Genomic DNA, 168446 nt, shown 5'->3' with positions numbered 1-168446 from the left:
AATGGCTGTTCACGTTGAACCAGAATAGGTGTTCACGTTCGTCCGGAATGGGTGTTCATGATGGGCCGGAATATGCATTCTTCCCAAGTTTTATAGCCAGCCCAATAAAATGCAGCGACACCACCAAAATATAAAGCAAGCGACACATAATCGGAAACGTCTAAAAACACTGGAAGTAAAAGAACCAACAGAAAAGAGATTGCGCCCAAAACTGCAGACCCGTGATGGAGGAGTTGCTTCAAATATCGTAGGTGGCTAGTTTCGCTACTCATAATGCCCTATGTTTTGAGGATGACTTGTAACGCCGTTGTTCGGCGTCAGCCTTGGCAGAGCGAAGCGGCGACAAGGCTGTCCGGTGGAGGGCCGTCAGGCTCGAACTGGAACACTTGGTTAGACACGGCGCTTGAGATGTGGTTTTAGATTCCTTTCTATCTCTTGAATATCACCCTGCAAACCACTCAAAAATTTATCCTCTTTCCTGTTTCCGCGAGAATTGATAATTTCTCGGGTTCGCTGTCGGTCAGCTAGGTTTCTGCCTCCGTTTGGAGCGTCGGAGATAACCGTATCTAAGTGCTCCATAATCGCGGCATAAAGCTCAGCATCCCAGCTGTATAATTTTCGAACCTTCTCTACTAGTTCCGCGCCCCAAAGCACCTCTACTTCAAGTAGGGTTGCTTCAAGTGCATTTCTGGCGTCATACACCCGGTCGTATCTGTTTTGATATGCCTTAGCTAATTCCCGATGGCGCCTGTCCTTGTCATTAACTGGTGCAGGTCCCTCATCGTCTGACAACTCCATCTCTTTCACCGCAATAAACGGGAAGCGAACGGATTGGAGCGCCTCTCGAAACTGGTACACCTCTTTCAGCAACCGTCGGGCAAGCTCATACTCTGCAGTTCCCTCTAACTGCCGTCTCCATGTGGATAAACCAATCAGAGCAACGCCAGAACCTATGATGGCTGCCAGTGCCACAACGATATCTTTAACTGGAGAAATCCACACATCCATAAAACAGACCATTACTGTCTAACGCTAGCCAGCATGCGCGGCTACGGAATGAAGGCGAAGCCGCAATGTAGTAGGCGTCGCCGTGCCTGGCCTGGTTAGGGCTGAACTACCTCTTGAACAAAGGAGCATAAACTGGTCTCTATTCTTGCTTTTGTTTTGAATCCATCCCGCTGGAGCAAATCAGCAAAGTGCTTTTCACAGATCACCACATCAGCATAACAGGCGGCAGGACTAAGGCCCGCCCAGTCCTCTAAATCACTCAGTTTTGGCCTGTATTCTGAGTTCTTTAAAACCTGGCGATGCAAATGAATATCTACGGCACGGGTAGGCATGCTATCCAGAAAACCGCTAAGTCGCTCAGCCCCCCAAGTCTCGAAATCCCCAGTTGGAATGCGATTTTCAGTCATGACCTTGTGTAGTGGGTCGAGGATATCAACCATGGAAATTGCATAGAGCCAATTCGACCATTTTGACCTGGCCAGATCTTGCTTCCGCTCGTGGAGAGTGCTCAGGTGGTTCGCAAAGTTCTCTCGGTACGTTTTCGTGCCTCCTTGAATCGGCGGTATATCGGCAAACCCACACAACATTGCCCTATCGATCTCATCTGGGAACATCCTGGCAATGGTTCCTTCCAATACCTCACCAAAGGCATGCGGTATACCACGACCAAGATATTCAAATGGTCTTGGATTAACCTCGTAACCCGCATTGGAAAAGGCCACCTCTAACTCCCGACAGATAATATCGTGTAGAGGAGAAGTAGTTATGCCTCGGGAAAAATTCCACATGACCTGCCCAAGACGAGACCGACGCTGGTCTTTTCTTATTCTAGAGAACTCGATGATGTGGATGGCTGACAGTGGAAAAATGCAGCCGGAACTGAGAGTTGCTGGCATTTCTCTCCTCAGCAGCTTGGCTTCATCTGAGTTATCCACGCCGTTAATGGCCCGTGCCAGCTCAATCCACTTGTTTTGATCAAGATATACAATCATCGGGTCAACATACCCACGCCCTAACGCCGCCAGCATGCGCGGCTACGCAATGTAGGCGAAGCCGCAATGTAGTAGGCGTCGCCGTGACTGGCATTGTTAAGCATTGAGACCCGATACAAGCACGGCCACTGATGCCACGGCCAACAGAATTTGCAGCAATAGACAGAAGCCCTGAATCTGCGCCAACTTTAAGTGTTGCCGTCCGGCCACAGTGATGTCTCCGTTTTTCAGTCTCCTGTACTGCCAGCGAATTATCCATTTTGCGGGGTAAAAGCTGGCGTTCTCTATTTCCGAGCAAAGTACTTCTTGGTTGTAACTATAGTTACCGGCTCTGATCTGCTGGTCCATTTGTGCACCGCGATCCCCGCCCTGAATGCCAGCTTGGACGATTGAGAAAAGCCACCGATGAACCACTGCAACAATCAAAGACCAAAGAAGATAAGTGGTTCCAGATTTAACCGCGTCTATGGCCACGAAAGTGGACACCGAATCCAAGTTGGCGAGAATTAAGCCAAATATTGCTGAAGATCCGGCGAGCAACCAGCCCGAAAATTTGGAGTGTGACTCGCTGAGTGATCGAGCCATCTCGGTCATCAGTTGATTAGCAACGTGATGGCTGACATCTTCTTGAGTCAATTGCCAATCTCCTTTTGCTTAACAGCAGTTAGATCGCGATAACAGATCAGCACGAAATTTGACCGCAGCTTTGTCACAACCAATTTTCATAGCATTACACTCCGATCGGGTTAAATAATTAACCAAAACAAACACGTGCAACTGTCTGAAACAGGTTTCCTGTCGCGTCACCTGCGTTCACGACGCTGTCATATTTCTGCCCATCATAAAGCAGTAGCACGATTACATCGGCTCCAAACAAAAAAGGCCCGAAGTTCTCACCCCAGGCCTCCTCATCACTCATTGCAGTCAATCACCTCAACCACACTTACTATCCCCACAGTTCAGGCACGTCGCACACCCATCCATCACGATCACCGCCTTGGTGCTGCACTTGCCACACATGGTGGCGTTGGGCGGGAAGTCGGTGGCTTTGTCGTCGTTGGTGGCCGTTTTGTGGTTGGCTTCGAATTCGGCGCGTTTTTCGGCGAGGATGCGCTTGGTGGTTTCGCTCATTTCCTCGCTTTCCAGCAGGCCAATCGCCTTCAGGTGCTTCTCGATCACGGCGCCGATTTCTGCCACCAGGGAGGGCATGAATACGCCGCCCTTCTTGAAGTAGCCGCCGTTGGGGTCATACACGCTGCGCAGCTCTTCCACCAGGAAGGTGACATCGCCACCCTTGCGGAATACCGCAGAGATAACGCGGGTGAGGGCGATGACCCACTGGAAGTGCTCCATCGACTTGGAGTTGATGAACACTTCGTACGGCTGCCGGCTTTCGTGGTCGGTGCCTTCGTTGAGCAGGATGTCATTAATGGTGATGTACATCGCGTGCTCGGCCACCGGCGGCTTGATCTTGTAGGTGGTGCCCAGCAGGAAGTCCGGCCGTTCGATGTATTCGTTCATCTGAACCGGCTTGTTTTCCGGTTGCGGTGCTGGCTGTGCTGCTTCTGGGTCGGCTTTCTTGACGCGGTAGCCGACGATTTTGTTGCTGATTTTAACGGTCATGGTGTTGTGTCCTGTGTCGGTTGTACCGGATCAATATTTGCCGTAGGTGCCTTCTTTAAGCGCATCGAAGAGGTTGGCGGCGTTGTGGATTTCGCCGTCGTATTCCACTTCTTCGTTGCCCTTGAGGGTCACTTTGCTGCCATCGTCCAGGGTGAACTCGTACAGGGTGTTCTCCAGATCTTTCTCCTGGACGAGTACGCCCTGGAAGGCTTCCGGGTTGAAGCGGAAGGTGGTGCAACCCTTCAGGCCCTTGTCGTAGGCGTACATGTAGATGTCTTTGAAGTCCGGGTACGCGAAGTCCTGCGGTACGTTGGCGGTCTTGGAGATGGACGAGTCCACCCACCGCTGTGCTGCCGCCTGGATATCCACGTGCTGCGCCGGCGTCACGTCTTCAGACGTGGTGAAGTAGTGGGGCAGGCGCTTGTCTTCTTCTTCGGAGAAGGGCATGGCACCGGGGTTGACCAGGTGGCGATACGCCAGCAGTTCGAAGGAGAATACGTCGACTTTTTCCTTGGTCTTGCGGCCTTCGCGGATGATGTTGCGCGCGTAATGGTGCGAGAAGCTCGGCTCGATCCCGTTACTGGCGTTGTTGGCCAGTGACAGGCTGATGGTGCCGGTAGGCGCGATGGAGGTGTGGTGGGTGAAACGGCCACCTTTCTCGGCCAACTGCTCGATCAGCTCCGGCTCTACACCGGCAATCTGCTGCATGTAACGGCTGTACTTGGCGTGCAGCACCTTGCCCTTGAGCTTGTCGCCCAGCTTGTAGCCGTCTTCGGCCAGCTGCGGGCATTTGGTCAGCATCTTGGGGGTTACTTCAAACTCGTCTTCCATGATCGGCGCGGGGCCTTTCTCTTCGGCCAGGGCCAGGGACTGGCGCCAGCCTTCCACGGCCATTTCACGCACAACCTCTTCGGTAAACTGCACGGATTCCGGCGAGCCGTAAGGCATACGCAGCATGGCGAGGGTGGAACCCAGGCCGAGGATGCCCATGCCGTGGCGGCGCTTGTAGGTGATTTCGTGGCGCTGCTCTTCCAGCGGCAGGCCGTTGATCTCTACCACGTTGTCCAGCATGCGGGTGAAGATGGCCACCACCTTGCGGTACTTCTCATAGTTGAAGCTGGCCTTGTCGGTGAACGGGTAGTCCACGAACATGGTCAGGTTCACAGAGCCCAGCAGGCAGCTGCCATACGGGGGCAGGGGCTGCTCGCCACAGGGGTTGGTGGCGCGGATGTCTTCGCAGAACCAGTTGTTGTTCATCTGGTTGACCTTGTCGATCAGGATGAACCCCGGCTCGGCGTAGTCGTAGGTGCTGGTCATGATGGTGTCCCAGATAAACTGGGCTTTCAGGGTGCGGTAGATCTTGCACGCCACCTTGCCTTCGTTGTTGACCACGTAGCCTTTCTGGATCGGGAAGTCGCGGTACACAAACTGACTGGGGTCGTTCAGGTCCAGGCCTTCATTCGCGGCTTCTTTTTCGGTAACCGGGAACGACAGGTGCCAGTCGTCGCCGTTACGCACGGCTTCAATGAAGTCTTCGGTGATCAGCAGGGACAGGTTGAACTGGCGCAGGCGGCCGTCTTCACGCTTGGCCTGGATGAAGTCGATGACGTCCGGGTGGTGCACGTCGAAGGTGGCCATCTGGGCGCCACGGCGGCCACCGGCAGAAGACACGGTGAAGCACATGCGGTCGAAGATATCCATGAACGACAGCGGGCCGGATGTGGTGGCACCGGCGCCGGCCACGTAGGCACCTTTCGGGCGCAGGGTGGAGAACTCGTAGCCGATACCGCAGCCTGCCTTGAGCGTAAGGCCGGCTTCGTGGTTTTTCTCCAGGATGTCGTTCATGGAATCCTGAACAGAGCCGGAGACGGTACAGTTGATGGTGGAGGTGGCCGGTTTATGGGCTTCCGCGCCGGCGTTGGAGGTGATGCGGCCTGCCGGGATGGCGCCGTGACGAAGCGCCCAGGCAAACTCTTTCATGTGCTTGGCACGGACGGCCTTGTTTTCCACTTCAGCCAGGGCAGTGGCTACACGCGTGTAGGTTGCGTCGATGTCCTTGTCGACCGGCTCGCCGGTCTTGGTTTTGAGTTGGTACTTGCTGTTCCAGATGTCCAGCGAAGCTTCCTGCATTGGAATTGTTGTTATCACTGCCTGTGCTTTAGCGTTCATTGCCACCCTCGGATGTCCGGTATTTCTGTTGATGACCGCTGCAAACCGCAGCCGGCCATACCCCATGTGTAGTCAAAATATGCGCAGCCTGAGAGGCTGTCTTGCTTCAGACCCGTTAAACCACTAGATCTGGTGTTTCTTTTTCCCGCCCTCCGCCGCAAAAGCGGCCAGAAGGCGGGTATTCAGGAAAGAGGCTCACCCTGTGGTTACCGGCATACGCGCTGTGACCCGCAGTAGGGTGCGCTGGCCGGTAAAATCCCATATATGGGTGAATGTGTGATGAGTATAACAGGATATAGTGGTCTGTGAATAAGAAGACAACTATAGAAGGGGGCTGATAGCGTAAGAAAATCAATGAAGGAATGCTTGAAAATCGGGAAATGCCTGCCAAAACGCCATTTTGAGCGGTGTTGCCAGAAACCACTACATGTTGTGGTTAAAAACTGCGCAGATAAAACCTGAAAAAAGTTCACGAAGTCAGTTAACGAAGAAGGCGGGGATATCCCGCCTTCTTCGATTAACCCAGCAGCAGGCTGTCGTCGGTAATCTCCAGCCCGCGCTGCTTTTCGAACAGCTCCAGCAAGTCTTTCACTTCCAGACCTTCCCGGTCCTTGCCGGCAATATCGAAAACCACCTGGCCCTGATGCAGCATCACCGTGCGGTCGCCCACCTCCAGTGCCTGTTTCATGCTGTGGGTAACCATCAGTGCGGTGAGTTTCTGTTCCTCAATGATTTGTGTGGTCAGGTCCAGCACGAAGGAGGCGGTCTTGGGGTCCAGGGCTGCGGTGTGCTCGTCCAGCAACAGGATGGCAGAGGGCGTCAGGCTGGCCATCAGCAGGCTCACTGCCTGGCGCTGGCCGCCGGAGAGCAGGCCCATCTTGTCCCCCAGGCGGTTCTCGAGGCCCAGGTTAAGTGACGCCAGGCTGGTTTTGAACTGGTCCAGGTAACGCGCTTTGACCGCGGCACTCAGCCCGCGACGTTGGCCGCGCTTGATGGCCAGGGCCAGGTTTTCCTCGATGGTCAGGCCTTCGCAGGTGCCCGCCAGTGGGTCCTGGAAAACCCGCGCCACACTGCCGGCACGTTTGTACGTGGGCAGTTTTGTGACGTCCTGGTTGTCCACGATGATCTTGCCGCTGTCGACCATCACTTCGCCAGCGAGGGCGTTGAGGAAGGTGGATTTGCCGGCGCCATTGCTGCCGATAACGGTGACGAACTCACCCTGGTTAACGGTCAGGCTCATGCCGCGCAGGGCGGGGTTCTCAAGGGGAGTGCCCTTGCCGAAGGTCAGTGTCAGGTCGGTTGCTGTGATCATGAGTCCCCCTTCAGGCCTTGTTGCGGGTGAGCCGCGCGGCAACGGACGTGCGAACACCGGGCAGTACGATGGCCAGCGTGACCAGCACAGCGGTAATCAGGTTCAGGTCCTGCGCCTGCAGGCCCAGGAAATCCGCGTTCAGTGCCAGGGCAATGGCCAGCCGATAGATGATGGCGCCAATCACGCACGCAATCAGAGCCCGTACGACGGTGGAAGGTGTCAGCACGGCTTCACCGCCAATCAGCGAGGCCAGGCCAATCACGATGACACCCACGCCCATGGTGACGTCTGCCGCACCCTGGCTCTGGGCGAACAGTGCGCCTGCCAGACCCACCAGGCCGTTGGACAGTGCCACGCCCAGAACGATCATGGCGCCGGTGGCAATACCCTGGGCCCTTGCCATTCTCGGGTTGGCGCCAGTGGCGCGCATGGCCAGGCCGGTTTCGGATTTCATGAAGCGCCACAGCAGCACCAGTCCCACCAGCACCACCAGGGTGAACAGCAGCACAGGCACCTGGTGGTATTCCAGGTCCAGGTTGTACCAGGGGGTGAGTACGGTTTCCTCGGTCAACAGCGCTACGTTGGGCCGGCCCATAATCCGCAGGTTCACCGAGTAGAGGGCGATCATGGTGAGGATGGAAGCCAGCAGGTTGAGGATGTTGAGTTTGACGTTCAGCAGCGCTGTTACGGCGCCGGCGCCCATGCCCGCAATCACGGCGGCGCCGGTGGCCAGCCAGGGGTTCACGCCGTCAATGATCAGCACGGCGGCAACGGCGGCGCCCAGGGGAAAGCTGCCGTCTACCGTGAGGTCCGGGAAATCAAGGACACGAAACGAGATGTAGATACCGAAGGCAACCAGGCCGTAGATCAGACCGGTTTCAATGGCGCCGTAAAAGGCAATATTGCTAAGCATGGGACAGGTTCACCGTAAATGAAAACGGGCAGCCCTTGTGGGGCTGCCCGTGAACAGTGGGTTATTGGTCGCTGTTTACGACTTCTTTCGCGTCGCTGATCAGGTCGTCGGACAGGGTAATGCCCATGCGCTCTGCGGCAGCGGGGTTTACAAACAGGTTCAGGGCGTCGACGGACTCCACATCCATCTCGCCCGGGTTGGCGCCCTCCAGGATGCGGGCCACCATGCCACCGGTCTGGCGGCCGTGGTCGTAGTAGTCAAAACCCAGTGCGGCAACAGCGCCCCGGCTGACCGTGGCGGTGTCGGCTGCAAATACCGGAATCTTTGCTCGTTCACCCACGGAGATGACCGCTTCCACTGCGCTGATCACGGTGTTGTCGGTGGTCAGGTAGATGGCGTCTGCCTTGCCCACCAGGGAGCGGGCAGCGCCCAGCACTTCCGAGGTCTTGGTGGCGGCGGCTTTGACCAGCTCCATGCCGCGGGCTTCCAGGCGTTCTTCAATCAGTTCCACCAGCGCCACGGCATTGGCTTCGCCGGGGTTGTAAACCGTGCCGATCCGTTTGGCATTGGGAACCAAGCGCTCAAGCAGGTCGAGGTGGCTCTCGATGGGCAGCATATCGGTAACGCCGGTGATGTTCGCGCCGGGGGCTTTCAGGCTCTTGACCAGTTTGGCGCCAACCGGGTCTGTGACCGCGGAAAATACCAGTGGGGTTTTCCGGGCAGCCGCTGCCATGGTCTGGGCCGAAGGCGTGGCGATGGCGACAATCACGTCGGGGCTTTCCCCTACAAACTTACGGGCGATCTGGGAGGCGATGGCGGAGTTGCCCTGGGCGCTTTCGTGCATAATGCGCAGGTTGTCCCCATCCTTATAGCCCCGCTCTTCCAGTTCGTCCCTGATTCCCTGGTAAACCGCATCCAGTGCCGGGTGCTCCACAATCTGGGTGATGGCAACCACTCGCTGGTCATCACCCTGGGCAATCGCAGACAGTGCCAGCAGGGCAGTGCCCAGCAGCGTGCGCAGAATTCTGTTGGCCATAAGCCGGTCTCCCGAGTCAGTTCAAAACCTGTGGCGCGACCTGGATGTTATCGGAGTGTCGAACGCCCGTTTAATAACGGGGCGGGAGTTTATCACAGCCTATTGGCTTGCGGGGTAAGGGAAGGTACCTTAATGGTCAATTTCAGGGGGATTAACGGCAGCTAGAATACGTGCGATAGGGAATAGTTTTATTTGCATCACGTTTTGACGACGAATGATGTGTTGAAATAGGCTACTAAAGTCGAATACGCACAACCCCTTACAAAAATAATTCCCATAACGTAAATAACTTACTGCAAGGAAGGTCCATGGACACAACCAACAAACTCCCTCTGGATATGGTCTACCACTGGGAAACCGCCAATGCGGATTCCCTGTATATGACCCAACCCATCGGTGGCGGCAAAGTCGTTGAGTACACCTGGAAGCGGGCAGTGGATGAAGCCCGTCGAATGGCGTCATACCTGAAGTCCCTGAATCTCCCGGAGAAAAGCCGGGTGGGCATTATTTCCAAGAACTGTGCGCAATGGATTATGTCGGACTGGGCCATCTGGATGGCCGGCCATATCTCCGTGCCGCTTTACCCCACGCTGAACGCCGATACGGTGAACTACATTCTCAACCACAGTGAATGTGAGGTTCTGTTCGTTGGCAAGCTGGACGACTGGGACATGATGAAATCCGGGGTGCCAGAGAGTGTGCGTTGCGTGTCTTACCCGCTGAGCCCGCCCAACGATTTTGAAACCTGGGACGACATTGTGAGCAAGTTCCCGCCGCTTGAGGAGAACACCCGGCGTGAGGCGGATGAGCTGGCCACGATTGTCTACACCTCAGGCAGTACCGGTCGTCCCAAGGGTGTGATGCTGAGTTTCGGCAACATGGCCTCTGCCGCTGAAGGCGGTATGGAAGTGCTGAACGTCGGTTCCGACGAGCGCATGCTTTCCTACCTGCCGCTTGCTCACGTGTTCGAGCGGACGTTTGTGGAGCTGGCTTCCCTGTATGCCGGCTTCCGTCTCTATTTTGCCGAGTCCCTGGACACGTTCGTGCAGGATCTGCAACGGGCACAGCCCACGCTGTTCCTCTCAGTGCCTCGCCTGTGGGTGAAATTCCAGCACGGTGTGCTGCAGAAGCTGCCAAAAGAGAAACTGGAGCGGCTGCTGAAGGTTCCGCTGCTGAACCGGGTTATCAAGAAGAAAGTGCTCAAGGGGCTGGGCCTGAGCAAGGTCAAACTGGCCGGCAGTGGGTCTGCGCCGCTGTCCCACGATGTGCTGGACTGGTACCGCAACCTCGGGCTGGAGCTGCTGGAAGGCTACGGCATGTCCGAGAACTTTGCCTATTCCCACATGAACAAGCCGGGCCGTTCACGCACCGGTTATGTCGGTGAAGCTCTGCCGGGCGTGGAAGTGAAGATCAGCGACGAGGGTGAGGTGCTGGTGAAGAGCCCGGCCACCATGATGGGTTACTACAAGGACGAAGAGAAAACCCGCGAAACCTTCACCGAGGACGGCTTCCTGAAGACAGGTGACAAGGGCGAGATCGACGAGATGGGCCGCCTGAAACTGACGGGCCGTATCAAGGAGATCTTCAAGACCAGCAAGGGTAAGTACATTGCCCCGGCACCTATCGAGAACCGCCTGATGTCCCACGAAGCCATCGAGATGGTGTGTGTTTCGGGTGCCAACCAGACTCAGCCTCACGCTTTGGTGATGCTGGGCGAGGAGATTCGTCCGAAAATGGCGGACGAGGCCTTCCGCAAGGAAATCGAGGAGAGCTTCAAGCAGCTTATTTCAGACGTCAACAAGACGGTGGACCCCCACGAGCAACTGGCGTTCATTACTGTGGTCAGCGATGAGTGGTCTATCGAAAACAGCTTCCTCACCCCCACGCTGAAACTCAAGCGTAACGTGGTTGAGGATGCCTACCAGGAAAAGGTGGATGACTGGTACGCCAAGCGCCAGCCAGTCATCTGGCAGTAAACCGACGTAAGTCGCATAGGGAAAGCTCTGGAAGGGGCATAAACTGACGTCATGTTCAGGAGGGAATATGACTCAGTTAGCCCGGTTTCAGAAACGCATTCACAGTATGATTCCGCTCTCGGAAGCTCTGGGAGTGGAACTGCTTTCCTATGACGGACAGGCTTTGCTGGTCCGCGCTCCCCTGGCGCCCAATCACAATCACCAGGGGACCGGCTTCGGCGGCAGTGTCTATTCGGTTGCGGTGATTTCCGCCTGGGGTCTTGTGGAGCTGGTTTTGTCGGACCTCGGGTTAGCCGGCAATGTGGTGATACAGGTTGGCGAAATCGAGCATATCGAACCGGTCGAGGGCGACTTCTTTGCCCTGTGCCGCCTCCCCGGCGGTGAAGTTCCTGACAGATTCCGCAAGAGCCTGGCGCGCCATGGTAAGGGGCGGTTGTCCCTGATTGCCGAAGTATACTGCGGTGAGCCCTCTATGGAGCCGCTCGGTGAGCCGGTGGCGGTCTTCCAGGGGCGCTTCGTAGTGCAGGACACCCATTCCAGACCGGTTATCTAGGCCTGGTTTAAGGTATCAGCTGATGGAGCGGGTGCCGGAGATGGACCTGCTCATCAGAATGATCGGGATGATGCCGGCAAGCACGATAATGAGCGCGGGCAGGGCGCTGTGTGCCAGTTGTTCATCCGAGGCAAACTGGTACACATAGGTGGCCAGCGTTTCAAAGTTGAATGGCCTGAGAATCAGCGTTGCCGGCAACTCCTTCATCACATCCACGAACACCACCAGAGCTGCGGTAATCAGCGTGCCCCGTAGCATCGGCAGATGCACCTTGACCAGCGTCTGTCCGGGCGTATGCCCCAGGGACCTTGATGCCATGTCCATGCTGGGGGTGATCTTCTGCAGGGCGCTCTCCACGCTGCCCGCTGATACCGCCAGAAAGCGCACAGTGTAGGCGAATATCAGTGCGAACGCCGAGCCACTGAGCAGCAGCCCGCTGCTGATGCCAAAGCTGTCCCTCAGAATGCCGTCTACCCAGTTGTCAAACCCCGCCAGAGGTACAATGACACCGACCGCAAGCACTGCGCCTGGCATGGCGTAGCCAAGGCTGGACAGGCGCATCATCACCTGCATGCCGCGGGTGTTATGCAGGCGACGGCTGTAGGCGAGGGTAACGCCGATGACCAGTGTGGTCAGTGCGGCCGTGCCGGACAGGAACAGGCTGTTGAGGGTGTTGCGTATGAAGTCTGTATTCCAGCTTTCATCGAAGTATTCCCAGGCGTACTGGCCAAGGGTGATGGCCGGAAGCAGGAACCCGAAAATAACCGGCAGGGCGCATACCGCAACACACACTAACTGACGGGGCATCGACATGGTAAAACGGCGAATGGGGTCGCGATTGTCCCGCGCCGCGAACTGTTGCTGCCGGCGCCGGGAGTATCTTTCCAGGGTTACCAGAATGACGACGAAAGCGAGCATGGTGGTGGCAATCTGGGCGGCGCCCCCCAGATTGCCAAGGTTCATCCAGGTGTCGAACAGGCCAGCGGTGAGAGTCTGTACGGCGAAGAAGTCCACGGTGCCGAAGTCGTTCAGTGTTTCCATCAGTACCAGTGACAGGCCCACGGCAACAGCCGGGCGAGCGATGGGCAGTACCACTTTGAAAAAGGTGCTCAGGGCGGAATGGCCCAGGCTGCGGCTGACCGCAAACAATGAGGGTGATTGCTCCAGAAACGCAGCCCGTGCAAGAAGGTATACGTAAGGGTAGAGCACCAGCCCGATCATCAGGGTGGCGCCCTCCAGGCTGCGTATTTCCGGGAACCAGTAATCAGCGGCATTGGCCCAGCCAAACCATTCCCGCAGGGTGGTCTGGACCGGCCCGGCGTAGTCCAGCAGGCTGGTGTAGACATAGGCGATTACGTAGGCCGGCACCGCAAAGGGTAACAGCATGGCCCACTCGAAGAACTTGCGCCCGGGGAACTCGCACATGGTGACCGCCCAGGCGGTTGCCAGGCCGATGACCAGGGTGATCAGGGCAACGCCGGCCATCAGCTTGAGCGTGGTGATCAGATAACGGGGGAGGGTGGTGTCCAGCAGGTGAGGCCAGATGTTTTCCTCGGGAAACAGGGCGAGGATAATGACAGACAGAACCGGCAGCACCACAATTGCTGTGGTGAGTGCTGCGGTGATCAGCCAGCGCTTCGAGGTCCGCTTTGCCAGCAGGGGATGGTCAGCTCCGGTCTGGTTTGCGGTAATGGCCTCGGTCATAGGGTCCCTTGGGGTTCATGAAAACACAGGGCCGGGATTGTACAAAAAAGCCGGGACCAACGTCCCGGCTTTTTTTGGAGTGAAGCGCTTAGTTGTCGTAATCGACGCGATCCACCATCTTCACCGCAGCATTGCGGTTCTCGGCAATTTTCTGCAGGGACAGGTCGTCCGGATTGATCTCACCCCACTCGGCAACCATACCGGAAGGCTTTACATCCGGGTTGGCCGGATATTCGGTGTTGGCCTCGGCGTAGATCTGCTGGGCCTTGGGCGTAGACAGGAACTCCATCAGGCGAATGGCGTTTTCGCGGTTGGGAGCGCTGTTGGTCAGCGCAATGCCACTGATGTTGATGTGGGTGCCACGGCCGTCGGCGTTCGGGAATACCAGGCGTACAGACTCTGCCTGTTCACGTTGGTTTTCGTCGTTCAGCATGTTGCCGTAGTAGTAGCTGTTGCCGATGGCGATATCACACTCGCCGGCATGGATGGCCTTGATCTGGTCACGATCGCCGCCCTGGGGCTTGCGGGCCAGGTTGTCTTTCAGGCCTTCGAGCCACTCTTCAGTCGCTTCTTCGCCATGGTGGGCAATCATGGATGAGAACAGGGCGATGTTGTACGGGTGCTTGCCGCTGCGGGTACAGATGCGATCTTCCCACTTGTCGTCGGCCAGATCTTCATAGGTGGTGATCTCGCCTTCCTCAACCCGCTCCTTGGATGCAAAGATCAGACGGCCACGGGTGGTCAGTGCGAACCACTTGCCCTCTGGGTGGCGCAGGTTCTCCGGGATGTTTTCCTCGAGGGTGTCGTTATCAACGCCCTGCACCAGATCACGCTCAACCAGCTCGTTGAGGCGGGAGATATCAACGGTCATTACCAGATCGGCGGGGCTGTTACGTCCTTCCCGCTCCAGGCGCTCTGCCAGGCCTTTCTTGGCAAATACCACGTTGGCTTCAATACCGGTGTCTTCCTCAAAGGCGTTCAGGAGGGGTTCCAGCAAATAAGCCTGACGGTAGGAGTAGATGTTCACCTCTCCATCGGCGCTTGCCTGAATCGGCAGTGCGCAGGCTGCGGCAATAGCGGCAACGGCAAGTTTCTGGCGCATGTTGTACCTTCCTTTAAGTGGTTAAGCAGTGATCTGCTGGCTTTGTTGAGAGTCAGCAATGTTTAAAAACAGCAACCATTCTCATTTGTGTTCAGCCTGGTGTCAAGACACCCTTGCCATATTCCTTGAAAAAAGGTGCTATGCTTCGGAAGACTATAAAAACTATGCAAAAAGTGGTGAGCGCAAAGACTATGGTTGGGAATGATCGGAGAGTACATAACCGCACGGCGATGAGCGCCAAGGTTCGCGTAACGCATGAAGAACTGGGTGAATTCGTGTTCTCGACCAGAGATATATCCGACGGCGGCGTGTTTGTCGTGGTGGACACCGAGCCGTTTGTTCCGTCCATTGGGGATCAGGTTCAGGTTCAGGTGCAGGGCCTGCCGGTACCGGCTCCGGTGCTGGATATGGTGGTGGTGCGTAAAACCAACGATGGATTCGGCCTGCAGTTTGCGGACCAGTAAATGGTGCTCAACATGAAACCCAACCAGCTCTTCCGGCTTTCCCGGCGTGTTATGGCAATGATGATTCCCCTGGCTGTGAGCGGCTGTGCCGCCTACTACAGTCATTATGCGGTCTTTCCGGCTGAAAATTCGCAACGCGAGGCGCGTCAGGTAAAGCTTACGTGGCAAACAGCGGAGTACCCTGACTGGTGGATAGCCGACAACAAGTCGACTCCGATAACGATTGAAACCCAGTGCAGTACCCGCAAATGGCGGCTTGTGGATGACAGCCACGAGGAAGCAGGGCAGGCGGATTGCGCAGATGGCATCCGCGCCTGTGGTGTTAAAGGTAAGGACGTGCTGGTAGGTTCCGGCGAACCAGCAGGGCCTGGGACCCGCTGTATGGCTATCAACCCTGGTAGCCCCGATCCACGGATCACCGATATTGAATCCTCACTGAACCTGCTGGTGTCCTGCGAACCGGTGAAAACGGTCCGTGGCAGTGGTGATGACAGTGAGAATATTGACTATATTCGCGCTTCTTCGGTGCCCTATATCGTCTACAGCCGTAAATCCCCGAGGGGCTCCCTTATAGCCCGGCCTCCGGAGCTGGACGATGCTGTCTGTGAGGATGATGGCTAGTTTTCTGACAATGTGTTTAATTGTGAGGACTGTCACATTGCTACACTTTGTTTCCCGCTGATAGTTTTCGTTACCCTCTGTCGCGTTCGGGTTACTTCACACTACAAAATTGTAATGGACTCTTTCCCCGGGGTCGTCACAATGGTGAGTATCGATTCGTGCACGTGTAGAGGTGTCCCGTGGGAGTCCGTCAAAAGAAAATTGCTGTCCATGATCTGGAAGTCGGCATGTTTGTGTCTGACCTGGACCGCCCGTGGCACCAGACGCCTTTCCCGATCCAGGGTTTCCATATTCGCTCCCAGGAAGACATCCGCTCAGTGGTATCCCACTGCAAATGGGTCGTCATTGATGTTGCGGAAACCCGTGACAGCATAGAACAGGACAAGCTCGGCAGCCGCGTCTTTACAGGCAAGACCAAACGCACCGGGAACAACCGTGAGGCGGTTCAGCTCCCGCCGCTGAGTATCAAGGAGCCCGTCAGCTACGAAAACGTCACCACCATGAAGAAGGAGATAAAGGCATCCAGAAAGGTAATGATGGATGCTGAGGCTTCTCTTCACCGGGTCTTCGAAACCCTGCGGGAAGAGGGTACACCGGATCTGCGCGAAGTGGCGACGGTAACCCGTCAGATGGTGGCCAGCGTAGTCCGTAACCCGGATGCCTTGCTGTGGCTCAGCAGGACCCGACACCATGATGACTACACCTATCGCCACTCCCTGAATACGGCTGTCTGGGCCCTGGTGTGCGGCCGTCAGCTGGGCCTCAATGAAGGCCTTCTGAACCATCTTGGGCTGGGTTGCCTGTTGTCCCAGATTGGCAAACTGGACCTGCCCGAGCACGTTCTCCGCAATGAAGGCAAGCTGGACGCTGAGGAGTTCGCGCTTTACCGGGATTACGTACGCAAAGGCGTCGCCAGGCTGGCGGACACAGGTGTGTCCAGGGCCGTTGTCAGCATTGTTCAGGGGCACCGGGAGCGGCATAACGGTTCCGGTTTTCCGGAGGGCATCCGCGGCGACCGGATTCCATTGCTGGCCAAGGTGGCCGGGCTGGCGGAATATTTTGAAACCCTGATTGGTCCCCGCGAGACAGCAGATCCCATGACGCCCGCCCGTGCGGTGAGCCTGCTTTACGAGATGCGCAATATCGAGTTCCAGGAAGATCTGGTAGAGCAGTTTATCCAGGCTATTGGTATCTATCCCACCGGCAGCCTGGTTGAGCTGAATGACGGTCAGCGTGGCATTGTGGTTTCCCATACACCGGAGCGCCGTTTATGGCCGAAGGTAATGGTGATGACAGATCGAACTCATCAGCCCCTCAGGTCCGCCCGTATTGTGGATCTGGCGAAATATAACGAAGGGCGCGGTGCCTGTGAGGTCCTGACCATTGCCGAGTGTTTGCCCTACGGCACGGAAGGGTTGTACCCGGAGCATTATGATGTGACCGGCGCCGAGTCGCGCTGGAGTCTTTCACGCATCGTTGGCGCCTGAGGGCGCCTGCGATCGCCTAGTTGATAATGACCCGGAGTTGCTTTTTCACCCAGCGGTAGGTGTCTTGCGGGCGGAAGTTGACCAGCAATTCTGACTCCCCACCTGATTCTCCAGCAATAAAGTAGTCTACCGACGCCGACTGCCAGCCAAAGGAATGGACAACCACGTCCAGTTCGCGGGTGCTGATGGCTTCAATATTGGTTAGTTCCGGTTCCCCGCTGATTTTCCTTACCCTGACGGTTTTTATGTCGGTATCGCTGGCCGGAAACTCCGCTACGTCCTCGTCCAGGAAGTAACGTTTGCCCAGTCGGGTGGTGATGGTGTCCAGTTCCCGGGTGAGGTAGTTTCTGGCGTCCTCGACATCGACGTCTTCCAGGCTGCGGACTGCGTTCAGGATCCGGTCACGCTTGTTTTCCAGATCTTTGCGGTACTCGATGTCTTCATCGCGCTCGTCCAGATCCTCTGGTCGCTCCGGGGCTGCAGCGATTTCTTCATCCGTGGGCGGCTCTTCGCAGAGCTCATCGTCTTCCGGGAAGAAGCAGATATTCTGCAACAGCTGATTGGCAGGAGAGAGCTCCTCGCCGGCAGCAATGAATTCGACCTCCGGTACGTTAAAATCAATGGGGGCGGTCAGATCCGGCAGTGCGGCGTTCAGCTGGCTGATGACGCGTTCCCGGATGTCGATGCCTTCGCCATTGGAGATATCCAGGTCCCAGTTCAGTGCCAGCAGCAAACGGGTGAGGTTGATCAGGGGCCCATTCCGAAGTAGTTGCTGCTCGGTAATCCGGTGGCTCTGGAGCCCTTCTGCCGTAGTACCGGCTACCTGCAATGCCGCCCTCACGTCGGGAAAAAACTCCAGTGGTGTTACAACAGGGCGGACGGGTACATCCTGGGCAAGTTCCAGGTTGCCGACTTTAAGGGTTAGTGTTTCACCCGGGAAGTAGCGATAACGGCCTTGCGAATCGGTTGTGCCATTGCGGCTGGCTGTGGAATACGACAGCCCCGAAATGCCGGCGGGCATGATCTGGCCGGTCTGAGAGCCATCACCGCCGTCACTGCTGTCTCCGTCAAGACAGCCAGCCAGAAACAGAACTGAAACCAGAGGCAGTAGAGCAGATTTGAAGTGAACGGATCTCATGGCGGCGCGTACATTCCCTGACGTTTCGGCCTGCGTTGCAGAGCCTTTGTAAATTGTTGTAACCGGCATTATAAGGACGCCGCTGCCGGCATATCGGGAAACCTGTCGCAGTTTGGGGTTTTAGTGATTTTGCCAGCCGACGGGCCCTGCTACTTGAATTCCTCTTTCCCGGCCACAACTTATAGCTACCTGTTTTTTTATGCTCTGGATTCATTATGACCAACGCACTTGAAATTGAAGGTCTGGTCAAGACCTATGGCGACGGCTTTCAGGCCCTCAAGGGCATTGATCTGCATGTGGCCGAGGGTGACTTTTTCGCACTTCTGGGCCCCAACGGGGCTGGAAAGTCCACCACCCTCGGCATTGTCTGCTCCCTGGTCAACAAGAGTGCCGGAAAGGTTCGCGTATTCGGATCTGACATCGATACCCATCTCTCTGATGCGAAGCTGAACCTGGGCGTTGTGCCCCAGGAGTTCAATTTTAACCAGTTCGAGAAAGTGTTCGATATTGTGACGACTCAGGCGGGTTATTACGGCATCCCCCTGAAGAAAGCGTCTGAGTCCGCTGAGAAGTACCTGCGTCAGCTGGGCCTCTGGGACAAGCGCAACACCCCGGCCATGATGCTGTCGGGGGGGATGAAACGCCGGCTGATGATTGCCCGGGCCCTGGTTCACGAACCGAAACTGCTGATCCTGGATGAGCCCACAGCAGGCGTGGATATCGAGCTGCGGCGCTCCATGTGGACGTTCCTGGAGGAAATGAACCGCCGCGGCACGACCATTATCCTCACTACACACTACCTGGAAGAGGCGGAGGCCCTGTGCCGCAATATCGCCATCATTGATCATGGCCGCATACTGCGAAATACCAGCAAACGGGAGCTGTTGCAGCAACTGAGCTCTGAGACCTTTGTTCTGGACACCGCCGAGCCGCTGGAGAGGGCTCCGGAACTCGATGGTTTCTATTGCCACCTTGATGGCGAGGGTGCCCTGGTGGTGGATGTGGAGAAAGGCCAGAGCCTTAACGGTATGTTTATTCAACTTGAGCAGAAGGGTATCCGGGTGGTGAGCATGCGTACCAAGGCCAACCGGTTGGAAGAGCTGTTTGTTCGCATGGTTGAGGACAACAACGCCATTGCCGCCAAACAGGGAGACGCGGCATGAGAACAGACGCGATGCTGACGGCCTACAAAACCATTGTTGTGCGGGAAATACGCCGTTTCATGCGGATATGGCCGCAAACCCTGTTGCCGCCGGCGGTCACCATGACACTGTATTTCATTATTTTTGGCAACCTTATCGGTTCCCGCATTGGGGTGATGGGCGGCTTTGACTATATGTCGTTTATCGTCCCGGGGCTGATCATGATGGCGGTGATTACCAGCTCCTATGCCAATGTGGTGTCGTCGTTTTTCTCCATGAAATTCCAGCGCAGTATCGAAGAGTTGCTGGTGTCACCGGTGCCCAACTGGATTATTCTCGTTGGTTACGTCACCGGCGGCATGTCACGTGGGCTGGGTATTGGTCTCATCGTGACGCTGCTGTCGCTGGGTTTCACCGACTTATCCATTCACCACCTGCCCATGGTCATACTGACCGTGTTCCTTACCTCGGCACTGTTTTCCCTGGGTGGTTTCATCAATGCCATGCTGGCCACCAAGTTTGATGATATCTCCATTGTTCCTACGTTCGTGCTGACACCACTGACGTACCTGGGCGGGGTGTTCTATTCAATCGACCTGCTGCCCGGGTTCTGGCAGGGGGTGTCGATGATCAACCCGATCCTGTACATGGTGAATGCCTTCCGATATGGCATTCTGGGCGTGTCGGATGTCAATCCATACGTGGCCCTTGGTATGATTCTGATGTTCATTACCATACTGTCTGCCATTTCCCTTCGCATGCTGGCGCGGGGTAAGGGTATTCGTCACTGATGTCTTGTTCCAGGATGTTTCATGGCCCTTATTGATGCCCCGCTGGGCAAATCCAGCGATTACCCGGATACCTACGATCCGCAGTTACTGTTTCCCGTGGCGAGGGACGAAAACCGTCGCCGCCTTGGCCTGGAAGATGGCCGCTGGCCCTGGTTCGGGGAGGATCTCTGGCAGGCCTGGGAAATTTCCTGGCTGCGCTCCGGTGGCGTACCTGCCGTAGCCTGGGCGGAAATCCGCGTGCCTTCGGCATCGCCAGCCATTATTGAGTCAAAGTCACTCAAGCTTTACCTGAACTCCCTGAATCAGACCGTGTTTTCTTCTGCTGATCAGGTCAGGGATGTGATTGTGCGAGACCTGTCCAGTGCCAGTGGTGCCTCTGTGTCCGTGGATCTGTACAGCGTTGACCAGGGCGCGAGGGCGATCGGACGGCCGGAAGGTTTTGTGTTGATCGATGATGAGGACGTGGAATCCGTCGGCTATGACTATAACCCGGACAGCCTGGGTGCCGCTGGCGAGGTGGTGTCGGAAAAGCTGTGCTCGCATCTGCTGAAGAGTAACTGCCCGGTAACCGGCCAGCCGGACTGGGCCACGGTGCTGATTGAGTACACGGGTCCGGCTATGGACCGGGCGGGGCTGCTCCAGTACATCGTCAGTTTTCGTCAGAAGCAGGATTTTCATGAACACTGCGTGGAAACAATGTTCACCGATCTGATGGCGCGTTGTAAGCCGCAGCAGCTATCGGTCTGTGCCCGATATACCCGCCGGGGCGGGCTGGATATCAACCCATGGCGGAGTACAGAGCCGGAAGATGCAGCCGGGCCACGATTGATCAGGCAGTGATAATGGTGTCGGTCAGGCGTCTTCTTCCTGGCGTAACCGTTCGGCGGCATCCTCCAGGGCGGAAAGAATGGACTCGCGTTCTCGCTCTGTAATCTTTTCTGAATCCAGGTACATGGCGAACCCGCTGTGCTCATGTTCCAGGAAGCTGCGGTTGGGACCCATGTCGCGGCGGAAGTCCACAACCTCGTAGATGGACACGGGGCGGCCAAAACCTTTGACGGTTATCTCGCCCTTGTCCCGGCACATGATGCGGTCCTTGATCAGCGAGAAGGTCTCGTAGGAAATCAGGATCTCGCCAGGCTCCGCCAGGGATTCCAGGCGGCTGGCCAGGTTCACTTCCTTGCCGATGATGGTGTAGTCCATGCGGTTCTCGGCGCCAAAGTTGCCCACAGTGGTGTAGCCGGTACTGATGCCCATGCGGATTTCCAGTGGTGTCTTGATACCCTGGCTTCGCCATTTCTGGCGCATGATTTTCATGTGCTTGCGCATTTCGATGGCCATGGACACGCAGGCAAAGGCGTCTTCCCTCTGGCCGCGGCTGGTTGGGTCACCAAAAAAGATCATGATGGAGTCGCCGACGAACTTGTCGATGGTGCCTCCATACTTGAGAGCCACTTCCGACATCTCGTTGAAGTAGTGATTCAGCAGTTCGGTCAGCGCTTCCGGTTCCATCTCTTCGGAAAGTTCCGTGAAGCCCTTGATGTCCGAGAAAAATACCGCGAGCTTCTTGCGCTGGGTTTCCAGCCGCACGTCCCGTTCGCCGGTAAAGATGGACTGCCATACCTGGGGCGACAGGTATTTGGACAGCTTGTGGGACAGCGCAATGGATTGTTCCCGCTGGTTCTGGATCTGGGTCTTTGCTGTCATCAGGGCACGTGCCTGCTGATGAGAGTAGAAGGCAGTCACGCAAATGTAGAGCCCGGTGGCCAGTATGGCGATAATGCTGGTGATCATCGGGGACTGAAAGGACTCTGCAGGCCCCACAACGGCAACGGCGATGGCTCCGCTTACAGCCATGATAACGGTTCCGATTAACCACTGGCGTATGCCGCCAACAATCAGGCAACTGAACATCAGCATCAGCACCACGGCCACGGACGGGATTGCAATCAGGCCGATGCAACCGACAAATCCACCTCCAATGGCGCAATCTCCAAGCAGCATTTTCTGGCGAATGCGTGGTGAATGACGGAGAAAGGTTCTGCGGGTGAGCTGATGGGCAATGTGGGGCCAGGTGAGGGCGCCGATGAGCAACCATAACATCCACTGGCCAAACACGCCCTGCAACACGCCCGAAATGATAATGCCGGCCGTTGCCGTGTAAGCCAGAATCCTGCCGCTGTAGTCCGGCATGGGAGGAATGGCTATCGGGTTGTTCTGCGAATCCAGCACAGCGGACTTGCTGGCGCTGGAACTGGCATTGCGCAGGTCAATCGGTGCGCTCATCATGTCAGAGGCAAGTCCGAACGTTGCGTAAGCTTTGCTGTTGGCTCATAAATCGTCTACCGGCTCATTTATCATTTTTAGGGTAGATGGTACTCGCGTATCGTGGAAAATACTTAGACTAAAGACTAACAGTAATACACTTGTGCCACAATTCATGCGACATATTCAGGCCTGATCTGCGGGCCAGACACCAATCACGGCGAGATGATATGACTGCAGTAATCGATGCAATGCTGAACCGTAGTTCCGAGCCGCGCCTGGAAACTCCTGCACCAGATGCGGACACCCTCGAAAAGGCCTTTGCCTGTGCCGCCAGGGCGCCAGACCATGCCCTGCTCAGGCCCTGGCGTTACCTGGTGATCGAGGGCGATGACGCACTTTCGGCACTGGGAGACCTGTTTGCTTCAACCTGTGAAAGTGATGCTCCGGACAAGGCGCGGGAAAAGCTCCGCAAAAAGGCACAGCGGGCCCCGATGGTGATTGTCGGTATTGCCTCTCACCATAATCATCCCAAAGTGCCGGAAATCGAGCAGACGATGTCGGCCGCTGTTGGTATGGGTTATCTGCTGCTGGCTCTGGAAGATGCCGGCTTTGGAGGTATGTGGCGCACCGGTAGCCTGGCCTACCACCCGGATGTTGCCAGAGGCTTGGGGTTGAGCGACGAGGAGATTATCACCGGGTTCCTTTATGCCGGCAGCGTCAGCTCAAACAAACCTCCGGTGCCAAGGCCCCAGCCGAGTGAATTTGTGAGCCGCTGGCCGCAGTAGTCGCCGGTGGCTACCCCCGCCCGCGGCGGTGGGGGGAAATCCCTTGCCGCTTTCCGCGTTTCCGCTTCCCTCCTGAATTGCCCCGCTTTCGTTCCAGCCCCCGTCCCGCAACGACTTCTGAAAACTGGCATTGTCATTGCTTTTACTCCTGCATAAAGCACAAACGGCAATACGAACACGGCCGGGTGCAGGAATCGGAGGCATTATGGCTATTTCCCTGGACAAAGCATTAGGCATTCACCAGCACGCCCTGGAAGGGCGGATCAAGCGCGCTGAAGTGCTGGCAAACAATCTTGCCAACGCGGATACCCCCGGCTACAAGGCGCGGGATATCGACTTTCAGGCGATGATGCAGAAAGCGCAGGAAGGCATGAGTGGCTTTGGCATGAACCGCACTCACGAGTCCCATATGGATACATCAGGCATGGGCCAGGACAGCGAACTGCTGTATCGGATTCCGCATCAGCCTTCTGTGGATGGCAACACCGTGGATGCCCAGCAGGAGCAGACCCGTTTCATGCGCAATGCGATGGATTACCAGGCCAGTTTCCAGTTCCTGGATGGAAAAATTTCCGGTATCAAAAAGGCACTCTCGGGTCAGTGATCCGGGCGCAGCAATCTAACTGAGGAGTAAGACCATGTCACTGGGTAGCATTTTCGATATCGCCGGGTCAGGCATGACAGCCCAGTCACTGCGGCTGAATACCACTGCGTCCAACATCGCCAATGCCGAGACAGCCAGCTCCAGTACCGAACAGACCTATCGCGCCCGCAAGCCGGTGTTTGCGGCGATCCAGCAGAGCATGCTGAATCCGTCACAGCAGGGGCAGCCCTTTGGCAGCGAAGCGGGTCCCGGGGCCGGTGTGCGGGTTGAAGGTATTGTTGAAAGTGATGCCGAGCTGCAGATGCGTTACGAACCGGATCATCCTGCAGCCAACGAAGAAGGGTATGTGTTCTACCCGAACGTGAATGTGGTTGAGGAGATGGCAGACATGATGTCTTCTTCCCGCAGCTTTCAGATGAATGTGGATATCATGAACAGCGCCAAATCCATGATGCAGCGCATCCTGACCCTGGGTCAGCAGTAACCGAGCGAGGATTGAATCATGAGTGCAATTAACCCGGCAGACGCCTCGGATGTGCTGAGCAAGTACAAGCTTGATCAGGAAAAGACAAAAAGCGGGAATGAGCTTGGCAAGAACGAGTTCATGGAGCTGATGATTGCCCAGTTGAAGAACCAGAACCCGCTTGAACCCCAGGACAATGGTGAGTTCATCTCCCAGCTGGCGCAGTTCAGCTCTCTGGAGGAGATGCAGGGCCTTTCCGGCAGTGTGGATGATGTGGCAAACCAGTTCCGCTCCACCCAGGCGCTGCAGGCTTCTGCGATGGTGGGTCGTACCGTTCTGGCGCCGTCATCCATTGGCATTCTGGGTGCTGAGGGAGAGATATCCGGCAATGTGGAAGTGCCGGCAAGCACCTCTGGCCTGAGAATCTCCATTGAGAACCAGGCCGGCGAACGGGTACGACAGATTGACATGGGCACCCAGCAGGCTGGCGTGACGGCGTTCAGCTGGGATGGCAAGGATGGTAACGGCAACAGTTTGCCTCCCGGACCCTATAAAGTAGTGGCCGAAGCGTCCTACCCGGAAGGCCCTGAGCAGCTCGGCACCATGATGAGCGCCAACGTTGACAGTGTCTCGCTTGGCAAGGGCGGCAACATTACGCTGAATCTGGCCGGCATGGGGTCAATCGCCCTGTCGGACGTTGAGCAGATTAATTGATACCGGTGAAACAGCACGAGGTGAAGTATGGCTTTCAATACAGGTCTTAGCGGCTTAAGGGCATCATCGGTTGACCTTGATGTCACCGGTAACAACATTGCCAACGCCAGTACCGTAGGTTTCAAGGGCAGCAAGGCCCAGTTTGGTGACTTGTATGCCAGCGGTTTCCTGAGCGCCGGCACCAACCCCATTGGCGATGGTGTGCGGGTGCAGGACGTCAAGCAGTCGTTCAGCCAGGGCAACATCAGCTTCACCGACAATGGGCTGGACCTGGCCATCAACGGGGATGGCTTTTTTGTACTGAATAACGGCGGCGAAGTGCGGTATTCCCGTGCGGGTCAGTTCGGTATCGACAAAGACGGCTACGTGACCAACAACCAGAATATGCGGGTTCAGGGCTTCGTGGCCGACGATGACGGCAACCTCTCCGGTATTCGTGACGACCTGCAGGTAGAAACCGACAACCTGGCTCCCCGTCGTACCACCAATCTGCAATCGGACCTCAACCTGGATTCCAGGGAAACGGTTCTGGAACGCCGTGTGGCGGATATGGGTGACTTTACGGCCACAGACCCCGGGTTTCCTGCTGAAACATTTGAGATCACCTACGAGGACGGTTCAGTCGTCAGTGCATCCATCAGTGCAGATTCCTCTGCGGCGGATGTGGTGGATGTGCTGAATAGTCAGGACGGGTTGTCGGCCTCTGCCACCACATCATACGAAGGTATGACCGAAGGCGAGTTGAACACGGCCATTGCCGCTGGCAACTTCAACTTCGACCTGGCAGTGGGCGGAGTCACGGTGCCTGTTGATACCACCGGAGTGACCGACGCAGCTTCCCTGGCCAATGCGATTAATGATGCCCAGGCCCCCACCATCTCGGCGTCGCTTACTGGTGGCAACCTGCGTCTGATTGACAATCGCGGTAACAATCTTACCGCCGGTTACACCAGTGACGGCCCGGACCGGGCTCCGGAAACTACGGTGGGAACAGTCAGGCCACAGGCAGACCGAGAAATTACGGACATTGCCTCAACCAGTGGCACCACCAATCTGACCGATTCGTGGGATACGCGCACCATTGAAATCACCAACCAGTTCAATCCGCTGGATCAGCGCACCTATAACCATGCAACCTCCACGACCATTTATGACAGCCTGGGCAACTCCCATGAAATAACCCAGTTCTATGTCAAGCAGCCTTCACCGGGCGACGGCGTGGGCGTCAGCGAATGGTCGGTCTACCTGCAGATTGATGGTGAGTTCGTGGCCGGCACCGACAGCAACCCGTTCCAGGCCCGGTTTGACCAGGATGGAGAGTTGCAGTCAGTGAACGGTGATCCCAATGGCGAGATCCTGGTGGATGACTGGATACCCAAGAATGCCGACGGCACCCCCAATGGCGCTGATGGTCCACCTGCGCCGGGAGAGACGGTAACGACGCCCATTCCGGAGCCGCCGACCACATCTGCCTTTGTGCTGGACCTTGGCAATACCACGCAGTTTGGCAGCGATTTTGGTGTTAACGATCAACGCCAGAACGGTTTTGCTACCGGCCGTCTGTCGGGCCTGGATGTCTCTGACCAGGGCGTACTGTTTGCCCGCTATACCAACGGGCAGTCGCAGTCCCTCGGGCAGGTGGCCCTGGCCTCCTTCAATAACACCAATGGGCTTTCGCCGGTGGGGGAGACCACCTGGGTGGAGACCTTCGAGTCCGGGCAGCCCATCATTGGCGCGCCGGATACCGGAACCCTGGGCTCCATCAAGGCCAGCTCCATCGAGGAATCCAACGTGGACCTCTCGGCTGAACTGGTCAACCTGATCATTGCCCAGCGTAACTATCAGGCCAATGCCAAGACCATTGAAACCTCCGATGCCGTCACCCAGACGATCATCAACCTCCGCTAACCCTGAAAGCTGAACATGGCACAACTCCTGCAGGAAGACTGGTAACAGTCAAAATTCCGGCAGGAGTTTTCCCATGGACAAAGCCCTTTATATTGGAATGTCCGGCGCCAAGCAGAACATGCTTTCCCAGCGCGCCCACGCCAACAACCTGGCGAACGTCAGTACCACCGGTTTCAAGCGGGATTTTGCCCAGGCCCGCAGCATGCCGGTTTTCGGTGAACACCATCCCACACGGGCTTATGCCATGGCTGAAAGGCCGGGTACGGATCTTTCAGCAGGCGCATTGATGGATACCGGCCGCAAACTGGACGTTGCCGTTGAAGGGGATGGCTGGCTGGCCGTACAGAATCAGCAGGGCGAAGAAGTGTTCACCCGTTCCGGCAGCATGCAGATTGATGTGAACGGCCTGATGCGTCTCTCAAGCGGAGAGATGGTGATGGGCAATGGTGGCCCGGTGGCATTGCCTCCTTTCGACAATGTGCAGATTGGTTCTGACGGAACCGTCTCAATTGTGCCGGTTGGTGGCCCGCCCGATCAGCTTGTTGAAGTTGACCGCCTGAAGCTCGTGAACCCGCCTCCCGGTGCCCTGGAAAAGGGTGAAGACGGTTTTATTCGTCGCAAGCCCGACCAGGCGCTCGATGGCCCGGAACCCCCCGATGCCAATATGCGCGTGGCCTCCGGGTTTCTGGAGAGCTCCAACGTGAACGCGGTGGAAGAAATGATTTCCAATCTTCAGCTGTCCCGGCAGTACGAAATGCAGGTGAAGATAATGACCACTGCCAATGAGAATTCCGAGGCTTCGGCACGACTGTTGCAGAATCTCTGATAAACCTATTGAACATCGTTCGGGCGGGCACGAAAGCGGCAAAAATCGGCCGCATTGATATGGCCCCCGGCAAGGAGTAGATGACATGCATCCAGCACTTTGGGTCAGCAAAACCGGGTTGAGCGCACAGGACACCAATATGTCCACGATCTCCAACAACCTGGCCAACGTGAACACCACCGGTTTCAAACGGGACCGGGCGGTATTCCAGGACCTGCTGTACCAGATCGACCGGCAGCCCGGTGGTCTGAATACCCAGAACTCGGAGCTGCCATCCGGCCTTCAACTGGGTACTGGTGTGCGCATAGTAGGCACCACCAAGCAGTTCTCACAGGGCAATCTGGAAGTCACCGAGCAGCCGCTGGATATGGCGGTGAACGGCCGTGGTTTCATGCAGATCCTGCTTCCGGACGGCCAGATTGCCTACACCCGTGACGGTCAGTTCCAGTTGAACTCCGATGGCGACATCGTCAACCCGGATGGCTACACCCTGGAGCCCAACATCAATGTGCCCGAGAACGCCACCAACATCACGATCGGCAAGGACGGAACGGTCTCTGCGGTAACCGACGATCAGGCGGCGCCGGTCAATCTGGGTGAGATTACACTGGTGGACTTCATCAATCCCCAGGGTTTGCAGGCGATCGGAAACAACCTCTACAAGGCGACCAATGCCAGCGGTGATCCCGCCGAGGGCGAGCCTGGTATCGGTGGCCTGGGAACCCTTGAGCAGGGCATGGTAGAAGCTTCCAACGTGGAAGTGGTGGAGGAGCTGGTCAACATGATCACCACCCAGCGCGCCTATGAAATGAATTCAAAGGTGGTTTCCGCAACGGACCAGATGCTGCAGTTCATCACGAATAATATCGGCTAACCGGTAGCAGCGGTCAGGAGGGGTAATCATGACATTCGTAATCACTAGAACCTCAAACAGGCGCGGCGTGGGAACCCTGGCCGTCGTTATGACGCTGATTGTCCTCCAGGGCTGTACCGCCATGAGCCGCCCGCGGGCAATGCCGGATGATCCAGCCTATTCGCCGGTGCGGGCCGAAGCGATGATGCAGAGAGACCCGGAATCCGGTGCCATTTATCAGACATCCCGGAATTACAGCCTTTACGGAGACACCGTTGCGCTGAACGTGGGCGACATTCTTACGGTGACCCTGGAGGAGTCCACTCGCGCCAGCAAGAACGCTGAAAGCAGTATTACCAAGGACAATGAGATTTCCATGCTGGACCCGCGAATTCTGGGCAAGGGCAACATTGGTCTGGGAACAGACATCAACACAGAACGGGATTTTCAGGGGCAGGCGGAAGCGGATCAGAGCAACAGCCTGGATGGCAATATTACCGTCACAGTGACGGAGGTGTTGCCGAACGGCGTTTTGCATATCCGGGGCGAGAAATGGTTGTCGCTGACCAATGGCGATGAGTACATCCGCCTGACCGGCCTGGTTCGCCCCCAGGATATTTCCCCGGACAATACAGTGGCTTCCAATCGCATCGCAGATGCCCGTATTGCTTATGGCGGTACCGGTGACTTTGACCAGGCCAACCAAATGGGCTGGCTGGCACGATTCTTTAACAGTGAGTGGTTCCCGCTATGAAAATGCTGCGGTTCGGAATAATGGTGATTGCGCTGTCGGTCATTGCAGCACCCGTGCTGGCGGACCGGTTGAAGGACCTGGCGCGGGTCAAGGGTGTACGTGACAACCAGCTGGTGGGCTATGGCCTGGTGGTGGGGCTGGACGGCACGGGCGATAAGGCGCCGTTTACCAACCAGACCTTCCGCAACATGATGAACCAGTTCGGGATCACACTGCCTCAGGGTGTAAACCCCAACCTTGCCAACGTAGCCGCCGTTACTGTTACCGCCACACTGCCTCCCTTTGCGAAGCAGGGGCAGCAGCTTGATATCACCGTATCGTCAATCGGTAATGCGGACAGTCTCAGGGGTGGCACTCTGTTGATGGCACCCCTGAAGGGCGCCGATGACCAGGTTTACGCCATGGCTCAGGGCAGTCTGGTGGTGGGTGGATTTGGCGCCCAGGGCGCTGACGGTTCGCGTATCACGGTGAATGTGCCCAGCGTTGGCCGTATCCCCAATGGCGCCACGATCGAGCGGGAAGTGACCTCACCGTTTACCAGGGGCGATACCATCACCTTTAACCTGATGCGCGCTGATTTCACAACAGCCCGTCGGGTGGTCGAAGCCATCAATGACATGCTGGGGCCGGACATGGCCTACGCCCACGATGCCACGGCGGTATCCGTGAAGGCGCCCCGGGACCCGTCCCAGAGAGTCAGCTTCCTGTCCATCCTTGAGAACATTGAAGTCGACCCGGCCCAGGAGGCGGCCAAGGTGGTCATCAACAGCCGCACCGGCACCATCGTAGTGGGGCAGAACGTGAAGGTAAGCCCGGCCGCGGTAACCCATGGCAACCTGACCGTGACCATCGAAGAGAATCCGGAGGCAAATCAGCCCAACCCCTTCACCGAGGGTGAAACGGTTGTTGAACCCAATACCCAGATTGCGATTACCGAAGAACCGGCAAGAATGTTCCAGTTCGGTCCCGCCGTTACCCTGAACGAAATTGTTCAGGCGGTGAATCAGGTGGGCGCAGCCCCGGGTGATGTCATGGCGGTGTTGGAAGCGCTTAAACAGGCCGGCGCGTTGCGGGCCGAGCTGATCGTGATATAGGTGGCGTGATGCAGGATTTCAGTCTCCAGAAAGCTCAGGTCTATACCGATTTCGGTGGTCTCAACGACCTGAAGACTCAGGCCAGGACCGACAAGGACGCCGCACTGCTGGAAGTGGCAAAGCAGTTCGAGGGCCTGTTCCTGTCGGAAATGGTCAAGTCCATGCGCAAGGCCGGAGACGTGTTTGCAGAGGGTAACTACCTCAACAGCCAGCAATCGGAGTTCTACCGTGAGATGTTCGACAGCCAGCTCAGTCTGACGCTGTCGCAGAAGCAGGGTACAGGGCTTTCAGAAGCTCTGGTGCGGCAGTTAAGCCGCCAGATTCCGGGCATGGACGACAAAGGCGAGCCCATGGCCGCCCATAAGAAGACGCTGGCGGAATACGACCGCAGTCTGCCGGTGCTGTCTCCCCGTCTGCCGGAGCAGGTAAACAGAGTGAATCAGGTTGCCGATGCCGCTCCCATGCCTGCACAAGAGGCAGGCGCAGCGCCGCCGGACAGGTTCGATTCTCCCGAGCAGTTTGTCCGCGAACTTCTGCCCGTAGCCGAGAGAGTGGCGCAGCAGAGCGGTATCAATCCGCGCCTCATGATCGCCCAGGCGGCGCTGGAAACTGGCTGGGGCAGGCACATGATAGAAGGCGAGGGTGGTTCCCCGAGCTTCAACCTGTTCGGTATCAAGGCCGACACTCGCTGGCAGGGTGAATCCGTGAATATTGCCACCACCGAGTTCCGGGAAGGCGTGCCGATGAACGAGAGGGCGGCGTTCCGGAGCTATCCGGATTACGAGTCCAGCTTCCGGGATTATGTGTCCTTCCTTGAGTCCAATCCCCGCTACCAGAATGTTCTGGCGGCAGCGGATAACCCGGATGAGTTTGCCGACAGGCTTCAGCAGGCCGGCTACGCCACCGATCCGAACTATGGCGCCAAGATTCGTCGCATCATGAATAACGACTCCATGACAACATTGTCCATGGGCTCCCGCGGGGCTGAGGAGTAAAGGTTATGGCAGGGCTTATCAATATTGGCTTGACCGGTATCCTCGGCCACCAGACGGCGCTGAACACCACCGGCAACAATATCACCAATGCCAACACTCCCGGTTACAGCCGCCAGGAGGTGCAGTTTGAAACCCAGGCTGCTCAACGCACTGGCGCGGGCTCGGTGGGTACCGGGGTCAACGTCACGGATATTCGCCGGTTGGCGAATGAGTTCCTGACTCAGCAGGTGCGTGAAGACAGCACGCTGTTCGGGGAGCAGGAAACCCTTAACTCTGAGCTGTCCCGACTGGATAACCTGTTGGGGGGAGACTCCACGGGGCTGAGTAATGCCCTCAACAACTTCTTTGCCAGCCTGCAGAATGCGGCTGAGGACCCTGCATCACTTCCCCAGAGACAGCTTGTTCTGAGCGAGGCGCAGCAGATCGTAAACCGCTTTGAAGCACTGAACCGTGAGTTCATTCAACAGCGGGAATCGGTCAAGACCCAGATGCAGCAGGGCGTAAAAGACGCCAATACGCTGATCAAGAGTATTGCCGAACTGAACACGGCCATTTCGGAATCCCCGGGTCTCGCCCAGGGGCGCGAACCCAATGAATTGCTCGACAAGCGGGACGAGAAGCTCAGAGAGCTGTCAGAACTGGTCAGTATCCGCGTGACCCAGGCAGAGGGCAGTCAGGTCAATGTTTCCCTGAGAAATGGCCAGTCGCTGGTGATTGGATCACAGGCATCGCAGTTGGGCACCCGTGCGGATTCTGAAGATCCTACCTCGCTGGAATTCACACTGACTTCCGGCGGACGGACCCTGAACGTAGACGGCCAGATCAATGGCGGCAAGCTGGGTGGATTGCGCCGGTTTGAATCCGAGGGCCTGCAGCCCGCGTTCCAGGAGCTTGGCAGGGTAGCCATTGCGCTGTCGGACACCATCAATCACCAGCATGAAATCGGTATGGATCTGGAGGGTGATCTGGGTGGATTGTTCTTCAGTGATATCAATTCAGAAGCCGCGCAACGGGGCCGGGTTGTCGCCAACGCTAACAACGCGGCCCCCCAGAACGCGCAACTGGCGGTAGAGATTATAGACAGTGCCGCGCTGCCGGCCGGTAGCTGGTCACTGCAGTTCGGTGGTGATGGCCGTAATTTTGAACTGGTCGACCGGGCCACTGGCAAGGTTGTCAACCAGGGCCGACTGCCTGACCCGGTTCAGTCTGAAATCTCCATGCCGGGGTTCAATATCCGGGTGGAGGGCGGTACGTTCAACGCCGGTGACAAGTTCCTGATCGAACCCACACGTAATGCCGCTGCCAATATTGATCTGAAAATCAACCGCGAAGAGGACCTTGCGTTTGCCAGCCCGGTAAGGGCTGAGGGTGCTGCCGGTAACGCCGGCGATGCCACCATCAATCAGGGCAGGATGCTCAACGTGCGGGACCCGTTCACCAACTCGCTGCTGACGAATTTCCGGCAGGAGGGCCAGTTGGACCCGCCCCTTGATATCCAGTTTTTTGAAAGTGGCGGGCAGATGTTCTACGACATCGTTGATGCCGATACCGGCGCTCCGATACTGCCGGCTGATCCCGCCGCCACGCCACCTGTGAATCTGTACGAGCCCGGTGTCTCCAACAAACTGTTTACCGAGGACCCACGGTCGCCGGACTATTTCGGTTTCCAGTTCGAGATATCAGGCAACCCACGGCCTGGCGACTCTTTCAGTATCAACTACAACACCAACGGTGTGTCGGACAACCGTAACGCCGAATTCCTGGCCGCGCTGGGAACGAAAAATACCCTCAACAACGGCAGTCAGAGTTTTGCCGAAGGCTATGCCGGCCTGGTAGAGGATATCGGCGTGAAGACCCGTCAGAGCCAGCTGGACAAGGACGCCGGGAAAACCCTGCTTGAGCAGTCCAGCAACCAGCGTGAGTCGGTCTCGGGTGTCAACCTTGATGAAGAGGCCGGCCGGCTTATCCAGTATCAGGCTGCCTATAATGCCTCCGCTCAGGTGATGAGCGTGGCCCAGGATTTGTTCAATACTCTGTTACAGAGTTTCAGGTAACAGTGCGAGGTGATGTGACATGATCAGAATTTCATCACAACAGATATTCTCCGGTGGGATAAGCCGGCTTCAGGACCTGAACAGCAACCTGAACCAGACCCAGGAGCAGATCTCTACCGGTAAACGGGTGAACAAGCCGTCGGATGACCCCGTTGCTGCGGCCCGCATTCTCAAGCTGGACCAGGAGCTTTCCCGTATTGAAACCTACCAGCGTAATGCTGGCCTCGCTGAGAACCGACTGCAGCAGGAAGAGAGCACCCTGGCGAGTTCGGTGGACATCGTCCAGCGGGTACGCGAGCTTACGGTTCAGGCGGGCAATGGCTCACTGTCTGCGAATGATCGCAAATCCATTTCCTCTGAGCTCAAGGAGCGTCTGGGGCAGTTGGCGGATATTGCCAATACAAGGGATGCGTCCGGTGAATACATCTTCAGTGGGTTCCAGGGCAACACGGCTGCGTTTGCAAAGGACGCTTCCGGTAGCTGGGCCTACCAGGGGGATGAAGGCCAGCGTGTGCTGGAGATTGATGACGGCGTAACAGTCCCAATCAGCGATCACGGCAAGGGAATATTCTCCAGTATCCCGGCCGCGGTGTTTGGTGAAAGTGATCCTGCTAATGCGGCAGATGCCAGAATAGATGGCGTTACGGTAATTGATGACGGAGATTTTTCTACCGTATCACCCGACGATATCACCCTGACCGTGGACACAACCACTGAAACCATAACCGCCGTCAATAGCCGGACGGGAGATCCGTTGCCGGATTCGCCCGTCAGTTATGTCAGTGGTGAACCATTTGAGATCGCAGGGGTGCAGGCAACGATTACCGATGCTGGCAATGGCGATGAGTTCACGATCCGCGCCGGGGAAAAACAGTCGGTTTTTGCGACCATAGAGACTCTTATTGATGGACTGGACACCATCGACAAGGGCACTCCGGCTGGCCAGGCGGCCTATGATGACCTTATCGCCGCTTCACTGCAGAACCTGGACAACGCCCAGGAGAGTATCGTGCAGAAGCAGACAGAGCTTGGCGGGCGTCTGAACGCGGTGGATTCGACAAAATCGTTCCTGGAAGACTCCTCGGTTTACAGCGAGGAGATCCGTTCCGAGTTACGGGACGTGGACTATGCCGAGGCCATCAGCAACCTCAGCTTCCAGAGCTTCGTGTTGCAGGCTGCCCAGCAGTCGTTTGCGCAGGTGTCCCAGCTGTCGTTGTTTGATCGTTTGTAGAATTATCAAAGGCACCGCCGAATCAACTGCGGCGCTTATATTGCTTTAATAATCAACCTCAGTATAATCCCCCACACTCTCCGATGGCGGCGTGGTGAAATTGGTAGACACGACGGATTCAAAATCCGTTGGGGTAAAACCCGTGGCGGTTCGAGTCCGCCCGCCGCTACCACTTACAGACCGCTCAACGCGGTGTATTGAACAGTCCATCCAATGAACGTCTCCGATTTCCACTTTGATCTGCCGGATGAGCTTATTGCCCGGTATCCACTCAAAGAGCGCAGTGGTTCACGCCTGCTCAGCCTTGATGGCCTTTCTGGCGCCGTTTCCCATCGACAGTTTGCCGATCTGCCGGATCTTCTCCATCCCGGTGACCTGCTGGTATTCAATAATACCCGGGTGATACCGGCACGGCTGTTTGCGAAAAAAGAGACAGGTGGACAGGTTGAAGTGCTGGTGGAGCGGCTGCTGGGAGAGCACGAGTTACTTGCCCATGTGAAGGCATCCAAGGCGCTCAGGCCGGGGCAGCGAATTATTCTCGAAGACGGTACTCCCATGGTGATGAAACTGCGGGAGGACGCGCTTTTTCACCTGGTGTGCGAAAGCAGCGAACCGTTGCTGGAACTCCTGGAGCGCATCGGCCACATGCCGTTGCCGCCCTATGTTGACCGCCCGGACGAATCCAGTGACCGGGAGCGTTACCAGACCGTCTACGCCAGGGAAGCCGGCGCAGTGGCGGCACCGACCGCCGGGTTGCATTTTGATGACCGGATATTCTCTGAGCTCGACTCACGGGGCATTGAGAGCACGTTTGTAACGCTGCACGTGGGGGCCGGTACGTTCCAACCTGTTCGCGTCGACAATATTGAAAACCACGTGATGCACAGCGAAGTGGCTCATGTTCCGCAGGCCACCGTGGATGCGGTTAATGCAACCAGGGCCCGTGGCGGCCGGGTGGTCGCAGTGGGTACAACGTCCGTGAGATCGCTTGAGTCCGCCAGTAGGGGCGGGGTGCTGAAACCGTTCAAAGGCGAAACGGATATCTTTATCTACCCCGGTTATCGCTTCCAGACGGTCGACGCCATGATAACCAATTTCCATCTGCCGGAGTCGACACTGATCATGCTGGTCAGCGCCTTTGCAGGCTATCAGAACGTGATGTCGGCCTATCGGGAAGCCGTTGCTGAGCGTTACCGCTTTTTCAGTTACGGTGATGCCATGTTTATCACAGGTCAGGAGCCAAGCTTGGGCGCCCTGAACTCCTGCGCCGGGGAAGGGCATGTGCAAACCGGAGAACAATCATGAATGACCAGTGTTATATGTCCTTTGAAAAACTCGGCGAGGATGGCCGCGCCCGACGGGGGCGCCTGACCTTCCCCCGGGGCACCGTGGAAACGCCGGCGTTCATGCCGGTGGGCACCTACGGCACCGTCAAGGGTATGCTGCCAAGGGATATCAAGGATATTGGCGCGGAAATCATCCTCGGGAACACCTTTCACCTGATGCTGCGGCCCGGCACGGAGGTTGTGAAGGCCCATGGTGACCTGCACGACTTCACCCAGTGGCACGGCCCCATTCTGACCGACTCCGGGGGCTTTCAGGTGTTCAGTCTGGGGGAGATGCGCAAGATCACCGAGGCGGGCGTAACCTTCCGCTCGCCGATCGATGGTTCCCCTGTGGAACTGTCACCGGAGATTGCCATGCAGGTCCAGCGGGACCTGGGCTCCGACATTGTGATGATTTTTGATGAGTGTACGCCGTACCCGGCGACGGAAAAGCAGGCACGTGAGTCAATGGAGCTGTCGTTGCGCTGGGCCAGGCGAAGCAAAGAGGCTCACGACGGTAATCCGGCCGCACTGTTCGGCATCGTTCAGGGCGGCATGTATGAATCCCTGCGCGAGCGTTCACTCGAGGGGCTGACAGAGATCGGTTTCGATGGTTATGCCATTGGTGGCCTGTCGGTGGGGGAACCCAAAGAGGACATGATCCGGATTCTGGATCATCTGCCACCAAAGATGCCGGAAGATCGCCCCCGTTATCTGATGGGCGTGGGCCGGCCAGAAGACCTTGTGGAAGCGGTCCGTCGCGGCGTGGACATGTTTGACTGCGTGATGCCCACCCGTAACGCACGCAACGGCTATCTGTTTACCTCCACCGGCATCGTCAAGATCCGGAACGCCAGGCATCGACACGACACCGCGCCGCTGGACGACCAGTGCGACTGTTACACCTGCAAGAACTTTTCGAGAAGTTACCTGCATCATCTGGATAAGTGTGGAGAAATGCTCGGCTCGCAACTCAATACCATTCACAATCTGCGTTACTACCAGAACGTGATGGCCGGATTGCGTGGCGCAATTGAAGCAGGTACATTGTCGGACTTTATTAGCGACTTCTACGCCCGTCGCGGGGAAACCGTGCCAGCAATGGCGCAGTGACCGCAGGGTGTACCGGTTCTGAACCGCTGTCTGAACTTTTTATCAAACGGAGATTATCAATGAAATCAATCAAGTTACTTGTTGCTGCGCTTTTGGGTGTGATGCCGGCGCTGGCCATGGCGCAGGATCCCGGTGCTGGCGGTATGGGCGTAATGGGGCAGGTGATCTTCTTTGCCGGCTTTATCCTGATTTTCTACTTCCTGATCTGGCGCCCCCAGTCCAAGCGTGCGAAAGAGCACAAGGCACTGATGTCCGGCCTGAACAAGGGTGATGAAGTCGTTACCTCCGGTGGCCTGGCCGGCAAGATCACCAAAGTAACCGACGATTTCATCGTCGTGGAAATTGCCGACAACGTTGAAGTCAAGGTTCAGAAAGTTGCTGTTGCAGCTGCACTTCCGAAAGGAACTCTGAAGGACATCTGATCGACCGGTTTTCGACTCAGGTCTGAATTTGCCAAGCTGAAACATCACAGCCGGCCCGTTGGCCGGCTTAAAGGGACCCCATGCTGAACAAGTATCCGCTCTGGAAAAACCTGGTTATCCTGATCGCTTTGGTGATCGGGTTTATCTACGCCCTGCCAAACGTCTTCCCTGATGACTACGCCATACAGATCACCGGTGCGCGGAGTAGCACCGAGGTTGATCAGAGGATTCTCGACAGAGCCGTTGATGCGCTCGAAGCCAAGGGCATTGCCGTCAAGGAATCAGAGCTTCAGGAGCGCGATGCCCTGATCCGCGTGAACAGTTCCGAGGCTCAGGTGCGCGCGAGGCCGGTTGTTCAGGATGCGCTCGGCAGGGACTACCTGGTGGCACTGAACATGGCGCCGTCCACACCGGAATGGCTGAAAAGCCTCGGTGCAGGTCCCATGAAGCTGGGTCTTGACCTTCGGGGCGGTGTCCACTTCCTGCTGGAGGTGGATATGGAAACTGCTGTAGAGCAGCGGCTTGAAGCCATGTCCAGCCAGATCAAGCGAGAGCTGCGGGAAGAACGTGTACGCTATCGTGGTGGCGATCTTGAAGGCGACAACTCGATCATTCTGACTTTCCGTGATGAAGAGTCCCGCAGTGAGGCGTTCAGTCTGATTCGCGACCAGTACAATCAGTTCACTCTGGACGAGCAGAGTGAAGATAGTGAATTTCGCCTGGAACTTACCCTGTCGGAAGCCGAAATCAAATCCATCCAGGATTACGCGCTGGAACAGAACCTGACGACCATCCGTAACCGGGTGAATGAGCTGGGTGTTGCCGAACCCCTGGTGCAGCGCCAGGGTACAGACCGGATTATCGTTGAGCTGCCGGGTGTTCAGGATACGGCGGCGGCCAAGCGTGTACTGGGCGCCACGGCGAACCTGGAATTCCGCCTTGAGGCCCGGCAGGATGCGGCTGCTGCCACAACCGAGACGTTTCCGTTCCGCGACAATCCCAACCGCGAGGCCCGGCTTGAGCGTGAAGTCATCGTAACCGGTGACAACGTGTCCAATGCCCAGCAAGCGTTCGACGAGAACGGTCAGCCCCAGGTCAACATCACCATGGACTCCGTGGGCGGTGATCTTATGAACCGGGCGACACGCAATGCGATCGGTCGTCGTATGGCGGTGCTGTTTATTGAGTACCGCACGGAAACCGAAGAAGTGGTGGTGGATGGTGAAACCCGCACTGTCGATAACCGCGTGGTGGAGAAGGGCATTATCAGCCTTGCCACTATCCAGTCCGCACTGGGGAGCAGTTTCCGGATCACCGGCCTGGATTCGATACCGGAAGCATCGGAGCTTGCACTGCTGTTGCGTGCCGGCTCTCTCGCTGCGCCGATGTACTTTGTTCAGGAACGCACCATCGGTCCAAGCCTGGGCCAGAAAAACATTGATGCCGGCATGATGTCCGTATTGCTCGGTTTCGTCCTGGTGCTCTGTTACATGGTGGTGTATTACCGTGGCTTTGGCATGATTGCCAATGTGGCCCTGACGCTGAACCTGATGCTGCTGATTGCCTGCATGTCGATCCTGTCGGCGACACTGACGTTACCCGGCATCGCGGGCATTGTACTGACGGTGGGTATAGCTGTTGATGCCAACGTGCTTATTTTTGAACGCATAAAGGAAGAGCTGAAGGCAGGTATTCCGCCCCAGTCCGCCATTAGTGCGGGTTACTCCAGGGCCTTTGTATCGATTTTCGACGCCAACATCACCACTCTGCTGGTGGCGGTGATCCTGTTTGCCATGGGGTCCGGTCCGGTGAAAGGGTTCGCGGTGACGCTGTCGATCGGTATTCTCACGTCGATGTTCTCCGGGCTGATGGTCAGTCGCAGCATCGTAAATCTTGTATACGGCGGTCGAAAGATCGAAAAGCTGTCGATCGGAGGGAAGCTGGCCAATGTCTGAAGTTGAGAAGAAGCCAATCGATTTCATGGGTGCACGGAAGTTTGCTTCCGTCGTATCTATCGCCCTAGTTGTTATTGCTGTTGCTCTGCTCGCAACCCGCGGGCTGAACCTGGGCCTTGATTTTACCGGTGGTACGTCTGTTGAGCTGGAGTACCAGCAGGCCCCGGCCCTGGACGATGTCCGGCAGGCGCTGGAAGGCGCCGGATACGAGCAGTTTGTGGTTCAGAACTTTGGTTCGGATACCACCGTGCTGGTGCGGATGGCGGAGTCCGAGAATGACAAGTTGGCACAAGAGGTAGTGGACGCCCTGTCTGCAGGCGGGGATGAACTGACACTGGTCAGTTCCGAGTTCGTTGGGTCCCAGGTTGGTGAGGAGCTCAAGGAAGACAGCGGCCTCGGAATGCTGATTGCCCTTGCGGTGGTATTGATCTACGTGGGCATGCGCTTCCAGTTCAAGTTCGGGATCGCCTCCGTTGTTCCTCTTGCCCATGACGTGATTGTTGTCCTTGGCGTATTTTCGCTGTTCCAGTGGACCTTCGATCTGAGCGTGCTGGCGGCCTTGCTTGCGGTTATCGGTTATTCCCTCAACGACACGATCGTAGTGGCGGACCGAATCCGTGAAAACTTCCGCAAGATGCGGGAGGGTGATTCCGAGCATGTTATCAACGAGTCCATTCACCAGACGATCAGCCGGACCATCAACACTTCCGGCACCACGCTTGTGGTTCTGTTGGCCCTGTACTTTCTGGGCGGCGAAGCCATCAACAATTTCGCCCTGGCATTGATTATCGGTGTGGTGGTGGGTACCTATTCCTCCATCTATGTTGCCGCCAATATGCTGGTTGCCCTGGGTGTTGCCCGCGAGGACCTGATTATACCGCCCAAGGAGGGGTTGGCGGGTCAGGAAGAGGAAGAAGAGCAGCCACCTGAATGGCTGAACCGGATGTAATCCGGTCAGCTATAAAAAAAGCCGCAACCCCCTGAGGTGTTGCGGCTTTTTTGTGCCTGGCCGATTCAGCGTGGCAGGCGGCCCCGGAAGGGGTGAAGGGTTTTCAGTACTTCCCGGAACAGCTTGGGATTGGCAACAATAAGCTGCTTGGCTTTCTCGGTTGACGGATTGCCGGAGAAATCGCCAGTGAGCGCGCCGGATTCCAGAGCCAGGGTGACGCCAATGGCAAGGTCTGCAGGCTCGGGACGGAAAATAACCGCGGCGTCCAGGTGGCCTGAGGAAACCCTGGCGATATCCAGCGCAACGCAGCCAGCGGTGCGGAACATGCTGCTATCCCGGGCGAGAAGGGAAGCCATTTCTCCCCACATCAAGGGGTCGTCACTGGTGCGGGTCTGGTCCAGGAGATTGCTGACGATTGCTGCGCGGTCGGCATGTTTGATCTCGCTGGTGCGCACCCGCCGGCTGTTAAGGGCTGCGCCGTGGCCTCTGCTTGCAGAGTACTCTTCACCAGTGACCGGGTTGATCAGCAACAGGTTCTCGGTACGGTTGTTCTTTTTCTGCAGCAGTGCCAGTGCAAAGTCCGGAATACCTCGTAAAAAATTCTCACGGCCGAGCACCGGAAATATATGCCAGCTCTTGTCGTTGCCGTTGGCGTCTGCCTCGTTCAACGGCGCGATGATATGGTCCTTGTAGGCCTTTTCGAGCTGTTCGGAAAAATTATCGTAAACAGACTGCTCGACCCGCTCCAGTTGCTTGCGGCGGTCTTCGCTGTCGCCATTGGGTTCCTGGCGTTCGAAGTGTGCTTTCAGATAGTCGGACCCCTGACGCGCGACGCGCAGGGCCATTTTAATAGCTGGTTGCATCTGAGTGTTCATTATCCGGGTGTGTGAAGGCCGCATAGCATATCAAAAACTGGCGCCTCTTGTATGTTTTTCGAAGCTGCAATGTCACTAACGGCGCTGTATCACGGCTTATCCGGAGAGGCAGGGAAGGGGGGATATCTGATATCATGCGCGCCTTTCCGGATTTCCAGCAGGACACGAATGCCATGCACAAGTCAGCGATGCCCCAGGCGGGCACCGATACCTTTGACGACCAGATCCGGATTGTTCTGGTCGAGACGTCTCATTCCGGCAATATCGGTGCCGTTGCCCGGGCGATGAAAAACATGGCGCTGGGCAATCTCTGGCTGGTCAATCCAGCGTCGTTTCCCGATGAGACGTCCTATGCAAGGGCGGCCGGTGCGTCTGATGTGCTGGATAATGCCCGGGTAGTCAGCTCTCTCGACGAGGCGATTGCTGACTGTGTCTGCGTCATGGGTACCAGTGCCCGTGGCCGGAAAGTGCCATGGCCTGTCATTGCGCCGCCGGATGCCGCTGCCAAAGCGGCTGAACACTCAGGTGCGGGGCCCGTTGCACTGGTATTCGGCCGCGAGGCCCATGGCTTGAGCAATGAGGAGTTGCAGCGTTGCAACTTCCATATTCACATCCCGTCCAACCCGGACTACAGTTCGCTGAACCTGTCCATGGCGGTGCAGGTGATCTGCTATGAATTGCGCATGCATTACCTGAGAGGGCTTGAAGGTGGAGAGGGCAGCCCATATCTCAAGCCCATGGTGGCGCCCGGGGACTCGGGTTGGGATGTGCCGCCTGCGCCGGTGCGGGATGTTGAAGGTTTTTTCAGTCACCTTGAGCAGGTGTTGGTGGATGTTGATTTCCACCGCCGCGAAAAACCCGGACTGTTGATGACACGGTTGCGCCGTCTGTTTCAGAGGGCGAAACTGGATCAGACGGAAATCAGCATTCTTCGGGGCGTATTGACCGCCGTTCAGAAGACCGCTGGCGCCGACAAAACAGGACAAAACACGTCAAAGGCTGGCTCCACAGCCGGTGAACAGGAATAGGGTTATGTTTGAACGTTTAAGGGAAGATGTGAACAGTGTGTTTCATCGCGATCCCGCAGCTCGTAACACCTTTGAGGTTCTGACCAACTATCCCGGGCTCCATGCGCTCCTGTGTCACCGGTTTTCCCATTGGCTCTGGGGACTGGGTCTGAAATGGCTCGCGCGTACCTTCTCGACACTTGCCCGTTGGCTGACAGGCATCGAGATTCATCCTGGAGCGACCATTGGTCGCCGCTTTTTCATCGACCATGGCATGGGTGTTGTGATTGGCGAAACCACGGTGATTGGTGACGACGTCACGCTCTACCAGGGGGTAACTCTTGGTGGAACCAGCTGGAACAAGGGCAAGCGACACCCCACGTTGGGAGACGGCGTTGTGGTAGGTGCCGGCGCCAAGATCCTTGGGCCTTTCGAAGTGGGGGCGGGGGCCAAGATCGGCTCCAATTCGGTGGTCACCAAGGCAGTGCCAGAAGGTGCGACGGTTGTTGGCATTCCTGGCCGGGTTGTTGTCAAACGAAAGGACGAAGACAGCGTGCGCCGGAAAGAAATGGAAGAGCGCATGGGGTTCGACGCCTATGGTGTCACCGAAGAGATGCCGGATCCGGTTGCCCGGGCCATGCGCAGCCTGCTGGACCATATGCATGCGGTGGACGATCGTATTGAGAACATGTGCAAGGCTCTGAGAAAGGTCAACAGTGAATATCAGAATGGTGAGTTGCCGCCTCTGCACGAGGAAGATTTCGACTGTGTTCGGGATGATGAATCGTCGCAGCGGTGAATACTTGACTGAAATGGTAGGTCAATTCATACTCGGCTCAATTAAAACCGAATCAATCCCTGACCGGGGCTGAGTTTATGAGACTGACCACCAAAGGCCGCTATGCGGTGACGGCAATGCTGGACCTGGCCCTTCACGGGGATCAGGGGCCGGTCAGTCTGGCCGATATATCTGCCCGGCAGGAGATTTCCCTCTCGTATCTCGAGCAGCTATTTTCCCGCCTTCGCCGTCACAAACTGGTGACCAGTATACGGGGTCCCGGCGGTGGCTACCGCCTGAGCCGGGAGCCTGACGCCGTCTACATTGCGGAAGTTGTGGACGCTGTCAGTGAGTCCCTGGATACCACCCGTTGCGGCAACAAGGGTGATTGCCAGAATGGCGAAAAATGCCTGACACACCACCTGTGGTCTGATCTCAGCGACCAGATCCATCAGTTCCTGAGCGATATCAGCTTGGGCGATCTGATGAGAAAGCGTGAGATCCAGGTGGTTGCCAGTCGGCAGAACAGTCGTCATTCAGAAGGTGATTCACAGACGATTAACACCGAGCGCCTTACCGATCAGGCGCCGGCCTGAACGACTATCCTGAAGCCTCTATGAAAAAGCCCGTCTATATGGACTATGCGGCCACCACGCCCGTAGATCCCATCGTTGCCGAAGAAATGTGCAAATACCTCACGCCTGATGGCGTTTTCGGCAATCCTGCCTCCCGTTCCCACGCCTACGGCTGGCAAGCTGAAGCTGCAGTGGAAGGTGCCCGTCGCCAGGTTGCCAGTCTTATCCATGCGGACCCGCGAGAAATTGTCTGGACTTCCGGTGCCACGGAATCCGATAACCTGGCCATAAAGGGTGTGGTTGACGGTCGTGACAATCCTCACATCGTGACTTCGGTGGTTGAGCATAAGGCGGTGCTGGATACCTGTAAGTGGATCGAACGCAACGGTGTGAGCGTGACCTGGCTGACGCCCGGCAGTGACGGTCGTATTGCGGCAGGGCAGGTGGAAGAGGCGCTTCGTGACAATACGGTGCTGGTCAGTCTGATGATGGTGAACAACGAACTGGGTTGCCAGACGGATATCGCCTCCATTGGCGCCATGCTTCGTGAGCGCGGGGTACTGTTTCATGTAGATGCAGCGCAGGCAGCAGGGAAAACCGAAGTGGATGTCAGTGCTGCACCGGTGGACCTGCTGTCCCTGTCAGCCCACAAGGTTTATGGCCCCAAAGGCGTTGGTGCGCTGTATGTTCGCCGTTCACCGGACGTGCGTATTGAAGCCCAGATTCATGGCGGCGGTCATGAGCGTGGCATGCGCTCCGGTACACTGCCTACACATCAGATTGTAGGTATGGGTAAAGCATTTGAGCTTGCCAGTGAAAAGCTTGAACATGAGGCGGAAATGCTGGAAGGCCTGCGTGCGCGCTTTCTGGAAGGGCTGGAGGGCCTTGAGGGTGTGGCGCTCAATGGCAGTGTCGAGCACCGGGTTCCAGGCATCGTGAATCTGTCGTTTGCAGGCGTGGACGCGGAATCACTGATGCTGGGGTTGAGGGACCTGGCGGTATCATCCGGATCTGCCTGCGCCTCCGCGACGATTGAGCCTTCTTTTGTGTTGAAAGGTATAGGCCTGGATGATGAACAGGCTCACAGGGCCCTCCGGTTTTCCTTTGGGCGCTTTTCCACGCCGGAGGAGGTTGACTTCGCAGCGGCGCAAATCGTTGACGTTGTTACCCGTCTCCGTTCAGTGCGGTAGGCAGTTGCCTCCGGACTGCGTATAATCCCAACCCTGAATTTTTCTGAACCTGAATGGAGACAGATCATGGCAAATGAGCGCACGCTCTCGATTATCAAGCCCGACGCAGTCGCAAAGAATGTGATCGGTGAGATTTACACACGTTTTGAGAAAGCCGGTCTGGAGATCGTTGCTGCCAAGATGATGCATCTGACTCAGGAGCAGGCAGAAGGCTTCTATGCCGAGCACAAAGAGCGTCCATTTTTCAATGATCTGGTTGCGTTCATGACGTCTGGCCCGGTTGTTGTTCAGGTTCTGGACGGCGAAGGTGCTATCCTCAAGAATCGTGACCTCATGGGTGCCACCAACCCCAAGGAAGCGGAAGCGGGCACCATTCGCGCCGATTTTGCATCGTCCATCGATGCCAATGCCGTTCATGGTTCTGATTCAGCGGCTTCTGCCGAACGTGAAATTGCGTATTTTTTCAATGACAGCGAGATCTGCCCACGCGGCTGATTGAGCTGTCCCCGGGCCGGAACTACTTCCGGCCCGGATTGGTTATCTGATCGAGGTTATGAAATGACAGCTGTTGCTGAGAAAACCAACCTTCTGGGAATGCCGAAAGCAAAGATGGAGGCTTTCTTTGAATCCCTGGGGGAGAAGCGTTTCCGGGCAACGCAGGTCCTGCAGTGGATTCATCAGCGTGGTGCCGATGACTTCGATCAAATGACCAATATGAGCAAGGTGCTGCGGGAAAAGCTGAAAGAGGTGGCAGAGATTCGCGGGCCCGAGGTGGTCTACGATGAGGAGTCCAAAGATGGCACCCGCAAGTGGGTCATGCGCATGGACAACGGCAACAGCGTCGAAACGGTGCTGATCCCCGATGGTGAGCGCGGCACCCTGTGTGTATCTTCGCAGATTGGCTGCAGCCTGGACTGTACCTTCTGCTCCACGGGTAAGCGCGGTTTTAACCGTAACCTGACTGCCGCCGAGATTATCGGCCAGGTCTGGGTGGCCCGTAAGGCGTTCATGCCGTTTGAACCGGGCCCGGATCGTCCCATCACCAATGTGGTGATGATGGGCATGGGCGAGCCGTTGCTGAACTTCGATAACGTGGTTGACGCCATGAACCTGATGATGGAAGACCTGGCTTACGGTATTTCCAAACGGCGGGTCACGGTGAGCACGTCTGGCGTGGTCCCGGCCATCGACAAGCTGGGCGAAGTTACCGATGTTTCACTGGCCATTTCGCTTCATGCCCCCAATGATGAATTGCGTAACCAACTGGTGCCATTGAATAAAAAATATCCGATTGCGGAGCTGCTGGCAGCCACACGGCGCTATCTGGCCCGCCTGCCCGACAAGCGCAAGGCTACAATCGAGTACACCGTGATCGAAGGCGTCAATGATCAGCCGGAACATGCGAAGGAGTTAGCGGTTGTGCTGCGTGGCCTGCCATGCAAGATCAACCTGATCCCTTTCAATCCGTTCCCGGAAAGTGATTTCAAGCGCCCCAGCATGAATGCCACCCGTCGCTTTCAGGCAGTTCTCAACGAAGCCGGATATATAGCAACGGTGAGAACAACCCGTGGTGACGATATTGATGCGGCTTGTGGACAGCTTGTCGGCAAGGTGGAAGATCGTACCAAGAGAAGTCAGCGTTACATACAGGTGCACCAGGTCAGTCCATGAACCCGGGTGAGCGTTCACCCCTGAAGACAAGAGGTATTGCCAACTGTGACATCTGAACCAGTAAGCAAGGTCCGGGCTGCATTTGCCATGGTATTACTGGCAATGTTTGTCACAGGCTGTGTGACCAAAACCGATAGTCGGTTCGCCCGCGAAGCCGATCGCGAGAAGGCGGTAAAGAACTACGTTCAGTTGGCGACTGCCTATATCGGGCAGGACAATATCGAGCGGGCCAGGCATCACCTTGACCGGGCACTGGAACTTTCGCCCGAGCACCCTGGCGCACTGGCTGCAATGGGCCTGGTCTATCGATCCGAGGGGGAGCCGGAACTGGCAGAGCGTTCCTTCAAGGACGCCCTCGACAATGATCCGGGTTATACGCGCGGGCGGGTCTATTATGGGGCCTTTCTTTATGGGCAACGTCGCTTCGAAGAGGCCCGTGATCAGTTTCTCGCAGCTTCCAGGGATACCGAGTACGGAGAGAGAGCCTCCGTCTTCTTCAATCTTGGCCTTGCCGAGGAGCGGGTAGGCGACCTTGAGGGCGCTATTACCGCTTATCGACGGGCTGTGGAATTGTCCCGTGGCGACGCCAGGTCGCTGCTTGCACTGTCGCGGACGCTTGTGGAGTCTGGAAACTACCAGGCTGCCTCCCGTCACTACAGCCGGCTGACCACCCTTATGGAACGGAACCAGAATCTTCGGCACTCTCCGGAGAGTCTGTATACCGGAATTCGCATCGCCCACCATTTTGGTGACCAGAACCTGGCATCCAGTCTGGGCCTGCAGCTGAAGAACAATTTTCCAAACTCTGTCGAATACCAACAATACAGGGTGATGACTTCAAATGGACAGTGATGACACACAACAGCCAGTGGTGAGTGAGCCCGCAGGCCAGCAACTGAAGCGCGCGCGTGAGCAGAAGGGGTTGAGTGTCTCGGCTGTGGCCGATGCGCAACACCTGCGCCCGGCCGTTATTCAAGCCATTGAAGATGGCGACTACGGGCAGATCGACAGTGAACTGTTTCTCAAGGGGTATGTCAGAACCTATGCGCAACAGGTGGACCTGGACCCGGATGCGGTGATCGCAACGCTGGACAGGGAGCTAGAGCCGCTTCGCCAGCAGAAGGTGCAGGCGGAAGAGGCCAACCCCCTGGTTGATATTGAGCGTCGCAGGCGCCAGAAACGTCGCATCGCCAAGTTTTTTCTTTTCATACTGGCTATTGCCATTGCGGTCTTTGTTGGCCTTCGCTTTATGGACAACATGGGCACAACGTTTGCTCCCGATGAGCCCGATAACGCTGAGACGGTGCCAGAGGCGGTTGAACCGGAGGAATCCCGGTCGGACAATGGTCTTTCTCCGGATATCGACACCGGTGCTGACGCAGACGCGGATGCCGGTGCAGCAGAAACTGCGCGTGTTGAACCGCAACCGGTTGATCCGGTTGTTGAGGAGCCGGCCATCTCTGACCCGGATGCACCGGCGCCACAAGAAAGGCAGGAAGAAGGGCTGGCCGGGGACTCCCCGGTTAGCGACATCGACGAAGATCGCGTGCCGATGGTAACCAGCAATCCGGAACCGGCATTTGAGGAAAGTGTTCAGCCGGAGGCCGTTGCGCCAAGCACCCGGCTGGAGATGACTTTCAGCGATGAGTGCTGGGTGCAGGTGACTGACTCGGCTGGTAATCGTCTGGTGAGCTCACTGCAGCGCGATGGCGACCGCATCAATGTATCGGGCAGGGTACCGATCCGGGTTGTTGTCGGCGCTGTTGATGCCATTGAATCAATACGTTTCGATGGGGAGGCGGTGGATATGTCCGGCTTCCGGGTTGTCAATAACCGCGCGGAATTCACACTGGATATCTGACAGTTTCGAACACACTTTTCCGGTTAGCAGGCTATGAATCACGAATCTCCGATCAAAAGACGAAAATCCCGCCAGATAATGGTGGGTGATGTTCCCGTGGGTGGTGACGCTCCGATCGCTGTTCAGAGCATGACCAACACCAATACCTGCGACGTTGACGCAACGGTCGGCCAGATCCGCGCATTGCAGGAGGCCGGTGCCGACATCGTTCGGGTATCTGTTCCATCCATGGATGCCGCTGAGGCGTTCGGCAAGATCCGCTCCATGGTGACTGTACCATTGGTGGCGGACATCCACTTTGATCACCGCATTGCCCTCAGGGTTGCTGAACTCGGTGTTGACTGCCTTCGAATCAACCCTGGCAACATTGGCAGGGATGACCGGGTCAGCGCCGTCATAAGCGCCGCTCGTGACCGTAATATTCCAATTCGCATCGGCGTGAATGCCGGTTCACTGGAGAAAGCGCTGCAGCGGAAGTATGGCGAACCGACACCGGAAGCATTGGTGGAATCGGCCATGCGCCATATCGACATTCTCGACAAGCACGATTTCCAGGACTTCAAGGTCAGCCTCAAGGCCTCTGAGGTGTTCATGACCGTGGCAGCCTACCGCCTGATTGCAAGCCAGATTGAGCAGCCACTGCACCTGGGTATCACCGAGGCGGGGGGCTTCCGTTCCGGTACCGTGAAGTCGTCTATTGGCCTGGGCATGCTGTTGATGGACGGTATTGGTGACACCATCAGGGTCTCCCTGGCGGCAGATCCGGTGCAGGAAATCAAGGTTGGCTTTGACATCCTCAAGAGCCTGCGCCTGCGCAGCCGCGGCATAAACTTTGTTGCCTGTCCCAGCTGCTCGCGGCAGAATTTCGATGTAATCCAGACCATGAACGATCTCGAAGCCCGCCTGGAAGATGTGAACGAATCGCTGGATGTGGCAATTATTGGTTGTATCGTCAATGGTCCGGGAGAAGCCAAGGTGGCGGACCTGGGCCTTACCGGCGGTAGCCCGAAGAACCTGTTCTACATGTCTGGCAAGCCCAATCAGAAACTTGATAACGCTAACCTGACCGATGATCTGGAGCGGCTGATCCGTGAGGAAGTTGCCCGGCGCAAGGAAAAGGAAGACGCGATCATTACCCGCTCAACCGAATGAGTGCAGGTCACCAAATCACTAAGACAGAAAGGTAGTAACTTGGCTAAGATCCAGGCAATTCGCGGGATGAACGATATCCTGCCAGAGCAGACGCCGGTTTGGCAGTTTGTGGAAGACACGGTCAGGCGGGTACTTTCGCAATACGGTTATCAGGAAATCCGAATGCCAGTGGTGGAGCAGACCGATCTGTTCAAGCGCTCCATCGGCGAAGTGACGGATATTGTCGAGAAGGAGATGTATACCTTCGAGGACCGCAACGGCGACAGTCTGACTCTGCGACCGGAGGGAACTGCGGGCTGTGTGCGGGCTGCGGAAGAGCATGGTCTGCTGTTCAATCAGACGCGTCGGCTCTGGTACACGGGGCCGATGTTCCGTCACGAGCGTCCGCAGAAAGGGCGATATCGTCAATTCCACCAGATTGGTGTGGAATGTTTTGGCATGAATGGTCCTGATATCGATGCGGAGCTGCTTGTACTGACAGCCCGGCTCTGGCGTGAACTGGGGCTGAGCGAACACACCCGACTGGAAATCAATTCCATTGGAACATCCGCTGCCCGCCGGGAATACCGGGAAGCACTGGTTGCCTATCTTTCCGGTTACCAGGACCAGCTTGATGAGGACAGCAAGCGTCGGCTTGCGTCCAATCCCCTGCGTATCCTCGACAGCAAACATCCCGGCACGCAGCAGCTTCTGGGGGATGCCCCCCGACTGGATGATTACCTGGACCAGGAGTCGGTGGATCATTTCAGGGAGCTGTGTGCACTGCTGGATGCGGCTGGGGTGGAATACACGGTGAACCCGCGGCTCGTTCGTGGGCTGGATTACTACGGAAAGACCGTCTTTGAGTGGATTACAGACAGTCTTGGTGCGCAGGGCACGGTCTGCGCTGGTGGCCGTTATGATGGTCTGGTTGAGCAACTGGGGGGCAGGCCCACTTGCGCTGTCGGGTTTGCCATGGGGCTTGAGCGCCTGATTCTGTTGCTCGAGACCCTCGATCTGGTACCGGCCAGCGCCAACGGCAATGTGGATGTCTATGTGACCGCCATGGGTGATTCAACAGTGGCATCGGCGCTTGCACTCGCTGAGTCACTGCGCACCGCCTTGCCCGCAGCCCGGGTGATGAGCCACTGTGGCGGCGGCAGCTTCAAGAGCCAGATGAAGAAGGCGGATCGCAGCGGCGCCCGCTACGCCGTTATTCTGGGCGAGAATGAACTGGCCAACGGTAGAGTAGGCCTGAAGCCGTTGCGATCGGATGAACCTCAGCAGGATATTGCCCGGGCTGATCTTGCGAGCGTACTGGAAGAATTGCTGGGCCGCTGATGGCGGGCCGAAAGGCTACAGAGACAATAATCATTTATTACAGGAGTCATCATGGCTGAAATGCGCACTGAGGAAGAAACGGTCCAGGCAATCAAGGACTGGTGGAAGAAAAATGGCAGCTCACTCCTGATCGGTATTGCTGTGGCCCTGGCTATCGTATTCGGCTGGCAGGCGTGGCAGAACCATCAGATGCAGCAGCGCACCGAGGCTGCCTCCCAGTTTGCTGACCTGATCAACGCTTACAGCAATGAGAGCGAAGAAAACCGTGCCGAGACAGTGGCCTATGTGGCAGAGACTCTCCGCGAGGAATACAGTGACAGTGCATTTGCCATCTACGGCATGATGATGCTGGCGCGCCAGCAGATGATGGATCAGGATGACCCGGAGGCGGCCATCGAGTCCCTGACCTGGGCGCAGGGAAAGGCCGACGAGTCCAGCCCGCTGGCGCTGGTGATCCGCAACAGGCTGGCGCGCGCCCAGTTTGGCGCGGAAAAGTACGAAGAAGCCCTTAGCACCATTGAGAGTGTGGATAATGCCGGTAGCTTCAGTGCCATTTTCACCGAGCTGAAAGGCGATATCCTGCTGGCACAGGGTGACAGAGAGGGCGCCCGTGATGCCTATCTGGCGGCCCGGGAGCAGAGCCATCAGGGGCGTAGCGGCATTCTTGAACTCAAACTGTCGGATCTTGGCGTAGGGGAGGGAGCCTGATGCCCCGTTTGTTTAAAGGGCAGATGCGTTCCATTCCACTGGTTGGTCTTCTGGCTGGGGCATTACTGGCTGGTTGCAGCACCACGGATACCTTTGAACAGCCAGCGCCCGTCCCGGAGATATCCGCCTCCGTGGAGTTGGAGCCTGTATGGACCATGGGTGTGGGCGATGGCCACGACGGCAAGTTCCTTTACCTGGCGCCATTGAACACCGGCGAGCTTCTTTACGCTGCGTCGGCTGAGGGTGAAATCTGGGCCGTTAACCCGGAAAACGGAAAGGTCGAGTGGTATCAGGATCTCGATGAGGATGTCAGCGCCGGCATTGGCGGAGATGGTGGCAATCTGTACCTGGTTACCCGTGACGCACAGCTGAAAGCGCTGTCGCGGCAGGATGGTACAGAGTTATGGGAGCAGCCTCTGCCAAACGAGGCGCTGGCTTCTCCCCAGTCCAACGGTCGTCTTGTGGTGGTGCAGACCATAGACGGTAAAGTGATTGCCTTTGACGCCAATGCCGGTGACAAGGCCTGGCAGTACGACAGCAACGTACCGGTCCTGTCCCTGCGGGCTGCGGCGTCACCCCTGGTAGGTGCCGACCTGGTGCTGGCCTCACTGGCCAATGGCAAACTGATGGCGATATCCACCGAGACCGGGCAGCCGGTCTGGCAATACGAAGTGGGGCAGCCACAAGGACGGACAGAACTGGAGAGGCTGGTGGATGTTGCCGGTGAGCCTCTGATTCTGGAAGGTGCAGCGATGGTGGTTGGTTACCAGGGCAAACTTGCGCTCGTTGAACTGCAGAGCGGGCAGGAAATCTGGAGCCGGAAGGAATCAAGTCTGCAATCTCCGATGATTGGCGGTGGCAATATTTTCATAGCCCGGGCCGATGGTGACATCGCCGCTTATCGCGGCTCGGACCGCCGTGAACTGTGGGTTCAGGACCGCTTGTCCTGGCGTCAGCCCACACAGCCGATCGTGTATGGTGACTATCTGCTGGTTGGCGACTTTGAAGGCTACATTCACATGTTGTCGCTGGAGGACGGTAGCCTCCAGGGCCAGCTTGAGTTTGACGATGAGGGATTGCGGGTGCCTTTCCAGCGCTTGCAGAATGGCAATCTTCTCGTCTATGGCAATAGTGGCAAAATGTCTGTTCTTAAAATACGGGAGCGCGATTGAGCGCTCCTTACCGGCCAACTCGCTGTGAAGCGCTGGCCCTTTTTACTGTGTAGCGAAAGATTATGACCCCTGTAATTGCACTTGTCGGACGTCCCAACGTTGGCAAGTCGACACTGTTTAACCAGATGACCCGGTCCCGGGATGCGCTTGTAGCGGATTTCCCCGGTCTGACCCGTGACCGCAAATATGGCGAGGGCAATTACGAGGGCCAGCGGTTCATTGTGATTGATACCGGTGGCCTCACCGGTGGTGAAGAGGGGCTGGATGCGGAAATGGCCCGCCAGTCCATGCAGGCGGTAGAAGAGGCCGATATCGTGTTGTTCCTGGTGGACGGCAAGGCGGGGCTTAATGGCGGCGACGAACTGATTGCCGACCATCTGCGCAGAACCGGTAAACAGGCCCATCTGGTGGTCAACAAAACCGATGGTCAGGACCCGGATATTGCCGCATCTGATTTTCACGGGCTGGGTTTCCAGTCCATTTTTCTGATTGCAGCCTCCCATAACCGGGGCATCCGCTCCATGCTTGAGGAACTGCTGCCCTCAGAAGAGGAACGCGAAGCTCAGGACAGGGCAGACCGGTATCCCGGCATCCGGATCGGTATTGTTGGTCGCCCCAACGTGGGCAAGTCGACCCTGGTGAACCGCATGCTTGGCGAAGACCGGGTTGTGGTGTTTGATATGCCGGGTACCACCCGGGACAGTGTCTACATCCCCTACGAGCGGATGGATCATCAGTACACGCTCATTGACACGGCAGGTGTCCGCCGCCGCAAGAATGTCAGCGAAACGGTGGAAAAGTTTTCCATCATCAAGACGCTGCAGGCCATTGATGATGCCCACGTGGTTATTCTGGTGATCGATGCCCGGGAGGGGCTGGTGGACCAGGATCTGCACCTGATCGGCTTTGTACTCGATGCCGGGCGCTCCCTGGTCATTGCCGTCAACAAGTGGGACGGGATGGATCCGGAAGACAAGGCAAAGGTGAAAGAGCAGGTCCAGCGTCGCCTGGATTTTCTTGACTACGCCGACAAGCACTATATTTCGGCGCTTCACGGCTCCGGTGTTGGCGTGATGTACGAATCGGTCCACGCCTGTTACGAATCCGCGATGGCCAAGTGGCCTACCAATCGTCTCACAGCGATTCTTCAGGATGCGACGGCACAACATCAGCCACCCCTGGTGCAGGGGCGTCGTATCAAGCTCCGTTATGCGCACCAGGGCGGTTCCAACCCGCCGGTTATTGTTGTGCATGGCAACCAGACGGACGCGCTGCCCGGCGCCTATAAGCGGTACCTGGAGAACACCTTCCGTAAGGTGCTGAAGGTGAATGGTTCGCCCATTCGCTTTGAGTTCCGCTCCAGCGAGAATCCGTTTGCCAACAAGGTCAGCCGCCTGACGCCTCGTCAGAAGGTAAAACAGGACAACGACATCAAAAAAGGCCGGCCGCTGAAAAAGAAAGCGAGAATGAAAAGCAAGAAACGCTGAGCCTGAAAAAACCGGGTTGATCGGTCAGATCAACCCGGCGTCCTCCACCTGTTTTGCCTGTACCGCAGTGAGAGCAATGGTAAAGACGATGTCTTCAACCATCGCACCACGGGAAAGATCGTTCACCGGCTTCCTGAGACCCTGAAGCATTGGCCCGATACTCACCACGTTTGCGCTTCGCTGAACTGCCTTGTAGGTGGTATTGCCGGTGTTCAGGTCAGGAAATATAAAGACCGTTGCCTTGCCGGCGACCTTGCTATTGGGAGCCTTGCTTCGGGCAACGCTCTCGATGGCGGCGGCGTCGTATTGCAGGGGGCCGTCAATCAGCAGGTCAGGGCGCCTTTCCCTGGCAATTCTGGTGGCTTCCCGCACCTTGTCCACGTCCTTGCCGCTGCCGGATTCACCGGTGCTGTAGCTGATCATGGCCACTACCGGCTCAATACCGAAGGCTTCGGCCGACTCCGCGCTCTGGATGGCTATGTCCGCCAGTTCTTCGGCATCAGGGTCCGGGTTGATGGCGCAGTCGCCGTAGACCACGACCTGCTGTGGCAGCAGCATGAAGAAAACGGAAGACACGACCTTTGCGTTGTCATGGGTCTTGATCAACTGCATTGCTGGCCGCACGGTGTTGGCGGTGGTATGGACGGCGCCTGATACCAGGCCGTCGGCCTTGTCCTCAGCAACCATCATGGTTCCGAGAACTACATTGTCTTCCAGCATGGCTTCAGCCATATCGGGAGCCAGCCCCTTGTGCTGTCGCAGCTTTACCATTGGCTCGATATATTGCTCGCGAACGTCCGCAGGGTCGATGACTTCGATTTCGTCAGGCAGTTCCATCCCCTGTGAGCGGGCTACATTGGCAATGTCGTTTCGGTTGCCCAACATGATGCAGTGTGCCAGTTTGCGTTGATGGCAGATAATCGCGGCCTGTACTGTGCGTGGCTCATTGCCCTCGGGCAGGACGATGCGCTTTGCGGCCTTCCTGGCGCGCTCGGAGAGTAAATAGCGGAAAGCAGGAGGGGATAGCCGGCTCTGGCGTTCCACCTTCAGGTGTTCCCGTAGCCATTCTGCGTCGATCCGTGTGGCGACAGCTTCCATGGCCTTTTCAATACGCTCGGGATCGTCCACCGGAATGGCTGATGACAGGTTGGCCAACTGGTGGGCTGTTTCGTAGGTGTTGGTTTCTGCTTTTATCACCGGAAGTCCCGAATCCAGAGCACGACGGCAGAGGTCCACGACTCTGTCATCCGGCATCAGTCCCCCGGTGAGCATGATGCCGGCCAGAGGCACGCCATTGAGGGCCGCAACTGCGGCCGTTACTATGATGTCCTCCCTGTCTCCAGGCATGACCATCAGGGAGCCGGGTTTGAGGGTCTCTACCATGTTGCGAATGGTGCGTGCGCTGACACTGACCTTCTGCACACGACGGGTATACATTTCCCCCTCGTGCAGCACTTCCGAATTCATTTCACGGACGATGTCGGAAACCCGTGGTGCCATAAGCTCCGGTTGCCAGGGAATGACAGCGAGCAGCCGGTAACGGCCCTCACTGAATACCTTGCAGGCCTGTCCGTAATCAACGGTTTCTTCAGTGGCCCGGGAATTCACCCGGGGCGAAAACTCCGACTTCTCGGGTTCGCCGACCTTGTTGAGAACCACGCCGATTACCTCCGGATCGGAGGGGCTTGAGAAAAGCCTGGCGTAAAAGTCCAGTTCGTCGTCAAGAGCCTGGGGCTCAGTATTGCCAGGAGTGCTTACCAGAACAACCTCGGAACCCAGGTTGCGGGCGACCTCCACGTTCAGTCTGGCGATATAGGCTTCGCTCTGGTCGGGTACCAGGCCTTCAATGATTACCACGTCAACGGTGTTGGCGACCTTCTGGTATTCGCCCACGATGGTTTCCAGAAGCTGGTCGGCCTTGCCGGTATTGAGCAGGTTCTGCGCCTCCTTGAGGTTCATGGGCTCGGGCGGTTTGAGGTGGCTGCGCGCACGAACAAAAGCCACGGAAGTGTCTTCGCCACGATTATGGTGGGCTTCGCCCTGATGAACAGACTGGCGAAACGGCTTGTAGAACCCCACACTGACACCCACTCTCTCGAGGGCGCGGAGCAGCCCCAGGCAGACGGAGGTCAGTCCGGAATTCATGGATGTTGGCGCGATGTAAAGATTCTTTGCCATGCGGCTCCCTGGATTGATTCGTGGTTAGCCAGCCGATCCTGGCGTGGCTGAGGCCAGGGCTTCCCTGGCAATCACAAGCTCTTCATTGGTGGGTATGACGAGCACACGGAAGCGACTGTCTGCACCCTCAATCTGCCCGTCACTGATGCTGCCGTGGTGGGCATTCAGTTCCTCGTCCATTGTGAATCCGAACAGGCCCAGGTGCGCCAGCGTTTTCTTGCGCACCAGGCTGCTGTTTTCGCCAATGCCACCTGTGAATACCAGGGCATCGAGTTGATTCAGGGAAGCCATCATGGCGCCTATGTAGCGGGCGAGCCGGAAGCAGAAAACATCGATGGCGGTCCGCGAGGGTTCATGGTCGTGATCCGCCAGTTCGCACAGTGCGCGCATGTCATTGGTCTGGCCGGACAGTCCAAGCAGGCCGCTTTCGTTATTCAGTATCCGGTGAACTTCCTCCGCATTCATTCCCTTGTTGGCAAGAAAGTCAAACAGGCCAGGGTCCACATCGCCACTGCGAGTACCCATGACAAGCCCCTCAAGGGGGGTCAGGCCCATACTGGTATCCACACTGTTACCATCGCGAATGGCAGTAATGCTGCAGCCATTGCCCAGATGGGCAGAGATAATCGATGTGGTGGCCGGGGTCTTGCCCAGTAGTCGGGCGGCTTCAGTCGCCATGAACTGGTGGCTGGTGCCGTGGAAGCCATAGCGCCGCACACCCCAGTCGCGGTACAGCCGCTGTGGAACGGCATACAGGTAGGCCTTCTGCGGCAGGGTATGGTGGAAGGCGGTATCAAAGACCGCTACCTGGGGAACGTCCGGAAACAGATTTGTGGTGGCCCTGATTCCCGCAAGATTCACCGGATTGTGGAGAGGTGCCAGGTTTGCGCAGTCTTCTATGGCAGTCAGGACATCCTCATCGATGAGCGCTGCCTTACGGAAGGTTTCGCCGCCATGGACCACACGATGCCCGATGGCTACAGGTGGTGCATCAAGCAGGCCGCAGTCCTGGAGTGCGCTAACCAGGGCGCGCAGCGCGGACTCATGGGTCGCACCGGCTGTGAGTTCTATCCTGTCCGGGCGGCCTTTGATGGTGGCAAAGGCGTCGTCCTTACCGAGCCGTTCAGCGAGGCCGCTGGCCAGCTTTTGCAGCTGTGCATCGAACAGGGCAACTTTGAGTGACGAGCTGCCGCAATTGACGGTAAGTATCGTTCCTTCCATGATCAGTCCGTTCCAATCGGTGGGTTTCAGCGGACGCGGTGGTTGGTTCTGAGCCATTGCCGGAAATCGGCTTCCGGTAGCGGGCGGCTGTAGAAATAGCCCTGGGAATAATCGCAGCCTTCCCGTTGCAGGAAGTGAGTCTGAGATTCTTCTTCAACACCCTCGGCAATCACCCGCAGGCCAAGGCTGTGGGCCATATTTATGATGGCCTTTACCAGGGCCGCATCATCCTGCTCTTTCATCACGTCCTGAACAAAGGATTTATCAATTTTCAGGGTATCAAAGGGGTAGCTTTTAAGGTAGCTGAGGGCGGAGTAACCGGTGCCGAAATCATCCACCGAGAGGCGAATGCCGGACTGGTCCAGTTGCCGCAGGATATCGGCTGTTTCGATGGTGTTGTCCAGAATCAGTCTTTCCGTGATCTCAAGCTCCAGCTGCTGGGGGGCCAGCCCGCTGGTTTCAAGGGCATTCATCACAGTGGTGATAAAACCGGGGTCACGGAACTGACGGGGTGACACATTCACTGATATACCGATACTGGTCCCTTCGGTGTCCTTCCAGCGCATGGCTGCGAGACAGGCCTCCTGAAGCACCCACTCGCCAATGGGCGTGATAAGACCGGTTTCTTCTGCGAGGGGAATGAATCGATCAGGCATAACCATCCCCAGGGCCGGGTTCTTCCAGCGTAGCAGTGCCTCCGCTGCACAGAGTTCGCCGGATTCAGTATGAACGATAGGTTGATAGTAGAGTTCGAATTCCTCTTGCTCAAGCGCCCGGCGCATGAGGGACTCCATCTGCAACCGTTCGTGGGAGACTTCTGTCATCTCTGGCGCAAAGTGCGCGTAGGCGCTCTTGCCCTTGTGCTTGGCCCGGTACATGGCGGCATCGGCATGCTGTAGCAGGGTGCCGCTGTTATCGGAGTCGTTGGGGAATATAGCGATGCCGATACTGGTGGTGACGAATACCTCCTGGCCGTTGAGCAGGTAGGGAGGGGCAAAGGTCTTGAGAATGCGCTCCGCTACCTGGGACGTAGCCTCCGGGCCGGTAAGGCCGGGCAGGATGACCAGGAACTCGTCGCCGCCCAGCCTCGCAACCGTGCTGGTGCCACGGAGACAGCTGGAGATGCGGCGGGCGGCCTCGATCAGGAGGTTGTCACCGGCGTCGTGTCCGAGGGTGTCGTTTATGTGCTTGAAGTTATCCAGATCGAGGAACATGACTCCGACAAGTGAGCTCTCACGCCTTGCCTGGGCCAGGGCCAGTTTGAGCCGGTCAAGTGCCAGCATCCGGTTGGGGAGGCCGGTAAGGATGTCGTAGTTGGCTTGCCGCAGAAGCTGTTGCTCGTAGCGTTTGCGGATACTGATGTCTTCGCCGAGGATCAGGTAGCCGGTCGCTTCGCCTTTGGAGTTCTTGATCGGTGTGACAATCAGTTGTTCCCAGAATCGTTCACCGTTTTTGCGGACGCTGTTGATTTCACCCTGCCAGACGCCAACCCGCTGAACCTGGAGACGGATGGACTGCCATAACTGCCGGTTCTCACGGTGCGCATGGACATCCTCGGAAAGTGCACCAGGGTGTTTGCCGATGATGGCGTCAGCGTTGTAGCCGGTAAGCTGGGTGAACTTCTGGTTTGCGAACTCAATACGCCACTGGCGATCGCAGATAAGTACCGACGACGGGCTCTGCTCAATGGCCTTTGAGAACTTGCGGATTTCCTGAGCGTCCCGTTCCTGACGCTTGAGATCTTCGTTCAGCCGCTCCCGCATCTGATTTATGGCTTCCGTTACCTGCGCCAGCTCATCGCTACGGTTCAAAGGTGTGTCGGGTCGGTTCAGTTGCAGTGGCTGCGAGAGGTTGTTGAGGGAGAAGTTGCGGGCATAGTTCGCCATGGTACTGAGGTGACGGGCCACGAAATGCTGGAATATCCAGATGATCAGAATCGATACGAAGAAGGTTTTGAAGAACTGGGTGGTCAGCACCACTATTACCTTCCGGCGCATGTCCGAGTACACCCTGGCGAGATCGGCCGTAATGGTGAGCCGGCCAAGGACGAACATGCCATCGCCCTGATGGGTCAGATCGAAACTGTGGCTTGTGGTGTTCGCTTCACGTGGGATTTCGCCCATCACCAGTTCAGAATCCGGCTCGATCTTGAGTCGGAGATGGACGATGTCCGGTAGGCTCAATATGCCCTCAAGCTGGATTTCCAGCAGTTTCTGGTCAAGAGCCCAGAGGCTGCGGGCAAGGCTGGAGGTGTAACCGGTCTCGATCACCTTCATGCGCCGGTCGATCTGGGACAGATCCTTGCGATAGTCAGAATAGATCTGGGCGGCTGACGATATCAATGTGAATACGGAACTGAATAGCAGAATATACGCAAGTAGCCGGAAGGACAGCGGGGACCCGGTTCGAAATCTTTGGAGTCGAGTCAGCAGTTTGTGCATGTCCTATACTTCGGCCATCGAAGGAAGTTTCATAACGAATGGTCAGGCTATGTTTTCAGGACTATAGCAGCAGTTTCTTTCAAATGCCTTGCAAATACAGGAAAAACAGGAAGAAATGTGTCGCGGTTCAGGATTTTGGCAGGTGTGTAGCTGTAAGTGCCATTGACTCAGATCAATATGGTCTCAGGGCTGTAAGCGTAATCTGGACACAGTTAATCAGGATAGTCCGGGAGGCTAAGGCTATGTACACCGACGCAGTCGTCATTGCAGGAATTGTCACTGTCCTACTGATGGTAGGATTTTTTATCGGCGTGGGGATATTTGTTCTGAAGGATTCAAAACATCAACTCGGCGATCATGGCAGACATTCAGAAACGCCGTCCCACAATGGGCGCAAGCACTGAGATAAGTCTGGAAGTTGGCGTCCCCTAGGGGGTTCGAACCCCTGTTGCCGCCGTGAAAGGGCGGAGTCCTAGGCCACTAGACGAAGGGGACGCATCGCTTCAAAACCTTGCCTCGTCGAGGTGGCGCGTATATTAAGTAAGGATGTGGAGGCTGTCAAACGGTTTTTTTGAAAAAACATCAGTATCCCTTCAGGCAATACTTGAGTTCCGCCCCCAGGCTGTCGAAAACCGCAAGCTCACCTTCTGCCTGGTGCAGATCGTAGATTGCTGTAGCGGCTTCATGGTGTCGGGGCTGCAGCTGAGCCAGTACTTTCTCTTTCGGTGCACCTATCAGGGCAGCAAGCAACACTTCGTAACGGACCTTGTTTTCCCCGGCGCAAAAGTGAAAGTGTGCTTCCCTTGAGCCCTGCGAGGGCATTCCGTTGGACTCGAATACACCGGCGGCACAGCGGGCATATTCGGAGTTCACTGTGGAATAGGTGTCGACAAGCCCGTCGGTGCCGACCACGCGGAGAAGTGCGTCGATCCGCTCCTCCGCTTTTTCACTCAGGCCTGGCAGCGTGTTCTTGAGCACCTCGCCGGATAATCCCCGGGATGCCAGTTGAAGAACCGTCACATATTCGCTCGTTATCATGCTGCACGATTCGTAACTGTGCCCCGGCGTTGCGGTATCAGCAAAGGTTGGTGAGGCAAAGCCGGCGATGATGAGTCCGGTAACCGCCAGGCAATGCCTCATTGAGCCACCTCAGTATCGGGTCGCATCGGCAAGGGCAGGGCTGAGTTCCGGAAACCGGAACTGGAACCCCTCGGCTTGAAGTCGTTCAGGTATGGCCATCTGCCCGGTAAGCAGCAGCCGGGACATTTCCCCCAATGCAACTTTCAGAACAGGCGCCGGTACCGGAAAAATGGCGGGCCGCCCAAGCACTCCGGCGAGGCTTTTGGTGAACTGCCTGTTGGTTACCGGATTGGGGCTGACAACGTTGTAGGCGCCCTGGGCAGTTTCGGTCTCCATCATCCAGTTGATGGCCGCTACCACATCATCGCGATGCACCCAGGGCATGTACTGTTCGCCACTACCAAGTCGGCCGCCCAGCCCAAGTTTGAATGGCAGCAGCATGCGCTGGAGAAAACCACCTCCCGGCCCGGCAACAACACCTGTACGGGACAGGCATATGCGAACTCCCGCTGGCTCCAGCCTGAGGGCTGCCTGCTCCCAGTCACTGCATAACCGGTGGGTAAACTCATCGTGTGGTGGAGTGTCTTCAGTGACCCGGTGATTGCCCTGATCGCCGTAAAAACCCACAGCAGAACCGGAGACCATGACCGATGGCAGGGTTTTCCATGTTCTGATGATGTCCACCAGTTGGTTGGTCAGTGCAATGCGGCTGTCCCTGAGTTGCTGCTTGCGGGCCTCTGACCAACGCTTGTCTGCAATACCTTCCCCGGCGAGGTTGATAATCGCATCAAAGCCTTCGCTGCCGGACAGTTCCTTCAGGTCGCCCACGGCTTCCACGCGGCCACACAATGACTGGACATTGAGCGCCGGTTGTCGGCTAAGCACGGTGAGTTCGTGGCCGTCGGCGATGAGTTTCTGGCACAACGGCTGCCCGATAAAGCCGGTTCCTCCGGTAATCAGTATCCGTTTTTCCATGTCCATCCACTCCTTATGAATTGCCGCTTCACGACTGTGAGGGCGTAGGTCTGCGATTGATTGTCATGCAGGCTGTTTCTGGCGTTCAAGCTCCTGGTTCACAACATCACGGATTGCGTGGCCCAGTTGCGGGTTCTCACCGATCGGCGGCGCCAGGGTAATGGTGACATTATGGGCTTGCTGGAGCTCTTCTATCATCCCGGGGACGTCTTTTCTGAGGTGACGGCCTGCGGCCAGAAACAGAGGAATAATGATGAAGGTGTCTATGTCATCCCTTTTACCTTCCGCAATGATGGTTTCCAGGGAAGGCTCGGCAAGTTCCATGTAGGCAATACGCGAGCCAGGCACGGATTCAAGCGTTGGTGTGGCAAGTTTTTCAAACGTCTGGCACCAGCGCTGGTCGCTGCTTCCGTGCGCAAGAAGGATGATTCTGGGATCGCCGTTCATGGTGTCTCCTGAGATGAACAAAAGCATGACAGTTATCGTAAAGTGTAGCAGTGCCGGCGTTAAGACCGACCTGCAACAATACAACAGGGTAAACCATATGTTCGATTGGAAAGAGATTCTGGATTTCTGGTTTGGTGAACTTGATGAGCATGGCCTGCCTGACAGTGAGCATCGTAATCGCTGGTTCCGGTCTTCCCGGGCTTTTGATCAGGAAATCCGTCGGAGATTCCTGTCGATGGTACTGTTTGCCTCCGAGGATGGCCTGCGGCACTGGAGAAACGTGCCGGGCGGGGCTCTGGCCGAGATAATCCTGCTGGATCAGTTTACTCGTCACATCCACCGTGGCGGTGCCCTGGCGTTCGACAATGACAGATTGGCCAGCCGGTTGTGTAAAAGCGCCATGCGCAGTGGTTACGATATGGCTTTACCGCCGGTTAAACGGGCCTTTCTTTACATGCCGCTGCAGCATGCTGAAAACAGGGAAGACCAGGATCTTTCCGTAGAGTGCTACGAACAGCTTGCCGCTTCCACCAGCGGCGTTGTCGGGGATTTCATGGCGAGCTTTCTGCAGTCCGCCAGGGACCACAGGGACATTATCCAAAGATTCGGTCGCTTTCCCCATCGAAACCGGGCGTTGAACCGCAGCTCCACCCTCGAGGAAGAGGAGTACCTGAAGTCAGGGAAGCGTTTCGGCCAGTAACGACTGGTTGAATTACCCGGAAAAAACGGAAGTGCCAATCCCATCAATGTTTCATGACGCATGATGCGGCAGAATTTACAAAAAACCAACAAACCGTTGGCCCGGACTGTTTCGCGTTGAATGCGGCATTTTCGGGCTGTCGAAACAAGGAAACGCATCATGGTTCAGGCCAGGTTGCCGGAAGCCAGTGTCCGTAGTGAGCTGCCGGAGGATCGGTCGCTCCGGCAGTCCATCCGTTACAGCGGTCGCAAGGCATTCCACGCGAAAAGCGAAATACGCCGCCTGGAAATCCTGGAAGCCACCCTGCGTATTGCGGCGAGGGATGGCCTGCGTGGTATCAAGCACCGGGCAGTGGCGAGGGAAGCCGGCGTGCCACTGGCCGCTACCACCTATTATTTTCGCGATATCCACGAATTGATCAGTGACTCTTTCATGCTTTTCGCGGAGAAAGCCAGGGACAATCTCGACAGTTTCTATGACACCATTCACCTGGTTCTGGACACGATCCCTCCTCAAACCCTTTGTCGCGGAGGCCCCCAGAGGCAGGAGCTGGCATCACGGCTGTCGGTTATTTCCACGGCCTACCTCTACGAGCAGTTTACCCAGCGTCGGGAGCAGGTACTTGCAGAGCAGGTATTTCTCATGGAGGCGCTTCGGGACGACCGCCTTGCCGGTCTTGCCCGCACCTACCGCGAGGCATGGACAGCGGGGCTGAGGCAGATACTTCAGAGGCTCGATTCGCCTTTTCCCGCAAGGGATGCGGCACTGCTGGTAAATGTCACACTGGGAATGGGGTATGACAGTCTGCTCAACGGCAGGCATGTGGATTTTTCGGCTCTGTCCGAGACCGTTGAGCGGGTTGTCGGGCTGGTTCTGGGCTGCGCGGGGGAGTCATCGCCGTAGACAATCGCGCGAAAAAAACAGTTGACGAGGGAGGATGAATCCGTAGAATACGCGTCCGTTGATCAAGCGGGAATAGCTCAGTTGGTAGAGCACAACCTTGCCAAGGTTGGGGTCGCGAGTTCGAATCTCGTTTCCCGCTCCAATTTACGGTCAGCGCAGATTTGCCCCCCCCCCACCGTCAGTCAGCCGTTTCCTTCAGAGCCCGAACGGGAAGGTTTCAGGCAACCCCGGCTCCGCTTCGGATTCCAGGGCATCAACCGCCCGCGTTTCATCAATCCAGATATACTCGTCGAACTGTTGGGACACTGAGGCATTGAAATAGTGGCTCGCCCTCTCTGTTTCCGGCCGATAGATCACGCCGATGGCGCGTTCAAGTCTGGGCTTCCGTAATTGCTCAACCAGATATTTGCTGCCGTGGCGCAATGGCAGGAAAAAGGCTTTAAGACCCGTGTCATGACACAGACGCTCGATGCTGCCAGGCAATGACGGGACAATTTTCTTTATCTCCATTGGCGCACCCCAGTCAGAGGCTGCTGCCACCGTCCCCTGGTGGGTGCCGAACCCGACCAGATAGGCGCTGTCACCAAAGTGCCGGCGGCACAGAGAGCCAACATTGATTTCACCGCGGCTTCCCATTTCCGTTGCTTCCGCATTGCCCAGATGCGAATTGTGCGCCCACACGATGGCCTTGCTGTCAGGGCCATGGAAGTCAAGCAGATGCAGCAGTGTATCGAACATATGCTGATCCCGCAGGTTCCAGGAGCTGACCGAGCCCTCGTACATGGAGCGATAGTATCGTTCAGCGTCTTTCACCAGACGGGCATTGGAAACGGCATCAAGGAATTTGCGGCCGTCGTGCTCCGAATACTCCAGTCGCTTCTGCATCAGCGTATTGAGCATTGATACGACGTCCCGTTCGCAGCTTTCATGTTTCGGGGAAAGCGCCATCCTGGCGTAGGTTGCCGGATCACTTTCCCAGGGTGTGAGGCAGCCGTAGCGCTTGCGGGCGATATCGGCGGTTTCCCTGTCCACCTGTTCCAGGTATCCAATGATGGCATTGATAGACGAGTAGAGACTGTAAAGGTCCAGTCCGTAGAACCCGACAGCCTTTTCCTCGCTGGCCACCTTCCGATTATGGCTGCGCAACCATTGCACGAACTCAAGCACCTGGCGGTTTGCCCACATCCACGTCGGAAAGCGTTTGAAAGTGGGTTCTTCTGTAGGCTCGGTGCGGGTCTCACGAACATAATGATCCACTTGCGCGGCATCAGGCCAGTCCGCCTCAACAGCAACAAACTGGAATCCTTTCTTTTCGATCAGCTCCCGGGTAATGCGTGCCCGCATGTCGTAAAATTCAGCGGAGCCGTGGCTGGCCTCCCCCAGTAACACCAACCGGGAATTTCCGATTCTTGTCATCAGGCTTTCAAGGTCAACGGTTGCTATTGAGGGAATGGTAATGGCCTCTTTCGCGATCTGTTCGGAAAGCGGGCGGGGCTGGCTGGTTTCCTTTCCCGGAGACACACTTGCCCGGTCTTCTGTGTCCCGCCATCCCTGTTTACCAATCAGGGGGACAAACCGGACATCGCCAAGGTTCTCGGTTTCCGTTTCATCTTCGCCGGTGCGGGTGAGGCGCAATAGTTGCTGCTGGTAATGATTCGCCCCTGCAGGAATAACCAGGCGCCCGCCAATGGCCAGTTGTCTGACCAGGGATTGTGGCACGCTGGGCGCTCCAGCCGTCACGACAATGGCCTCAAAGGGCGAGTGCTCGGGCCAGCCCAGGGATCCGTCCCCACAAAGAACCGTGACGTTGTTATAGCCCAGCATTGCCAGGCGTTCCTCGGCCAGGTTTGCCAGTAAGCGGTGGCGTTCAACCGTATAGACCTTTTTTACAATCCTGGAGAGTACCGCAGCCGCGTAGCCTGAGCCGGTTCCAATTTCCAGCACGGTATCCTCTGGCGTGAGCTGCATCGCCTCGGTCATCAGGGCCACGATATAGGGTTGGGAGATGGTCTGCCCCTCTTCTATCTGCAAAGGACAGTCATCGTAGGCAAATTCAGCCTGATCAGGGCCAACAAAAGCTTCCCTCGGTACAGCCTTCATGGCTTCCAGAACCCGTTGATCCCTGATCCCCTTACGTACAAGAGTATCCAGGAATGACTGTCTGGCTTCGCGTAGATGGTGCTCTCTGGTCATGTTGCCTCCCCTGCAGCGTTGAACCACGTTTCTCGGGTATACTGCCGGATCACGTCATTGCATTTAATCACGTTCCGGGAGTCTCCATGCAAGTACATTCATTGTATGTCTATCCGGTAAAATCTCTCGCAGGGATTCAGGTTTCCTCATTCTGTATAGATGATTTTGGTCCTGCCGGCGACAGACGCTGGATGATTGTTGATGTTGACCGGCAGTTCGTAAGCCAGCGTAACAACCCCGAACTCGCCAGGATCGGAACCCGCCTGGAAGCAGGGCGGGTACTGGTAAATATTCCGGGTGAGGGGGAATTCCCGCTGATTGCTGGCGATGAGGACTGTCGGGTCAGAATCTGGGGGGACTGGGCGAAAGCGGTTTACGGTGACCACGACGCTTCCGAGGCGCTGTCCCGATATTGCGGCGCAACCTTCAGATTTGTCTTCATGCCTGATGAGAGTTTTCGCCGCGTTGATGCCAGTCGGGTTACAGAGTATCGTCGGGTCAGTTTTGCGGATGGCTTTCCATTCCTGATCACCAGTCTCGCCTCGCTGGAAGAGCTGAACTCACGGCTAGAGACACCGGTGGAAATGCGACGTTTCAGGCCCAATATTGTCGTTGAGGGCGCAGCCCCATGGGACGAAGATGAATGGAGGGCACTGTCCATCAACGGAACCGCGTTCAGCCTGGTAAAACCCTGTTCGCGCTGTGTGATGACTACAGTAGACCCTGACCACGGCACAAAAGCTCCGGATCTTCAGCCCCTGAGGGAGCTTGGAAAATTCAGGCGGACTCCTGATGGTGTGATTTTCGGAATGAACGCCATTCATGAGTCGAGCGGGGAAATCCGTGTGGGAAGTCCCGTCGCGATCACAACTACTGCAAAAACGGAGAATCAATAACGTGCCATTGTTAACGCTGGATGCCGTATCCCTGGCTTTTGGCATGCAGCCACTGCTTGACCAGGCCTCCATGACCATGGAGCCCGGAGAACGTGTGTGCCTTCTCGGGCGCAACGGAGAGGGAAAATCCACCCTGTTGAAGATTGTCACCGGCGAGGTAGTGCCGGACGGGGGAGTCGTAAGGCTGGAAGACGGCGCAAAGCTGTCGGTATTGCCCCAGAACCTGCCTGTTAACGACACACGGACTGCTTATGAAGCCGTATCCGGTGCGTTTCCTGAGACCGGCGACCTTCTCGCCGAATATCACAAACTGACACAGAATGCGGATGAGGCGAGTCTGGACCGCATGATGAAGGTCCAGGAGCGCCTGGAGGCGCTTGACGGCTGGCGGCTGGACCAGAAGGTAGGCGCCATTCTTGCCCAGTACGGTATTGATCCGGACCAGACGTTGAATACGCTGTCGGGTGGTTGGCAGCGCCGGGTTCTGCTCGCCCGTGCGCTGGTTACCGAGCCTGATGTATTGCTGCTCGATGAGCCAACAAACCACCTGGATGTGCCTGCGATTGCCTGGCTGGAAGAGGCTCTGGGGCAGTTCCGGGGTGCGATACTGTTTGTAAGCCATGACCGGGCCTTTATCCGCCGGATGGCGACGAGAATTGTGGAACTGGACCGGGGACACCTGGTGAGTTTTGCCGCTACTTACGACCGCTACCTGGATCTCAAGGAAAAAGCGCTTGAAGAGGAGGAGCGTCAGAACGCCCTGTTCGACAAGCGCCTGAAGCAGGAAGAGGCCTGGATACGCCAGGGAATCAAGGCACGCCGAACCCGTAACATGGGCCGGGTGAGGGCGCTCAAGGCCATGCGGGAGGAGCGCCGGCAGCGGCGTGAACGTGGTGGTACGGCAAGCTTCTCGGTGGAGGACGCGGCTCGTTCCGGAAAGCTGGTGGTCGAAGCCACCGAAGCAGGATTCGCATACCCGGACGGCACACCGGTTATCCGGGACATGAACATGACGGTCCTGAGGGGCGACAAGATCGGTCTGGTTGGTGAAAACGGAACCGGTAAAACCACACTGGTCCGCTTGCTGCTCGGGGATCTCAAGCCCACTGAAGGTCGGATCCGTTTGGGAACCAACCTTCAGGTGGCCTATTTTGACCAGCTTCGCGGTGAACTGGATCTGGAGCGTAACGCCCTGGATAACCTCTCCGAAGGGCGTGAGTTCATAGAAATCAACGGCCAGAGCAAGCATGTTCTCGGATATCTGCAGGAATTTCTGTTCAGCCCGGAACGCGCACGCTCACCGGTGCGTGTTTTCTCTGGTGGTGAGAGGGCGCGGTTGCTGCTTGCCAAACTGTTCAGTAAACCCGCCAATATTCTGGTTCTGGATGAGCCCACCAACGATCTTGATGTGGAAACCCTGGAGCTGCTGGAGTCACGCCTGGTGGAATTCGCGGGAACGGTGATCGTAATCAGTCACGACCGGGAGTTTCTCGATAATGTGGTAACCGACACCGTATTTCTGGATGGCTCTGGTAGGGTGGCGGAGTTTGTTGGTGGTTATACCGACTGGCGAAGACAAGGCGGCCGATTTCCCTCCGAAGGGGGGAACAGGAAGGTGTCCAGGCCGCCGATGAACGACAGGCCAGCCCCATCGGTAGAGCCAGTAACCGAACCGTCCGGAACTCAGTCGGCAAAGGCAAAGCCCGCCAAGCTCAGTTACAAGCTCAAACTGGAGCTGGAGCAATTGCCGGGGCAGATCGAGGATCTGGAGAAAGAGCTGGAAGGCCTCCGTCAGACAATTTCGGACCCGGAGTTCTATTCTGGCCCGGCGGATGAGGTATCCGCGACTCTGGCAGAGCTGGAGAACAAGGAAGCCCGTCTGGAAAAGACTATTGAGCGGTGGATGGAGCTGGAAGAACAGGCGAATCAATGAACGTAACGTATCAATTCCGATTTGAAGACAACCGGTCTGTGGATTTCAAGGTAACGGACCAGCCAGCGGAAGCGAAAGGCAACCTGCCTGCGTGGACAAAACTGGAGCACTGCCAGTGTTCCAACTGTCCGTTGAAGGTCGCCGAGTCTCCCCAGTGCCCGGCGGCTGTGGAGATACTGCCGGTGGTGAACGCCTTTCAGGCTGAAGACGCCTACCAGAAAGTGGATGTGGTTGTTACCGACGATCGCAGGACCTACTCAAAGTCAACAACGCTGGAAGAGGCGTTGCGTTCTCTCCTGGGCCTGAAAATGGCCACCAGCGGGTGTCCGGTGCTGTCTGAGCTGAAGTCCATGGCGGTTCATCATCTGCCATTTGCCAGTAGTGATGAGTTTATTATGCGAAGTGTTTCCCACTATCTGCTGCAGCAGTATCTGGCGAAGCGTAATCACCAGGAGCCGGATTGGGAGCTTAAGGGGCTGGTGGAGAGGAACCAGCGTCTGCAACTGGTCAATCAGGCCCTGTGGCAGCGTATTCATTCAGTCTGCAAGGGCGACAGCAATCTCAAGGCGTTGCTGAATTTCTTTTCCATGGCCTCCAGTGTGAGTTTTTCCCTGGAAAGCCAGCTTCGCAAGCTGGAAGCAAAAATGCGGGGGGATGGCGCCGCCTGAGGCGCCATCATGCGAGAAGGGTTTACTGAATGCGAACCGCAAGGACGTCGCACACAGTTCCGTGCAGCACGCCGTTGGCGGTGGATCCCAGCAGCAGTTGAAAACCCTTGCGCCCGTGACTACCGACGATAACCAGGTCTGTATCCTGCTCCTTCGATAGTCGATGGATTTCGGATTCGGGACGGCCTACTGTCACCACCTGATTCTCTTTCGCCACCCCATATTGTTCGCCATATTTGGCCAGCTGTTCCCTGGCTGCCTTGTCGAGCTGATCCTGGAGCTCTGTCAGATCCATGGGAATATCGCCACCGTAGGCGTAGCCCACTGGCTCCACAACGTGCACCAGCATGAGTTGCGCGCCATGGGCCTTGCTGATCTCCACAGCCTTGTTGAGAACCTGTGGGGCTTCTTCAGTGAGATCAATGGCCACGAGAATTTTCTGGTAGATTGACATCGCATCGCTCCTTCGCGGATGAGGTCTGAATCGGGGCTTGGTTGAGAAGTACTTTACCTCAGAAGTGTAAACCAATACTGACAGGTATCAAAAACGTTGGAATAAAAGGTCACTGTAAAGGGGAGGCCCGGGGCGTAGAAGCTGCCCCGGACCGGAGACTGGTCAGGCAGCTCTTTCGCGCAGCAGGCCAATGGTTGTCTCAAGGCCTCTGAGAATACCTTTGGAGTAGCGGTCAATCACAAAGGCAACATTGTTGTCGTTGTAATTGATGTAAGAGCCGCGGATAAACTCCCATTTGGAAGTAAGGTCATTCAGTGTACTTTTCAGTTGGCCCTGGGCGCCGCCTTCAGTTACCCGGGATAGCAACGTGTCAAACAGGCGTGCCTGCTCGTCCAGCGGTACATCGTTGGATGAGCCCTGGAATGTCTGGGCTACCGAAGAATGCGTGCGTGCGGAGTACTTCGCCATCATCTGTGCCATGGTGACTGCCGCAGAACGAGCGGCCTCGATACGACTGTTAATTTCGGTTTCGCTGCTTTCCTGGGCCAGGGTGTACATCTCGGTCGCCACCTGGCTCATCAGCAGTGCCTGGTTCGCCATATCCGAAACCAGACGCAGATCCGGGTAACCTGTGTTGCGCACATCATTGATATTGCTGCGCATCAGGTCCTTGAACCTGTCGAATTCCACGTTGAGGCTTTCAACCTGCTCCCCGGACAGTACACCAGCGGTGCTGTCGGCAATGGAGTTCATGGATTCGTTGGCCTCGTTGATGGCGGCCACAATCTCGTTCAGTGTCTCGGTGTCGCCGTTGGCACTGAAGCGGTAGTAGGCATCCAGTGCCACGTAGTTGCTGACACGGAAATTGTGAAGGTCGGAGAGAAAGCCGTCTCCCTGCTCCTGAGCGCGAACTGTAAAGGAAGTAATCAGCAACAGTACCAGGGCTGTTACAAGTGAGCGTACTCGCAGGCGAGCGTCTTTCATCGGATGGGTCTCCGTAAGGCTGCTTTATTATTGTGGACTAAAGTCTTAATCCGAAGGTAAAGTAACTGAGCCGGCCAATCAAGCAGTTTTGCGGGGTGAAGCGGGAGCAAATGTAAACAAGTTTGAAATTTACGTGATGAAGTTCCGGTTTTATCTGCATTCACCGCTGTAGTCGCTTGATAAACAACAATTCCATCCGCCTCCAGATGCCGCTCGGCAGCCCTTTCTGGGGCAGGTCCGGTTGTTTTTCCAGAAACAAATTGACAAACGGGCTGTTTTTTTTCATCGTGTCACCTCACGATTCAAACGACTGTATGAATTTTGGATCGATTGATCGGGTAGTGACCGAAATCTCGCTGCATCAGCGGCCGCCTGGCGAGCGCTTGTGCGGCTGTTTCAGCAGTTCCAAACACAGACTGGAGATCAGTTGATGATTTACGAAGGTAAAGCCATCACGGTTAAAGAGATCGAAGGCGGGATCGCTCAGTTGAACTTTGACTTGCAGGGTGAGTCAGTGAACAAGTTCAACCGTCTGACGATTGAAGAGCTCCGCGCCGCGACCGACAAGCTGCAAGCACAGAAGGGCCTCAAGGGCCTGGTAGTGACCAGCTCCAAGGACAGCTTTATCGTTGGTGCCGATATTACAGAGTTTACCGACCTGTTCGCAGGGCCCGAAGAAGACCTGGTTGCCAACAATCTGAAGGCCAACGAAGCATTCAATGCTATTGAAGACCTGCCTTTCCCCACAGTTACCGCCATTAACGGTATCGCTCTGGGTGGCGGCTTTGAAATGTGCCTGGCCACCGATTACCGGGTAATGGACAAGAAGGCAAAAGTGGGCCTGCCGGAAGTGAAGCTGGGTATTTTCCCGGGCTTCGGCGGCACCGTTCGCCTTTCACGTCTGGTAGGCGTTGATTACGCGGTTGAATGGATCTGCGGCGGCACCGAGAACCGTGCCGATAAGGCCCTGAAGATTGGCGCCGTTGACGCCGTTCTCGAAGGCGAAAAGCTGGTGGAAGCTGCCATAGGCATCATCAACCAGTGCAACGACGGCAAACTGGATTACCAGGCCCGTCGTGAAGAGAAGAAAGGCAAGATCAAGCTGAATGCCATGGAAAGCATGATGGCGTTCGAAATCTCCAAGGCCTTTGTTGCCGGCCAGGCTGGCAAGAACTACCCGGCGCCGGTAGAGGCCATCAAGGTGATGCAGAAGCACGCCGGCCTGACCCGTGACAAGGCGATCGAGGTTGAAGCCAAAGGCTTTGCCAAGATGGCCAAGACCAACGTTGCCGCGTGCCTGGTTGGCCTGTTCCTGAACGATCAGGAGCTCAAGAAGAAGGCCAAGGCCTGGGAAAAAGAAGCCAACGAAGTGAAACTGGCCGCCGTATTGGGCGCCGGTATCATGGGCGGTGGTGTTGCATTCCAGTCAGCCCTGAAGGGTACGCCGATCCTGATGAAGGATATCAACCAGGATGGTATTGCACTCGGCCTGAAGGAAGCCAAGAAGCTTCTGACCAAGCGCATCGACAAGGGCAAGATGAAGCCCGATCAGATGGCGGACGTTCTGAACAACATTACCCCGACTCTGAACTATGGCGACTTCAAGAACGTCGACCTGGTGGTTGAAGCGGTCGTTGAGAACGCGAAGGTCAAGGACGCGGTGTTGCGTGAAACCGAAGAGTCGGTTCGCGAAGACACCATTCTGACTTCCAACACCTCCACCATTTCCATCAACAAGCTGGCGGCTAACCTCAAGCGTCCGGAAAACTTCTGCGGCATGCACTTCTTCAACCCGGTACACATGATGCCGCTGGTCGAGGTCATCCGTGGCGAGAAGACGTCCGACCGTGCCATTGCCACCACGGTTGCCTATGCCAAGGCCATGGGCAAGACCCCGATTGTTGTAAACGACTGTCCCGGCTTCCTGGTGAACCGCGTGCTGTTCCCGTACTTCGGCGGTTTCGTGAATCTGGTGCGCGACGGCGCTGACTTCCAGCACGTCGACAAGGTCATGGAAAAGTTTGGTTGGCCGATGGGTCCTGCGTATCTGCTGGACGTTGTTGGCATGGACACCGGCAAGCACGCCGGCGAAGTGATGGCCGAAGGCTTCCCGGACCGGATGAAGCATGAAGGCACCACGGCCATTGACGTGATGTTCGATAACAACCGTTACGGACAGAAGAACGACAAGGGCTTTTACAAGTACGAACTGGACCGCAAGGGCAAGCAGAAGAAGGTTGTCGACGAAGAAACCTACAAGCTGCTTGAACCGGTTGTTCAGGGTAAGAACGATTTCAGCGACGAGGACATCATTGCCCGCATGATGCTGCCCCTGTGCCTGGAAACCGTTCGCTGCCTGGAAGATGGCATTGTTGAAGACCCGGCAGACGCCGATATGGGCCTGGTCTACGGTATTGGCTTCCCGCCGTTCCGTGGTGGTGCCCTGCGTTATATCGACGACATGGGTGTCGACAAGTTCGTCGAGCTGGCAGACAAGTTTGCAGATCTTGGTGCTTTGTATCACCCGACCGAGAAGCTGCGTGAAATGGCCAAGACTGGCGAAAAGTTCTTTGGCTAACCCTGAACGAGATTTCCGAACGGAGAAAGATCTATGAGCCTTAATCCGAGAGACGTTGTCGTCGTCGATTGCGTGCGGAGTCCAATGGGTCGTGCCAAGAATGGCTGCTTCCGCAATGTACGTGCGGAAAACCTGTCGGCTGCGCTGATTGAAGCACTGTTTGAGCGCAACCCGAAGCTCGACCCGAAAGAAGTTGAAGACGTGATCTGGGGCTGTGTAAACCAGACCAAGGAACAGGGCTTCAACGTGGCGCGGCAGATTTCCCTGCTGACCCGCATTCCGCATGAATCCGCGGCGCAGACCGTCAACCGTCTGTGTGGTTCCGCCATGAGCGCAATCCACACTGCGGCCCAGGCCATCCAGACCGGCAATGGTGACGTGTTTGTGATTGGTGGTGTCGAGCACATGGGCCACGTGCCCATGACCGAAGGCTTCGACCACAACCCGGCTGCGTCCAAGTATTCTGCCAAGGCTTCCAACATGATGGGCCTGACCGCAGAAATGCTGGCGAAGATGCACGGTATTACCCGTGAGCAGCAGGACGAGTTTGGTGCGCGGTCACACCGCCTGGCCCACGAAGCGACCCAGGAAGGCCGTTTCAAGAACGAAATTGTGCCCATTGAAGGTCACGATGAAAACGGCTTCAAGGTGCTGATCGAAGAGGACGAAACCATCCGTCCCGAGACCACCGTTGAATCCCTGAGCCAGCTCAAGCCGGCCTTCGATCCGAAGAATGGTACCGTGACTGCCGGTACTTCTTCACAGCTGACTGACGGTGCCGCCGCCATGGTGCTGATGTCTGCTGAACGCGCCGAAGCGTTGGGTCTGAAGCCGATGGCGAAGATCCGCAGCATGGCAGTTGCCGGTTGTGATCCCGCGATCATGGGTTACGGCCCGGTTCCGGCTACCAAAAAGGCCCTGAAGCGTGCAGGCCTGAAAGTCGAAGACATCGACTTCTGGGAACTGAACGAAGCCTTTGCTGGTCAGTCGCTCCCGGTGCTGAAAGACCTGAAGCTGCTGGGCGTGATGGAAGAGAAAGTGAACCTGAATGGCGGCGCGATTGCCCTGGGCCATCCGCTGGGCTGCTCCGGTGCGCGTATCTCTACAACCCTGCTGAACGTAATGCAGGCCAAGGGCGGTAAGCTTGGTGTTTCCACCATGTGTATCGGTCTGGGCCAGGGCATTGCCACGGTATGGGAGCGTCTCTGATTCATTGAACAGAGTCAGTAACGCTATCCATGGAGGCCCGGCAAAACGCCGGGCTTTCCTGTCTCTGACGGCGTAAAAAAGCTGGTCAGAAACGAAAGAATGGGTTGTCTTGCTTTTCTTGACCCTGTAAAACAATGCACCTATACCAATGTGGCGGCTATTAACTGTTTTCTAGCCGACTGATTTTACAGCGAGTTTACGGTTTGCTGATTTTTTAACCGATTATCGCCAAGGACACAGATCTCCGATATGGGTAAAAGTCTCGTTATTGTCGAGTCGCCAGCGAAAGCGAAGACCATCAACAAATACCTGGGCTCCGACTTCATTGTAAAGTCCAGCGTTGGGCATATTCGTGACCTGCCGGTCAGTGGCAGCGGCTCAACCTCGGATCCGAAAGAGAGGGCCAGACAGGCCGCACTGACCCGCAAGATGAGCCCTGAAGAAAAGGCGGTTCATAAAAAGCGGAAATCCAGGGAGCAGTTGGTGGCCCGCATGGGCGTCGACCCCGATCATGACTGGAGCGCCCGTTACGAGATCCTGCCCGGCAAGGAAAAGGTGGTCAGCGAACTCAAGCGGTTGGCAAAATCCGCCGACCACATCTATCTGGCGACGGACCTTGACCGCGAAGGGGAGGCCATTGCCTGGCATCTGCAGGAAACCATCGGCGGCGAACCGGACAAGTATCGCCGTGTGGTATTCAATGAGATTACCAAGCGCGCCATTCAGGAAGCCTTCAAGGATCCTGGTAATCTGGACAAGAATCGCGTCAATGCCCAGCAGGCACGCCGCTTCCTGGACCGTGTCGTGGGTTACATGGTATCCCCCTTGTTATGGGCCAAGATTGCCCGCGGCCTGTCGGCCGGCCGGGTCCAGTCGGTCGCCGTCAGGCTGATCGTCGAACGGGAACGGGAAATCCGCAAGTTCGTTCCCGAAGAATTCTGGCAGTTGCACGCTGATCTGATGTCGAAGCAAGCCGACAAACCGGTACGCTTCGAGGTCACCCGATATAACGACAAGGCCTACCGTCCGGTCAACGAGAAAGAGAGTGCTGAGCATGTTGAGCGCTTGAAGTCGGGCACGTTCAAGGTTGCCAAGCGCGAAGACAAACCGACCAGATCGCGGCCCTCGGCTCCGTTTATTACGTCAACATTGCAGCAGGCGGCCAGTAACCGGATGGGATTCAGCGTCAAGAAAACGATGATGCTGGCCCAGCGCCTCTATGAAGCCGGTTTTATCACCTACATGCGTACCGACTCCACCAACCTGAGCCAGGACGCCGTGGCGAGTTGTCGTGAATTTGTCAAAAAGCAGTTCGGCGACAAGTTCCTGCCCGAGTCTCCCAGAGTTTACGGTAGCAAGGAGGGTGCTCAGGAGGCCCACGAGGCCATTCGCCCGACAGATGTGAGTCGGAGGCCAGCAGACATTAGTGGCCTGGAGAAGGACGCTGAGAAGCTTTATGACTTGATCTGGCGCCAGTTCATTGCCTGCCAGATGGCGGATGCTGAGTTCCTGAGCACGTCTATTCTGGTCGCTAACGGCGATTATGAGCTGCGTATTCGTGGGCGTATTATCAAGTTTGAAGGTTTCCTCAAGGTGGCGCCCCAGTCTGCCAAAAAAGACGAAGACATTGCGCTTCCCGACATCCAGGTCAATGAAACCCTGGACCTGAAAAAGCTTGATCCCAGCCAGCACTTCACCAAGCCGTCACCGCGTTACACGGAAGCCAGCCTGGTCAAGGAGCTTGAGAAGCAGGGCATTGGCCGGCCTTCTACCTATGCGTCCATTATTTCCACCATCCAGGATCGTGGTTACGTGCGGCTGCAGAACCGGCGTTTCTATGCGGAGAAGATGGGTGAGATCGTTACCGAGCGCCTGACAGAGTCTTTCCCGAACCTGATGGATTTTGATTTTACCGCGCGGATGGAAGACGAGCTGGATGAAATTGCCGACGGCGAGGTCGACTGGAAAAAGGTCCTGAACGACTTTTATGCCCGGTTCCGGCAGCAACTGGAAACCGCCGAGAGAGGCGATGACGGTGGTATGCGGGCCAACACCCCGACAGAAACCGACATACCGTGCCCGACCTGCAGTCGTCCGATGCAGATTCGCGTCGCCAGTACCGGCGTATTCCTGGGGTGTTCAGGCTATTCCCTGCCGCCAAAGGAGCGCTGTAAAACCACGATTAACCTGGTTTCAGGCGACGAAGTGGTCAGCGCCGATGAAGATGTAGAGGGTGAGGGCGAATCCCGTCTGCTGCGCAAGAAGCGTCGCTGCCCCAAATGTGGCACCGCCATGGACAGCTACCTGGTGGACGAGACGCGCAAGCTGCATGTGTGTGGTAACAATCCTGACTGTTCCGGTTATGAAGTGGAGAAGGGCACCTTCCGCATCAAGGGCTATGAAGGTCCGACCCTGGAGTGCGACAAGTGCGGTTCTGAAATGCAGCTGAAGACAGGCCGTTTTGGCAAGTATTTTGGCTGTACCAATACCGAATGCAAGAATACCCGGAAACTGCTGAAAAGTGGCGAGCCGGCTCCGCCCAAGATGGACCCGGTGCCCATGCCGGAACTGCAGTGCCAGAAGGTTGATGATACCTACGTACTGCGGGACGGAGCCTCAGGATTGTTCCTCGCGGCGAGCAAATTCCCGAAAAATCGTGAGACCCGGCCTCCGCTGGTGATGGAGATCAAACCCCATCGCAAGGAAATTGATCCGAAGTACGATTATCTGATGGATGCGCCCGAGCGAGATCCCGAAGGCAACCCGACGGTTATTCGCTACAGTCGTAAAACCAAGGAACAGTACGTCATGTCGGAAAAAGACGGCAAGGCGACAGGCTGGTCGGCTTGGTATGTGAACGGGAAGTGGCAGCCGAAAGAGAAGAAGTAGGGGAGAAAGCCTTTCCCCCTCTCCCGCGAGGGGAGAGGGGGTGGGGGAGAGGGGGAGCAGGCATTCGCAGAACCCTACCCCTTCTTCCTCAGCCGCTGAATCAGCGACGACGTATCCCAGCGGTTCCCGCCCATCTGCTGAACATCGCCATAGAACTGATCCACCAGCGCCGCAACCGGAATCCTGGCGCCGTTCTTGCGCGCTTCCTCGAGGCAGATCGCCAGGTCCTTGCGCATCCAGTCAACGGCAAACCCGTGTTCAAATTCCCCATCAATCATGGTGCCGGAGCGATTTTCCATCTGCCATGACTGGGCGGCTCCCTTTGAGATGACGTCCACTACCTTGCGTACGTCCAGTTCTGCCTGTTCCGCAAAATGGAGCGCTTCGGACAGCCCCTGAACCAGGCCGGCGATTGCAATCTGATTCACCATTTTGGTTTTCTGTCCACTTCCGACAGGCCCCATCAGGTTGAGGGCCTTGGAATAGTGTTCCATCAGCGGTTTCGCCTGGGAAAATGCATCAGGTTCGCTACCGCACATGATAGTGAGCTGTCCCCTTTCAGCACCTTGTTGGCCACCAGATACAGGCGCGTCAATAAACTCGAGGTTACGGGCCCTGGCAAGCTGGGCCAGCTTCTCAGCGATCCCTGCCGAGGCTGTTGTGTGGTCGACCAGAACGGCGCCGGGCTTGGCATTGGCAATGATGCCGTCGGAACCTTCGTAGACTTCTGTCAGGTCGGTATCGGCGCCTACACAGGTAAACACGAAGTCTGCATTATCAACGGTGGCTGCAATGGATTCGCAGGCTTTTCCCTGATACTCGGCTGCCCAGGTGTTTGCTTTTGCGGCAGTGCGATTCCATACCTGGACCTCGACCCCGGCGTTCGCCAGGTGGCCCGCCATGGGGTAGCCCATGATGCCAAGACCTATAAATGCTGCGGTTACTTTCATCACTGATTCTCCGGGGCTTGATTATTGTTAGCGGAAAGACAGCCGTAATCATTACAGAATGTGAGGGCACAAAAAAGGCCGCTGTTGCAGCGGCCCTGGGATTTCAGATTTCCGGGGTTATTTCTTCGGGTAATTCCTGGACGTTGGGCCGGTATACAGCTGACGCGGCCGGCCGATGCGATAATCGCCACTGACCATTTCGTTCCAGTGCGAGAACCAGCCAATGGTGCGGGAAAGCGCGAAGATAACGGTAAACATCGATGTGGGAATGCCAATCGCCTTGAGGATCAGGCCAGAGTAGAAATCCACGTTCGGGTACAGTTTACGCTTGACGAAATATTCGTCTTCGAGCGCGATCTTCTCAAGGCGCTGGGCGATCCGCAGCAGAGGATCGTTTTCCAGGCCAAGCTCGGTCAGGACCTCGTGTGCGGTCTCTGCCATTACCTTGGCGCGGGGGTCGAAGTTCTTGTAAACGCGGTGGCCAAAGCCCATCAGGCGGAAGGGGTCGTCCTTGTCCTTGGCCTTGGCAATAAACTTCTCGATGTTGGACTCGTCGCCGATTTCCGCAAGCATATCCAGTACGGCTTCGTTGGCGCCACCGTGAGCCGGCCCCCACAGTGCGGCAATGCCGGAGGCGATACAGGCATAGGGGTTGGCGCCAGTGGAACCCGCCAGACGAACCGTCGAAGTAGATGCGTTCTGCTCGTGATCTGCGTGCAGGATGAAGATCTTGTCCATGGCTTTCGCAAGGATCGGATTCGGTTTGTATTCCTCGCAGGGAACACCAAACATCATCTGCAGGAAATTCTCGGAGTAGGACAGGTCATTGCGGGGATACATGAATGGCTGGCCAATGCTGTACTTGTAGCACCAGGCGGCAATGGTCGGCATCTTGGCAATCAGCCGATGCGCTGTAATTTCACGCTGGTGTACGTCGGTAACGTCCATCTGGTCGTGATAGAAGGCGGAAAGTGCCCCGACAACACCACACATGATGGCCATTGGATGCGCATCCCGGCGGAAGCCCTGGAAGAAGTTGCGCATCTGGTCATGCAGCATGGTGTGGTTCTTGATGGTTTCGTGGAACTTCTTGTTCTCTTCGGCGGTCGGCAGTTCGCCCTTCAGCAGCAGGTAGCAGACTTCCAGGTAGTCCGAGTTCTCCGCCAGTTCCTCAATCGGATAGCCCCGGTGCAGGAGAACACCGTTGGCGCCGTCAATGTAAGTGATCTTTGATTCACAGGCCGCAGTGGATACAAATCCGGGATCGTAAGTGAAAACGCCTTCCTGGACCAGGCTTCTCACGTCGATGACGTCAGGGCCGACGGTGCCCGAATAAACCGGTAGCTCAATGGACTTGTCACCCACCGAAAGCGTGGCTTTCCTGTCGGTCATGGTGCTCTCCTATTTATCAGCATTTGGATGCGCTAGAAGGCGCGTATTATCGCAAAACTGGCGGCAAAATATAGGGCGTTGGCTTTTTTTGTCAATGGAAGACGCAATAAAACCTTATATTTCACAATCCCTGTAAATCAGGGAAACCCGGAATAGGGTCGCTTTCGGGGAAGAATTGGTTTTGTCAATTATCTTTATAGCGAGTTCCGGGCCCTGATTTTACGGGGTTTCGCAGAGTTGCGTGTTTGTAATTGAAAGGGGTACTCCTTATAATCCCTAGCCCGGAATCGGGGATATAACAGGCCGCAGCGTCAGATTTCAGAAGAGCGCATGCCGGTTTTTCTCCCTCCTTAGCCAATCGTGTGCCGGACATGTTCTGCACGCAGATCCTTACATACCAACCATCCGCATCCGGTATTTCCGGCCCCGCGGAACCAAGAGAGAGTGTGAGAGCGCTGTGAATAGCAAACGACCAGTAAATCTCGATCTCGGCAAGTTCCATTTTCCGCTGCCAGCCATCACGTCCATACTGCATCGCGTCAGTGGCATCATCATTTTTGTGGGTGTTGCTTTCATGCTGTACGGACTTCAGCTTTCCCTATCCGGGGAAGAGGGCTTCAGCCGCGTAAGTGGATTGCTGGACAGCTTCCTGGCGAAGCTGATTACCTGGGGCATTCTGTCTGCCTTGTTGTACCACCTGGTGGCAGGTATCAAGCACCTGCTGATGGATATGGGCATCGGCGAAGAGCTGGAAAGTGGACGGCTCGCTGCTAAAGCCACAGTCGCGATTTCCGTTATTCTCATCATTCTGGCAGGAGTCTGGGTATGGTAAACAGCGTAACGAACCTCGGACGCAGTGGCGTCTATGACTGGCTGATCCAGCGAGTCACCGCCTACGTACTTGCTCTGTATACAATTTTCCTGTTCGGTTTTCTGCTGACGTCTGACGTCAGTTATGAAACCTGGTCAGGACTCTTTGATCAGACCTGGTTCCGTATCTTTTCCCTGCTTGCCTTGCTGTCAATTGGTGCGCATGCCTGGGTAGGGCTCTGGACGGTAACAACGGATTACATCAAGGCGACTCTGCCCCGGTTCCTGGTCCAGGCGCTGTGTGGGTTGATAATGTTCGTGTATGTAGTCTGGGGCATTCAGATTCTTTGGGGGCTTTAATTAATGGCTAATATCAAGACCATGTCTTATGACGCGATTGTTATCGGTGGTGGCGGTGCCGGTATGCGTGCCGCCCTTCAGTTGACCGAATCCGGCGTCAATACCGCGTGTATCACCAAGGTTTTCCCGACACGTTCCCATACGGTGTCTGCCCAGGGTGGTATTACCTGCGCTATCGCCAGTGCCGATCCAAACGATGACTGGCGCTGGCACATGTACGATACCGTCAAGGGTTCCGACTATATCGGCGACCAGGACGCTATCGAGTACATGTGCTCTGTCGGCCCTCAGGCGGTTTTTGAGCTTGAGCACATGGGCCTGCCGTTCTCCCGCACCGAGCAGGGCCGTATTTACCAGCGTCCTTTCGGTGGTCAGTCCAAGGGGCCGGATAACCCCGCCCAGGCTGCCCGTACCTGCGCCGCTGCTGACCGTACCGGTCACGCGTTGTTGCACACTCTGTATCAGGCGAACCTGAAAGGTGGTACCACTTTCCTGAATGAGTGGTACGCGGTTGATCTGGTCAAGAACAGCAAGAACGAAGTGGTTGGTGTTGTTGCCATCGAGATCGAAACCGGCGAAGTGGCCTATATCAAGTCCAAGGCTACGGTTCTGGCAACTGGTGGTGCGGGTCGTATTTACGCTTCCACCACAAACGCCCTGATTAATACCGGTGACGGCATCGGCATGGCGCTGCGTGCCGGCTTCCCGATGCAGGATATGGAAATGTGGCAGTTCCACCCCACCGGTATTCATGGTGCGGGCACACTGGTGACCGAAGGTTGCCGCGGTGAGGGCGGTTACCTGATCAACTCTGAGGGTGAGCGCTTCATGGAGCGTTACGCGCCGAACGCAAAAGACCTCGCGGGACGAGATGTTGTTGCCCGTTCCATGGTTATCGAGATCCTGGAAGGCCGCGGATGTGGCCCGGAGAAGGATCACGTTCTGCTGAAGCTTGATCACCTTGGTGAAGAGACCCTGAATCTGCGCCTGCCGGGCATCTGCGAATTGTCCCGGACTTTCGCACACGTGGATCCGGTAAAAGAGCCGGTGCCGGTAGTGCCTACCTGTCACTATATGATGGGCGGTATTCCCACCAACGTGGGTGGTCAGGCACTGACCCAGGATGAAAACGGCAACGACAAGCCGATTCCCGGGCTGTTTGCCTGTGGTGAGGCTGCCTGCGTTTCCGTACACGGTGCCAACCGTCTGGGCGGTAACTCGTTGCTCGACCTGGTGGTATTCGGGCGTGCGGCCGGCCTGCACATCGAAGAGCAGCTACGTGGTGGCTTCGACGTCGATGGCGCCAGCGAGGAAGACATCAAGAATGCCATGGCCCGCCTGGATCGCCTGAACAATGCGTCTGAAGGTGAGAGTGTTGCCGAGGTCCGCAAGGACCTGCAGAGCTGTATGCAGCTGTACTTCGGCGTATTCCGTGACGGTAAGAGCATGGAAGAAGGTCTCAAGAAGCTGGAATCCATCGGTGAGCGTGTTCGCAACACCAAGCTTGCGGACACCAGTAGCGCCTTCAACACCGCCCGTATTGAAGCTCTGGAGCTGGACAACCTGTACGAAGTTGCCCTGGCAACAGCTGTTTCAGCCTTCGAGCGTAAAGAGAGTCGTGGTGCTCACGCCCGTAATGACTTTACAGAGCGTGATGACGAGAACTGGCTGAAGCATTCGCTTTACTTCCCGCTGGACAAGCGTGTTGGCAAGCGAGACGTAAACTTCGCTCCGAAAACGGTTGATACTTTCCAGCCGAAGATCCGGACTTACTAAGGGGGATTGAGCAATGTTAGTAAGCCTGTACCGCTATAACCCGGAAACAGACAATGCGCCCTACATGCAGGACGTAGAGCTGAACGTCCCGGAAGGCAAGGACCTGATGGTTCTCGACGTCCTGAACCTGATCAAGGAACAGGACCCCTCAATGGCTTACCGCCGTTCCTGTCGGGAAGGTGTCTGTGGGTCAGATGGGATGAACATGAACGGCAAGAACGGTCTGGCCTGTATTACCCCGCTGTCCGAGGTTCTGAAGAACAACAAGCTGGTTTTGCGCCCGCTGCCCGGCCTGCCGGTTATTCGCGACCTCGTGGTCGACATGAGTCTTTTCTACAAACAGTATGAAAAGGTTATGCCGTACCTGGTTAACGATAACCCACCGCCTGCCATTGAGCGTTACCAGTCTCCGGAGGACCGGGAAAAGCTGGACGGCCTGTACGAGTGTATTCTCTGTGCCTGCTGTTCTACGGCTTGCCCGTCCTTCTGGTGGAACCCGGACAAGTTCATTGGTCCGGCGGGTTTGCTGCAGGCCTATCGTTTTCTGGCGGACAGCCGGGATACGGCCCAGGAGGAGAGGCTTGCCAACCTTGATGACCCGTTCAGCGTATTCCGCTGCCGCGGTATCATGAACTGTGTCAGTGTCTGCCCCAAAGGCCTCAACCCGACAAGGGCAATCGGCCACATCCGCAATCTTCTGCTTCAGCGGGCGACGTAAGCAGAATCTGACACAGGCGCTATACTGTGCTGACAAGCTCGGCGCCCTGGGAGGGCCCGCAACGAAGCGGGCTCTTCAACCAAAGGCTTATAGTCAAAAGTCTTATCAGGGTGCAAACTACGCAAGCCGTGACGGGAACTCATAAAGTTCTGCCACGGCTTTGCTGAGTATAATAACCACCGGGGAACGGAAAACATCCTTGTTGGGTGTGGTGGCCACAGTCGATCCCGTAAAAACCCGTATTGACTCAGATTTACCCCTGGCCGACCATAGCCAGCTCCCCGCACCAGCCCAAGGTGAGCTATTCAAAATGCACGAAAGCATAATGGAGCAGTTATGGCAGACTTCCCACCTGCAGGGTGGAAATCTTGCCTATGTTGAAAAGCTTTTCGAAACCTACCTGACCGATCCTAATGCCATTCCTGAAGAGTGGCGCAGTTACTTCGACAAACTTCCCAGTGTGGATGGCTACAAAGGCCGCGATATAGATCATTCATCTATACGTCAACAGTTCGAGCACATTTCCCGAAATCAGCGTTTCATCGCCACCGGTGGCGTTCCTGCCAGCGCAACGGCGGATGCAGACAAGAAACAGATTCGTGTGCTTCAGCTGATCAACGCCTTTCGGTTCCGTGGCCACCAGGAAGCGAAGCTTGACCCTCTCGGGGTCTGGAAACGTCCTCAGGTGGAAGACCTCGATCCGTCATTCCATGAGCTTTCCGAAGCAGACTACGACCTTGAGTTTCAGACCGGCTCCCTGAACTTCGGTTCCGAGACCATGAAGCTCAGGGATATTGTGGACGGCCTGCGCCAGACCTATTGTGAAAGTATTGGCGCCGAATACATGCATGTCGTGGATACCCGCATCAAGCGGTGGTTCCAGCAGCGCATGGAGCCGGTCCGCTCACGGCCCAACTATGAGGCCGAGACTCGCAAGCACCTTCTGGAACGTCTTACCGCCGCCGAGGGTCTTGAGAAGTACCTGGGGTCCCGTTACCCGGGCGTCAAGCGCTTTGGTCTTGAAGGTGCTGAAAGTCTGATTCCCTGTCTCGACGAACTCATCCAGAGGGCTGGTAGCTACGGCGCCAAGGAAATTGTGTTGGGTATGGCTCACCGGGGCCGTCTCAACGTGCTGGTGAACACGCTCGGCAAGAATCCAAAAGAGCTGTTTGATGAGTTCGAGGGCAAGAAACTCGCCGACTCCGGCTCTGGTGACGTCAAATACCACCAGGGTTTCTCCTCGAATGTGATGACCGAAGGCGGTGAGATTCACCTGGCACTGGCTTTCAACCCGTCACACCTGGAGATTGTCTCACCGGTGGTTGTGGGTTCTGTTCGTGCCCGTCAGACCCGCCGGGAAGACCCCAACGGTACCCAGTGTGTGCCCATTATCATGCATGGCGACGCCGCCTTTGCCGGGCAGGGCGTGGTCATGGAAACCTTCCAGATGTCCCAGACCAGGGGCTACGGTGTTGGCGGTACCATCCATATCGTCATCAATAACCAGGTCGGTTTTACCACCAGCAAGCAGGAAGATGCCCGTTCGACCGAATACTGCACGGACGTGGCCAAGATGATCCAGGCTCCGATCCTGCATGTTAATGCGGATGATCCTGAAGCGGTGATGTTCGTGACTCAGATGGCCATGGACTATCGCCATGAGTTCAAGAATGACGTGGTGATTGATCTGGTGTGCTATCGCCGCCGCGGCCACAACGAGGCGGACGAGCCGGCTGCTACCCAGCCGGTAATGTACGACAAGATTCGCAAGCTGACCACGACCCGTAACCTGTACGCCGAGAAACTGGTGGCAGACGGGATTATCACCCAGGAAGAGTCAAAGCAGATCGAGCTGGACTACCGCGATGAGCTCGACAAGGGTGACCATGTGGTCAAGTCTCTGGTCAAGGAGCCCAACAAGGAGCTCTACGTTGACTGGACCCCTTATCTGGGCCATGAATGGACGGCGAAATGCAAGTCCAGCGTTGCCCTGAAGACGATCCAGAAGCTTGGTAAAAAGCTGACGCACATTCCAGAAGGTTTCAGTGTTCAGCGCCAGGTGTCCAAGATCATCAGTGACCGCGAGAAGATGACAGCCGGTGCCTTGCCCATCAACTGGGGCTATGGCGAGATCATGGCCTACGCCACGCTGATCAATGAAGGACATCCGATCCGTATCACCGGCCAGGATGTAGGCCGCGGCACCTTCTCCCATCGTCACGCGGTACTGCATAACCAGAAGGATGGCCAAACCCATATCGCTCTGGAGCACCTGGCGGAAGACCAGCCAAGATTCGAGATTTTCGACTCGCTGCTGTCTGAAGAAGCCGTGATGGCGTTCGAATATGGTTACGCAACAACGGCTCCAAACGGCCTGATTGTATGGGAAGCCCAGTTTGGTGATTTCGCCAATGGCGCCCAGGTGGTGATCGACCAGTTCCTGACCAGTGGCGAGCACAAGTGGGGCCGTCTGTGTGGCCTGACACTGTTGTTGCCGCATGGCTACGAGGGGCAGGGGCCAGAGCACAGCTCGGCACGCCTTGAGCGCTTCCTGCAGCTGTCTGCGGAACACAATATCCAGGTGTGCGTGCCAACAACTCCGTCCCAGGTTTTCCACATGCTGCGTCGCCAGGTCAAGCGCCCGCTACGCAAGCCGTTGGTAGCGATTACGCCCAAGAGCCTGTTGCGCCACAAGGAAGCGACCTCGGATCTCGATGACCTGACCTCAGGCACTTTCAAGACAGTGCTGCCCGAGAAAGAGCCTTCCGATCCGAAGAAAGTTACTCGTCTGATCCTGTGCAGTGGCAAGGTCTATTTTGACCTGCTGGAGCGCAAGAAGGCAGACGAGCGGGATGATGTTGCGATCGTTCGTATTGAGCAACTGTATCCGTTCCCGGGAGAGGATCTGGATGAGCTCCTGAGCCAGTACAACAAGCTCAAGCACGTGGTCTGGTGTCAGGAAGAGCCCATGAACCAGGGTGCCTGGTATTGCAGCCAGCATCATATGAGAAATGCGCTGCATCGCCACAACCCAAAACTGTATCTTCAGTATGCCGGTCGTGACGCTTCTGCTGCTCCAGCCTGTGGACATATGTCGGTTCACATTGAAGAGCAGAAAAAGCTGGTTAACGACGCGTTTGAAATCTGACGAGCTACCGAACTAAGGACCCGAGATGTCAACAGAAATAAAAGCCCCCGTATTCCCAGAGTCGGTCGCAGAGGGAACCGTTGCAACCTGGCACAAGCAGCCTGGTGAAGCCTGTTCACGTGACGAGCTGATTGTCGATATTGAAACTGACAAGGTCGTGCTCGAAGTGGTAGCTCCGGCTGATGGTGTGATTGAGGAAATACTCAAGGGCGAAGGCGACACTGTCGAAAGCGGAGAAGTGGTCGGCACATTCAAGGAAGGCGCCGCTGGTGAATCAAAGCCTGCAGCCAAAGACGAGGGCGGAAAAGAGGAAGGCAAAAAGGAAGAGGCCTCTGAAGAGCCTGCCAAGTCCTCCGGTGAAGCCATACTCAGCCCGGCTGCCCGTAAACTGGCAGAAGAGAACGATGTCAATCCGGATGCCGTGAAAGGTACTGGTAAAGACGGCCGTGTAACCAAGGAAGATGTTCAGAATCATATTGATGCTGGAAAATCTTCAGGTTCTACTTCAGCTGCCCAGGAGAAGCCCGCCGGCGATATGCCGCAGGTGGATCTGGGCTCCGGCGAGCGTCCTGAAAAGCGTGTGCCGATGACACGCCTGCGCGCCAGCATTGCCAAGCGCCTGGTCAATGCCCAGCAGACAGCCGCCATGCTCACCACGTTCAATGAAGTGAACATGGGCCCGGTCATGGAGCTTCGCAAGCAGTACAAGGAGAGCTTCGAGAAGCGTCACGGCGTCAAGCTCGGCTTTATGTCGTTCTTTACCAAGGCTGCCACCGAAGCCTTGAAGCGCTTCCCGGCGGTAAATGCGTCCATCGACGGTAACGACATGGTTTACCATGGCTACCAGGATATCGGTATTGCGGTTTCAAGTGACCGTGGCCTGGTGGTTCCTGTTGTGCGTGACACCGATGCTCTCGGCCTCGCCGACATTGAGAAGAAGATCGTCGAGTATGGAACCAAGGCAAAAGACGGCAAGCTTGGCATTGAGGAGATGACCGGCGGCACCTTCACTATCACCAACGGTGGTATTTTTGGCTCCCTGATTTCCACTCCGATCCTGAACCCGCCGCAGACAGCGATTCTGGGCATGCACAAGATCCAGGAGCGCCCGATGGCGGTGAACGGCAAGGTGGAAATCCAGCCGATGATGTATCTGGCGCTTTCCTACGACCACCGCATGATCGATGGTAAGGAAGCAGTGCAGTTCCTGGTAGCCATCAAGGAAATGCTTGAGGATCCGGCACGTATTCTGCTGGACGTCTGAGCCGACAATTAACAAATTGGATAACGGGATAAAACATGTCTGACAAGTACGACGTAATCGTCATTGGCGCTGGCCCTGGCGGCTATGTTGCCGCAATCAAGGCAGCGCAGCTGGGCCTGAAAACTGCGTGTATCGAATCCTGGACCGATAAGGAAGGTAAGCACCGGCTCGGCGGTACCTGCCTGAATGTGGGTTGTATTCCTTCGAAGGCATTGCTGGAGATTTCCCACAAGTACGAGGAAGCTCAGCACGGTTTTGCTGACCAGGGCATCGTTGCAAAAGATGTCAAGATGGATATCGGCAAGATGATGGAGCGCAAGGATGGCATCGTGAACCAACTCACCGGTGGTATCGGCGGCCTGTTCAAGGCGAACGGCGTAACGTCGATTCAAGGCCACGGTAAGTTGCTTGCCAACCGCAAGGTTGAGGTGACGGACAAGGATGGCAAGGCCACCACCTACGAGGCTGATAACGTCATCATCGCAACAGGTTCCAAGCCGATCCAGATTCCGCCCGCGCCTTTTGACGGTGAACATATTGTGGACTCCGAGGGTGCACTGGAATTCACTGAAGTGCCCAAGCGCCTCGGTGTTATCGGCGCTGGTGTTATCGGCCTTGAGCTTGGCAGTGTCTGGGCACGCCTGGGTTCTGAGGTTACGGTGCTTGAAGCTGTGGACACGTTCCTTCCGGCCATTGATCAGCAGGTCGCCAAGGATGCGTTGAAACAGTTCCAGAAACAGGGCCTGAACATTGTGTTGGGCGCTCGCATGACCGGTGCTGAAGTGAAGCGCAAACTGGTCAACGTGACCTATGAGGATTCCAAGGGCAAGCAGGAAGCCAAGTTCGACAAGCTGATCGTTGCCGTTGGTCGTCGCCCATACACCGATAACCTGTTGTCTGAAGACTCCGGTGTGCAGATGGACGAGCGTGGTTTCATTTTTGTAGACGACAACTGCAAGACCGAAGCTCCGGGTGTCTGGGCTGTTGGTGATGTGGTTCGTGGCCCAATGCTGGCGCACAAGGCGTCTGAAGAAGGCGTCATGGTTGCCGAGCGCATTGCAGGACACAAGCCGCAGGTCAACTATGACTGCATCCCGAACGTCATCTACACCTCGCCGGAAGTTGCCTGGGTCGGCAAGACCGAAGAGGAAATGAAGGCTGAAGGTGAGGAATACAACGTGGGTACCTTTCCGTTTGCTGCCAATGGTCGCGCCATGGCTGCAAACTCCGCATCGGGCATGGTGAAGATCATCGCCGATGCAAAAACCGACCGTATCGTCGGTTTCCATGTGGTGGGTCCCCAGGCGTCTGAAATCGTGGCTCAGGGTGTTATCGCCATGGAGTTCGGTTCCAGCGCCGAAGATCTGGCCCTGACCTGCTTTGCTCATCCGACTCTGTCGGAATCCGTGCACGAAGCAGCTCTGGGTGTTGCCGGTGGAGCGATTCATATCGCAAACCGTCGCAAAAAGAAGTAACGCAAACCAGGAATTTTAATTCGGGACATTGACTATGAATTTGCATGAATATCAGGGCAAGCAGCTGTTCGCTGAATATGGCCTGCCAGTATCCAAGGGCATCGCCTGCGAAACCCCTAAAGATGCAGTGGCTGCTGCTGACGAAATCGGCGGTGACGCCTGGGTTGTAAAGGCCCAGGTACACGCCGGTGGCCGCGGCAAGGCCGGCGGTGTGAAACTGGTCAAGAGCAAAGACGAGATCCGTGCCTTTGCCGAGAATTGGCTTGGCAAGAACCTGGTGACCTACCAGACCGACGAAAATGGCCAGCCGGTCAGCAAGATTCTTGTTGAGTCCCTTACCGATATCGACCAGGAGCTGTATCTGGGTGCGGTTGTAGACCGCGGCACCCGTCGTATCGTGTTCATGGCTTCCACCGAGGGTGGCGTCGAGATCGAAAAGGTGGCTGAAGAAACCCCTGAGAAGATCCTCAAAGCCGAGATTGATCCGCTGGTCGGTGCGCAGCCGTACCAGGGCCGTGAGTTGGCTTTCAAACTGGGCCTGGAAGGTAAGCAGATCGGTCAGTTCACCAAGATCTTCCTTGGCCTGGCAAAGCTGTTTGAAGAGTGCGACCTGGCGCTGGTGGAGATCAACCCGCTGGTCATTACGCCGGCCGGTGACCTGCACTGTCTCGATGCCAAGATCGGTGTTGACGGCAACGCCCTGTACCGCCAGAAGAAAATCCACGAAATGCACGATCCCTCCCAGGAAGATTCCCGGGAAGCGGAAGCTGCCAAGTGGGAACTCAACTACGTGGCGCTGGAAGGCAACATCGGCTGCATGGTTAACGGCGCTGGCCTGGCCATGGGCACCATGGACATCATCAAGCTGTCCGGCGGCCAGCCTGCGAACTTCCTGGACGTTGGCGGCGGTGCGACCAAGGAACGTGTTTCCGAGGCTTTCAAGATCATCCTGTCTGACACCAACGTCAAGGCCGTTCTGGTTAACATCTTCGGGGGCATTGTCCGCTGTGACATGATTGCCGAGGGCATTATCGGTGCCGTGAAAGACGTTGGCGTCAAGGTTCCTGTGGTCGTGCGTCTGGAAGGCAACAACGCCGAGAAGGGCACACAAGTACTCGCCGACAGTGGCCTGAACATCATCGCTGCCACCAGTCTGTCCAATGCGGCAGAACAAGTCGTTAAAGCCGCAGGGGGTAAATAATGAGCATCCTGATTAACAAAGACACGAAGGTTATCTGCCAGGGCTTTACCGGCGCACAGGGTACGTTCCACTCTGAGCAGGCGATTGAGTACGGTACCAAAATGGTTGGCGGTGTAAGCCCCGGTAAGGGCGGCACCGAGCACCTGGGCCTGCCGGTATTCAACACCGTGCGCGAAGCCGTGGAAAAAACCGGTGCAGAAGCCACCGTTATCTACGTACCGGCTCCGTTCTGCAAGGATGCCATCATTGAAGCTGCCGACGCTGGCATCCAGCTGATTGTATGCATCACTGAAGGCATTCCGACCATCGACATGCTCTACGCGAAAGAATACGTGGATCGCCAGGGCGTTCGCATGATCGGGCCGAACTGCCCTGGTGTGATCACACCGGGCGAGAGCAAAATCGGTATCATGCCGGGCCACATCCACAAGCCGGGCAAGGTGGGTATCGTATCCCGCTCAGGTACCCTGACGTACGAAGCGGTCAAGCAGACCACAGACTTCGGCTACGGCCAGTCCACCTGTGTCGGCATCGGTGGTGACCCGATCCCGGGCTCCAGTTTCATCGATATCCTGAAACTGCTGCAGGACGATCCGAAGACCGAAGCCATCGTGATGATTGGCGAGATCGGCGGTACGGCTGAAGAAGAAGCGGCAGCGTTCATCAAAGAGAACGTTACCAAGCCGGTGGTTTCTTACATTGCTGGTGTCACGGCACCTCCTGGCAAGCGTATGGGCCACGCCGGCGCCATTATTTCCGGCGGCAAGGGCACAGCTGACGAGAAGTTTGCTGCGCTGAATGATGCCGGTGTTAAAACCGTGCGTAGCCTGGCCGAAATCGGCAAGGCGCTGAAGGAAGTGACTGGCTGGTAAATTTCCGCCGGTTTCCGAAAGCCCCCGGGTCTGCCTTGCGGACTGCCGGGGGCTTTTTGTTTTGAGGCTCCAGTAGTGGGTTTTTAAAAGGTTCCTTAACGCCGGGTGCACATAAGTCTATAATGCCCGGTCAGCCTCGAATAAGATGGCTGTTCCCTATAAACAGAAGGAGTTCATGCTTTGAGTTCTGTCGATTCCCAGCAACGGATTTTGTCCGGCATGCGTCCCACCGGCAAGTTGCACCTTGGCCATTATCACGGTGTTCTGAAGAACTGGGTAAAACTCCAGCATGAATTCGAGTGCTTCTTCTTTGTCGCGGACTGGCACGCGTTGACCACCAACTACGATGATCCCAGTGGTATCCAGGAAAGTGTCTGGGACATGGTCATCGACTGGCTGGCGGCTGGAGTCAATCCCGGCTCCTCCACGCTGTTTATCCAGTCCAAAGTGCCTGAGCATGCCGAGCTGCACCTGCTTTTGTCGATGATTACGCCCCTGGGCTGGCTTGAGCGCATCCCCACGTATAAAGACCAACAGGAAAAACTGCGCGAGAAAGACCTGGCCACTTACGGTTTTCTGGGTTATCCGCTACTACAGAGCGCGGATATTCTCACGTACCGGGCAGGCCGGGTGCCCGTGGGCGCGGACCAGGTGTCTCACGTGGAAATAACCCGGGAAATTGCCCGCCGCTTCAATCATATTTATGGCCGTGAGCCCGGATTTGAAGAACAGGCTGAGGGCGCCATCGTGAAGATGGGCAAGAAGAATGCAAAGCTCTATCGCACCCTGAAAAAACGTTACCAGGAAGAGGGCGACATGGAGGCCCTGGAAACCGCTCGTGCGCTGCTCAAGGAGCAGCAGAACATCTCCCTGGGAGATCGTGAGCGGCTTTATGGTTATATTGAAGGCGGCGGCAAGGTGATCCTGCCCGAGCCCCAGCCGTTGCTGACACCGGAATCGAAAATGCCCGGGCTGGACGGCCAGAAAATGTCCAAGTCCTACAATAACTACATCGGCCTGCGCGAAGACCCCGACAGCGTATCCCAGAAGGTCCGCACCATGCAGACCGACCCTCAGCGGGTACGCCGGACCGACCCGGGTGAACCGGAAAAGTGCCCGGTGTGGGGGCTCCACAAAGTCTATTCCGATGATGATACCCGTGAATGGGTGCAAACCGGCTGCCGCTCAGCCGGCATCGGTTGCCTGGAATGCAAGAAACCGCTTATCGACTCGATCGTCGAAGAGCAGCGCCCCCTCCACGAACGCGCCCGGGAGTATGAGAGTAACCCGGACCTGGTTCGTGCCATTATCGAGGAAGGTTGCGAGCATGCCAGAGATGCGGCGCGGGATACCCTGGAAGAAGTCCGGGCGGCCATGGGGCTGAGCTACCGCTGAGTCCCGGCGATGACAATTCTGGAGACACCATGACGGACGATACCGCAGGCAAGACCGTGGCAGACGAGAGCGCAGATGCGCCTGTTGCAGCCGCTGAGCAACCGCCTCTGGCGCGGGTCTCCGGTAAACCGGTGGTGGATCTTCCCCGTGACCTGTATATACCACCTGACGCCCTGGCGGTATTCCTTGAGGCATTTGAAGGGCCGCTGGACCTGCTGCTGTACCTGATCCGGCGTCAGAACATGGATATCCTGGATATCGACGTCAGCGAAATCACAAAGCAGTACATGGATTACATTGGCGCAGTAGAAGCCATGCGGTTTGAGTTGGCTGCGGAATACCTTGTCATGGCAGCGACCTTGGCGGAGATCAAGTCGCGGATGTTGTTGCCAAGGCAGGAGGCAGAAGACGAAGAGGAAATTGATCCGCGGGCCGAACTGATTCGCCGTTTGCAGCAGTATGAGCGTTTCAAGCAGGCGGCAGAGGACATCGATGCAATGCCACGGCTGGAGCGTGACAATTTCACGGCCTCGGCCGCATTACCCAGGATGCCTTCCAGTCAGCCGCATCCGGATGTGGATCTGCGGGAGATGCTGCTGGCACTTCAGGGTGTACTGAAACGTGCGGACCTGTTTACCAGTCACCACGTTGAGAGGGAGCGGCTTTCCACCCGCGAGCGCATGTCGGCCATACTTTCGGTGTTACAGGATGATCAGTTCGTGACATTTGAAAGCCTGTTTACACCGGAAGAGGGGCGATTGGGTGTTGTGGTCAGTTTCCTGGCCACTCTCGAACTGGTCAAGGAACAGTTGATCGAAGTAGTGCAGGCCGAAGTGCTGGGCCCGATCCATGTCAGGGCCCGAGCGTCCCGCTGATCGCCCGGCATCGTGCAATCTGATATCTGGTAGTCGAACCATGAACGAAGAGAACCTCAGAAAAATTCAGGCGATCACAGAGGCGGCTCTGCTTGCTGCGGGCAAACCGCTGTCAGTGGACCAGCTGCGGGACCTGTTTGAAGAAGGGGAGCGTCCGGCACGCCAGGTCATGGAGCATGTACTGGTTCTACTGGAGCAGTCCTGTCAGGGGCGCGGGTTCGAGCTGAAGAAGGTTGCAAGCGGGTACCGACTCCAGGTGAGGGAAGAGTACGTGCCCTGGGTTGGGCGGTTGTTCGAGGAAAAGCCCCAGCGATACTCCCGTGCGCTGCTGGAAACCCTGGCTCTGGTTGCCTATCGTCAGCCTATCACCCGGGGTGAAATCGAGGACATCCGGGGGGTTACGGTCAGTAGCAATATCGTCCGTACGCTGCTTGAACGGGAATGGGTCCGGGTTGTAGGCCACCGTGATGTGCCCGGCCGGCCGGCCATGTACGCAACCACCCGGCAGTTCCTGGATTATTTTAACCTGGAGGGACTGGATCAGTTGCCTCCACTTTCCGAAATCCGGGATCTGGAAGAAATCGGGCGGGAAATCGAAAAGAACATGCAGGCCGAGATCGAGTTTGAATCATCGGCCAGAGACGCTGGCGATAACGACGGGGAAGCTGCCCCGGATTCCTCGCCAGGGCAGACACTTCACTGATGCCGCCGGCATCAGCCACTTGTTAAGGACAGATTCATGGCGGCAGATCGCCCCCGTAGACCTGAAAAGAAACAGCCGGAAGACAGTACAACAGCCGAACCGGAACGCATCCAGAAGTTATTGGCCAGGGCCGGTGTTGGTTCGCGCCGAGAGGTTGAAGGCTGGATTGAGGCCGGCCGCCTGGTTATCAATGGCCAGCCAGTGGCGCCGGGCCAGAAAGCGTCCGTCAGTGATCGTATCGAGCTGGATGGCAAGCGCCTTGATATCACGGCAGGTGCGGAAGTGCTCCGACGTGTGCTGATCTACAACAAGCCGGAAGGTGAAGTGACCACCCGCCGGGACCCGGAAGGGCGGCCGACCGTGTTCGACAGCCTTCCACGGCTCAAGGACCATCGCTGGATCGCTATTGGCAGGCTTGATATCAATACAACCGGCCTGGTTCTGTTCACCACCGACGGCGAACTTGCCAACCGGCTGATGCACCCGTCGCGCCAGATTGATCGCGAATATGCCGTGAGAGTGTTTGGCGAGGTGGACGAGGCTATGATCAAGCGGCTATTGGAGGGCGTGCTGCTGGACGATGGTATGGCCAAGTTTTCGGATATCACCGAAGCGGGTGGCAAGGGCATTAACCAGTGGTTTCATGTCACGCTGCTTGAAGGGCGTAACCGTGAGGTTCGCCGGCTCTGGGAGTCCCAGGGCGTCAGGGTCAGTCGTCTGAAACGGGTAAGGTACGGGCCGATTTTCCTGCCCAGCCGGCTTAGCGTTGGCAAATGGGAAGAGCTGGATCAGAAAGCTGTGGACTCTCTCAGTAAGGCAGTGGACCTGAAGCCAGTCGATATTCCGGCGAAAACGCCGTCCGAGCAGAAAGTTCATGACCGCCAGCGGCGGAAGCAGCCAGGTTCGGCATCGCGGAAATCCGGTAACCCACGCTGGCAGGTGGACAGCAAGGGGCCTGACCAGAAGCCCGCACGCAAGCCCTCACGCAAGGCACCAAAGCGCTAATCAGTTCCCGATAGCGGCGAAGATCCTGGTGCAGTTGCGGCCATGATCTTTCGCCCTGTACAGCGCTTCGTCTGCCCGCGCCAGCCATTGGTCGGCGGATTCGTCGGCAAGCCGCTGGGCGACACCGCAACTTGTGGTTACCGAAACATCGGTGTCGCCACAGTTGACTGAAATGGTGCTGATGAACTCACGGATCCGGTCAGCGACCGCGCGGGCACAGGTTTCGTCGGTGTGAGGCAGCAGGATGGCAAACTCCTCACCACCAAAACGATAGACACTGTCTGAATTCCGTACGGCCCTCTCCAGCTCAACCGCTGCCAGTTTAAGAATATGGTCCCCCACCACGTGGCCGTGCTGGTCATTCACCGCCTTGAAATGGTCCAGATCGCACAGAATCAGGGAATAGTCCTCGCCATGGCGGTCCCCCAGGCAGCAGGCCCGGGCCAGGGCCTCATCCATTGCGCGTTTGTTGGGCACGCCGGTGAGACAGTCCGTGAGGGCGGCCTGTTCAATGGTGATGAACTGGCATGCGTTACGAATCGGACAGATTGCGGCGGCCAGCATCAATTCAATGCCCTCCAGTTCCTGCTCTGAAAACTTCTGTCGGCGACTGAGGGAGAGAGTGCCGTAAAAGCTTCCCTCCAGGTTGAGGCGATAGTCGCAACGATGGGGGCCGCCCATACCGGTTGCATAGACAAATTCGCGGGCCGCAATCTGGTGACGGTAGTTCATGCAGTCGAATGGCACGACAGAAGCGATTTCTTCCGCGAGAATGGCAAGCTGGGTTTCCAGATTGAGTGTTGTGGAGAGCCTGCGGGTGAGGCGGGTGAGCACGTCCGGGGCCTCACTCCATTCCCGGTGAGCCTGTCTTAGTGCTGCCAGTTTTTGGGGTTGAGGTCCGGACTTGTTGATCGTTGGGATATTTTTCACTCGACGCGGCCTGTTCGAAGGTATTTTTGAGAATCGTTAAGCAAATCCCCGACCAGATCTACAATATCCCTTCAAAACAGTGAGATGGGCTTGTTATGTCAAGTGCCTTATAGGTTATTTGATGGCAAAACTGAACGCTGCGTCAACAAACCGGCAGTGAATTGCCGGCTGAACCGGATCGTTAAAATGTCGGACAAGGGATTGGGCTTGCCTGTGCCTGTGGTAAACTTCTGCGCTTATTCTTTGCTGCCAGTAGCGAGTGAGCGACGAACTCTATGAGGTTTCAGGCCCCCGAAAGTCTTTCCGAGCAGATAGCCCAGCATATCGGGCAGCGCATTGTCACCGGCGACCTCAAGCCGGGTGAGCGGATCCAGGAACTGAAGGTAGCCGGAGAACTGAACGTCAGCCGTGGTTCCGTGCGCGAGTCCCTGCTGATTCTTCAGCGCCGCCACCTGGTGGAGATCTTTCCACGCAGGGGCGCCGTGGTATCCCGTTTAACGCCGGAACTGGTAAACAGCCTCTACGATATCTATATCGACCTGCTGTGCATGTTGGGGCGCAAGGTTCTTGAGCGCTGGTCCGGCGAGCAGTTGTCAGGGGTTATGGGCCAGGTCCGCGAACTCCAGGCGGTGATCGATGCCCTTAATTCCTCCGGTGGTGATGCCGCAGAGCAGGTTATTGATGCGGGTTTCGGGGTTATGCGTTACGCCTATGGCCTGGTGGAAAATCCGTTTCTGGAAGAAACCCTGGAGAACTTCCGGCCCGCCATCAGCCGCACCTATTTTGTCGCGCTGGAGAATTTCCGCGACGAACTGGAAGAAACCGGTCGCTTTTTCCGGCAGTTGGCGGATGCGGCTGTGCGGAGCGATTCCCCAGGACTGGAAGCCGCCATCTGTGAGTTCGGCGAGCATCAGCGTCAACAGGTATTGAGCATTCTCAGGGAAGAGGTGAGCGCCTGATATGCGCCTGAAATCGATCAAGCTGTCTGGCTTCAAGTCGTTCGTAGACCCCACCACGGTGCCATTCCCCTCCAACATGACGGCGGTTGTGGGCCCCAATGGCTGTGGTAAGTCCAATATCATTGATGCGGTCCGCTGGGTCATGGGTGAAAGCTCCGCCAAGTATCTTCGCGGCGAATCCATGTCGGATGTCATTTTCAACGGCTCCAGTGCCCGCAAGCCGGTGGGGCAGGCATCCATCGAGCTGGTTTTCGATAACAGTGACGGTTCCGCGCCCGGTGAGTTTGTGCGTTTTAACGAAATATCGGTCCGCCGTCGGGTTTCCCGCGAGGGGCAATCGGAATACTTCCTTAACGGCTCCAAATGCCGGCGCCGTGATATAACAGACCTTTTCCTGGGCACCGGCCTTGGTCCCCGTAGCTATGCCATCATCGAGCAGGGCATGATTTCCAGGCTGATTGAAGCCAAGCCGGAAGAGTTGCGGGTGTACATCGAGGAGGCGGCAGGCATCTCCAAGTACAAGGAACGCCGCAAGGAAACAGAAAGCCGCATACGCCGTACCCAGGAAAACCTTGAACGCCTGACGGACCTTCGGGAAGAGCTGGGACGGCAATTGCAGCATCTGGAGCGTCAGGCCCAGGCGGCGGAAAAGTACAAGGCCTACAAGCAGGAAGAGCGCCAGAAGAAAGCCGAGCTGACGGTGTTGCGCTGGCAATCCCTCGACACCGACCTGCAAACCTGGCGCTCCCGCATCCGGGATGCCGAACTGGAGCTGGAGAAGCAGCTGTCCGAGCGTGTCGGCCTGGAAACCTCCCTGGAAAATCTGCGGGAAAGCCACCAGGATCGCAACGAGCACTTTAACAGGGCCCAGGCTCGCTATTACGAAGCCGGCGCCGATATCGCGCGAATTGAGCAAAGCCTGCAACACCAGCGTGAACGTAGCCGCCAGACGGCCGCGGAACTTGACCAGGCCATGGCGAATCAGCGGGAGCTGGCCCGGGAGCTGGAGCAGGATCAGGATAAGTTGTCGGGTATCCAGGAAGAGCTGGATATGCTGGAACCGGAGCAGGAAGCGCTGGCGCTGAAATCCGAGGAATCCGGACAGAAGCTCCAGGGCGCCGAAGACGCCATGAGTGAATGGCAGCACAACTGGGAAGATTTCAGTGCCCGTTCTTCGGATGCCCGTCGCCAGGCGGAATTGGCCCAGTCCCGAATCCGTTCCCTGGAAACCGCGATTGAACAGCTACGTACCCGTCAGCAAAGGCTGCAGGAGGAGCAGGAGCTGCTCGAAAGTCAGCTCGACCGTGCAGAACTGGATGATCTTCTGGAGCGGCAGGAAACCCTTGAGCTTCAGCGAGAGGAAGCGTCAGAACGGATCAACGTGGTCCAGGACGAGCTGCAGGAAGCACGTCACCAGCAGCGGGACGCGGAACAGGCTGCCACCGATGCACGGCAACAGGTCCAGAGTCTGTGGGCATCGCTGGAATCCCAGCAGGCCCTGCTGGATGAACAGATGGGAGGCCAGGACGATACCCTTCAGGCCTGGCTCAATGATCAGGGCCTGAGCAGCAGCCCACGGCTGGCAAAACAACTCGGAATCGAGGATGGCTGGGAATTTGCCGTTGAGCAGGTGATTGGACGGTTCACCCAGGGCCTCAGTGTGCCCGGCCTGGGCTCGGTGCAAGCGGCGATGCCTGGGGCACCCCGTGGGCTGGCGCTGGTAAATGGAGAATCCAGTGGCGCCGTTCAGGCAGAAGGGCTTGCCAGCAAGGTAACCGGTGCCGGCGGGATAGCTTCCGTGCTGGCGCTGGTGGATACCGCAGAGACCATGGAAGAGGCCCTTGACCGGCAAGGCACACTGGCGCCGGGCAGAAGCATCATTACCCGTGAGGGCGCCTGGCTTTCTGCAGACTGGATACTGATGCCGGATTCTGACGCGGCGCAGGTTGGCGTCATTGAACGCCAGAAGAAGGTCACCGCACTGGCAGAGGAACTGGAGCAGGCAGAAGCCACTCTGGAAACAGCCTCGGAGAACCTGGACCGGCTGCTGGAACAGTCCGAACGGGCGGAAGCCGCCCGGGACGAAGCCCAGGCACGGCTCGCTGATGCCGACCGGGAACTGGCCACACTGTCGTCGAAAATCAGTGGTCTTAAAGCCCGTGCTGAACAGATCGATGCCCGCTTGCAGCGTATCCGTGACGATCTCTCCGATGTCTCCTTAAGTCTTGAAGAACAGCAGGAACAGCTGCAGGAGACGCGAGAGGAATGGCAGCAGGCACTGGCATCCACGGAAGACAGTGACGAAGAGAAAGAGCGCCTGCTTGAGCGCCGGGATGTTCTGCGTGAAAATCTCGATCGCCTGCGCCAGGAGGCCCGGCACGATCGCGACCATGCCCACCAGTTACAGCTCCAGTTGCAGTCCCTGAACAGTCAGCGGGATGGCCTGCGCCAGACCATCGACCGCATGCAGTTACAGAAAGAACGCCTGGATGAGCGTCTGGATATCCTCCGTGAAAGCCGCGAAAGTGCAGAGGAACCGATCGAAGACCTGCAGATGCAGCTGGAAGGTCTGCTGGATCGTCGTCTTGCCGAGGAAGAAAAGCTGGGCGCCGCAAGGGATTCACTGGAAGAAATCGATCAGGAAGTTCGCGAAAAGGAGCAGAGTCGCAGCCGCATTGAACATACCATTCAGGACGTGAGGGCCAGCCTTGAAAAGCTGAAGATGGAGTCCCAGGCTCTTGAAATCCGCGCTGGCAACCACCTGGAGCAGTTGGAAGAACTGGATGTACGGCTCCAGGAAGTGCTGTCGACCTTGCCGGAGGATGCCAGCGAGAAGGTATGGGCAGACGAACTGGAAAAGCTTGGCTCACGCATTCAGCGTCTGGGTGCCATTAACCTGGCGGCCATTGAAGAGTACCAGGTGCAGAGCGAACGCAAGACCTACCTGGACAGCCAGCATGAAGATCTTATCGAGGCCCTGGAAACCCTGGATACTGCCATTCGCAAGATTGACCGCGAAACCCGTCAGCGTTTCAAGGAGACCTTCGATCAGGTAAACGGGGGACTGCAGGCTCTGTTCCCGAAAGTGTTCGGGGGCGGCAACGCCTACCTGGAACTGACCGGAGAGGACCTGCTGGAAACGGGTGTGACAATCATGGCCCGACCACCGGGGAAGAAAAACAGTACCATCCATCTACTCTCGGGCGGCGAGAAAGCGCTGACGGCGATCGCACTGGTATTCTCGATTTTCCAGCTCAACCCGGCTCCTTTCTGTATGCTGGATGAAGTGGATGCACCGCTGGACGACGCCAACGTGGGTCGCTATGCCAACATGGTCAAGGAAATGTCGAAACAGGTACAGTTTATCTACATCACCCATAACAAGATCGCCATGGAAATGGCTGATCAGTTGATGGGTGTTACCATGCATGAGCCGGGTTGTTCGCGGCTGGTATCGGTGGATGTGGATGAGGCTGCGGCCCTGGCTGAAGCCTGACATCGTGCCTACCGGTCAATGCTTGTGCAAAGATGACAAAAACGCCATCTGGCAAGTGTTTGCGTTGTATTCATTACAGGCTTTTCTTAGAGTAGCAACGATATCTGATCTGCAAACAGGACAGCACCACTATGTCTCTTAGGGAATGGTTAATTGCCATCGGTATCCTGGTTATTCTTGGTATCGTTATCGATGGTCTGCGCCGCATGAGGCGCGCCCGCAAGGAATCAATGGCAATTTCCTCCGGTATGGGGGCGGACGACCTTGACGAATCCCCACTGGACAAAGACTACAATCCGGAACTCCCCAACGGCGGAGCCCGAACCATTTCCCGCGATACTCTCGAAGAGCGGGGCTATGTAAAGCCGGAAAAGAACCGTCTGGCAAGGCCCGATCCCAAGCCAACCCGTCCGGTTGTCAAAAGCTCCAGAAACAAATCCCCTGAGGAGGAGCCTGCTCCGTCTGAAACGCGGGAGGCTCTCGCGGCGAGTGAGCCGGATGATACCGCCTTTGACTCCAATACCGGATGGGGCGCGGTTGATGATGAACCGGAAACGCCCCCGGCGGACGACGGGATTCTGGGAGAGCCCAGGGTTGTTGGAAGCCACGGGCCGGATGAGCCCGAGCCCCACCCCGAGGAGCCCGTTCAGGCTGTTCCCCCGACCGTCACAACGGAAGTGGAGGAGGACACCGCCCGGCGGGAGCGGGCTGCCCGCACTTCAGGTCAGCCACTGGCCGGTGCAAACCGTCCCGAAGCCCGGGAAGTGGTCGTTATCAATGTGCTGGCAAAAACCGATGAGAATTTCACCGGGCCGCGGTTGAAAGCCCTCTTTGAGGCCTGCGGCCTCGAGCACGGTGATATGGACATCTATCATCGGCACGAGCAGTCGGATACCACCAGCCCCGTTCAGTTCAGCGTTGCCAGCGCCGTGGAGCCGGGGACTTTCAAGCCGGAAGACATGCCAGAGCTGTCCACGCCGGGCATCAGTTTCTTTATGAGCATGCCGGGGCCAACCAACTCCATGCAGGCCTTCGAGTTCATGCTGGAGACGGCGCAGTGTGTGGTGCGCAACCTTGGTGGTGAACTGAAAGACGAGCGCCGAAGCGTGATGACCCCGCAAACCATTGAACACTGTCGCCAGCGCATCCGTGAATTTGAACGCAAGCAGCGATCCCCCAAAAAATGACCAAGCCTACTCCCGATGTCATCAGCCGGGCCGAAGAACTCCGGAATGTCCTCACCGAACATAACTATCGGTACTACGTTCTGGATGATCCGAAGGTGCCGGACGCAGAATACGACCGTTTGTTCCGGGAGCTGCAGGATCTGGAAGCGGAATACCCGGAGATTGTCACTCCCGATTCACCAACACGGCGTGTAGGGGCCCAGGGGGAGACCACCTTTGAGGAAGTGGTGCACCGCATTCCAATGCTGTCCCTCGATAACGCGTTCAGCGAGGAGGAATTGAGGGATTTTGACCGCCGGGTCAGAGACCGCCTGAAAACGACCGATGAGGTCGAGTATGTGTGCGAGCCCAAGCTGGATGGTCTGGCAGTCAGCCTGCATTACGAATCCGGCATACTTACCCGCGCCGCCACACGGGGTGATGGGTACACCGGGGAGGACATCACCGCCAATATCCGTACTATCCCGTCGGTACCGCTGAAGCTCCGTGGCAAGTCAGTGCCGGAACTTGTAGAGGTGCGGGGCGAGGTATATATGCCCAGGCAGGGATTTGAAGCCTTGAATAAACGGCTGGCAGACCGGGGCGAAAAGACATTTGTTAACCCCCGGAATGCGGCAGCGGGAAGTCTGCGCCAGAAAAAACCGACGGTAACAGCGCGGCGACCGCTGGAGATGTGTGCCTACAGCGTTGCTCTGGAGGATGAGAGCATGTTGCCCGCGACACACTGGGAAGGGCTTCAGCAGGTCAGAACCTGGGGGTTCCGGATAAACCCGGAAATGCGCAAGGCCAAGGGGGTCGAAGCCTGCCTGCAGGCCTACGACGATCTGATGGAAAAGCGGGAGAGCCTGCCTTACGAGATTGACGGAATTGTCTTCAAAGTGAACAGTCTGGAGCTGCAGCAGCGGCTTGGCTTTGTGTCCCGCGCACCGCGCTGGGCCATTGCCCAGAAGTTTCCGGCGCAGGAAGAACTGACCGTTATTGAAGATGTGGAATTCCAGGTAGGGCGCACCGGTGCCATTACTCCGGTTGCCCGCCTGAAACCCGTGTTTGTGGGTGGTGTTACGGTCAGCAATGCCACGCTCCACAATATGGACGAAATCCGGCGTCTGGATGCGCGGATTGGCGACACGGTGTTTGTTCGCCGGGCAGGCGATGTGATTCCTCAGGTGGTCAAGGTAGTCACCGAAAAGCGCCCGGACAACGCCCGGGTTGTTGAATTGCCGAAAAGTTGCCCGGTGTGCGATTCGGATATCGTACAGATCGAAGGTGAAGCCGTGGCTCGCTGCTCCGGCGGGCTGTTCTGTCCGGCACAGCGCAAGGAGGCCATTCGCCACTATGCGTCCCGCAAGGCTCTGGATATCGAGGGCCTGGGAGATAAGTGGATTGATATTCTGGTAGACAGGGAACTGGTGAATACCGTTGCCGACCTTTATCTGCTGAAGAAATCCGACCTGACCGGCCTGGAACGGATGGGGGAGAAGTCTGCTTCCAACCTGATCAAAGCCATAGACCGCTCCCGGCATCCGGTGCTGTGGAAGTTCGTTTATGCCCTGGGAATCCGTGAGGTTGGCGAGGCCACGGCCAAGGCTCTGGCCAGCCATTTTGGCACCCTGGAAGCCATCAGTGAGGCTGATGAAGAGGCCCTGCAGTCGGTTCCTGACGTTGGGCCCATTGTTGCCGGACATATCCGCAGCTTCTTTGATCAACCCCACAATCAGGAAACCATCCAGGCGCTCCGCGATGCGGGTGTGCAGTGGCAGACTGAAGATGTCACTGCTGACGAAAAGCCCCTGAAAGGGGAGACGTGGGTGCTTACCGGCAGCCTGTCCGGCCTGACCCGGGACGAAGCCAAGGACAGGCTCGAGTCTCTTGGCGCCAAGGTGGCGGGGAGCGTTTCCGGCAAAACCGCCTGCGTTGTCGCTGGTGAAGCGGCGGGATCGAAGCTCACCAAGGCAGAAAAACTTGGTGTGCCGGTGATGGATGAGCAGGCCTTCATGGATTTTCTGGCCACCCACGGCATTGAAAGCTGAAACCACGGCCACTGCCCCGGCCGTGGTCAGAATCTGAGAACTCGCGCAGATCCCTTCTCCGGGAAATTGATTACCATGAGATTGTTCTGTAACGGTGTGTAAAGCACCCATAAAAACAATGCTCTGAAACGGACTTTTCCATGCGCGCCGATTCGTTACCCCGCTTGTCGTTCCGGGCTGCATACCTGGCCCTTATGTCCCTCTTTATTGTCGCCGCCACCGGTTGCAAAACCGAACAGGATGCTGAGGATCCGGTCATTCTCGGAATACCTCCCACCGACGCCTATCTGGGGGTTGAATACGCCTATAACTTCGGTGCCTTCGACAGCGATGACATTCTTGACTATTCCCTGACCAATGCCCCGTCCTGGCTGGCGCTGGAGGATACCAGCAACAAGGCCCGGCAAGGGGTCATCATGCGTGGCGTTCCGGGGCTGACAGGGGGAAGTCGCGGGCGCGATGATATTGGCACTACGAAGAATATCAACCTTGTTGCCAATGACGGCCGTTCTTCCGGTGCTCAATCATTTGATATAGAGGTGCAGGATAATGTCCTCAGCCTGTTGGTGGAGGAAGTTATCGAAGGTGAGGCGGCGGAAGTTCCGGAGGAAAGAGGCAATCGCTGTGAGGCGCCGGAACTGGGTGAAACCGGCAGCCATACCTATCAGGCGAATCTGTACGGGGACGATGGTTCGGTCATCGGATCTGAACAACGTACCAGGGATACCTACCCGGTACTGGTGCGTGTTGAACTTGACCAGCCCTCGGTAACCCGGGTTGCGGTAGCGTTCGAACTGAACTCCAGCTTCGACCCGCTACGTTGCGATGACGGCTTTGAGGCTCCTCACCAGCGCTGTGAAAATGGCGCCGCCAATGAGGACGAAGCGATTATTGGCAAAGATATTGTGGGCCTCGGGGCTGGCAGTGAAGCCTTGTTGCCGGTGCCTCCGTATCTTGAATACCAGACCGACGAAGAAGGATTTCTGTCAAAGGGCGTCATCACGCTGGAGCCTGGTATTACCGAATGCTACATACGGCTGGAAGTGATCGAGGATAGGGAAGCCGAGCCTCTCGAGACACTGAACATACGACTAACCGAAGTGCGTTCCGGGCTGGCAGGGCTGGGCAGCTCCAATAATGGTGTCAGGGAGTCGCTTCGCATCGAGGACAACGAACCGGCCGTGCGTCTTGTAACCATGGCTGGTGGAACCCGTGATGCCATCAATGTCGGACAGGCCCACGAATTCCGGGCGCTGATAAGTGGTGAACGCTCAGGCACCTACCGCGTGAAACTCGGTGAGGCCAAAGATTCGGAAGCATTGCTCGGTGAGGACTTCTTCGTTCAGGTACGTGACACTAACGACGAATGGGTGGATGGAGAGATCCTGACGTTCGAAGAATCCACCGAAGAAGTGAGCTTCCGCATAAGGGTGCCGGACAGTTACACCAACGGCCTACTGGAGAATGACCGATTCATTCTGTTGGGCCTGGATGAACGCTATCAGTCCGGAAGAGAGAATTTTGCAGCATCCTCTGATGCTGAAAAGTTGCGAGTCAACATCAATGAACTGACATCGCCTCTTTCGGTTGGGCTAGAGAGTGGCTTTGTTCCGACTGACACAGCGTTGGGGCATAACGGCCGTCTTTTCGTGGTGGGCTATCGTGTTGATGACGGCAACCGGCCCTGGGTTCGCATTTTCAGCCAGAAGGGCGAACTGACGGAACAGCAGCTATCAGCGGCCTCCGTGGCGCCAGGAGCGGCACCTGTGATCGGCTTCGTGGAACGGGGGGTGGAAGAAGGAGGCGATGACGTTACGCGCTATGAGTTCGTGGTGTCGTTCGGTAGCGATCAGACTGCGGCCGGTGACCCCGGTGGCAATGGCCTCGATGTCCATACCCTGCTGTACTTTTTCGATACAGCTCAGGACCCTGACCGGTATGTGCAGGTATGGGAGACCGTTGTGGGTACCTCCGGTGATGATATCCCGAGGTGGACAGGCATCAACTCTGAAAGCGGGTTCGTCGTCAACGCTGGCGAGACCCGCGGCCAGTGGCCCGACGAATCTGCAGCCGGTGGTGTCGACAGTTTTCTCCAGCGCATTGACACCAGAGTGGATGGCGATACGGTCACTCCGGAACTGGCATGGACCAGGCAGGTTGGCTCGGCCGGACATGATGAGTCAGTGGTCGGGGGCAGCGCGGAAACAAGCAGTCCTCTGCTTGTGGGAAGTTCAGCGGGCCAGGTCAGGGGCGAACCGAACAATGGAGGTGTGGATGCTTTCTTCTATGCCGCCCGCACCGGGGACAGCGATATCACCGTGAACCAGCGGGGCACCGAGGGCAGCGAGACACTGTCTGATGCAATCTATGGCGCAAATAACCTGTGGCTGCTGGGAAACAGTGATGGAGAGTACCGGGTGGAATCGACCGACGGTGACCGCTCACTGGAGCGTCGCAAGCTAAACAGCCAGGCGGGATTTGTTCTGTCCTATACCCCTGTTGGGGACATCACCCGTGGATTTACCTTCAACGATGAGGATGATCTCTCAACGGAAATGCTGAACGCAGTAGCCACCTTCAATGGCGACATACTGGTAGCGGGAAGCACCGACGGTAATTTCATTGGGAGCGGAGGTAACAGTCTGCTTCAGCCGATCCTTGCCCGGATCACACCTATCAAAAGAAACAGTGCTGGCAAAGATGGTGACGAGGTGGATACGAGCCGCGAGTGGCGAAAACAGTTCAGTCTGGGCAGCGACGCAGCCCAGATTGTCAGCCTTGAAAATTATCGCGACGACGAGATTGTCGCACTTGTGAAAATAACCGACGCCGGCTCAGCCCGGTGGGAGGTCCGACTCTTTACAGGTGAGGGGCGTTCCCTGCACTGAGTGCGGAGCCAAGGGCGGGATGAGCCCTCTATACTGTTCCTTCATGCCTGCCCGCGCTGGCGTACAGCCGAAGGTAGTCAGTGCTGGTTACAATGCCTGTGGGGTTACCCCGTTCATCAATGACCAGCGCAGCGTTGAGCTGATGGGCCAGCATGAGTCTTGCCAGCTGATGCGCATCGGTTTCCGGAGAGGCGGTAAGAAATGCAGGTAATTCGATGTTTACGAATCCTGCGTTCAGGGGATTGGCGCCGGATTCGTGAAGCCAGCTCAGTAACCATCGCAGATCCACAAGGCCCGCCACATTGCCTTCGGCCGTAATGACCATGTGGTGTATTCCATGTTCGTCCATGGTGTCCAGTGCTTCGGCTACGGTGGCAGTGGCAGGCAGGGAAAACAGCGCCGGCGTGCAGATCTGCGCAACCGGAAGGTACGCCCGCCGCTCCTTTAATTCGCCTGCCGCCGCTGCGCCGTACTCCTCAACCGCACGATGCCGCCCAGACCTGGCCGCCTGTTGGAACTCGGCATCAGTGGTTTCGCTATGACTGACATCGATTCTGTGGGATTCGGTCAGTTCTGTGACGTCACCCACGCGACGGCCCCTGAAAACTTCCGGAAGGCGCGTCCCGACGGGACGGCCGGGTTCACTGACGTATATGGACATAATGGTCTTCTCCGGTCATAACAGGGCCTTCTCAGGTTATCGGCCGGATATTGGATTCCTTCAGGCACCAATAGTTTCAGTCTGGGGCGTCTCTCGTTTCAGGCAGCGTTGTGTGGCCACACGCCTGGCCAGAGACAGCGGCAGGCATCCCGGCTGGCCGGTTATCCTGTCCGCCAGATACTCCGCCAGCAACGGCGCGTAACTCAGGCCTTTGCTGCCAAGGCCAGTAAACAGATCGATGCCTTCGAGGTGCCTGCCAGCAGCATCATGCAGCGGGCCGGCAACTGGCTGGTAATCGTGAGTCGTGCAGCGAAAGCCAACCTTGCCCTCAAGCAGGGCCGGATCGGCTTCCTCTGCGCTACCACTCAGAATTGAAGGAACCATTGACGCCAGCATCGAGAGGTTCTCGCGGTGGCTTTCGGCAGAAAGCACCGGGGAATGATCATGAAGGTCGAAGGTGGCCCCGGTCAGCGCTGTGCCGTTATGAGCGGGATTGATGTAGCCCGGGCCACACAGAACAACGGCCGGATTATTCAGCGATGATTCCGGCAGGTGGCTGACCTGGCCACGAATGGTCCGGAAGCGGAATTCGTTGCGCAGTGGTATCAGGGTAGGGCTCAGGTGTCCGGCACAGATGACCACCCGGTCAGCAACCACGTCCTGCTCGCCGTTACCTGCAATGTGCCATTTACCGTTGCAGGGTGTCAGTCTGTGTACCCTGAAACCGTAGCAGTGGCTTATTCGCGGGTGATTGACCAGGGCGCGGCAGAGCTTTCCCGGCTCCAGCCAACCACTGTCAGGAAACCAGAGGCCGCCACTCTGTAGCGGGATACCGGCCAGGCGGGAGGCCTCATCAGCGTCTACGGCGCGAAGTACGGTTGGCGGGTAATCATTGCGTGCCGTGAATCGTCCCTGCCGGTCGGCTTCTGCAGCACTGTACGCCAGTTGGATGAGCCCGGTAGGGTGCCAGTGATGTCCGCCATACTGTGAGTAATAACGCTGGCTGAATAGCAGGGAGCTCAGGCCAAGCTTTGCCTGATCATTGAATTCCACGCCAAGTTTCACGTACAGCGCTCCCTGGCAGTTGCCGGATGCCGCCGTTCCAGCCTGAGGCGCCTGGTCGATCAGCGTTACGTCCAGACCCCGTTTGGCGAGGTTGCGTGCCAGGAGACTGCCGGCAATGCCTGCGCCGATGATGGCGATGGATGGGGTAGGTGTCGCTCCGTCAATGCTGCCATCGCCGGAAACTGTTGGCAGCTCTCCGGTCAGCATTTCCAGCTTGCGCCCGTACCCGGGCGTTTTTCGCATTGTGAAACCGGCTTTTGCGAGCAGTCTGCGGACTTCACCGGCGGCGGTAAACGTGGCAATGGTGGTGCCGGCTCTGCTATGGCTTCTGAGGGCCGTGATCGCCGCTTCTTGCCACATGCCGGGGTTTTTGGCGGGTGCAAAGCCATCCAGGAACCAGGCATCGGCCTGAAAGTCCAGCTCGCGCCAGGCTTCCAGTACATCCCCGAAGAACAGCGTCAGCCTGACACGACCGCCTGCCAGTACCAGTCGATGAACACCCCGGACCGGCGCAGGGTAGTGTTCAAGCAGTTGGTCTGCATACTCGCCAAGTTCCGGCCACAGCGCGAGGGCCCGGGTGAGGTCTTTGCGCTCAAGAGGGTAACGCTCCGCGGACACAAAATGGAGGCACGCATTTTCGCCCGGGCTTGATGCTTCCCAGGTCTGCCAGGCGGCCAGGAAATTCAGCCCGCTACCAAAACCGGTTTCGGCGATGACAAAGGAACCGCCAGCCGGAACGCGGGAAAAACGCTCGGCAAGGCGGTTGTGCCCGATAAAAACATGGCGGGATTCTTCCAGACCATCTTCACGACTGAAATAGAGATCATCAAAACGGGTAGAGCGGGGAACACCCTCACGCCATTCAATAACGGCGGTTTCGATGGCAGGAGTTCTGATGTCCTTGGTCACTTTCTTTCCACTCTGTTGCTATTCGGCGGCGCCGTTGGTTTTTCTCAGGGAAACGCTGTGAATCACGATGGGCTCTGCCGGTACATCGGCCATGCCTCGGGATCTGACGGTTTTCTTTCCGGCAATGGCATCCACAACACCCATACCGCCAGTAACCTTGCCGAATACCGCGTAGCCTGGTCCGCGAACACCGGCATCCAGGAAGCTGTTGTCGGTCAGGTTAATGAAAAACTGGGACGTTGCGGAATCCGGTGAACTGGTGCGCGCCATGGCGATGGTGCCCCGCAGGTTCTTGGCTGTGGGTTTGGCCTCGTTACGGACGGGGTCGCGAGTCTGCTTTCTGTTGAGGTTCTCATCGAATCCTCCCCCCTGAATCATGAAACCTGGAATCACCCGGTGGAAGATGGTGCCTTCGTAAAATCCGTTTTTGACGTAAGTAAGAAAATTATCAACGGTTTCGGGCGCAATGTCGGGGCGAAGGGTAACTTCAATGGCCCCTTCGCTGGTTTCAATAATGACCTGTGGCAGCTCGCTGCGATGTTCTTCTGCGGCCGCTGAAACGCTGAAACCCAGCATGATCGTTACAGATAGGAGGATCTGAATCACATAACTAAACGGTTTTACGGAATTTGTCATTCTATAATGGCTCACGTTGTTAGCTCCGGGAACATTTACTGAGATACTTCCGCCATGAATCCTGCATGTAGCTGGATGTTAGCAGAAATCGCTTGTCAGGTCGGGCAGATTCCCAGCGGAGTTCATGACGATCAGCTAACCTTTTAACGCGTCGTAGATACCGATGCAGAGTGACCGGGCCAGGTTGTACGGCAATCACTGTCAACAGAGTGGAGACATACTGTGAGAATCCGTCAGGGTTTCGAAGAAAAATCCCGTCTTGGCCGGTTACTGATAAACCGTGGCTACCTTTCCCAAAGCCAGCTTGAAGAGGGGCTGCGTCTTCAGCTTGAGACCGGCCAGCGGCTGGGCGAGGTGTTTATCCAGTCCGGCTGGATCACCGAGCGGGAGCTTCACCGTGTCCTCAAGCACCAATCCCGTTACCGCAATACGGCAGCGCTGGTTACCATGGTGGTTCTGCCATTCCAGCCGCTGGTCAGCTTCGCAGCCGGTAGCACGTCACAGGATTCCCGGGATATTGCCGATGCCGGCCAGCTTTACGAGCGCTCCGGGCTTGCGCCGCTGAATGACGCGGAAATGGCGGGCGTGGCCGGGCAGGGCAACTCAACGTTGTTGGACCACATTGGCAGTGTGTCAGCCATGGCGGGGAGCAATGGTGATACTGGCGAGGTTGAACCGGATGTTATCGAAGGTCTCAAGCTGACCGCGAATATCTTTGTGCCGGTGCTGAATTTTCTGGATTCCGACCTGACGATTTCAGGGGTGCACTACCGTGACGATGTTCCCCGTTACGCGGTTCGTGACGATGGCGGGCTGACGATGGCGTTTCCGGAAAGAATCGAGCAGATCCGCATGGACAATATCCGGGTCAGTGGAAGCCAGGGGCCGTCCATGGGCAATATCACCATTGATAACATCCGCTTCCACCCGGATTCCCGGATGACCATCTACACCCGTTGATGCTGCCCGCAGGCCCTGGTCGTTCCAGGGCGCAGGCGTACCCAGCGGTATTCAGTCAGGCGCTGGCGAGGATGGTGCTGTGTGACATCGCCTTCTGTTCACCCTGGGCACCGTAAAGCTTCTGGTGCCCGGTCACGCCACGGAAGATGTCCGTCAGGCGGGAGAGGCGTTTCTGGAGGTGGCTGATCACTTTTCCGTTGGTCTGGTTCAGTTCCTGGCAAGCCTTGAGACGTTTGTCCGCCTCTTCCCAGAGCGCATGGACATCCGTAAGGCCGGCACTGCGAATGAAACGTGAGGGTGCCCCATTCTCGGGGCGGAAACCCATGGCCACAAGCAGGCGAATTTTCTGCTTTGCCCGTTCACGGATCTGGCCAAGCAGGGCGTTCTTGTCGCCGGTCAGGGCTTCGAGTTTGCGAATGTCGGAACTGGAGAGGCAGGCTTTTTCCTGTTGAAGGATATCTGCGAGCATTTCCAGCTGACGGATATCCTGGGACAGAAGGTCTTTCAATTCATCGATTGTGGCCATGATTTACTCACCCAAAAATGCTTTCATCCATCTCAAGCATTTTCTGGGCCAGTTTCTCAGCGTCAATCTTGTATGAGCCGTCTTCCAGGGCCGTGCGGATCTGTTCGATGCGGGCATCATCCATTTCCGGGTAATTGCCAAGTTTCTGCTCAAGCTGCTTCAGGTCTTTTGCCTGGCTGCTCAGGTTGACATTTTCACCACGGGCACCCTGTGCCTGGGTCTTTGCCTGCTCTGGTGCGGTCGGCTGTGTGTTCTGGGCACCGGAAGACTTGTCGGCCGTGGGTTTCTGAGTGTTGACCTGGCCTGGGCCTATTCCATTAAAGTCAACTGACATAACGTTACCTGCTTAGCTGATCGGCCGCAGTGGGCGGCTCCACGAATTTCATACCTGTCTATCGGCATGGCTTTACGTTTCTTTAGCAATTTTTTACAAGAGTTAAATGACATTCCTGTCATCTGTCTTCAGCACCCTCCGCAAACCGGCAAACCCTTGCCGTTAGCGGCCACCCGGTGCCGGGCGAAATCTACATAATCTACATGGGGATTTCCACATGGCCGGGTGCGACCACGCGGGCCCGTACCGTGCGGGATGATGAAAGGTTCTCCACCCGCACCTGTTCCCCAACGCCGGCGCTGGCCAGAGCCCTGCCCCTGGAGTTGACCGAGAAATTGCCGCTACTGGCACTGATAATAACATGATCGCCCCGTTCTACAGCGGCAGGCGCCAGTATCAGGTCTGGCGTAAAGACAGTGCCGGCGTTCACCCCCCGTCGCATCTCCATGCCAATCAACTGTTCGGCGCTGGTGATCGCACCACGGCGGATGGAATTGACGATAACGGAATCCGCCTGAATGGCGCTCTGTGTAAGCCGCTCACCGCGACCGAGCGGACGGGCTGCCACCATGGCATCACCGGTAATGGTGACCGAAACGGGAAGAAACATACGCCAGGGCCGCTCACCCTCACAGGATACCAGTAGCGACGGTTGTGTGGTTTTCCAGGGGTCCCCGCTGAAAGATACACTCAGCGGGGCATCGCAGGGCGCCAGGGAGAGACGTGCATCGAGTTCGCCGGTATCATGGGCCACGGAAAAGCCTTCTTTGGCCTGTTCCCGGGCAAACGTCTCCAGAAACGCCTCTGCGCCCTGGTAGATCTGTTCTGCCGTGGTGCCAGCCGCCAGGGCAGTGCCGGCGAAGGTAGACATTAGCAGTGTGATGAAGAATTTGGTAATGCGCATACGATGCAGTTTGTCCTATGCTGTCAATAACCGGGCCATGTCCCGTTATTCGGGAATATCCTAATGATTCCTGAATCCGGCCGTTAAGCCTGACCAAAGAGTCAATAATCCGGCACATGTTGCGTGCCGTAGAACTTTGAACAGTAACGCAGCAAGATGCGTGCCGGCAGTTAGTCGTAGAGTGGGAGAGCAGACGATGGCAGGGGTATTGGACAGTGTAAATCAGCGCACACAGCTGGTGGGGCAGAATCGCCTTGAGCTTCTGTTGTTCCGCCTTCGCGGCAGGCAGACTTACGGTATCAACGTATTCAAGGTCAAAGAAGTGCTTCAGTGCCCGAAACTGTCGTCGCTACCGAACAGTCGACCCATGGTGCGAGGTGTTGCCCATATTCGCGGCGAGACCATCCCCATTATTGACCTTGGCCTGTCGATCAGGCTCCCCGGTATTCCTCCGGAAGAGATAGCCACCAGTTTTGTGATTATCACCGAATACAATCGCAGGACCCAGGGATTCCTCGTGGCCGGTGTGGACCGCATCGTGAATATGAACTGGGAGGACATACTTCCGCCACCCAAGGGTGCGGGAAAAGATGTATACCTGACGGCGGTTACGCATTTCGAAGACAAGCTGGTCGAGATCATTGATGTGGAAAAGATCCTCTCGGAGGTGTCACCATTCGAGGAGGATGTGACCGAGGAACTCCGTACCCGCAGCGCCGAAAGGGTGCCCGGCCATCTGCCGGTGCTGGTGGTGGACGATTCCTCCGTTGCGCGGCGCCAGATAGAGCGTTGCCTTACCGCCATTGGCATGGAAGTGGTTACAAAAAACGACGGCAAACAGGCCTATGACTATCTCCAGGAGATCACCGCTGACGGATCCCGCGCCGCAGATCATCTTTCACTGATCATTTCTGATGTCGAAATGCCGGAAATGGACGGGTACACTCTGGTCACCAGATGCAAAAATGACCCTGCAATCAGGGATGTATTTATCATGTTGCACACCTCACTGAGTGGCGTGTTCAACAAGGCGATGGTGCAGAAAGTAGGTGCGGACGATTTCATGGCCAAATTCAGCCCGGATGAACTGGCGGAACGGGTCATGGAAATTATTGATCGCGAGCAGTGACGCGGCAGTCGCTCCCGACTCACTCGATAATGAGATCCAATGAAAGCTGACATAACGCCACAGGAATACGAGGCCTTCAAAACGTTCCTGCAGGATGCCTGTGGCATTTTGCTGGGGGATAACAAACAGTATCTGGTGAAGAGCCGGCTGCGCCGGATCATGGAGGAAAACAGGCTGAGCACTCTGGCTGAGCTGCTTGAACGTGTGAAGCGATCCGGCCGCAGCAGTCTCAAGGAAGTCGTGATTGACGCGATGACAACAAACGAAACCCTGTGGTTTCGCGACAATCATCCATTCCGGATCCTGCAGGAAAAGCTGCTGCCAGAATTTGGCGAGAGGAAATTAACCCAGCCGCTGCGTATCTGGTCCGCCGCCTGTTCAACTGGCCAGGAGCCTTACTCGGTGGCCATGATTATCGAAGAGTTTCGCCGCCAGCGACCCGGCAAGCTCCGGGACGTGAAAATCACTGCCACGGATATCTCCAAGAGCGTGCTGGAAGTGGCGCGGCGAGGTGAATATGAGATGATTGCCATTGGCCGCGGTCTGTCGCCTGAACGGCAGAAACAGTTTTTTACCCCTGCCATGAATGGCAGTTGGCAGATCAGACCGCAGATCAAGAGCATGGTTGAGTTCCGTGAGATGAACCTGCTTGAACGCTACATGCTTGGAAAGTTTGACATCGTGCTGTGCCGCAACGTGCTGATCTACTTTTCGGCAGAGCTCAAAAAAGACATTCTGACCCGCATACACGCCACTCTCAATCCTGGTGGCTATCTGATACTGGGGGCATCGGAATCGCTGAACGGTCTGCCTCATCTGTATGAAATGGTGCAGTGCCACCCCGGGATCATCTACAGAAAGAAATAGGCCCGCCCTATGCCACTCAATGTATGGATACTGGTTGCCGCCCAGGCGCTGGCAATGTGCACAGCGCCTTTCATCGTTTTCATCGGAAGTATTCACGGCCGCTTGCTGGCGCCTTCGCCGGAGCTGGCCACCCTGCCGGTAGGGCTTGTGGTTGTGGGCACTGTACTGGCAATCAAACCCGCCACCTGGCTGATGGAACGCCTGGGAAGAAAGCCGGTCATGTTGCTGGGTACTTTGGCCGGAACCTCGGCGGGCATGCTTGGAGCCCTGGCAGCCTTGACCAGCAGCTTTCCGTTACTGTGCGCCGCAGCCGTGGTTGGTGGAACCGGGCTGGCAGTGGTGCACCAGTATCGCTTTGCCGCCATGGAATCCGTCCCTCCCGCGATGGCCGGTTCTGCCGCCGCCAGAGTGCTGCTTGGCGGACTGGTAGCGGCCTGGCTGGGGCCTGAAATCGCGCTGGCCGGTGGTGGCGGGCAGGCGGAATATCCTTTCATGGGCGGGTGGCTTGCTCTGGGCACTGTTCAGGTTGTTGCCATGGCAGTGCTGGTATTGGGGTATCGCGCCAGTGGTGAACGGGTGCGAGAAACCATCGCCGGTGGCGGCCGCCCAATGGCGGCCATTCTGCGGCAGCCGGTTATCTGGGTGTCGATCAGCGCTGCTGCCATCGGTTACGCCATCATGAGCTTCATTATGACCGCCACCCCCCTCAGCATGACGGAAGTGGCGGACCACCCTCTTGAAGACGCCAAGTGGGTGATCCAGATTCACATCATGGCCATGTATCTGCCGTCGCTGGTCAGCGGCTGGCTGATCCGTGTTGTGGGCATCCCGCGAATGATGGGGCTGGGATTGATGGCCTATCTCGGGTGTGTGGCGGTGGCCTTCAGCGGCATTGGTTTCCATCATTATCTGACCGCATTGGTCCTCTTGGGCATTGGTTGGAACTTCCTGTTTGTGGGAGGGACCACGCTTCTGCCACAGGGATATCGCGACGAAGAGCGCTTCCGTGTGCAGGGCCTGAACGACCTGATGGTGTTTGGCTCACAGGCAACGGCTGCACTGAGCGCCGGAGTGGTGTTGGCGGCATTTAACTGGACGGGATTGTTGCTGATTGCCGTGCCGTTCCTGGTTCTGCACGGTGTGTTGATGGCGGTCTGGTTGACGAGCCGCCCGGCGGCGCCGGAGCTGGCGGATTAGCACCGGCACTCCAGGGGAGTGCCGGTGCTGTTCAGTGGTAAGCAGGGGTTAAACCAGGTTATAGATGAATACGATGGCCACAGCAACCGGTGTGAAATAGCGCAGTACCCGGTACCAGGCGGTAAAGACGGCGGGTGACATGGACAGCTCCTCTTCCAGAGCTTTCCGGGACAGGAACCAGCCGACAAACACGGCTACCAGCAGTCCACCAAGCGGCAACAGGATGTTGGCGGTCAGGAAGTCGAGAAGATCAAAGATGGTCTTGCCCTCGAACATCGCAAACATGCCCAGCGGTGCCACATCGGACCACAGGTTCAGAGACAGAATGGAGGCGATGCCCAGCAGCCAGCAGGCAATACCCGCTCCCAGGGTGCTCAGTGTGCGATTCATGCCTTTCTGTTCCTCAAGCCATTCCACCAGAGGCTCCAGCAGCGAGATGCCGGACGTCCAGGCGGCGAAAATCAGCAGTACAAAAAACAGCGTACCGAACAGGCTGCCCATGGGCATCTGGCCGAAGGCCAGGGGCAAGGTCTGGAAAATCAGCCCCGGGCCCGCTCCGGGTTCAAGGCCGTTGGCGAAGACAATGGGGAATATCGCCAGCCCCGCCAGCAATGCCACCACTGTGTCCATCAGCGACACGGCGACGGAGGTCTTGGCGATGGAAATGTTCTTCGGCAGATAGGACCCGTAGGCCATCATGATGCCCATGCCCAGACTGAGCGTGAAGAAGGCATGTCCCAGGGCCACCAGTACGCCGGATGTGGTGAGTTTCGAGAAGTCCGGCTGGAACAGGAAGCTCACCGCCTGACCGAAGTGGCCGGTGGTCATCGCGTAGCCAACCACAATCAGCAACAGCACGAACAGGGCCGGCATCAGAATGCTCACGGCGCGCTCAAGGCCGGAACGAACACCACGGGCAACAACAATCATCACCAATGCCATGAACACGGTGTGCCATAACAGCAGCTTGATCGGGTCGCCCAGCAGCCCGGAGAAGATAGCACCGATGGATTCAGCGCTCTGGCCCGCCAGCTGCCCTGTGGCAGCCGTGCCCACATAGGAAATGGCCCAGCCACCGATCACCGAATAGAATGACAGAATCAGGAAGCCAGCCAGTACGCCGATCCCGGCGACCCAGCGCCATGCCGGTTTCAGGCCCTCCTGGTTGGTAATGGCCCGCATGCTGTTGACGGGGCTGTGCCCACCACGGCGGCCAATCAGAACTTCAGCCATCATGATGGGAAGGCCTACGGCGGCAATACACAGCAGGTACACCAGAACAAAGGCGCCGCCACCGTTCTCTCCAGTGATGTATGGAAACTTCCAGATATTGCCCAGCCCTACAGCAGAACCGGTGGCCGCCAGGATAAAAGCGAGACGCGACGACCATAGTCCGCGCGCAGCCGCCGCTTTGTCCATGGCACCGCCTGCAGCGGATGAATAAGCATTACTCATTGTCTTCTCCTGTTTACTGTTTTTGTTTTCGGGGTAATGAGTGATGACAGCGACGCCGCCATCAACGGGGTATGTGCCGGAATCTTTCCTCTGCCAGTTGGTCGGCAATCTGCCCGGTGGGCAGGTCATCACGCTCTGAGCGCTGGAATATTTCCTCCAGTGTCTGGCCAATGGTGTCCACATGCTGGCGTACGGCGTCCGGATCCGGGCCGGTGCGCTCGTAGTACACATCAATGATGCCGCCGGCGTTAATCACGAAATCCGGTGCGTAGAGGACGCCGTGCTTACGTAGCAGTTCGTCGTGGGCCGGACTGGCAAGCTGGTTGTTGGCGGCGCCGGCAACGATAGGCGCTCGAAGTTTGGCGATGGACTGGTCATTCAGCACCGCGCCCATGGCGCAGGGGGCTACCACATCCACCGGCAGATAGAGAATTTCCTCCGCGGTGGCCGGTGTGGCACCGAGCTCTGCAACCGCGCGGTCCATCTGGTCCTGGTGGATGTCATACACCCACAGTTTTGCGCCGGCATCGCTGAGATGCTGCGCCAGTCTGTAGCCGACGTTACCGATGCCCTGGACTGCTACCTTCAGGCCTTCAAGGTCCGTGCGGCCCAGTTGGTGCTTCACGGCGGACTTGATGCCCACAAAGGTACCCCAGGCCGTGGCGGGTGAGGGGTCACCGTTGCTGGGTTTGCCGTCAAATCCCGGGCGGTCCCTGATGCCGGCCACATTGCTGGTCTGGCGTGCCATGACCTTAAGGTCCGCAACGCTGGTGCCGGAATCTTCCGCGGCAATGTATAAACCGCCCAACTGCTCCAGGAACCGGCCCATGGATTCAAGCAGGGCTTCGGTCTTGTGCTGGCGTGGGTCACCAATGATGACAGACTTCCCGCCGCCCAGATTGAGATTGGCGAGGGCGGACTTGTAGGTCATGCCCCGTGACAGGCGCAGAACGTCACGGAGCGCCTCTTCGTCGCTGGCGTAGGGGAACATGCGGCAGCCACCAAGAGCGGGGCCCCGGGAGGTGTTATGGACAGCAATGATGGCACGCAGCCCGGTCTCAGGGTCGCAGCAGAACGTCAGGTGTTCGTGGTGGTCGAATTCAGGATGAGTAAATACAGTCATTTTCTGGTTCCTTTAAACGCGTTTGCATAGGGATCCACCCTGGTTGCGGCAAAGCCGAAACTGAATCGCTAGCGGGTGATAGACCGGTAGGGTCAAATGTCTGATTGAGGCTGCAGTAATCGAGTTGGGATGAAACTTCGTAGCAGATTCGATCGGAACGATCGCGGTGCAGGAACGGAATGCGTAAGCGGGAGTTGCAGAATACGGGCGCATGGGCCCATCATCGGGGACTGATTTACCAGTGACATACTGAAATCCTCTTCCACCAGGCCGGATCACGGCTTTCGTGGTCATTTTGTTGTTGTGCCCCGGCGGGTAGGCCGGTTGGCATGATTTCATACGCCGAAGCCCTTTTGGGGCCCGGCTGAAAAAAGACTAGATAGCTTTTACATCATCGTCAATGGGTGTGAATCACACAATTTGCAATGATTCTGAAAATGGTAACGGTAACAGTCAGATAGCTCTACCTTACGTAAACGTAAATTTGTAAGTTCTTCCCGTCTGGTTACCGATTTCGACGTTTACATCCTTCAGGAATTCATCTTACGGTGTTTGCAAAGCCTCTGATTCGTAGCCGTCACTGTTAACCGCGTCAGGGCTGGTGGGGAAGATGGCCGGTCTTCACCCAGATCACGGTCTCCTCTTCGACATACGGGTGATGCTGGCTCATATGGGGGCTTCGAATCCAGGTGCCGGCGGGGTAGCGCCCGTTTTCATCGCAGAACTCCCCGGAGAGCACCAGTATCTCTTCACCACCAAAGTGCCGGTGGGGCTGGAACTTCTCCTTCGCCGGCCACTTCACCAGCGCAACGTGTTCGTGTTCAAAATCGTGCAGGGGCATGACCTCAAGGCCACCAATGCCGGGTAACCAGGGGGCCGTGTTGGTGTCGATACAGACGGTTGCAGTGTCGCGCTCATCAAACTGATGGAGTTTCACAAACAGAACGCAACCTTCCTTGCTGAATGGGGCGTGGCCGCTACCGGGCGGGTTACGCAGATAGGTACCTTTACCGTAATCCCCGGTCTCGTCCGAGAACACACCTTCAAGAACCAGAATTTCCTCGCCCAGTGGGTGCTCGTGGCGTTTGAAACTGGCGCCGGGCTCGTAGCGGACAATGCTGGTGGCATGGCCACGTTCGGCTTCCTCGCGGGCGAGAGGTTTGCGGAGAACACCTCCGGCCGGGCTTGGTACCCATTCCTGGTCAGCGGGACGGATAACGACTCTTTTGCTGAAATCCATGTTGAGCATTGCGGTCTCCGGTCAGGTAGTGGGGCGGATGGTTACTTGATCAGTTTCTGAACGTCCCTGAAGCAGGGGTGTTCACAATGCTGCATCCACTCGAAGGCCACCATTTCCACTGTAACAATGGTGGCTCCCGCCTGCTGCAGACGTTCCAGAGCGGCGTCGCGGTCGTTGTCGTGGCGGGAGCCGGTGGCATTTTCAACAACCCATACCCCGAATCCGGCGGCCAAGAGTGACAGGGCGGTCTGCAACATGCAGACGTGGGCTTCGCAGCCACCAATGATGACCTGTTTACGATCGTTGGGAATGGCATCCACCAGGCCACCACCACAGGCATCAAAGTGAATCTTGGTCACAGTGTGGTCGGCAAGCGCTGATATGTCGTCCTCGTTGTGGCCCAGTTTTTCCGGGATCTGCTCTGTGGCAATAACCGGTACTTGCAGGAGCCTGGCGATCCGCGCAAGCCGCACGCTTTCGGCCACCACCGAACCTCCGTGGCTGATGGCAGGCATCAGTTTTTTCTGCAGGTCTACCAGCACCAGTGTTGATTGCTCAGCATTCATCAGCATAACGGTCCCCTTCTGGAGGCTGCATCAATGAGGAGTCCAGTATTGCACAAGCTCATAATTGGTTTCAGCCAGAGTGTCATTACCAGGTATCAACCATGGGGCGATGTCCGCCCCTGAGAGATTCCGGATCGACGGACTCAAGGCCCCGGATCAACCAGTTCCGGGTGTCGGCAGGGTCAATGACCGCATCGATTTCCAGGAAGCTGGCCATGCTGACGCCTTTGCCCCGTTCGTAGAGTTGTCCCACCAGCTTGTCGAACAGGGCCTTGCGTTCGTCCTGATTTTCCACGGCGGCCAGCTCTTTGGCAAAGCCAAGACGAACCGCTCCCTCCAGTCCCATGGCTCCGAATTCACTGCTTGGCCAGCCGACGGTGAACATCGGAGCGTGGAAGCTGCCGGCCGCCATGGCCTGTGCGCCGAGGCCATAGCCCTTGCGGAGTACCACCGTAAAGAAGGGGACAGTCATGCTGGCGGCCGTAACGAACATCCGCGACACGTGGCGTACCGTGGCCTGTTTCTCCGCATCGGGGCCAACCATGAAGCCCGGTGTGTCACACAGGGAGAGCAACGGCAGACCATGGGCATCGCACAGTTGCATGAAGCGGGCGGCTTTATCTGCCGCCACTGCGTCAATGGCGCCCCCCAGGTGCATGGGGTTATTGGCAATCAGCCCGAAGGCCTTGCCCTGGATCCGCACCAGGGCAGTGACCATTCCCGGTGCGAAGTGCCTGCGCAGCTCGATCACGGAATTGCGGTCGACGAGGCTCTCGATTACCTTGCGGATGTCGTACACCCGCAGCCGGTTTTCCGGAATCAGGTGGCGCAGTTCGCGCTGGTCTTCGGTCTCTCCGGCGGCCAGGTCATCCTGAAAACAGGACAGGTACTGTTTGGCCAACCGGGTGGCCTCTGCCTCGTCTCTGGCGACGATATCAACCACGCCATTGCGGCTCTGGGTGGACACCGGGCCGACTTCTTCGGGCATGAAGCGGCCCAGCCCCCCGCCTTCAATCATGGCGGGGCCGGCCATGCCGATCGTGGCATTCTCGGTGGCGATAATCACATCGCAACAGCCAAGCAGGGCCGCATTGCCGGCAAAACAGCGGCCAGAGGCTATACCAATGATTGGTACGTTACCGCTGAGCCGCGCCATGCGCATGAAAGTGGTGCAGTCCAGGCCTGCCACGCCAACCCAGTCCACATCGCCCGGCCGGCCACCACCGCCTTCTGTGTAGAAGACAAGGGGCAGCCGCTGCCTCTCCGCCAGTTCCAGCATACGGTCGGTTTTCTTGTGGTTCATGACCCCCTGGGTGCCGGCGAAGACGGTGTAGTCATAGCTCATGGCCATGCAGCGGGCGGCCTGCGGGCCAAACAGCCCGGCGTTGACCGTACCGATGCCGGCGACCAGACCATCCGCCGGGCTCAGGGTCTGGAGCTCTTCAGGGGTGCGACGGGTACGCTGGGCGGCCAGGGCAAGGGCGCCGTATTCCATGAAGCTTCCTTCATCCACCAGGTCTGCCAGATTCTCCCGGGCCGTTCTCTGGCCGGTTTTACGGCGCTTTGCCACTGCCTCGGGCCGTTTTTCGTCGGTCAGCTGTTGGTGAAGGGAAAGCACCTGCTGCAGATCCGCACGGATGTGTTCAATGTCGACCGATTCCTCTGTGGAGACATCCACTGCAGACACCTCTTCGGGTTCAATGAACATCAGGGGGTGGTCTTCGTAAACCGGCTCTCCAGTTCCGACAGCGAGAGCAACCACGCGCCCACTCTGTCCGGCCCTGATCACGAACTCCATTTTCATCGCTTCCAGTACTGCAACCGGTTGCCCCTCCGCCACGATCTGGCCGGGCTCCACATCAATGCGGACGACCACGCCCTGGGCCGGAGAAAGAACCGGCTCGGAACCTTCAGGCGCCGCGGCAGCAACCGTTGGGCCAGTCGCGGTTGTGTGGGCGCTACTGAAATACAGGCTTGGATGGGGAGTCGCATCGCCCGGCATGAGCTCCGCCGCATGGGTGTCGATAAAACCGGTGGAGACGTCGTTGGATTGAACCAGTCTGTGCTGGAGCAGGTTCTGAAGAAAGCCGATGTTGCTGGCAACACCCTCGAGCCGGAACTCGCACAGGGCGCGATAGGCGCGGCGGAGTAGGGCGGGGTAGTCGCCCTCGGAAGAAACAACGAGTTTTGCCAGCAGGGAATCGTAGGCCGGGCTGGTGCTGTAACCGCTATAACCATATCCGTCGACCCGTATCCCCGGCCCGGTCGGTGGTTCATAGGCTGTAATCTCCCCACCGGCCGGCCTCGCATTGCCTTCCTGATCCATGGTCTCCATGTTGATCCGGAGCTGAACGGCCTGGCCCCTTGGCACCGGCGGCCTGTCCAGCCCCAGTTCGGTCAGGGTCATGCCGGCGGCAACCCGTATCTGAAGCTGCACCAGGTCCAGCCCGGTGATGGCTTCCGTTATCGTGTGCTCGACCTGTACGCGGGGGTTCGCTTCCAGGAACACGTAATGACCGGACCGGGCATCCACCAGGAACTCAATGGTACACAGTCCGCGATATCCGACTGCGCGGGAAAGCATGTCTGCATCAGCCAGTAACTGTTCTCGCAGTTCCGGCTCCAGCCCCGGTGCCGGCGCCACTTCCATTATCTTCTGGTTTCGCCTTTGCAGGGTGCAGTCCCGCTCCCAGAGATGGGAGACTTCCTTGCCGTCTCCAATAATCTGAACCTCGATGTGCCGGGCTTCGGGAATCAACTCCTCGATATACAGGTCACCGTTGCCAAACGCGGTGGCGGCTTCGGACTGGCAGCGATGAAAGGCGGACTCCAGGGCTTCCAGTGAATGGACCGGCCTCATGCCCCGGCCGCCACCTCCGGCAATGGCCTTGAGCATAACGGCACCACCTTCTCCCAGTGACTCCATAAAGGCCTTGGCGGACTCCAGACTGGTGGCCTCATTGGTGCCGTGAATCAGCGGCACCCCATGCTTCTTTGCCAGCTGCCGGGCACTGGCCTTGTCGCCAAAGACATCCAGCACCGCCGGTGAGGGGCCGATAAAGAAGATTCCAGCCGCCTCACACAGCCTTGCGAAGCCTGCACTTTCACTGAGGAAACCGTAGCCCGGATGAATGGCATCACAGCCATATTCCTGTGCAATGCGGATCAGTCGCTCGCCATTGAGATAAGCGGCCGGCCCGGTTCCGTCCAGGGCTACCGCAACATCAGCCTTTCGCAGGTGCAGCGACTGGCTGTCATCCCGGGCGTATACTGCAACGGTGGGTATGTCCAGCTCGGCTGCTGCGCGCGCAACACGGACAGCAATTTCACCACGATTGGCAATCAACAGGCGCTGAAAGGGCATGGGGCCAGGGTATCCTCTTGAAATGGTGTATGAAGCAATACAATAGCCTAGACCGGCCGCGCCGGGGGTTGAAGTGATCTTTACTTATCGCCGAACATTAGCCGGATTGATTGCTAAAACGATTCATTTCTGAACATGGGGCCTCTATGTCACGCTGGTTGATTATTGCAGGTGTTGCACTGGTGACCCTGGGCCTGCTGGTCCACTTCGCACCGTGGCTGTTCCACTGGTTTGGCAAACTCCCCGGGGACATCAACGTTCGCTCTGACAAAAGCCAGCTGTTCATACCCATAACCTCGATGATCCTAATCAGCATTGTGCTAACGATCATACTGAATCTGTTCAATCGGTAGTCAACTCATGGGATTGGCGAGCCGCTGGCCAAACGATTTAAAAATTGGAGTTGCCAAACCGGCATAAAACCATTAGAGTTTGCGCCCTCAAATGAGCGACGACGTTGCTGATTTGGAACGGTTTATTTAAAGAGTATTGGAGAGGTGGCCGAGTGGCTGAAGGCGCACGCCTGGAAAGTGTGTAAACGTTAATAGCGTTTCGAGGGTTCGAATCCCTCCCTCTCCGCCAATACAAAACCCCAGCACCGCTGGGGTTTTTTATTGGCCGATTGGCAGGGTAAGAAGAACCCTCGCGGGTTCGACCGAAGCCTGCAAAGCAGGCTGAGGAACGTCGGAGCAAAGCGACGACGGCCCCGAAGGGGTGAGGGCCGAAGGCCCGAATAATCCCTCTCTCTCCGCCAATACAGAACCCCAGCAGACCTGCATCAGGCGGGAGCAGGTGTGTTCCCTCGCCCATGGAAATCGCCAATGACTGGCAACACCCGGACCGAACCAGACAGTTGGTCATGCCGATGACCCCTGCTTGTTGCGATAAGACGTGGGTGTTTTGACGCGACCAGCACCTGAGCCCCGTGGCAAAGGAATAAAAGCCGGTACCCGTTTTCGATAGGCAACATAGGAATCGCCCAGCTCCCGGATCAGATCAGCTTCTTCAATGGGCGTGACAATGAAGATGTAGACCGAGCAGACCAGTGCCATCAGCAGATGTCCCAGGGTCATGTGTGGCGTCGACCAGAACACCACCAGCCAGCCCAGGCTGATCGGGTGGCGTGTGACGCCGTACAGGTAGCGTGCCGTGAATGTCGTCGGCCCGGGTGCTCGACGCATCATCCAGTTCCAGGCCTGGCGCAGGCCGAAGAAGGAAAAATGGTCGATCTGGAACGTCGCGCTGACCATGATCAGCCAGCCAAGTGCATAGAGGGCGTAAATTGCCCCTTTCGCGATCGCACTGTCAGTCTCCCAGACCGTCACGGTCAGCGGCTGCCAGAGCAGGATCAGCAAGAACAAGGTGGTGCCGGAAATCAGGATATAGGTACTTCGTTCCAGGGCGGGCGGTACGCATCGCGTCCACCAGTTCTTGAACCAGGGCCGGGCCATCACGGAATGCAGCGTCAGGTAGATGATGAGGCTGACCAAATTGGCCAACAGGGCGACTTCCAATACGGGCGTCGCGCCCGAATCGACAGTTTTCGGTACCCACAGGTTCTGCAGGAATAGCATCAGGTAGCAAAGCGCCCCCATGCCGACGGCATAGGACGCCATGGCATAGGTGGCAATAAGCAACTTTTTCATGGTTTCAGGCCTTCTCAGTGTGTGGTCTGCGCGATGAAGTACACATTGAACGGATCGTGCTCCAGGCGGTGACAATCGATGTTGTCGAAACCCGCCTCTCGCAACATGGCCGTGGCCAGCTCCTCCCCCCACATTGTTCCCAGGCCGGGCCCACCCTGCGCCAGGGAAACCGGCGTGCAGTGTGCGCAGGAGATGGTATAGAGCAACGGGCCCAATGGATGCGCGAGGTTGTTTTCCAGGTAGCTGGAGCCGGCAATGTCCTGCATGAGATAGACACCGCCCGGTTTGAGTGCCTCTGCGATGCCTGCCAACAAGGCCTGCGGATCCGGCTGATCGTGGACGGCGTCAAAGCTGGTGATCAGGTCGTAGCGCCCGGGCTCGCAGAAATCGCGAAGATCCCGCGCCTCGAACGTCAGATTGCTGACTCCCAACTGAGCCGCTTCGCGAACGGTTCTGGCAAAGGCCTCAGGGCACAGGTCGTACCCCACAAAACGACTGCGCGGATAGGCCCGGGCCAGTGCCAGCAAGGCCCGCCCGGCACCGCACCCCGCATCCAGCACATCAATGCCCTGTTCCAGTCGCGTGGTCAGTTCAGGCATCAGCGGCAGAATGTGATCCTGCAATGCCGCGACCACGGTCTGGGCGCTGTCCTCGCTCATGACCTGGTGGAAGCATGGGTAGGCGTGGTAGGGCAGGCCCCCGCCGTTCTGGAAGCAGCCCACTAGCGCATCCTCCATCTTCGCGATGAGCGGAACGAACTGGGCATTCACTGCGATATTGTTAGGGACCGCGGCACGGGTCAGGCAGGCTGCGTGCGCCTCCGGCAGGGAATAGAAACGGGTTTTTGGGTCGTAATGGGTGATTCGTGCGGTGGTCATGACTGCTAGCCATTCGCGGACATAACGCTCGTCCAGGCCAGCGTGTCCGGCAATGGTCTCTCAAACCGTCCCGGCGCGCTAAGATATTTAATAGGCCTATCAGTAAAGCCCCGGCACATCATGACCTGACCGGAGAATGTCGCCATGACACAATGCCAGCCATTGGAAATCGCCATCCTGGCCCTTGGCCAGACCACCTCGTCCACCGTCTATGGCATGAACGATCTGCTCTGTTCCGCTGGCAGGGACTGGGCATTGCTCACCGGCGGAAAACCCGGCCACCCCCTGATCAAACCCACCATCGTGTCCGCAAGCGGAGAGGCCATGGAGGTTGCCAATGGTGGCTGGGTCAAACCCCATCGGCAATTGAGCCCCGAGTATCATCCCGATGCCATCTGCATCCTGGAAATCGCCGTCGCTCCTGACAGCCGGTTCGCCGAGGGGCTAGCGACAGAAATCGAGTGGTTGAAACGCTATTGGGACAACGGCGGAACGATTGCCGCCGCCTGCACCTGGGGCTGTACATCATCGCCCGGTTCTGCACCATGGAAGAGGCAATCCGTGTGGCAAAGGTTCACCTGATCGACTGGCACGAGATCGGTCAGCAGCCCTACGCGGTTCTGTCCTGCACCCGTCAGGTCGATGACGCGGTGATCGCCCGATGCCAGGTGTGGGTCGCAGAACACTATGACCAGCCGTCACCGGTCACCCAGATGATGGCGTTGAGCGGGCTGAGCGAGCGCTCCTTCAAACGCCGCTTCAAACAGGCCACCGGAATGACACCGATTGACTATGTGCTGACCTTGCGGCTGGAAGAGGCAAAACAGATGCTGGAAGCGTCGGACCTGCCAATCGACGCGGTGGCGGAGGCTGTGGGTTACCAGGATGCCGGGTTTTTCGGTCGCAAGTTCCTTAAGCGGGTGGGCATGACTCCAACGCATTATCGACGCAAATTTCATGGTTTGCGACAGCATATCGGGCGCTAAAACCATGCCCAGGCCGATCAATTGATCCCCAACGCTTCCTTTCGTTTTTCCGCCCAGGTATGGATCAAATGGTCCACGGCGAGACCGATAAATGCGACGCACAAACCGAGCACTATGCCCTGGCCCATACCGTTGGCTTGAGACAGGGATTGCATGATGAGCTGGCCCAGGTCGTCGGTACCGATAAAGGCACCGATGATAATCATGAACAAAGAGAAGATGACGGTCTGGTTGATGCCCAACATGATGTGGGGGAAGGCCAGCGGCAGTTCAATTTTCAATAGACGCTGCAGGAGGTTAACCCCTGACATGGAGCCTGCTTCCTGCAGGGTCTGAGGCACGTTGCTCAACCCTTCCACGGTGTAGCGGGTGGCCGGAATCGTGGCGTAGACGATTACCGCGATCAGCACGGACAGGTCACTCACCCCAAACAGCATGATAACGGGGATCAGGTAGACGAAAGATGGGAATGTCTGCAAGGTGTCGCAAACCAGTAGGATAACCTTGGTGGCCCGTGGGCTGCGTGAGCACAGGATGCCGACACTGCAACCGATAGTCACGGCAATGATGACCGCGAAGCTGGTCATGTAGGCGGTAATGAGGGCTCGGTCCCACCAGGGGGTCAACGCGATAAAGGCAATGAAAGCGGTCACGATCAGGGCGGAACGCAGACCGCCGACGATGTAACCGGTGCCTGCGACCAGGAACAGGGTCGCCGCGACCGGCATCGCCAGAAAAGCCGCTTTCATGGGCATCAGCACTGAGGTGGTCATGAAGAAGTTGAAGCTTTGCACGCTGTCGTACGTGTGGGTGACGAGCCAGTCGACGATACGGTCCCAGAAGCTCTCGGTACTCAATCCCTGTGATTCATGAATGAAGTAGAGGTAGTTAGCCTTGTCGGGGAAAACCATCGACGCCAGGTAGGCGGCAACAGACGTGCCGATCAAAATCCCCAGGAAGCACAGGGAATGCCTGTGACGGACATGAAACGGCCGGTCAGCAAGGTAATCGGTCTGTTTATGGGCCCAGGCCAGGGATAACCGGTCGAGAACCACGGCAATCAGGACGATGGACACACCGAGTTCGAGGGCCCGGCCTATCTGGAGCGAGTTCAATGCCACCAGCAGTTCGTAGCCCAGCCCCCTGGCGCCGATAAAGGAGGCGATGACAGCCATGGCCAGACACTGCATGATGACCTGGTTGACGCCGATCAGAATGTCATGACGGGCCGAGGGGATGAGCACCTTGAACATTAGCTGGCGCGCATTGCAGCCACTCATCATGCCCGCCTCCAGCACCTCGGGTGAAACTTTCTTGAGACCGAGGATGGTCAGGCGAATCATCGGGGGGGTGGCAAAAATCACTGTTGAAATGGCGCCGGCATGGTCACCAATGCCAAAGAAGACCACCACTGGAATCAGGTAAGAAAAGTGCGGCATGGACTGGGCCACGTTCAACAACGGCGCCAGGATGGCCTCGAAGGTTTTGTTCTTGTAGGCAATGGTCCCCAGGGCGAGCCCCAGGAAAAGCGACAGGGGCACCGTCACCAGCACAAAGGACAGGGTCTGCATGGCGGGTGTCCACTGACCAAACAGCGCAATGTAGATGGTGCTGGCACCGGCCAGAAGGGCCAGGTTACGGCCGCCAAGATAGTGGCCTGTCAGGAATGCGCCAGCGGCGACGGCCGGCCAGGGCAGTGCGGGGATGCGGGCCCACTCGTTGGCACTGATGAAGTCCCAGCTGGTAAAGGCGACAACGGTTTTGACGCCCCCTAACAGAAGTTCACGGATCAGATTGATGCTGAAGAGAACCGCGCCGGAGAGGGTGCGGGTAAACTCTTTCATCAGGGTCGATTCTTCGGTCAGGTCGAGCTCGGCGTCGTAGACATCGACTACCCAGAAGTCATCGATGACGAACCTGAGGCCGTCATTGATCAGGTCAGGCAGCAGCCAGAAGGGAGTCTCCTGCAGGCGCCAGAGGTTACCACCCGTGGCTGGATCGATGGCCATTACCAGGGCATAGAACACCGCCAACAGGGCGGCGAACTGAATCCATTTATGTTCTCTGAAATAGTGCATTAGCTCTGGCTCACGACTCAGTTAGTAACCGCCACGCTCTGTGTCTCGCTAAACAGGGCGTCAATCATGATGCGGCTGTCCAATACGCCCAGGATCCGGCCTTCGGCGTCGGTCACCGCCACGGGTTTCGGCTCGGTTAGCACCGGTTCCGCCACGGTTTCGATAATGGCGTCGGCAGACACGGTGATGTTGCTCATTTCCGCGGAGGCGTCATATTTCCCCATGATGGTCTGGCAGGAGAGCACGCGCTCGCGAGGCACTTCACGGGTAAACCTGGCGACGTATTCCGTAGCGGGGCTGAACACGATGTTGGCGGGGGTATCGATCTGTTCGATAACGCCGTCTTTCATAATGGCGATGCGGTCGGCAAGGCGCAGTGCTTCATCGAAGTCGTGGGTCACGAACAGGATGGTCTTGCCCAGTACACTCTGTAACCGCAGGAACTCATCCTGCATTTCTCGGCGAATCAGCGGGTCCAGGGCGGAGAAGGGTTCATCGAGAAACCAGATATCCGGTTCTACGGCCAGTGAGCGGGCAATACCGACACGCTGCTGTTGACCGCCGGAGAGCTGGCGCGGGAAGTCGTTTTCGCGACCGGTGAGCTCCACCAGGCTGACCATGTCAATCGCCCGGTCCATGCTATCGCGGGTGCTCATGCCTTTCACCTGCAGGGGTAAGGCAATGTTTTCCAGGACCGTCTTGTGCGGCAGCAGGGCGAAATTCTGAAACACCATGCCCATCTTGTTCCGGCGGATGTCGATGAGTTCCCTGTCATTCATGGCAAGCAGATCCTCACCATCAATGAATATAGCGCCCGCGGTGGTGTCGATCAGGCGGGAGATGCAGCGCAAAAGGGTGGATTTTCCAGAGCCTGACAGGCCCATGACCACCAGTATTTCTCCCTTATGCACCTCAAAGGAAGCGTTGTTGACGCCAATGACGCATCCGGCGTCCAGTAATGCTGCGGTTTCCACTTTGCCGCCGGACTTCTCCAGAATCTTCGCCGCGTTGTCACCAAAAATTTTATAGACAGACTCGCACTTGATGACTGGCCGAGTTGATGTCGACATAATCGAATTCCTAAAAAAGAAAAGGGACCCGTGCCTGACCTGAATGCAGCGCACTCAGGTCAGGGGGAGGTGGCTTATAGCCATTTTTTCCACGTGGCTTCGTTGTCGGCCAGCCATTTGGTCGCGGCTGCTTCGTGGCTCATGCCATCGATATCAACCAGAGCGGCCATGTTGCCGATATCACTTTTGGTGAAGGAAATTTGGTTAAAGATTTTGTAGGCAGAGGGCCATTTCTTCGGCATTTGATAATGCGCGGCCTTCTTCAGCCAGCCTGCTGGCGGTGAGCCACACTTGCCATCACCGCCATCCACTTTCTTACAGCCGTCGGTATAGGCGGGGAATTCAACGAAGCTGCCCCCGTCACCGGCATCGGTGAAGTTAGGTGACCAGTTGAAGACGACGACGGCACGGTTGTCTTTGGCCGCTGATTCCAGTTCAGCCCAGAGGGCGCCAGAAGACCCGGCAAACTTGGCGGTAAAGTTCATGTCGAGGGCTTCGATGCGCTCCAGGGTTTCCTGGCCATGCCAGTCCATGGGGCCATCCAGATAACGGCCCTGGCCGCCACTGCCGGCTGTTGCAAACAGGTCAGCACATTCGTTCAGTGCCTCCCAGGATGGCAGGCCGGGGCATAGGTCGCCGACATAGGCCGGATACCACCACTCTTCCTGGGTGACCGCGGCATGCGCGCCCACATCAATGATGCCGCCGGCGTCCAGGGCGTTGTTGAAGGACTTGCCAAAAGTGGACTGCCAGACTTCGTGGGAAATTGTGACGTCACCGTTACGAATTGATTCGTAGACCGCCTGGCTGTCAGCAGGCACATAGGAAACATTGTTGCCAATGCTTTCAAAAATACCGCCAATCACGTATGCCATGGTGATTTGGCTGGTCCAGTTATGGGTGGGAATGACAATAGGCTCTTTCGAGTCTGCCTGGGCCAGGGTCGCGCCAAGCGAGAGTGAGCTGACTACAACAGCCGTCGAGAGGGTGTTCAAGAATTTCATGGTTATCTCCTGAAGTATTATTATCCGTCGCTAATCATTCCTTACTTGCTTTGATTACAGGCAAAGCGCTGCGGCTTCGCAGAGGAAGTACCAAATTCGGATTAACCGATGGCGTGATTAGGGTGAAAGCAACATCTGCGGGGAGAAACAGAAGGCCGGGGGTGGGCGGACCACCAATCTGAACGCGAGATTTCGAGAAGACGCCGGAGGGAGGCGCTCGAGTGGTTCAAGCATGTGGAAAATGCCAGGTAGCTCGCGGAGCAGGAATGGACCATAACACATTTGAGGCGTTGGCGTTTACGCTGCCAGCGAGAACGTCGTGGGAATTAGGGCTCCGGCTATTTCCCGCGTCTGGCCTTCTTGACTGAATACATTGCCTCATCCGCCAGGGCCAACAGCTCCTCCGGGATCACCATCCGGGGCTCCGAAGTCACAACACCGACACTGGCCCCTTGGTAGTCGATGTGTGCAGTCCCGAGATGAAATGCCCCTTTGCTGAGATCCTCAATCCGCTCCCGTATCGCCTTCCGGCCAGATTCGTGGTCACTGGAAAAGGCGCTGCCGAACACAACGAACTCATCACCTCCGATGCGGGCAATGAAATCGCCATCCCGCAACCCGGCGCTGATTTTTTTCGCCATCTCAATGAGGAACCGGTCTCCAGCGTCATGCCCGTAGTCATCATTAATGGACTTGAAACCATCCAGATCGATAAATGCCAGGTGAATGACGTTGCCGGCACGGTCTGCATTGGCCAGTGAGCGTTTCAGCTCAGCCTCCATCGCACGTCGGTTGGGAATGCCAGTCAGCGGATCAGTAAGGGCGTATTCCCGCAGTGTTATATGCTCCCGCCGGAGTGTGGCCAGCAGTTGATCTCTCTCCAGCTGGCGGGCGATCAGCTTGCTGAACATGGATAGCAGTCGTCGGGCCTCATCAGAAACGGGCACCTTCCGTGTACTCGCGCCACACAGCGTACCGTACAGTTCATTGTCGCCGACATGCACCGGTTCGCTGATGTAGGTGGTCAGCCCCAGGTCTCTGGCGGCCTCCGAATCTCCCCAGCGGCTTTTGACGTCGTCTGTAAACAGCTGCCCTTCATCCAGCGCCCGCTTGCACAGTGTGTCGCCCCAGGGAACCGTCAGCCCCTCCGGAATGGAGAGGTTGCTGCTGTTACGGGCAAACACCACTCTCTGGACGCCGCTGGCGGCGTCAATGTGCGTCAGGTAGGTGGATTCAAGGCCAGTCACGGCCTCAAGGAGTTCCAGCAGGGATTTGACCAGTGATTCCAGGTCGTCGTCTTCAGAGACGGCAACCGCCAGTTTGTTCAGAACTTCGTCCATTGCGACTAGCCTGTACCGCTCGAATGTCAGGTGTCTTGATCTGGCCGGATAGACTTTCCGACTATATTGCGCATTGTAAATACTATTTATAGGAAATGCATTGTGAGGTCAGGCCCATTTTACTGCAAGCAACCCGGCCCTGTGGGTTCAGGCAATGCCTGCGGTGCGCAGTGCAAACACGCCAAGGGTGACCGTCACGCTGGCCATGAGCGTGGTCAGTGCCACAATATTGGCGGCGAGGCGATCGTTCCCGCCCAGCGCCTTGACCATGACAAAGCTGGCCGCCGCCGTGGGGCTGGCGAAGAACAGGAACATCAGCCCGAGTTCCCGGCCTTCGAATCCGGCCAGCCAGGCGGCCAGTGTGCACAGAACCGGTAGCGTCACCATTTTCATGACACTGGCGCTGATGGCCAGTTTGCGGTCGTTGCGCATGGCGCTCAGTGACAGCGTTCCGCCGATGCACATCAATGCCAGCGGAAGGGTGAGGGACGCAAAATAGTCGCCGCTGGTCATCAGCCAGGCCGGCAGGCTCAGGCCGGACCAGGCGAATGGAACGGCAACCACCACTGCGAGAATCAGGGGGTTGCGAACAATGTCCCCCAGAATGCGGCCCCAACTGGCGGCTTGCCCTGGCAGGTAGGTGGTCAACACAATCACCGAGAGGGTATTGTAGGAAATGATCACCACACCCAGCAGCAGACCGCCTGCGGACAGACCGTAATCGCCATAGAGGCTAGCCGCCAGGGCCAGGCCGACAATGCCGCAGTTACCCCGGAACGCACCCTGAACGTAAACTCCCCGATCCGCCACAGGCACCGCACGCAGCGCCCAGAGCCAGCAGAGCAGGAAACTGGCGACAGTGGCAATAACAAAAAAACCGAGCAGGGCGGCGTTGAGGGTGGTATCCAGATCGGCCCGCACAATACTAAGGAACACCAGCGTGGGCAGCGTTGCGCGGAATACCAGTGCGGATGCGGTATTGATAAAAGCGGCATCTATCCAGCCCAGGCGCCTGAGGCCCAGGCCGATAAACACCATGGCGAATACTGGCAGGGTGATTTCAAGGGTGTGTAGAAAGGTGTCGAGAAGCGCCATCCGGTCGTTGGTTACCGGGGCTCAAAACGGGTGAATTCACCGGTAGCGGTGCTTTCGGTGGCCTCGACCCTGTCCACGTCTGCCGCAGGCGGGCCTTCGTTGCACCACTGCTTCAGGGACGCCAGTGCCGCCTGAGGGCCTTCTGCCACCACTTCCACACGTCCGTCGGGCAGGTTCTTTGCGTACCCGGTCACGCCGAGTTCAGTGGCCTTCTCTGCGGTTGACGCTCTGTAATAGACGCCCTGAACCTTACCGCTGATCAGCATTGTCAGTCTCTGATGGCTCATTGTCTGATTCCTCCCTTATAGAACGGCTATCTACAGTTTACGCCATACCAGCAAACGGTTGTTGGCGGGCATCTCATGGTCGCTTTCGAGCCGGAAGCCTACCTGTTCCGCCAGTTTCAACAGCTCATCCATATCGCGGATGCCCATGTGTGATGCCTGAAGGCGAAGGTGCCGGTCAAACTGACGGTTGCTGTCGCTGGTATGCTTTCCACCGTAGCTGAATGGTCCGTAAAGGCAAAACGGTGCCCCGCTACTCATCCGCTTTGCCAGCCCGGCGAACATGGCCTGTACTTCCTCCCATGCCATGATGTGGGCGGTGTTTGCGGAAAAGGCGCCATCGACGCTGTCTACCGGCCAGCTCGCTGACGCGACATCCAGCTCCAGCGGCGGACGGATATTGGCAAGCGCGGACTCGCTGATCCAGCCAAGACAGTGGCCGCTGGCGCCGGGCCGGTCGCTGGGCTGCCAGATGATATGGGGGAGTGCCGATGCGAAATGAACCGCGTGCTGGCCCGTGCCGCTGCCGATTTCCAGTATTGTGCCCGGGCTGGTAAACGTATCCCTGATGCGCTCAAGTATCGGTTGTTTGTTGTTTTCGCAGGCCTGGGAAAAGAGCTTGTCGGGCGCCATGATTTACACCTGTATCAGGTTCAGTTGCAGTATAGCCATATAGGCTATCGTGCCGGAGGCGATGGATAAAAGCGCGTTGCGGCGCCACAGGTGAACCGCCACAACCAGGGCGGCGGGTATCAGTGCGTCAAACCCCGGAAGAGTGCTGTGCCAGGAGGCGGAGCGTTGAAGAAACACGGTCGCCAGCAGCGCCATGACCGCGGCAGGCAAGTAACGGCCCAGGTGCCGGACCAGCGGGTGTTCCGTATGCCTCTGGAAAAACAGGAACGGAATAACCCGGGTAGCGAAGGTGGCAGCGGCGGCAACCGCAATGAAACCTGCCAGATACCAGGTATCAGCCATGGCCGGCGCCCTCCGTTGCCGGATTCCGGCGAAGCTTGCGATACTGCAGCAGCAAAACCACACTGACCACCACAATGGCCCCGATCAGTTGATGCGCTGGCGGCAGCACAAGGATCGCGAGCGCAGCAGCGGCAGCCCCGACCATCACCGGAAAAGCATCGCCAAGCGCCTTGTACTGTTCAATCGTCAGTACGATGAATAATGCCACCAGGGCGAATTCAATGCCGGTACTGTTGAACGCCACGTTGGCCCCCAGAAGGGCGCCGAGGGCACAGCCCGCTACCCAGTAGCACTGGTTGAACAGGGTGATGCGGAAATCCAGTACCTGCTCGTGGGGCCTGTCCGCCGACCGCGCGCGGCTGGTGAGCAGTGAGTAGGTTTCGTCGGTCAGGCCGAAAATCAGATAGGCCTTGCGCCAGCCTGCGCCGTGAAACTGGCCCAGCAGGGACAGACCATAGAACAGGTGGCGGGCATTGAGCACGAACATGGCCACGAACACTTCCAGCAGCCCGGCCTGGGCGGCCAGCAGGCTGACGGCAAGAATCTGCCCGGCGCCGGCGTAGATCAGGATGCCCATGGCCGGGGCCGCCCACCAGGGATAATCCAGTTGTGTGGTAAACAGCACGCCAAAGGCCATGCCCAGGGGCAGGTAGCCGAACAGAATTGGCAGCGTTAAGCGGAAGACAGACTGGTTCATAATGCCCCGGGCCTCTGAAAGCAGGGCATGATAGTGAATCCCGTGGGTGTTGAGAAGTCGGGCCTTCTACATCCACTGTAAACCCATTACCATTGTAGCTTTGAAACGGAGCGGACAATGACCGACGACGCAGGCCAGGAGCCCCAACCGGATCCCCGGGAAGAAAAATTCGTGGTCGACACGGAACTGCTCTCGGAAGACCAGATCGAAGGGCTTGTCGACGAGTACTGCACCCGCTACCACGGGCTCAACGATACCGAAAATCCCATGTCTGAACGGGAGCGTGTTACAGTCGCAGTGCGGCGTGGGGACCTGGTTGTCTGGTTTGACCCGGTCGAGAATACGGCGAGCCTGGGCAACCGGCGCTGAAGGGTGTGAGAATATCCAGGTATTGATGGATGCACCTACCGCCTGTCACCCTTAACCGGTACAATTCCTTCATTCTATAAATGCCGCGTGCGAGGTGAGTTTTGATCAGGGTATTGGTTGTAGACGACCATGAACTGGTCCGGTCCGGTATTACCCGGATGCTGGCGGACAACCCCGATATTGACGTCATCGGCGAGGCCTCCTCTGGTGAGGAAGCCATTGATTTTGTGCGCAAAGACAGCCCGGACATCGTGTTGATGGACATCCGTATGCCCGGTATTGGCGGGCTGGAAGCTACCCGTCGCATTCTCCGCATTGATGACGCAGTACGTGTCATTGTGGTTACTGCCTGCGCGGACGATCCCTATCCCACACGGGTGATGCAGGCCGGCGCCTCGGCTTATATCACCAAGGGTGCTGACATCAGAGAAATGGTGCGCGCTATCCGCATGGCTCATTCAGGGCAGCGTTACATCAGCCCCGAAATCGCCCAGAAAATGGCGCTCAAACAGCTTGGTGGCGGTGAATCCGGGGAAGAGGGCGGCGAACTGTCGCTTTTCGACCGACTGTCCGAACGCGAAATGCAGATTGCCATGATGGTTGTTGACTGCCACAAGGTGCAGGATATTTCCGACAAACTTTGCCTCAGCCCCAAAACCGTAAACAGTTACCGCTATCGGATTTTCGAGAAACTGGAAATCTCCAGTGACGTTGAGTTGGCGCTGATGGCGGTCAGGCTCGGGTTACTTGATGCCGACAAAGTCTGATTCTCTGATTGATACTGCTGAGGCAGAAAACAACTGGGAGTTCGATACCAAAAGCTTCCTGAAACAGCTGACCGAGCGGCCCGGCGTCTATCGTATGTATGACGCCGCAGGCAACGTGCTTTATGTGGGCAAGGCCCGCAATCTGAAGAAACGCGTTGCCAGTTACTTCCGCAAGACCGGCCTGGCCCCGAAAACCGAGGCGCTGGTATCCCGGATAAACTCCATTGAAGTCACCATCACCAGTAGCGAAACAGAAGCACTGCTGCTAGAGCAGAATCTGATCAAGTCCCTGCGGCCGCCTTACAATATTCTGCTGCGGGATGATAAGTCCTATCCCTATATCTACCTGTCGTCCCATGAGGACTATCCTTCTCTGACCTTTCGTCGTGGCCGGACAAAAAAGGGTGGCGGTACCTGGTACGGGCCTTTCCCAAGCTCCGGAGCAGTCAAGGAAAGTCTTAATGTACTACAGAAGATATTCCGCATAAGATCTTGTAGTGAAAGCTATTTCAGGAATCGTACCCGCCCCTGTCTGCAATATCAGATCAACCGGTGTACGGCGCCGTGTGTAGGCTTTATCTCTCCCGAAGACTATCGCGAGGATGTACGTCACGCCACCATGTTCCTGGAGGGAAAGAACCCGGCCATCCTGCAGGATCTGATGGAAGCCATGGAAACTGCATCGAAGAACCTGGAGTTCGAGAAAGCGGCTGCCTATCGGGACCAGATCAATCACCTTCGCCACGTCCAGGAGCAGCAGAGCGTTGACGGGGAGGGTGGCGATGCCGACGTGGTCGCCATCGCCCAGGATGCCGGGGTGGTGTGCATCGTGGTGATCATTGTGCGTGGCGGCCGGGTACTGGGTACCAAGGACTATTTCCCACGCTACAGCATCGAACAGTCGGAAGGTGAACAGTTAAGCGCGTTCCTGGGCCAGTACTATTTTGGTGGCAGCACCCGTCGGGAAATCCCGCCGGACATTATTGTTCCGGTGGATGTTGAGGGGCAGGAGCTGTTGTCCCAGGCGCTTACGGAGTCTGCTGGCCGCGATACCCGCGTTCGCAAGAACGTGCGCGGTGAACGACGTCGCTGGCTGGAACTGGCCATGACCAATGCCCGCCAGACTCTTCTGAGTCATCTGGCCAGCAAAGAAACAGTCTACCGCCGGCTCCTGGCACTGCGGGACTTGCTGGAACTGGCAGAAACGCCGTCCCGCATGGAATGCTTTGATATCAGCCACAGCCATGGTGAAAACACGGTCGCATCCTGCGTGGTTTTCGACGAGAATGGGCCGCTGAAGAGTGACTATCGCCTGTACAACATTGAAGGCGTCACCGCCGGAGATGACTACGGCGCCATGCGTCAAGTGCTGACACGGCGCTACAAGCGCATGGTGGCGGGCGAGGGCAAGCGCCCGGACCTGGTATTCATTGACGGTGGCAAAGGCCAGTTGAACGTTGCCCGGGAAGTATTTGATGAGCTTGGCGTTACAGACATACCGCTTATCGGTGTCGCCAAGGGCGTCACACGGCGTGCGGGCATGGAACAGCTAATTGATGCGATGACCGGCGATGTCTACCGGGTGCCGGCGGATTCGCCAGCACTGCACCTGATCCAGCATATAAGGGACGAGTCCCATCGCTTTGCCATTACCGGCCACCGTGCCGGGCGTGACAAGAAGCGCAGACAATCTACCCTTGAGGGTATAGAAGGCGTCGGCCCGAAGCGCCGTCGTGATCTGATTCGCTACTTCGGCGGCCTTCAGGAGCTTCGTAAGGCGAGTGTTGACGAAATGTCCAAGGTTCAGGGAATCAGCAAGAACCTGGCAGAAACCATCTACGCAGTACTGCATGACGAGTAGGGACAGCATGAATTTACCGAATATACTCACACTTTCCCGCATCCTGATGATCCCGGTATTCGTGATCATCTATTATCTGCCGGCTGAGTGGAGTTATCTCGTCAGCGCCGGAATTTTCGGGCTTGCTGCAGGGACCGACTGGCTGGATGGTTACCTCGCAAGAAAACTGGATCAGAGCACACCATTCGGCGCCTTCCTGGATCCGGTGGCGGACAAGCTGATGGTGGCCGTGGCGCTCACAGTGCTCATTGAATCCCATGCGAGCTTTATCCTGACCATTCCCGCCACGGTCATCATTGGTCGTGAGATCGTCATTTCCGCACTGCGGGAATGGATGGCGGAAATCGGAAGCCGGGGGAGTGTGGCGGTGTCCTATATTGGCAAGATCAAGACCACCGCACAGATGGTCTCCATTATCATGCTGCTGGCGTTTCCGCCCGGCGTGCTCTGGGCCCATGTCGGAACAGTGCTGCTGTATGTGGCAGCCGTCCTGACATTCTGGTCAATGATTCTCTATCTCAAGGCCGCCTGGCCCGACCTGTTTCCCGAAAAAGAAGCAGGCTGACACTGATCAGATGTTGTCGAGAGTCCAGTTGATTGCCTGCCTGGCCAGTTGATGACTGGCCTGTCCAAAGGCTTCCACCACGGCTTCAACAGACTCTCCGTCAGCAGGGTGGCGGACCTCGAAACGTCTGTTCGCAACGGTTTCCCGCGTGCGTTCGTTAATCAGCTGCAGGTTCAGGTACAGGTGGACAACCGGTGTGCCATCACGATACTCAGCCTGGAAACGGGTCAGGTCACCGGCCAGGGTCAGGTCACTTCGTGCAGGACTCGTATCGGTGATCACCGTTGCCACCCGGCCATCCCTTCGGAACGATTCAAGCAGGTAATTCCCAAGGACGACGGGCGCGCGGTTGCTCCAGCGGGAACCCTCATAAGCCCGAATTTCATGGGCGCCTGGCTTGACCAGAATGCGCGAGCTGTCGATGGGGGTTACCGCCAGGGGAATCGATACACGGAGAGTGCTGTCAACGGGCTTGTCAGAGCTTTCCTGCACAGCAGGGGCCGGCAGCTGAAAGATCCGATGGGCCGGCTGTTCCGGAAACACGGTGCATGCGGCCAGTGATATCACGGCCCCGGTGGCAATCAGTACTCGCAGCAATGGAACTCTCACGGATTGAACTCCCGGATTGGTTCGCGGCCCAGCAGCATGCCGGCTGGGTCGTCCTCGAAGCGGTAGACGACGTTGTTGAGGCTTCTCAGCGTATTGCGCAGCTCGCGCATGGCCGGAGCAAGTTCCCCGAACCCCTGCATGCCCTGGTCGAGGGCGCCTTCATTCCTCGCTGTCAGCTGTTCAAGCCGTGTGGTGGATGCCTCAAGCGAATTCATGGCGCTTTGTGCAGTGGCGAATAACTGCCGGCCCTCGTTATCGAGCATGGAATTCGCTGTCATACCAAAGCTTCGGAACGTTTCGAGGGTGGCCTCGGTCTGTTTGCTGAGCTGATCAAAACTGGTCACCAGTCTGCTCAGATCCTCCCGCTGTTCCAGGAGGTCGGAAGACAGGGTTTCTATGTTCTGCAGGCTGCGGGAGAGATTCTGGGCGTTCTCTGGCGAGACCATGGAATTGGCGTTCGTCAGTACCTTATCGAGCTTGGCAAAGAGTTTTTCGCTGGTGGCCATGAATGTATTCAGGGCCGATGGCTCAGCATGTATGGTCGGCGGCGACTCACGATCACCCTCCAGCGTCCGGCTACCCGGCGTTCCGCCTTCGAGCTCAATGCTCATGCTGCCGGTGATATTGGTCAGCGCCAGGCCTGCCCGGGTATCTTCCTTGATAGGTACATCGCTGTAGACGCGCACGAGGGCCCTGACATTGCGTGGGTCGTCCGGGTCCAGGCTGAGCCGGTAAACATCGCCCACCTCAATCCCGCTGTACTTGACGGGGCTCCCCTCGGAAAGCCCGCTCACGCCACGGTCAAAGACCACCTCATACCAGGCATAATCCCGGTCGCTGCTGGTTTTACCCAGCCATAGCGCGAATAGCAGGGCGCTTGCCAGAAAGATCAGTGTAAACAGCCCGATAAGGACATGGTGTGCTCTGGGTTCCATCTCAGACGTCCTCTCGATTCATTCAAACGCTCCGTCAGTTGCTGGTCCCGCCCGATGGACCGCCCGGCCCCTCGGGCCATGGAAATAGTCACGAATCCATGGGTCGTCGGTGGCCTCAACGGCCTCCAGAGGGCCAGCCACCAGCACCCGTTTCTCTGATAACACGGCCACCCGGTCACAGGTACTGTATAGCGTATCCAGATCATGTGTGACCAGAAACACGCTGAGGCCCAAGGCATCCCTCAGCGTGACGATCAGCCGGTCAAATGCTGCCGCGCCAATGGGATCAAGCCCTGCTGTGGGCTCGTCGAGAAACAGTACTTCCGGATCCAGCGCCAGCGCCCGGGCCAGTGATGCCCTTTTTACCATGCCGCCGGAAAGCTGTGCGGGGACCATGGTGGAGGCATGAGAGGGCAGTCCCACCAGCGCCAGCTTTACCCGGGCAAGGTGCTCTGCATCTTCCCGGGACAACCTGGCGTGTTCAATCAGTGGCAGAGCGACGTTTTCCTGCAGCGTGAGGGAAGAAAAGAGTGCTCCGCTCTGGAACAGTACGCCAAAGCGGCGCTCAACCTGGGATCGCTGCTCCTGAGTCAGCGCCTCAAGCTCCTTTCCAAAGACTTCAATGGCCCCGGAGTCTGGCTGGTGAAGACCGACGATGCTGCGTAACAGCACCGACTTCCCGGTTCCGGACCCGCCAACAACGCCCAGTATTTCACGGCGATAGAGGCTGATATCCAGATGCTCATGGACCCGGTTGCTGCCAAACCGGTTGCAAAGGTCCCGGACTCTGATAACTACATCCTGTTGCGAGTCCTGTCGCTTCACCAACCCATCTCCATGAAGAAAATTGCGGCAATGGAATCCAGCAGGATCACCATGAAGATCGACTGTACCACGGCAGAGGTGGTGTGCTCACCAACGGACTCCGCGCTGCCACGGGCCTTGAAACCTTCAAGGCAGCCAATCACGGCGATAACAAAGGCGAATACGGGTGCTTTACCAATACCAACGAAAAAGTGAATGGCTCTTACCTTGGTTTCCAGGATATTGAGTATCTGGGGCACCGAAATATCCAGCACCAGCACGCATACCAGTGAGCCGCCGATGATACCGCTGATCATACCGACAAAGGTCAGTATGGGCAGGGATACAACCATGGCAAGCACCCGGGGAACGACCAGAAGCTCAATCGGGCTCAGGCCGAAGGTCCGCAACGCATCGATCTCCTCATTGGCTTTCATGGACCCGAGCTGTGCCGTGAACGCGCTCGCGGTCCGGCCGGCTAGAAGAATCGCCGCCAACAGCACGCCAAATTCCCGCAGGAAGGAAAACGCCACAAGGTTGACCGTGTAGATGGTCGCCCCGAAGTCATCAAGAATGGTCGCCCCCAGAAACGCCACAACCGCACCCACCAGAAAGGTGAGCAGGGCCACAATCGGCAGTGCGTTGAGGCCGGTCTGGTGGATATGCGCGACCAGTGGCGTCATGCGCCAGCGCCGGGGGGTCGGGAGAATTGCAAACATGGTTGCGAGGATCTGCCCGGTAAAACCCATCAGCAGACGTTGCTGGTCCCAGTAGTGCTCAACCTGCCGACCGACCCGGGCGAGAAAAACCAGCAATGCCGACCCCTGCCGGGGCAACTCCTCGTCCGGCCTGGCCATGGCGTCGGCCACCAGCCGCAGCAAATCCCGGCGCTCCGGGGGAAGACCCGATGCGTGGTCGGTCAGCTCTGCCAACTTCTGTGCGCCGAGAAGTTCCGCCAGCAGAGAGGCGCCCGACGTATCCAGGGCCTCAATGGAGGTGAGGTCCGGGGCATAGTCTGCGGCTTCTGGTGATGCCAGAGCCGCTGTTACCGCCTGCTTCAACCTGGCGTAATTCGGCAGCGTCCAGTCGCCGGAGACAACAAGGCGATCGGCTTCAAAATCCAGCTGGCCGGGTGAGGACATCTGCGGTTCCTGTGCCTGTCTTCAGGAAATGGTGTTGTGAGACCCTGATACTAGCTGAAATTTTGCCATCCGGCTGCTATTCCTTGCGTGAAAAATAATCAATAACCGTAAGTAAAACAGAAAGTTGAAAAAAGTGGTTGACGCATACCGCCGAATCCGTAGAATACGCCCTCGTTGATCAAGCGGGAATAGCTCAGTTGGTAGAGCACAACCTTGCCAAGGTTGGGGTCGCGAGTTCGAATCTCGTTTCCCGCTCCAATTAACACAGTCTCTCAATGTCCACCTGAGAGCATAAAAGTAACGAATCCCCTTCGTACTTTTACCGGCGCGGTGGCAGAGTGGTTATGCAGCGGACTGCAACTCCGTTAACGCCGGTTCGATTCCGACCCGCGCCTCCATTATTTTTCTCGAAGCTTCACGCCGTTAAATGTTTCAGACCGTGACCGATGTGGCTTACAGGCTGCTGAGGCGGGGCGATCAATCTGGCTACGGAGCCTTTTCCGCCCAAGGATAGGACGGCGCTGCTTTCAGCCTGTTTTTACCCGTACTTTTGGCCTCATAAAGCGCTTTGTCGGCAGCAGTTATGAGAGTTTCCAGACTTCTCCCCGCTCCTGGATAGGATGCAAGCCCGATACTGAGGGTGGTGGCGCTGCGGTCAGAAAAGATTGCTTCAACTTTCTCCCGGATCCTTTCCGTTATTTCGATGGCTGAGCTGATGTCTGTCTCTGGCAGACCGAAAATGAACTCATCGCCACCGTACCGACCCGCAATGTCCATCGCTCGGAGGTTTTCGCTAAAAACCTCAGCGACTTGCCGCAATACATCATCACCACTCTGATGGCCTTCAGAGTCGTTAACAGTCTTGAAGTTGTCCAGGTCCGCCATAATGAGAACAAGGGGCTTGCCATTACGTTTGGCCAGTGCCAGCTCTTTTTCCATGACACTCTGAAACGTGCACAGGTTATACAGCCCGGTCATGCTATCAATGCGCGAGAACTGCAGCAGCATGTTCAGCTGTTCACGGTCAATGATAACAGGCTGGCTGTCGGTGTCCGGCGCTACATTGACCATGTAGTCGAGAGCGGCTACCTGCATGCCGGGGTCTCTGCCTAGCCTTCGCTTGAGGTGGGCCCGGTGCTGCTCCAACTGCTCGCAATGAAGCTGCGCAGCCAGTCGATCGAAGCACATGCCAGTGAGCTCATGCATCAGTTGCTGCTGAGCATCTTGACCATGAGCATCGTCTGTCTGTAATGCAGAACTGGTGAGGAATTCCTCGTGCTTTTGAGGATTCCGTATCCGGTATGCCACCTTTAATCACTCCCTGGCAGCGCCACGATAACCCATGATGTTACCTTCTTGATGGGAATTCAGGTCATAAATCTGAATTGCGTTATCGCCAATTTCCTGCGCCTCAATGCACAACTGGCGGGCCGCCTCTATCATCAGGGATGTGTCCCGTTTCGATGAATCTGATGGCATGACCAGTATTCCGGCCGAAAGGCCGAGACGAAGACTGCCGTTTGCAGCAAGCTGGAATCTGGCACGTATGATGCCGATGAGTTTGAGTGTGACCTCAATGGCCGAATTCTCTGCGGTCTCCGTCATAAACATGACGGATTCGCCGTTGCCGATCTGGTAGAGCGAGCCGCTTGCGGATGTCAGTTGCCCGATCAGCGCGGAGGCTTCTTCGAGGCAGTCGTTGAGAACGTCTGGCTCCGGGGCAGGCTCGGAAGCGCACCCCCTGAGACACAGGTAGGTGAGACTGAATCGCGATGACTCTGGCTTTTTTTTCGGTATCTCGGGGTTGAATGGGGGCTCATGCCAGAGGGATATTTTTACGGGCGATGCGGCCGAGCGCACTCTGGGGGTCAGACGTGAATAGTCGGGGATCTGCCGGATAATAAACACCACCTCTTTGCCATCAGCTTCCATGTTGTCCATTTCTGCAATCTTTATGCTGACGATGGTTGTGATCTTGCCTCGACGAAGTCTGAAAAGCCCTTCCAGCATTGCGGGAATGAATTGGCCGTTCAGGCATGACTCGGCAATCGGCTCTGCGGGCGAGAGGGGGGTTAGCGCGAGAATCTCGTTGATGGGTTCCCCAACAGCCTTGTCGAACGTTACATCGAGTATGTTTTCCGCTGCTTTATTGAGGTAGGAGATAATGCCTCTCTCATTGGTAATTGTTATGCCTTCCTGCGTACGCTCGCGCAGGTTCAATGCAATCCTGGCCGAACTCTGAGAAGATTCATTAACGGATGGTCGATGGGAAGGGATCATAATCAGGCTCCATGTCGTCACTAATCTTTTTTATGGCAGGGTCTTGTTATGCTCGTACATCCCAAACGAGGACACAGAGTGTTTTTTAACCTGCAAAGGAAACTATAGGTGGGCTCCGGCGTTTGAAAAATGGGGCAGAGCTTGAAAGAAGTATAAGAAAAACCTTTAACTCCGGCCCTGACGAGCCGAAACCGAAAACAGACACCTGGCAGTGCGGATAAACTGGCGTAACTGGATTCGAACAGAGCAAGTGCCACTCTTTGGGTAAGGAACGAATTAAACGCTATGTATAAATCAGACGCCGCCTCGCGCCCCAAGTCATCCGATGAAAACCTGCCAATTGTCGTGCTCGGCGCCTCAGCCGGCGGTCTGGATGCACTGAAAGCGTTTTTTTCCGGAGTATCGGACGAAGCCCGTTGTATCTATCTGGTGATCACCCACCACAAAAGCGAACAACAAAGTATGTTGCCGGAATTGCTTGCCCGCAGTTCAGGTAAACGGGCAACTGAAATTACCGATGGTATGGCACCGGAACCTGACTGCATTTATACGAACCCTGCGACGGAGTGTTTTATCACGCTGGAGGGAGGGAAGTTCAGACTGCTCAGTGCTTGTGAAGCGTCTGCGCGCACACCGTCGCAAGACGGGGGTGGTAATCCGCCAATGAAGGTTTACCACCCCATCGATTTTACGTTCCAGCAATTGGCAGAAGAGGTGCAGTGCCGGCTGACCGGCATTGTGCTATCCGGATCGGGAAGCGACGGCGCCATCGGGCTAAGGTCGATAAAGGCCCAGGACGGCATGATCATGGTCCAACAGCCGGAGTCGGCCGAGTTCTCGGGCATGCCGGACAACGCAATAACCACGGGCCTGGCCGATTATGTATTGCCGCCTGAAGACATGGGCGCGAAGTTGGCGGGCTACCTCCGTCAGTGCGAAACGCTGGGTCTCAGTAAAGGTGAGGATGAACTGGTTTCGACCGACCAACTCCGCCGAATATGCGAATTGTTGCAGGATAGAGTTGGCCACGATTTTTCAAGCTACAAGCCTAATACGATGAAGCGCCGGGTTGCCAAGCGCATGGCCTTGCACAGGTTCCGGAAAGCCTCAGAGTACCTCGAATATCTCCACCACGATGAGGATGAGGCGAACCATCTGTTTCGCGACATGCTGATTCGCGTCACAGAGTTTTTTCGAGACCCTGGCCTGTGGGACTACTGTCGGAACGAGCTGTTTCCCGAAGTTTTGCGACAGCACGAGTACAGTGAAGGCTTTCGGGTCTGGGTTGCGGGGTGTTCTACGGGAGATGAGGCCTATTCGATTGCGATTCTGCTGAACGAGGTGCTTCGCGAGAAAAATATTTCCAGGCGGGTTCAGATATTTGCCTCAGATCTCGATGCGGATGCCATTTCAATCGCCCGGCGAGGCGAATACCCCGCAGGAATTGTCAATGAAGTTCCCGAGTCGTTGTTGAGCCGCTATTTTTCTTACGCGAATGATCGTTACAAAATTCGAAAATCTGTTCGCGAACAGATCATCTTCGCACCACATAACCTTCTCAAGGATCCGCCGTTTACCAACATTGACCTGATTTCCTGTCGCAATCTTCTGATCTACCTGAATCAGGACCTGCAGACTGACTTGATCTCCCTGTTTCATATGTCGCTCCGGAATATGGGTACGCTGGTGCTGGGGCCCTCAGAATCGGTCGGAGAAACATCCACGACTTTCAAAACCCTTAATTCCAAGTGGAAAGTCTTCAGACGTAATCCCGACATATTGTCCGAACGGGCATCAATGCAACACTTTCGTGGCAGGCGGCGCACGGACAGGTCGCTCCATCACACCCCCGCCACGGCACAGCCCCTCCCAAGAGACCAGCCGGCGATTGCCGAAAAGGTATTAAAGCTGCTGGCCAGGAAATTTGCGCCAGGCGCGCTTGTGATGAGTGAGCGCGGCGACATTTTCTATTTACACGGTGATGCTGGAAGGTTCCTCGAGCCGGTCGAAGGCCGGCCCCGCTACAACATTTTTGAAATGGGCAGAGGTGATCTCCCGAGGGGGCTGCCCGCCCTGATGCATTCAGCGGCATCTTCAGAAGGCCGGGTTGTTGAAAAGAAGTTCAAAATTGACCCTTCTGGCGACAGTTACGTGCTTGTGGGTGTGGAGAAACTGCAAGCTCCGAAGTCCATGCGGGGGCTATTCCTGATTCTTTTCCATGACTGCGAAACACCGAGCGCCAGCCCTACAGGGACAGAGGAAGCTGAACAATCGCGGGACGAGGAGGAGCCTGCCTCCCACGTTTTTGAACTGGAGAGGGATCTGGAGAAGTCGAGGGCATCTTACCGGGCATTGTTGGAGCAGGTTGAAAACCAGAACGCTGAGCTCAGATCCGCCAATGAAGAATTGCAGTCGACCAATGAGGAGCTGCAGAGCAGTAATGAAGAGCTGGAAACCTCCAAAGAGGAAACGCATTCGCTGTACGAGGAATTGAGCACCATCAATTCAGAATTGGTCGAAAAAGTGAACAGGCTGTCCGATGCCAACGATGATATGGCGAACCTGTTGAATAGCACAGCGATGGCGATCCTGTATCTGGACAACGAGCTTAAACTGAAGCGCTTCACAGAGAAGGCCAAGGACATCGTTGCGGTTCGGGACTCGGACGAGGGGCGCCCCATAGGTGAGCTGGCCATCCACCTCAAAGGCGAAGAACTCATTGAAGACGCTCTGTCAGTATTGTCTACACTTAAGGGTATCGAAAAAGAGGTAACAACAAAGCAGGGAGATTGGTACCTGATGAAATTGCTGCCTTACCGCACCCGGGAAAACGTCGTGGATGGTTTGATTTGTACCTTTGTGGAGATCAACGAGGTCAAAAGAAGCCAGTTTGCTGAGTCCCATTCTCGGGAGCTCCTCTCGCAGTTGTCACACCCTTTTTTGTTGGTCGACGTCGATGGCGTTGTTGTTCAGATCACGGGGGCCATGGCGAAGGCCCTTCAGGTGGAGAGCCAATCGGCGGAAGGCATGCGGCTAACGGACCTTGTCCGTGAGCAGCGATCCTCCGAGGGGATAGCGCAATGTTTGAATCGTATTCTTGAAGGCAGCCAGAAGACTCTGCAGATGTCGGTGCGACCAATCAGCCAGAATAAGTCGGACGAGGCACCAACTCTGCAGCTGGAAATCAGGAAGCTGCCAGCGGGCTCTGGTGAGCCACAACTAGTGTGGGTGGGGTTGCTATGAAAGATTCGCGCAGGTTCAACGATCATGAGCCATTGAGCCGGGACCTTCGTGCGATAGCTGAGGCGAGACTGCAGGCGCGAAGAGCGGACGGTCAGGAGGAAGAAGAGGAAGAGGAAGAAGACCTCCAGAGTCTTGTCGAAGAACTGAGTATTCATAAGCTTGAACTTGAAGTCCAGAATGAAGAGCTCAGGAAAGTTCAAAGCGACCTGCGGGCTGCTCACGACCGCTACGCAGTGCTCTATGAAATGGCGCCTGTTGCTTTTCTGACGCTCTCGACAAAAGGTGAAATCCTGAACTGTAACCGCGCTGCTGCGAATCTGTTCGGGATGCCGCCAGCCCGTATCGTTGATCGTTTCCTGCACGAATTTGTAGATGAAGAGTCTCAGGATGCTCTTCATCTGCACTATTATGCTCTGGTGAATCATTCGCAAACCCAGTCAACGGCGCTCAAATTAAAAACCGGTGGTGCTGTGCCCCGGACTGTGCTGTTGGAGAGCGAACTCGACAGCGAGCTGAACCCGGGCGAGCTCAGTTGGTTTGCATCGCTGACTGACATTTCCGACCAGAAGAAGCTGGAGGCAGAGTTATCCAGCCTCAATCGTGACCTTGAGGAGCGGGTGCAGGAGCGCGCGAGACAGTACCTGGCCAGTCGGCAGGAGACTCTGGCGGTTTTGAATGCGGCAGCGGATCCTATCATCACGATCGATTCAAAGGGCATGATTCAATCCCTTAATCGGGCCACCTGCAGGGTGTTCGGCTACGCTGAAGATGAGTTGCTGGGAGTCAGCTTGCTGACCCTGCTCACGAATGCAGGCGCCGATGTGTTCAGACGAGCGTTGGCGGACTGTGCGGAGGAGGAAGTAGGTGAGGCGCCGAAAGTGCGTCGGGAAGCTCTGTGGCGAATGAAAAGTGGCAAAAAAATCCCCGTTGAGATGGCTCTGGCCCGTATCGACGAAGACGATCGTTTCACCATCGTTTTGCGGGACCTGCGAGAAAAAAAGCGCCTCGAATGGGAAGTTATGCAGGTGACAGAGAGCGAGCGCAGCCGGATTAGCCGGGAGCTTCACGATAGCCTGGGGCAGGAACTTGCTGCCATGTCCCTCGATACCAGAGTGATCGCTGAGGACCAGGCCGGGATCAACGCGGCTGACGCTTCGAAATTCCAGAGATTCAGTGAAAAGCTGCAGCAGTGCATTGCCCAGCTCAGGACGATCATTTTCGATCTTGCTCCGATTGATGTGTCAGATGGCGGCCTGGTGGACGCTCTTGAGGCGCTGGTGCGGAGTATTCCGGAACAGGATGGCATCAAGTGCAGCTTTCACCTTTCGCACTCTGAGTCATTGATGGCCTTACCGCGCGAAACCGAAATACAGTTGCTCAGAATTGCGCAGGAGGGGGTGCATAATGCCCGCAAACATTCCGGGGCCAAACAGGTCGTGGTAGGGCTTTCCTGCAAGGGCGGTGGTGTCGAGCTCCAGATTATTGATGATGGCCACGGGGTGCCTCTGCAGAAGCGGTCCAGCTTCTCGGGCCAGGGGCTTCGGATCATGGAGTACCGTTGCAGTCTGGTTGGAGGGGAACTGGACATTATGAACTACGACCCGAAAGGCACCAAGGTTGTATGCCGGATTGAGCGGGCCCAAGACTCCTAACCATAGGGTGATAACCATGAAAACCGCAATAATGATCGTGGACGACCACCCCATATTCAGGGAAGGACTTGCGAATCTGATTGGCAGGGACGATCGCTATCAGATTGTCGCAGAAGCCGCCGGGGTCACCGAAGCCATACAGGCTATGAAAAAGGAGCACCCCCAGTTGATTATTGTGGACCTCACACTCGCCGAGGGCAGTGGCCTGCAACTGATCAAACGAATCCACTCCGAGAAACCGGCCACCAAAATCCTTGTTGCCTCCATGCACGACGATATGATCTACGCCGAACGCTCACTGAGAGCAGGTGCCAATGGCTACATCAATAAAGAGCAGGCGGCATCCAAGCTCATAAGCGCAATAGAGGAGGTGTTGAGGGGCAACATTTACCTGGATCCCGCTGTGGCATCTCATATCGTCCAGCGCCGGACGCAAAAGCAGGCTCCCGTTTGGGAACGGCCAGAAGACGTGTTGTCGGATCGCGAACTGGAAGTCTTTGCGTTGCTGGGTAAGGGGCTCTCCTCGAAGGAAATCGCCGGTCGGCTGTGCGTGAGCCCAAAGACCGTGGACTCCCATCGCTATCACATGAAAAAGAAACTCGTGGTTTCCAAAAATTCGGAACTGTTGCAGCGGGCCGTGGCCTGGAACTCGAGTGACAGCGATTCCTCGGAGCAGGACAATGCTCTGATAGAAGAGTAACTGAGGAAGCCGGCCTTAAATTTCTGCCGAAAAATGGCTCGCCTCCAGGAATTTGCAATCTGGTTGTCACATTCGATGTTCACTATCGGGCCCTCATTCGATGATGGGGGCACCATGCTCAGAACGGTTCGCAGTAGGATTCTCTTCTTTTCATTTCTTTCGGTCTTTGCGCTCTCGGCTGTCGCCCTGTTGTCCTGGTCAATCATCATCAAGGCGGAAGACGCTGCAGAACAACTGATACAGAATCGCCTGACAGAATCCTGGTTGCTGAACGATCTGGAACAGGATTTGCGCCAGTTGCAGGATCTTTCTTTCAAGATCAAGGGCCAGTTGTTGCTTTGGGATGAAATCGAGGAGGAATTCGCCGCACTTTCAGAGTCGATTCCCGCCAAGTGGAGCGCTGTTAAAAAGAATGCGCAGTTGAGCCAGTGGGCCGAGGACCATGAGAGTGTTTACGAGCCTGTAGGTTTGTACCTTGAAAAGCTGGGGGAGGGAATCCGCGAGAAAAGTTACTATCAGGCAGGCAAAGCCGTGGACTTCGATCTCTTTCCTGCCTTGTCGCCAATGCTTGAGAGCATCAGTGCCCGGGAGGTGGCCAGTCGTGCCCGGATTGGTCAGGAATCCAGCGAACTGCTGGAGTATCTCGGCAGTCAGCAGGTATCTCTGATCACCGGCTTCGTCGTCTTTCTGCTGGTCATTGTGCTGATGACCCTATGGCTGAGAAAAATCGTGATCATAAGGCTGCAGCGTATCGAACAGGATCTTCGCCTGATGGATGAGTGTTCGGACCTTGCCAATACCCCGAAACTGAGCGGGTCGGATGAAGTGGCGGGGGTTGCGACCGCCCTGATTCGCCTGGTGGGCCGGTTTGAAGCGTTCATCGGTGACATCCGGGTGGCGTCACAAAGCGTCAATGATAGATCGGCGCGTCTTGATTCCCAGGCCGAAGAGCTGGAGTCCGCCTCCCAAACCACCCATCGCCAGATTCAGGATGTGACCGACTCAATGCAGGCAATTGCCGATCAGGCCTCCGCGATTGAGGCATCCACCGGCGAGTCCAGGGAGACCATCCAGGAAGCGGTCAGCGCAAACGCGGATATTCAGTCCGGTCTGAGAAAGAGTGAAACAGCGGCGGAGCACACGGTCGAAGTCATTGGTCGGGTATCCGGATCTATTCATGAGCTGACGGAATCAACGCTCAAGATCGAAAAGGTCATTGGCGTGATTGCGGACATAGCCGAACAGACGAATCTGCTGGCCCTGAATGCTGCGATAGAGGCAGCAAGAGCGGGCGAACACGGGCGCGGGTTTGCGGTTGTTGCTGATGAAGTCCGCACGTTATCAAAGCGCACTGCCGATTCCACCGGAGAAATCCGCCAGTGGGTAGGGGATCTGGTTGAAGGCGTTGAGGGCGTTGAGCATCAAATTGCAGAGATGAAAGACGCCGGACTCGGTAATCGCCAGACGCTGGAGGAACTGAAGGCCCACCTGGTGTCCATGAACCATCGGTTTTCGGACCTGGAGCTTCGCAGCGCCACCATCAATGATGCACTGACGCTTCAACGTGAGGAAATCGACCGGGTCGGCCACAGGTCCTCCGCGCTTGGCGCCCACGCGGCAACGCTGGCCCAGAGTGTCGCTGGCAGCAGGGAAGTCAGCGCGGCATTGAAACAGGAAGCGCTTTCAATGAGGGACCTTACGGCCCGGTTTCGCACGTCTACTGATTGCTGATGCGGTATTTTGAAAAATTTCGCATCTCTAGCGCCGGGATAGCCGGATGTGTTTCAATGATTTCTAGATAGTCAGGCCAGCCAACAAGGCTGTCTTTTGTACCTCTGGGCCTGGTCAAAAACAATGAGTACAGACGAAGAAAAGCCCAAACGCCGGCGCTCTGCCCTTCGAGGCCGTCAACTGGAACCGGCTATACTGTCGGAGCTGCGGGACCTGATCGGTGACGAACGTATTGATTCATCGTTGCGCCACCGGGATCGTCTGATCGAGCATCTGCATGCCTTGCAGGATGATTTCGGTTACCTCTCCATGCCCCACCTTCGCGCCTTGGCCGCCTTCATGAATCTGCCAATGGCCGCCATTTATGAAACGGCTACCTTTTACGCCCATTTCGACGTTATTCACGACGAGCAAACGCCACCGCCTGAGATAACTCTGCGGGTGTGTGACTCGCTCTCCTGTCGTTTGGCAGGAGCAGAGGCGCTGCATCAAGCGCTGTCTGATGGCGCTGATCCCGAAACGGTAAGAGTCCTGCGCGCGCCCTGCATGGGGCGTTGCGAGACGGCGCCCGTGGTAGCCGTCGGACACCATCATGTGCTGAATGCCAACGTCCGGAGTGTTGAGGCCGCGGTAGAGCAGGGGCAGGTTCAGCCAGAGGAAGTCTCCTGGCCACGCCTGGCAGACTATCGTTCGACCGGTGGTTATCAGTTGCTGATGGATTGCCGTGAAGGCCGGGTGAGCATCGAATCGCTGGCCAAGGAGCTCGAGGATGCTGGGCTTCGCGGCCTCGGCGGCGCCGGATTCCCCACCTTCCGCAAATGGCAGGCCGTGCGTGCTGAGCCGGGGCCACGCTATGCGGTGATCAACGCCGACGAAGGTGAACCTGGCACTTTCAAGGATCGTTATTACCTGGAACGTGAACCCCACACGTTCCTCGAGGGCGCGCTGGTTAGCGCCTGGTCGGTTGAGGCGAAGGCCCTGTACATTTACCTGCGGGACGAATATCCCGGGCTGCACAGAGTGCTGACCGAAGCCATTGCCGAGCTGGAAGCGGCCGAAATCGTCGCGCCGGATTTTATCATCTTGCGCCGTGGCGCTGGGGCCTATATCTGCGGCGAGGAATCCGCCCTGATTGAGTCTCTGGAGGGCAAACCGGGCAAGCCGCGCCATCGCCCGCCGTTCGTTGCCCAGAAAGGGCTCTTTGGTCAGCCCACGCTGGTGAATAACGTCGAGACGGTTTACTGGATTCCACGCATCCACGCCCAGGGCGCCGACTGGTTCGCCAGCCAGGGGCGGCATGGTCGCAAGGGGCTTCGCAGCTTTTCGGTTTCCGGGCGGGTCGCGCGGCCCGGGGTCCACCTCGCCCCTGCGGGTATCACCCTCAACGAGTTGATAGAGGAATACTGCGGCGGCATGGCGGAAAGGCATCGCCTGCTGGCCTATCTGCCCGGTGGGGCGTCCGGCGGCATACTGCCGGCCAGCAAAGCAGACATTCCACTGGACTTTGACACCCTGCAGGAACATGGCTGCTTTATCGGGTCCGCAGCTGTGATCGTGCTGTCGGATCAGGACAATCTGGCCGACGCGGCGTCCAATCTTCTGGGCTTCTTCGCCGATGAGTCCTGCGGGCAGTGCACGCCCTGCCGTGTGGGCACCGAGAAGATGCTCACCTTGCTGGAGCGGGATACCTGGGATGAGCAGACACTCCAGCAACTGGCCAGCGTGATGGCGGATGCTTCCATCTGCGGACTGGGCCAGGCTGCACCCAATCCGGTGCTGAGCCTGCTTCGAGACTTCCGCAGCGAACTCGCCAGCCAAAACCTTATAGCCAAAGGGTAGGGAGGCTGCCATGAGCAACCCCAACACAAGCTTCACCCTGACACTGGACGACATTGACGTTCAGGCCTACCCCGGCGAAACCCTGTGGCAGGTCGCCAAGCGCGCCGGCGAGACCATCCCGCATTTATGCTTCAAAGACACCCCGGGTTACCGCGCGGATGGCAATTGCCGCGCCTGCATGGTGGAAGTGGAGGGCGAGCGGGTGCTCGCCGCCAGCTGCATCCGCGAGGCAGCGCCCGGCATGGTGGTGCGAAGCGCAGCCTCCACCCGTGCCCAGGACGCCCGCAGAGCGGTGCTGGAATTGCTGCTGGCCGATCAACCCGAGCGAGCGCAAAGCCCGGACCAGTCCAGCCACCTGTGGTATACGGCGGATCAACTGGCCATCGACGCCGGTGCCGTGCGCCAGCGCCTTCCGGCCCGCTCAGAGCGCGACGAGCCCACGGTTCACCACGTTGCCCCGCGGTCGGATTCGCTGGCCCACGCCCGGGGCCATGACGCCACCCATTCAGCCATGAACGTCAATCTGGACGCCTGCATCACCTGCGGCCTATGCGAGCGCGCCTGCCGCGAGGTGCAGGGAAACGATGTTATCGGCCTGGCGCACCGTGGTGCTGCGTCCAAGGTAGTGTTCGATTTCGATGACCCCATGGGAGACAGCACCTGCGTTGCCTGCGGCGAGTGTGTGCAGGCCTGCCCGACCGGGGCGCTGATGCCCGCCACCCTGATCGATGCCCAGGGCCGGGGAGACTCCGCCACGGCTGATCGCACTGTGGATTCAGTCTGCCCCTACTGCGGCGTAGGCTGCCAGCTGACCTATCACGTCAAAGACGAGCCCTCTGAGGCAGGAGAGCAGGGCGGGCGTATTCTTTTTGTGGAAGGCAAAGATGGCCCCTCAAACCAGGGCCGGCTTTGTGTAAAGGGGCGCTTCGGCTTCGATTATCCCTCGCACCCGGCGCGGCTCACCCGGCCGCTGATCCGCCGGGAGGGCGTACCCAAGGGGCTCGACCCCGACTTTGATCCGGCCAATCCGTTAACCCACTTTCGAGAGGCCAGCTGGGAAGAGGCACTGGATCTCGCGGCAAACGGATTAACCCAACTTAAAACCCAACATGGACCGGATGCGCTGGCCGGTTTCGGCAGCGCCAAGTGCTCCAACGAAGAAGCCTGGCTGTTCCAGAAGCTCGTGCGCACCGGTTTTGGCTCCAACCACGTTGACCACTGCACGCGGCTTTGCCACGCCAGTTCCGTGGCGGCGCTGATGGAGTGCCTGGGCTCTGGTGCAGTCACCGCCTCCTTCATGCAGGCGCTCGAGGCCGACGTGGTGATCCTCACCGGCTGCAACCCGGCGGTGAACCACCCGGTGGCCGCCACCTACTTCAAGCAGGCGGCACGAAACGGCACCAGACTGGTCATCATCGATCCCCGGGGCCAGGCGCTGGATGCCTATGCCTGGCGCAGCCTGCGTTTCTCGCCGGGCGGCGACGTGTCACTGTTTAACGCCATGCTCAATGTGATTATCAGCGAAGGACTCTTTGACCAGGCCTACATTGATGCCCACACCGAGGGCTTCGAGGCACTGGCCGCCAGTGTTGTGGATATGACACCGGAGGTGATGAGCCCGGTCTGCGGCGTTGAACCAGAGGTCATTCGCGAAGTGGCCCGTGCATACGCAAAGGCCGACAGAGCGATGATCTTCTGGGGCATGGGCATCTCCCAGCACGTACACGGCACCGACAACGCCCGCTGCCTGATCTCCCTGGCCCTGACATGCGGCCACACGGGCCGGCCCGGCACCGGCCTGCATCCTTTACGCGGGCAAAACAACGTGCAGGGCGCATCCGACGCCGGTTTGATTCCCATGGTATTGCCCGACTACCAACCGGTGGGGGACGCCCAGCTGCGGGCCGCTTTCGAAGAACTCTGGGACACCGAACTGGACCCGGAGCCAGGGCTTACCGTGGTGGAGATCATGGATGCCATCAAAGCAGGCACGATCAAGGGCATGTACATCCTCGGCGAAAACCCCGCGATGTCCGATCCCGATCTGACCCACGCCCGGGCCGCGCTTGGTGCCCTGGAGCACCTGGTGGTGCAGGACCTGTTCGCCACCGAGACCGCCCAGTTTGCCGACGTTATTCTGCCAGCCGCCGCCTGGTCGGAAAAAACAGGCACCGTCACCAACACCAACCGGCAGGTGCAAATGGGCCGTGCCGCGCTGCCGCCGCCAGGGGAGGCAAAGCCAGACTGGTGGGTTATTCAGGAAATTGCCCGGCGTTTCGGGCTGGCCTGGAACTACGCCGGCCCCGAGCAGGTGTTTGCGGAAATGAAGCAGGGCATGCATTCACTGGATCATATCTCCTGGTCCCGGCTGGAACGCGAAGGATCGGTGACCTATCCATGTCCGGCTGATGATGCCCCGGGGCAGGACGTTGTCTTCTCTGACGCCTTTCCACGCGCCGGGGGCCGGGCCAGATTCTCTCCGACCTGGCCGCTGCCGCCGGACGAGCCGGTGGATGAGGCCTATCCCATCGTGTTAACCACCGGTCGACTGCTTGAGCACTGGCACACCGGCGCCATGACCCGTCGCAGCCGGGTACTGGACGAGCGCGAACCCGAAGCTGCGGCCTACCTGGCACCGGTGGAGTTGGCGCGCCTGGGCGTCGAAGCGGGTGATGCCATCGACGTTGTCACCCGGCGCGGCAGCATCACCCTGACGGCACGGGTCGATCAGTCCATGCCCGAGGGCATGGTGTTTATACCCTTTGCCTTTGTGGAGGCGGCCGCCAATGTGCTCACGAATCCGGCGCTGGACCCGTTCGGGAAAATTCCAGAGTTCAAATATGCGGCGTGCCGGCTGAGCCCGGCCTAGTTTCCAAAACCAACGGGCTCTTGCAGAACGTCCGCAGGCTTGAACAGCAGAAACAAGTGCTGACCCAGAACGGCAACAGCAACTCCGCCAGATAACCACCGACTCGAAAAGCAGTAGGCCGAACTGGAAGGCAGCCTCAAGCGCCGCGAACGGAAAAGGGGGCTCTGATTTTAAGGGTGGGATATCTCCATCCTTGTTCGAAGACAAAAAATAGAGGTATTTTTTACCATTTAACTTCATCCCTGTTTTTGAACCTTTCTTCAGTCTGTTATTGTCTGTTTAAGCTGTTGCTTTCGAGGGATACGTTGAACAATAAAATGGAACAAGCGTCACCCAACTTTGGCTTTCTCGCCGAACACGATCCGTTGTTTGCAGATCTGGCGGGTGCCGCAGAACAGGTATTCTCCAGCGATCCGAATTCCACACTGATAAAGCTTCGTCAATTAGGTGAAGCTCTAGCCCAGCATCTGGCCGCGCTGTCCGGCATAGAGTTCGACGAGCAAACCAGTCAGTCCGACCTGCTTTACCGCCTCAATCGCGAGCTGCGACTTGAGCCCCAGGTGAAAGAGCTTTTCCACACGCTGCGAATTGAGGGCAACAAAGCCACTCACCAATTTCGTACTCGCCATAAAGAAGCAATGGATGGTCTAAAGCTGGCGCGAGAATTGGCCATCTGGTTCCACCGATCTTTCGGTAAGGCAGGCGCAAGCTTCAAGCCTGGCCCCTTTATTCCGCCTCCTGACCCTAGTGCTGAGTTGCGGCAACTCCATGGGGATATCGAAAAACTCCGCCACGAGCTTCAGCAGGCAAACATGGAGCTGGACAGCAGCCAGCAACTGAGCCAGCTTATCGAAAAAGAAAAGACAGAATACGAGGCACTGGCTCTTGAAATGGATAAGGAGTCTCGCGCCCTGGCTGAGCAGGCGCAGGCTCATGAGCAAATCCTCGAACAACAGCAAAAAGACTACGAGAAGAAAATAAAAGCCCTGCAAGATCAGCTGAGCCAGCAGGGCGAAGACTCGGTGAAAGAACATCGCCAAGAAGTGGCCAAGCAAACAAAGGCGGCTAGCGACACCTTAGTTTTAAATGAAGAGCTCACCCGCATTCTTATCGACCAGCAACTCGTTGAGGCAGGCTGGGAGGCTGACAGCCAGGAACTCACCTATCAGAAGGGTGCACGGCCAGAAAAGGGCACCTACCGCGCTATTGCCGAATGGCCCACCAATCACAACGGTGAGAAAGGCCGTGCTGATTACCTGCTTTTCGCCGGGCTAACGCCCATCGCTGTGGTCGAAGCCAAGAAAGAAAACACCAACGTCGCAGGCAAAATCAGACAGGCCGAGCGTTACAGCAAGGGCTTGAAGATAGAACAGCCGATTGTTGGTGCATGGGAATTAAATGGCAGGACCATTGCGTGGCCTGCGGATGAGGAAGGGCATTACATGGTGCCTTTCGTCTACTCCTGCAACGGCCGCCCCTATATCCCACAGCTCGCTGAGCAATCAGGTACCTGGTTTCGAGACGTTCGGGACAGCAGTAACACCCGTCGAGCTTTACCAAGCTTCCATACCCCCGGTGGGTTGCTGGACCTTCTGGAGCGCGATAAGGAAAACGCCGAAAAACTGCTGAAAGACGAACCTTTCGGTTACCTCAAACTCAGGGATTATCAGCAGAGCGCGATCCAAGCGACGGAAAATGCGTTGGCGAAGGGTATCCGCTCGGCCTTGTTAGCGATGGCCACTGGTACCGGTAAGACTCGTACCATCATCGGGTTGATGTACCGGTTCCTGAAGACTGAACGGTTCCGGCGGATTCTATTCCTGGTAGATCGAACCGCTCTGGGCCAGCAAGCCATTGATGCGTTCAATGAAGCGCCGCTGGAGCAAAGCCATACCCTGAGCAAAATCTACAATGTGGCCGAGCTCGGGGACATGGCGGCAGAGGCCGAAACCCGGGTACAGGTCGCCACTGTTCAGGCCATGGTGAAGCGCATCTTTATGAGCGACGAGCCACCGCCGATTGATCAGTTCGACTGCATCATTATCGACGAAGCTCACCGGGGTTATACCCTAGACCAAGAGATGACCGAGGGCGAACTGGCTACTCGCGACACCAGCCAGTACATCTCCAGCTATCGGCGCGTCCTGGACTATTTTGATGCCGTGAAGATTGGCCTGACGGCGACACCTGCCAAGCACACCAGCGAAATTTTCGGCAAACCCGTTTATACCTATTCCTACCGGGAAGCGGTTGCGGACGACTGGCTCATTGACCACGAACCGCCTATCCGTTATGAAACCCTCCTGACCCAGAACGGCATCCAGTTTGAAAAGGGTAAGCCCGTCGAAGTCATCAACACGAAAACCGGCGAGGTGGATACCACCGAGCTGGAAGACGAACTGAACTTTGAGGTGGACACCTTCAACCGCCGGGTCATCAACGAAAACTTCAACCGCGTGATCTGCGAACAACTGGTGCAGGAGCTGGATCCCTTTGGCGATGAGAAGACCATGATCTTCTGTGCGACGGATCTGCACGCCGACATGGTGAAGCGGTTATTAGATGATGCGTTCAAGGAACTCTACAACGGCGAGTATAACGAAGCGGCCGTGGCCAAAATCACCGGCCAAAGCGATAAAGTGGGGCAGCTCATCCGGCGCTACAAGAATGAGCGTTACCCAGGCATTGCCATTACCGTAGACCTACTGACTACCGGCATCGACGTTCCTCCAATCTGCAACCTGGTCTTCATGCGCCGGGTACGCTCCCGTATTCTTTACGAGCAAATGATTGGCCGCGCGACCCGCCGTTGCGACGAGATAGGCAAGACCGTTTTTCGCATCTATGACCCTGTGGACATTTACGCCGCTCTGCAGGATGTGAATACCATGAAGCCCTTGGTGCGGGACCCAAACATCACCCTGGAGCAACTGGTTGATGAACTAACAGACGAGAGCCAGCTTGAAACCGCCCTCAATAGTCCCGGTGAGCAAGAAGGTGAAACCCAGGCTGACGCCGTGCTCAGCCAGCTCAGCCAAAAGCTGATGCGTGTGTTACGCAAGGCGGACAACAAAGCCGAAACAAAGCCAGAGCTCAAACAGAAACTCGATGAGCTGCATCAGACCTGGGGCGTGGAGCCCAAGTCCTTGCACCAGCACCTTCATAAACTGGGTCCTCGCCAGGCATCTGAGTTCATTCGTGAGCATGGTGGCCTGATGGATCAGTTAGCCGAAGTGAAGTCACTGGCAGGCAGCGAGTACATGCCCCTGATCTCCGAACACGAAGACGAAATTCGGGAGCGCACCCAAAGCTACGGACCTCATGATAAGCCTGAGGACTACTTGGATAGCTTCAACCAATTCGTCCGCGAACAGATGAACCAGTCAGCGGCACTGTCTGTGGTGGTTAACAAACCCCGCGACCTAACGCGCGAGCAGCTTCGGGAAGTGAAGTTGCTGCTGGACAACAACGGCTATTCCGAGGCGAAGCTGCAAAGTGCCGTGCGCAATCAGACCAACAAAGACATTGCCGCCAGCATTATCGGCCACATCCGTCGAGCCGCATTGGGGGAACCCTTGAAGCCATTTGAGCAACGTGTGGCAGAAGCTATGGACCGAATTCATACCCAACACAACTGGACTCCCGCTCAGCGAAAATGGCTGGATCGCCTGGCCAAACAGCTAACACATGAAGTGATTATCGACCGTGAAACCGTCAACCAGCTGCCGGCATTTCAAGGCGGTGCTAAGCAATTGGACAAAGTGTTAGGCGATCAGTTGGATACGGTGCTAGAAGAACTGGGCGACGCAATGTGGCCGCGCGAAAGCGCCTAAAAAAAGATAACTGAGATAAGCGAATTTTCAGCCTTGCCTCTACAGGAAAAAGCATGACTAATAACGATATCGTCCAAAAACTCTGGAACCTCTGTGACGTCCTGCGGGACGACGGCATCAACTACTCGGATTACGTGACCGAATTGGTCATGCTGTTGTTCATCAAGATGGTCCACGAGAACACCGAGGCCGGCACGCTCAAAAAACACCCATTGCCAGAGGGCTGCCGCTGGACAGATCTGAACACCAAATCCGGCATTAACCTGCTGAACGACTACAAGCGCATTCTGCTGAGCCTCTCCACCGGCAAGGACGGCGACGGTAACACTGTTCATGATGACCCGCTGATCAGCGCCGTCTATGCCGATGCTCAGACCCGTCTGCGCGAGCCCCGTCATCTGGAACAGATGATCAAGGCGCTTGATCAAATCGACTGGTTCAATGCCCAGCAGGACGGTTTGGGCGATCTTTACGAGGGCCTTCTTGAGAAAAACGCTAACGAAACCAAGTCCGGGGCCGGCCAGTACTTCACGCCTCGCGCATTGATTAGCACCATGGTGCGCTGCCTCAAACCGCAGGCCGGGGAAGTCATCCAGGACCCAGCCGCGGGAACGGCAGGCTTTTTGATCGAAGCTGACCGATACATCAAACAGCAAACGGATGAGCTGTTTGACTTAAATGCGCAGCAACAAAGCTTTCAGCGCAACAAGGCCTTTGTCGGCATTGAGTTGGTGCCTGGCACTCGCCGCCTGGCGCTGATGAACTGCCTGCTACACGGCATGGAAGGGGATGAGGAAGGTGTGGTTCACCTGGGGAACGCCCTGGGCCAGACCGGTGCTAGTTTGCCGAAGGCTGATGTGATCCTGGCGAATCCGCCTTTTGGTACTTCCAAGGGCGGCGACGCAAGTATTACTAGGGACGACCTAACCTACAAAACCAGCAACAAGCAGCTGGCGTTCTTGCAGCATATCTATCGGAACCTCAAGCCCGGTGGTCGCGCCGCCGTGGTGTTGCCAGACAACGTACTGTTCGAGGCTGGCGTAGGCACCGATGTGCGCCGGGACTTGATGCACAAGTGCAACCTGCACACCATCCTGCGCCTGCCCACCGGCATCTTCTACGCCCATGGCGTGAAGACCAATGTGCTGTTCTTCACCAAGGGCAGCCCGGGTAACAAACAGCAGGAAGAAAACTGCACCGAAAACGTCTGGGTCTACGACTTGCGCACCAACATGCCCAGCTTTGGGAAGCGCACGCCTTTTGGGGAGCAACACCTGAAACCGTTTGAAACCGTCTACGGCGAAGATCCTAACGGCCAAAGCCCCCGCAAAGAGGGCGAGTGGAGCTTCCATTCCGAAGACATTGAACTGCCGGAGGAAACGAAAGCGACCGACGAAAACCAGGGCGTGGATGAGCGCATGGTGCATAGCCGTTGGCGTTGTTTCTCGCGGGAATGGATCGCCGAACACAAGGGAGACTCGCTGGATATTTCCTGGCTGAAGGACAGTGAAAGCATGGATGCCGCTAACCTACCTGAGCCTAACGTGTTGGCGGGTGAAGCTATGCGGGAGCTTGTGCAGGCTTTGGGAGAGATGGATGCGTTGATTCGAGAATTGGGAGCCGAGGAAGAGGCTGACGGACAGCGTGTTTCGTTGGACGAAATGTTTGGGAGGCGGCCGTAATGGGCGTAAGTTCGGCTCCCTGCAGTTGGAGAATCACGACCCTTGGCTCAGTTGTTGAGTTAACTTACGGCAAGTCATTGCCAGCTAAAGTGAGGGACGGGGAATTGTTCCCTGTTTTTGGCTCGAATGGTGAAGTAGGCAAGCACAGCTCGCCCTTGGTGAAAACCCCAGGACTTATCATCGGGAGAAAAGGCTCTTTCGGCGAAGTGCACATTTCAGAGAACCCTTTTTTTCCAATCGATACAACTTACTACGTAGATAAGTTTTATGGTCAGCCAATTCGCTATTGGTTTTATCAGCTCCGGTATTTGCCTTTAAATCAGCTGAACCGAGCGACAGCTATTCCCGGCTTGAATAGAGAGGATGCTTACTCTCAAGAAATTGCATTGCCGCCCCTGGCCGAACAGAAGGTCATCGCCGACAAACTCGACACCCTGCTGGCCCAGGTGGAAAACACCAAAGCCCGCCTCGAACGGATCCCGCAAATCCTCAAACGCTTCCGCCAGTCCGTGCTGGCTGCGGCGGTGAGTGGGCGGTTGACGGAAGAGTGGCGTGGAAAAAGTGAATACAAGAGTTTGGATTTAGGGCTAGAAAAATCAGGCGAAGTCATCTTTTGTCCCGAAGATTGGCAAATGACAACCCTCACGGAAGCTTGCAAGGTCATCTCGGGAAATGCTTTTAAAAGTAATGAATTTACCGATGTCGGAGCCACTCCGGCGATCAAGATTTCGAACGTTCAATACGGATCGTTCGAGAAGAAAAACCAGCAGTATCTACCAAGAGAATATCTGACGACTTATAAAAGATTCGAGGTCCTCCCCGGAGACCTGCTGATGGCTCTCACACGGCCGATAACGAATGACACATTGAAAGTCTGTAGGTATCCAATCTCGGAGGCAGTTGGTCTCCTGAATCAGCGTGTCGCAAAGTTTGTATTTCATAACGAAAGACAGAAAGAGTTCTTTGAACTGCTGTTTCAGTCGAATTACTTTAAGCTTCAAGTTTACGATAAGCTCTCCGAAACTTTGCAACCAAATCTTTCTCCAGTGAACCTCAAGAAATTTATAATTTCTCTGCCATCTGGAAATGAGCAAACCGAAATCGTCCGCCGCGTCGACCAACTCTTCGCCCACGCCGACCGCATCGAGCAACAGGTCAACAGCGCCCTGACGCGTGTCAACAACCTCACCCAGTCCATTCTAGCGAAAGCATTCCGAGGCGAACTCACCAAGCAGTGGCGCAAGGACAACCCGGACCTGATCAGCGGCGAGAACAGCGCCGAGGCGTTGCTTAAGTCTATTAAAGCCGAAAGGGCTCGAAGCGCGAGTATGAAACGGAGAAGCTAACGCAGAGCGCATTGGTTTTGTCTCTGAAAAAGAACCTGCTGCTGGGTAGCGCGACGAAGGAAACATCTGCGAGAGGGTTCAATTAGAGACTTTTTGGAACTTTTATAGGGTTGGAGAAATTTATGCGCCTTTTGTCACTCACGCTGCATGGTCAGTATAAAGGCTTAAAGGACCAGACCTTTGATTTCAGTCAGACAACGGGCAATGTCTTCGCTGTGATAGGTTTAAATGGCTCCGGCAAGTCTCAATTTTTCGAGTTGATCAGCGAGACTTTGGCCTATCTTGAGCGTTGGTGTCGTGAGGATTTTACAACCAAAAAAGGACTGGGCTTTGGTGTCACAATTCAATATGAGTGGGATTTCCGATATGAGCCGTTTGTGCGCGTTCGCCCGAATGGAATCGCTGATGACGCTCACACAGTGAAATTATCGGTGTCTGTAGGGCGTTTAGGAAATGTCAGTGCTTCTTGGTTCCGAGACAATGACTGGGAAGAGCTTAGGGATGCGTCCACGATTCCCATTCCCAACATTGTTGGCTATGCATCTGGGTTGAATGAAAATCTTCAGCGCAGTTTTATGAAAAATGCCGTTCAGCAGTTCGAAGTGCGGAGGATTAGCGCAAGACGACAAAAAGAGTTATCTGGTGATATTGATGAGTATGACCAGTCTGATATCAATCAACGCTACGTCGAGAAATACCCCCATCTCTTTAAGGCTCAGACTGGTGAAGCGTTTGAGCAGGGAGGTTTCCTCGACGTAAATGAGGTTAATTCTCGCGCAAGTCATTTCGTCTATTTGGACTATGACAACGTTACTTTGTTGCTCCTCAGTCTTTCGGTCTTGCCGCCAGAAGCTGTAGGTGAGTTATTCAAAGAACTGGCTTTTAAGTACCCTTCTAAAGCTGTTCTGAGTTACGACTTTCGGTCGGGCGTGGTCTATGAGGATTCAATTAAGGATGTCCAGTTGTTAACTCGCATAGCGGGAGTAGACAATTTCTCGCCTGTCGGGCAAAGAAGCACCGATGCTCAATATGAGAGTTACGAGTTGGACTATCTATCGGGACAAATAACGCTAGATCTTCGCGATCGTGATGTCTTAGAAGGTTTGCGAGAATCGAACTATGGTAATCCTTACACGCTGTTCGGAAGGCTGTTCAAGTTGCAGCAGCTCGGCGTGAAAAACTGGCCGTACCCGGCTCGCCAGATTCTGAAGAAGGATGACTTTCTGGGAACAGTAAAGAAGCCCTTAAAGACTCCGCTGCCGCTGCATGTGAGCACGCTGCTTCTCGCTGACGAAGCTGGAAGAGAGGTAAGCTTTGATGACTTGTCAGATGGTGAGGCCCAAATGATGCAGGTGCTTGCTGCAACCAAAGTGTTCAGCGCGTCGCAGGCACTGATGCTTTTTGACGAACCAGAAACGCATTTGAATCCTTCATGGAGGACGTATTTCCATCACCATCTCTCGAAGGCTGTCTTCAAAACCGGAGATTCCCAAACGATTTCTCAGCTTTTCATTTCAACCCACTCTCCGTTCATGGTTTCCTCTTTAAAACAAGAGAACGTGTTTTTATTTGAGCGGAAAGAAAACCATGTAATTTCTATGGAGCCTGCTTCTAGCCAGACCTACGGGGCATCTTTTGATCTACTGATCAAAGATTTTTATGGTCTGCGCTCATTGGTCTCGCAGTCAGTGATAGAGGAAGTTAAGAAGCGATTGCCCAAGAATCTCGATGATGGAGAAGGTGCTGTAGAGGCGCTCCGTTGGATAGAGGCAAATTTGGGTGAGTCGATGGAAAAGGCCTACCTCCTAAGGAAGCTGCAGAACTAAATGTTATTTCCCCTCCATAGAAATACGCCCCGCTGTGTGGTCTTTGAATTCCTTAATTCGGAACTGCTACATTTTCTGCGCGCGAGCATTACCAGTGTGAGCTTTTCGCAAGATCTGTTCAGTTCACACGATATCGGTAACGCACGCGTTCCGAGCGTATGTTGGAGTAATATCCCAACGCAAAATAAGTTCCGCGCAGTTTGGAATAACCTGCCACAAAGGGCACAAGAGCGCCAGAGAGTCTATGACATCATCCATAGCTCTCAGGACATTGACGCTTATTTCGACGATACAGCCAAAGAATTGCCTCAACTGAATTCACCAGAGCTATCCGAGGCTTTGAAGGACCTAACGATTCACCTATTCACACGCACTAAGGATCTGGAGGGGACGAAAACTCAAGCGAACGGTTCCATAGGGCAGCATTTCCAACAGTTTATACATGTAAATAATGATAGTGAGCTCTGCCCTTTATGTGGGACAGCTCGGCTATCTCAGAACAGGGCCCATTTAGGTCCGGAAGATCAATGGCGCGCCGACTATGATCATCTTCTGTGTAAAGACCGTTATCCAATCTTTGGTGCCCATCCGGGCAATTTTATTCCTACTTGTCACATCTGCAATTCCAAGGCAAAGGGTGCTAGAGATCTACTCCGGGAAAAAGATGGCCACAGGCGAAGGGCGTTTTATCCGCTGCCTCCTTCGCAGGACTTTTGCTACCAGTACCTTTTAATCGAGGTGACGCCAAAGGTGGTGGAAGATTTGGTTAACGGAGAGTGGGAAGAGCCTCTGTCCGAAACTGTGGTTTCATTTGAATCAGCGCCCCAAATTGTAAAAGAAAAAATAGAAGTTTGGGACGAGGTATATAAAGTCGTATCTCGGGTTGAACATCATATAACCACCTACCTTTGTGAGCGAGTCGCATCAGATCTAAGGGCAATGGATTATGCTGACTTTCGTGCGCAGTTGAGTCGTTTCTCGGCAGAGGCGCCGGCGGATTGGCGTTCTATGGAGTGGCGCTTTTGGTGGCATAGGGTTTACGAGTACTTAAATCGGCAGAATGAGCCGTTCCTTCAGGATCTTTGGTCATTGATCGACTGGAAGCAAAAGCAGGTGAGTGACCAAGAGATGAGTTCAACCTTTGATTTTTAGGCCAGGCTATGACCTGCCCCCAGTCTTTAATCCAACTGCTCCCTAGTAATGTCCGTTACTTTTGAATCAGTTTTTCCAAGTCGGAGAGCGGAGGCAAACTCCAAGGGTGTCTGATACCCCAGGGATGAATGCGGACGCTGCTCATTGTAGTCCAAGCGCCAATTGCTGATCTTCTCACGAGCATGAGCGAGATCCCGAAACCAGTGTTCATTCAGACACTCATCCCGGAATTTTCCGTTAAAGCTCTCGACGTAACCATTCTGCATCGGCTTTCCGGGCTGGATCAGCTTCAGTTCAACGCCATGGCGGTAGGCCCATTGATCGAGTGCTCTGCCAGTGAATTCCGGCCCCTGATCGGTTCTCACGGCTTTCGGATAGCCTCGGAAGGCCGCAATGCCATCCAGGGTTCGGACAACCTGTTCACCCGAGATGCCCATGGCCACGGGAATATCGAGGCACTCCTTGGTGAAGTCATCCACAATCGTCAGGCATTTGATCCTGCGTCCGTTGGCCAATGAATCCATGACGAAGTCCATGGACCACGTATGGTTTGGCGCATCAGGCAACACCAGGGGCTGCCGTTCGACCATCACACCTTTACGGCGCTTGCGTTTGCGGACGGCCAAGCCTGCCTCCCGGTAAAGCCGATAAACCTTCTTGTGATTCACTTCAGCACCCTCACGACGCAGCAACTGGTGAACACGCCGATACCCGAACCGGCGGCGTTCGAACGCAATAGCTTTGATGCGCTCTGTCAGCTCGCGCTCTTCTGGAGAACGCTGAGACTGATACCGCATCGTTGCGCGGGATAACCCGACGAGTGAACAGGCTTTGCGCTCGGATATCGTCGTCTTGCATATTCCGGCGAACGTGAACGCCCATTCTGGCTGAACGTGAACACCTTTTTTCTTAACGCATCACCCACCGGA

The 168446-nt window shown here is 56.7% G+C and carries 141 protein-coding genes, 6 tRNA genes and 1 pseudogene; 92 read left to right on the top strand and 56 right to left on the bottom strand.

Translation table 11 applies throughout. The features are described from left to right. Window positions 1–390 precede the first annotated feature (390 nt). The 9 genes from QPM17_RS18575 to QPM17_RS18535 all read right to left on the bottom strand — a co-directional run bounded on the left by QPM17_RS18575 (window position 391) and on the right by QPM17_RS18535 (window position 9053). Entirely contained in the window at window positions 391–1008 is a 618-nt protein-coding gene (locus QPM17_RS18575; RefSeq protein WP_285392684.1) for a hypothetical protein, read from the bottom strand. A gap of 95 nt (window positions 1009–1103) precedes the next feature. Continuing rightward, complete coding sequence (locus QPM17_RS18570; RefSeq protein WP_285392682.1) at window positions 1104–2000, bottom strand: hypothetical protein; 897 nt, start codon at window positions 1998–2000, stop codon at window positions 1104–1106. A 96-nt stretch (window positions 2001–2096) separates the two neighbouring features. Further along, window positions 2097–2636, bottom strand: a complete 540-nt coding sequence (locus QPM17_RS18565) for a hypothetical protein (protein WP_285392681.1) — start codon at window positions 2634–2636, stop codon at window positions 2097–2099. Between the two features lie 118 nt (window positions 2637–2754). Continuing rightward, the gene (locus tag QPM17_RS18560) at window positions 2755–2919 is read right to left on the bottom strand and encodes a hypothetical protein (RefSeq protein WP_285392679.1); all 165 of its coding nucleotides are present in this window, start codon (window positions 2917–2919) and stop codon (window positions 2755–2757) included. Window positions 2920–2933: 14 nt separating this feature from the next. Further along, window positions 2934–3623 (bottom strand): TSCPD domain-containing protein, encoded by a 690-nt coding sequence (locus tag QPM17_RS18555; protein ID WP_285392677.1) that lies wholly within the window; start codon window positions 3621–3623, stop codon window positions 2934–2936. A 30-nt stretch (window positions 3624–3653) separates the two neighbouring features. After that, complete coding sequence (locus QPM17_RS18550; protein WP_285392675.1) at window positions 3654–5792, bottom strand: adenosylcobalamin-dependent ribonucleoside-diphosphate reductase; 2139 nt, start codon at window positions 5790–5792, stop codon at window positions 3654–3656. A gap of 517 nt (window positions 5793–6309) precedes the next feature. After that, window positions 6310–7104: an ABC transporter ATP-binding protein gene (locus tag QPM17_RS18545; protein WP_285392673.1), complete on the bottom strand. Its 795-nt coding sequence runs from the start codon at window positions 7102–7104 to the stop codon at window positions 6310–6312. Window positions 7105–7114: 10 nt separating this feature from the next. Then, the gene (locus QPM17_RS18540; RefSeq protein WP_285392671.1) at window positions 7115–8017 is read right to left on the bottom strand and encodes an ABC transporter permease; all 903 of its coding nucleotides are present in this window, start codon (window positions 8015–8017) and stop codon (window positions 7115–7117) included. A 61-nt stretch (window positions 8018–8078) separates the two neighbouring features. Continuing rightward, complete coding sequence (locus tag QPM17_RS18535; RefSeq protein ID WP_285392670.1) at window positions 8079–9053, bottom strand: ABC transporter substrate-binding protein; 975 nt, start codon at window positions 9051–9053, stop codon at window positions 8079–8081. A 308-nt stretch (window positions 9054–9361) separates the two neighbouring features. Between QPM17_RS18535 and QPM17_RS18530 the strand changes: the two genes are divergently transcribed. After that, window positions 9362–11029, top strand: coding sequence for an AMP-binding protein (locus tag QPM17_RS18530; protein WP_285392668.1), 1668 nt, complete (start codon window positions 9362–9364; stop codon window positions 11027–11029). 67 nt (window positions 11030–11096) lie between these two features. Then, window positions 11097–11582: a thioesterase domain-containing protein gene (locus tag QPM17_RS18525; RefSeq protein WP_285392666.1), complete on the top strand. Its 486-nt coding sequence runs from the start codon at window positions 11097–11099 to the stop codon at window positions 11580–11582. 15 nt (window positions 11583–11597) lie between these two features. On the opposite strand, the gene QPM17_RS18520 is transcribed toward QPM17_RS18525, so the two are convergent. Further along, window positions 11598–13286, bottom strand: a complete 1689-nt coding sequence (locus QPM17_RS18520; RefSeq protein ID WP_285392664.1) for an ABC transporter permease — start codon at window positions 13284–13286, stop codon at window positions 11598–11600. 88 nt (window positions 13287–13374) lie between these two features. After that, the gene (locus QPM17_RS18515; RefSeq protein ID WP_285392662.1) at window positions 13375–14388 is read right to left on the bottom strand and encodes a Fe(3+) ABC transporter substrate-binding protein; all 1014 of its coding nucleotides are present in this window, start codon (window positions 14386–14388) and stop codon (window positions 13375–13377) included. 191 nt (window positions 14389–14579) lie between these two features. Here QPM17_RS18515 and QPM17_RS18510 point away from each other — a divergent pair, with 191 nt between their 5' ends. From QPM17_RS18510 to QPM17_RS18500, 3 genes are all read left to right on the top strand, one after another. Continuing rightward, window positions 14580–14852 carry a PilZ domain-containing protein gene (locus tag QPM17_RS18510; RefSeq protein ID WP_285392660.1) on the top strand — a complete coding sequence of 91 codons (273 nt, stop codon included), beginning with the start codon at window positions 14580–14582 and terminating at the stop codon, window positions 14850–14852. A gap of 12 nt (window positions 14853–14864) precedes the next feature. After that, window positions 14865–15473 (top strand): hypothetical protein, encoded by a 609-nt coding sequence (locus QPM17_RS18505; RefSeq protein ID WP_285392658.1) that lies wholly within the window; start codon window positions 14865–14867, stop codon window positions 15471–15473. 179 nt (window positions 15474–15652) lie between these two features. Next, complete coding sequence (locus tag QPM17_RS18500) at window positions 15653–16960, top strand: cyclic di-GMP phosphodiesterase (RefSeq protein ID WP_285392656.1); 1308 nt, start codon at window positions 15653–15655, stop codon at window positions 16958–16960. Between the two features lie 16 nt (window positions 16961–16976). Here the strand turns inward: QPM17_RS18500 and QPM17_RS18495 are convergent, their stop codons facing one another. Further along, on the bottom strand, window positions 16977–18098 hold the full coding sequence (locus QPM17_RS18495; protein ID WP_285392655.1) for an organic solvent ABC transporter permease: 1122 nt from the start codon (window positions 18096–18098) through the stop codon (window positions 16977–16979). Between the two features lie 215 nt (window positions 18099–18313). Here QPM17_RS18495 and QPM17_RS18490 point away from each other — a divergent pair, with 215 nt between their 5' ends. The 3 genes from QPM17_RS18490 to queF are packed head-to-tail and all read left to right on the top strand — an operon-like array spanning window position 18314 to window position 20871. Beyond that, window positions 18314–19261, top strand: a complete 948-nt coding sequence (locus tag QPM17_RS18490; RefSeq protein ID WP_285392653.1) for an ABC transporter ATP-binding protein — start codon at window positions 18314–18316, stop codon at window positions 19259–19261. Next, entirely contained in the window at window positions 19258–20031 is a 774-nt protein-coding gene (locus tag QPM17_RS18485; protein WP_285392652.1) for an ABC transporter permease, read from the top strand. Before QPM17_RS18490 ends, QPM17_RS18485 begins: the two co-directional genes overlap by 4 nt. A 21-nt stretch (window positions 20032–20052) precedes the next feature. Then, the gene (gene queF / locus QPM17_RS18480; protein WP_285392650.1) at window positions 20053–20871 is read left to right on the top strand and encodes an NADPH-dependent 7-cyano-7-deazaguanine reductase QueF; all 819 of its coding nucleotides are present in this window, start codon (window positions 20053–20055) and stop codon (window positions 20869–20871) included. 12 nt (window positions 20872–20883) lie between these two features. Here the strand turns inward: queF and QPM17_RS18475 are convergent, their stop codons facing one another. Further along, on the bottom strand, window positions 20884–22320 hold the full coding sequence (locus tag QPM17_RS18475) for an adenylate/guanylate cyclase domain-containing protein (RefSeq protein WP_285392648.1): 1437 nt from the start codon (window positions 22318–22320) through the stop codon (window positions 20884–20886). Between the two features lie 206 nt (window positions 22321–22526). On the opposite strand from QPM17_RS18475, the gene QPM17_RS18470 reads away from it, so the two are divergent. From QPM17_RS18470 to secF, 18 genes are all read left to right on the top strand, one after another. Next, the gene (locus QPM17_RS18470; protein ID WP_285392646.1) at window positions 22527–23084 is read left to right on the top strand and encodes a nitroreductase family protein; all 558 of its coding nucleotides are present in this window, start codon (window positions 22527–22529) and stop codon (window positions 23082–23084) included. Between the two features lie 205 nt (window positions 23085–23289). Next, window positions 23290–23688, top strand: coding sequence for a flagellar basal body rod protein FlgB (flgB, locus tag QPM17_RS18465; RefSeq protein WP_285392645.1), 399 nt, complete (start codon window positions 23290–23292; stop codon window positions 23686–23688). Window positions 23689–23722: 34 nt separating this feature from the next. Continuing rightward, entirely contained in the window at window positions 23723–24172 is a 450-nt protein-coding gene (flgC, locus tag QPM17_RS18460) for a flagellar basal body rod protein FlgC (RefSeq protein ID WP_285392643.1), read from the top strand. 18 nt (window positions 24173–24190) lie between these two features. Next, a complete protein-coding gene (locus tag QPM17_RS18455; protein WP_285392641.1) occupies window positions 24191–24865 on the top strand; it encodes a flagellar hook assembly protein FlgD in 675 nt (224 codons plus the stop codon). Window positions 24866–24892: 27 nt separating this feature from the next. Continuing rightward, complete coding sequence (locus QPM17_RS18450) at window positions 24893–26773, top strand: flagellar hook protein FlgE (RefSeq protein ID WP_285392640.1); 1881 nt, start codon at window positions 24893–24895, stop codon at window positions 26771–26773. 73 nt (window positions 26774–26846) lie between these two features. Next, window positions 26847–27599: a flagellar basal body rod protein FlgF gene (locus QPM17_RS18445; protein ID WP_285392638.1), complete on the top strand. Its 753-nt coding sequence runs from the start codon at window positions 26847–26849 to the stop codon at window positions 27597–27599. 85 nt (window positions 27600–27684) lie between these two features. Further along, window positions 27685–28473 (top strand): flagellar basal-body rod protein FlgG, encoded by a 789-nt coding sequence (gene flgG, locus QPM17_RS18440; RefSeq protein WP_285392636.1) that lies wholly within the window; start codon window positions 27685–27687, stop codon window positions 28471–28473. 28 nt (window positions 28474–28501) lie between these two features. Next, the gene (gene flgH, locus QPM17_RS18435; RefSeq protein WP_285392634.1) at window positions 28502–29206 is read left to right on the top strand and encodes a flagellar basal body L-ring protein FlgH; all 705 of its coding nucleotides are present in this window, start codon (window positions 28502–28504) and stop codon (window positions 29204–29206) included. Continuing rightward, window positions 29203–30300 carry a flagellar basal body P-ring protein FlgI gene (locus tag QPM17_RS18430; protein ID WP_285392632.1) on the top strand — a complete coding sequence of 366 codons (1098 nt, stop codon included), beginning with the start codon at window positions 29203–29205 and terminating at the stop codon, window positions 30298–30300. The genes flgH and QPM17_RS18430 overlap by 4 nt, the downstream gene beginning before the upstream one ends. 8 nt (window positions 30301–30308) lie before the next feature. Then, on the top strand, window positions 30309–31295 hold the full coding sequence (gene flgJ / locus QPM17_RS18425; protein ID WP_285392629.1) for a flagellar assembly peptidoglycan hydrolase FlgJ: 987 nt from the start codon (window positions 30309–30311) through the stop codon (window positions 31293–31295). Window positions 31296–31300: 5 nt separating this feature from the next. Then, on the top strand, window positions 31301–33349 hold the full coding sequence (gene flgK, locus QPM17_RS18420) for a flagellar hook-associated protein FlgK (protein ID WP_285392627.1): 2049 nt from the start codon (window positions 31301–31303) through the stop codon (window positions 33347–33349). A 19-nt stretch (window positions 33350–33368) separates the two neighbouring features. After that, complete coding sequence (gene flgL / locus QPM17_RS18415) at window positions 33369–34580, top strand: flagellar hook-associated protein FlgL (protein ID WP_285392626.1); 1212 nt, start codon at window positions 33369–33371, stop codon at window positions 34578–34580. 85 nt (window positions 34581–34665) lie between these two features. Further along, window positions 34666–34752 (top strand) — tRNA-Leu (locus tag QPM17_RS18410). 41 nt (window positions 34753–34793) lie between these two features. Further along, window positions 34794–35885, top strand: a complete 1092-nt coding sequence (gene queA / locus QPM17_RS18405) for a tRNA preQ1(34) S-adenosylmethionine ribosyltransferase-isomerase QueA (protein ID WP_285392624.1) — start codon at window positions 34794–34796, stop codon at window positions 35883–35885. A 14-nt stretch (window positions 35886–35899) separates the two neighbouring features. Beyond that, window positions 35900–37018, top strand: a complete 1119-nt coding sequence (gene tgt / locus QPM17_RS18400) for a tRNA guanosine(34) transglycosylase Tgt (protein WP_285392697.1) — start codon at window positions 35900–35902, stop codon at window positions 37016–37018. A 59-nt stretch (window positions 37019–37077) separates the two neighbouring features. Next, window positions 37078–37440: a preprotein translocase subunit YajC gene (yajC, locus tag QPM17_RS18395; protein WP_285392622.1), complete on the top strand. Its 363-nt coding sequence runs from the start codon at window positions 37078–37080 to the stop codon at window positions 37438–37440. Between the two features lie 80 nt (window positions 37441–37520). Further along, window positions 37521–39395, top strand: a complete 1875-nt coding sequence (secD, locus tag QPM17_RS18390; RefSeq protein WP_285392621.1) for a protein translocase subunit SecD — start codon at window positions 37521–37523, stop codon at window positions 39393–39395. Next, window positions 39388–40344 (top strand): protein translocase subunit SecF, encoded by a 957-nt coding sequence (gene secF / locus QPM17_RS18385; RefSeq protein ID WP_285392619.1) that lies wholly within the window; start codon window positions 39388–39390, stop codon window positions 40342–40344. The genes secD and secF overlap by 8 nt, the downstream gene beginning before the upstream one ends. A 65-nt stretch (window positions 40345–40409) precedes the next feature. On the opposite strand, the gene QPM17_RS18380 is transcribed toward secF, so the two are convergent. Then, entirely contained in the window at window positions 40410–41207 is a 798-nt protein-coding gene (locus tag QPM17_RS18380) for an inositol monophosphatase family protein (RefSeq protein ID WP_285392617.1), read from the bottom strand. 185 nt (window positions 41208–41392) lie between these two features. Here QPM17_RS18380 and trmJ point away from each other — a divergent pair, with 185 nt between their 5' ends. From trmJ to der, 13 genes are all read left to right on the top strand, one after another. Next, window positions 41393–42247: a tRNA (cytosine(32)/uridine(32)-2'-O)-methyltransferase TrmJ gene (trmJ, locus tag QPM17_RS18375; RefSeq protein WP_285392695.1), complete on the top strand. Its 855-nt coding sequence runs from the start codon at window positions 41393–41395 to the stop codon at window positions 42245–42247. A 4-nt stretch (window positions 42248–42251) separates the two neighbouring features. After that, on the top strand, window positions 42252–43025 hold the full coding sequence (cysE, locus tag QPM17_RS18370; RefSeq protein WP_285392615.1) for a serine O-acetyltransferase: 774 nt from the start codon (window positions 42252–42254) through the stop codon (window positions 43023–43025). A 77-nt stretch (window positions 43026–43102) separates the two neighbouring features. Continuing rightward, window positions 43103–43600 carry a Fe-S cluster assembly transcriptional regulator IscR gene (gene iscR / locus QPM17_RS18365; protein WP_285392613.1) on the top strand — a complete coding sequence of 166 codons (498 nt, stop codon included), beginning with the start codon at window positions 43103–43105 and terminating at the stop codon, window positions 43598–43600. A 20-nt stretch (window positions 43601–43620) separates the two neighbouring features. Continuing rightward, window positions 43621–44769: an IscS subfamily cysteine desulfurase gene (locus QPM17_RS18360; RefSeq protein WP_285392612.1), complete on the top strand. Its 1149-nt coding sequence runs from the start codon at window positions 43621–43623 to the stop codon at window positions 44767–44769. Between the two features lie 66 nt (window positions 44770–44835). Then, window positions 44836–45264: a nucleoside-diphosphate kinase gene (ndk, locus tag QPM17_RS18355; RefSeq protein WP_285392610.1), complete on the top strand. Its 429-nt coding sequence runs from the start codon at window positions 44836–44838 to the stop codon at window positions 45262–45264. A 63-nt stretch (window positions 45265–45327) separates the two neighbouring features. After that, on the top strand, window positions 45328–46440 hold the full coding sequence (gene rlmN / locus QPM17_RS18350) for a dual-specificity RNA methyltransferase RlmN (RefSeq protein ID WP_285392608.1): 1113 nt from the start codon (window positions 45328–45330) through the stop codon (window positions 46438–46440). Between the two features lie 87 nt (window positions 46441–46527). Further along, a complete protein-coding gene (gene pilW / locus QPM17_RS18345) occupies window positions 46528–47292 on the top strand; it encodes a type IV pilus biogenesis/stability protein PilW (protein WP_285392693.1) in 765 nt (254 codons plus the stop codon). Continuing rightward, entirely contained in the window at window positions 47282–48301 is a 1020-nt protein-coding gene (locus tag QPM17_RS18340; RefSeq protein ID WP_285392606.1) for a RodZ domain-containing protein, read from the top strand. Before pilW ends, QPM17_RS18340 begins: the two co-directional genes overlap by 11 nt. 33 nt (window positions 48302–48334) lie before the next feature. Beyond that, on the top strand, window positions 48335–49453 hold the full coding sequence (ispG, locus tag QPM17_RS18335) for a flavodoxin-dependent (E)-4-hydroxy-3-methylbut-2-enyl-diphosphate synthase (protein WP_285392604.1): 1119 nt from the start codon (window positions 48335–48337) through the stop codon (window positions 49451–49453). Window positions 49454–49492: 39 nt separating this feature from the next. Beyond that, entirely contained in the window at window positions 49493–50773 is a 1281-nt protein-coding gene (gene hisS, locus QPM17_RS18330) for a histidine--tRNA ligase (RefSeq protein ID WP_285392602.1), read from the top strand. Between the two features lie 51 nt (window positions 50774–50824). Beyond that, window positions 50825–51481 (top strand): YfgM family protein, encoded by a 657-nt coding sequence (locus QPM17_RS18325; protein ID WP_285392600.1) that lies wholly within the window; start codon window positions 50825–50827, stop codon window positions 51479–51481. Beyond that, on the top strand, window positions 51481–52653 hold the full coding sequence (gene bamB, locus QPM17_RS18320; protein WP_285392598.1) for an outer membrane protein assembly factor BamB: 1173 nt from the start codon (window positions 51481–51483) through the stop codon (window positions 52651–52653). Before QPM17_RS18325 ends, bamB begins: the two co-directional genes overlap by 1 nt. 62 nt (window positions 52654–52715) lie before the next feature. After that, entirely contained in the window at window positions 52716–54140 is a 1425-nt protein-coding gene (gene der, locus QPM17_RS18315; protein WP_285392597.1) for a ribosome biogenesis GTPase Der, read from the top strand. 24 nt (window positions 54141–54164) lie between these two features. Here der and pta read toward each other — a convergent pair whose 3' ends face one another. The 3 genes from pta to QPM17_RS18300 are packed head-to-tail and all read right to left on the bottom strand — an operon-like array spanning window position 54165 to window position 59980. Beyond that, on the bottom strand, window positions 54165–56318 hold the full coding sequence (pta, locus tag QPM17_RS18310; protein ID WP_285392596.1) for a phosphate acetyltransferase: 2154 nt from the start codon (window positions 56316–56318) through the stop codon (window positions 54165–54167). A gap of 24 nt (window positions 56319–56342) precedes the next feature. Continuing rightward, a complete protein-coding gene (locus QPM17_RS18305; protein WP_285392593.1) occupies window positions 56343–57539 on the bottom strand; it encodes an acetate/propionate family kinase in 1197 nt (398 codons plus the stop codon). A gap of 26 nt (window positions 57540–57565) precedes the next feature. After that, window positions 57566–59980, bottom strand: coding sequence for a bifunctional diguanylate cyclase/phosphodiesterase (locus tag QPM17_RS18300; RefSeq protein WP_340367134.1), 2415 nt, complete (start codon window positions 59978–59980; stop codon window positions 57566–57568). Window positions 59981–60222: 242 nt separating this feature from the next. Here QPM17_RS18300 and ccoM point away from each other — a divergent pair, with 242 nt between their 5' ends. Continuing rightward, window positions 60223–60384, top strand: a complete 162-nt coding sequence (gene ccoM, locus QPM17_RS23815; RefSeq protein ID WP_285392588.1) for a cytochrome c oxidase subunit CcoM — start codon at window positions 60223–60225, stop codon at window positions 60382–60384. 15 nt (window positions 60385–60399) lie between these two features. On the opposite strand, the gene QPM17_RS18290 is transcribed toward ccoM, so the two are convergent. From QPM17_RS18290 to QPM17_RS18275, 4 genes are all read right to left on the bottom strand, one after another. Beyond that, a tRNA-Glu gene (locus QPM17_RS18290) sits at window positions 60400–60475 on the bottom strand. Between the two features lie 87 nt (window positions 60476–60562). After that, window positions 60563–61120, bottom strand: coding sequence for a hypothetical protein (locus QPM17_RS18285; RefSeq protein ID WP_285392586.1), 558 nt, complete (start codon window positions 61118–61120; stop codon window positions 60563–60565). 9 nt (window positions 61121–61129) lie between these two features. Continuing rightward, window positions 61130–62035 (bottom strand): TIGR01777 family oxidoreductase, encoded by a 906-nt coding sequence (locus QPM17_RS18280; RefSeq protein WP_285392584.1) that lies wholly within the window; start codon window positions 62033–62035, stop codon window positions 61130–61132. Window positions 62036–62098: 63 nt separating this feature from the next. Then, entirely contained in the window at window positions 62099–62482 is a 384-nt protein-coding gene (locus tag QPM17_RS18275; protein ID WP_285392582.1) for a sirohydrochlorin chelatase, read from the bottom strand. 97 nt (window positions 62483–62579) lie between these two features. On the opposite strand from QPM17_RS18275, the gene QPM17_RS18270 reads away from it, so the two are divergent. The 3 genes from QPM17_RS18270 (at window position 62580) to QPM17_RS18260 (ending at window position 64227) form a co-directional block, all read left to right on the top strand. Next, window positions 62580–63182, top strand: coding sequence for a DUF924 family protein (locus QPM17_RS18270; RefSeq protein ID WP_285392691.1), 603 nt, complete (start codon window positions 62580–62582; stop codon window positions 63180–63182). 159 nt (window positions 63183–63341) lie between these two features. Beyond that, window positions 63342–64085 carry a TetR/AcrR family transcriptional regulator gene (locus tag QPM17_RS18265; protein ID WP_285392580.1) on the top strand — a complete coding sequence of 248 codons (744 nt, stop codon included), beginning with the start codon at window positions 63342–63344 and terminating at the stop codon, window positions 64083–64085. A 66-nt stretch (window positions 64086–64151) separates the two neighbouring features. Then, window positions 64152–64227: transfer RNA gene (locus tag QPM17_RS18260), tRNA-Gly, on the top strand. Window positions 64228–64280: 53 nt separating this feature from the next. On the opposite strand, the gene QPM17_RS18255 is transcribed toward QPM17_RS18260, so the two are convergent. After that, a complete protein-coding gene (locus tag QPM17_RS18255; RefSeq protein ID WP_285392578.1) occupies window positions 64281–66278 on the bottom strand; it encodes a protein-L-isoaspartate(D-aspartate) O-methyltransferase in 1998 nt (665 codons plus the stop codon). An 86-nt stretch (window positions 66279–66364) separates the two neighbouring features. On the opposite strand from QPM17_RS18255, the gene QPM17_RS18250 reads away from it, so the two are divergent. The 3 genes from QPM17_RS18250 to QPM17_RS18240 are packed head-to-tail and all read left to right on the top strand — an operon-like array spanning window position 66365 to window position 69775. Continuing rightward, a complete protein-coding gene (locus QPM17_RS18250) occupies window positions 66365–67174 on the top strand; it encodes an MOSC domain-containing protein (protein ID WP_285392576.1) in 810 nt (269 codons plus the stop codon). A gap of 1 nt (window position 67175) precedes the next feature. Next, entirely contained in the window at window positions 67176–69107 is a 1932-nt protein-coding gene (locus QPM17_RS18245; protein WP_422732783.1) for an ATP-binding cassette domain-containing protein, read from the top strand. Further along, complete coding sequence (locus QPM17_RS18240) at window positions 69104–69775, top strand: DUF6901 family protein (protein WP_285392574.1); 672 nt, start codon at window positions 69104–69106, stop codon at window positions 69773–69775. Before QPM17_RS18245 ends, QPM17_RS18240 begins: the two co-directional genes overlap by 4 nt. Before the next feature lie 22 nt (window positions 69776–69797). On the opposite strand, the gene QPM17_RS18235 is transcribed toward QPM17_RS18240, so the two are convergent. After that, on the bottom strand, window positions 69798–70229 hold the full coding sequence (locus tag QPM17_RS18235) for a universal stress protein (RefSeq protein WP_285392572.1): 432 nt from the start codon (window positions 70227–70229) through the stop codon (window positions 69798–69800). A 162-nt stretch (window positions 70230–70391) separates the two neighbouring features. Continuing rightward, on the bottom strand, window positions 70392–71213 hold the full coding sequence (locus QPM17_RS18230; RefSeq protein WP_285392570.1) for a hypothetical protein: 822 nt from the start codon (window positions 71211–71213) through the stop codon (window positions 70392–70394). Between the two features lie 430 nt (window positions 71214–71643). On the opposite strand from QPM17_RS18230, the gene fadB reads away from it, so the two are divergent. From fadB to topA, 3 genes are all read left to right on the top strand, one after another. Continuing rightward, on the top strand, window positions 71644–73791 hold the full coding sequence (gene fadB / locus QPM17_RS18225) for a fatty acid oxidation complex subunit alpha FadB (RefSeq protein ID WP_285392569.1): 2148 nt from the start codon (window positions 71644–71646) through the stop codon (window positions 73789–73791). Between the two features lie 33 nt (window positions 73792–73824). After that, window positions 73825–75000, top strand: coding sequence for an acetyl-CoA C-acyltransferase FadA (gene fadA, locus QPM17_RS18220; RefSeq protein WP_285392567.1), 1176 nt, complete (start codon window positions 73825–73827; stop codon window positions 74998–75000). 249 nt (window positions 75001–75249) lie between these two features. After that, window positions 75250–77889: a type I DNA topoisomerase gene (gene topA, locus QPM17_RS18215; RefSeq protein WP_285392565.1), complete on the top strand. Its 2640-nt coding sequence runs from the start codon at window positions 75250–75252 to the stop codon at window positions 77887–77889. 74 nt (window positions 77890–77963) lie between these two features. On the opposite strand, the gene QPM17_RS18210 is transcribed toward topA, so the two are convergent. Then, window positions 77964–78839, bottom strand: a complete 876-nt coding sequence (locus tag QPM17_RS18210) for an NAD(P)-dependent oxidoreductase (protein WP_285392564.1) — start codon at window positions 78837–78839, stop codon at window positions 77964–77966. A gap of 117 nt (window positions 78840–78956) precedes the next feature. Next, window positions 78957–80231, bottom strand: coding sequence for a citrate synthase (gene gltA / locus QPM17_RS18205; protein ID WP_285392563.1), 1275 nt, complete (start codon window positions 80229–80231; stop codon window positions 78957–78959). A 457-nt stretch (window positions 80232–80688) separates the two neighbouring features. Here gltA and sdhC point away from each other — a divergent pair, with 457 nt between their 5' ends. The 13 genes from sdhC to rluB all read left to right on the top strand — a co-directional run bounded on the left by sdhC (window position 80689) and on the right by rluB (window position 95833). Continuing rightward, a complete protein-coding gene (sdhC, locus tag QPM17_RS18200) occupies window positions 80689–81063 on the top strand; it encodes a succinate dehydrogenase, cytochrome b556 subunit (RefSeq protein ID WP_285392561.1) in 375 nt (124 codons plus the stop codon). Then, a complete protein-coding gene (gene sdhD, locus QPM17_RS18195) occupies window positions 81057–81401 on the top strand; it encodes a succinate dehydrogenase, hydrophobic membrane anchor protein (protein WP_285392559.1) in 345 nt (114 codons plus the stop codon). The genes sdhC and sdhD overlap by 7 nt, the downstream gene beginning before the upstream one ends. Window positions 81402–81404: 3 nt before the next feature. Next, window positions 81405–83177 carry a succinate dehydrogenase flavoprotein subunit gene (gene sdhA, locus QPM17_RS18190; RefSeq protein WP_285392558.1) on the top strand — a complete coding sequence of 591 codons (1773 nt, stop codon included), beginning with the start codon at window positions 81405–81407 and terminating at the stop codon, window positions 83175–83177. Window positions 83178–83190: 13 nt separating this feature from the next. Then, window positions 83191–83895 (top strand): succinate dehydrogenase iron-sulfur subunit, encoded by a 705-nt coding sequence (locus QPM17_RS18185; RefSeq protein WP_285392556.1) that lies wholly within the window; start codon window positions 83191–83193, stop codon window positions 83893–83895. A gap of 310 nt (window positions 83896–84205) precedes the next feature. Next, a complete protein-coding gene (locus QPM17_RS18180; RefSeq protein ID WP_285392554.1) occupies window positions 84206–87043 on the top strand; it encodes a 2-oxoglutarate dehydrogenase E1 component in 2838 nt (945 codons plus the stop codon). Window positions 87044–87068: 25 nt separating this feature from the next. Beyond that, window positions 87069–88307, top strand: coding sequence for a 2-oxoglutarate dehydrogenase complex dihydrolipoyllysine-residue succinyltransferase (gene odhB / locus QPM17_RS18175; RefSeq protein ID WP_285392552.1), 1239 nt, complete (start codon window positions 87069–87071; stop codon window positions 88305–88307). Window positions 88308–88342: 35 nt separating this feature from the next. Next, window positions 88343–89782, top strand: a complete 1440-nt coding sequence (gene lpdA, locus QPM17_RS18170; protein WP_285392551.1) for a dihydrolipoyl dehydrogenase — start codon at window positions 88343–88345, stop codon at window positions 89780–89782. Between the two features lie 34 nt (window positions 89783–89816). After that, a complete protein-coding gene (gene sucC / locus QPM17_RS18165; RefSeq protein ID WP_285392549.1) occupies window positions 89817–90983 on the top strand; it encodes an ADP-forming succinate--CoA ligase subunit beta in 1167 nt (388 codons plus the stop codon). Beyond that, complete coding sequence (sucD, locus tag QPM17_RS18160; protein ID WP_285392547.1) at window positions 90983–91855, top strand: succinate--CoA ligase subunit alpha; 873 nt, start codon at window positions 90983–90985, stop codon at window positions 91853–91855. Before sucC ends, sucD begins: the two co-directional genes overlap by 1 nt. A 180-nt stretch (window positions 91856–92035) precedes the next feature. After that, window positions 92036–93250 carry a tryptophan--tRNA ligase gene (locus QPM17_RS18155; protein WP_285392545.1) on the top strand — a complete coding sequence of 405 codons (1215 nt, stop codon included), beginning with the start codon at window positions 92036–92038 and terminating at the stop codon, window positions 93248–93250. 29 nt (window positions 93251–93279) lie between these two features. Then, entirely contained in the window at window positions 93280–94125 is an 846-nt protein-coding gene (locus QPM17_RS18150; RefSeq protein ID WP_285392544.1) for a segregation and condensation protein A, read from the top strand. Window positions 94126–94165: 40 nt separating this feature from the next. Further along, the gene (gene scpB / locus QPM17_RS18145) at window positions 94166–94828 is read left to right on the top strand and encodes an SMC-Scp complex subunit ScpB (protein WP_285392542.1); all 663 of its coding nucleotides are present in this window, start codon (window positions 94166–94168) and stop codon (window positions 94826–94828) included. A gap of 36 nt (window positions 94829–94864) precedes the next feature. Beyond that, entirely contained in the window at window positions 94865–95833 is a 969-nt protein-coding gene (gene rluB, locus QPM17_RS18140) for a 23S rRNA pseudouridine(2605) synthase RluB (RefSeq protein WP_285392540.1), read from the top strand. Here rluB and QPM17_RS18135 read toward each other — a convergent pair whose 3' ends face one another. Continuing rightward, on the bottom strand, window positions 95834–96763 hold the full coding sequence (locus QPM17_RS18135) for a GGDEF domain-containing protein (protein WP_285392538.1): 930 nt from the start codon (window positions 96761–96763) through the stop codon (window positions 95834–95836). A 275-nt stretch (window positions 96764–97038) separates the two neighbouring features. Between QPM17_RS18135 and QPM17_RS18130 the strand changes: the two genes are divergently transcribed. The 5 genes from QPM17_RS18130 (at window position 97039) to QPM17_RS18110 (ending at window position 107323) form a co-directional block, all read left to right on the top strand. Further along, window positions 97039–97722 carry a GntR family transcriptional regulator gene (locus QPM17_RS18130; protein WP_285392536.1) on the top strand — a complete coding sequence of 228 codons (684 nt, stop codon included), beginning with the start codon at window positions 97039–97041 and terminating at the stop codon, window positions 97720–97722. Between the two features lies 1 nt (window position 97723). Next, window positions 97724–101218: a chromosome segregation protein SMC gene (smc, locus tag QPM17_RS18125; protein ID WP_285392534.1), complete on the top strand. Its 3495-nt coding sequence runs from the start codon at window positions 97724–97726 to the stop codon at window positions 101216–101218. A 131-nt stretch (window positions 101219–101349) separates the two neighbouring features. After that, the gene (zipA, locus tag QPM17_RS18120) at window positions 101350–102405 is read left to right on the top strand and encodes a cell division protein ZipA (protein ID WP_285392532.1); all 1056 of its coding nucleotides are present in this window, start codon (window positions 101350–101352) and stop codon (window positions 102403–102405) included. Next, a complete protein-coding gene (gene ligA / locus QPM17_RS18115; RefSeq protein ID WP_285392529.1) occupies window positions 102402–104435 on the top strand; it encodes an NAD-dependent DNA ligase LigA in 2034 nt (677 codons plus the stop codon). Before zipA ends, ligA begins: the two co-directional genes overlap by 4 nt. Before the next feature lie 140 nt (window positions 104436–104575). Continuing rightward, on the top strand, window positions 104576–107323 hold the full coding sequence (locus QPM17_RS18110; protein WP_285392527.1) for a hypothetical protein: 2748 nt from the start codon (window positions 104576–104578) through the stop codon (window positions 107321–107323). Between the two features lie 28 nt (window positions 107324–107351). On the opposite strand, the gene QPM17_RS18105 is transcribed toward QPM17_RS18110, so the two are convergent. Genes QPM17_RS18105 through QPM17_RS18095 form a run of 3 tightly spaced genes read right to left on the bottom strand, consistent with a single transcriptional unit; the run spans window position 107352 to window position 110594 of the window. Continuing rightward, entirely contained in the window at window positions 107352–107984 is a 633-nt protein-coding gene (locus QPM17_RS18105; protein WP_285392525.1) for a CBS domain-containing protein, read from the bottom strand. Window positions 107985–108044: 60 nt separating this feature from the next. Beyond that, a complete protein-coding gene (gene mnmC, locus QPM17_RS18100; RefSeq protein WP_285392523.1) occupies window positions 108045–109958 on the bottom strand; it encodes a bifunctional tRNA (5-methylaminomethyl-2-thiouridine)(34)-methyltransferase MnmC2/FAD-dependent 5-carboxymethylaminomethyl-2-thiouridine(34) oxidoreductase MnmC1 in 1914 nt (637 codons plus the stop codon). 18 nt (window positions 109959–109976) lie between these two features. Further along, entirely contained in the window at window positions 109977–110594 is a 618-nt protein-coding gene (locus QPM17_RS18095; RefSeq protein ID WP_422732782.1) for a peptidylprolyl isomerase, read from the bottom strand. Between the two features lie 222 nt (window positions 110595–110816). Here QPM17_RS18095 and QPM17_RS18090 point away from each other — a divergent pair, with 222 nt between their 5' ends. Further along, complete coding sequence (locus QPM17_RS18090; protein WP_285392521.1) at window positions 110817–111554, top strand: cyclic di-GMP-binding domain-containing protein, MshE-related; 738 nt, start codon at window positions 110817–110819, stop codon at window positions 111552–111554. 55 nt (window positions 111555–111609) lie between these two features. Here the strand turns inward: QPM17_RS18090 and QPM17_RS18085 are convergent, their stop codons facing one another. From QPM17_RS18085 to flgA, 3 genes are all read right to left on the bottom strand, one after another. Beyond that, the gene (locus QPM17_RS18085) at window positions 111610–112080 is read right to left on the bottom strand and encodes a flagella synthesis protein FlgN (protein ID WP_285392520.1); all 471 of its coding nucleotides are present in this window, start codon (window positions 112078–112080) and stop codon (window positions 111610–111612) included. Between the two features lie 7 nt (window positions 112081–112087). Next, window positions 112088–112414: a flagellar biosynthesis anti-sigma factor FlgM gene (gene flgM / locus QPM17_RS18080; protein WP_285392518.1), complete on the bottom strand. Its 327-nt coding sequence runs from the start codon at window positions 112412–112414 to the stop codon at window positions 112088–112090. 199 nt (window positions 112415–112613) lie between these two features. Next, window positions 112614–113318 carry a flagellar basal body P-ring formation chaperone FlgA gene (flgA, locus tag QPM17_RS18075; RefSeq protein ID WP_285392515.1) on the bottom strand — a complete coding sequence of 235 codons (705 nt, stop codon included), beginning with the start codon at window positions 113316–113318 and terminating at the stop codon, window positions 112614–112616. A gap of 196 nt (window positions 113319–113514) precedes the next feature. Here flgA and QPM17_RS18070 point away from each other — a divergent pair, with 196 nt between their 5' ends. The 3 genes from QPM17_RS18070 to QPM17_RS18060 are packed head-to-tail and all read left to right on the top strand — an operon-like array spanning window position 113515 to window position 116511. Then, entirely contained in the window at window positions 113515–114447 is a 933-nt protein-coding gene (locus QPM17_RS18070) for a chemotaxis protein CheV (RefSeq protein WP_285392514.1), read from the top strand. A gap of 39 nt (window positions 114448–114486) precedes the next feature. Next, entirely contained in the window at window positions 114487–115314 is an 828-nt protein-coding gene (locus QPM17_RS18065; protein ID WP_285392512.1) for a CheR family methyltransferase, read from the top strand. A 9-nt stretch (window positions 115315–115323) separates the two neighbouring features. After that, window positions 115324–116511 (top strand): MFS transporter, encoded by a 1188-nt coding sequence (locus QPM17_RS18060; RefSeq protein ID WP_285392511.1) that lies wholly within the window; start codon window positions 115324–115326, stop codon window positions 116509–116511. A gap of 48 nt (window positions 116512–116559) precedes the next feature. On the opposite strand, the gene QPM17_RS18055 is transcribed toward QPM17_RS18060, so the two are convergent. The 5 genes from QPM17_RS18055 to QPM17_RS18035 all read right to left on the bottom strand — a co-directional run bounded on the left by QPM17_RS18055 (window position 116560) and on the right by QPM17_RS18035 (window position 124259). Next, window positions 116560–117966, bottom strand: coding sequence for a sodium-dependent transporter (locus tag QPM17_RS18055; protein WP_285392509.1), 1407 nt, complete (start codon window positions 117964–117966; stop codon window positions 116560–116562). Window positions 117967–118027: 61 nt separating this feature from the next. Continuing rightward, entirely contained in the window at window positions 118028–119089 is a 1062-nt protein-coding gene (locus QPM17_RS18050; RefSeq protein WP_285392508.1) for a Glu/Leu/Phe/Val family dehydrogenase, read from the bottom strand. 592 nt (window positions 119090–119681) lie between these two features. Beyond that, window positions 119682–120338: a cupin domain-containing protein gene (locus tag QPM17_RS18045; RefSeq protein ID WP_285392506.1), complete on the bottom strand. Its 657-nt coding sequence runs from the start codon at window positions 120336–120338 to the stop codon at window positions 119682–119684. A 32-nt stretch (window positions 120339–120370) separates the two neighbouring features. Further along, window positions 120371–120901: an isochorismatase family protein gene (locus tag QPM17_RS18040; protein WP_285392504.1), complete on the bottom strand. Its 531-nt coding sequence runs from the start codon at window positions 120899–120901 to the stop codon at window positions 120371–120373. A gap of 79 nt (window positions 120902–120980) precedes the next feature. After that, window positions 120981–124259, bottom strand: a complete 3279-nt coding sequence (locus tag QPM17_RS18035) for a carboxyl transferase domain-containing protein (RefSeq protein ID WP_285392502.1) — start codon at window positions 124257–124259, stop codon at window positions 120981–120983. 146 nt (window positions 124260–124405) lie between these two features. Between QPM17_RS18035 and QPM17_RS18030 the strand changes: the two genes are divergently transcribed. Both QPM17_RS18030 and QPM17_RS18025 read left to right on the top strand, forming a co-directional pair. After that, entirely contained in the window at window positions 124406–124612 is a 207-nt protein-coding gene (locus QPM17_RS18030) for a DUF2905 domain-containing protein (protein ID WP_285392500.1), read from the top strand. A gap of 138 nt (window positions 124613–124750) precedes the next feature. Then, window positions 124751–124841 (top strand) — tRNA-Ser (locus tag QPM17_RS18025). A 275-nt stretch (window positions 124842–125116) separates the two neighbouring features. Here QPM17_RS18025 and QPM17_RS18020 read toward each other — a convergent pair. Both QPM17_RS18020 and QPM17_RS18015 read right to left on the bottom strand, forming a co-directional pair. Next, window positions 125117–125905 (bottom strand): methyltransferase family protein, encoded by a 789-nt coding sequence (locus tag QPM17_RS18020; RefSeq protein ID WP_285392498.1) that lies wholly within the window; start codon window positions 125903–125905, stop codon window positions 125117–125119. 14 nt (window positions 125906–125919) lie between these two features. After that, the gene (locus QPM17_RS18015; RefSeq protein ID WP_340367156.1) at window positions 125920–126837 is read right to left on the bottom strand and encodes a class I SAM-dependent methyltransferase; all 918 of its coding nucleotides are present in this window, start codon (window positions 126835–126837) and stop codon (window positions 125920–125922) included. A 90-nt stretch (window positions 126838–126927) separates the two neighbouring features. On the opposite strand from QPM17_RS18015, the gene QPM17_RS18010 reads away from it, so the two are divergent. Further along, window positions 126928–127365 (top strand): type 1 glutamine amidotransferase family protein, encoded by a 438-nt coding sequence (locus QPM17_RS18010; protein ID WP_285392494.1) that lies wholly within the window; start codon window positions 126928–126930, stop codon window positions 127363–127365. Next, the gene (locus tag QPM17_RS18005; protein WP_285392492.1) at window positions 127329–127769 is read left to right on the top strand and encodes a GlxA family transcriptional regulator; all 441 of its coding nucleotides are present in this window, start codon (window positions 127329–127331) and stop codon (window positions 127767–127769) included. The genes QPM17_RS18010 and QPM17_RS18005 overlap by 37 nt, the downstream gene beginning before the upstream one ends. Window positions 127770–127786: 17 nt before the next feature. Here QPM17_RS18005 and QPM17_RS18000 read toward each other — a convergent pair whose 3' ends face one another. The 9 genes from QPM17_RS18000 to QPM17_RS17960 all read right to left on the bottom strand — a co-directional run bounded on the left by QPM17_RS18000 (window position 127787) and on the right by QPM17_RS17960 (window position 136312). Beyond that, window positions 127787–129847, bottom strand: a complete 2061-nt coding sequence (locus QPM17_RS18000; protein ID WP_285392491.1) for an ABC transporter permease — start codon at window positions 129845–129847, stop codon at window positions 127787–127789. 17 nt (window positions 129848–129864) lie between these two features. Beyond that, complete coding sequence (locus QPM17_RS17995; protein ID WP_285392489.1) at window positions 129865–130917, bottom strand: quaternary amine ABC transporter ATP-binding protein; 1053 nt, start codon at window positions 130915–130917, stop codon at window positions 129865–129867. Between the two features lie 74 nt (window positions 130918–130991). Then, window positions 130992–131921 (bottom strand): ABC transporter substrate-binding protein, encoded by a 930-nt coding sequence (locus QPM17_RS17990; RefSeq protein ID WP_285392487.1) that lies wholly within the window; start codon window positions 131919–131921, stop codon window positions 130992–130994. 338 nt (window positions 131922–132259) lie between these two features. After that, window positions 132260–133261, bottom strand: a complete 1002-nt coding sequence (locus tag QPM17_RS17985) for a sensor domain-containing diguanylate cyclase (protein WP_285392485.1) — start codon at window positions 133259–133261, stop codon at window positions 132260–132262. A gap of 147 nt (window positions 133262–133408) precedes the next feature. Next, on the bottom strand, window positions 133409–134356 hold the full coding sequence (locus QPM17_RS17980) for an AEC family transporter (protein WP_285392483.1): 948 nt from the start codon (window positions 134354–134356) through the stop codon (window positions 133409–133411). Between the two features lie 11 nt (window positions 134357–134367). After that, window positions 134368–134643, bottom strand: coding sequence for an acylphosphatase (locus QPM17_RS17975; protein ID WP_285392481.1), 276 nt, complete (start codon window positions 134641–134643; stop codon window positions 134368–134370). 30 nt (window positions 134644–134673) lie between these two features. Beyond that, a complete protein-coding gene (locus QPM17_RS17970) occupies window positions 134674–135273 on the bottom strand; it encodes a DUF938 domain-containing protein (protein WP_285392479.1) in 600 nt (199 codons plus the stop codon). Window positions 135274–135276: 3 nt separating this feature from the next. After that, complete coding sequence (locus QPM17_RS17965) at window positions 135277–135615, bottom strand: branched-chain amino acid transporter permease (RefSeq protein WP_285392477.1); 339 nt, start codon at window positions 135613–135615, stop codon at window positions 135277–135279. Beyond that, the gene (locus tag QPM17_RS17960; protein ID WP_285392475.1) at window positions 135608–136312 is read right to left on the bottom strand and encodes an AzlC family ABC transporter permease; all 705 of its coding nucleotides are present in this window, start codon (window positions 136310–136312) and stop codon (window positions 135608–135610) included. The genes QPM17_RS17965 and QPM17_RS17960 overlap by 8 nt, the downstream gene beginning before the upstream one ends. A 117-nt stretch (window positions 136313–136429) precedes the next feature. On the opposite strand from QPM17_RS17960, the gene QPM17_RS17955 reads away from it, so the two are divergent. The 4 genes from QPM17_RS17955 to pgsA all read left to right on the top strand — a co-directional run bounded on the left by QPM17_RS17955 (window position 136430) and on the right by pgsA (window position 139874). Next, window positions 136430–136681, top strand: a complete 252-nt coding sequence (locus QPM17_RS17955; protein WP_285392474.1) for a hypothetical protein — start codon at window positions 136430–136432, stop codon at window positions 136679–136681. Window positions 136682–136782: 101 nt separating this feature from the next. Continuing rightward, window positions 136783–137448, top strand: coding sequence for a UvrY/SirA/GacA family response regulator transcription factor (gene uvrY, locus QPM17_RS17950; protein WP_285392472.1), 666 nt, complete (start codon window positions 136783–136785; stop codon window positions 137446–137448). Then, window positions 137432–139309: an excinuclease ABC subunit UvrC gene (gene uvrC, locus QPM17_RS17945; protein WP_285392470.1), complete on the top strand. Its 1878-nt coding sequence runs from the start codon at window positions 137432–137434 to the stop codon at window positions 139307–139309. Before uvrY ends, uvrC begins: the two co-directional genes overlap by 17 nt. Before the next feature lie 7 nt (window positions 139310–139316). Then, window positions 139317–139874: a CDP-diacylglycerol--glycerol-3-phosphate 3-phosphatidyltransferase gene (gene pgsA / locus QPM17_RS17940; protein WP_285392468.1), complete on the top strand. Its 558-nt coding sequence runs from the start codon at window positions 139317–139319 to the stop codon at window positions 139872–139874. A gap of 6 nt (window positions 139875–139880) precedes the next feature. Here pgsA and QPM17_RS17935 read toward each other — a convergent pair whose 3' ends face one another. The 4 genes from QPM17_RS17935 to QPM17_RS17920 are packed head-to-tail and all read right to left on the bottom strand — an operon-like array spanning window position 139881 to window position 143364. Beyond that, a complete protein-coding gene (locus QPM17_RS17935; protein WP_285392466.1) occupies window positions 139881–140483 on the bottom strand; it encodes an ABC-type transport auxiliary lipoprotein family protein in 603 nt (200 codons plus the stop codon). After that, window positions 140480–141418, bottom strand: a complete 939-nt coding sequence (locus QPM17_RS17930; protein WP_285392464.1) for an MlaD family protein — start codon at window positions 141416–141418, stop codon at window positions 140480–140482. Before QPM17_RS17930 ends, QPM17_RS17935 begins: the two co-directional genes overlap by 4 nt. Window positions 141419–141436: 18 nt before the next feature. Further along, window positions 141437–142243 carry an ABC transporter ATP-binding protein gene (locus tag QPM17_RS17925; RefSeq protein ID WP_285392462.1) on the bottom strand — a complete coding sequence of 269 codons (807 nt, stop codon included), beginning with the start codon at window positions 142241–142243 and terminating at the stop codon, window positions 141437–141439. Beyond that, window positions 142240–143364, bottom strand: a complete 1125-nt coding sequence (locus QPM17_RS17920) for an ABC transporter permease (RefSeq protein ID WP_285392459.1) — start codon at window positions 143362–143364, stop codon at window positions 142240–142242. Before QPM17_RS17920 ends, QPM17_RS17925 begins: the two co-directional genes overlap by 4 nt. A 182-nt stretch (window positions 143365–143546) precedes the next feature. Between QPM17_RS17920 and QPM17_RS17915 the strand changes: the two genes are divergently transcribed. Further along, a tRNA-Gly gene (locus QPM17_RS17915) sits at window positions 143547–143622 on the top strand. Window positions 143623–143688: 66 nt separating this feature from the next. Beyond that, a tRNA-Cys gene (locus QPM17_RS17910) sits at window positions 143689–143762 on the top strand. A gap of 88 nt (window positions 143763–143850) precedes the next feature. Here the strand turns inward: QPM17_RS17910 and QPM17_RS17905 are convergent. Both QPM17_RS17905 and QPM17_RS17900 read right to left on the bottom strand, forming a co-directional pair. Next, window positions 143851–144570, bottom strand: a complete 720-nt coding sequence (locus QPM17_RS17905; RefSeq protein WP_285392457.1) for a diguanylate cyclase — start codon at window positions 144568–144570, stop codon at window positions 143851–143853. Window positions 144571–144678: 108 nt separating this feature from the next. Further along, window positions 144679–145644 carry a transcriptional regulator gene (locus QPM17_RS17900; protein ID WP_285392455.1) on the bottom strand — a complete coding sequence of 322 codons (966 nt, stop codon included), beginning with the start codon at window positions 145642–145644 and terminating at the stop codon, window positions 144679–144681. Window positions 145645–145929: 285 nt separating this feature from the next. Here QPM17_RS17900 and QPM17_RS17895 point away from each other — a divergent pair, with 285 nt between their 5' ends. From QPM17_RS17895 to QPM17_RS17845, 11 genes are all read left to right on the top strand, one after another. Further along, window positions 145930–148887, top strand: coding sequence for a CheR family methyltransferase (locus tag QPM17_RS17895; RefSeq protein ID WP_285392453.1), 2958 nt, complete (start codon window positions 145930–145932; stop codon window positions 148885–148887). Next, window positions 148884–150539, top strand: a complete 1656-nt coding sequence (locus QPM17_RS17890) for a PAS domain-containing sensor histidine kinase (RefSeq protein ID WP_285392451.1) — start codon at window positions 148884–148886, stop codon at window positions 150537–150539. Before QPM17_RS17895 ends, QPM17_RS17890 begins: the two co-directional genes overlap by 4 nt. A 16-nt stretch (window positions 150540–150555) precedes the next feature. Beyond that, complete coding sequence (locus tag QPM17_RS17885) at window positions 150556–151239, top strand: response regulator transcription factor (protein ID WP_285392450.1); 684 nt, start codon at window positions 150556–150558, stop codon at window positions 151237–151239. Between the two features lie 114 nt (window positions 151240–151353). Then, window positions 151354–152970 (top strand): methyl-accepting chemotaxis protein, encoded by a 1617-nt coding sequence (locus QPM17_RS17880; RefSeq protein WP_285392448.1) that lies wholly within the window; start codon window positions 151354–151356, stop codon window positions 152968–152970. A 123-nt stretch (window positions 152971–153093) separates the two neighbouring features. Continuing rightward, window positions 153094–154809, top strand: coding sequence for an NADH-ubiquinone oxidoreductase-F iron-sulfur binding region domain-containing protein (locus QPM17_RS17875; protein WP_285392446.1), 1716 nt, complete (start codon window positions 153094–153096; stop codon window positions 154807–154809). Between the two features lie 10 nt (window positions 154810–154819). Beyond that, window positions 154820–157678 carry a formate dehydrogenase subunit alpha gene (gene fdhF, locus QPM17_RS17870; protein ID WP_285392444.1) on the top strand — a complete coding sequence of 953 codons (2859 nt, stop codon included), beginning with the start codon at window positions 154820–154822 and terminating at the stop codon, window positions 157676–157678. A gap of 317 nt (window positions 157679–157995) precedes the next feature. Beyond that, window positions 157996–161511 (top strand): type I restriction-modification system endonuclease, encoded by a 3516-nt coding sequence (gene hsdR / locus QPM17_RS17865; RefSeq protein WP_285392686.1) that lies wholly within the window; start codon window positions 157996–157998, stop codon window positions 161509–161511. A gap of 53 nt (window positions 161512–161564) precedes the next feature. Then, a complete protein-coding gene (locus tag QPM17_RS17860) occupies window positions 161565–163193 on the top strand; it encodes a class I SAM-dependent DNA methyltransferase (RefSeq protein WP_285392442.1) in 1629 nt (542 codons plus the stop codon). Next, window positions 163193–164539: a restriction endonuclease subunit S gene (locus QPM17_RS17855; RefSeq protein WP_285392440.1), complete on the top strand. Its 1347-nt coding sequence runs from the start codon at window positions 163193–163195 to the stop codon at window positions 164537–164539. Before QPM17_RS17860 ends, QPM17_RS17855 begins: the two co-directional genes overlap by 1 nt. A gap of 122 nt (window positions 164540–164661) precedes the next feature. Beyond that, window positions 164662–166365 (top strand): AAA family ATPase, encoded by a 1704-nt coding sequence (locus tag QPM17_RS17850; RefSeq protein ID WP_285392439.1) that lies wholly within the window; start codon window positions 164662–164664, stop codon window positions 166363–166365. Next, the gene (locus QPM17_RS17845) at window positions 166366–167517 is read left to right on the top strand and encodes a hypothetical protein (protein WP_285392437.1); all 1152 of its coding nucleotides are present in this window, start codon (window positions 166366–166368) and stop codon (window positions 167515–167517) included. Window positions 167518–167543: 26 nt separating this feature from the next. Here QPM17_RS17845 and QPM17_RS17840 read toward each other — a convergent pair. Beyond that, window positions 167544–168416, bottom strand: a pseudogene (locus QPM17_RS17840) (IS3 family transposase); the annotation flags it as partial. Window positions 168417–168446: the final 30 nt, after the last annotated feature.

The organism is Marinobacter azerbaijanicus (assembly GCF_030250645.1).
Classification (GTDB): Bacteria; Pseudomonadota; Gammaproteobacteria; order Pseudomonadales; family Oleiphilaceae; genus Marinobacter; species Marinobacter azerbaijanicus.
This window is presented reverse-complemented; position numbering and strand designations above follow the sequence as displayed.

Bases quoted from the DNA above. Each gene is read 5' to 3' on its own strand.
- QPM17_RS18575 (WP_285392684.1), bottom strand. From the start codon at position 1,008: ATGGATGTGTGGATTTCTCCAGTTAAAGATATCGTTGTGGCACTGGCA.
- QPM17_RS18570 (WP_285392682.1), bottom strand. From the start codon at position 2,000: ATGATTGTATATCTTGATCAAAACAAGTGGATTGAGCTGGCACGGGCC.
- QPM17_RS18560 (WP_285392679.1), bottom strand. From the start codon at position 2,919: ATGAGTGATGAGGAGGCCTGGGGTGAGAACTTCGGGCCTTTTTTGTTT.
- QPM17_RS18555 (WP_285392677.1), bottom strand. From the start codon at position 3,623: ATGACCGTTAAAATCAGCAACAAAATCGTCGGCTACCGCGTCAAGAAA.
- QPM17_RS18550 (WP_285392675.1), bottom strand. From the start codon at position 5,792: ATGAACGCTAAAGCACAGGCAGTGATAACAACAATTCCAATGCAGGAA.
- QPM17_RS18545 (WP_285392673.1), bottom strand. From the start codon at position 7,104: ATGATCACAGCAACCGACCTGACACTGACCTTCGGCAAGGGCACTCCC.
- QPM17_RS18540 (WP_285392671.1), bottom strand. From the start codon at position 8,017: ATGCTTAGCAATATTGCCTTTTACGGCGCCATTGAAACCGGTCTGATC.
- QPM17_RS18535 (WP_285392670.1), bottom strand. From the start codon at position 9,053: ATGGCCAACAGAATTCTGCGCACGCTGCTGGGCACTGCCCTGCTGGCA.
- QPM17_RS18530 (WP_285392668.1), top strand. From the start codon at position 9,362: ATGGACACAACCAACAAACTCCCTCTGGATATGGTCTACCACTGGGAA.
- QPM17_RS18525 (WP_285392666.1), top strand. From the start codon at position 11,097: ATGACTCAGTTAGCCCGGTTTCAGAAACGCATTCACAGTATGATTCCG.
- QPM17_RS18520 (WP_285392664.1), bottom strand. From the start codon at position 13,286: ATGACCGAGGCCATTACCGCAAACCAGACCGGAGCTGACCATCCCCTG.
- QPM17_RS18515 (WP_285392662.1), bottom strand. From the start codon at position 14,388: ATGCGCCAGAAACTTGCCGTTGCCGCTATTGCCGCAGCCTGCGCACTG.
- QPM17_RS18510 (WP_285392660.1), top strand. From the start codon at position 14,580: ATGGTTGGGAATGATCGGAGAGTACATAACCGCACGGCGATGAGCGCC.
- QPM17_RS18505 (WP_285392658.1), top strand. From the start codon at position 14,865: ATGAAACCCAACCAGCTCTTCCGGCTTTCCCGGCGTGTTATGGCAATG.
- QPM17_RS18495 (WP_285392655.1), bottom strand. From the start codon at position 18,098: ATGAGATCCGTTCACTTCAAATCTGCTCTACTGCCTCTGGTTTCAGTT.
- QPM17_RS18490 (WP_285392653.1), top strand. From the start codon at position 18,314: ATGACCAACGCACTTGAAATTGAAGGTCTGGTCAAGACCTATGGCGAC.
- QPM17_RS18485 (WP_285392652.1), top strand. From the start codon at position 19,258: ATGAGAACAGACGCGATGCTGACGGCCTACAAAACCATTGTTGTGCGG.
- queF (WP_285392650.1), top strand. From the start codon at position 20,053: ATGGCCCTTATTGATGCCCCGCTGGGCAAATCCAGCGATTACCCGGAT.
- QPM17_RS18475 (WP_285392648.1), bottom strand. From the start codon at position 22,320: ATGATGAGCGCACCGATTGACCTGCGCAATGCCAGTTCCAGCGCCAGC.
- QPM17_RS18470 (WP_285392646.1), top strand. From the start codon at position 22,527: ATGACTGCAGTAATCGATGCAATGCTGAACCGTAGTTCCGAGCCGCGC.
- flgB (WP_285392645.1), top strand. From the start codon at position 23,290: ATGGCTATTTCCCTGGACAAAGCATTAGGCATTCACCAGCACGCCCTG.
- flgC (WP_285392643.1), top strand. From the start codon at position 23,723: ATGTCACTGGGTAGCATTTTCGATATCGCCGGGTCAGGCATGACAGCC.
- QPM17_RS18455 (WP_285392641.1), top strand. From the start codon at position 24,191: ATGAGTGCAATTAACCCGGCAGACGCCTCGGATGTGCTGAGCAAGTAC.
- QPM17_RS18450 (WP_285392640.1), top strand. From the start codon at position 24,893: ATGGCTTTCAATACAGGTCTTAGCGGCTTAAGGGCATCATCGGTTGAC.
- QPM17_RS18445 (WP_285392638.1), top strand. From the start codon at position 26,847: ATGGACAAAGCCCTTTATATTGGAATGTCCGGCGCCAAGCAGAACATG.
- flgG (WP_285392636.1), top strand. From the start codon at position 27,685: ATGCATCCAGCACTTTGGGTCAGCAAAACCGGGTTGAGCGCACAGGAC.
- flgH (WP_285392634.1), top strand. From the start codon at position 28,502: ATGACATTCGTAATCACTAGAACCTCAAACAGGCGCGGCGTGGGAACC.
- QPM17_RS18430 (WP_285392632.1), top strand. From the start codon at position 29,203: ATGAAAATGCTGCGGTTCGGAATAATGGTGATTGCGCTGTCGGTCATT.
- flgJ (WP_285392629.1), top strand. From the start codon at position 30,309: ATGCAGGATTTCAGTCTCCAGAAAGCTCAGGTCTATACCGATTTCGGT.
- flgK (WP_285392627.1), top strand. From the start codon at position 31,301: ATGGCAGGGCTTATCAATATTGGCTTGACCGGTATCCTCGGCCACCAG.
- flgL (WP_285392626.1), top strand. From the start codon at position 33,369: ATGATCAGAATTTCATCACAACAGATATTCTCCGGTGGGATAAGCCGG.
- queA (WP_285392624.1), top strand. From the start codon at position 34,794: ATGAACGTCTCCGATTTCCACTTTGATCTGCCGGATGAGCTTATTGCC.
- tgt (WP_285392697.1), top strand. From the start codon at position 35,900: ATGTCCTTTGAAAAACTCGGCGAGGATGGCCGCGCCCGACGGGGGCGC.
- yajC (WP_285392622.1), top strand. From the start codon at position 37,078: ATGAAATCAATCAAGTTACTTGTTGCTGCGCTTTTGGGTGTGATGCCG.
- secD (WP_285392621.1), top strand. From the start codon at position 37,521: ATGCTGAACAAGTATCCGCTCTGGAAAAACCTGGTTATCCTGATCGCT.
- secF (WP_285392619.1), top strand. From the start codon at position 39,388: ATGTCTGAAGTTGAGAAGAAGCCAATCGATTTCATGGGTGCACGGAAG.
- QPM17_RS18380 (WP_285392617.1), bottom strand. From the start codon at position 41,207: ATGCAACCAGCTATTAAAATGGCCCTGCGCGTCGCGCGTCAGGGGTCC.
- trmJ (WP_285392695.1), top strand. From the start codon at position 41,393: ATGCACAAGTCAGCGATGCCCCAGGCGGGCACCGATACCTTTGACGAC.
- cysE (WP_285392615.1), top strand. From the start codon at position 42,252: ATGTTTGAACGTTTAAGGGAAGATGTGAACAGTGTGTTTCATCGCGAT.
- iscR (WP_285392613.1), top strand. From the start codon at position 43,103: ATGAGACTGACCACCAAAGGCCGCTATGCGGTGACGGCAATGCTGGAC.
- QPM17_RS18360 (WP_285392612.1), top strand. From the start codon at position 43,621: ATGAAAAAGCCCGTCTATATGGACTATGCGGCCACCACGCCCGTAGAT.
- ndk (WP_285392610.1), top strand. From the start codon at position 44,836: ATGGCAAATGAGCGCACGCTCTCGATTATCAAGCCCGACGCAGTCGCA.
- rlmN (WP_285392608.1), top strand. From the start codon at position 45,328: ATGACAGCTGTTGCTGAGAAAACCAACCTTCTGGGAATGCCGAAAGCA.
- pilW (WP_285392693.1), top strand. From the start codon at position 46,528: ATGGTATTACTGGCAATGTTTGTCACAGGCTGTGTGACCAAAACCGAT.
- QPM17_RS18340 (WP_285392606.1), top strand. From the start codon at position 47,282: ATGGACAGTGATGACACACAACAGCCAGTGGTGAGTGAGCCCGCAGGC.
- ispG (WP_285392604.1), top strand. From the start codon at position 48,335: ATGAATCACGAATCTCCGATCAAAAGACGAAAATCCCGCCAGATAATG.
- QPM17_RS18325 (WP_285392600.1), top strand. From the start codon at position 50,825: ATGGCTGAAATGCGCACTGAGGAAGAAACGGTCCAGGCAATCAAGGAC.
- bamB (WP_285392598.1), top strand. From the start codon at position 51,481: ATGCCCCGTTTGTTTAAAGGGCAGATGCGTTCCATTCCACTGGTTGGT.
- der (WP_285392597.1), top strand. From the start codon at position 52,716: ATGACCCCTGTAATTGCACTTGTCGGACGTCCCAACGTTGGCAAGTCG.
- pta (WP_285392596.1), bottom strand. From the start codon at position 56,318: ATGGCAAAGAATCTTTACATCGCGCCAACATCCATGAATTCCGGACTG.
- QPM17_RS18305 (WP_285392593.1), bottom strand. From the start codon at position 57,539: ATGGAAGGAACGATACTTACCGTCAATTGCGGCAGCTCGTCACTCAAA.
- QPM17_RS18300 (WP_340367134.1), bottom strand. From the start codon at position 59,980: ATGCACAAACTGCTGACTCGACTCCAAAGATTTCGAACCGGGTCCCCG.
- ccoM (WP_285392588.1), top strand. From the start codon at position 60,223: ATGTACACCGACGCAGTCGTCATTGCAGGAATTGTCACTGTCCTACTG.
- QPM17_RS18285 (WP_285392586.1), bottom strand. From the start codon at position 61,120: ATGAGGCATTGCCTGGCGGTTACCGGACTCATCATCGCCGGCTTTGCC.
- QPM17_RS18280 (WP_285392584.1), bottom strand. From the start codon at position 62,035: ATGGAAAAACGGATACTGATTACCGGAGGAACCGGCTTTATCGGGCAG.
- QPM17_RS18275 (WP_285392582.1), bottom strand. From the start codon at position 62,482: ATGAACGGCGATCCCAGAATCATCCTTCTTGCGCACGGAAGCAGCGAC.
- QPM17_RS18270 (WP_285392691.1), top strand. From the start codon at position 62,580: ATGTTCGATTGGAAAGAGATTCTGGATTTCTGGTTTGGTGAACTTGAT.
- QPM17_RS18265 (WP_285392580.1), top strand. From the start codon at position 63,342: ATGGTTCAGGCCAGGTTGCCGGAAGCCAGTGTCCGTAGTGAGCTGCCG.
- QPM17_RS18255 (WP_285392578.1), bottom strand. From the start codon at position 66,278: ATGACCAGAGAGCACCATCTACGCGAAGCCAGACAGTCATTCCTGGAT.
- QPM17_RS18250 (WP_285392576.1), top strand. From the start codon at position 66,365: ATGCAAGTACATTCATTGTATGTCTATCCGGTAAAATCTCTCGCAGGG.
- QPM17_RS18240 (WP_285392574.1), top strand. From the start codon at position 69,104: ATGAACGTAACGTATCAATTCCGATTTGAAGACAACCGGTCTGTGGAT.
- QPM17_RS18235 (WP_285392572.1), bottom strand. From the start codon at position 70,229: ATGTCAATCTACCAGAAAATTCTCGTGGCCATTGATCTCACTGAAGAA.
- QPM17_RS18230 (WP_285392570.1), bottom strand. From the start codon at position 71,213: ATGAAAGACGCTCGCCTGCGAGTACGCTCACTTGTAACAGCCCTGGTA.
- fadB (WP_285392569.1), top strand. From the start codon at position 71,644: ATGATTTACGAAGGTAAAGCCATCACGGTTAAAGAGATCGAAGGCGGG.
- fadA (WP_285392567.1), top strand. From the start codon at position 73,825: ATGAGCCTTAATCCGAGAGACGTTGTCGTCGTCGATTGCGTGCGGAGT.
- topA (WP_285392565.1), top strand. From the start codon at position 75,250: ATGGGTAAAAGTCTCGTTATTGTCGAGTCGCCAGCGAAAGCGAAGACC.
- QPM17_RS18210 (WP_285392564.1), bottom strand. From the start codon at position 78,839: ATGAAAGTAACCGCAGCATTTATAGGTCTTGGCATCATGGGCTACCCC.
- gltA (WP_285392563.1), bottom strand. From the start codon at position 80,231: ATGACCGACAGGAAAGCCACGCTTTCGGTGGGTGACAAGTCCATTGAG.
- sdhD (WP_285392559.1), top strand. From the start codon at position 81,057: ATGGTAAACAGCGTAACGAACCTCGGACGCAGTGGCGTCTATGACTGG.
- sdhA (WP_285392558.1), top strand. From the start codon at position 81,405: ATGGCTAATATCAAGACCATGTCTTATGACGCGATTGTTATCGGTGGT.
- QPM17_RS18185 (WP_285392556.1), top strand. From the start codon at position 83,191: ATGTTAGTAAGCCTGTACCGCTATAACCCGGAAACAGACAATGCGCCC.
- QPM17_RS18180 (WP_285392554.1), top strand. From the start codon at position 84,206: ATGCACGAAAGCATAATGGAGCAGTTATGGCAGACTTCCCACCTGCAG.
- odhB (WP_285392552.1), top strand. From the start codon at position 87,069: ATGTCAACAGAAATAAAAGCCCCCGTATTCCCAGAGTCGGTCGCAGAG.
- lpdA (WP_285392551.1), top strand. From the start codon at position 88,343: ATGTCTGACAAGTACGACGTAATCGTCATTGGCGCTGGCCCTGGCGGC.
- sucC (WP_285392549.1), top strand. From the start codon at position 89,817: ATGAATTTGCATGAATATCAGGGCAAGCAGCTGTTCGCTGAATATGGC.
- sucD (WP_285392547.1), top strand. From the start codon at position 90,983: ATGAGCATCCTGATTAACAAAGACACGAAGGTTATCTGCCAGGGCTTT.
- QPM17_RS18150 (WP_285392544.1), top strand. From the start codon at position 93,280: ATGACGGACGATACCGCAGGCAAGACCGTGGCAGACGAGAGCGCAGAT.
- scpB (WP_285392542.1), top strand. From the start codon at position 94,166: ATGAACGAAGAGAACCTCAGAAAAATTCAGGCGATCACAGAGGCGGCT.
- rluB (WP_285392540.1), top strand. From the start codon at position 94,865: ATGGCGGCAGATCGCCCCCGTAGACCTGAAAAGAAACAGCCGGAAGAC.
- QPM17_RS18130 (WP_285392536.1), top strand. From the start codon at position 97,039: ATGAGGTTTCAGGCCCCCGAAAGTCTTTCCGAGCAGATAGCCCAGCAT.
- smc (WP_285392534.1), top strand. From the start codon at position 97,724: ATGCGCCTGAAATCGATCAAGCTGTCTGGCTTCAAGTCGTTCGTAGAC.
- zipA (WP_285392532.1), top strand. From the start codon at position 101,350: ATGTCTCTTAGGGAATGGTTAATTGCCATCGGTATCCTGGTTATTCTT.
- ligA (WP_285392529.1), top strand. From the start codon at position 102,402: ATGACCAAGCCTACTCCCGATGTCATCAGCCGGGCCGAAGAACTCCGG.
- QPM17_RS18110 (WP_285392527.1), top strand. From the start codon at position 104,576: ATGCGCGCCGATTCGTTACCCCGCTTGTCGTTCCGGGCTGCATACCTG.
- QPM17_RS18105 (WP_285392525.1), bottom strand. From the start codon at position 107,984: ATGTCCATATACGTCAGTGAACCCGGCCGTCCCGTCGGGACGCGCCTT.
- QPM17_RS18095 (WP_422732782.1), bottom strand. From the start codon at position 110,594: ATGACAAATTCCGTAAAACCGTTTAGTTATGTGATTCAGATCCTCCTA.
- QPM17_RS18085 (WP_285392520.1), bottom strand. From the start codon at position 112,080: ATGGCCACAATCGATGAATTGAAAGACCTTCTGTCCCAGGATATCCGT.
- flgM (WP_285392518.1), bottom strand. From the start codon at position 112,414: ATGTCAGTTGACTTTAATGGAATAGGCCCAGGCCAGGTCAACACTCAG.
- flgA (WP_285392515.1), bottom strand. From the start codon at position 113,318: ATGCGCATTACCAAATTCTTCATCACACTGCTAATGTCTACCTTCGCC.
- QPM17_RS18070 (WP_285392514.1), top strand. From the start codon at position 113,515: ATGGCAGGGGTATTGGACAGTGTAAATCAGCGCACACAGCTGGTGGGG.
- QPM17_RS18065 (WP_285392512.1), top strand. From the start codon at position 114,487: ATGAAAGCTGACATAACGCCACAGGAATACGAGGCCTTCAAAACGTTC.
- QPM17_RS18060 (WP_285392511.1), top strand. From the start codon at position 115,324: ATGCCACTCAATGTATGGATACTGGTTGCCGCCCAGGCGCTGGCAATG.
- QPM17_RS18055 (WP_285392509.1), bottom strand. From the start codon at position 117,966: ATGAGTAATGCTTATTCATCCGCTGCAGGCGGTGCCATGGACAAAGCG.
- QPM17_RS18050 (WP_285392508.1), bottom strand. From the start codon at position 119,089: ATGACTGTATTTACTCATCCTGAATTCGACCACCACGAACACCTGACG.
- QPM17_RS18045 (WP_285392506.1), bottom strand. From the start codon at position 120,338: ATGCTCAACATGGATTTCAGCAAAAGAGTCGTTATCCGTCCCGCTGAC.
- QPM17_RS18040 (WP_285392504.1), bottom strand. From the start codon at position 120,901: ATGCTGATGAATGCTGAGCAATCAACACTGGTGCTGGTAGACCTGCAG.
- QPM17_RS18035 (WP_285392502.1), bottom strand. From the start codon at position 124,259: ATGCCCTTTCAGCGCCTGTTGATTGCCAATCGTGGTGAAATTGCTGTC.
- QPM17_RS18030 (WP_285392500.1), top strand. From the start codon at position 124,406: ATGTCACGCTGGTTGATTATTGCAGGTGTTGCACTGGTGACCCTGGGC.
- QPM17_RS18020 (WP_285392498.1), bottom strand. From the start codon at position 125,905: ATGAAAAAGTTGCTTATTGCCACCTATGCCATGGCGTCCTATGCCGTC.
- QPM17_RS18010 (WP_285392494.1), top strand. From the start codon at position 126,928: ATGACACAATGCCAGCCATTGGAAATCGCCATCCTGGCCCTTGGCCAG.
- QPM17_RS18005 (WP_285392492.1), top strand. From the start codon at position 127,329: ATGGAAGAGGCAATCCGTGTGGCAAAGGTTCACCTGATCGACTGGCAC.
- QPM17_RS18000 (WP_285392491.1), bottom strand. From the start codon at position 129,847: ATGCACTATTTCAGAGAACATAAATGGATTCAGTTCGCCGCCCTGTTG.
- QPM17_RS17995 (WP_285392489.1), bottom strand. From the start codon at position 130,917: ATGTCGACATCAACTCGGCCAGTCATCAAGTGCGAGTCTGTCTATAAA.
- QPM17_RS17990 (WP_285392487.1), bottom strand. From the start codon at position 131,921: ATGAAATTCTTGAACACCCTCTCGACGGCTGTTGTAGTCAGCTCACTC.
- QPM17_RS17985 (WP_285392485.1), bottom strand. From the start codon at position 133,261: ATGGACGAAGTTCTGAACAAACTGGCGGTTGCCGTCTCTGAAGACGAC.
- QPM17_RS17980 (WP_285392483.1), bottom strand. From the start codon at position 134,356: ATGGCGCTTCTCGACACCTTTCTACACACCCTTGAAATCACCCTGCCA.
- QPM17_RS17975 (WP_285392481.1), bottom strand. From the start codon at position 134,643: ATGAGCCATCAGAGACTGACAATGCTGATCAGCGGTAAGGTTCAGGGC.
- QPM17_RS17970 (WP_285392479.1), bottom strand. From the start codon at position 135,273: ATGGCGCCCGACAAGCTCTTTTCCCAGGCCTGCGAAAACAACAAACAA.
- QPM17_RS17965 (WP_285392477.1), bottom strand. From the start codon at position 135,615: ATGGCTGATACCTGGTATCTGGCAGGTTTCATTGCGGTTGCCGCCGCT.
- QPM17_RS17960 (WP_285392475.1), bottom strand. From the start codon at position 136,312: ATGAACCAGTCTGTCTTCCGCTTAACGCTGCCAATTCTGTTCGGCTAC.
- QPM17_RS17955 (WP_285392474.1), top strand. From the start codon at position 136,430: ATGACCGACGACGCAGGCCAGGAGCCCCAACCGGATCCCCGGGAAGAA.
- uvrC (WP_285392470.1), top strand. From the start codon at position 137,432: ATGCCGACAAAGTCTGATTCTCTGATTGATACTGCTGAGGCAGAAAAC.
- pgsA (WP_285392468.1), top strand. From the start codon at position 139,317: ATGAATTTACCGAATATACTCACACTTTCCCGCATCCTGATGATCCCG.
- QPM17_RS17930 (WP_285392464.1), bottom strand. From the start codon at position 141,418: ATGGAACCCAGAGCACACCATGTCCTTATCGGGCTGTTTACACTGATC.
- QPM17_RS17920 (WP_285392459.1), bottom strand. From the start codon at position 143,364: ATGTCCTCACCCGGCCAGCTGGATTTTGAAGCCGATCGCCTTGTTGTC.
- QPM17_RS17905 (WP_285392457.1), bottom strand. From the start codon at position 144,570: ATGCATGAGCTCACTGGCATGTGCTTCGATCGACTGGCTGCGCAGCTT.
- QPM17_RS17900 (WP_285392455.1), bottom strand. From the start codon at position 145,644: ATGATCCCTTCCCATCGACCATCCGTTAATGAATCTTCTCAGAGTTCG.
- QPM17_RS17895 (WP_285392453.1), top strand. From the start codon at position 145,930: ATGTATAAATCAGACGCCGCCTCGCGCCCCAAGTCATCCGATGAAAAC.
- QPM17_RS17890 (WP_285392451.1), top strand. From the start codon at position 148,884: ATGAAAGATTCGCGCAGGTTCAACGATCATGAGCCATTGAGCCGGGAC.
- QPM17_RS17885 (WP_285392450.1), top strand. From the start codon at position 150,556: ATGAAAACCGCAATAATGATCGTGGACGACCACCCCATATTCAGGGAA.
- QPM17_RS17880 (WP_285392448.1), top strand. From the start codon at position 151,354: ATGCTCAGAACGGTTCGCAGTAGGATTCTCTTCTTTTCATTTCTTTCG.
- QPM17_RS17875 (WP_285392446.1), top strand. From the start codon at position 153,094: ATGAGTACAGACGAAGAAAAGCCCAAACGCCGGCGCTCTGCCCTTCGA.
- fdhF (WP_285392444.1), top strand. From the start codon at position 154,820: ATGAGCAACCCCAACACAAGCTTCACCCTGACACTGGACGACATTGAC.
- hsdR (WP_285392686.1), top strand. From the start codon at position 157,996: ATGGAACAAGCGTCACCCAACTTTGGCTTTCTCGCCGAACACGATCCG.
- QPM17_RS17860 (WP_285392442.1), top strand. From the start codon at position 161,565: ATGACTAATAACGATATCGTCCAAAAACTCTGGAACCTCTGTGACGTC.
- QPM17_RS17855 (WP_285392440.1), top strand. From the start codon at position 163,193: ATGGGCGTAAGTTCGGCTCCCTGCAGTTGGAGAATCACGACCCTTGGC.
- QPM17_RS17850 (WP_285392439.1), top strand. From the start codon at position 164,662: ATGCGCCTTTTGTCACTCACGCTGCATGGTCAGTATAAAGGCTTAAAG.
- QPM17_RS17845 (WP_285392437.1), top strand. From the start codon at position 166,366: ATGTTATTTCCCCTCCATAGAAATACGCCCCGCTGTGTGGTCTTTGAA.